The organism is Lutimaribacter saemankumensis (assembly GCF_900100005.1).
Lineage (GTDB): Bacteria > Pseudomonadota > Alphaproteobacteria > Rhodobacterales > Rhodobacteraceae > Lutimaribacter > Lutimaribacter saemankumensis.
The window spans coordinates 784,681-948,406 of record NZ_FNEB01000001.1 but is presented as its reverse complement, the minus strand read 5'-3'; the positions used below and the strand labels follow the sequence as shown (position 1 = coordinate 948,406).

Sequence of the window (163,726 nt, the reverse complement as noted above, 5' to 3'; positions counted from 1 at the left end):
CCAGGATCGCAGCCTCTCAAGCCGAGATCATTTCAAGCAGAACCGCGCCGCCGCTCTTACCGAGTGGCGTGGTCTCTGCGCGGCATAAGGGACAGCGTCGCTGTCCTTGCAGAGACGAGTTCGAATTAGTCTGACAGCACCTTACAGGCAGCTCCCGAGAACTGCCTGAAGTTCACATTAGTGACCGTGAAAGGAGAGCCGGTCGAACTACCCGCTGATACTGCCGCGCAAGTGACGATGCTGCAGCAGTATGGTGATCGGTATGCACGGGTGATCGACTTGATCCTGGAAGAAAACGCCAAGCCCGCATGGACCTTCTTGGAAGATTGCTCCCCACAAGGTGCTGACGTGCTTGCAACGAACGAGTGACAAAAGCCTGGCGGGCGAAACGAGTTCCCCGGTGGAGCCTGCCAGCCCTGATGTGAGCTGCTACGACCCGGATCCAAAAACACACATGTCTGCTTCGTCCGTGAAGAAGACGTTGGCACATACCGCAGCGCACGTCGGCTCTGAGCCCTAAGCGGACCCCGAGGCCATGGTGGCTAAAGACAAGTTTGATCGTGGAGGGGCATCACGCAGTAGTTTAAGGAGCCTACTGAAACAAATCTGACGAAAACGTTTTTATTCGGTTTATCAATGAATTAGCCATGCGTTTCTGGCGTCAGCTGCAGCGCGCCACATCCACATTGAACACGCTCTCGTACTTATCCCACATCAAACATGAGGGATGACACATGCTACGACGGACTTTCTTTGGCGCGGCAGCGGGCTTTGCTCTTGCTCTGGCTGGCACCACCACTGCAATGGCAGATGGCCACGGCAGCAAGATGGATATTGTGGATACTGCAGTCAGCGCGGGTTCCTTTTCCACGCTGGTCGCTGCCGTTCAGGCGGCTGGCCTGGTCGAAACCTTGAAGGGAGAAGGCCCCTTCACGGTTTTTGCACCGACGGATGAAGCTTTTGCAGCACTCCCTGAAGGTACTGTTGAAACACTGTTGAAGCCGGAAAATCGTGATCAACTCGTTGCCATCCTGACGTATCACGTCGTGCCGGGCAAAGTGATGTCTTCTGATATTTCAGGTAAGAAACTGTCTGCGGAAACCGTTAACGGTCAGTCTGTTGGTATCAATGCGTTTAGCGGCGTGAAGGTAGATGGTGCATCTGTCGTCAAGGCAGACATTGAAGCGTCTAACGGCGTTATCCATGTGATCGACGCCGTTATCCTGCCGAAGTAACAGCGCATTGATTTACTAGTATTTGGCCGCCTTCGGGCGGCCTTTTTATTTAAAGCGACTGAGAAACGAATGTCAGTGTTGTCCCACTTTGCAGACGTTTGATCAAACCGCAGTGAACTGAGGGTCTGAGCCCAGAGCGGACAGTGCTGGAAAGCCTCGATGTTTGCTATGCGGTAGTTAAGCCCCTCTGTTTTTCTTTCGGCTTTGTGCCTGGATAGCAGATGCGGGAGCCAAGAAGATCATGATCTTCCAGGCGTTGAAGCCTCGTTCGAACTCTGTCGCGGCGTCTCCTATGCCCATCACCCCCGCGATCTGAGCTCCCAGCCAAATAAACAGCGCGCCTGAAACGAGAGCGCAGACCACGGCCAAAATCGCCGCGAACCTGAAGTTTGCACGCCGCAGAATAGCCTGAGGGATAAACCAGCCTATCAGCAGGACTCCGACAAGAAATAAGATGAATAGCATGTGGTCTATCTGTCTCGTTATGCACCAGTTTGGGTGCTAGGCACTTCAAGCGAAGCTAAGACCAAGATCGGGTAGTGAATAGCCTCAAAGAAAAGGGCGAGCACGATGCTCGCCCGTTCCAAGTCACATGTGAAGCCGTATCAGGCCTTCTTGGCCTTGCGACGACGCAGCCAGGCGAACCCGGCTATCCCGGTCAGGAGCAGCGGTGCTCCAGCGGGGAGGGGTATGGGGGCGATGACTTTCGACACCTCGTAGGAGACGGGCACATTTGCCCCGACACCGTTAAGAACAAAGCCAATGCTGCCATTTCCATTTACGAAAAGGATTGCGCTTGGGTTTCCCCAGGGGCAAGCACCATTTCCCCCGGCATCCTGAAGACATGTTCCTGCATTAACTATGTCCGAAGTGCCGTTGGTCAGCGAAAGATCAAAGCTTCCGGCTGAGAAGCCCGACGCAAAGGATATGGTATCGAAGCTCTCGGAAGTGGTTCCAAAACCGATTGTCGCAGAGAAGCCGCTAATGCCTGTATCGGCAAGCGTAACATTGGTCTGATCCGACGAGGCACCGACGGCGTCGCTGTCCCAAAACCATTGACCATTCGCAAATTGGCTTCCGTTGGTGCCGGAAAACTCTACCTTAAAAGTAGCTGCTTGAGCCGATGCCGTTGAAACGAATGCTGCCGCTGCCGCTGCTGCGAAAAACTTTGCAAATCGCATCTCTAAATCCCTGATGTCCAATCTTTAAATCATAAATGACGAAGATACAGCGATAGTCAAACCGGAAGGAGATTGACCTTCGAAAGGAGCGATATTGAGGTGGATTGCTACCGATTGTAGAGGTTCCGTCGACAATCCTCCTTGGGGCACCCCTCGGGGCACTTTCACCCGGACGGCATCCCGCGCGGGTCATCGGTTCAAGTATCGGAGGAAGGTGGCTGGGGTGGTAGGATTCGAAGCCGTACGATGAAGCTGTACCGAAAAGCTGCCGGTTGCCGGCGAGTGGGGCAACGGTTGGGGCGGTGGTGTCCCGTTATCCCAAAAGTATCACGAAACCTGGCACCTCCGTGTATTTTGGGGAAAATTTTATTCTTTCCATTTACTTTGTCATGAAATTTATTTATCTTATATTTGGCGCAACAGAGACTGGATCACATGAAGCTCAAAGAATTCATCGCTGGCCTGGCCGAAGTCATGCAGGTCGAGAGCACAGAACTCGCCACGGTCGATCGGGCGCTGGCAAAGCAGGGGCTTCGACAGCTTGCCCGAGGTCGCTTTCATCCTGACATCACGCTCGAAGAAGGGGTCCAGCTGGTATGTGCGTGGGCGGGTTCTTTCAAGTTGACTGAGGCGGCATCCGAAGTGGAGCGCCTCAAGAGCTTTAGTCCACGGCAGATCCCTAATGACGAGTACGAACTGATAACGAAAAACTCAAAGACGTTCGCCAGTCTCTTCGGGGCCGAAGAAAGAGACCTCTACGGTATGAATTTTGTTGAGGCAGCCTGCTGGTTGACGGAACAGCTTGGCTCGGGAAAGTATCCAGCGGATAGGATTTGGCTCTCCGTGACAAAAGGCGGAGAGCCTGAAATGAGTGGTAGCTGGAGGTTCAAGTTCAGGACGCTGAGTTTTTTCCAGTTTCCCGAAACTTTGGACTTCGATCGGATGAAGCCAGTGCCACAGCGGAACGTGGAAATCAAAGCATCCATCCGCGGGCCAGTGTTGAAGTGGATTTTTGACGTCACGGAGGTTTCGTGATGCCACGCCCATCGTTGCCTAAACCGGAAGAAGTTGCCGGCATTGCGAAGTTGCTGCGAGCCGAGGGATTCTACTCTTTCAGGATCGAGACGACACCCGATGGTCATGTATCGATAAGCGCAGGAGAAGCCGACGGTTCGACAAATGTGACTGCTCTGCAGAAGTGGAAAGATCAGCGTGGCGCTTCCTAAGGGTGTTCATAGGGTGCGGCGCAGGCTTGCGAACGGACGAAGCCGCTTTCACTTCTATGCTTGGCGCGGAGGACCGAGTTTTTGGGTTGACGACATTCGGGAACCCAAAGACCCAGACTTCTATGTTGCCTTTGCTGAGGCCATGGAACGACCGCAGCCAAAATCCGTTCTGACACCATCGTTGGTGGACTGGTTCTTGTCGAGCGCAGCGCGAGCCAAATCCTCTCGCTCATTTGCCGATCAACGCAAGTGGCTCTTGAGGTTTGCGGAGCATTTCCATGACGCTCCGGCGGTAATCTTTGAAGAGCGCGGTTCCCGGGGCGAGGTGAACAAGTGGCGGGCCCGATGGAAGCACTCGCCCAAGCAGCATGACATGGCAGGAACTCATGCGGTTCGTCTGCTCAACTGGGCGGTAGAAGAGGGCCATTTGGCAGAGCATCACTGTCACAAGCTACCGCGCCTTTACAAAGTGGATCGATCCGAGGTCGTTTGGACTGCAGCGGACAGGGCTGCGGTCAACGCCATTGCCCCAGAATGGGTCCAGAGGCTTTTGTGTGTTGCCTGTGAAACTGGCCTGAGACCTGGTGATCTGATCAAGCTCACGCGTGCTTCTGTCGAGGAAACCCCTAGGGGGCGCAGGCTAAGGGTGCGTACAAATAAACGTGGCCGTACAGCTCACATTCCGATCACACCTGCCTTGGCTCAGGTTATCGACGCAACCCCCGGGGGCCAAATGCTCATTCTCACCAATGCCAGTGGGAATCAGTTGACTGAGCACCGGGCATCCGAGGGCTTGCGGCAGTGGAGAGACAAGGCTGGTCTTAGTGGAAATTTGCGTTTGCAGGATTGCAGAGGTACGGCGGCGACGCGCCTTTTGAGCGCGGGATTGAGCCTGTCGCAGATCGCCAGCCACATGGGGTGGTCACTAAGGCATGCCGCAAATGTAATTGAGCATTATGCGCGGGTTTCACCGGATGAAACCGATGCTGTTCTGGAGAAGCTGGCAAAGGCAAAAGGGGGTGCTTCGTGAACAAAACTGTAAACGCCACTGTAAACGGATCGATACGCGCAATCAGTCGTTCTGTCTAAGTAATTGAAAATATATGGAGGCGAGTACCGGAATCGAACCGGTGTACACGGATTTGCAATCCGCTGCGTCACCACTCCGCCAACTCGCCGTTCCGTGTGGTGTTCGGTGAGGTAATGGATTGTCCGGGGCCATGCAAGAGCCTTTGCCGCGCCATGGCGGCCAAATGCCTCGTGCAATGCCGTTGCCGCCACCGCGTGGATGTGACAAAACGAAATTCGACAACTGAACGGACAGGTTTAGCCAGATGACCGATTTCGCCACCCGCCGCACCATCATGGTCGATACCCAGATTCGCCCCAACGATGTCACGAAGTTTCCCGTGATCGACGCCATGCTGGCCGTCCCGCGCGAAGATTTCGTGCCGACCGAAAAGCGCGAGACCGCCTATGTCGGTGAAAATATCGATCTGGGGCGCGGGCGCGTGGTGCTCGAACCGCGGACATTGGCCAAGATGCTGGACATGCTGGATATTCAGCCCGACGAGCTGGTTCTCGATATCGGGGTGGGGCTGGGCTATTCCGCGGCGGTGATCTCGCGCCTGGCCGAGGCGGTCGTCGCCGTCGAAGAGGACGAGGCCATGGCCGCCGAAGCCCAGACCGCGCTTTCCGAGGCCGAAGCCGACAACGTTATCGTGCACCAGGGCCCGCTTGGCGAGGGCGCGCCGCAGCATGGGCCCTATGACGTGATCGTTCTGCAGGGGGCCGTGGCGCACCTGCCCGGTGCGATCACCGACCAGCTCAAGGAAGGCGGGCGGATCGCCTGCCTGTTCGACGAAGGCGCGCTGGGTGTGATGCGCATCGGCTACAAGGTCGATGGCGCGGTCACCTGGCGTCATGCCTTCAATGCCGGCGCCCCGGTTTTGCCGGGTTTCGAACGGCATGCGGCATTTTCGCTGTGATCGCGTAACACCAACGGTAAAGGGCATCGCACATGAGCGTTTCGAGCCGCATCAGAACAAAGGCGATCGCCGGGATCGCGGGCCTGTGTCTGGCCGTTGCGACTCCTCTTGCCGTGCGGGCCGAGTCGCTTGCCGACGCCATGGCCGAGGCCTATCGCAGCAGCGGACTTCTGGAACAGAACCGCGCGGTTCTGCGCGCAGCGGACGAGGATGTGGCGATTGCGGTATCGACCCTTCGCCCTGTGGTGCGCTGGCTGGGTGATGTCACGCGGCGTTTCGGCGACAGCGCGACCGGCGGTTTGCCGGCGCGCAACATCGAGCAGAGCAGCGCCAGCCTTGCGCTCAGCGCAGAACTGCTGCTGTGGGACGGTGGGCGCAGCAAGATGGATCTCGATATCGCCAAGGAAAGCGTCCTGGCCGTGCGCCAGGCGCTGATCGGTGTGGAACAGCGGGTTCTGCTGGCTGCGGTCGAGGCATTCATGGACGTGCGCAGCAGCTACGAGATCGTGACGCTGCGCCGCAACAACATCCGGGTGATCACCGAAGAGCTGCGTGCCGCGCGCGACAGGTTCGAGGTGGGCGAAGTCACGCGCACCGACGTGGCACTTGCACAGGCGCGTCTGGCACAGGCGCGCAGTAACCTTGCGCAGGCCGAGGGCGACCTTGCCATAGCGATCGAAGCGTATCGTGCCGCTGTCGGGCGCGCGCCGGGCAACCTGACCCAGCCTCCGGTGATGAAGATGCCCGCGCGCAGCGTCGAGGCGGCGAAATCCGTGGCCGAACGGACCCACCCAGACCTGCGCCGTCTGCAATTCGAGGTGTCGGCGACCGAGTTGGGTGTTCTCAAGGCGCGGGCGGCGACCAATCCGCAGGTGACGTTGCGCGGTCAGATCGGCGTGACCGAAAGCTTCGATTCGACCGATTTCACCGAAAGCGGCTCGATCGGGATCGAGGCGGGTGGCGTGATCTATCAGGGCGGGCAGCTCCGGGCGCTGGCGCGCAAGGCGATGGCACAGCGTGACGCAAAGCGGGCCGAGCTTTTGGCGAACCAGCGCATCATCGCGCAGAATGTCGGCACCGCCTTTGCGCGTGTGCAGGTGGCGCAGGCGGCCCTGGCGGCGGTGGACGAACAGATTCGCGCCGCGCGTGTCGCGTTCCGTGGCGTGCGCGAAGAGGCGGCACTGGGTGCGCGCACCACTCTGGACGTTCTGAACGCCGAGCAGGAACTGCTCGATGCGCAGGCCAACCGCATCACGGCGGCGTCGAACGAGTACAAAGCGTATTACGGCCTGTTGTCGGCGATGGGGCTGCTGACGGTCGAAAACCTCAAGCTGAACGTGCCGCAATACGATCCGACCGCCTATTACAACATGGTCAAGGACGCTCCCAGCGCGGTGAGCGAGCAGGGCCGCAAACTGGACCGGGTGTTGCAGAAGCTCGGGAAACAGTAAATTTCTTTGCATCTGTTGTGTGATAGCTGAGCCGCGGGTAAACTCCGGGCCAGATCAGGAATGGTGGCGCAGGCATGTCCGATCCCTTGAAGAGTGCAGATATAGAGGATGTTCTGTCCTCGATCCGGCGGCTGGTGTCAGAGGATTCGCGCCTCAAGGCCGAACCGCCGCGCCGGCCTCAGGCGGACCGGCTGGTGCTGACGCCTGCGTTGCGTGTGCCTGATTCACAGCCTGAAATCTCGCAAGTCGAAGACGAGCCTGACGACGACGCCGCAGATCAGGCGGCGGCGGAAGCCGCCGGGCAGGATGCCGCGGCGCGGGACGACGACATCCCCGAGCATGAGCCGCAACTTACGGATGATCTGGCGGATACCGACGAATCGGCGTTGCAGGCCGATACCGATGACGCGCCTACGGACGAAGACGCGCAGGCCGATGAGGCCGAATGCGGCGTCATCGCGCCCGAAGACGAAGAACTGGGCGAGGCGCCCGACGAGGCCCGCGTTCAGGCCGCCCAAGCCGCGATCGACGCCATCGTAGAACAGGCTGTCCGCGATGCCACATCAGAGGCGCTGGGCGAGGACGAGGTAGCCCAGGACAGCGACGACGACACGCTCGAATGGGAAGACCATACGCCGGATGCCCCCGAACCTGCGATCGAGCTGACCGAAGAGGCGGATGACGCCGCCGAAGTGCAAGACGCCGCGCAGGCGGCAGAGGACGCAGCGGCGGACCTGGCCGGTGGCGATCTGGACGCAGATACCGGCGAAACCGATCCCGACGAAGCCGTGACCACGGCCGAGGCAGCCCCGGAATGGAGCGGCACACTCTACGAGGCGGCGGCGCGCGCCGGGATGGAGGCCGACGCCCCCGCAGATGGCCACAAGGCCGAACCGCGCAAGGAACCCGAACAGGCCGAGAGCTTTGATTTTCTCGGTGGTGACGAGCCGGTTCTGGACGAAGAGGCCCTGCGCGAGCTGGTGGCCGATATCGTCCGTCAGGAATTGCAGGGCGCCCTTGGCGAACGGATCACGCGCAATGTGCGCAAGCTGGTGCGCCGTGAAATCCATCGCGCGCTCTCGGCGCAGGAATTCGACTAACCTTCAGATCTCGGCAGCCATCGCGAGCAAAGCATCTATGTCCAGATGCGTTTCAAGATGTGCAGCCAGAGCATCCAGCGTATCTTCGACCCCGTCTTCGTAGGCCAGGGACGACGTGACCCCCAGTCGTGCAAGGAACGCGGCGCGAAACCCGTCATCGCTGAACAAGCCATGCAGGTAGCTGCCCATCACCCGGCCGCTGGGGCTGGCGGCGCCTTCGGTCCGGCCGTCGATATCCAGCCATCCGCGCGCCCGGTCGGCCCCTTCGGTCTGGCCAAGGTGGATTTCATAGCCCGTCACCCGGTCACCGGTGGGGCGATAGGTGGCCCGTGTCAGCGACAGACGCTTTTCCGGGCGCAGCACGGTGCGCACATCCAAGTGGCCAAGGCCCGCGACACGGCCGGCCGGGCCCTCGATCCCGGCAGGATCGGCGATTTCCGTGCCCAGCATCTGGTAGCCGCCGCACAAGCCCAGCACATGCCCGCCGCGCCGGATATGGGCGGCAAGGTCCACGTCCCATCCGGCTTCGCGAAAGGCGGCCAGATCGCCGATGGTCGCCTTCGATCCCGGCAACAGCACAAGCGCCGCGTCACCCGGCAACGCGCGGCCAGGCTCGATGATGTCGATCTGAACGCCCGGTTCGGCGGCCAGCGGATCGAGGTCGTCGAAATTGGCGATGCGGGGCAGGCGGGGCACGGCGACCCGAATGCCGTCGCCGGGACGCGAGGCTATATCCAGAACGTCCTCGGCGGGCAGGCGCCAGGCATCGGAAAACCACGGCACCACCCCGATCGAGGGCCATCCGGTCGCGGTTTCGATCACCGGCAGCCCATCGTCGAACAGCCGCACATCGCCGCGAAAGCGGTTGATCGCAAAGCCGCGGATCATCGCGCGGTCGCCGGTGTCCAGAACCGCATGGGTGCCCACGATCTGCGCGATCACGCCGCCGCGGTCGATATCGCCCACCAGCACCACCGGCACGCCGGCGGCGCGGGCAAAGCCCATGTTGGCGATATCGCGGGCGCGCAGGTTCACCTCGGCCGGGCTTCCGGCGCCTTCGACCAGCACGATGTCGGCACGGTCCGCCAACCGGTGAAAGCTTTCCAGAACGCGGGGCATCAGCCGGTCGCGCATACCGCCGTAATCGCGCGCCTCGACCGGGGCAAGGCGCTGGCCCTGCACGATCACCTGCGCGCCGGTTTCGCTTTCGGGTTTCAGCAGCACGGGGTTCATGTCGGTATGCGGCGCGACGCCCGCGGCGCGCGCCTGCAAAGCTTGTGCGCGGCCGATTTCCCCGCCGTCTTCGGTGACGGCCGCGTTATTCGACATGTTCTGCGGTTTGAAGGGCAGGGGCGACATGCCGCGCCGCACAAGCGCGCGGGCCAGCCCTGCCACCAGCATCGACTTTCCGACGTTCGAGCCGGTGCCCTGAATCATGATCGCGCGTGCCATGGCTTGGCTTACCCCCGACCGTGGAAAAGAAAAAGCGCGCCGTGTCGGCGCGCTTTGTTCCTGGCAGTCTTTGCGGCCCGGATCAGGCGGCTTCGGCCTGCTGGGCAGCGTTGCGGCGTTCGCTTTCTTCGCGCGACAGCGCGACCGAGGTGCGCACACCACGGGAAACGAATTCCATCAGCCCCTTCACGACCCGCTCATTGGGGTCGATCCCGGCACAGGACAGCACTTCGCGTCCATCGCGCGAGCGCGCCCAGCGGGCGATTTGCTCGGGGCCATTGCCATATTTCTTGTCATCGGCGATGGCATCGTCGAGCGCAGCCAACACAACGGCTGCAAACAGTTTGCGTGCACGGTTTCCCTGTTCATTGTTGAAAGCCGTACCGTCAACGAAATCTTTCATGTTTCGTCCTTGTTTTTATAGCTCTTGCATTTCTGGCGTGGCGTCCCTTGTGGCAGATCGCACGCGATTCGGATAGGGCATTCATGCATGGCTGTCATGCACTTGGCGCATACCTTTACGCCGGCAGCACGATATTTCGTTGTCTTGCCAGCCGGCGCAGCCCCAGATATAGGTGCTGCCGAAACTCATTCAACCTTTCGTCAAGGTTTTGCCATATGCCCAAGATCAACGGAAACGAGATACGCCCCGGCAACGTGCTGGAGCATAATGGCGGGCTCTGGGCCGCTGTTAAGGTCGACCACGTAAAGCCCGGAAAAGGCGGCGCTTTCGCGCAGGTCGAGATGCGCAACCTGCGCAACGGATCGAAGCTGAACGAACGCTTCCGCAGCGCCGACAAGGTCGAGCGCGTGCGTCTGGAACAAAAGGACATGCAGTTCCTCTACGAGGATGCGGGTCAGCTCGTGTTCATGGACACGGAAACATACGACCAGGTGCAACTGGATGCGGAAATCCTGGGGGAACGTCGCCCGTTTTTGCAGGACGGCATGACGATCCTTGTGGAATTCTACGAATCCGAGGCGTTGAACGCCACTCTGCCGCAAAAGGTGACCTGCACCATCGAAGAGACCGAACCGGTCGTCAAAGGCCAGACCGCGGCAAACAGTTTCAAACCCGCGCTGCTGGACAATGGCGTGCGCGTGTCGGTGCCGCCCTTCGTCGGGCCTGGCGAACGGATCGTCGTGAACACCGAAACCATGGAGTATTCCGAGCGCGCCTGACCTCGGGGCCCGCGCGCATATACCCCCGTAACCAGCCGGGGGTGGGATATCACAGGAAACAAGGCCTCCGGCGCAAGCCAGGAGGCCTTTTTCATGATCGATCATGCCACCCCCGCCGATATCGACGCAATTTCGGACATGCTGGGCGAAGTGACGGTGCCGCTGTTCGACCGGCACGACGGTTGTGTGCTGGTCTATCGGTTGCAAGCTGTGCCGCGCGGCTATCTCGCGTGGCGGTCGGATGACACGCGGGGCAGGGTCCGGCTGGTGCATGTTTTCGTCGAGCCGAATTTCCGCCGCCACGGCATGGCGCGCCGCATGATCGCGCGGTTCGAGGCGGAAATCGCGCGGTCGGGCGCGACGGGCTGGTTTGCCAGGACCAGGGACGCCGGCCCCTCGGCCAGGGCGCTGATGCGTCGGATTGGTGCGGATGGCGCTGACGGTGTGTTCGAAAAGCGGCTTCAGACTCCGCACTCGTCCAGCAGCCGCGCCACCATTCCGCGATAGCCCGTGCCGAACAGCCGCAAATGCACCAGTGCAGGCCATAGCATGTAGATCGGCCGCCTGTCCCGCCACCCGGCCGGCAAGGGGCCATAGGCCGCGTCGAACGCATCGTCTGGCCGGCCGAACAGGTTGAGCATCGCCAGGTCGACCTCGGGATCGCCGTAGTAGCAGGCCGGGTCGATCAGCCATGCTTTCGGCCCGGAAAACAGGACATTGCCCGCCCAGAGATCGCCGTGCAACAGGACCGGGGCCGGTCTGTGTGGCAAACGGTCGGGCAGGTGCGCGGCCAGCGTTTCGAGCCGCCGCGCCAACCCGGCGTCGCGCGGCAGCAGGGCCAGCAATCGGTTCTGCGCCCAGAAGGCGGGCCAGTCGTCATCCGGCGTGTTGCGGATGGTTGCGGGGCCAAAGGCGTAATCCGCGCTCCAACCATAGTGCGCACCGGTCGTATCGTGCAGCGCGCGCAGAACGTGGCCCAGATCGGCCCAGCCCGCGGCGCTGGCTGCGGTTTCGTCCAGCCATTCAAGCGCCATCAGATTGCAGTCCACCGCCAGTACGCCGGGCGCTTGCGCGCCCGCATCCGCCATCGCGCGCAGCATCGTGGCCTCTTGTTCGACCAGCGGTCCAGTTTTGGCGGCAAGGTGGTGGCCATCTTCCAGCGTGACGGCAAAGACATCGGACAGGTCACCACCGTGCAGCGCATGCAAACCCCGCACGCGTTGGCCCATCAGGGTGGCGATATGCCCTTCGAGATCCGTCAAACCGGTGAAATCTTGGCCTCGCCCGCCTGCATGCCGTCGCGCATCCGGTCGAACCGCAAATACGCGATCGCGCGGCCACCCGACTGGGTGTAAACTGTGCCCGCCGGCTTTCCATCGACGGTGATTTCGGTGCCCACGGGGGTGCCGCCATCGATTGCGACGGTGATCAAACCCTTTTTCAGTTCGGTCTTGTGCTTCATGCGGGCGGTGACTTCTTGCCCGACATAACAGCCCTTGCGGAAATCGACGCCGTGAAGCCGCTCGAACCCCGATTCCAGGACATAGCTGTCGGGGGTCAGTTCGATGCCCGACTCGGGGATGCAATGTGCCACGCGGATCGCGTCGAAATCGCTGCCGTCGTCGCCACCCTCTGACCCGTAAAGCCGCCAGCCAAGGTCGGGATGGCGCGGGTCGGGCCAGGCATTCTGCGGGGCCGTGCCGGTGCCGCGCCTGACCTTCAGATCGGTTTCATCGATCGAAACATCGGCGCGCAGCTTGTACATGGACAGGCGGGGGATCAGCCCGGCGGCAAGCCCCGCCTCGACATCCAGCAGGATGCCGTCATTGTCCGGGACGAGAAAGAAGTCGGCCAGGTACTTGCCTTGCGGTGTCAGCATCGCTGCATAGACCAGCCCCTGATCCAGCCGCTCGACGTCGTTCGTCACAAGGCCTTGCAGAAATTCGCGGGCATCCGTGCCGGTGATCCTGAAAATCTTGCGCTCCATGGCGGGCTCCTTTCTGTCTCTCCTCCAGATATACCGATTGTCCGTGCTTGCAACAGGTGGGGCAGGTGCGGCGTTCGGCGCCGCTTGACGCCAGCCGCGCCGGCGGTAGGTTCGTCTGGTTGAACCAGACAGGGCGCTGACATGACGCTTTCCCACGGACGTGAATATCTTGCCATTCCAGGGCCTTCGGTGATGCCCGACCGCGTTTTGCGCGCGATGAACCGGGCTGCGCCGAACATTTACGAGGGCGATCTCATCGACATGGTCGCCGGCATGATTCCCGATCTGCGCCGCGTGGCGCGCACAGATCATCACGTCGCGATCTATATCGGCAACGGCCATGCCGCGTGGGAGGCCGCGCTGGCCAATGTCGCGGGCCCCGGTGACGCAGTGCTGGTCCCTGCGACCGGGCGGTTCGGCCATGGTTGGGCCGACATGGCGCAGGGCCTTGGGGTCGAGACCGACATCATCGATTTCGGCAAGTCCACGCCGCTCGATCCCGCGCGCGTCGAAGAGGCGCTGCGCGCCGACACCGCGGGCCGGATCAAGGCGGTGCTGGTCACGCATGTGGATACGTCAAGTTCGATCCGCAACGATGTGGCGGGCGTTCGGGCGGCCATCAACGCGGCGGGGCATCCCGCGCTGTTGATGGCAGATTGCATCGCATCGCTGGCCTGCGACCGGTTCGAGATGGACGAATGGGGCGTCGACGTGATGGTCGCGGGCAGCCAGAAGGGGCTGATGGTCCCGCCGGGATTGGGTTTCGTGTTCTTCAGCCCCAAGGCGGCGACGCGCCGCGCGCAGATGGACCGTGTCAGCCGTTACTGGGACTGGACGCCACGGGCCAATCCCGAACAGTTCTACCAGTATTGGGGCGGCACCGCGCCCACCCATCACCTGTTCGGCCTGCGCGAAGCGCTGGACATGATCCATGACGAGGGGATGGAGGCCGTCTGGGCCCGTCATGCCGCTTTGGCCCGCGCGATCTGGGCCGCTTGCGAGGCATGGGGGCAGGGCGGGCCGCTGGCGCTGAACGTGGCTGCGCCTGCGCATCGCTCGCACGCGGTGACGGCGCTGCGTATCGGCGCGCCCTACGGCTCTGAGCTGCGCCGCTGGGTGCAGGACAAGGCGGGCGTCACGCTGGGTATCGGGCTGGGCATGGCCGAACCGGGCGATCCGGCCTGGCACGGGTTCTTCCGTATCGGGCATATGGGCCATGTGAACGCGCATATGGTGATGGGCGCGCTCGGGGCCATTGATGCGGGGCTCAAGGCGCTTGAGGTTCCGCATGGCCCCGGTGCCCTGGAAGCGGCAAGCACGGTCCTGGCGCAGGCGGCGGGCTAGACCCGCCGAGCGTCGCGCCAGACGATCACCGACAGGTAAAGCGACAGGATCGCCGCGAAAAAGCACCAGACCGAGATAAAGGCATAGGCGAAGAACGCGTATGTCAGGGCCAGCGACACCGCCACAAGTCCGCCGAAAAGCTGTATCCTGCGGTCCGAACTCAGCACCAGCGCGCCCACGACCAGCGCGGCGTAAAACAGCTTGAGCGCGGTGCGGCTGATCACGTCCTGGTAGATCAGGGTCGTCTTGTAATCGAGCGAGCGTTCGACCACCTCGACCCGTAGCCAGTCGGCCAGCAGGAACGATGGCAGAAAGATCGACAGCCCGTAAAGAAGACCGACCACGCTGATATAGCCCGCGATGCGCCGGCGCGCTGGCTGCGGTTCCGTCAACCAGACGGAAAACGGCACCCAGGCCAGCCAGAAGAAATGCGAAAAGAACAGGAATCCGCGTGCGGCTATTGCCGTCAGTGTCGCGTCACCCCCCGTGTGCCCCAGCCAGACGACGCCTTCGAACGCCTGTTGAACGCCGAAGGCCAGCGGATAGACCGCAAAGGGTAGCAGCCCCGGCGCGCTGCGCCGCGCCTTCGCCAGCGTCGCGATGCCGGCCGGCACCAATGCCGCAGCCAGAACGAAACTTGCACCTGCCGAAAAACACATCTCGCGGTCCTCCCGTCGCGGTGATGGTTACGGGCATCATCGGGCGGGGCGCGCGCCTGCGCTTTGCGTCATGTCAAATGGAGACCGTCAATCGCGCCGGGCGCTTTTCAGCCGCGTGATCGCGGCATTCAGCCCAAGCGCCAGAAGCGCCACGATGGCAAAGCCGAACACGGCCCAGACCACAGCGAACATCCAGGTCAGGTTCACCGCCCCCATGACGAGGGCCGCGTTGGTGAAATCCGGGGCCTTGTCCAACCGATGATCGCGCATGACCGAACACTCCTTGCCCGCAAAGAGTAATCCGGCTTTTTCGAAAAGCGAGTTAACTTTGTCGCGATAGGCTTAACCCTGCCGGGCGGCGTCCAGCGCGGGGCCGAATTCGGCGTCGAGGATATCCAGGTCGGCGTCGCGTCCGCAACTGATGCGCACACAGCGGTTCAGCGGCGCGACCCCCGGCATCCGTATGAACACCCCGCGTGCGCCCAGTTCCTGAAGGAACCGCTGCGCCAGCGCCCCGTCGCCGCCCATGTCGACGGCCACGAAATTGGTGGCCGAGGGCAGGCAGGACAGCCCGTGCGCCTGCGCGATCGCCGCGATGCGGTTGCGGGCATGGGCCACGTCCTCGCGCACCTGCGTGACGTAGGCCCGGTCGCGCAGGGCCGCCAGCGCGCCGGCCTGCGCCGCGCGGTTCATGCCGAAATGGTTGCGGATCTTGTCGAAGGCCTGGATCAGCTCGGGCGCACCGATGGCATAGCCCACGCGCGCCCCCGCCATGCCGTGAATCTTGGAAAAGGTGCGGGTGCGGATCACGCGCGGGTCGTCCGGGTCGATCTGCGGCGCGGTGCCTTCGGGGGCGAATTCGATATAAGCCTCATCCAGCACGAACAGCGTGCCGTCGGGAAGGTGCGCCTCCACCGCCCGCATCAGGGTTTCGCCATCGTGCCATGTTCCCATCGGATTGTCGGGATTGGCAAGATAGGCCAGCTTGGCCCCGACCTCTGCCGCCTTGTGGAAAAGCGAAACCGGGTCTTCGTGATCGTTCACATAGGGCACCTTGTGCAACGTCCCGCCAAACCCCGCGACATGGTAGTTGAAGGTCGGATAGGCCCCGTCCGAGGTGACCACATGATCGCCCGTGGTCACGGTCAGCCGCACAAGGTATCCCAAAAGCCCGTCGATCCCTTCGCCGACGATCACGTTCTCGGGGCGCACGCCGTTTTCCTCGGCCAGGGCATGGCGCAGGTCGTAGCTGGTGGAATCGCCGTATTTCCAGATCTCGCGTGCCTCGCGCTCCATCGCCTCGATGGCCTTGGGCGAGGGGCCGAACACGCTTTCGTTGGCGCCAAGGCGCGCGCGGAACGGGCGGCCGTTGTCGCGTTCTTGCGTTTCGGGGCCCACGAAGGGCACGGTCGAGGGCAGGCTCTCTGCCAGCGGTGTCAGTCTGAATCCGGTCATGCGCGCAGATAACGCAAGCCGCGCGGGCGGGGCAAGCGGGATTGCGACGCAAGGGCAGGCTTGTCCCGCGCCGCACGATCGGGTGAACTCTCTCCAACGAATGAAGGGAGAAGCCGATGCCCCGCGTCACCACCGAAATCAAGGACCATATCGCCCATGTCACCCTGACACGCGGCGACAAGATGAACGCCGTCGATCCCGACATGGCCGAGGCCATCGTCGAAGCGGGCACCGCGCTGATCGGGAACGAGGATATCCGCGCCGTCGTCCTGTCGGGCGAGGGAAAGGGGTTTTGCGCCGGGCTGGACGTGGCAAGCTTTGCGAAATTCGCCGCCCAGGATCCGCATGACCGGATCATGCCGCGCACGCATGGCGACAGCAACCTCATGCAGGAGGTGGCGATGGTCTGGCGCAAGGTGCCGGTTCCGGTCGTCGCGGCGCTGCACGGCGTGGCCTTCGGCGCCGGGTTCCAGCTGGCGCTCGGGGCCGATATCCGCATCGCGCATCCCGACACGAAGCTGGCGATCATGGAGGCGAAATGGGGCCTCGTGCCGGATATGGGCGGCATGGTCATCCTGCCCAAGCTCGTGCGCTCGGACGTGCTGCGCCGCATGACCTATACGGCCGAACCGGTGCTGGCGCGCAAGGGCGTCGAATGGGGGTTGGTGACCGAACTGTCCGATGATCCGCTGGCCGCCGCGCAGGCACTGGCGCAGGTCATCGCGGGCAAGTCGCCCTCGGGGACGCGCGCGGCCAAGCGCCTGATTGCCGTGGCCGAAAGCGGCGCGGATGAAAAGACCGTGCTTTACGAGGAAAGCCGCGAACAGGTCGGGCTGATCGGCAAACCGCACCAGTTGGAAATCATCGCCGCCAACATGGCAGGGCGCCCCCCGAAATTCTGAACGTTCAGCGCATGAACTTGCGCCGTGCCTCGCGGGCGATTTCATGGCGCATCTGCAAATCGGCGATCAGCGCCATCAACTGGCGCTTTTCTTCCGGGTCGTCGCGTTCGGCATAAAGCTTGCGCGCGGCGTCCAGTTCGGCCTTCAGCCGAAACTCCTCGGGCAGGGCGCCGGCCTCGGCCATCATGCGGTATCCTGCGGCTTCGGCCGGATCGACGAATGCTTCGCCCGACCGGTCGGGCAGCGGTTTGCCCTCGCCTTCAAGCCCCTGAAGCTTGCCTTCGGCCAGCGCCTTCAGGATCTGGCGTTCGATCATCTGTCGCAACCGGTCCATCGCGATGCCTCCGCGATGACGATACCGCAGTGGCCAGTCTTGCGGAACGTCCGATTGCGCCGGCATCCGCGGTGTTTTCTCTTTCGGGAAATATCCTCGGGGGGTGAATTGGCGTGAAACGCCAAGAGGGGGGCAGACAGCCCCCCTCCTTTCGCGGCCCCGCACGGGGCCGCAGACCTGTTCAAAGCCTCAGTCCAGTTCGGCCAGCCGTGCGACGGCGGCCTTGATCCGGGCTTCTTCGTCTTCTTTCTGCGCCACCAGCTCGCGGGTTTCGATCACCACCTCTTCGGGCGCGCTTTCGACGAATTTCGGGTTCTTCAGGCGCCCGCGCAGCCCGCCCAGTTCCTTGGCGAGCTTGGCAAGCGTCTTTTCAAGCCGGGCCTTTTCCTCGGCCACGTCGATGATGCCGGCCAGCGGCAGCCCGAAAGTCGCGCCTTCCATCGCGATGGTCGCGGTCCCCTTGGGAAAGCTTTCGACCTCGTCCAGGCTTTCGATGCGGGCCAGGCGCTTGGCCAGAACCTCGTTGCGGGCCCAGGCGGCGCGGTTGTCGTCGCCCAGTCCCGTGACCAGCAGCGGCACATAGGCGCCTGCGGGCACATGCATCTGTGCGCGCACCGAACGGACCTCTTCGATCAGCCCGATGATCCAGCCCATTTCGCGGTCGGCCGCCGGATCGGCCAGATCGGCGCCAAAGGACGGCCAGTCGGCATGGACCAGCATCTTGGGCCTGGTGCCGGTCTGGCCCCACAGCTCTTCGGTGATGTAGGGCATGATCGGGTGGAGGAAGATCATGCACTGATCCAGCACCCAGGCCATGACCTGCTGCGTTTCGGCGCGTTCGGGCGCGTCCTCGGCCAGCAGGGGCTTGGCGAATTCGACGTACCAGTCGCAGACCCGGCCCCAGACAAAGGCGTAAAGCGCGTTCGCGGCGTCGTTGAACCGGTATTCTGCAAGCGCCTGGTCAACGGTTTCGCGCACGCGGGCGGTTTCACCGATGATCCAGCGGTTCACGGTCGCGCTGGCCTGCGGCGGGGTGGCCTGCGTTGCGTGCCCGTCCCAGCAGCCGTTCATTTCGGCAAAGCGGCAGGCGTTCCACAGCTTGGTGCCGAAATTGCGGTAGCCCTTGATGCGGTCCTTCGACAGCTTCAGCACGCCGCCGAGCGCCGCCATCTGCGCCATCGTGAAGCGCAGGGCGTCGGCGCCGAATTCGTCCACGATATCAAGGGGATCGATCACGTTCCCCTTGGTCTTGGACATCTTCTGCCCCTTCTCGTCACGCACGAGCTGATGCAGGTAGACGGTGTGGAACGGGATCTCGTTCACCACGGCAAGCTGCATCATCATCATCCGCGCGACCCAGAAGAACAGGATGTCGAAGCCGGTCACCAGAACATCGGTGGGGAAGTATTTCTTGAGCTCGTCCGTCTCTTCCGGCCAGCCCAGCGTCCCGATTGGCCACAGCCCCGAGCTGAACCAGGTGTCCAGCACGTCGGGGTCGCGGAACATCGGGATTTCCTGCGGGTAGTCGAACTGGCGGATCGCGCCCTCGTCGGCGGTGTCGGCGTGCGCGATGCGGTTTTGCAAAACGGCCACCGCCTCTTGCGCGTCAGCGACGATACGAATGTCGGTGCCATTGGCGAACCGGCTTTTGGCGATCTCGATCGCCTCGGCCTCGGTCGCGGCGCAGATGGGCAGCCAGTCTTCCTCGCCCGGCAGGTACCACACCGGTATCTGGTGGCCCCACCACAGTTGGCGGCTGATGCACCAGGGCTCGATATTCTCAAGCCAGTGGTAATAGGTCTTTTCGCCCGAGTCCGGCATGATCTTGGTGCGCCCGTCGCGCACCGCGTCGAGCGCGGGGCCCACGACCTTGTGGGCATCGACGAACCACTGGTCGGTCAGCATCGGTTCGATCACGACGCCCGAACGGTCGCCGAAGGGCTGCATGATCTTCTTTTCCTCGACCAGCGGCACGAGGTTCTGATCCTCGGTGCGCATCTCGCCGCCTTCCGAGGGTTCGACCGGCGATTTCTCGGCGGCACGGCCCAGGCGCGGGTCGGTGGCCTCGGTCATCACGGCAAGGCCCTCGTGGGTGATCTCTTCGATCACGCGCTTGCGTGCCTCGAAGCGGTCGAGGCCGCGCAGGTGATCGGGCACCAGGTTCAGCGCGTCGGTTTCGGATTCTGTCAGCGTGCGTTCGCCACGGGCGACGGCCTGGGCGATCTCGGCTGCCTCGGCATAGGGTGCGCCGTCCGCCCGCATGTGCCCGCGCGTGTCCATCAGGCGATAGCAGGGGATGCCCCCGCGCTTGGCCACGCCGTAGTCGTTGAAATCATGCGCGCCGGTGATCTTGACCGCGCCCGAGCCGAAATCGGGATCGGGGTAATCGTCGGTGATGATCGGGATCAACCGGCGGTGCTCCTTGGGCCCGACCGGGATTTCACAGAGTTTCCCGACGATTGCCGCGTAACGTTCATCCTTTGGATGAACGGCAACCGCGCCGTCGCCCAGCATGGTTTCGGGCCGGGTCGTGGCGATCGAGATATAGTCGCGCTCTTCCTCGAAAAGCACGTTGCCATCCTCGTCACGTTCCACATAGGTATAGGTTTCGCCCCCCGCGAGCGGGTATTTGAAATGCCACATATGGCCGTCGACCTCGATATTCTCGACCTCGAGATCGGAAATCGCGGTTTCGAAATGCGGATCCCAGTTGACCAGCCGCTTGCCGCGATAGATCAGGCCCTTTTCATACATGTCGACGAAAACCTTGATCACCGCGTCGTGGAAATCGGGGCTGTTTTCATGGCCCGTGCGCGGGTCGCCTGGCGCGCCCGCCATGGTGAATGCGTTGCGGTCCCAGTCGCAGGAACAGCCCAGGCGCTGCAACTGCTTGACGATGGTGCCGCCATACTGGCCCTTCCACTCCCAGACCTTTTCCAGGAATTTCTCGCGGCCCAGGTCGCGGCGGCCCGGTTCGCCCCTGGCGGCAAGCTGCTTTTCGACCTGTAGCTGCGTCGCGATGCCGGCATGGTCCTGCCCGGGCTGCCACAGCGTGTCGAAGCCGCGCATCCGGTGCCAGCGGATCAGGATGTCCTGCAGCGTGTTGTTGAAGGCATGGCCCACATGCAGCGCGCCCGTCACGTTGGGCGGCGGGATCATCACGGTAAAGGTTTCGCTGCGCGAGGCATTCGCGCCCGCGCGGAACGCGCCCGACTTCATCCACTCTTCGTAAAGCCGCGGTTCGGCCTCGGCGGCGTCAAAGGTCTTGTCCATGCCCATGGGGTCTATTCTCCGTCATCCGGGTCTTGCCGGGTCACTTAGCGAATGTGCGCGCAAAGGGAAAGGCCGCGAAGGCCCTAGTTTCGCGGCGGCACCAGCTTGCCGGGGTTGAGGATGTTCTGCGGGTCGAGCGCCGCCTTGAGCGCGCCCATCACCTGCCAGCCCTCGCCGTGTTCGGCCTTTATGTAGGCCTGTTTGCCGATGCCGATCCCGTGTTCGCCCGTGCAGGTGCCGCCCATTGCCAGTGCGCGTTCCGCCATGCGGTGCGACAGCGCCTTGACGGTGTCCAGCTCGGTGCCGTCATCGGGATCGAACAGAAGGATGGCGTGGAAATTGCCGTCGCCCACATGGCCCAGGATCGGCCCGGTCACGGGGCTGGCGGCGATATCGGCCGCGGTTTCCTCGACCGCTTCGGCGAGGCGCGATATCGGCACGCAGATATCGGTGACAAGCGCGCGCTTGCCCGGCGCGCTGGCCAGCGTCGACCAATGCGCGCGGTGCCGCATTTCCCACAATCTGGTGCGGTCCTCGGGGCGTTCGGCCCAGTCGAACCCGGTCGCGCCGTGATCTGCGACGATGGCACCGAATGTCTCGACCTGTTCGCGCACACCCGCCTCGGAGCCGTGGAACTCGACCATCAGGTGCGGGGTTTCGGGCATCGACCCGCCGCTTGCCGCGTTGAAGATGCCCGCCATCGCGGCATCGACGAATTCGATCCGCGCCATCGGCACGCCCATCTGGATCGTGTCGATCACCGCGGCGACGGCCCCGTGCATGTCGGGAAATCCGCAGACGGCGGCGGTGACGGCCTCGGGCTGGCCGCGCAGCCGCAGCGTCAGTTCCGTCACCAGCCCCAGCGTGCCTTCCGAGCCGACCATCAATCCCGTCAGGTCATACCCGGCGCTGGATTTGCGCGCCCGTGTGCCGGTGCGGATCACGCGGCCATCGGCCAGCACCACCTCAAGCCCCAGGACATTGTCGCGCATCGTGCCGTACCGCACGGCCGTGGTGCCGCTGGCGCGCGTCATCGCCATCCCGCCAAGCGAGGCATTTGCCCCCGGATCGACTGGAAAGAACAGCCCCGTCGCCCGCAGTTCGGTGTTCAGTGCCTCGCGGGTGCAGCCGGGCTGCACGCGCACATCCATGTCCTCGGCGTTGATTTCCAGCACCTTGTCCATCTCGCGGAAATCCACGACGACGCCGCCCGAAAAGGCCTGTGCCTGCCCCTCGAGCGAGGTGCCCGCCCCCCATCCGGTAATAGGACAGCCATGTTCGGCGCAGATTCTCACCAGCGCCGAAACCTCGGCCGTGTCGCGCGGATAGGCCACCGCATCGGGCCGGGCGAGCGGATAATATGTCTCTGACGCGGCATGCAGGTCCAGATCGGACTTGGACCGGCTGAGCCGTTGTCCTAACAATTGCGCAAGCGCTTCGAGCGCGGCGGCGATGGTCATCGGGAAACTCCGTTCCGGGGGCGTTGCGCGCCACACTAGGGCAGGGGACGACAGGGGAAAAGAGGAGGCCGTGCGGCAAATCCTGTCAGAGCAATGGATCGGCTTGCTTCAGTCGTTGAAAAACGGCTGGCGTCTTTTGCGTGTGCAGGGGCCGTCGAAATTCCAGTTCTGGCTGATCGCCCTGCTGATCGGGGTTGGTGCCGGGTTCGCCGCCCTGTTTTTTCGCAAGGGGATCGAGGCGCTTCAGATCGCGCTTTACGGCACGGACGACCCGACCCACCTTCACAGCTTCGCCGAAACGCTGCCCTGGTACTGGATCCTGCTGATCCCGGTGGCGGGCGGGCTCGTGGTGGGGCTGATCCTGAACTATTTCACGCCGGACGGGCGGGTGCGGTCGGTGGCCGACGTGATCGAGGGCGCGGCGATGCAAAACGGCCGGGTCGAGATCAAGGCCGGGATCGGCTCGGCGCTGGCGTCGATGATCACGCTCGGCTCGGGCGGGTCTTCGGGGCGTGAAGGTCCGGTCGTTCACATGGCGGGCGTGATTTCCAGCTGGGTCAGCGAACGCATCCATGCCGACGGCATCACGGGCCGCGACCTTCTGGGATGCGCGGTAGCGGCGGCGGTGTCGGCCAGTTTCAACGCGCCCATTGCAGGGGCGCTTTTCGCGCTCGAGGTGGTGCTGCGCCATTTCGCGGTGCATGCCTTTGCGCCCATCGTCATCGCGTCGGTCGCGGGCACGGTGATCAACCGGCTGGAATTCGGCGGCGTGACCGAGTTTTCGCTGCCCGATTCCAGCACGCTGCAATTCTATCAGGAACTGCCCGCCTTCCTGTTGCTGGGCCTTGTCTGCGGCGTTGTCGCGGTCATGCTGATGCGCGCGATCTTTGTCGCCGAGGATATCGGCAATTCCCTGCAGGAGAGGTCGGGCCTGCCGCGCTGGCTGCGTCCCGGCATCGCCGGGCTGATGCTGGGGGCCATCGCCATCGCCTTTCCGCATATCATCGGGGTCGGGTATGAAACCACGTCGGCCGCGCTGACGGGGCAGCTTCTCTGGCACGAGGCGGTGGTGTTTGCGGTTCTGAAATGCGTGGCGGTGGCGATCACCATCGCCGGGCGCATGGGCGGCGGGGTTTTCTCGCCCTCGCTGATGGTGGGGGCGCTGACGGGGCTGGCCTTCGGTCTGATCGCGACGGGCATCTTTCCCGACGTTTCGGGCAGTCATACCCTCTATGCGCTGGCGGGCATGGGGGCAGTTGCCGCGGCGGTGTTGGGCGCGCCGATTTCGACCACGCTTATCGTTTTCGAGCTTACTGGCGACTGGCAGACCGGGCTTGCCGTGATGGTGTCGGTGTCGATCTCGACGGCGATTTCCTCGCGGCTGGTGGACAGGTCGTTCTTCCTCACTCAATTGGAACGGCGCGACGTGCATCTTGCGGCGGGGCCGCAAGCCTACCTTCTGGCGATGTTCCGGGCGGGCACCCTGATGCGCAAACCCGAAGACCCCGGCGCCGCCAGCGAGGAAACCTGTCTCGAAATGATCGAGGACGGGATTTCGGTCGATTACAACGCCACGCTCGAGGATGCGATGCCGCTGTTCGAAAGGGCTGGCGTGCCTTTCCTGCCGGTCACCACGATGGAAGGTGACGCGCCGCAATTGCTGGGCGCGCTGTTTCATGTCGACGCGCTAAAGACCTTCAACAAGGCGTTGGCCGCGACCGCCGCGGAAGAGCATTCCTGATCGTCCATTACGCCATACTCTTGCCATAGGCGCAGGCTAACCCTTTGGCGCAACCAAGGGTTATTTGAATGACGACAATGTCCCATATTCCGACCGCCGCGGCGGGCCTGATGATCGACGCGGAGAACGTGCCCGCCAGTCACGCCGATGCGATCCTTGCGGTAACGGGGCCGTCCAGCCGCCTGAAAACCGCGCGGTTCTATGGCGATATCGCGCGGTTGAAGGGGTGGGTGGATATCCCGGGATTGCGTGGCATCCATACTGATCCTGGGCGCAACGCCGCCGACATCGCCATCTGCATCGACGCGATGGAACTTGCCCTGACAGGTGGGCTGCGGCAGATCTTTATCGCGACATCCGACAGCGATTTCACCTTGCTTGCGATGCGGCTTCGCGAATTGGGTGTGACGGTTACGGGGCTGGGCGAGGAAAAGGCAAGCGCACGGTTCCGTGCCGCCTGTTCGGCGTTTCACGTGCTGAAGACCGAGCCGCGCCTGGCAAAATGGGATGCGGAACTCAGGTCCACGATCATCGAAAACGGCGGCTGCCTGCGCATCGCCCTTTTGGGCTCGCTCATGGGCAAGCGCGGATGCCTGATCTCCAAGCACCCGAAAAAAACGTGGCGCGCCTATCTTACGGCGCGCCCCGATTTGTTCCGATGCGATCCCAAAGGCCCCGATGCCCGTGTGCGTTGGGTGGGCCAAAAGGTTAAAGCTGTTCCACAGCTACCTTGTCGCTGGTGTAAAACGCCAGGTGGTCCTTGATGCGGGCCACGTCGTCCTTGGGCGCCTCATAGCTCCAGGCCGCGTTTTCCAGCGTCGTGCTTTTCGTGACGATGGAATAATAGCTTGCATCGCCTTTCTTGGGGCAATGGGTGCTGTGGTCGGTCCGGTCGAGGAACGCCATCGCGATGTCTTCGCGCGGGAAATAGATCACCGGGGGCATCTCGCCCTCGCTGAGTTCCAGCGCGTTGGAAGATTCCCCCAGAACAGCGCCGCCTGCGCGCACCACCCATGTGCCGTCCGCCTTGGTAATTGTGATATCACTCGCCATTCTTCATCCCCCTTCCAATTGCCTTTTCGCTTGTTCTGGCCATATTGCGTGACGGTTTCGTGTCAACCGTCAGACCGGTGCCGTGGCATCGGACAACCATAGACGCGCGGCCTCGGACAGGCGAGGCGCGATCTTGTCGCGGCACGCGGCGTGATAAGTGTTTAGCCAGTCGCGCTCTTCATCGCTCAAAAGGGCTGGCAACACAAGACGGCGGTCGATCGGAACATAGGTCAGCGTTTCGAAATCGTGCATCGGGCGCGGATCGCCGCCGGGCAGATCGGGCGCCGCCTGCACGACGATCAGGTTTTCCAGCCGGATGCCGAACGCGCCTTCGCGGTAGTATCCGGGTTCGTTCGACAGGATCATGCCGGGCTGCAACGGCACCTCGGACACCCGGCTGAGCCGTTGTGGCCCTTCGTGAACACACAGATAGACGCCGACGCCATGACCGGTGCCGTGGTTGAAATCCTGCCCCGCCACCCACAGCGGATAGCGCGCGATGGCATCCAGATCGCGCCCGGCCAGCCCGCGCGGAAAGCGCAGCCGCGAGATGCCGATCATGCCCTTGAGCACGCGGGTAAAGCAGGCTTTCTCCTCGTCGCCAACGGTTCCGATGGGCAAGGTGCGGGTGATGTCGGTCGTTCCGTCCAGGTATTGCCCGCCGGAATCGATGACGATCAGCTGCCCGTCTTCGAGACGGGCATTGGTGTCTTCGGTCACGCGGTAATGCATGATCGCGCCATGCGGCCCGGTGCCCGCGATGGTGTCGAAACTGATATCCATCAGCGCATTGGTGGCACGGCGGAACCCTTCGAGGCTGGTCGCCACGTCTATTTCGGTGATCGTGCCGGGGGCCTGGGCGTCGAACCAGCACAGGAATTCGCACATCGCCGCCGCGTCGCGCAGATGCGCCTCGCGGGTCGCGGCGATCTCGGCGCGGGTTTTCGTGGCCTTGGGAAGGATGCACGGATCCTGGCCCGCGACATGGGGGACGTTGGCCTCGTCCAGTTGCTGCAAGACCCAAACCGGGGCGCTGTCGTGATCGACGCGCACAGGCCCGGTGAGCGAACGCAGCGCCGCCGCGAACGCCTGCGGCGGGCGGATCGTCACGGTGTCGCCCAGATGCGCGCGCAACGCGTCGTCGATCTTGGCGGCATCGGCAAACAACGTGCAGTGCCCGCTGTCGTGCAGGATGGCAAAGGCGTGCGGGATCGGATTGCGGGGGATGTCGCTGCCACGGACATTCAGCATCCAGGCGATGGAATCGGGCAGTGTGATCACGGCCGATTCCTGTCCCTGGTTGCGCAGGGAGGCACCCAGCCGCGTCAGCTTGTCTGCATGTGCCTCACCGGCCAGCTTTTCGGGATAGGGGGTGACCAGGCCGGTCGGTGGGGCAGGCTGATCGGCCCAGATCCGGTCAACCAGGTTGGGGCAGGGCGCAAGCGTGATCTGCGTGCCGGCCAGCCCCTGTTCGATCCGCGCGATTTCCGCGGGCGTGTGCAGCCACGGATCGAAGCCGACCCGACCGCCCTCGAGCTGCTGGCGGAGCCAGGGCGCGGGCTGCGTGTCGGGCCAGTCGACAGGGGTGAAATGGTCAAGATCCACCTGGTGCTTGACCTGCGTGCGGTAGCGGCCGTCGACGAAAACGCCTGCAACCTCCGTCAGTGCGATGCAGAACCCGGCCGATCCGGTGAACCCGGTCAGCCATTCCAGCCGCGCGTCGTGCGGGGCCACGTATTCCCCCTGGTGGGCATCGGCGCGCGGCACCATGAACCCGGCCAGCCCTTCGGCCCGCATCTGGTCGCGGAGCTGCGCCAGCCGCGCGGCGCCGTGTTCTGGACTGGCAGTTGTCTGAAAACTCTGGAACATGGGGCCTCCGGTTGTCTGGATGGCTGCATTCAGCCGGGAATATGCGGCGTGTGCAAGGGGCCACGCATCCCGGCCCATGCCCCCGGAGGGGGCGGCAGGCGTGCAGCCCCGGCACGTTCCGGGCCGTTTCGGGAGTGGGAGAGATCAGCTTGCGCGCTTGATCCCGAGGAACCGTGCGCGGGCGCGCGGATCCTTGTCGAACAGCGCGGCAAGCTGTTCGGTCATGGCGCCGGCAAGCTGGTCGACATCTGTGATCGTCACGGCGTGCTGGTAATAGCGCGTCACGTCATGGCCGATGCCGATCGCGATCAGTTCCACCATCTTGCGCCGCTCGACCATCTCGATCACGTCGCGCAGGTGCTTTTCAAGGTAATTCGCCGGGTTCACCGACAGCGTGCTGTCGTCGACAGGCGCCCCGTCCGAGATCACCATCAGGATCTTGCGCGCCTCGGGCCGCTTGGCCATGCGCCGATGCGCCCATTCCAGCGCCTCGCCGTCGATGTTTTCCTTGAGCAAGCCCTCTTTCATCATCAGCCCGAGGTTGGGCCGCACCCGGCGCCAGGGCGCGTCGGCGGATTTATAGATGATGTGGCGCAGGTCGTTCAGGCGGCCGGGCTGTTGCGGGCGGCCTTCGGCAAGCCATTTCTCGCGGCTTTGGCCGCCTTTCCAGGCGCGGGTGGTGAAGCCCAGGATTTCCACCTTGACGTCGCAGCGTTCCAGCGTGCGGGCCAGAACATCGGCACAGATTGCCGCGATGCTGATCGGGCGCCCGCGCATTGAGCCGGAATTGTCCAGCAGCAGCGTCACCACGGTGTCGCGGAACTCGGTGTCCTTTTCGACCTTGAAGCTGAGAGGCGTGGTCGGGTTGGCGACGACGCGGGCCAGGCGCCCGGCATCCAGAATGCCCTCTTCCATGTCAAAGAGCCACGAGCGGTTCTGCTGCGCCTGAAGGCGGCGCTGCAGCTTGTTTGCCAGCCGGCCGACCGCGCCCTTGAGCGGTTCGAGCTGCTGATCGAGATAGGCGCGCAGCCGTTCCAGCTCGGCCGGTTCGGCCAGCTCCTCGGCGGGGATTTCCTCGTCGAAATCGGTGGCATAGACGGCATAGTTCGGGTCGGCCTCGGAAATCGGGGCGGGGGCGGGCGGCTCGAGCGGGGCCTCGCCCTCGGGCAGCTCGGTTTCCTCGCTCATCTCTTCGTCGGCGAGGTCGTCCATGCTGACCTGCGCCTGGCTGGAATCCTGCTGTTCTTCCTGGCTTTGCTCGGGCGAGGCATCGGCGTCCTCGTCCTGGTCGTCGTCCTGCCCGGTGCTGTCGGGCTGTTCCTCTTCCTCGGCGCTTTCGTCGGAATCGTCCTGGTCTTCGTCCGGCTGGTCGGGGTCGTCGCCCAACTGGTCGCCATACCCGAGATCCTCGATCACCTTGCGCGCCAGCCGCGCAAAGGCGGTCTGGTCGTTCAGGATCGTGTTCAGATCGCCCAGGGTGTCGCCGGCCTGGTCCTCGATATGGCCGCGCCAGAGGTCCATCACGTTCTGTGCCGCCGCGGGCAGGTCGCGCCCGGTGGCCAGGTGGCGCACCAGGTATCCCGCCGCCGTGGCCAGCGGCGCGTCCGCGGGTTGCGTCACCTGGTCATAGCCCAGGCGCTGCGCCTCATGCGCGATCTTGGCGTCGATATTGCCCGCCGTGCCGGGCATGTCGCGCGCGCCCATCGCCTCGCAGCGGGCGGTTTCCATCGCCTCGTAGATGTCGCGCGCCATGTCACCCTGGGGGCGGTATTTCGCGTGCAGCCCGTCATCGTGATACTTGCGCTGCATCGCCAGGGCGTCCGCCGTGCCACGCGCCAGCAGAACCTCGTCGCGGCTCATCCGGCGGCTGACCTGCGGCAGGCGCATCTGGTCGCCCGCCAGCCCCGAGGGATCGACCGAATAGCTGACATTCAATTCGGCATCGTCGGCCATGACCTTGGTGGCCTCGGCCAGCGCCTTCTTGAACGGATCGGCGGGGTTGTCGCTTTTCTGGGCCATCTGGTCCTACCTTGGGCTTGCACCCCACGCGGGCTTCATCTTGCCGAAAATACTCCCGCCGGAGGCACCGCGCGCCGGAACGGCGCGCAAAACCTGCGAGGCGCCTGTCAGGCGCCTCACATCATTCTTACTTCATCGCCTGGCTGGCCGCGCTTTCGGGCAGTTCCTCGTCAAAGCAGCGCTGATAGAACTCGGCCACGGTCTGGCGCTCCAGTTCGTCGCACTTGTTCAGGAAGGACAGCCGGAAGGCATACCCGACATTGCGGAAGATTTCGGCGTTCTGCGCCCAGTTGATCACGGTCCGCGGGCTCATCACGGTCGACAGGTCGCCATTCATGAACGCCGTGCGCGTCAGGCCCGCGATCGTCACCATGTGGCCCACGGTCTTGCGGCCGGCCTCGGTGTTGTAATGCGGGTTCTTGGCCAGCACGATCGCGCATTCGGCATCGTGGGACAGGTAGTTCAGCGTGGCCACCAGCGACCAGCGGTCCATCTGTGCCTGGTTGATCTGCTGGGTGCCATGATACAGCCCCGTGGTGTCGCCGAGGCCCACGGTGTTCGCCGTGGCGAACAGACGGAAATAGGGGTTGGGCGTGATGATCTCGTTCTGGTCCAGAAGCGTCAGCTTGCCGTCATGTTCCAGCACGCGCTGGATCACGAACATCACGTCGGCGCGGCCGGCGTCGTATTCGTCGAACACGATGGCCGTGGGATTGCGCAGGGCCCAGGGCAGGATGCCCTCGTGGAACTCGGTGACCTGCTTGCCGTCCTTCAGCTTGATCGCGTCCTTGCCGATAAGGTCGATCCGGCTGATGTGGCTGTCGAGGTTCACCCGCACGCAGGGCCAGTTCAGCCGCGCGGCGACCTGTTCGATATGGGTCGATTTGCCGGTGCCGTGATAGCCCTGGATCATGACCCGGCGATTGCGCGAAAAGCCCGCCAGGATCGCCAGCGTGGTGTCCGGGTCGAACTTGTAGGTCGGGTCGATATCCGGCACCCGGTCGCTGCGGTCGGCGAAGCCCCTGACCGTCATGTCCGTGTCGATCCCGAACACTTCGCGCACCGAGATGTCCTCGGTCGGTTTCGCGTTCATGTCCATGTTGCCATCCGCCATATCGTGCATCCTTTTTCGTCCGGGGCGCTGCCGTCCTTTTTCGCCTCCGTGCTGCACCATATAGCGTGCAAGCGCAAGGGCAAGGCGGCCGGTCCTTGCCTTTTGCGCGCCGCGTCACATTTGTCCAGTGAAAGAAACCGGGGACAGCATGGCAGACCGAAATCAGATCGAGGCGCTGATCGCGCGCGTCGCCCTTGGCGACCGGTCTGCCTTTGGTGCGCTTTATGATGCGACCTCGGCGAAACTTTTTGGCGTGTTGCTGCGTGTCTTGAACAACCGTGACGCCGCAGAGGACGCCTTGCAGGAGGTTTTCGAGAAAATCTGGCGCAATGCCGCGCGATACCAGGTCAACGGGCTCAGCCCGATGACATGGCTCATTACCATCGCCCGGAACCATGCGATCGATCGTTTGCGCCGGCAACGGGCAACCGAGCCGCTGGACACGGCGCCCGAGCAGGCCGACGCGGCCCCCGGACCCGAAGCGCAAGTGATCGCCAAGTCCGAGATGGGGCGGTTGTCGGCTTGCTTTGACGAGCTGGAGGCCGATCATGCGGATGCGGTGCGCCGTGCCTATCTGGGTGGCGAAACCTATGCCGAGCTTGCCGCGCGTTTCGCGGTGCCGCTCAACACCATGCGGACGCGCCTGCGCCGCAGCCTGATGAAACTGAAGGAGTGCCTGACGCGATGACCGGCCGCGACGACATACCGCCCCCCGATGGTGGCGATGACGCGCTGGCGGCGGAATACGCGCTGGGCCTGCTCGACGCCGAGGGGGCGCGCGCCTTCGAAGCCCGCCTTGCGCGCGAGCCCGACCTGCGCGCCGCCTATGCGCGCTGGGCCGAGCATTTTGCCGGTCTGACCGACGGCATTGCGCCCGTCACGCCGCCCGCGCGTCTGCGCCGGCGGGTTCTGGGCATCGCCCCGCGCAGGCCGGTCTGGCGGCGCGGCTGGGCCTGGGCCGCGGGCGCCGTCGCGGCAGCCCTGCTTGTCTGGATCAATGCCGGTGCGCCCTTCCTGCCCGATGCCGAACCGGAATTCGTGGCCGAGATCGCCGCCGAGGACCGGGCGCTGGTGCTGGCGGCGGCGTATGATGCCGATACTTCGCAGCTTGTCGTCGACCGTCAGTCCGGGCAGGCGGTCTCGGGCCGGGTGCTAGAGCTGTGGCTGATCGCGGGCGATGCCGCGCCAGTGTCTCTGGGTGTGCTGCCGGACGACCCGCGCGCGGAAATCGCGGTGCCGCAGGCGCTGCGCGACCTTCTGGCCGCAGGGGCGATCCTGGCGGTTTCGGATGAACCGCCCGGTGGCTCGCCCACGGGGCAGCCCACGGGCGCGGTTCTGGCGGTGGGTCAGATCACGGCTTCGTGATCGCAGGTCTGAAACTCTTTCAAATCCCCTGCGTGATTTCGGGTGGATCGGGGCAGACGGCCCCGGCGCCTGAAACCAAAACGACAGGAGAAGAAGATGACCAAGAAAACATTCACCGCCGCGATTGCCGCGCTGACGCTGGTCGGTACCACGGCCCTGGCCGGCAGCCATTCCGAAACCGGCAACCCGATGGTCGGCGGCGCCCCGATGTTCGCCGACAAAACCATCGTGGAAAACGCGGTCAATTCGGCCGATCACGAAACGCTTGTGGCCGCTGTCAAGGCCGCGGGTCTGGTCGAAACGCTGTCGGGCGAAGGCCCGTTCACGGTCTTTGCGCCCACCGACGCAGCCTTTGCCATGTTGCAGGACGGCACGGTCGAGACGCTTCTCAAGCCTGAAAACAAAGCCATGCTGCAAAAGGTTCTGACCTGCCATGTCGTGTCGGCCGATGCGATGTCGATGGCGATCAAGGGCATGGTCGACGATGATGGCGGCATGCATCCTGTACCGACCGTCGGCGGCTGCACGCTGCAGGCCAGCTACAGCGGCGACACCATCATGCTCAAGGACGAGCGCGGCCGCACCGCCAAGGTGACGATTGCAGATGTAAAGCAGTCGAACGGGGTCATTCATGTGATCGACACGGTGCTTCTGCCGGCGATGTAAGGGCAGGGCCGGGGCCGGATGCACGATGAGTCCCCACCGCAATTAGGCGTGTGCATACCGGCAAGTGAGTGTCCCGGCTTTTTCCCCCTCACATGAATGTGCGCGGCCCGCGTTTGATTTGGCGCGGGCCGTGCAGCTAACCTGAACCCATCAAAAAAGGAGATGCGCCATGGATCGCCGCCACTTCCTTGCACTGCCCAGCCTGCTGGCTTTCACCGGCCGCGCCCGCGCGTCCGACGGTGGTTACGAGGTCACGCGCACCGATGCGGAATGGCGTGAGATGCTGACGCCGCTGCAATACAAGGTGATGCGCCGCGAAGCGACCGAACCGCCGGGGTCTTCCCCGCTCGACAAGGTTTACGACCCGGGTATGTATCACTGCCGCGGCTGCGACCTGGCGCTTTATTCCAGCAAGCACAAGTATGACAGCGGTACGGGCTGGCCCAGTTTCTGGAAGGCACAGAAAGGGGCGGTCGCGACCAAGACGGATTTCAAGCTGATCTACCCGCGCACGGAATGCCACTGCAGCCGCTGCGGCTCTCATCTGGGGCATATCTTCAATGACGGCCCGAAACCCACGGGCAAGCGGCACTGCCTGAACGGCGTCAGCCTGGTTTTCAAACCGGCGTGAGCACCACCCCGGCCGCCCGGCCTTATTTGAAGTTCCGGCTGTCCTTGATCTGTTCCCAGGCCCAGACGACTTCCTGAAGCTGCTCTTCCTGGCTGCGGTCGCCGCCGTTCATGTCGGGGTGCAACACCTTGATCAGCGCCTTGTAGGCCTTGCGCACCTCGGCCTTGCTCCAGTGATCGCGCGCCTCGAGGATTTCGATCGCCTTGCGCTCGGTCGGGGGCAGCTTGCGGGTGTGCCCGTCGCTGTTGCCGCGGCCGGGATTGCGCGTGGCGTTCTGGCCCAGAACCTGGTGCGGATCCTCGATGCCCAACCGGGCCCAGGCGCGCGCCTCGGGATCGCCAAGGGGCTTTGTCTCGCGCTCCCATACCTTGTCCTTGGAACGCTGGGCATTCATCTCGGCTTCGGTGGTGCCTTCGAAGAAATTCCATTTCAGGTTGTATTCGCGGACATGGTCCTTGCAGAACCAGAAATAGTCATCCAGCACGTCCGGCGCCTTGGGCGCACGGAACTTGCCGGGCTCGGTGCAGCCCTCGTGTTCGCAGACCCGCTGCGAGGTTTCGAATTCGCCCGACATGCCCCGGCGACCGCGCGGGTTCTTTTTCTTGGCCGACTTGACCGACATGTCGAACCCAAACGGGTCTGATTTGACCATGGCATCACCTATTTCGACTCGGACCGAAGAGTTTAGTCGCTGTCCCGCAGGATGGAAGGGGGCGGCGCAAAATTGTGACCGCTTCAGGTACGTGTGCGGTCGGCCTCGGATTCGTCCGACCAGTTCCTTTCCGAAAGCGCCGCGATATCGCCGCCGTCAGTGTCATCGTCCGCCACGTCCTCGTCGGAGTGATCCTCCAGCAGTTCGGGGCTGAAATCGCTCAGGTCGTCGGCGCGTGGGCGGCGAAACACCAGCAAGGACCGGAACACCGTCTGGCTGGAAGTCAGGCCCTGACGTTCGTCGCTCGGCAGGGTCTCGCTGCGCAGGAATTCCCATCCTTCGGCACCGAGATCGTTCATGACCTCCTGGATCGCAAAGGAAAACCGCGCCTCCGCCCCCTTGATTCCGCGCGCCTTTCGGCCTTTTCGGGGGGCAGGGATCACCTTGTATTCATACATCATCGAAATCTTCCTGTGCCGCGTGACCGCGGGAGACTATCAAGCCGGCGCGCGAAGGGAAAGGCGCGAATGGCGCCAGTCCCAATCAATCATTTGCGCCTGATCCCGATCGAGCGGCCCACGCGGTCGGGGCGGGGCAGGTTGCTGTGGCTTTCGTAAAGCGCAGCCACCTTTTCATGCACGTCCGCCGGCATCGGCGCCACGCGCGGGCCGGTCATGTCGATATGCAGCGTCAGCGCTTCGGCGGTGGCGGCCACCCACCCGTCCTCGTGGTAAAGCTCCTGGTAGGAATGGAACCGCTTTTCGTCGAAATCGATCATCTGAAAGGTTGAATAGGCGCGGTGTCCTTCGTGCAGTTCGCGTACGTAGCAGACATGGAATTCCGCCGTATAGGTCGTCAGCTTCCGGTCTTCGGCATAGTCGGGGCCGAACCCCATCAGCGGATAAACCTCGTCGGCGCAGCGGTCGAACAGGACGTTGTAATAGGCCATGTTCATGTGCCCGTTATAGTCGATCCATTCCGGCACCACCGTCATCAGCGAGGATTTGAAAAGCGTCATGTCTGTCTGTCTCCTTCGTGGGGATTGCGCCAGCGCGCCAGGGGGCGGGCCATCATCCGCTTCCATAGCGGCGGCATGAGTGCGGCCACTGCCATCACCGGCACCGAGCGTGGCAGGGTGGGCATTTCGTCGGTCAGGTCAAGCGCCGGAAAGGCGACGCTGGGGTGGGTGTGATGATGCGAATGGCGCGGTGCGTTCAGCATCATCGCGGACGACCAGAAATCCGGCCCGTTCCAGCTGTGCTGCGGGCCCACCGGCTCGGGCCTGCCATCGGGGCCCGGGTGCCGTCGCAACCCGTAATGCTGCAGGTAATCCGACAGCAGGATCTGCAACTGCGCGTAACCCGCAATGCCGAGATACGCCAGAACGCCCGGCGCACCGGCGATGCCATAGGCCAACGCCAGGCACAGCGCCGCGCCTGCGCCATAGCCGACATAGGGGTGCGTCCAGGCCGGCGGCGCCTGGCGCGCGCGGGCGCGCAGCGCGGTTTCGGCCCGCAGCCCCGCCAGGAAACCGCCCGCCCAGGCCCGCGGCGCATAGCGCCAGAACCCCATGCCCTCGGGCGCGGAGCTCGGATCGTCGGCGGTGCCGACATGTACGTGATGGACCCGCAGATGCGACGAGGCGTGATGCCCGAACAGCATCGCAACATAGACCGCGCGGCCCAGCCCCTGCATCCAGCGCGCGGGCTTGTGGATCAGCTCATGCGCGTTGGGGTGCCCGACCTGCCCGAAAAACAGCCCGAACCCCACCAGCAGGCCGAGCCGGTGGATGGCGTCATGCCCGGATGCGCCGCCCACAGCCCAGACCGCGAGCGCCATCAGCGGCAGATGCGCCACGCCCAGCCCGACAGCAAGCCCCGTGCCGGCCGGAAATTCCGAGGACGCCCCCCGCCGCGCCGCGGCCCCGCGCACGAGGTGGTCCAGCGCCCAGGTCAGGACCGTGATGCACAGCACCGCCGCCCAGACCCAGCCGCCGCCCCAGACTGCGCCCGCGATCAGCAGCGCGACGGGCAACAATGTGGCGATCTCGAAAAACAGCATGGGCGTTCCGGCTTGTCTGGTCCGCCAAAGATTTAGCGCAGGCGCCGCACCTGCGCCATACCCCGGCATGGGTGCGCCGCATGGCTGTTTTCTCTTTCCGCAAATATCCCGGGGGAGTCGCCGCAGGCGACGGGGGCAGAGCCCCCAATCGGTCAAACCGGTGTGGCGAAGCCACGCAACTGGATCGCGGTCAGACGCCCACGTCCGGGCCAAGGCATGTCAGCGGTTCGTCGCTGCGGTCGACCTCGTACAGTTCGCTGTCGCCCGGCTCGTTCTCGAAGCGCGCCGACAACCCGCCGGGGCCGTTGAAAAAGCTCCAGCATTGGGGAACGGTGTTGTCCTCGTAGATAAAGCAGATCTGCCCGTTTTCCTCCCACCAGACGCCGTCCTTGCACTGGCCGTCCAGAAACGACCAGCGCACGCGTTGGTTGGGAAGGTATTCCTCGGCGCCATAGGGCGTGCCGCCCTCGGCATAGGTGAATGTGCGCCCCTGCGTCAGCGCGTCGAACTCGGCCACGCCAAGCGGGGTCTGGGCCTGCACGGCGACGGGGAACAGGGCGAGGGCAAGAACCAGTCGTTTCATGGTGCCAGCCTGCCGCAAATCGCCCGGCGGCGCCAGTCACGCCGCCGCGAGCGGCAAAAGCGCGCCGCGTCACCCTTGCCCTTGCCGTTCGGCAGGTTCAGCCTGCCCCGAAAGGGGGACGGACGACATGGGTCTGATACTGGCTGGCGGGCTGCTTTGCGTGCTCTACCTGCTGCGGTTTTCATGGGATGGCGAAAGCTGGCCCAAAACCGTGGTGAAGACCGCCAGCCTGGGGCTGCCGGCGCTGGCGCTTTGGCTGATGGGCTGGCCGGGGGTGTTCGTGGCCGGGCTTGCGGCCTGCGTTTTGGGGGATTTCCTGCTCTCGCGGCCGGGCGAGGGCGCGCTCAGGGCCGGGATCGGGGCCTTTGCGCTGGGGCATGTCGCCTATATCGCGGCGATGGCGGGGCAGGGTGTGCTGTCGCCCGCCTATGTCCTGCCCGCGGCCCTGGTCGCACTGGCGGTCTCGACCGAAGCCTGGCTGATCCCGCATACCGGCGCGCTGCGCTGGCCTGTGCGTGCTTATGTCATCATCATCGTGGCGATGGGGATCGTTGCGGCGCAGACCGGGCAGGGCTGGCTGATTGCGGGGGCGGTGACCTTCATCGCGTCGGACCTTGTGCTGTCGATGCAGCTTTTCGGGTTATTGTCGGGGGCGGCGTCGCGCGTCGCGCCTTTTGCCGTCTGGGGGCTCTATGTCGCCGCGCAGGCCCTGCTTGCGCTGGGCCTCGCGCCCTGAGGGGTCTTTCAAAACCGTCTGCGAAGGGCTAGGTCAGAACAAACGCTCAAGGACCACAGCCCATGTCGCTATTCGGCAAACTCAAGGATCGCCTGTTCAAATCCTCCAAGAAGATCGAGGAGGGGCTGGATGCCATCGTCAGCGATGGCGGCACCGTCGACGAGGCCGAGCCCCTCCGCGCGGCCGAGCCCGAACCCGTGCCTGCGTCCGAACCCGAGCCGGCACCGGAACCCGAACCCACGCCCGAGCCCGAGCCGCAGCCCGAGCCCGAGCCGCAACCTGACCCGGCCCCGCAGGAACTGCCCGAGCCCCCGCAAGAGGCCCCGCAGCCTGAACTGCCCGCCGAAACGCCCGAGCCGCCGCGCGAAAGCCCCGAGGCGCCACCGGTCGAAGTTCCGCAACCCGAACCCGAGCCCACACCCGGGCCCGACGAGCGGCCCGAGCCCGCACCAGAGGTGCCGGAACCCAGCCCGCAGGAATTCCCGGAACAGCCGGCCGAGTATCCTTCGGACGCGCCGCAGGAAATGCCGCCGATGCCGGTGGAATACCCGTCCGAGATACCGTCCGAAACCATGCGCGCGGCGATCCCCGACACGCTGCCGGAACCCGGTGTGGAACGGCAGAAGCCCGGTTTCCTTGGCCGGCTGCTGGGCCGTGGCGCGGAAAAGAAACAGGTCGTGCGGCGGGTTCTGGACGACGACATGCTCGAACAGCTCGAAGAGCTGCTGATCGCGTCCGACATGGGCGTGGACACCGCGTTGCGCGTCACCGCGAACATGGCCGAAGGCCGCTTTGGCAAGCGGCTGTCGACCGACGAGATCAAGCAGATCCTCGCGGACGAGATCACGCGCGTGCTGGAACCCGTCGCGCGGCCGATGCCGCTGTTTCCCAAGAAACCGCAAGTCGTGCTGGTGGTGGGGGTGAACGGCTCTGGCAAGACCACGACGATCGGCAAGCTTGCCAGCCAGTTCAAGGCCGCCGGCAAGAAGGTCGTGATCGCCGCCGGTGACACGTTCCGCGCCGCCGCCGTCGAGCAATTGCAGGTCTGGGGCGACCGCGCCGGCGTGCCGGTTCTGACCGCGCCCGAGGGGTCCGACCCTGCCAGCCTTGCCTTCGACGCCATGACCCGCGCCGAGGCCGATGGCGCCGACCTGCTGCTGATCGACACCGCCGGCCGTTTGCAGAACCGCAAGGATCTGATGGAGGAGCTGGCCAAGATCGTCCGCGTGATCCGCAAGAAAGACCCCGAGGCCCCGCATAACACGCTTCTGGTGCTGGACGCGACGACGGGACAGAACGCGCTCAGCCAGGTGCAGACCTTCCGCGAACTGGCCGATGTGTCGGGCCTGGTGATGACCAAGCTGGACGGTACGGCCAAGGGCGGTGTTCTGGTCGCGCTGGCCGACAAGTTCGGCCTGCCGATCCATGCCATCGGCGTGGGTGAGCAGATCGACGACCTCGCGCCGTTCGATCCCGCGGAATTCGCCGCTGCGCTGACGGGGTTGGACCGCTAGGCCGCGTCGGCGGTGCGGCTGCCAGGCAGGGACCAGGGCAAGTGGGATAGTCGGCGCTCCATTTCGGCGCCTCGCTCCTGCTGTATCCTGACCGATGAGACACGCACCCGGCCGGGACGGGAAACCAGCCCTTTCCCCGCCTTGACCTTCCCCTGCCAACGGGTGTTTGTCTGGGCCCTGTCGCGCGGTGACCGAGTCGGCCGTGCCAATTCCGAAATACCGATGGAGCGCCGTCTTGCCCGCACAGGCCAATATTCTGGAAATCCGCCGCACGACCGAGATCATGGTCGAGCCCGATGGACTGGCCATGCTGCTCGATCACGACCGGATCGATCCTGCCGCCGACGAAGGCTGGCCCGAAGAGCGGCTGTTGCTTGGGGAATGTGTGCTGCTCGATGGCGACCGCGCGGTCGGGTTCGGCCGGCTGATCTGGGACGCCCATACAGACGACCTGCCGCGTGTGATCGATCTTGCCTTCGCGCCGGGTTTCCGCGCGCCGTTCTTCGTCGACACGCTGGAACAGGAACTGATCGCCGAATACGCGACCGAGGCCGAAGGTGGCGAGGTCGTGCGCGGCCATGACGGGCGCCTGATCGACATCACCCGCGCCGCGATGACCGAAGGACGGCACATGTCCGCCTACGGCCAGAGGCGCCCCCGCGCATGAGCGATTGGCTCGCCGCGGTCGAGGGCACGGAGTTCGGACGCCAGCTGGCCATGATCCTCGCCCTGACGGCGGCGTTGCTGCACGCGGCCTTCGGCGCGCTGCAAAAAGGGCGGCACGATCCCTGGCTGACGCGCGGGGCGACCGATCTGTCCTATGGCCTGATTGCCGCGCCGGTCGCGCTGTTCGTGGTGCCCTGGCCCGAGCCGCATATGTGGCCGATTTTCGCGGGCGTTTTCGTGATCCACACTGCCTACAAGTTCCTGCAGGCGATGGCCTATACGCGTGGGGCGTTCACCGTGGTCTACCCGGTGGTGCGCGGCACGGGGCCTCTGTTTACCGTGATCGGCGCCTACCTGCTGTTCGGCGAAATCTTTACACCGCTTCAATGGCTGGGGGTCGGGGTGCTTCTGGCGGGGATTTACGGGCTGGCGATCTATAACCTGCGCACGCTGACGGATGCGCGCGACACGCTTGTGCCCGCACTGGTGCTTGCGGTGCTGACCGGCCTGTTCGTGGCGCTTTACACAACCTATGACGCCTACGGTATTCGCGCGACGGCGAACCCCTTCACCTTCATTTTCTGGTTTTTCTTCATAGATGGGTGGGTGATGCCGGCGCTTGCGGCGCTGCGCTGGCGGTCGATGGACGTTCGGCCCGCCTTGCCGCCTCTGGCGGCGCGCGGTATCGCGGGGGCGCTCATTGCGTTCGGCTCTTTCGGGTCGGTGATGATGGCCACGCGGCTCGACAAGGTCGGAGAGGCAGCGGTGCTGCGCGAAACCTCGACCGTATTCGCGGCGCTGATCGGCTGGCTGATCCTGAAGGAAACCGTGGGGCCGCGCCGCATCGCGCTGATGACATTGATTGCGCTGGGCGCTGTGATAGTTGAGTTCGGCGGATAGAAAGAAAAGGGGGCCCGATGGCTGCGCGTGAGATCAACCCGATGCTTAAATCGGCTTTGGAACTGGGCCCGATCGTGGCGTTTTTCGTGGCGTACCTCTGGATCAAGGACGATGTCTTTTCCATCGGCGGGCGCGATTACAGCGGTTTCATCCTGGTGACCGCCGGGTTCATCCCGCTGATGATCGTGACAACGGGCCTGTTGTGGAAACTGACCGGCAAGCTGTCCAAGATGCAGGTCATCACGCTGGTGCTGGTGATCGTGTTCGGCGGGCTGTCGGTCTGGCTGAACGACGACCGGTTCTTCAAGATGAAGCCGACGATCATCTACCTGATCTTCGCGGGCATCCTGGGCTTCGGGCTGCTGCGTGGGCAGAGCTATCTCCAGCATGTGATGGAGGACATGATGCCGCTCGCGCCCGAAGGCTGGATGAAGCTGACGCGCCGGCTGTGCCTGTTCTTCTTCGGGTTGGCGGTGGTCAACGAAGCGGTCTGGCGCACGATGAGCACCGAGTCCTGGGTCTGGTTCAAGACATTCGGCCTGACGGCCGCTGTGTTCCTGTTCTTCATGTTCCAGGGCGACATCTTTCGCAAATATGGCGAACAGGACGACGAAACACCTGAATGATGCGTAGGGCGGGGATCACCCCGCCGCGCGGTTCAGTCCTTCTTGCCGAACAGCAGCTTTTGCGCGTCCTTGTCATGCGGCTTGCCGTCGCGCAGCTCGGCTGCCAGGGCGCGGCCGCGCTGGACCGCGGGGCGCGCGGACAGCTCGTCCAGCCAGCGCGCCATGTTGGGCTTGTCGTCCAGCACCTGCTGCTGCCCCTCCCAGAGCGAGGCCCATCCCCAGATCGCCATGTCGGCGATGGAGTAGAAATCGCCCGCGACGTAGCGGTGCCGGGCCAGTTGACGGTCCAGCACGCCATAGAGCCGCGCGACCTCGTTGCGGTAACGGTCCTTGGCGTAGGGCAGGTCTTGCGGCGGGTCCAGTTGCGGGGCGTATTTCTGGAAGTGGTGTGCCTGGCCCGCCATCGGGCCAAGGCCGCCCATCTGCCACATCAGCCATTGGTCCACGGCGATGCGGTCGCGTTCTGTCGGCCCGCAGAAATGCCCGGTCTTGCGGGCGAGGTATTGCAGGATCGCGCCGGATTCGAAGATGCCGATCGGTGCGCCGTCGGGGCCTTGCGGGTCGACGATGGCGGGCATCCGGTTGTTGGGCGAAATCGCCAGGAAGTCCGGCTTGAACTGGTCGCCCTTGCGGATGTCGACAAGATGCAGGGTATAGGGCAGGCCCATTTCCTCCAACGCGATGGAGACTTTCCATCCGTTGGGTGTGGGCCAGAAATACAGATCGATCGGGTCTTGCATGGTCGCGCCTTTCTGACTGCCGCAGTCAGGATGACGGTTTCCAGGCAAAGGGCAAGGGCAGTGTCACACGAGGCGGATCAAGCAGTCGTGACCATCGCGGCTGCGGGGTGTCGGGCAGCCGCCTGCGCAACTGCGCCAAGGGCAGGGCATCGGGGTCGGTCAGAAGCGCGCGGTAAAGATCGAAAATGCCGGGCCGCATGTAGGACGACCAGTGGCAGATGCGCCCGCGCGGGGCGGCGATCGGAAAGCCGCACGCGGTCAGGGCGGCCAGTGTGCCTGGATTGTCGATCTGCAGGGACAGCGCGTTCGGGCGCATCGGCAGGCCATGTCCGATCACCCGGTCGCCGGGAACGGGCGGTGCGACCAGCCGTTCGAACAGGAAATCGAAAAGATCGTTCTCGCGGCTGGTGATGTTGATCAGCTCCATATCCCGGCCTGCGGAGCTGTCCAGCGCCGCGGCCGCGTTCGCGGCGTATTCGGCGCCGCTCAGGACGATCACGCGCGACAGGGCGCCTGACGCCAGGTGTGGCACCGCCGCCAGCACCACGCGTGCGCCAAGCGAATGGGCGATGGCGTGAACCGGCCTGTGTGGGGCGGCGCGGCGGATCGTCGTTATCACCCGGGCCAGCGCGGCACCCGCATCGGCCGCCTGCTGCCAGGCTTGCCAGATCGTGCCCCGCGCGGGCCAGCCATAGGCCAGCGCCAGCATACTGTCATCGTCTGCGCCCAAGTGCCGGGGCCAGCTTATCACCTTGCGGCCGTGCCCGGCCGCGGCAGACAGTATGAGCCGGTGCGGGCAATGGCGGCGGTGACCAGGTTCGTAGGTGTAGCCATGCGTCATGATCACGACGGGCCCGTCCCCATCCGCCAGCATGTCGGCCTCGGGAAGGCCCTGCAGGCCCGACTTGTGCATGTTGATCTCTAGCAGAGCCATTCGCGCCACCCACAAGATGTTGTGGCTGGAGATAGGCGGTGGCTGCGACAGCGATGTGACGGTTTTGTCACCGCACCGTGACGCTTGACGCGCCCCGGTACCGGGCGTAAACCCCACCCCGTGGCGATTTGTTACCGGATTGCGGGCCACGTTAAAGATGCCGCTAAAGAGGTCAGACGCAAGGGCCCCCTTTCGCTTGACCGCGACCGGGGGTTTTTTCATGGGGTTCGACGCCCCGGAGGATGCGTGATGAAAAAAGACTGGAACGCCCGTACCAAGCTGGTTCACGGCGGCACCCGCCGCAGCCAGTACAACGAGGTGAGCGAGGCGATCTTTCTGACCCAGGGCTTCGTTTACGACAGCGCCGAGCAGGCCGAGGCGCGGTTCGTGCAGTCGGGGCCCGACGAATTCATCTATGCCCGCTACGGCAATCCGACCGTTGCGATGTTCGAAGACCGGATTGCCGCGCTGGAAGGGGCCGAAGACGCCTTTGCCACCGCCAGCGGCATGGCGGCGGTCAACGGCGCGCTGACATCGGTCCTGCGCGCGGGCGATCATGTCGTGGCGGCGCGCGCTCTGTTTGGATCGTGTCTTTATATCCTCGAGGAAATCCTGCCGCGCTACGGGGTCGAGGTGACGCTGGTCGACGGCACCGACCTCGATCAGTGGCGCGCGGCCGTGCGCCCCGACACCCGCATCTGCTTTTTCGAGTCGGTTTCGAATCCCACGCTTGAAGTTATTGATATCGCAGGCGTTTCTGAAATTGCGCACGGTGTCGGCGCGCTTGTTATCGTTGACAACGTCTTTGCCACCCCGGTCTTTTCCCGCGCGCTGGAGCAGGGCGCCGACGTGGTCGTCTATTCCGCGACCAAACATATCGACGGGCAGGGCCGTGCTCTGGGCGGCGTGATCCTCGGGACGCGCGAATACATCCGCAAGACGGTCGAACCCTACATGAAGCACACGGGCGGTTCGATGTCGCCGTTCACGGCGTGGATCATGCTCAAGGGTTTGGAAACCATGGATCTGCGCGTACGTGCGCAGGCTGCGACCGCACAGGCCCTGGCCGAGGCGCTGTCGGGCGACGACCGCCTGGCGCAGGTGATCTATCCCGGCCTGCCGGGCCACCCGCAGCACGATCTGGCCATGGCGCAGATGGGGGCGGGGGGCACGGTTCTGTCCCTCGATCTGAAAGGCGGGCAGGAGGCAGCGTTCCGGTTCCTGAACGCGCTTCACATCGTCGTGATCTCGAACAATCTCGGAGATGCGAAATCCATCGCGACCCACCCGGCCACCACCACGCATCAACGCCTGCCGGACGCGCAAAAGACCCTGCTGGGCATAACCCCAGGGCTGGTGCGGTTGTCTTGCGGGCTCGAGGATGCGGGCGACCTGATCGCCGATATCCGGGCTGCGCTCGACGCGGTCTAGGCAACCCCGGCGGGTGATCCGACATGTCGTTTCCGGCGTACTACCTTTCGAAATTGGAAATACTTGGGACAACACCCTAAGTTACTCCTGCGAGCACAACGCGAAGGGGCCGCGCCATGAACATTCATACGCCTGATATCGACCGCCAGCCGGACCGCGACGATGCGCGCGAGGCGCTGATGCGGCTGCGCCAGTGGGCGGAAAAGGCGAGCGCCGAGGAAATCAGCGATCTCGACCCCGCGATCGCGCGTCTTCTGCCGGGGGCGGGCGCGGCGAAATATCCTGCGCTCAGCCGTGAATATCCTGACGGATTCACCGTCGACACCGCCTACAAGGCATCGCTGCCGGATCTGCAGAACGGGCCGTCCAGCCTGATCCGCGGTGCAAAACAGCAGATTCAGCATGTGGGAATCAGCAATTTCCGCCTGCCGATCCAGTATCACACCCGCGACAACGGCGATCTGACGCTGGAAACCAGTGTCACCGGGACGGTCAGTCTCGAGGCCGACAAGAAGGGCATCAACATGTCCCGGATCATGCGGTCCTTCTACAAACATGCCGAAAAGACCTTTTCCTTCGGTGTGATCGAAGCCGCGCTCGAGGATTACAAGACCGACCTGGAAAGCTTTGACGCGCGTATCCAGATGCGGCTGTCCTATCCGGTCAAGGTGCCGTCGCTGCGGTCCGGGCTGTCAGGCTATCAGTATTACGACATCGCGCTGGAACTGGTCGAGCGCGCGGGTGTGCGCAAGAAGATCATCCATCTCGATTACGTGTATTCGTCGACTTGCCCCTGTTCGCTGGAATTGTCCGAACATGCGCGCATGTCGCGGGGGCAATTGGCCACGCCGCATTCGCAGCGTTCGGTCGCGCGGATCTCGGTCGAACTGGCCGAAGGCGATTGTTTGTGGTTCGAAGACCTGATCGACATGGCCCGCGAGGCCGTGCCGACCGAAACCCAGGTGATGGTCAAGCGCGAGGATGAACAAGCCTTTGCCGAATTGAACGCCGCCAACCCGATCTTTGTCGAAGATGCCGCGCGGCTGTTTTGCGAGCAACTCAAGCGTGACGAGCGCGTGGGCGATTTCCGCGTCATCGCCAGTCATCAGGAAAGCCTGCACAGCCACGATGCGGTCAGCGTTCTGACCGAAGGCGACACCTTTGCCTGCGAAAGCCTCGATCCGCGGCTCTTTGCATCGCTGTTCCACGTCGGTTGAGCGCTGCGCGCGTTTTGGGCAGCGGCCCCGGACTTTGCTGAAATACCCGGCACCATGATCAGATATTCGGGCCGTCCTGTGGGGCGGCCCGGTTTTTTTGGGGCTGCATGTGTCACGATCGGGCCAATGTCGTGCGGGTGTTACCCGCCGCGCGTAGACCCGAGAAAAAGCCCAAGGAGCGTCAGAATGGTCTCTGTTCCCCTTCCCGTGAAGTTCAGCTGGTATGCCTACCACTATACCGTCAACGCGATCGAGGCGCAGATGCGCATGACCCACGCCTGCTGGATGGCGATGTTGCAGGCCCATCCGCTGGCACCGCACGACCTGTCCGAGGTGAGCAAGGCGCCCTCCGGGCGTTTGTCGCGCCCGGCCAAGCCGCGTCGCGCGGCCCGGCCGAAACCGGCGCAGGCGAAACCCGCAAAACCCGCCCGCAAGGCAAGCCGGCCGCGCCCGGCGGCAAAGGCCGCGGTTGCGGAAACGGTCACTGCGGCGCCACCGCCGAAACCGGTTGACGCGGCCAAGCCCGCCGAGAAGTCGGCTGAGGCACCGAAACCCGTCACCAAGGCCGCGGAACCGGAACCCAAGGCCGCCAAGCCAGCAAAGGCCGCGCGCAAGGGCAAGAAACGCGCACCATCGGCCCCGCCGCCGATGCCCAATGGACGGCACGACGGCTGATCAGGGTTGCACAGCCCGCAAGGCGGGTATTCCGCCTTGTGGGTAGCAAGGTCAGAGAACGTGACCTAAATTCACTGTCAGGGAGGGAACCGAAAACTGCAAAGGAAAGGTTCCGACAATGGCAACTCTGACGACGAACACCACCGAAACACGCAATCCGCTGGCCGCATTCGGCGTGGCGGTCCTCAACTGGTTCGAAAATTACGCCGAGGCGAAATCGCGTCGCGCCGAAATGCAGGCGCTCGAAGCGAAAACCGACGAGGAACTGGCCGCGATGGGCCTCAAGCGCGACGGCATCGCACATCACGTTTTCCGCGACCTCTACTACGTCTGATCGCGGTGGCAGGGCTGGCGGCGTTCCCTTCGCCGGCCCTTCCGCAGCGGACGCGCGCATCCTGCCGCTTGACAGCACGGCGCGCTGCCGCCAAGCCTTCGATCCATGTTGGACCCGCGCCCCGTCGGATATGTGATCGGCCTGCTTGTCGCCGTTCTTGGCTTGATGATGATTCCGCCGATGCTGGTGGACATCGCCGAAGGCCGCGAACACTGGCCGGTATTCTTCGAAAGCGCGGTGCTGACCTTTCTGACCGGCGGCCTTGTCGCGCTGGCCTGCCAGAACACTCGGCATCAGGAAATATCGATCCGGCAGGGCTTTCTGCTGACGGTGGGCACATGGGTGGCCTTGCCGGTCTTCGCGGCGCTGCCCTTCATGCTGGGCGAAACGGACGCCCGTTTCGTCGATGCCCTGTTCGAGGCGATGTCAGGGCTGACCACCACCGGCACAACTGTCTTTTCCGGCCTCGATGATCTGCCCAAGGGGCTGCTGCTGTGGCGCGGCATCCTGCAATGGCTGGGCGGGTTGGGGATCGTGATCGTCGCCATGCTGTTCCTGCCGATCATGCGGGTCGGCGGCATGCAATTCTTCAAAAGCGAAAGCTTCGACACGCTGGGCAAGGTGATGCCCCGCGCCATCGACATCTCGAAGGCGCTGCTGGCGACCTATCTCGCGCTGACGCTGCTGTGCGTGTTCACTTATATCGGGCTTGGCATGGACCCGTTCGAAGCGACGGTGCACGCCATGACAACGGTGTCGACCGGGGGCTTTTCAACCACCGACGCGTCGTTCAGCGCCTATGGCGGGCCTATTCACTATGCCGCCCTGTTGTTCATGTTCTTGGCCTCGGTTCCCTTCGTGCGGCTGATGTTGATCGGGTCGGGGCAAGTGCGCCCGCTGCTCAGTGATTTCCAGGTGCAGGTCTATGCGCTGCTGATCCTGGTGTCGGTGGTGCTGATCTTCATGCTGCGCGTGGCGCAGGGCGAACCCTTCGACGAGGATCATTTCCGCCACATCGCCTTCAACGTCGTGTCGATCTTTTCGGGCACGGGGTTCGGCGATGGCGACGTGACGCTGTGGGGAGCGGCCCCGGTCGTGGTGTTGCTGACCGTGGGCGCGATCGGGGGATGCACCGGATCGACCGGCTGTTCGCTCAAGATCTTTCGCTATCTCGTGCTGTTCAAGGCGCTGGCGGCGCAGATGCGCCTGATCGGCAGCCCGCACCGGGTGGTGTCGATCAGGCTTGGCGGGCGTCCGATCGAACGCGACGTGATCGAATCCGTCATGCTGATCTTTACCATGTTCATCCTGACCTACGGGGTCATGTCCGTGGCGCTGGCGCTGACGGGGTTGCCATTCATGGAAGCCACCACAGGCGCCTGGACCTCGATCTTCAATATCGGCCCGGCCTTTGGCGAACTGGTCGACGACAGCGGCGCGCTCAGCGCCTTTCCCGATGCCGCCAAGTACATCATGACATTCGGCATGCTGGCAGGCCGGCTGGAAATCGTCGTCGTCTACGTGCTGTTCACGGCGACCTTCTGGCGGGGTTGAACGCCCCGCCGATCAGTCCCGCGTTCCCGCGAAACGCTGCTGCCAATCCTCGCGTGCGTCGTCGCTTATCTTGGCAAACAGGTTGTCCGGCACCGTGAACGCGTGGCCGGCCGGCATCCGTTCCAGCGCCTGCGCGACATCGCCCGGCCATTCGGCATCGACCTTCATCGCGTCCAGCATCGTTTCGGCGGTAAAGGGAATGAACGGCGCCGACAGCACGGCATAAAGCGGGATCAGGTTCAGCGCGAACCGGATCTGCGCCGCCGCCCGTTCGGGATCTTCCTTGAAGGTGGCCCAGGGCGCGGCCTCTTGCAGGTATTCGTTGCCGGCCACCCAGATCGCGCGCAATTCCGCTGCCGATTTGCGCACGTCCATCGATTCCATGTGGCCTTCATACGCGCGGATGCGGGTGGTCAGTTCGTCGATCACGGCGGTTTCCTGTGTGCCCCAGGCGCCGCCTTCGGGCACCTCTTCGCCGAATTTCGAGCGGCAGAACTTGGTCACGCGGCTGACGAAGTTGCCCAGCACGTCGGCCAGGTCCTTGTTCACGGATGCCTGGAAGTTTTCCCAGGTGAATTCCGCGTCCGACGATTCCGGCGCATGGCTGAGCAGCCACCAACGCCAGTAATCGGCGGGCAGGATGTCCAGCGCCTGGTCCATGAAAACGCCGCGCCCGCGCGAGGTGCTGAACTGGCCGCCGTCGTAGTTCAGGTAGTTGAAGCTTTTGATGTAATCGACCAGTTTCCACGGCTCGCCCGATCCCAGGATCGTCGCGGGGAAGGACAGGGTGTGGAAGGGGACATTGTCCTTGCCCATGAACTGGGTATAGGTGACGTCCTCGGCGCCCTTGTCGGTGCGCCACCAGCGGGCCCAGTCGTCGCCTTTGCCCTCGTTCACCCATTCCTGCGCGCAGGCGATGTATTCGATCGGCGCGTCGAACCAGACATAGAACACTTTGCCTTCCATGCCGGGCCAGTCCTCGTCGCCACGTTTCACGGGGATGCCCCAGTCGAGGTCGCGCGTGATGCCGCGATCCTGCAGCCCATCGCCGTCGTTCAGCCATTTCTTGGCGATCGATGTGGTCAGGATCGGCCAGTCCGTCTTGGAATCGATCCACGCCTCGAGCTGGTCCTTCATCTGGCTCTGGCACAGGTAAAGGTGCTTGGTTTCGCGCATTTCCAGGTCGGTCGCGCCCGAGATCGTGGAATGCGGATTGATCAGGTCCACCGGGTCAAGCTGCTTGGTGCAATTGTCACACTGGTCGCCCCGCGCGCTTTCGAAGCCGCAATTGGGGCAGGTGCCTTCGATATAGCGGTCGGGCAGGAATCGGCCGTCGGCCTGCGAATACATCTGCGTTTCGCTGACTTCGCGGACCAGTCCGTTTTCATACAGCTTGCCCGCGAAATGCTGGGTCAGCTTGTGGTTTTCCGGGCTCGACGAGCGGCCGAAATGATCGAAAGACAGACCGAACCCGTCTGCGATGCGGGCCTGCACCTCGTGCATCTCGGCGCAGTATTCGGCCACCGGCTTGCCCGCCTTGGCGGCCGCCAGCTCGGCGGGGGTGCCGTGTTCGTCCGTGGCGCAGAGAAACAGCACCTCGTGCCCGCGCCCGCGCTGGTAGCGTGCGAAAAGATCGGCGGGCAGCTGGCTGCCCACGAGGTTGCCGAGGTGTTTGATCCCGTTGATGTAAGGGATGGCCGATGTGATGAGATGCCGTGCCATGTCCATGCCTTCCGTCGCGTGTTGCGCCCCCTTTACCGCAGCTTGCGGGCAGGGGCCAGTGGGCACGGTTTTCCTGCGTAGCGCCGGCGGCTAGCGCCCTTCGCGGTCGCGACCGGTCAGCCGCCCGATCAGGAAGGACGTGCGCGGTGCATAGACGTAACGCGTCCGCCGCCGGGCCGCGGGCCGTGCGCGCATCCGCACCAGGCCGAACACCACCAGCACCGCGTGGCCCACCGCGATCATCACGAACATGGCGGGCGGGCCGTAGGCGTCGATCAGCCAGGAGGCCACCAGCGGCGCGGCGATCGCCCCAAGCGCGAAATGGAACATCAGCGCTGCCGACAGCTCGACCCGTTCCGACGTGTCTGCAAAGTCATGCGCGTGGGCGGCGGCCACCGAATAGATCGGGAATGTCGTCAACCCGAACAGCCCCGCCGTCAGCAGCACCTGTGTCGTGGTCAGGTCATGCGTCAGCGCGGTCAGCGTGCTGCTGCAGATCGCGGCCACCGACAGCCAGATCAGCACCCAGCGCCGGTCATACTTGTCGGCAAGCCATCCCACCGGGTATTGCGCCAGCGCGCCGCCTGCGACGAAGGCCGCGAGGAACCATGCGATCTGGTCGGTCTGTAAACCGACGCCCGTGCCGTAGACCGGCCCCACCATGCGGAACGATGCGCTCGACAGTGCGGCCACGATCACGCCCGCAGCCGCCAATGGTGACCGTGTGACCGCCAGCATCGGGCGCAGCCGCGGCGCGTCGGGGGTTTCGGGTTGCGCCGTGGTTGTCAGGGTCAGAGGCAGCAGCGCCGCGCAGCAGATCAGCGCCAGCAGGTTGTAGGACACGTAGGAAGCCGGTTCGAGCACCGAGATCACCATCTGCGCCATCAGCGATGCGCCCATGTCCGCGACGCGGTAGGTACCCATCGCGCGGCCGCGTGTCTCGTTCGTGACCTTGGCCTGAAGCCAGGCTTCTATCACCGTGTAGCAACCGGCCACGCAGAATCCCGATGCCACCCGCATCGCCGCCCAGGCCAGCGGGTCGATCACCAGCATATGCGCCAGAAGCCCGATCGCCCCCGTGGCGGTAAAGGCGGCAAAGGCGCGGCTGTGTCCGACCGAGCCCATCATCCGTGGCGCCCACCAGCAGCCGATGAAGAAGCCCAGGAAATGGGCCGAACCCAGCAGGCCGATCTCGGCCGTGGTGAAATTCAGAACCAGCCCCGACAGCGCATCGAGCGGCCCCACGCCCCCGGTGGAAAGCTGCAACAGGATGACCGACAGAAACAGGGCCGCGAAAGAAATGATCATGCGCATGACAGGGGCAGCATCGCAGCCCGGTCAGGGATCGCAAGCAGGTTGCCGACAGGTAATGTCGTTTTCTGCCGGGGCCGGTCAACCCTTCGGTCCCGCCGGCACGAGGCCGCGTTTCCCGTCCTGTTCGACCAGGTTCCAGCCCTGCGGGGGCAGGGTGCGGGCGCGGCGCCGCTCCAGCCGCCAGCGCAGCGCGTCGCCCTCATGTGCGGGGGCCATGTGCCAGCGGCTTTCCACCCCCGGTGCCCCGCCATCGCCTGGCGTCAGGATCAGGCCCAGCGGCGCCTCGGCCGCAGCCTCCGCCGCCAGGTGCAGCCGCCGCACGGGCGTCAGGCCGGGCGGGCCGGGCAGGTCGGCCACCACCAGCGGCGCGGCCCCGCTGCGCAGCGCCTCTTCCATGCACCACAGGACATCTTCGGGGCGGGTGGGGGCGGCGAATAAAAACCGCTTGGGATCAGCCCACGGAACCATGCCGCAGGGGTTGGGCTGCGTGCCGGACCAGGCCGGCGCGATCCACAGCACCGGCCCGTCAAGCGCACCTGCGATCCACAGTGCGCAGGTCCACCGGGCCGGTCCGCACAGTTCGTGCAGGCGGCCTGTGGCCAGGGCCATCTGCGGGTCGGGCGCAATGGTTGGCGCGGCGCGGTGCGGCCTGCGGGACAGGGTGTGAACGGTCATGAATCAAAGTATAAATGTTCCCTTAATGTTCTCAATGCCGGATCGTAATTTTCCCGGTGACATATTCAAAAACTGCGTTACGATGATCGAATAAAAAGGGAGGACGCGAATGAAACATCTGATAACCGCCGCCGCACTGGCCCTGACCCCGATTGCCGCTTGGGCCGAGGGGCAGTTGCACAAGATCGCCGTGCATGTGAACCAAAACGATCCACATACGCTGAACATGGCGCTCAACAACGTGCAGAACCTGTACAAATACTATGAGTCCCAAGGGTATACGGCGCAGATTGAAATCGTCGCCTATGGCCCCGGCCTGCAGATGCTGATCGACGGAGCCAGCCCCGTGGGCGAACGTGTCAGCACCATGGCGTTGCAGCACGACAGCCTGACATTCTCGGCCTGTGGCAACACCATCGCGAAGATGAGCCAGAAGGCCGGCAAGGACATCACGCTGCTCGACGAGGCACAGGTCGTGCCCTCGGGCGTCGTGCGCCTGGTTGAGCTGCAGGATCAGGGCTTCGCCTACATCCGGCCCTGAGTCATTATGCCCGGCTGGCAATTTCCGCTGGCCGGGCTAGTCTGCCCCCAACGCGAAACGAGGGGACGGACAGTATGAAGAAGAACCCGCTGGGCCGCACCGGCCTGATGGTCAGCGAATTGTGCCTCGGCACGATGACATTCGGCACCCAGACCGATGCCGCGACGGCCCATGCCCAGATCGACCGCGCGCTGGCGGCGGGCATAAATTTCATCGACACGGCCGAAATGTATCCGGTCAACCCGGTGTCGCCCGAAACCGTGGGCCGCACCGAAGAGATCATCGGCGACTGGATCGCGGCGAATCCGGCAAGGCGCGGTGAGTTCGTTCTGGCCACGAAACATCCGGGCGAGGGGTCGGCCATCCGGCCCGGCGGGACGCCGATGATTTCGTCAAAAACCATCGCACAATCGGTCGAAGGGTCGCTGCGGCGGTTGAAGACGGACGTGATCGACCTCTACCAGTTTCACTGGCCCAATCGCGGCAGCTACCAGTTCCGCCGGAACTGGACATACGATCCGTCGGGGCAGAACCGCGCAGACACCATCGCGCATATGGAAGACGCGATGGGCGCGCTGGCGCGCGAGGTGGAAAAGGGCAATATCCGTCATTTCGGCCTTTCGAACGAATCCGCCTGGGGCACGACCATGTGGTGCATGGTGGCCGACCGCGTGGGCGGGCCACGCCCCGCAAGCATCCAGAACGAATACTCGCTGCTCTGCCGACTGTTCGATACCGATCTGGCGGAAACGGCGGTGAACGAGGATGTCTGCCTGCTGGCGTTCTCACCGCTCGGAGCGGGTTTCCTGACCGGGAAATACCAGGGCGGCACGGTGCCGGATGCCTCGCGCATGTCCTTGAACCCGGAGATGGGCGGACGCAAAACAGATCGCGTTTTCAAAGCCGTGCAAGCCTATCTTGATCTTGCGCGTGAATATGGGGTTGATCCCATCCACATGGCGCTGGGGTGGGCCGCGCGGCGGCCCTTCATGACCTCGGTCATCTTCGGCGCAACCACGCTGACCCAGCTTGACCATGCGCTCGAAGGTGTGGGGCTGGAGCTGAGCGACGATCTGCTTTCGGGTATAGACGCGGTGCATCGGGCGCATCCGATGCCCTACTGACCCCCTTTCCCCGGGCCGCGATTTCGGCCAACACTGCGGCAAGCAACAAGCCCGGGGAGAGACGCGATGCCACTTTCAATGAACCGCGAGGTGTTCATCACCTGTGCCGTCACGGGATCGGGCGCGACACAGGACAGATCGCGCCACGTCCCGCGCAGCCCGGCCGAGATCGCCGCCAGCGCCATCGACGCGGCGCGCGCGGGCGCGGCTGTCGTGCATTGCCATGTGCGCGATCCCGAAACCGGCGCGCCGTCGCGGCGGCTGGACCTCTATCGCGAGGTGATGGAGCGCATCCGCGAGGCAGAGGTCGACGTTGTGCTGAACCTGACGGCCGGCATGGGCGGCGACATCGTCTTTGGCAGCCCCGAGTCGCCCTTTCCCCTGAACGAGGATGCCACCGACATGATCGGCGCGGCCGAGCGGGTCGAGCACATCAAGCAATGCCTGCCCGAGATCTGCACGCTGGATTGCGGCACGATGAATTTCGCCGAGGCCGATTACGTGATGACCAACACGCCCGGCATGCTGCAGGCCATGGGCCGGATGATGACGCATCTGGGCGTCAAACCAGAGATCGAGGCCTTCGACACCGGGCATCTGTGGTATGCCAAGCAGCTTGTGGCCGACGGGGTGCTGGACAGCCCCGCCCTGGTGCAGCTTTGCATGGGGGTGCCCTGGGGCGCGCCGGACGACCTCAATACCTTTATGGCGATGGTGAACAACGTGCCCGACGACTGGACGTTTTCGGCGTTTTCGCTGGGCCGCAACCAGATGGCCTATGTCGCGGCGGCGGTATTGGCGGGCGGCAATGTGCGCGTGGGGCTGGAGGATAACCTGTGGCTCGACAAGGGTATGCTTGCGACCAACGCCCAACTGGTCGAACGTGCTGTAACCATTATCGAAAACATGGGCGCGCGGGTGATCGGCCCTCAAGAGGTGCGCGCAAAACTGGGCCTGCAGAAACAGGCCCCGGCGGCGTGAGCGCCTGCCGCGACATCAGGGGCGCCGCCCGTAGGACAAAGGCGCTGGCGCTGGTTTTCCTGCTGCTGCCGGCCTGCATGCCCGCGCCGCTGGACGATGCGGTTTTACGCGACCGGGACGCCCCGATATCATCGCAGGTCGACGTGACCGAGGCACGCCTGTCGGGCGACTGGCGCGTCCGGGTGGCGCCGCTGGTCGGGCCGGTCGTGGCGGGGGACATCCTGCGCCTTCGCGAGGATGACCTGCTGATGTCCGGGCCGGGCCGGTTCGAAGTGACGCAAGGCCCGTTGAAGGGGCGACTCCTGTGGGTGCTGTGGCTGGATGCCGACAATCGCACCGCGGCAATCGGCGCGCCGGACGGGCGGATCGGCTGGATCATGGACCGTTCCCCGCGGGGCGGGGCGGACCGGATCGCCGCCGCGCGCGGGATCATGGAATGGCAGGGCTATGACATGGCCCGGATGAAAGAGGTGAGTGGATGAGCGGCAAGGCGGCAATCGTCGGGGGCGGCGTGATCGGGGGCGGTTGGGCCGCGCGGTTCCTTCTCAATGGCTGGGACGTGGCGGTGTTCGACCCCGACCCGCAGGCCGAACGCAAGCTGGGCGAAGTGCTGGAAAACGCGCGCCGTTCGCTGCCGGGCCTTGGCGATGTGGCGCTGCCGTCCGAGGGGCAGCTGCGGTTCTGCGCCTCGCTTGCCGAGGCCGTGGACGGCGCCGACTGGGTGCAGGAAAGCGTGCCCGAGCGGCTGGAATTGAAGCACCGTGTCCTTGCCGAATTGGCGGGGCATGTGCGCGCGGATACGGTGATCGGGTCGTCAACATCCGGTTTCAAGCCGTCGGAGTTGCAAGAAGGGCAGGCGCTGGCGGGCCAGATCGTCGTCGCGCATCCGTTCAATCCCGTCTACCTGCTGCCGCTGGTCGAGATCGTCGGCTCACCCGCCAACGATCCGGCATTCATCGAAGATGCCTGCGCACGGCTGACCGCACTGGGCATGAAGCCCTTGCATATCCGCGCCGAGATCGACGCGCATATCGCCGACCGGCTGCTCGAGGCCGTCTGGCGCGAGGCGTTGTGGCTGGTGCGCGACGGGATCGCCACCACCGAAGAGATCGACGACGCGATCCGGTTCGGGTTCGGCCTGCGTTGGGCGCAGATGGGCCTGTTCGAAACCTACCGGATCGCCGGGGGCGAGGCCGGGATGCGGCATTTCATTTCGCAGTTCGGCCCCTGCCTGCAATGGCCATGGACCAAGTTGATGGACGTGCCCGAACTGACCGACGACCTGATCGAGCGGATCGCCGGGCAATCCGATGCGCAGTCCGGTACACATTCGATCCGCGAGCTGGAGCGCATCCGCGACGGCAACCTTGTCGGTATGATGCGGGCGCTGGCGCTGAACGACTGGGGGGCCGGTGCGCTTCAGAATGCCCATGATGCCGCGCGGGCGCAGGCCGCCGGGTTGGTGGACCATGTGGGCGCGCTGTCCGATCCGTCCCTGCCGGTGCTGACATTGACGCGTGCCGTGCCGCTGGACTGGATCGATTACAACGGCCACATGACCGAAGCACGGTATCTGGATGCCTTCGCGCAGGCGACCGACCGGCTGATGCGCATGGTGGGCTGCGATGACAGCTATATCGCGGAAGGTGGCAGTTTCTTTACGGTCGAAACCCATATCCGGCATCTCGACGAGGTGCGCGCAGGCGCGCCGATCACAGTGCATACGCGCGTGCTGGAGGGGGCGGGCAAGAAAATGCACCTGTGGCACGAGATGCAGTCGGACGGGCGGCTTCTGGCCACGGGTGAGCACATGTTGCTGCATGTCGATCTTGCCACCCGCCGCGCTTCGCCGCCCGCGCCGCAAGTTGCCGGCGCGCTGGAACGGCTGGCCGCAGCCCATGCCGCGCTGCCCTTGCCCGAAGGTGCGGGGCGCGGCGTCGGTGCCCCCCGCTAGGGCGGAATCAGCGGATTTCGTCGCGCAGACGGCGCAGGTGGCCGGGCAGGTCGCGGGCGCTGATGGACGCCTCGCGCACAAGCTGGTCGAAATGGACGACAAACGCCTGCACCCGCACGGAATCGCGGAATGCCAGGTAGTTGCGGCCGACATAGAGAACGGCCAGCAGCGGGCCGAACACCGTGAGCGGCGCGGAATACAGCCGCCGGGCGTCGAACAGGTAAATGCGCATGCGCGGATAGAACTGGTCGTAAAGCGAAAGGATGCGGTCGATCTGGTCACGGCGCACTTGCGCGGGCAGCCCGCTGTAATAGCCTTCGCCGCGCGCGAAACTGTCGATTTCATATAGCGGCATGGCAATTTCGTAATCCGAATGCGCGCCGCGCATCCACGCCAGCCGGTCTTCGGATGCGCCGATCGCCTGTTCGGCGGTGCGGCCCAGATGGGGGCTGTATTCCCATTCCAGCATCGGGCGGGTTTTCAGCATGTCTGGCAGCGCTGCGGGAACATGGCGGATCTTGTAGCCCGCGGCCTCGCGATGCCAGTCGAAGATCTGTTCGTCGACAAGGGCGCGGGGGGCTTCGGTCACGGTCAGCGAGTTTGCCAGCAGGTCGGCGGCGCTTTCGGGCCGGTCCGAGAGTGACAAAAGCCAATCCGACGACACGCCAAGCGCGGCAGCGCATTCGCCCACGACCTGCGCGTTGGGCAGCCGCGCGCCATCTCCGCCAAGAAGCTGCGAAATGGTCGAGCGATCCACCCCGATCATGCGGGCCAGTGCGCTCTGGCTGGTGGCGCTGCGCTCCATCGCCTGGGCCAGTCGCGCACGGAAGGTTTCGGCGCGGGTGCGCTTGTCGATTTTTTCGTGCATATGGTGACTAATATCATCAATCGTGAAAATTGTTAATCATATTCGGAATTCTGAAATCTGCGGTGATGCTCTAGCAAGGGATTGAATTCACGACAGAAACAGACAGGGGGCAAGGTGACCGGCGGAAAATCGGGGCGGCAGGGCGATCTGAGGCATGCGGATGCAGTGGAATGGCCGACGCTGGCGTTGCTGACGTTGAGCTATGCGCTCTGGGCGCTGGGCACGACCTGGGTCGCGGCATTGTGGCTGCCTGCGGGCATGGTCCTGGTCACCTTTGCCGCGGCGCTGCATTCCTCGCTCTGTCACGAGGCGCTGCACGGGCACCCGTTCCGGCGCGCGTGGCTGAACGAGGCGCTTGTTTTCCCCGCTCTGGGCCTGGCCATCCCTTATCGCCGTTTCCATGACACGCATCTGGCGCATCACCATGACGAAATCCTGACCGACCCCTATGACGACCCGGAGTCGAACTATCTGGACCCGGCTGTATGGGCGCGTCTGCCGGGCTGGCAGCGGTCGGTGCTGCGGGTGAACAACACACTGCTGGGGCGCATGGTTCTGGGTCCGCTGGTGGGGCAGGTGGCGTTCATGGCGGCGGACTGGCGGCTGATCAGGGCCGGTGCGCCGGGGGTGCTGGCGGCCTGGCTGTGGCATGTGCCGGCGGTGACGCTGGTGCTGTGGTGGATCGGCACAATCGGGCAGATGCCGGTCTGGGCCTTCCTGCTGTCCAGCTATGCCGCGTTGTCGATCCTGAAAATCCGCACATTCCTGGAACATCGCGCACATGACCGCGCCCGCGCCCGCACCGTCATCATCGAGGACCGCGGGCCACTGGCGCTCATGTTCCTGAACAACAACCTGCATGTGGTCCATCACATGCATCCGCGGGTGGCCTGGTACAAGCTACCCGCGTTGTACCGGCGTCACCGTGATCATTACCGCCGCCGGAACGAATCCTATGTCTACCGCTCCTACACCGAGGTTTTCCGGCGCTACCTGTTCAAGGCAAAAGACCCGGTGCCGCATCCGATCTGGCGCCGGGGGTAAATCCGGGGCAGAAGGGGCCGCATGGAACCATGGGTCTGGGTCACTTTCTGCGCCGCCGCCTTTCAAACGGTGCGATTCATGCTGCAAAAGCAGCTTTCCGCCGCCGCGCTTTCGGCGGCGGGTGCCACGTTCGCGCGCTTTGTGTTCAGCGCGCCGCTGGTGTTGCTGCTGGTGCCTGTCTACCTGTGGGCCTCTGCACAGACGTTGCCGGGGCTGAACGGTACGTTCTGGGCCTACGCGCTGACCGGCGGGCTGGCGCAGATCCTGGCCACGGTCTGTGTGGTGCTGCTGTTCAAACGGCGCAACTTTGCGGTCGGCATCACCTTCAAGAAAACCGAGGTCGTGCAGACCGCGCTGGTCGGATTGATCGTGCTCGGCGAAGGCGTGAGCCTGGGCGCGCTGGCGGCGATCCTGCTGGGGTTGTTCGGGGTGCTGATGTTGTCCGACATGCCCGAGATCGACGGCAACTGGCGCCGGCGGGTGATGAACCCGGCGGCGGGGTTGGGGCTGCTGTCGGGGGTGCTGTTCGCGGTATCCGGTGTGACCTATCGCGGCGCGTCGCTGGAACTGGCCAGCGACGATCCGGGCCTGCGCGCGCTGGTGACGCTGGCGGCGGTCGCGACGTCACAGATGATTGGCCTTGGCGCTTGGCTGCTGTGGCGGGAACCGGGGCAGGTGGGGCGCGTGCTGTCCGCGCACAAATCGGCCAAGTGGATCGGCCTGACCTCGATGGCGGGCAGCCTGTGCTGGTTCACCGCCTTCACCTTGCAAAACGCGGCCTACGTGAACGCCGTGGGTCAGGTCGAGCTGGTATTTTCGCTGGCCGTGTCGGTGCTGGTCTTCGGCGAAAAGCTGACCGGGAAAGAATTGGGCGGGATCGCGCTGGTCACTGGAAGCGTGCTGGCGCTGATCCTGCTGGTCTGACTTATTTGTAGTCGTGCTTGCGCCCGGTCAGCGGGCCGACGCCACCAAGGCGCAGGAACAGGCTTTCTTCCTCGTTGTTACGAAAGAACGGAACGCTTTGGGGCGGCTCGGGGTCGTGCGCACGGGCGGCGACCTCGGCCAGGACGACCTCGGTGATGAAGGGCAGGTCGAACTTGCGCACCTCGGGCAGCCGGACCCATTGCAGGTGCGAAAGCTCGTCGCAGGCGGCCGAGAAATCGTCGAGATCGCTGGCCACCTCGTCGGCGTCGATCAGGAAAAACCGCGCATCGAAGCGGCGCGGGCGTCCGGGCGGCGTGATGGCGCGAAAGACGAATTGCAGCGGATGGGCGGACGGCACGTGCCCGGTTTCGGCAAACCCCGCCCAGTCGGCGGGCACCTCGCCCGGCCAGTCGCCGGGCTGGCCGAGTATCAGGCCGGTTTCCTCCCACAATTCGCGGATCGCGGCGGCCGACAGGGCATGGATCAGCGACGGATCGGCATCTTCGGCCAGGCGCGCGCGGCATATTTCCGGCATCTGGCTGGCCAGCGGCACATCGGCATCCTCGGCATCGACCGCCCCGCCCGGAAAGACGAACTTGTTGGGCATGAACGCAGCCGCCGATCCGCGCTGACCCATGAGGACATGCGGGTCGTCATGGCGGTTGCGCAGCACGATCACCGTGGCTGCGTTGCGGATGGCGGTCTTGTCGATTGTCATGGTGCTCCCCTCGTAGGTGGGGGCGTCTTTCAGCCGGGTTTTGCGAACCCGTGCATGTATCGGGCCCACTGGAACCCGATCATCGCCCCTTTCAACCTGGGCAGAAGGTAGAGGGAGAGCGCGACACAGCCAATAGCGAAAATGGTGAAAAGGATCAGCGGCTCGGGGCGGAACTGCACAAAGACGATATGCAGAAGCGGCGCCATGATGTGCCCGACGATCAGGATCGTCAGGTAGGCCGGCCCGTCATCGGCGCGGTGGTGGAACAGTTCCTGCTTGCAGACCGGGCAGCTGCGTCGAACGTTCAGATAGCCCTTCATCAGCGGGCCGCTGCCGCAATTCGGGCATTTCTGCCGCCAGCCCTTCCAGACGGCGGGCCAGGTCTCACGGTCGTCGACCTGTGACGTGTGATCAAACATGTTCGGTTCCCTCGTTCGCACGACGCATACAATGGGGGATCGGGGCCGGTGCTGAAAGGGGACGAGATGTCCTTGCGGCGGGATGTCGCAAAAATGCGGCTATCACGGCTGCGTGAGCGATGAGGTTTTGTGCGACGGAAAGCCGGGGTGGCCCCGTTTGAACCCACAGAACCGGGGAAGATACAGCCCCGGTCGGAACCGAAAAACAACGGAGTGACGCAATGAAACCTGCAATCCTGATTCCCGGCCTGGCCGTGGCCATCATCGCCGGCACCGCGGTTCTGGCAAGCCCGATGGGCGGCATGGGCCGCGACGGTGGTCCGCGTTTCGATTTCGAGGCGATGGATGCCGACGGTGACGGCAAGCTGACCCGCGCCGAGATCGAGGCGGGCGCCAAAGCGCGCTTTGCCGAAAGCGACACCGATGGCGACGGCGCGCTGAGCGCCGAGGAAATGGTCGCCGCTGCACAGGCCCGCGCCGCCGAACGCGCCGCCGAGCGTCACGCCAGGATGCTGGCGTGGCGCGACAGTGACGGCGACGGCAAACTGAGCTTCGAAGAGATGGGTGGCGCCCGCATGGTGCGCATGCTGGAGCGTGTGGATGCCGATGGCGACGGGGCCGTGACCAAGGATGAAATGGCCCGGATGCGCGACAGGATGGGCGAGCGTGGTGAGCATCGCGGCTTTGGCAAGCGTGATCATCACGAGCACGGCCATGGCGATGGCGAAGGATACCACCATATGCGCGACTGATTGCGCCAGACGGGGCCGCGCGTGGCGCGGCCCCGATTGTGGTTTTCGTGGTTGCGGGGTAGGCCGGACGGGTGATGAAAATGCCGTTTGACGCCATGGACGATGTGCCCGACGAGGCCTTGCTGACGCTGTTCGCAAACGGCGACGGTACGGCTGCGCGGGCCCTGACGCTGCGCATGACGCCGCGGGTCATGGCCCATGCCTATCGCCTGCTGGGCGACCGGGACGAGGCCGAAGACGTGGCGCAGGAGGCAATGATGCGGCTCTGGCGCATCGCCCCCGAATGGCGGCAGGGCGAGGCGAAGGTCACAACCTGGCTCTATCGGGTGGTGGCGAACCTCTGCACCGACCGGCTGCGCCGGCGGCGCGGCGTGGATTTGGATGCCGTGCCGGAGCCCGAGGACGACGCGCCCGGGGCCGAGCAGGGGTTGTTGCAGCAGGCGCGTGCGGATGCGTTGCAGATGGCGCTCGGTCTACTGCCCGAACGGCAGCGCCAGGCGGTGGTGTTGCGGCATATCGAAGGGTTATCCAACCCCGAGATCGCCGAGATCATGGAAATAGGCGTGGAGGCGGTGGAATCGCTGACCGCGCGGGGAAAACGGGCGCTGAGCGATGCTTTGGCATCGCGACGCGCGGAACTGGGGTTCGATGATGGCTGGGACTGACAGGAACGAAACCGGGCTCGAGACCTTCTTCGAGTCCGCGCGCGCGACGGCGCCGGGCCCTTCGGGGGATTTGATGGCACGCGTCCTGGCGGATGCCGAGGCCGTACAGGCTGCCAGGGTCAAGGCCCCTGCGCGGCGCGGCCCGCGCGTCCGGTTCGCGCAATTGCGCGAGGCGATCGGCGGCTGGCCGGCAATGGCCGGACTGGTCAGTGCCGGCTTGGCCGGATTGTGGTTGGGGGTAAGCCCGCCCGCCGCGTTGAACGATTTGCCGTTGGCCGGTTTCGGCGCGGGCGAGTCTGCGTTGGTCGGCATGTTGCCGGGGGTCGAGTTGGACCTTCTGGCGTTGGAAGAGGGGTAAGCGATGAGTGACCTGGACAAGACGCCGTCCGTGCGAATGAAACCCTGGCTGCGGGTTTTGCTGTTTGCTTCGCTTGCGTTGAACCTGGCAGTCGTTGGGCTTTTCGCGGGCGCGGCCTGGCGGCATGGCTACCATGACCGCGACCGCAGCCCCCGGACCGACCGCATCAGCGTCGCCTATATCCGTGCCCTGGGCGAGGACGACCGCCGCGCCATCCGCGACGCCATGCGCGCCGAACTGCCCGACCGGCAGGCATTGCGGGCCGAATTGCGTTCCAGCTTCGGTGCAATCCTGGAAACCCTGCGGGCCGATGCGTTCGACCGCGATGCGTTGGCCGCCCAGATCGCGGCGCAGTTCGCCATCGGCTCGGATATCCAGTCCACCGCCCGGTCGCTGATGCTGGACCGGGTCGCGGCCATGACCCCGCAGGAACGCCGCGCCTTCGCCGACCGGCTGGAACAGGAACTGCAAAGGGTCAGCAGGCACGGCGGCAAGCGGGACGGCATGCACCATCGCGACTAGGCGGCGGATTGCTCGGCCAGCGTGACGGTGTTGCGCCCGCAGGATTTCGCCGAATAAAGCGCGCGATCCGCTTGTTCCAGAAGGGCCTCGCCGGATGGGACGGCGCTTGTGTGACCGCTCATGGCGAGACCCACGCTGACGGTCTGGCGGATGGTGGCCGGGCATCCCGCGACGGGTATCGGGGATTTCCCGACGGCGCGGCAGAGCATGCGGGCCGCAGCCTGTGCGTCGTGGCACGACAGTCGCGGCATTGCGATCAGAAACTCCTCGCCGCCGATGCGCGCCAGCAAATCGCCGGGCCGCAGGGCGGTGCGCAGTCTTTGCGCCACCTTCTTCAGAACGGCATCGCCCGCCGCGTGACCGAAGCGGTCGTTCACCGATTTGAAATGATCGAGGTCCGCTATCATGACGGCAAGGCTTTCGCCGTGGTCGCACGCCTCTTGCGCCATCCGTCCCAGTTGGGGCAGGGCGTGACGGCGATTGTAAAGACCTGTCAGCGGGTCCGTCACGGCGGCGCGCAACCCGTCATGCACCGTGTCGCGCAGCCGGTCTGCGCGGCGTTTCCCGACGATCAACCTTTCCAGCCGGAGATCGAGTTCGGCCTTCGGGCCCGCAAGCGCCATCGCGTCGTTCGCGCCGTGATCCAAAGCTTCGGCCATCAACGCGTCGTCGTCCTCGGCAAGCAACGCCATGATGGCGAGATTGCGGGTTTCCGGCTGGGCGCGCAGCGCGGCGATGACGTGCATGCCGTTGTCGTCAGCGGCATTCGACAGCAGAACGATCCCCAGGTCCGGCCGGCCGCGCCTGTTACTTGAGCGCAGAAGATCCAGCCCCTGAGCCCTGTCCACTCGGTGTATCAACCTGTCATTCAACGATCCGGCCAGCAGGTTCGCGCGCTGTTCGGGGCCACCGATTATGGCGATGCGGCCGGGGCCGTGAAAGCCCTGCGCCGCCTCGGAAAGCCCAAGTGCGCGGTTGCTTCCTTCGCGCAGGCGCAGTTCTTCCATCCCGCCGGTGGCGCGCAGAAGGCAGCGGATGCGCGATAACAGAAGCGCCTCGTTCAACGGCCGTTCCAGAACGACATCCGCGCCGGCCTGCAACGCGTCAAGGCGCTGGCAGGTATCCAGCGTCCGGGCCACCATGATGATCGGCAGCGTTCCCGCGGGATGGCGGGCGCGTATCCGCTGGCAAAGCGCGATGCCCGGCATGTCGGGCAGGTCGGCGGCGATGATCGCCAGCGATGGCGCGCCATTGTTCAGATGCCCGATGGCGTCGCGTCCGCTTGCGGCCTGCTCGACGTCGAAGAACGCGGCGGCAAGCCGCGCCCGCAGGACGATACGATTGGTGGACACGGAGTCAACGATCAGTACACGGCCTGGCATGGCAGAGACCCGCAGCTTGCAATTTCAACGCGCTCAGTCTTTATGGCGAGAGGTTAAGAAAACCTTTCCGGGATCGTTCAAATTGTCCTACTCGCGCGAATCCGCCGAAACCCTTGCACTGACCGCCCTTGGCTGGCTGGCGGCCCATGACGACCTGCTTCCGGTGTTCATGGGATCGACCGGGATGAGCGAGGCAGACCTGCGCGAACGCGCGGCCGATCCCGACTTTCTCGGGGCGGTGCTGGATTTCCTGATGATGGACGATTCCTGGATCGTGCGTTTCTGCGACGATACCGGCACGCCCTATGACGGGCCGGGGCAGGCGCGCGCCGTGCTGCCCGGCGGCGAGCAGGTGCATTGGACCTGATCAGAGCGTCTTGAGCGCCGCACCGTCGGGGCCGCGCAGCTTGGTCAGCAGGCGTTTGAGCTCTTCTTCCTCGCCGGCGTCAAGCTGTCCGGCCATGATCGCGGCGTTTTCCCGTGCAAACGGGGTGGCATCGCGGATCGCGGTGCAGCCCTTTTCGGTCAGCTCGACCCGCCTGGTGCGTTTGTCTTCGGTGCCGGACGACCGGGCAAGCAAGCCGTCGTCTTCCATGTGGCGCAGGGCGCGGCTGGTGGCGGTGCGGTCGATTCCCACGAATTCCGCGATGTCCGAGGGCTGGCTCAGCCCCTCGTTGCCGACGGCCAACAGGATGCACCACGTCGTGCGTGTCAGTCCCAGGGTGCGCAACTGTTCGTCCAGCCGCCGTTCCTGCAGGCGGGCGGCGATGGACAGGTGATAGCCCAAAGACTGATGCAACCGGTAAGGCGTGGTATCCTTCATGCCGCCAAAAGGGCGCGAAGCGGCCGGGAAAGTCAAGCGGAGGGCTTGCCGCCGGGGCGCCTTGTGCCCAGATTGGCGGCAGGCAAGACGGGCGGGGCGGGATGGACATCGCAGGAATACTTTTCGACAAGGACGGCACGCTGTTCGATTTCGGTGCGACGTGGAACGGCTGGGCCGCCACCGTGATCGGGGAGCTTGCCCAGGGCGATACGGATCGGGCGCGGGCCCTGGCGGATGCGGCGCGTTTCGATCTGGAGGCACAGCAGTTCCACCCGGACAGCCCCGTGATCGCGGGCACCAACCGCGAGGCGGCAGAATGCCTGGCCAGCGCGCTTCCCAACCGCAGTCTGACCGAGATCGAAGCCCTTCTGACCGAAAAGGCGGCGCTGGCGCCGCTGGCGCCGGCGGTGGATCTTGTGCCCTTTCTGACCTCACTGGCAGGGCGCGGATTGCGGCTGGGCGTGATGACCAACGACACCGAATACGCAGCCCATGCGCATTTGGGGGCGGTTGGCGTTGCCGGGCATTTCGACTTCATTGCCGGCTTCGACAGTGGATTTGGCGCCAAGCCCGCGCCCGAACCTCTTCTGGCGTTTGCCCGCGCGATGAACCTTGCGCCCGGGCAAGTCGCGATGGTGGGCGACAGCGCCCATGACCTGATCGCGGGGCGCGCTGCGGGTATGCGCACGGTGGGCGTGCTGACCGGCCTGGCGCAGGCGCATGAACTGGCGCCGCTGGCCGACGTGGTGCTGCCGGATATCGGTCATCTGCCCGCATGGCTGGGGCATTGAGCGCCGCTTTTCTGTCTGAAACCGACTGAATCCGTCGCGATCCGGCAGGATCGGGGTCTGGCTGCGTGATCTGCTGGATTCACCATCCAGCACAGGAGCGCATGACATGGCGGACGGGGCGACAGCGACACGCAGAAAGCGCGGTGGCGGACGGGCAGGCAACGCGGCCCGTCGCGGCACCGCAGTCATCGAACAGAGCCCCTGGCGCATTCCGGTCAACATAGATCGTCCGATCGAACCGCTGACGCCGGAGGGTGTCGAGGCAATCCACAATGCCGCGATGGAGATTCTCGAAGAGATCGGTATCGAGTTCCTGCACGACGACGCGCTTGCCATCCTGCGCGAGGCTGGGTGCACCATCGACGGGCAGAACGTGCGCATGGGCCGCGATTTCGTCATGGAAATGGTCGCAAAGGCACCGGCCGAGTTCACAATCACGCCGCGCAACCCCGATCACACGATCACGATCGGCGGCAAGGCCATCCTGTTCGGCAACGTGTCGTCCCCGCCCAATTACTGGGACATGGAACTTGGCCGCAAGCTGCCCGGCACGCGCGAGATGTGCCAGAACCTGCTGAAGCTGACGCAGTATTTCAACTGCATCCATTTCGCCGGCGGATACCCGGTCGAGCCGGTCGATATCCACGCCAGCGTCCGGCATCTCGATGTGCTCTATGACAAGCTGACGCTGACCGACAAGGCGATGCATGCCTACAGTCTTGGCAAGGAACGCGTCGAGGACGTGATGGAGATGGTGCGTATCGCCGGCGGGCTGAGCCACGAGGAATTCGAAGCCACGCCGCGGATGTACACCAATATCAACTCGACCTCGCCGCTGAAACATGACGAGCCGATGTTGGATGGCTGGATGCGAATGGCGCGGCGCGGGCAGGGGCTGGTGGTGACGCCCTTCACGCTTGCGGGCGCAATGGCCCCGGTGACGATGGCGGGTGCGGTGGCGCAATCGCTGGCCGAGGCGCTGTGCGCAATCGCGCTGGCGCAGTATATCCGCCCCGGCGTGCCCTGCGTGATCGGCACCTTCACGTCGAATGTCGACATGAAATCCGGCGCGCCCGCCTTTGGCACGCCGGAATACATGCGCGCCACGCAAATGACCGGGCAGATGGCGCGGTTCTATGGCCTGCCGTTGCGGTCGTCGGGCGTGTGCGCGGCCAACGTGCCGGACGGACAGGCGATGTGGGAGACATCGAACAGCCTGTGGGCCGCGGTGCAGTCGGGCACCAACATGATCTATCACGCCGCTGGCTGGCTCGAAGGTGGGCTGATCGCGTCGCCCGAGAAATTCGTCATGGATTGCGAGGTGATCCAGCAGATCCAGCGCTACATGGAACCCGAAATCCTCGACACCTCGCCCGAGGCGCTAGCGGTCGATGCGATCCGCGAAGTGGGCGCGGGCGGCCATTTCTTCGGCATCCAGCACACGCAGGACCGCTATACCGCCGCTTTCTATCAGCCCTTCCTGTCGGACTGGCGCAATTTCGAGGCATGGGAGGCCGCCGGCGCGGTCTGGACGCCGGAACGGGCGCACCGGATCTACAAGGACATCGTCGGCGCCTTCGAGCCGCCGGCGATGGATGACGGCATCCGTGACGAGCTGGCCGATTTCGTGGCCCGCCGCAAGGCCGAGGGCGGCGCGCCGACGGATTTCTGAACCCGAAGAAACCTTTCGAATTGAAGGTATTGACGGAATATTAACGTGCAGTGCCCTAACCTTTGCCCGGAGTTGTGGGAAAGGAAGGGGAATGCACGGGCTGATCAACCGCGCGATCGAATGTTTCGTGCGCGATACCTATGGCGATGCGTGCTGGGACGGTGTCGTGCGTGCTGCGGCACTGGATGCCGACCGGTTCGAGGCGATGCTGCGTTATGACACCGCGCTGACATGGCGGGTGCTGGACGCGATCACCGGCACGCTTGGCAAATCGCGCGATGACGTGCTCGAAGATATCGGCACGTACCTTGTCTCGCACCCCAACACCGAGGCGTTGCGCCGATTGCTGCGTTTCGGCGGCGTGGGGTTTGTCGATTTCCTGCATTCGCTGGATGAATTGCCCGACCGCGCGCGCCTTGCGGTCGACGACCTCGATCTGCCGCAACTGGAGCTTCGCGAGTGCGGCGATGGAAAATTCGTCTTGAACCTGCGGTCCGAGCTGCCGGGTTTCGGCCATGTCATGATGGGGGTCTTGCGGGCGATGGCGGACGATTACGGCGCGCTCGTGATGCTTGAATATGACGGCAGGTGCGGCGGGTCCGAGAATATAACGATCTCTCTCGTCGAAACCGCCTATGCCGAAGGGCGCAGCTTTCATCTCGGGGCACAGGCCGGATGAAGATGCAGCTCGAAGATGCCGCCGCGGTGCTGAATGTGCTCTGCCCGATGCATGTCATTCTTTCAGATGACGGTACCGTTCTGCATTCCGGGGCGACGCTGCAAAAGCTTTGCCATGGCAGAACGCTGGACGGGTCGCAGTTTTTCAAGGTGTTCGACCTGCGGCGCCCGCGCGACATGCGCTCGATCGCCGATCTGCGGCGCGCGGCCGGCCAGAAACTGCACCTGCAGCTCCGCGAGGCGCCGCATACCGGGCTGAAAGGGGTCGCGGTGCCCTGGGCGCATGGCGCAGTGGTAAACCTGTCTTTCGGTATCTCGATCCTCGATGCGGTACGTGACCATGCGCTGACCAGCGCCGATTTCGCAGCCACCGACATGACCGTTGAAATGCTGTACCTGGTCGAGGCAAAATCCGCCGCGATGGAGGCGAGCCGCAAGCTGAACCAGCGGCTTCAGGGCGCCCGGATCGCGGCCGAGGAACAGGCCTTTACCGACACTCTGACCGGGCTCAAGAACCGCCGTGCCTTGGCTCATGTGCTGCGGCGGTTGAGCAGCGGGCCAACGGGGTTCGCGCTGATGCATCTCGATCTCGATTTCTTCAAGGCCGTCAACGACACGCTGGGTCATCCCGCGGGCGACCATGTGCTGCAGGAGGTCGCGCGCATCCTGGTCGAAGAGACCCGCGATTCCGATACCGTGTCGCGCGTCGGCGGGGACGAATTCGTGCTGGTGCTGCCGGGCCGGACCGAGCCCGCCCGGCTGGACGCGATCGCGCACCGGATCATCACGCGCCTGCAACAGCCGATTCCCTTCGAGGGGCAGGTCTGCCGCATTTCTGGCAGCATCGGCACCAGCCTGTCGGATCACTACGATCCGCCCGATCCAGACCGCATGATGGCCGATGCCGACCTCGCGCTCTATGCCTCCAAACGCCAGGGCCGGGCGCGCCATTCGTTTTTCAAACCGGGCGACCGGGCCGGGGCCACATGATTGCCGCGGACTGGGAATGGCCTGCCACCGGATGCCATGAGCTCATGCAACGAAGCCGGACGAAACAATGCCCGGATCAGCGCGGTTGTTCAGATTTCAGGAAAAGTGGCAGCCCGTAGGGGAATCGAACCCCTCTTTCCAGGTTGAAAACCTGGCGTCCTAACCGATAGACGAACGGGCCACTCTTGGTGTGCGCGGTGTTTAGAAAATGCAGTCGGGCAGCGCAAGGGGTAAAATCATGCCGGTGCAGAAAATTTTCAACGCCAATCGCGACAGGATCAGCCGGTCGCACGCGCGGCGTCTTCCAGGCGGAGTTGCGCGCTCCGGCGGCCGCCCCATTCGTTGATCTCGACCCGCCCGGCAAGGTGGAATCGCGCGCCGCCATGCCCTTCGAGCGCGGCGCCCAGCGGGCCGTCGAACGCACCAAAGCAGATCGCGTCCATCACCGGGCCCGAGGCATCGCCGAAGCTGAGTTTCAGATGCGATGCGCCCACGCGCTTGGCGAATCTGATGGCCATGTCGGGAAAGGCATGACGCGGGGCAGGGGCGCCCGCGCCGAACGGGCCTGCGGATTCCAGAAGGTCCACGAGGTCGGGCGTGGCCGCACCCGGCATCAGCATACCATCTAGGCGCAGATCGGCGGGGCCAGCCTGGCCCGCGCCCTGTTTGGCCAGCAACTCGGACAGGCGCGCCATGGCGGGTTCCAGCTGCGCGCGGTCGACGGTCAGTCCGGCGGCCATCTTGTGCCCGCCGCCCTTGATCAGCAGCCCCTCTGCGGTCAGCCTCTGGATCGCCGCGCCGAGGTCGACGCCGCTGACGGACCGGCCCGAACCCTTGCCTTCGTTTCCATCGAACCCGATGACGATGGCAGGGCGGTTGGTGGCCTCTTTCAGGCGGCTGGCGACGATGCCGACGACGCCGGGGTGCCAGCCTTCGCCGGCGGCCCAGACCAGCGGTGCATCCAGCCCGCGCGCCTCGGCCTGGGCCAGGGCGGCATCGCGAACCTCGGCTTCGATGTCGCGGCGTTCGGTGTTGAGCTGATCCAGCCGTTCGGCCCTGGCGATGGCCTCGGGCATGTTGGCGCAGGCCAGAAGGCGCGCGCCCAGGTCGGCGGCGCCGATCCGCCCGCCCGCATTCACACGCGGCCCCAGCAAAAAGCCCAGGTGATAAGCGCGGGGCGCGCTGTCCATCCGCGCCACATCGGCCAGCGCCACAAGGCCGGGCCGTTCGCGCCGGGCCATCACGCGCAGGCCCTGCCGCACCAGCGCGCGGTTGACGCCCACCAGCGGCGCCACATCGGCCACCGTGGCCAGCGCCACGAGGTCCAGAAGGCCCATCAGGTCGGGCCCCTGTGCGCCGTCGGCGCGCATCTGGCGGTTGGCCTCGACCAGCATCAGGAACACCACCGATGCTGCGCAGAGATGCGCCAGATCGCCGGTTTCGTCCTGGCGGTTGGGGTTCACGACGGCCAGGGCGGGCGGTAGAGTTTCGCCGCCCAGGTGGTGATCGAGGATCACCACATCCGCACCCTGCGCGGCGGCGATCGCGTCGTGGCTGAGCGTGCCACAGTCGACGCAGACGATCAGGTCGTGTCCTTCGGCCAGCATCCGCATGGCGGGTTCGTTGGGGCCGTACCCCTCGTCGATGCGGTCGGGCACATAGAGCGTGGCGGAAAGTCCTAGGGCCCGCAGCCACCAGATCAGCAGTGCGGCCGAGCTGCCGCCATCGACGTCATAGTCGGCGAAAATGGCGATGCGTTCGCGCCCGCGCACCGCCTGCAGGAAGCGGTGGGCGGCCTTTTCCATGTCGCGCAGACCGCGCGGATCGGGCAGAAGATCGCGCAGTTGCGGTTCGAGAAAGCTTTGCGCCTCTTCGGGGGCGACGCCGCGTCGGGCCAGCGTCAGGCAGATCGGCAGCGGCAGCGCGGTCTGCTGCGCCATCGCTTCGGCCAGGCGTTCGATCTCGGCGCCGGGGCCGACCCAGCGGCGCCCGGTCAACGAGGTTTCGACGCCGAGAAAACCCATGCCCGGATTATTCGACAGGGGTGCGATAGATCATCCGGCGGACCGATCCTGTACGCGAGCGCATGAGGATGGTTTCGGTTTCCACGAAGCCGGGGCTGCGCTTGATGCCGGACACGATCGAGCCGTCGGTGACGCCCGTCGCGGCAAAGATCACGTCCGAAGTGACCAGTTCGTCGCGGGTATAAACGCGGTCGAGATCGGTGATACCGGCCTTGGCGGCGCGCGCCTTTTCGTCGTCGTTGCGGAACACCAGCCGACCAAAGAACTGCCCGCCCATGCATTTCAGGGCCGATGCGGCCAGAACGCCCTCGGGTGCGCCGCCGGTGCCCATGTACATGTCGATGCCGGTTTTTTCGGCTTCGGCGCAGTGGATGACCCCGGCCACGTCACCATCGGTGATCAGCTTGATTGCCGCCCCGGTCGAGCGGACCTCGGCGATCATGTCCTGGTGGCGGGGGCGTTCCAGAATGCACACTGTAATGTCAGAGGGTTTGCACTTGCGTGCCTTGGCCAGCGCCTCGACCCGTTCTTTCGGGGACATGTCCAGGCTGACGACGTTCTCGGGATAACCGGGCCCGATGGCCAACTTGTCCATGTAGGTGTCGGGGGCATGCAGCAGGGTGCCGCGCGGCGCCATCGCGATCACGGTCAGGGCGTTCGGCATGGCCTTGGCGGTAAGTGTCGTACCTTCCAGCGGATCGAGCGCGATATCGACGGCGGGGCCCGTACCGGTGCCGACCTCTTCACCGATATAGAGCATCGGTGCTTCGTCGCGTTCGCCTTCGCCGATCACCACCACGCCCTGGATGTCCAGCATGTTGAGCTGGTCACGCATCGCGTTCACCGCGGCCTGGTCGGCGGCTTTCTCATCGCCGCGGCCCACGAGAGCGGCGCTTGCGATGGCAGCCTGTTCGGCCACGCGGGCCAGGCCCAGTGAAAGCATACGGTCCTGGAAATCGGCCTTGTCGGTCATGATAAACTCTCCCTCGTGCGCCTGTCAGACGCTTTCGATACGCAGCGCGACCGGGCTTTCGGTCACGACGCCTGTTGCATCCATTGCGGCCAGCGCCTGATCCAGCGCGCCGCGGGTTGTCTTGTGCGTGACGATCAGAACCGGGGCCTGATCGTCGGCATGATCGTATTGCCGCATCCGGTGGATCGAGATGCCGGCATCGCCCAGAACGGTGGCGATTTTCGCCAGCGCGCCGGGTTTGTCGTGCAGCGCCATGCGCAGGTAATAGGGGGCGGGCACGGCAGCCGAGGCGCGCGGCGCGGTGGCAAGGGTCGCTGCGGGTTGCCCGAAGACGGGCAGGCGCAGGCCGCGCGCGATATCGCAGATGTCGCCCATCACGGCGCTTGCGGTCGGACCTTCGCCGGCGCCGGCCCCGCGCAGCACGATCTGGCCCACGTCCGAGCCTTCGATCACCACCATGTTCGTGCCGCCTTCGAGCTGGCCCAGGGGCGAGTGCGCGGGCACAAGGCAGGGCGCCATGCGCTGTTCCAGGCCACGGCCCGTCATCTGGGCCACGCCCAGCAGCTTGATCCGATAGCCCATGTCGGCGGCATGGCGGATATCCTCGATCTTGACGCAGCCGATGCCTTCGATCTCGACCCCGTCGAAATCGACACGCGTGCCGAAGGCCAGGGCCGACAGGATCGCCAGTTTGTGTGCAGCGTCTATGCCGCCCACGTCCAGTTCTGGATCTGCCTCGAGATAGCCAAGGGCGTTGGCCTCGTCGAACACCTCTTCATAGGTCAGGCCCGCGCTTTCCATGCGGGTCAGGATGTAGTTGCATGACCCGTTCATCACGCCCATGACGCGGGTGATCTCGTTTCCGGCCAGCCCTTCGCCCAGTGCCTTGATAACCGGGATGCCGCCCGCGACCGCCGCTTCGTAACGCAGGGCGCGGCCGTTTTCTTCGGCCAGTCCGGCCAGCAACTGGCCGTGAACGGCCAGCATCGCCTTGTTGGCGGTGACCACGTCCTTGCCCGCGGCCAGCGCGGCCTCGGTCGCGGCCTTGGCGGGGCCGTCCGAGCCCCCCATCAGTTCGACGAACACGTCGACATCATCGCGTGTCGCCAGGGCGACGGGGTCGTCTTCCCATGCGTAGGACGAGATATTCACGCCGCGATCCTTGTCGCGGGTGCGGGCCGACACCGCGGAAATCGCGATCTCGCGGCCACAGCGGTTCTGCAGCAGCGCCGCCTGATGGCGAACCATCTTGACCACGCCGACACCAACGGTGCCCAGACCGGCAATGCCAAGACGCAAAGGGGTGCTCATCGGGGTCTCCGTCGGCTTGTTTCCATGGATCAGGGGCGATGTATCGGGATTGCGGGGGCCATGCAACGCGGCAATTGGCTTTTTCCGCCGCAGGCATCAACGGGCGCGGTCAGCGGGCCACACCCCCGGACATGCGTGTGCGTGTCTCGTCGTCGATAACATCGCTGCGCATGGCTTTCGCGCGGGCGCGCAACGCGGCAACGCGTGCTTCGATCGAAGCTTCGGTGTCTTCGGTGATCTGGTCGTCCGCGACCCGTGCCAGCAGCGGATCGAGAGGCACAAGCGCGGGGTAGGGCGTCTGCGGGTCGATATCGGCCGTACGCGCATCGAGTTCGGGAAAACGGGCGCAGGCCGTTGCGGACACGCTGGCGGCAAGAACAAACGGAAGGATGCGGCGCGGACTGGTCAAACTGGACCTCTTGCAGGTTTATGTCACCCTCATGCCCTTTGCGCGGGTTCAAGGCAAGCCGGGGCTTTTTTCTGAACGGATGTTCAGTTAAACAGGATGGCATGGCTCGTACCGCAGGTTCCCATTCCGAAACCACCGGCCCCCGCGTGCAGGAAGCGGCGCTGCGGCTGTTTGCGCGCCAGGGGTTCGCGGCCGTGTCGATGCGCCAGATCGCGGCCGAAGTCGGGGTGCAGGCGGGCGCTCTTTACAACTACACGCCGGACAAGCAATCGCTTTTGTTCGACCTGATGCGCGGGCATATGGATGCCCTTTTGGCCGAACGCGCCGCGCGGGGTGCGGGTGGGGACGCGGTTTCGCGCCTCGAAGAGTTCACGCGCTTTCATATCCGGTTCCATCTGGCACGGCCCGATGCGGTGTTCGTGTCCTACATGGAATTGCGCAATCTCAGCCCCGAAAACTTCGCGGTGATCGAAGGGTTGCGGCGCAGCTATGAAGACGAGTTGGAGGGGATTTTGCGCGATGGTGTGGCGGCGGGCCAGTTCGATGTGGCCGACACCAAGATCGCGACACTGGCGGTTATCGCCATGCTGACAGGGGTCACCACCTGGTATCGCGAGGCTGGCCGACTGAGCGTCACCGAGGTGGAAACGATCTATTGGGACATGGTTCGCAAGGCCGTGGCCGCCTGAACGGCGTTACGCGTCCGACCACCAGTCGCCCGGTTTGACGCGCTTGCCGCGCCCACGGTCAAGCCAGAGCGCCAGCTTGCGCATGGGCGACAGTGCAAGGCGCAGCCACAGCCGGTGCCTGCGTTTCGTGAAATCGCGGTTGAACGGGCAGACCCGCATGCAGATCGCGCAGTCCGATGCCAGCTTTGCCCAGAAGCCAAAGCATTTCTCTGCATCCGACGTCCATTTGCGCACACCTTGTATTGCCGAACGGTTGGGCCTGTCGGTCGAGGGCGGACCATAGGGCAGGGCCTTGACCGGACAGGCGTCGGCGCATTTCGTGCAGATGCTGCAAAAGGCCGCCACGCCCAGTTGTTTCGGGGTGTCATGGGTCAGTGGCAGGTTGGTGTAGATCTTGGAAAATCGCAGGCGCGGGCCGAATTGCGGGGTGATGACCATCTGGTTGCGGGCGTATTCGCCAAGCCCGGCCTTGAGCGCGTAGGGGATCACCAGTCCGGTGTCGTTCATCGAGGCAACGGCCTCGTAACCCAGGTTGCGGATATAGGCGGCCATTTGCATCGAAACCGCCGCTTCGTGGCTGTATTCCCGGCCCGTCGCGGCCCCTGCCAGCGCCGAAGGGTAGGTCGCGACCAAGCTTTCTTCCATCTGGTGGCCCAATACGATCACATGGGTGATACCCGGGGGCAGATCGTTCGGGGCGTCGGACATGTCGCGGGTGTCGACGCGGGCTGCATATTGCCAGCGCGGGTCGATGCCCGTGATGCCGCACAGATCCGCGCCAAAGAAGCGCGCGATGCGTTTGATCTCGGTGGACATTCTGCCTGTGTCGTCCACCGGAACGGGGTCGGGCGCGACGGGGGTGTCGGGCTGGATCGGGGCCTGGAACCCTTCGCGCAGGCCCTTGTCGGCGCTGCGTTCGGACACGATGTCCGAAATCAGCCACGCCGCGTTGCGCAGGGCGAAGTCGCGCTGCTGGAAACCATCGCCACGGCGTGGCGCGGCCTCCATCCGGTAAGAGGCGAAGAAGGCATCCGTTTTGGCGCTGCGTATGCCGTCGTCCCAGAAGGCGCGGGTAAAGATGTCGTCGCGCTGATGGAACGGGGCGAAGTCATCGGTCGTCACGATGCCGGCCTCGGCATCGCCGGGCTGTCGCGAATAGCTGTTCTTCGGCCATGTCATGGCGGGACGCTAGGCGAGGACCGTTGCCTTGTCCATCGCGCGGTGGCAAAGGGGGGCAAACCGGGAGGATGGCGGATGCAAAACGAGGTTCTGGCACGGGTCGAGCCGTCTGCGCTGCTGCGCTGGATCGGGCTGAGCGTGATCGCGACGCTGGGAGTGCTGCTGCTGTGGATGGGCGTCGCGGGCGCGCAGGTCGATGCGATCTGGCGGGTGGTGCTTGTCGCGCTTGGCTTTCTGTCGCTCGTGCTGGGTGTCCGCATGCACGCGGCCACCGCCGTCGGGCTGGTGCTGACGCGGGACGGGTTGCGCGACGGCAACGGTGTGGTGCTGGCGGATGCCGACGAGATCGAAGGCATCGAGCGCGGCGCCTTTGCCTTCAAGCCGTCCAAAGGCTTTGTTCTGGTTCTGAAAAAGGCAAAGCCCCGCGCATGGATGCCGGGGCTTTGGTGGCGCTGGGGGCGCCGTGTCGGTGTCGGGGGCGTCACGCCCGGCCATCAGACCAAGGCGATGGCCGAAGCGATCCAGACGTTGCTTTCCGATCGCGCTTAGGCGCTGTCCTTCCAGACAAGCTGCGGCGCGAAACGGGGCCGCGTGAACACGAAGTTGTAGAGATCCTGTTCGTCGATGCCCACGTTGAAGGGCGGATAGAACCGCGCCCAGGTTTCGACGACGATCAGGCGTTCCGTGTCCAGTACGTTTGGCAGTTTGGTTGCCATATTCTTGACTTCGGTGTTGGTCAGTTCCGGCACGCCGCCCTTGGTCTTGGACCAGTCCATCTGGAATTCTCCCTGGTCTTCATTCCAGCGAACCACGGTAACGCGTAGCTTGGACGCCGAACGCGACCGCGTCATGAGATCGAACAACTGGTGGGCCGAGGACAGGTAGTCTTCGGTCACGTAGTTGGTTTCGCGCGACAGCAGGTCACCGATTGTGTAGGCGGCCTTCACGTTCAGGCTGGCCTGGCGATAGCCGTCGAAATAGGCGTAGCCTACCATGGTCAGCCAGAACATCAGGGGCGCGCCGATCACCGCTTCGACCGTGACGGTGCCACGGGTATCGTCGCGGAAGTTGCGCAGGGCTGTTTTAAGTCGAGTAAGCAACATGATCGTTACCTCGGTTCCTGGACGAAGGCCGTCGTGGTCGTGACCGCGGCATAGCCTGCATTGTCCTTGGTGAGTTCCTTGCCGATCCCACTAAGCGGATAGTAGGGCTTGAACTTGGCGCAGGCGCGCAGGATCATCAGTTCGTTGCTGGCGCCATGCACGAAATTGCGGACCGGACGCACTTCTTCGGACTGGTCGGTGCAGTCGGGCACGACGGGCGGCGGCACGAAGTTTTCCGGATCGACCGAAATCATTTCGAGTTTGAGGTTGTTCTTGCAGTCCGGGACCATGACGGCCCGGTCGCAGATCAGATCCTTGATCTCGTCATGCTGCGGTGCGGTGCCCGTGCCAAGCCGGATGTCACGGACGGTCAGGTCCACCGCGCGCTCCAGCGTGGTCTGGCGCACCGAGATGATCGACATCTCGACCGCGGCAAGCAGCAGGAAGATGTAGAGCGGAAACCAGATGACGAATTCGATCGTCGAGTTTCCGCCCTCGTCCCGGTGAAACCGGATCAGGCGGTTGATTGCTGGCCGTGTCATTGTGTGAGCCTCAGCTTATTGATCTGCAAGCCAATCGACTTGAAGTCATCTTCGATAGTGTCGCCGTTGGCTTCGATGAAGTGGCTGGGTGAGGATGCGCAGTCGCGCATGACGTCGGCGCCGTGGCCGCTGACCTCGAAGGCGATAGTATAGACTTGGATGCCGCGTTCGTTTGCGATGTTACAAGTGTCAGCGGTCAGTCGGTCGCCTGTTGCCGGCTCATAGTACTTCAAGTACCAGTTGTTGTAGTGTTTTTTCACCTTCGTGTAGAGGTAGCCCCAGAAGTTGTTGTTGTTCCAATGAACATAGTGGCTTTCGTTCTTGTAGTACCAAGGGGCAATTCGATAAGACGACTGGTTTTCGCCATCGGTCATGAGGATAACGATCTTCAGAGTGTTTTCGTCCTCGAAAGACGCTGGACGTGCAGCGAAAGCGGAATCTGCCTGAGCCTTGGCGATCATGCCTTTAACTAGGTTATTCGAATCTGGGTCGAGCAAGGCGACACCCCACTTCATGCCCAGAAAAATCGAAGTACCGGCTCGACCAGTAAACTGGTCGATTTGATTTATCAGTTGTTCGGGATCTCGGCTAAATGTCGTTACCTCTGCCCAGCTATCCCGCGGGCAAACAGTGTTGGAAGTATCGAAGCGATCACCGTGATAGTTCCATTGATAATGTTGAACTTGTTCGAACTGGTGACCCTGGTTCAGCCAAGTCTGCTCCATGTGCCCGTCAGGTATCTCCACGCAATACGAGAAACCGTGCTTGTGGTGCTTCTTGGTATCGAGCAGCTCAAAGAGGTCTTTTCCGATATTTACATGCTCAGAATATGGAATGAGAGAAATGGACACATCGTCACCGCGTTCCCCGTATGAATCGCCCAAAACGGTCCTCACGAATGTCTTCGCGGCATTCTTCATGCTTTCCATTTTCGAGCTGCCCGCAGGCCCCATCGAACCTGACACGTCGAGAACCATGGAAATCTCAACATTCGGAATACGCTCCTCTGCTGCACCAGCCGCTGGTGCCGTAAGCGTTTTTATGCCTGCTAGGTGCATCAGTGTGGTTTTGAGTTCGATCTCCGCCTCAGCGTAGACGTTTCGAAAACCCAAACCCTCGGACGTTTGCACGCTGCTAAGGTAGTCACCCATGCCCGATTTGGCGAAGTAGTCCGCCACCACAGCCTCCGGTTCCAGTGTCTGATCGAGGTCGGCCGCAGCCAGAACCGCGCGGTCAAGCGTGGACTGAAGCTGGGTTCGCACCATCTCGTGGCGCATCATGTCGACGCCAAGCCCCCCAAGCATGAGGAACATCATCACCATCAAGATGTTTTGCGCGGTGATAATTCCGCTTTCATCGCGGCTGAAACGCCAAATGAATTGCATGGCGTCACGGGTGGAACGGCGCTTTTCAGCCGAGCCGAGGCCCATCACTACGTGTCCGTTTGCCATTTCAAGTACCTCTCTAGACCACATCACCGAATCGGACTCCGAGCGGATTCCTGCCGGTAGGCCTTAGCCTATGGATAGGAGTTGTGGCTGAATTGGGGCGTAAAATGTGGCGAGATTCGAGCATTGTCGCTGCAGTCGCGCGAATGCCTTTTTTCCTGCTTCAACCTGTGCTTGGGTGGAAACGGATGCACAATCGGTTTCCATCTTCGACCGAAAAAATGGACGTTTGTGCCATAGCCGTTAAGCTGACGGCAAAGGGCCGCATGTCAAGAACGCACAAAGCGTCACGGCGGATTAGTACCGATTGACCGGGAGGAGGACCAAATGAACAAGGCCGAGCCAAGCTTTCGCGAAAGCGTTGATCTGATGTTTAACCGCGCGGTGGCGCTGATGGACCTGCCGCCCGGACTGGAAGAAAAGATACGGGTCTGCAACGCGACATATATCGTGCGGTTCGGTGTGCGCCTGCGCGGGCAGGTCCGTACGTTTACCGGTTACCGGTCCGTGCATTCCGAACACATGGAGCCGGTCAAGGGCGGTATCCGCTACGCGCCCGAGGTCAACCAGGACGAGGTCGAGGCGCTTGCCGCGCTGATGACCTATAAATGTGCGCTGGTCGAGACGCCGTTCGGCGGCTCGAAGGGCGGGTTGTGCATCGATCCGCGGGAATTCGAGGAACATGAGCTGGAACAGATCACCCGGCGCTTCACCTACGAACTGGCCAAGCGCGACCTGATCAACCCGGCGCAGAACGTGCCGGCCCCCGACATGGGCACCGGTGAACGCGAGATGGCGTGGATCGCGGACCAGTACGCGCGGATGAACACGACCGACATCAACGCGCGTGCCTGTGTGACGGGCAAGCCGCCCAATGCGGGCGGGATCGCCGGCCGGGTCGAGGCAACCGGACGCGGGGTGCAATTCGCGCTGCGTGAATTTTTCCGCCATCCCGACGACGTGAAAACCGCGGGGCTCGAAGGCTCGCTCGAGGGCAAGCGCATCATCGTGCAGGGTCTTGGCAATGTCGGCTATCACGCGGCAAAGTTCCTGTCCGAAGAGGACGGCGCCCTGATCACCGGGATCATCGAACGCGATGGTGCGTTGTTCAATCCCAAGGGCCTCAACGTCGAAGAGGTGCGCAGCTGGATCAACCGGCATGGTGGCGTCACCGGTTTCCCCGATGCCACGCACAGCGCCGAAGGCAATGTGGTTCTCGAACAAGAGTGCGACATCCTGATCCCTGCCGCGCTCGAAGGCGTGATTTCGATGGAAAACGCCGCCAGGATAAAGGCGCCGTTGATCATCGAGGCCGCCAACGGCCCCATCACGGCGGGTGCCGACCAGATTCTGCGCGAAAAGGGCACGATCGTGATCCCCGATCTATATGCCAATGCCGGCGGTGTGACCGTCAGCTATTTCGAATGGGTCAAGAACCTCAGCCATATCCGCTTTGGCCGTCTGCAGCGCCGCCAGGAAGAGGCGCGGCACCAATTGGTTGTCGACGAGCTGGAACGGCTCGACCGCTATCTGGGCGACGCATGGTCGATGACGCCGAACTTCAAGCAGAAATACCTGCGCGGCGCGGACGAGCTGGAATTGGTGCGCTCGGGCCTCGATGACACGATGCGCACGGCGTACCAGTCGATGTCCGAGATGTGGCACAGCCGCGAGGACGTCACAGACCTGCGCACCGCGGGGTTCATCGTCGCGATTGACCGGGTGGCCAGCAGCTATCGCGCCAAGGGGATCTGATGCGCTGGCTGGCAGCGGCGGCCCTGGCCATTTGGGGGCAGGGCGCATTTGCCGATGCCGCGGACGTGCTGCGTGATTTCGCCGAGCGGCTGTATTCGGTGGGCGAGGCCGATGCCGGAACGTCCGAGATCTGGGTGCGGCTGGAAGCCGATGCGCTGCACAGGCTGTCCGACGAGGCAGGGTCTCTGACAGTGACCGATGACAACGGGCGCACGCCGCTGATGATCGCGGCGGCCAACGGGTATGGCTTTGCGGTGAACTGGCTTCTGCGGCGGGCAGAGGTTCGCAGAACGCTCGACCTGCGCGATGCTGAGGGACTGAGCGCCTATGACCTGTCGCAACTGGCCTTACGCAAGACGGCGCTGGCCTGCCGGCCCAGGGCGGAAAGCAGCGCCGTGGTAACACCCATGTTGGTGGGGTTGCCCTATTACCTCGACCGCAAGCCATATCCGGCGATTTCGGTCGCCCTGCTGGAGGCGGGGGCAGAACGCGCGGATACGGATCTGCGCGCCTATTGGCTGAATGCCTGCCCCACGGCCTCGCCCGAGTTGCGGGAAAGGATCGCGGGCGATGCGCCGGTGCAACGGTCCCTTCTGGAAGGGGCGCTGGGCGTTCTGGCCGCGAAATGCACCGAAGAGGCTCGGCTGCGTCACCGGTCGATCGAACGGATGTTCGCAAACCGTCGCGATGCTGCAGGTGTGATCGCGCAATCGCGCGCCCAGATGGAAGACAGGATCGCCGCCTGCGCCGACGAGCTGGCCGGTTTCCTGCCGGACTGAATCCGCCGCAATCGGTCGCAGACAGAACAGTTCCTGTCGAAAAGCTGGGGTGTGGCACCGGATCGCCATTGCTAGTGTGGGCCCAACTTGGTTCATTCGGACCCAAGCGAAGCAGGAGTGTCTCATGCGCTTTTCGGGCCTGCGTGTCCTGACCGAGGGATTGACCGGCAACAAGGGATGGCGGCCGCACTGGCGCGACCCCGCGCCGAAATCCGACTATGACATCATCATCATCGGCGGCGGCGGGCATGGATTGTCGACGGCCTTCTACCTTGCCAAGGAACACGGCCTGACCAATATCGCCGTTCTGGAAAAGGGCTATATCGGCGGCGGCAATGTCGGGCGCAACACCACGATCGTGCGCGCCAATTACAACCTGCCGGGAAATTCCGAATTCTACAGTCATTCCCTGAAGCTATGGGAAGGGCTGGAGCAGGAAGTGAACTACAACGCGATGATGAGCCAGCGCGGCGTGCTGAACCTGTGCCATTCCGATGGCCAGCGCGATGCGTTCGCGCGGCGGGCCAATTCGATGATCAACCAGGGCGATGACGCCGTCCTGCTGGACCGCGAGGGGGTGCGCAAACTGGTGCCCTATCTCGATTTCGACAATATCCGCTTCCCGATCTATGGCGGGCTTCTCCATCCGCGCGGCGGCACCGCGCGCCATGACGCGGTGGCCTGGGGTTATGCGCGTGGGGCCGACAGCCGCGGCGTCGACATCATCCAGAACTGCGAGGTCACGGGCATCGACGTGGAAAACGGCCGGGTCACGGGGGTGCAGACCTCGCGCGGGGCGATCCGGGCGCGCAAGGTTGGCATTGTCGTCGCCGGCCGCTCCAGCCAGGTCGCGGCAATGGCCGGGATGCGCCTGCCCATCGAAAGCCACATCCTCCAGGCATTCGTGACCGAGGGCCTGAAACCCGTGATCGACCACGTCGTCACCTTTGGCATGGGGCATTTCTATATCAGCCAGTCCGACAAGGGCGGGCTTGTCTTTGGCGGCGACCTGGATTTCTACGCCTCTTACGCGCAGCGCGGCAACCTGCCGATGGCCGAACACGTCATGGAGGCCGCGATGACGCTGATGCCGATGATCGGCAAGGCGCGGGTTCTGCGGTCGTGGGGCGGCATCATGGATATGTCGCCCGACGGCTCGCCCGTCATCGACCGCACGCATATCGACGGTCTCTATCTGAATTGCGGCTGGTGCTATGGCGGGTTCAAGGCGGTTCCGGGATCTGGCAACTGCTTTGCCCATCTCATCGCGCAGGACCGCCCGCACCCGGCGGCCGCGCGCTATCGGCTGGACCGGTTCCGAACCGGCATCGGGCTGATGGACGAAGAGGGCACCGGCGCCCAGCACAACCTGCATTGAGGCGCGGCTGGCAGATGGCGGATTTGAGTATTTCAGGCAAGATGAAGCAGGGGGCGCGGCACAGCGTCCCCGGGGGGACAGCATGAGGATTCCGTGCCCGCTCTGCGGCAGCCGCGACATCCGCGAGTTCGATTACATGGGGCACGCGCAGGCATTGGACCGGCCCGAGCCCGAGGCCGGCGCGCAGGCCTGGGACGACTACGTCCACAACCGCGACAATCCCGCCGGGCCGACGCGCGACCTTTGGTTCCACGGTTTGGGCTGCGGGGCCTGGCTGGTGGTTGACCGCGATACCGTCAGCCATGAAATCACGGCCGCCGCGTTGGCGCGGGACGTGAAGGGGGGCGCGGCATGAGGCTGGACAAACCCGGGCAGATCGACCGCAGCCAGGCGCTGCGTTTCACCTTCGACGGGCGCGAATACGGCGGGTTCCAGGGCGATACGCTGGCCTCGGCGCTGATCGCCAATGATGTGCGCGTCGTCGGGCGGTCGTTCAAGTATCACCGTCCGCGCGGGGTGTTCTCGGCCGGATCGGAAGAGCCCAACGCGCTGGTCACGATCGGCCAGGGCGCGGCGTCCGAGCCGAACCTGCGCGCCACCACGACCGAACTTTGCGAGGGGCTGGTCGCGCAATCGCAAAACCGCTGGCCCAGCCTCGAGTATGACCTGCTTGCGCTGAACGACCTGTTCGCGCCGTTCCTTGGCGCGGGCTTCTATTACAAGACGTTCATGTGGCCCGCGAAATTCTGGGAGCGTCTGTACGAGCCGATGATCCGGCGCGCGGCCGGTCTGGGGGCGCTTTCGGGGGCGCCCAATGCGGACCACTATGAAAAGGCTTATGCCCATTGTGACGTCCTGGTTATCGGGGCGGGGCCCGCCGGGCTGATGGCGGCTCTGGCGGCGGGGCGGGCGGGGCTCGACGTGATCCTTGCGGACGAGGACGTGCGCACCGGCGGGCGGCTCAATGCCGAAACGGTCGAGGTCGATGGCCGTCCGGGCGCCGATTGGGCGCAGGCGGTGACCGACGACCTCTACGCGATGGGCAATGTGCGGATCATGACGCGCACCACCGTGACCGGCGCCTATGATGGCGGCACCTACGGCGCGCTGGAGCGGCTGTCGCCGGATGTGGCCGCGCGTACCGGCGCACCACGCGAATGTTTCTGGCGCATCGCGGCGCGGCGCACGATCCTGGCCGCCGGCGCGCTTGAGCGCCCGGTGGCATTCCAGAACAACGATCGCCCCGGCGTGATGATGGCGGGGGCGCTGCGCGCATATGTGAACCGTTGGGCGGTCAGTCCGGGCAAGACGGTGACGGTCTTCGGCAACAACGACGATGCGCACCGCACGGCGGCCGACCTGCTGGCGGCGGGTGTGCATGTGGCCGCGCTGATCGACGCGCGCCCCGAGGCCAGCACCGACCTGCCGGTACGGTTCTACGCGGGGGCGCAGGTGACGAATGCGCATGGCCGCGGCGGGCTCGAGGCGATTTCGATCGCGACGCTGTCGGGCATCGACAAGGTGCAGACCGATTGCCTGGCGATGTCGGGCGGCTGGAACCCGACGCTGCACCTGACCTGCCACATGAACGGTCGGCCGGACTGGTCGCCGGCGCTGGCCGCCTTCGTGCCGCGCGACGGCGCCGTGCCGGGGCTGGTGGCGGCGGGGGCCTGCCGGGGTGATTTTTCGACCCATGCCTGCCTTTCGGGCGGCTTGGAGGCGGCCAGGGCCGTGATCAGGGAGTTGGGCAAGCGCGCCCGCAAGATCGACCTGCCACAGGCCGAGGACGCGCCCTACCGCATCAGCCCGCTTTGGGCGGTGCCCGGCAAGGGACGCGCGTGGCTGGATTTCCAGAACGACGTGACGGTGAAGGACGTAAAGCTGGCGGCGACCGAAAACTACAGCTCGGTCGAGCATATGAAGCGCTATACCACGCAGGGCATGGCGCCCGACCAGGGCAAGAACTCGAACGTCAACGCGCTGGCGGTTCTGGCCGATGCGACCGGGCGCGGCATCCCCGAAACCGGGACCACCACCTATCGCCCGCCCTTCGTGCCGGTGCCGATCGCCGCGATGGGGGCGGGGGCACAGGGCGCGGGGTTCGCGCCACAGCGGTTCACCACCTCGCATCAGGTCAGCGTGGACATGGGCGCCCCGATGATCGAGGCCGGGCTGTGGTACCGGCCCAGCTATTTCCCGCGCGAGGGGGAAAAGACATGGCGGCAATCCTGCGACCGCGAGGTCGGCATGGTGCGGCGGGCCGTCGGCGTCTGCGATGTCTCGACCCTGGGCAAGATCGACGTGCAGGGGCCGGATGCGCCGGCGTTTCTCGATTTTCTCTACACCAACATGTTCTCGTCGCTGAAGGTGGGGCGCACGCGCTATGGCCTGATGCTGCGCGAGGACGGGCATGTGATGGACGACGGCACCACCGCGCGGCTGGGCGAACATCATTTCCTGATGACGACCACGACCGCGGCGGCCGGGCAGGTGATGAAGCACATGGAATTCGTGCACCAGTGCCTTGTGCCGCAGATGGATGTCAGCTTCATCTCGGTGACCGAGCAATGGGCGCAGTTCGCCGTTGCCGGCCCGAAATCGCGCGAGGTGCTGAACGGTATCCTGGACGATCCGATCGACGATGACGGCTTTCCCTTCATGGCTTGCGGGCCTGTGTCGGTGATGGGCGTGGCTGGACGGCTGTTCCGCATCTCGTTTTCCGGCGAACACGCCTATGAGGTGGCGGTCCCGGCGCGTTACGGCGAAAGCCTGTTCCGCTTGCTGGTTCAACGCGCCGAAGAGCTGGACGGCGGCGCCTACGGGATGGAGGCGCTGAACGTTCTGCGGATCGAGAAGGGTTTTATCACCCATTCCGAAATCCACGGGCGCACAACCGCTTTCGACATCGGGATGGAGCGGATGGTCAGCGCGAAAAAGGACTGCATCGGCAAGGCGATGGCCGCGCGCCCCGGCCTGTCGGGCCCCGAGCGGGAGCAGCTTGTGGGGCTGGTGCCGACCGGTGCGGTGAAGAAACTGACCGCGGGCGCGCATCTCTTCGATGCCGGGGCCGCGCCGGTGCGTGAAAACGACCAGGGCTATATCACGTCGGTCGGGTTTTCGCCCACGCTGGGGCATTTCCTGGGGCTTGGTTTCCTGAAGGACGGCCGCGCCCGCCACGGTGAGGAAATCCGCATGGTCGATCATGTCCGGCAGATCGAAACCACCTGCCAGGTGGTCGACCCGGTGTTCTTCGACCCCGAAGGAGGGCGTGCCCGTGGCTGAACTTGTCGCCAAATCCCCCTGTGCGGGGCTGCTGCCGATCTCCGAGGGCGGCGTCACCGTGTCCGAGGTCGATCCCGGCCCGATTACCGCAATCGCCCCGTTCCGGGGCAAGGAAAAGACGCTGAACACCGCTCTGACGCGTGCGCATGGGCTGGGCTGGCCCGCGCCTGGCCAGAGCGATGCCGCAGGCGATGCGCGCATCCAGTGGTTCGGGCACTCGCATGCGCTGCTGATGGGCGTGGCGCCCAAGGCGTCGCTGGCCAATCATGCCGCGCTGACGGATCAAGGCGATGCCTGGGCGGTCGTGCGGATTGACGGAAAGGGCGCGCGCGACGTGCTGGCGCGGTTGACGCCGCTCGATCTGCGCCCGGCCGCGTTTCCGGTGGGGGCCACCGCCAGAAGCGAGCTGCAGCACATGCAGGCCGCGATCACCCGTGTTGGACGCGATGCCTTTCAGGTCATGGTGTTCCGGTCGATGGCCCAAACCCTGGTGCACGATCTGCAGGTCGCGTTGCGCGCTGTGGCGGCACGGGGGTAGCATGGGGCTTGCACGCATGGGCGCCATTTGCGATCACGTTGGGCAGCACACCGACAGGGGGATCATCATGAAACCTTACGTTCTGGCCGCAGCCTTCGTGGCGGCAAGCCTTGGCCTGGCACATGCGGAAACCGCCGAGGAACGGTCAGCGCGTTGCGCGGCCCAGGCGGAAATCGTGCAGCAGGCGGTCGCCATGCGCACCGAGGGCAAGCGCGAAAACCGGGCAATCCGAATGATTACCCGCGCCCGGGCCAACCTCGCCACACCCTATAACGAGGCGATTTCGCCGCTGACGGGATGGGTCTATTCGCTGAACGATGCGCAGTTGCAGGGAAATGTGGCCGGCGAATTCCGCAGCGCCTGCGACGGCTACAAACCCTGATCCCGCGCGCGGTGCCGCTGGACAATCCGCCCCGCAGGACCGATATTCGTGGGCATGAGCTTGCCCCCCGGATTCCTGGACGAACTGCGCAGCCGAACCTCGCTTTCGCAGGTGGTGGGGCGCAAGGTGATTTGGGACAATCGCAAGTCCAACCAGGGCAAGGGCGACATGTGGGCGCCTTGCCCCTTCCATCAGGAAAAAACGGCGTCTTTCCACGTCGATGACCGCAAGGGGTTCTATTACTGCTTTGGCTGTCACGCCAAGGGGGATGCAATTTCCTTTGTGCGCGAGACCGAGAATGTCGACTTCATGGAGGCGATCGAAATCCTTGCGCGCGAGGCCGGGATGACGATGCCCGCGCGCGATCCGCAGGCCGCCCAAAAGGCGGACCGGCGCGGCGAACTGGCCGAGATCATGGAGCAGGCGGTCAAATTCTTTCGATTGTCGCTCAACCAGCAGGCGGCCGGTGCGGCGCGCGACTACCTGGCGCGGCGCGGGCTGGACGCGGCAGCGCAGGACCGTTTCGAACTGGGCTATGCGCCCGAGGGCAACGCGCTGTTCGCCCATCTGACGGGCAAGGGGATCGACCCGCAAAAGATCATAGATGCCGGATTGGCCGCGCGACCCGATGACGGGCGCGCGCCCTATGACAGGTTTCGCGGGCGCATCATCTTTCCGATCCGCGATCCGCGCGGGCGGTGCATTTCGCTTGGCGGGCGCGCAATGGACCCGAACGCCCGCGCCAAGTATTTGAACGGCCCCGAAACCGAACTCTTCGACAAGGGGCGCAACCTGTATTGGCACGGCCCCGCGCGCGAGGCGGCCGGCAAGGGCCAGCCGCTGATCGTGGCCGAAGGCTACATGGACGTGATCGCGCTGGTGCAGGCGGGGTTCGGGGCGACGGTCGCGCCGCTCGGCACCGCGATCACCGAGGACCAGTTGCGGCTTTTGTGGCGGATCGCGGACGAGCCGGTGATCGCGCTCGATGGCGACAAGGCGGGGCTGCGCGCCGCGCACCGGGTGATCGACCTGGCGCTGCCGCTGCTTGAGGCGGGGAAATCCCTTCGGTTCGTCATCCTGCCCGAGGGACAGGATCCCGACGACCTGATCCGCGCCAGTGGGGCAGGGGCGATGCAAAAGCTTCTGGATCAGGCGCAGCCGATGGTCCAGCTTCTCTGGAGCCGCGAAACCGAGGGCCAGGTTTTCGACAGCCCCGAACGCCGCGCCGCGCTGGACAAGACGCTGCGCGACAAGATCATGACGATCCGCGATCCGTCGATCCGCAGCCATTACGGCCAGGCAATCAAGGACATGCGCTGGCACCTGTTCAATCCGCGCCGTGCCCGTGGCGGTGCCATGCAATCGCGTAAATGGCAGGCGCCGGGAACACCTCAGGCCAGCACCAAGACATCGCTTCTGGCGGCGTCGGACGACCGTGTGCAGGAACATCTGCGCGAGGCGGTGATCCTCGCGTCGCTGATCTGCACCCCGGAACTGATCGAAGAGGTCGAACCGCAGCTTGAACGCATGGAGTGCAGCGACACCGATCACGATGCGATCCGTGGTGCCTTGCTTGGGCTGCACGGCGACGACGATGCGCGCGCGGTCGTGGCGGCGCGCGTCGGCGAAGACGCCCTTGAAAACCTGATGCGCATTCCCCACGTCACCATTTGCCCGGCGGTGCGCCGGCCCGGCGATCTGGAACAGGCGCGGCTGACCGTGACCGAAGCCTTCGGCAAGCTGGCCGCCCTGCGCGGCCTGAATGCGGAAATCGCCGAAGCCGAGGAAGAGCTTTCGGGCGTAGCCGACGAAGCCGTCACATGGCGCCTGCGCCAGGCGGCCGAGGCACGCAACCGCGCATTGCGCAGCCAGCAGGAGGACAAGGCGACCTATGATCAGGGGCCGAACGGGCTGATGATCGACCGCGACGAGCGAAGCGCATTTGACGCGCTTCTGAACAAGATCACATTTACCAAACCGCGCAGGTAGAGGTTTTGGTGAGGAATAGGTAAAGAAAACAGGGTAGACGGTGCACGAATCACCGAGAACGCGTTAATGATTCGGTTCAAGCGAATCAATTCGACGCCCCGATGCCCTTGCAGGAGCTTTGAATGGCAGCCAAAGACGCCGACGACACCCAGCAGGAAGAAAGCGAAGCCGAAGTCTCTCTCGACATGAGCCAGGCGCAGGTCAAGAAGATGATCGCCGAGGCGCGTGAGCGGGGCTACATCACCTACGACCAGCTCAACCAGGTGCTGCCGCCCGATCAGGTCAGCTCGGAGCAGATCGAAGACGTGATGTCGATGCTGTCCGAAATGGGCATCAACATCATCGAGGAAGAAGAGGCCGAGGACGAAGAAGGCAAATCGACCGCCGTGGTCGAGACCTCTTCCAGCCGCGATGTCACTCTCTCGACGGGCACCGCCGAAAAACTTGACCGCACCGATGACCCGGTGCGCATGTATCTGCGCGAGATGGGCAGTGTAGAACTGCTCAGCCGCGAGGGCGAAATCGCCATCGCCAAGCGGATCGAGGCCGGCCGGAACACCATGATCGCCGGTCTGTGCGAAAGCCCACTGACCTTTCAGGCGATCACCATCTGGCGCGACGAATTGCTGTCCGAGGACATTCTTCTGCGCGACGTGATCGACCTCGAGGCGACGTTCGGAAACCAGATCGACGGCGACGACGAAGCACCCGTGGTCGAGGCCGCGAACGTGCCGAACGCACCGTCGGAGTCGAAAAAGGACGACGAGCCCGAACTGGACGCCGACGGCAACCCGATCGCGAAAGAGGTCGACGACGACGAAGACGATCAGGCCAACATGTCGCTTGCCGCGATGGAAGCCGCTCTCAAGCCGCGGGTTCTGGAAACGCTCGACCGGATCGCAGACGACTATGCGCGCCTGTCCGAGATGCAGGACAGCCGGATTTCCGCCACGCTGAATGAGGACTCCAGCTTTTCCGCGGATGACGAGGCGACCTATCAGGCGCTGCGGTCCGAAATCGTGCTGCTGGTGAATGAACTGCACCTGCACAACAACCGGATCGAGGCTTTGATCGACCAGCTTTACGGCATCAACCGCCGGGTCATGTCGATCGACAGCGCGATGGTCAAGCTGGCCGACCAGGCCCGCATCAACCGCCGCGAATTCATCGACGAATACCGCGGTCGCGAGCTGGACCCGACCTGGCTCGAGGACATGGAGCAAAAGACCGGCCGCGGCTGGAAAATGCTGATGGAACGCTCGACCGGCAAGATCGAGGAACTCCGCGCCGACATGGCCCAGGTGGGCCAGTATGTGGGTCTGGATATCAGCGAATTCCGCCGTATCGTGCAGCAGGTCCAGAAGGGCGAGAAAGAAGCCCGCCAGGCGAAAAAGGAAATGGTCGAGGCCAACCTGCGTCTCGTGATTTCGATCGCCAAGAAATACACCAACCGTGGCCTGCAATTCCTTGACCTGATCCAGGAAGGCAACATCGGCCTGATGAAGGCGGTGGACAAGTTCGAATACCGCCGCGGCTACAAGTTCTCGACATATGCGACATGGTGGATCCGCCAGGCGATCACACGTTCGATCGCGGACCAGGCCCGCACGATCCGTATCCCGGTGCACATGATCGAAACGATCAACAAGCTGGTGCGCACAGGCCGCCAGATGCTGCACGAGATCGGCCGCGAACCGACGCCCGAGGAACTGGCGGAAAAGCTCCAGATGCCGCTGGAAAAGGTCCGCAAGGTGATGAAGATCGCCAAGGAACCGATCAGCCTCGAAACCCCGATCGGGGACGAGGAAGACAGCCAGCTTGGCGATTTCATCGAAGACAAGAACGCGATCCTGCCGCTGGATTCCGCCATTCAGGAAAACCTGAAGGAAACCACCACCCGCGTTCTGGCCAGCCTTACCCCGCGTGAGGAACGTGTTCTGCGCATGCGGTTCGGCATCGGCATGAACACCGACCACACGCTTGAAGAAGTGGGTCAGCAGTTCAGCGTGACCCGCGAACGTATCCGCCAGATCGAAGCCAAGGCGCTGCGCAAGCTCAAGCATCCCAGCCGGTCGCGCAAGCTGCGGTCGTTCCTCGATCAATAGGGCAAAGCCTTAAGACATGCGAAAGCCGGCCCCGAAACGGGCCGGTTTTTTTGTGACGCAATCGCAAAAAATGCGCGGCTTGGTTGAAATTCGTCACATTTTGCTAGCGCAAACGCAATCTTGGGCGTAATGCGAAGCCATGCGCCCCGTCATGCGGCCCGGCCAAGGGCCCGGACGTGTCCGGCGCAGGCTTCCCCATACAGGATTATCCCAATGGAAGACACACAAGACAAAACCGCCGCGACGACTGCAAAGGCGCGTACCCCCGAGCAGAAAGCCCGCCGCAAGCTTGCCCGCAAGATGGCTTTGGCCTTTTGGAAGGTGGAGTATCTGAAGGCCAACCCAAAGGCTGACAAGGCCGCGTTGAAATCGGCATGGGGCGATGCCCGCCGCGCCAAGACCAAGGCCGCACTCGCCGCCCTGCGCCAGATGGAAAAGGAAGGGTTCCGCATCGTTCCCGCCATCGAGGCCAGCCGCGAGGCTGCCTGAGATCGCAGGCCCACGCGCCGCATCCGGCGCGCCATCATGACGACACGGCCCAAACGGGCACTGTCAGGAAAGGCGCCTTTTGGGGCGCCTTTTTCGTTCTTCGTAACAGGGGGATCGGCTTGTTATCGACCGGCATCGACGCGGGGGCGTTCTCCGTCCCGCACCCGCTCTTTGTCTCTTCGTGCGTGGGTTGATTTCCGTTTCTGAAATAGGGCAGGGTTTGACCCGTCGAATGCATAAGTGCGATGACGGACCTCAATGGCGGGATCGTGCCACCGCCATGCCTTAATCCTTTCAGAATCGTGGTTTACAGGAAGGGCAGCTTGGTTTCCGAGGTGCGTTCATGAGTGGTTTTGCCATCGCGATGATTGGCGGTTTTGTTCCGTATGGGTTGCGTTCGCTGTGCGTTCAGGACTTGGCGGAATGCGGCCGGTCGCTTGAATTTGCGACGCTTTTCATCGGTGTCGGGCTGAGTGTGTCGTTCGCCGTGTTCGCACTATCCCGATGGCACCCGCGATGGATTGTGCCTAGGTCCGGCAGCCGCTGGAATTGGCAGCGGATCGCACGGCGGGCAGAGCGCAAAGCCCGTGGAAACCCGGCTTGCAGATTCTCTCATGTCGAACAGGTGGCGCTTGGGGTTGCGGACTGCCACAAATGCCTGGGCCATGGCGGGCTTTTGCATCTGGTGAATACCGGAGAAAAGACGCGGCTTCTCGAAATAGGCGCGCTTGCCTCGGTAATCGGCCTGCCGCTGGTAACTGACCTCATGAGCCGTGCGGTCGACCTTGTGGACCGCCACGATGTGGGCAAGCCGGTCGCGCCCGCGGTCAAGCTGCTCGAGGCCGAGTTCGCGCAGATGGGTGGGCTCGACCGGGTTGCGGACGCCGCCGACGCCCATATCCGAAAAGAGCTGTCAGGCGCGCCCGGCATGACGCGTGCGACCCTCACCCAAACGTGAGGCGCGCGGTTGCCTTCTGCGCTATATTCATACGCGAAAGGAGTGCCGATCATGTCGCGAGTCGCCCATGCCATTGCTATTGGCCTTGCCGTTGCCGGGGTCAGCCCAGCAGCTGCAGCCGATTATGTCGCGCTGAATGCGCATCGCGTGAATGCGCTTGAGGGGCAAGGCACCTTCGAGGTGATCGGCAGGCCCGGTTCGGGTCCGCAGCAGTATTTCTGCGCGGCGGCGGATTATGCCCGCAACGTCCTGAACGCCCCCGCGAACAAGCGCCTGTCGATCCTGCGTGGCCGCGGCCCCAGCCAGACCCAGCCGGGCCGACGCGCAGTGGCCTTCATACTCGACGATGGCGAGGGCCGCCGTGCGGGTCAGGGCTTTAATTTCAGCCTGTCGGTGACGGAACCGGGGTTCAACGTTTCGGTCGGCATGGCGCGCAACAGCTTTTGCTACGAAGACGATCCGATCTGGCTTTATTGACGGGCCAACACCTCGGCCACGGTCATCCAGACGGGAAGGGTCATGGCGCTGATCAGCGTCGTCTGCGCGATCAGCGTGGCGGGCAGCTTGCGGTCGGCGCCGAAACCCGCCGCCAGCACATGCGCGGCCGACGCGGTGGGCAGGGCCGCGAATACCACGAGGACCGGAACGATCGGGCCGCTTGCCCCAAGCACCAAGGCGCAAAGGCTGACCGCCATCGGCAGGGCCACCAGCTTGGTTCCGACAAGGATCGCGGAAAACCGGTCGAGTTTCGCAAGTGCCCGCCAGTTCAGCGTGGCCCCGATGGATATCAGCGCAACGGGAATGGCGGCCTGCGCCAGCAGCGTTACGGGCGCAAGGACCGGCGCGGGGATCGCAACTCCGCTGACGCCAACGGCGACGCCCGCCAGGCTGGCCAGAAGAAACGGGTTCAGCGCGACCTTGCGCAGGGCCAGACCGGCCGACAGCCCCTCGCCACGCGATAGGGCCGACACGGCAAACACGTTGGCCATCGGGATCGCCAGCCCGATCGTTACCGAGTAATAGGCCAGATCGGCCGAGGGCAGCGCCTGCACCACCACGAACCCCAGCGCGGTGTTGAAGCGCCACGCCGTCTGCCACGCTCCGGCGTAGTCGAGGAACCGCTCGGGGCCGAAGGGGCGTGCCAGCCATCCCAGGGCCAGCCCCAGGCCAAGCACCGCCCAGACCAGCGGCCCGACGATCACCAGGCTTTCCGGCGCGATGGGACGTGCCGCGGCGGCGGTAAAGATCAGCGCGGGAAACAGGATTTCGAAATTCAGCCGGTCCAGCCCGGCCCAGGCATTTTCCGACAGGCGGTTGCGCACCAGTCCGCCCAGGCAGACAAGCAGGAAACTGGGCAAAAGCCCTGTCAAAAGGATGGGTAGCATGGGAAAGGGCCCGGGCTTGCGCGTTGTCCCGGCCTTCTTGCCCCCACGGCCCGGCAGTGTAAAGCTTGGCCCCGTCAAAACAGCGCGCGTTCCGGGCCGTCATGCAGACCACGTTTGAAATCCGAACCGAGGGCCAGGGCCTGTACGAATTCACGCGCGATGTCGCCGCTTGGGTTCGGGGCGATGGGCTGCTGACGCTGATGATCCGCCATACCTCGGCCAGCCTGCTGATCCAGGAAAACGCCGACCCCGAAGTGCGCATCGACCTGCGCAATTTCTTTGACCGGCTGGTGCCGCCCACGACCGATCCGTCCATGGCCTACCTGACGCACACCTACGAAGGCCCCGATGACATGCCTGCCCATATAAAGGCGGCGCTGTTGCCGGTCAGCCTGCAGATTCCCGTGCAGGGCGGGCGGATGCGCCTTGGCACCTGGCAAGGCATTTACCTTTTCGAACATCGCGATGCGCCGCATCACCGGCAAGTGGCCGCGCATCTGGGGTGATCTCCGCGGGGGTGGACAAATTCTGCGCCCGAGAATGGTTGACGCAGATCAATGCCACGTCACCGGGTTGGCTGCAGGCTGGCAGCGTTGTTGACCATTGCGCCCGGTGAGGGCCGGGCTGACGTTTCACAGGAGACTTCAACGACAACCATCTCCGGGAGGAGGAGACATGATGTTTCTCGACAAATCCTGTTCCAGTCTTTTTCTTTTTGCCGTTGCGATTTCGGGCCTTGGCGCCGCCACTCAGGCGCAACCCGCCATGATCGGTGAGGCTCTTTTTAAGGAGAATTGCGCCGTCTGCCATGGCGCGGCGGGGGCGGGTGACGGGCCCGTTGCCGATCTTTTCGCGCAAAAGCCAAGAAATCTTCAGCTTCTGGCCAAGGAAAACAACGGCGCCTTTCCGTTTTCCGAGACCTACCAGGCCATAGACGGCACGCGGCAGATCGGTGCGCATGGCAATTCCGAGATGCCAGTATGGGGCGATCTCTTCGCAGAAGAGGCCAACCCGCACACCTTCCACCCTGGAATAGATACCAGGGAGATCGTTCAGGGGCGCATCCTGTCGCTGGTCTATTACCTGCAAACCGTCCAGCAATAGTCCTGCGCGCGACAGGTTGGGCGCCGGCGTTTTCGCCGGCGCCCCGGCTGCTCCGAGGCATGGCGAAAACAGCCGATCTGGTGGGTGATTATTGTGTCTACACAAAACCTCGCGGCTGCCCTATAGTGCCTGTGGATAAGTGGGGGTACACCCACGACCCTGAGGCTGAGACAGAAGAAAAAGGGGAACGGCCATGCGCTGCCCGTTTTGCGGAAATATTGATACGCAGGTTAAGGATTCACGCCCGGCAGAGGATCATGTTTCGATCCGCCGGCGGCGTTTCTGCCCGGCCTGCGGGGGGCGGTTCACCACCTATGAACGGGTGCAGCTGCGCGATCTCGTGGTGATCAAGTCGAATGGCCGGCGCGAGGATTTCGATCGCGACAAGCTGGAACGCTCGATCAGGATCGCTTTGCAGAAACGTCCTGTCGAACCCGAGCGCATCGACCAGATGATTTCCGGTATCGTCCGGCGGCTGGAAAGCCTTGGCGAAACCGACATCCCGTCCAAGACAATCGGTGAGATAGTGATGGAAACGCTCGCCCGGATCGACACCGTGGCCTATGTGCGTTTTGCCAGCGTTTACAAGAACTTCCAGGCTGCGGACGATTTCGACAAATTCGTCTCCGAGCTTCGTCCTGATGTGGACGCGGCCCCGGAAGAGTGACCGAAGCCGCCGATGCCCGTTACATGGCACTGGCCGTGTCGCTCGGGCGGCGCGGCCAAGGTAACGCATGGCCGAACCCGGCCGTGGGGTGCGTCATCGTGCACGAGGGCCGGATCGTCGGGCGTGGCTGGACCGCGCCGGGCGGCCGCCCCCATGCCGAACCCCAAGCATTGGCCCAGGCGGGCGCGCTTGCGCGCGGTGCGACGGCTTATGTCACGCTGGAACCCTGCGCGCATCACGGCCAGACCCCGCCTTGCGCGCAAACTCTGATCGACGCGGGCGTCGCGCGCGTGGTCGTCGCGATCGAAGACAACGATCCCAGGGTGGCGGGCCGCGGCCTTGCGCAGATGCGCGCGGCGGGTATCCAGGTGGACACCGGGGTTCTGGCTGCCGAGGCCGCGCAGGATCTGGCCGGATTCCGGCTTGCGCGCGGGCAGGGGCGTCCCTGGGTCACGCTGAAACTGGCCAGCAGTTTTGACGGGCGCATCGCCACGGCGACAGGCGAAAGCCAATGGATCACCGGCCCCGAGGCGCGCCGCGCCGTGCACGCGATGCGTGTGTCGCACGACGCGGTGATGGTCGGGGCGGGCACCGCGCGCGCCGACGATCCATCGCTGACAGTGCGCGGCATGGGCAACGTGCGCCAACCGGTCCGGGTCGTGGTGTCGCGTCGGCTGGACCTGCCGTTAAGCTCGACCCTTGCTCAGACGGCTGGCGACGTGCCGCTTTGGCTTTGCCACGGGCCCGATGCGGATGCACCGCTGGCCGAGGCCTGGGACGGGATCGGTGCGAAACGGCTGGAATGCGCGCTTGCGGGCGGGCAGCTCGATCCCGCCTCCGTCTTGCAGGCGCTGGCCCAGGCCGGGTTGACCCGCGTCTTTTGCGAAGGGGGCGGGGCGCTTGCGGCCTCGCTCTTGTCGGCGGGTCTGGTAGACGAACTGGTGGGATTCACGGCCGGTGCCGTTATCGGTGCCGAGGGCCGGCCGGCCGTCGGCGTCATGGGTGTGGAACGCCTGGCCAGTGCACCACGGTTCGATCTGGTCGAAACCCGCGCAGTGGGTGGCGATATCCTTCACCGCTGGCAGCGAAAGGTGGCGTGACCGGGCTTGCAAGAATGCCTTTGCATCGCGGCCATTTCCGTCAACGCCGCCACAAATGTGCCTGGCTGGCGAATATCCCCTGAATTTTCGACAGCAAGCGCAATGGCATACCTGGTGCGGGCAGGCGGCCGTCCTCCAGCCGCGTGACGATAACCTCGACAGGACAGGGCTGCCCGGTCACGGGATCGCGGTAGCGGGGATAATCGATCAGCGCGGCATGAACCAACGCTTCCAAAGTCGGGCGCGCTGTGCGCCTTGGCAGGTGGGGCCCTAGATGCCGCGTCAGCCCCCATCCGGCATAAAACGGTGCACCGAGCGTGACGACCGGAACCCCGCGCAGCAGGGCCTCGAACCCTAGAAGTGACGTCATGGTCCAGACCTCGTCGATCCGGGGCAGAAGGGCGGCCGGGTCGCTCAGGTCCAGCACGCGGTCTGCCAGTCCGACAAGGTCGATCGGTGCGATGTTGCCCTTGCGAAGCCCGGCTTCGACATCGGGGTGGGGTTTGTACAGGATCACCGCATCGGGGTTCGCGGCCCGCGCCGCTTCGAGCAGCGCGCGATTGGTCGAAACCTTTTCCGTGCCGGCAAGGATCGACGCGTCGTCCTCGACCTGGCCGGGCACCAGGATCAGCCGGCCTTGGGGCAGGTCGGGCTGCGCGCCGCCGAGGTTGTATTTCGACAGCCCCGACCGCGTGATCCGACCGATCAGCGCGCGGGCGCGGTCTGCCTGGTCGGGGCGCAGGTCAGCGCGTTTGGCGATCAGCCGTTCCAGCCGGCTTTCGCGGGTGGGGTCGTAATAGATCCCCAGATCGTCACATACCAGCGACAGCGGAGGCACCAGTTTCGCGCCCAGCCCGCGCGACCGCAGGAACCCGTCCTCGACCCGCACGGCATCGTCGTCGGCGCGGGCCTGCGTGGCCCAGACCATGCGCCGGGCGCGCGATTTCGCGGCCAAACCGCGCGCTTTTTCCAGGTCGTCGGCGAAACGCACACCCTTGGCCGCACCGAAGAAGCCCTGGATCGCCCCGCGTTTCCAAAGTCGCATGCCCTGCGCGACCCAGCCGTGCCGGTCCTCGCGCCAGGCGCGGGCCTGCGCGTCGAGGATGTCGATCACCTCTTCCAGCTCGCACAGCCGGTCGTGGAACGGATCGTACCAGACCGGGTAAAGCAGCATCGCCCCGGCAAAAAGCTGCGCGCGTGTCAGTGTGCGGTGGCGGCGCGGGATGCTGTGCAGATCCTCGGTCAGGCCCCATCCGGCATAGAAAGGCCGCCCGAACACATGCGGGCGGTGGCCGGCCATGATGGCCTCGAACCCCATTTGCGACGACACGGTGTAGACGGCGATGGCCCCTTCGAGCAACGCCCAGGGGCTGACCGGATCGGTCAGGAACGCGGTGCGGTCGTCCAGATCGTCGGGCCCGAAATACCCCTTTCGGTGTCCCGCCACGGTTTCGGGGTGGGTCTTGATCAATATGCGCGCGCCGGGATGGTCGTCGCGTGCGTGAAACAGCATTTCACGAAAGGAATTGGCATCCGCCATGCCGTGCGTGACCGAGGCATCGCCATGCGTCTGGTCGATCACCAGGACGTATCCGGGGTCCGGCGGTGCGGCGGCAGGATCGACGGCTGAGTACTTGGTCAGTTGCGCCTCTCGCAGGCGGGCGATGGCCCCGCGCGCCCGCGCCAGAAGCGCGGCATCGTCGAGCGGGGTCTCGGTCAGGATACGCTCAAGATCGGATGGTTGCGTGGGATCGAAATGCATGCCGCCATGGTCGATCACCAGCCCCAATGGCGGCTCGCCCGAACGGCCGGGGAAAAGCGACCGCAGGAACGCGTCCTCGATGCGGACAAGCGCGGCCCCGCTGGCCTTGGCCGCGGCCTCGCCGCGACCGGCATAGGGGGAATGCCCCCAGACCCCCACAAGATCATCCGCGCCCGGTTTGCCGATGGTCGGCTGGTATCCGGCCAGTTGCAGGATTCGCCGCACGCGGCGCTGGGTCAGGAAGCCGGCGTTGAAATGGAAAAGCCGCCGGGGGGATGCCCCGGCGGCCAAGCCACCATTCGCCTCGTCATGCATCAGTTGCCGGTGCCGATATTGTTCAGCGTATCGACCGTGGTCAGCGATCCGGTCAGGGCAGAAATCGCCTTGTTCCACTGGTTGAACGGCGCTTCGGTCACGTAGAGCGTGTCGTCGTCGCGGATCGAGAAGTCGCGCGCCATGAACATGCCGTTGGGCTGTGTCAGGTCCAGAACATAGACCATGCGCTGCGCCCCTTGCAGGTCGTTGCGTCCCAGTACACGGTTCGCGATCTCGGCGGGTTCGTTGCGCATCACGAAGACGCCGGTCGGGTCGGCCGCGTTGGCCAGCAGGCCACCGACCTGGGCAATCGCCTCGATCGCGCTGAGTGTTTGCGTCTCGAACGGCACGCGCGACTGGCTGCCGGTGGCGCCGAGCGCGGTAAAGGACCGGGTGTCCTCTTCGACGAGGATGCGGTCATTGGCGCGCAGCGCGATATCGAAATCGGGATATTTGTAAAGATCCTGCAGCCAGACCTTGGATCGCTTGTCGCCGCGGATCACGGTGATCTGTGCGATTTCGGGTGCGATCGACACGCCGCCGGCACGGGCCAGCATGGACGACAGCGTGCGGGTCGGGCGTTCGATGGCATAGACGCCCTGGCCGCCCACCGCGCCGACGATGCTGACGGTCGATCCGTCGCCTGCCAGGCGGCGCACCTCGACCTGGGGTTCGGGGGTCTGTTCTTCGAGGCGGGCGGTTATGACGCGACGCAGGGCTTCGGGGGTGTTGCCCGCGGCCCGGATGCGGCCGGCATAGGGCACGAAGATAAAGCCCGCGCCGTCGACCTGGACCTCTTCCAGCGCGGTCGCGTTGACGCCTTCGCCGGCCAGCAGGCCGTCATCGACGTTTTCCCAGATGGTCAGGCCCAGCGTGTCGCCCGGCCGGATCGTATCCGAGCCAAGCAGGCCCGCGTTCTTGAAATCATCGGTAAACCCGAGCGCGGGCACCACCGCGGTGGCGCGCGTCACGCGGTCGTTGACCGCGACGACGAAAGCGTCGCCCTCGCGCAGGACCGAGCCTGCAAAAATCTCGCGCTTGTTCGGGCCAACACGCGGCAACAATCCGCAGGACGACACAACAGACGCCACGAGAACAAGGGCGACACACTTCGCCCAGCGGGAGGTTTGGGGTTTCACTACTCGGTCTCCTCGACCTGTTATTGTTCTGCCTCGGTATTTTTTCGGCGAAGGTACCTTATGGGCTGGAAAAAATCCAGCGCCACGCGCCCGGCCGCGCGCGCGGTCGCCTGTGTGTTGCATGGCGGTCGCGTTTGCGTTGCTGCCCGCAAGACGCCGTTATGGCGTTCAGGAGACCACGCGAAGCTGCTGGCGCGGTGCGGCCGTGCCGGATTTCAGCGCGTCATACGGGTCTTCGGCGGCCAGCATCATGTCGACGACGTGACGCAGCAATTGCCGCCGCCCACGCGCCGAATAGAACCCGCCGGGCACTTGGCTGGTTTCCAGCAGGTAACGCCTGTAATCGCCATACGCCTTGCGGTCCGGGCGCTCGGGTTGTGAAAAGAACTGCTCGAGCGGCTGGGTCGACACGAATTCCGGCTTTGCATAAACCGCACGGCCGAACACCTTGAGCGGGATGCCCCGCCACAAAACCTGCTGTGCCGCGGTCGAATTCACCGTCACGGCCGAGCGCGCCTCGTTCAGCAATTCGGCCAGCTTGCCGCCGCGCACGTAATGCACCCGGTCGCGCACCCCGGCCTCGGCGGCCATGCGCCGGATTTCCGCGCGCAAGGGAACACGGCCGTCTTCGAGGGGATGGGCCTTGATCACGAGGTGATGATGGCCCGGTGCGCCCTTGGCGAACCCATCGATAACGGGGGCCAGGAATTCGGTCATCGTCGAGAACGGCGAATGGCGCTGGAACGAGCTGTCATGTTCGAGCTGCAGCAGCGCAAGGTGATAGGGAAAGCCGCCGTTTCGGATACGCCAGGTGGCGATGCGCCGTTCCAGGCTGTGCACCGGCATCAGCAGCAACCGCCGCAGGTAAAGCTGGAATTCCTTGGTGACGGGCAGGGCGCGGTGCGGACGGAAATTGCGGTATCCGCCGTTTCGGAACATCACGAACCAATGGTAAAGCGCGCCGTAGAAAATATGGTGCCGCATGTCGCCCCAATGGGCCGGCGGGACGGGGGCGTCCATGTCGGACTGGGCCAGCGCCTTGCGCATGGCCGCGACCGTCATGTCCATCAGCCGCGAGTTTCCGTTCGATCCGTCGCGCTCGTATGTCACCCAGTAGGGGCGAAGATAGCCTTCTTCGAAAACATGCACGGTCAGGCCGGCCTTGTGCGCCCGCTCGATCGCCTGGGCATGGACAAAGCGCGTGTCGCCATAGATCACGACGTCGGTCACGCCTTTTTCGGATAGTAGCGCGTCAAAGCGCGCGGGCCAGTCTTCGGCAGCGCCGCGATAGGGGATGTAGGTGTCCGCGTCGAACCAGAACGCCCGGTCGCCCGCGTTGAAGCCCACGCGCCAGACCTTTGCCCCGGTCAGGCGCAGCATGCGGCCCAGCCGGTGAAAAAAGGGACCGTGCGGCCCCTGCAGGAACAGGAACACCCTGTCGCCCGTCATCGTTTCGGTCATCGTCGGCACCCGTACGCTCACACTCTCACACCCTGGTGTCATAGCGTGGAGTTCGGACAATAATAAGGCAAAATCGACGGCCGCTTGCCATGTGGGCGCGGCAAGGCTAGGTCAGGGGCAGCATTCTGGGGAGGCCGGCCATGTTCACGGGCATCATCACCGATATCGGGCGCATCGCGAAGCTGGATCAGCGCGGTGATCTGCGCGCGCGGATCGAAACGCGGTATGACATGGGGCGGGTCGATCTTGGGGCCTCGATCGCCTGCGACGGCGTTTGCCTGACGGTTGTCGAAAAGGGCGCGGGCTGGTTCGACGTGGATATCAGTGCCGAGAGCGTGTCGAAAACCGCGATCGGGGACTGGACCGAGGGGCGCCGTGTGAACCTGGAGCGTGCCCTGAAGGTCGGGGACGAGCTGGGCGGGCATATCGTGTCGGGCCATGTCGACGGCGTGGCCGAGGTCGTGGACATCCGCGACGAAGGCGACAGCACGCGCATCACGTTCCGCGCCCCCGAAACCCTGGCGCGGTTCATCGCGCCCAAGGGGTCGGTCGCGCTGAACGGCACCTCGCTGACCGTGAACGAGGTCGATGGCTGCGATTTCGGGGTAAACATCATTCCGCACACCAAAGAGGCCACGACCTGGGGCGATGTGGCGGTGGGCGACCGCATCAACCTCGAGATCGACACGCTGGCGCGCTATGTCGCCCGGCTTGCCGAATTTTCCTGAGCCTGATGGACGCCGCGCCTGCGGCGCGTCGGCAGGTCTTGCGCCGCCCGTTCCGGGCGACGCCGCGCTGAGGGGCGCTGCCCCTCAGACACCCCGGGATATTTGCGGAAAGAGAAAACGCGGCTTTCTCAGCAATTGGGGATGTTGACGGCCAGCCCCCCGAGCGAGGTTTCCTTGTATTTCTCGTGCATGTCGGCGCCTACCTGGCGCATGGTTTCGATCGCCGCGTCGAGCGGGACGAAATGCTGCCCGTCGCCGCGCAGGGCGAGCGATGCCGCCGAAACCGCCTTGATCGCGCCAAGCCCGTTGCGTTCGATGCAAGGCACCTGCACCAGCCCCTTGACCGGGTCGCAGGTCATGCCAAGGTGATGTTCGAGCGCGATTTCTGCCGCGTTTTCAATCTGTTCCGGGGTGCCGCCCAGAACCGCGCAGAGCCCGGCGGCCGCCATGGCCGAGGCGCTGCCGACCTCGGCCTGGCACCCGGCCTCGGCGCCCGATATGGAGGCGTTGTATTTCACCAGCCCGCCAATCGCGGCGGCGGTGAGAAGGAAATCGTCCAGCCGGTTCGCACTGGCGCCCGGCACATGATCGAGCCAGTAGCGGATGACGGCGGGAACCACGCCCGCGGCGCCGTTCGTGGGGGCCGTGACGACCTGGCCGCCGGCTGCGTTTTCCTCGTTCACGGCCATGGCATAGGTGCTCATCCAGTCGTTGATGACATGGGGGGCGGTGAGGTTCATGCCGCGCTCGGCGAGCAGTTTTTCGTGGATGGCCCTTGCGCGGCGCCGCACGTTCAGGCCGCCCGGCAGGATGCCGTCATTGGCCAGCCCGCGGTCGATGCAGTCGTTCATGACCTCCCATATGCGGGCGATGCCCTGATCGAGCCGGTCGGCGCCGATGCGGCTGATTTCGTTGGCGCGTTTCATCTGGGCGATGGTTTTGCCCGAGGTCGTCGCCATTTCCAGCATTTCGGCCGCGGATTTGAACGGGTAGGGCACGGGCGCGCCGTCGTCGGTGTCCTTGCCCGCGGCCAGTTCCGCCTCGGTCATGACGAAGCCGCCGCCCACGGAGTAGTAGGTTTCGCGCATGATCACGTCACCCTGCGCGTCGTTGGCCATCAGGATCATGCCGTTGGCATGCCCGGGCAGAGCGGGGCCGTAATCGAAAAGCAGGTCGGATTTCGGATCGAACCGCAGCGGGCCAAGGCCGGGCGCATCGATCGTCGCGGTCGCGTGAATCCTTGCCAGCGTTTCTTCGGCAGCTTCCGCATCATAGGTGTCGGGCGAGAATCCGGCGAGCCCGAGGATCGTCGCGCGGTCGGTGGCGTGCCCGACCCCGGTGAAGGCGAGACTGCCATGCAGCGACCCGCGCAGGCCATGGACGGTGAAGGGCGCGGCGCGCAGGCTGTCGAGGAAACGCGAGGCGGCCACCATTGGCCCCATCGTGTGGGACGAGGAGGGGCCGATACCCACCTTGAAGAGATCGAGAACCGACAGGAACATTGCCAAACCCTTTCGCGCAGTCCGGCCGAGGATGGCTCAGCCCCCGCATCATGGCCAGCATGAAAGCGACGGCTTGCCCGGCGCTTCCGCCATCGCTGCGCGGGTAACGAAGTTTTAATCCGCATTTGAAACAAAGCGCGCATTCGGATTTCGCGCAACGGAGGATGTTCATGCGCTGGAACATTATGCTGATTGGCCTGTTTCTGTTCCAGGTCGCTGTCGCCGCAGGCGGCGCGTCGCAGGCGACGGCCCCGCAGCAGGTGCAGCTTGCGCAGATAGAGCCCCGCCGCTGAAACCCGGGCAGCTTACGTGGCGCTGCCTTCGGGCGGGGTGGCGAGGCGTGGATCGGTGAAGGGGCGGGGCCCCAGCCCTTCGGCCTGGGCCGCCGCCTTGACGCTGCCACGTGTTTCGAGCCGTTCGAGAATGGCGGCCAGCGCGGGGTAGTCGGACAGGGCAAACCAGCCAGTGTCCCCCAGCGGATAGAGCGCGCACCACCGCAAGAGCGGGGCGAGGTAGAGGTCGAGCGCGCTCAAATCGTTCCCCAGAAGCCAGTCGTGCCCCTGCGCCAGCGTATTGAGTTTCTTCAGGTGCGTGGCCAGGTTTGCGGCATTGGTTTTGCGCAAACATGCCTGCGCATGGGCATCTTCGCCCGCGTATGCCGCAGGGTAGAACTGCATGCGCAATCCGGCATGCAGCGTATTCGACAGGAAAAACAACCACTTCAATGCTTCGCCGCGCAGGGGATCGCCGGGCGTGGGCATCAGGGCGCCGTGGCGGTCTGCGAGCCACAGAAGGATCGCGCCAGTTTCGAAGATCGGGCCACTGTCCGTCTCCAGCACCGGGATCAACCCGTTCGGATTGAGCGCCAGGTAGGCGGGCGATTTCTGCGCCTGGCGCGTCCGGTCGACCAGCACGGCGTCGAACGGCTGGCCAAGTTCCAGCAAGGTCAGGCGCACGATCAGCGATGCATTGTCGGGGGCATGGTGCAAACGATAGGTCATTGCGGATTATTCGGGCAGGGACGGCCGGGGCGCAAGTGGGGACGGCGGGCGTGGCGCATTGCCCCTACCCACGCGCGGCGCAAGCCCCTATAAGGCCGCAAACGCAAAGGAGTCGCGCCCATGACCGGAGAATTGTCCCCCATCGACAAGGCCAAGTTCGTTGCCGCCAAGCGTGCGGTCGATTTCGTCGAGGATGGAATGCGCGTGGGTCTGGGGACCGGATCGACAGCGGCCTGGATGGTGCGTTGCCTTGGCGAGATGGTGCGCGATGACGGGTTGAAGATCCGCGGCGTGCCCACATCGACGCGCACCGCGGCGCTGGCGCGCGAGGTCGGCATCGAGGTGATCAGCCTGGACGAGGCGCGCTGGCTGGACCTGACCATCGACGGCGCCGACGAGTTCGACGGCGATCTGAACCTGATCAAGGGCGGCGGCGGCGCGCTGTTGCAGGAAAAGATCGTGGCGACGGCAAGCGACCAGATGATCGTGATCGCGGATGTCGGCAAGGAGGTCGAAACGCTGGGCGCTTTCCCGCTGCCGATCGAGGTGATCCCGTTCGGCTGGCAGACCACCAAGGCGCTGGTCGAAGAGATGCTGATCTCGATGGACGTGCTTGGCCGCAACGTGACGCTGCGGATGAATGGCGATGCGCCTTTCGTGACGGATGAGGGCAATCACATCCTTGATCTGCATCTCAACCGGATCGGAAATGCGCGGCAATTGTCGATGGTGCTGAACCAGGTTCCGGGTGTGGTGGAAAACGGGTTGTTCATCGATATCTGCGATGTTGTCGTGGTGGGATATGGCGACGGCCGGGTCGAAACCCGCGACATCAATGAAGGCACGGTTCAGACCGACCGGCTGGATTTCGTCGAAAGCGAAAACCTGTTTGCCGATCTCGACGACTGAGGCGGGGCGTTTCTGCGCTCTGGCCATCGCCTTTGGCTTGTGAAATACCTTTGCCCGACGAAAGCAAGGGGACCATTGCATGAGCTTTGACTACGACCTTTTCGTGATCGGTGGCGGCTCGGGCGGGGTGCGCGCGGCGCGCGTTGCAGCGCAGGCGGGTGCCCGTGTGGCGCTGGCCGAGGAAGACCGCTATGGCGGCACCTGCGTGCAGCGGGGCTGTGTGCCCAAGAAGCTGATGGTCTTTGCCAGCGAATATCCCGGCTATATCGAGGACGCCAAGGCCTATGGCTGGGATGCGACGCTTGGCGATTTCAACTGGGATGCGTTCAAGTCGAAACTCCATGCCGAGCTGGACCGCCTGGAAGGCGTCTATCGCAACATCCTTGGCAACAACGGCGTGCAAACCTTTGATGCAAGGGCAAAACTGGCCGATCCGCATACCGTGGAGCTGTCCGATGGCAGCCGCAAGACGGCCAAGCACATCCTGCTGGCGATGGGCGGCTGGCCGGTCCTGCCGGATATCAAGGGCGCCGAGCTTGGCATCACGTCGAACGACGTCTTCCATCTCGATGCGCTGCCCGAGACCATGCTGATCCTGGGCGGGGGATACATCGCCTGCGAATTCGCCTGCATCCTGAACGGTCTGGGCGTGAACGTGACGCAGTATTACCGCGGTGCGCAGATTCTGCGCGGTTTCGACGAAGAAGCGCGCGGTCTGGTGTCCGAGGAAATGCAGCAGAACGGGATCGACCTGCATCTGGGCACCAACATCCTGGAAATGGCGCAGGACGGCGACAAGATCCGGGTCAAGGCGACCAACGGCACCGAGCGGGTGTTCGACAAGGTGATGTTCGCGACCGGACGCCGCCCGAACACGGCCGATATGGGTCTGGAAGAGCTGGGCGTGAAGCTGGGCCGCTATGGCGAGGTTCTGGTCGACGAATACAGCCAGACGAACATTCCGTCGATCTATGCGGTCGGCGACGTCACCGACCGGGTGAACCTGACGCCGGTGGCGATCCGCGAGGGGATGGCCTTTGTCGAAACGGTGTTCAAGGGCAACCCGACCCCGGTGGATCACGACCTGATCCCGACCGCGATCTTCACCCAGCCTGAAATGGGCACCATCGGCATGAGCGAGGAAGAGGCGCGCGATCGCGGCCCGATCGAGGTCTATGCGACCTCGTTCAAGCCGATGCGCGAATCCTTTGCCGGGCGCGCGCAACGTGTTCTGATGAAGCTGGTGGTTTGCGCCGATACACGGCGGGTTCTGGGTTGTCATATCGTCGCGCCGGGCGCGGGCGAAATGATCCAGCTGGCCGGTATCGCGGTCAAGATGGGCGCGACCAAGGAAGACTTTGACCGGACGGTGGCTGTGCATCCCACCATGTCCGAGGAAATCGTAACGATGCGAGAACCGGTTCGTACCGCTTGAAATTCCGGACAGACTGCACAGGTTATGAGCAACATCAAAGAATACCATCATAAAGGGGAAATCAGGTAGATGGCTGGACATTCTGGCGGCCCATGGGGCGGCGGCGGAAACAGGGGCGGTGGCGATGACGACCGCCGTGGGCAGAATGGGGGTGGCGGACGCCGCCCCGAGGATGGCGGCCCCCAGATCCCGGAAATCGAAGAGTTGATGAAAAAGGGCCAGGAGCAGCTGCGCGTCCTGATGGGCGGTCGCGGCGGCAATGGCGACGGCTCGGGCGGGGGGCAAGGTGGCCCCAATTTCGGCAAGGGCACCTGGGCGATCGGCGGGCTTGCCGCGGTCGCACTTTGGGCCTTTTCCAGCTTTTATACCGTCAAACCCGAAGAACAGTCGGTCGAGCTGTTCCTGGGTGCGTATTCGTCGATCGGCAATCCGGGCCTGAACTTTGCGCCCTGGCCGCTGGTGACTTACGAGGTCATCAACGTGACCTCGGAGCGGACCGAGAATGTCGGCATGCGCCGTGGCAACAATAACGACGGCCTGATGCTGACCACTGATGCCAACATCGTGGACATCGACTTTCAGGTCGTGTGGAACATTAGCGATCCGGCCAAGCTGCTGTTCAACATCCGCGACCCGCAACTGACCGTGCAGGCCGTGTCGGAATCGGTGATGCGCGAGATCATCGCCGCCACCAACCTGGCGCCGATCCTCAACCGGGATCGTGGCGTGATCGCCGACACTGCATTGCTGAACATCCAGGAAACGCTGGATGAATACGAAAGCGGCATCAACATCGTGCGGGTGAACCTCGACAAGGCGGACCCGCCGTCTGCTGTGATCGACGCGTTCCGCGAAGTGCAGGCTGCCGAACAGGAGCGTGACAGGCTGCAGCGCCAGGCCGACGCCTATGCCAACCGGGTGCTTGCCGAAGCGCGCGGTCAGAGCGCGCAGATCCTGGAAGAATCCGAAGCCTACCGTGCCCGCGTGGTCAACGAGGCCATCGGTGAAGCCAGCCGTTTCGTCGCCGTGGCCCAGGAATTCAACGCCGCGCCCGAAGTGACGCAGCGCCGCCTGTATCTCGAAGCGATGGAACGTACCCTGGGCAGTGTCGACAAGATCCTGCTGGATAGCGACATGGGCCAGGGCGGCAATGGCGTCCTGCCTTACCTGCCGCTCAACGAACTGCGCCGTGGCGCGAACACCGGAGGGTCGAACTGATGCGTAAATCCGCTTTCCTTCTTCCGGCGGTTGTCGTCGTGATCGCCGTCGCGTTTTCGTCGCTCTTTATCGTGGACGAACGCGAAAAGGCGCTTGTTCTGCAATTCGGGCAGATCAAGCAGGTGCGCGAAACGCCGGGCCTGGGTTTCAAGATCCCGTTCATCCAGGAAGTCGTCAAATACGATGACCGTATCCTGTCGCTCGATACCGACACGATCGAGGTGACGCCCTCGGATGACCGCCGACTGGTGGTCGATGCCTTCGCGCGTTACCGCATCCGTGATGTCGTTCAGTTCCGGCAAGCCGTGGGCGTGGGCGGCATCCGTGCCGCCGAAGATCGTCTGTCCTCGATCCTGAACGCGCAAATCCGTGAGGTTCTGGGTGCCGATCAGGTGACGTCGGACACGATCCTTTCGGACCAGCGCCGTGACCTGGCCGTGCGTATCCGCGCGCAGGCGCGTGCCGCTGCGGAAAGCCTCGGGCTCGAAGTGGTGGACGTGCGTCTGAAGCAGACCAACCTGCCGCAGCAAAACCTCGAAGCGACATTCGCCCGGATGCGCGCCGAGCGTGAACGCGAAGCCGCCGACGAGATCGCCCGCGGTAACGAGGCCGCGCAGCGTGTCCGTGCCGCCGCCGACCGTACCGTGGTGGAAACCGTCAGCCAGGCGGAACGCGAGGCCGAAATCCGCCGCGGTGAGGCCGATGCCGAACGCAACCGGATCTTTGCGCAGGCGTTTGGCGGGAACCCCGAGTTCTTCAAGTTCTACCGCTCGCTTTCGGCCTTCGAGCGCAGCCTCAACAGCGACACGTCGACCATCGTGCTGACACCGGGAAGCGATTTCATCTCGGCGATGTTCGATGCCGTGCGTGCCGAGGGCCTGCTGGCCGAAGAGGCGCAAACGCTGAGCCCCGACGAGCTGCGCGAACTCGCCCCGCAAAGCGAGCTGTCCGAGGATCTGCCCGAAGAAGCGCGCGAGCAGATCGAGCGCAGCAACGAGGAAATCCAGCAGCGCAGCGCACCGACTGAAGAAACGCAATGATCGAAACCGCATTTCTGGCCCTAGGGCTGGTTCTGATCGTCGAGGGGCTGGCCTATGCGCTGGCCCCTTCGCTTGTGGAACAGATGCTTGAGATGCTGCGCATGCTGCCCGAAGCGACGCGGCGCAATGTCGGGCTGCTGGCGATGGCGCTGGGCGTGGTGCTGGTTTGGATGGCCAAGGCGCTGGGGGCCTGAGCGGGTTCACGCGCCCGTCACGGGCTGTCACGCGGGTTTGACGGGGTGCGACAGCCCTTTGTGTTGCAACTCTGCCGCCCTACATAGAAAGTGTCGCTACTGGAAACAGGTAACCCAGAGGAGATACTGGCGTGACCACTCAAGCTCTTTCATTCACTCAACGCAGTTCCGCCCCGATGATCCGGGGGATGTGGATGGCGTTGCTTGCGTTGCTGCTGATGTTGGCGCAAACGCTGGCGGCCCATGCACGGATGCCCGAAAGCTTTGCAGATCTTGCCGACAAGATCAGCCCGGCGGTGGTGAACATCACCACGTCGACCGTTGTCGCGGCCCGAGGCGGCCCAAATCCGATCGTTCCCGAAGGCAGCCCTTTCGAGGATTTCTTTCGCGAATTCCGCGACCGTCAGGGCGATGGCGACCGGCCGCGCCGGACATCGGCTCTGGGCTCGGGCTTCGTGATTTCCGAAGATGGCTACATCGTCACCAACAACCATGTGATCGAAAGCGCGGACGAGATCCTGATCGAGTTCTTTCCCGGTGACGGCCAGCCGGTAACGGAACTCCCGGCCGAAGTGGTCGGCACCGATCCCAACACCGACATTGCGCTGCTCAAGGTGAGCACCGATCAGCCGCTGAAATACGTCAGCTTTGGCGACAGCGACAAAATGCGCGTCGGTGACTGGGTGATGGCGATGGGCAACCCGCTGGGCCAGGGCTTTTCGGTGTCCGCGGGTATCGTTTCGGCCCGCAACCGGGCGCTGCGCGGCTCGTATGACGACTACATCCAGACCGATGCCGCGATCAACCGCGGCAACTCGGGCGGTCCGCTTTTCAACATGGATGGCGACGTGATCGGCGTGAATACCGCGATCCTCAGCCCGAATGGCGGGTCGATCGGGATCGGCTTTTCGATGGCATCGAACGTTGTGACGAAAGTCGTCGACCAGTTGCAGAAATACGGTGAAACACGCCGTGGCTGGCTGGGTGTGCGCATCCAGGACGTGACGCCGGACATGGTTGAAGCGATCGAAGGGCTGGACACCGCGCGCGGTGCGATGGTCACCGATGTGCCTGACGGCCCCGCCAAGGAAGGCGGTGTGCTGCAGGGCGATGTCATCCTGAACTTCGATGGCGCGGATGTGGACGATACCCGCACTCTGGTGCGCAAGGTGGGCAACACCGAAGTCGGCAAGACGGTTCGTGTCGTCGTGCTGCGCGACGGCCAGACCGAAACGCTGAAGGTGACGCTGGGCCGCCGCGAAGAGGCCGAGGGCGCCGTGCCCGCAGCCCAACAAGCCGAGCCGGAAGAGCCCGCCGAGGTCGAAATGCTTGGACTGACATTGGCGCCGGTCACCGATGCCATGCGCGAGGAACTGGACCTTGACGCCAACATGACCGGGCTGGTGGTGATGGACGTGGACGAAAGCACGGAAGCCTATGAAAAGGGCCTGCGTGCGGGCGACGTGATCACCGAGGCCGGCCAGGAAAAGCTGGAAAGCGTCAGCGATCTGCAGGAACGGGTCGATGCCGCCAAGGACGCAGGGCGCAAATCGCTGCTCTTGCTGGTCCGGCGTGCGGGCGATCCCCGTTTCGTGGCGCTGTCGCTGGAAGAGTGACCAGAGCATCAAGAACCTGAAAAGGGCGCCTGCGGGCGCCCTTTTTCATTTGGGGGCCGGGATCAGAAAGGCCGCAGTTTCGGGCGGGTCGACGACAGCGGCTTGCAATAGGTCTGCGCCCGCAGCCAGCGGGCCATTTCGCGGCGTTTCGCCTCGGACCGCATCGGCCCCCAATCCGCGGCCACGCCAACCCAACGGCTGTCACGCAGCGCGATCGCGCGGTCGCGTGGGACCGTGACCGCCATGATCCGCAGCGCGCAACTGAGGTTCGATGGGCCGTGTTTCAGCGCCTCGCCACTGTCGGCGCGGCATCCGTAGCCGCGCGCGGTGGCCGGCAGGATTTGCAGCAGCCCGAACCATTGCCCGCCGCCGCCGACGGCGCCGGGTTTCCACGTGCTTTCGTATTTTGCCAACGCGGACAGAAACCCGACCCAGAACTGCGCGCGCCTTTGCGCGTCCGCATCGGTGTAGGCCGGGCACCAGTCGCCGATGTCGCGCGGCACCGTGCGTGTCAACGCCGCGCCATGCCCCTTGAGCGCCGAAAGCGCCGCACGTGTCCAGATCGGCGCGTCCGTTCGGTGATCCCATCGCGCATGCGGGACATCCGCTGCTCTCTGGGGTGGGCGCGGCAGATCGCCGATCGGCTGCGCAAGCGCCGCAACGGGCATCAGAACGAGAAAAAGAAGACTGGATAGCCGCATGGCTCCGATCCTGCACCGGCGGTCGGCGGGGCGCAATATCGCCTGCCCGGTTTCGCCCGCGCATTTTCGCGCAAACTCCCCGGTCACGCCACGATTGCGCCCGAAACTCCGGCTTATCTGACGGCAGTTGCCATCAACGGACCGTCATGACCGACTCGCAGAAATCCCCCATCGCCCGCATCGGACATCGCCTGAAGGCCTTGCCACGGAAATTGCCCGTTCTGACAACGCGGGGTGAGGCCAGCGACGAAAGCCTTGCGCGGCAGTACGATGCGGGTTTGTCGATCCCGGTTTGCGATCAGACGACCGAGGAAACCGAAGGCGCCCGGCTGCGCGAAAAGGGCCGGTTCATGGCCCGCCAGGAGATGTGGGACGAGTTGGGAGGCATGATCCGCGACCATGACCATGCGCGCGAGGCGACCCCGGGCGGCACCGCCCTGGCCGACTTGCTGAGCTATGGCGCGCGGTCGGACGTGGTGCTGCCGGTTGAGACCGCGCTGAGCGACCCCGGCCTGATGTCGGCGCATGCCCCGCGCGAGGGAATGATCGCCCTGGAAGAGGTGCTGCAAGACCATCCCGACGATTACGGTGTCGCGCTGGTCGTGGCGCAGGCGCATGTCGATATCGGCTGGGCATGGCGCGGGCAGGGCTGGATTTCGGAAGTGCCGGAAAAGCACTGGGAGGCGTTTCACCATCACTTCGACCGCGCCGAGGAAATCCTCGACCGGTTCGACGCCTTTGCCGAGGACAGTCCCGCGCTGGCCGCTGCGCGCTGCGCGCTCTTGGCCTCGACCCCGGCGCCCAAGGCCCGGGTGGCCGACGATTACGAGGACCTGATCGACCTCGACCCCGGCAATCCGCGCCATATGCGCGGGCTTGGCAATCATCTTTTGCCGCGCTGGTTCGGCAGCTACGAACAGCTCGAGCTTGAGGCGCGGCGCACGGCGGCACGCACGGGGGATATCTGGGGCGCGGGTGCGTATACCTGGGTCTATCTCGATGCCCTGGCGGTCGATCCGGTTGCCCTGGGACATCTCGACGTGCCGTTTTTCCTGGACGGCATGCGCGATATCCTGACCCGCCGGCCGGATCAGCACTATGCCAACCAGATGGCGGCCTTTTGCGCGGTGACCCTGCAGCAGCCCCGCTGTGGGCGTGCACCGGACAGCCAGGGCCTGCGCGAGATTCGCGCAGCGCTCGACTGGATCCTGCGCGACCACCTGACCGAGCTGCATCCGCTGGTCTGGGGCGTTGCCGCCAAGGGGGCGCAGCACGCCACCGGCCCGCTGGCCCGCGACGAGGTCGCGCGGCTAGGGCGCGATTGCGCGCTGGCACGGATCGGGCGGCATTTCGATGCCGAATTGCGCCGCGGTATGCGCGTGGTGTTCGATCGCACCGGTCCGCATCTCGAACCGATGGACGGATAGCGCGGCCGCGTTCGGCCGCCTTGGCCCTTGCCCCTGCCGCGGCGCTGTCCTAGAACCGCGTCGATCCTGCAAACAAAGGGGCGCAACCCATGCTCGACCTGACTTACGAGACGCCGAAACCCAAGGTGATCGCCGGGGCCAAGCACGATTGGGAACTGGTGATCGGCATGGAGGTGCACGCGCAGGTCGCGTCGAACGCCAAGCTGTTTTCCGGCGCCTCGACCACTTTCGGGGCCGAGCCGAATTCGAACGTGTCCTTCGTGGACGCCGCGATGCCCGGCATGTTGCCCGTGATCAACGAATTCTGCGTGGCGCAGGCGGTGCGCACGGGTCTGGGCCTGAAGGCCGAGATCAACCTTTGGTCGGCCTTCGACCGCAAGAACTATTTCTACCCCGACCTGCCGCAGGGCTACCAGATCAGCCAGCTGTATCACCCGATCGTGGGTGAGGGCGAAATCCTTGTCGACATGGGCCCCGGCGTCGCGCGGCTTGTGCGGATCGAACGCATTCACCTGGAACAGGACGCGGGCAAGTCGATCCACGACATGGACCCCAACATGTCCTTCGTCGATCTTAACCGCACCGGCGTGGCACTGATGGAAATCGTCAGCCGCCCCGACATCCGCGGCCCCGAAGAGGCGGCGGCCTATGTCACCAAGCTGCGCCAGATCCTGCGCTATCTCGGCACCTGCGACGGCAACATGCAGAACGGCAACCTGCGCGCCGACGTGAACGTGTCGGTCTGCCGTCCGGGCGATTACGAGAAATACCAGGCGACCCAGGATTTCAGCCATCTCGGAACCCGCTGCGAAATCAAGAACATGAACTCGATGCGGTTCATCCAGCAGGCCATCGATTACGAGGCCCGCCGCCAGATCGCGATCCTCGAAGCGGGGGGCGAGATCGTGCAGGAAACACGCCTTTACGACCCCGACAAGGGCGAAACGCGTTCGATGCGCTCCAAGGAAGAGGCGCATGATTACCGCTATTTCCCCGATCCCGACCTGCTGCCGCTGGAAATCGAACAGGCCTGGGTCGACGACATCGCGGCCTCGCTGCCCGAGCTGCCGGACGAGAAGAAGGCGCGCTTCGTGACCAAGCTGGGCCTGAGCGAATACGATGCCGGCGTCCTGACCGCCGAGGTGGCCAACGCGGACTACTTCGAACAGGTGGCCGAGGGCCGCGACGGCAAGATGGCGGCCAACTGGGTCATCAACGAGCTTTTCGGCCGTTTGAAAAAGGATGATTGCGACATCACCGACAGCCCGGTGACGCCTGCGCAGCTGGGTGGGATCATCGACCTGATCGCCAAGGGCGACATTTCGGGCAAGATCGCCAAGGATCTGTTCGAGATCGTCTATTCCGAAGGCGGCGACCCGGCCGAGATCGTCGAGGCGCGGGGAATGAAACAGGTCACCGACACTGGCGCGATCGAGGCGGCGGTCGATCAGATCATCGCGGAAAACCCCGCGCAGGTCGAAAAGGCGCAGGCCAACCCGAAACTGGCGGGCTGGTTTGTCGGCCAGGTGATGAAGGCCACCGGCGGCAAGGCCAACCCCAAGGCCGTGAACGACATCGTTCAGCAGAAACTGGGGCTGTGATCGGCAGAATCGCTTAGAACAGGCTGCCCTGACCGGGCGGCTTGTCCTTTGGTTTGGCTGCCGGTTTTGCGGGTTTTCCGCCACCCGGCGTCATGCGGCCATCGGCGAATTCGATTTCCAGCACCTGCGCGGATTGCGCGGCCTTGGCGGTCGTGACCACCGCGCCATCGCCACGCACCACGGCATAGCCCCGGCCCAGCGTCGCCTTGTAGCCCAGCGTTTCGCGCAGCCGGTCGAGCGCGTCGATCTGCTTGCGCCAGCCTTCGGTCTGCGTGATCCCGGCCTTGGACAGCCGGCGCGACAGATCGGCCAGGCGGTCGCGTTGCTGCGCCATGTTCCGGCGGATCGGCGTGATGCTCAGCCGGTCGGTGCGGCGGCCCAGGGCCTCTTTCTTGCGCTCCACGGCTGCGTTCAGCCCGCTGGCCAGGCGCGGCGCGCTGGCATCCAGCCGGCGTTTCTGTTCGGCCAGCTGGCGCGACAGCAAGGCGGGGCGCAGGCTGCCCGACACCTCGTAAAGGCGCACGCGGCGGCGTTGCACGGTGCCGGTCAGCGCCTGCGGCAGGCGGTCGGTGGCCCGGTCAAGCCGCTGGCGCGGGCCGTCCAGCAGCGTATCGGGACGGGGCAGGGCGCGCGACAGGTCGCGCAGGCGTTGACCGCGCAGCCCGATGGTCTGTGTCAGCGCCCGCGACAATCGCGCGCCCTGGTTGTCGGTCCAGGCCAGCAGTTCCAGCCGCACCGGAACCGCCAGTTCCGCCGCAGCGGTCGGGGTCGGCGCTCGCTTGTCCGAGACATAGTCGATCAGCGTCGTGTCGGTTTCATGGCCCACGGCGGAAATCAGCGGGATGTCGGACGCCGCAGCTGCACGGGCCACGATTTCCTCGTTGAAGCCCCACAAGTCTTCGATGCTGCCGCCGCCACGCGCGACGATCAGCAGGTCGGGGCGGGGCAGCGCGCCGCCCGGCGTCAATGCGTTGAACCCGGCAATGGCGCGGGCAACCTCGGGGGCGCAGCGTTCGCCCTGCACGGCCACGGGCCAGATCAGCACCTTGCGCGGGAACCTGTCGCGCAGCCGGTGCAGGATATCGCGGATCACCGCGCCCGAGGGCGAGGTGACGACCCCGATGATTTCGGGCAGGTAGGGCAGGGGTTTCTTGCGTTCGGGCGCGAACAGCCCCTCGGCCTCGAGCGCCTTCTTGCGCTTTTCGAGCATCGCCATCAGTGCGCCCATGCCGGCGGGTTTGAGATCCTCGATCACGATCTGATAACGCGACTGCCCGCCGAAGGTGGTCATCCGGCCGGTGGCGACGACCTCCATCCCCTCTTCGGGCTGGACCGACAGGCGCGTGGCCACGCCTTTCCAGATCACGCCGTTCAGGACGGATTTGTCGTCCTTCAGGTCAAGATAGATATGCCCCGAGCGCGGACGGCTGACGCGGCCCACCTCGCCACGGATGCGGATATGGGAAAACTCGCCCTCGATCACGCGTTTGATCGCGTTCGAAATCTCGGTGACCGAGAATTCGGGCTCGTTCATACCGGGAAGGGGATCGTCGATCAGGTCGGACATCGTGCCTCGCTTGCTCTTGCCTGTGTGCCAGCTTAGAACGCCGCGCAGACAAGGCCAAGACGGAGTGCGTGCCATGAACATCCTGATCCTCGGCGGCGGTGGCCGCGAACATGCCTTGGCCTGGGCCGTGCTGCAGAATCCCAAATGCGACCGGCTGGTCGTGGCGCCGGGCAACGCGGGAATCGCGAAAATGGCGGAATGTGCCAGCCTGAACATCGAGGATGGCGGCGAGGTCGTGAATTTCTGCGAGGCCGAGGCGATCGATTTCGTCATCATCGGCCCCGAGGCGCCGCTGGCGGCCGGTGTTGCCGACAGGCTGCGCGATGCGGGCCTTCTGGTGTTCGGGCCCAGCAAGGACGCGGCCCGGCTGGAAGCGTCGAAAAGCTTTACCAAGGAAATCTGCGATGCGGCGGGCGCGCCCACCGCGGGTTACGCGCATTTCACCGACGCCGATGCGGCGCGCGCCTATATCCGCGCACAAGGCGCGCCGATCGTGGTCAAGGCTGATGGGCTGGCCGCGGGCAAGGGCGTGATCGTGGCCGAAACCGAGGCGCAGGCGCTGGCGGCCGTCGACGACATGTTCGGCGGCGAGTTCGGCGCGGCGGGCGCCGAGGTGGTAATCGAGGAATTCATGGAGGGCGAAGAAGCGTCCTATTTCATCCTGTGCGACGGCAAGAACGTGCTGCCCATCGGCACAGCGCAGGACCACAAGCGCGTGGGCGAGGGCGATACCGGACCCAATACCGGGGGCATGGGGGCCTATTCGCCCGCGCCCGTGCTGACCGATGCGGTGGCGCAAAAGGCGATGGACGAGATCATCAAGCCGACGGTGGCCGAAATGGCGCGGCGCGGCACACCCTACCAGGGCGTTCTCTATGCCGGGCTGATGATCAAGGACAGCCAGCCGCGGCTGGTTGAATACAACGTGCGTTTCGGTGACCCGGAATGCCAGGTGCTGATGATGCGGCTGGGGGCGCAGGCGCTGGACCTGCTGCAGGCCGCGGCCGAGGGCCGGCTGGACGAGGCACGCGTGAACTGGGCCGACGATCATGCGATGACCGTGGTCATGGCGGCCAACGGCTATCCGGGCGCTTATGAAAAAGGCAGTGTCATTCGCGGGCTCGATGCGCTGCCCGAAACCAGCAGCCAGATCGTGTTTCATGCGGGCACGTCCGAAAAGGACGGCCAGATCGTGGCCAGTGGGGGGCGTGTCCTGAACGTGACCGCGCGGGGCGCGACGTTGCGGGAAGCGGCGGACCTTGCCTATGCGATGGTCGATGCGATCGACTGGCCCGAAGGGTTCTACCGCCGCGACATCGGCTGGCGCGCGCTGGGATGAACTACTTTCGGTAGTATCTAGATTTACTTTTCCCGTTTCAGGAAGAAGGTTTTGCCGCGCCCCGACGGGTTGCTACCTTGCGTAGAAACCGAATGCGGGAATGTGATGTTGGAAGGCGAAACGATTGCCTGTACCGGCGCCCGGCTGACCGGGCGCCACCTTTCGGGGCGTGACGAGGGCGGTGGAGTCTGGACGATTGACCTCGGGCAGGTCACGGGCGCGGTCTATTCCGAAAGCAATCATCTGGCGCATGTGCGCCATGCGCTCGAACTGACAACGCCCGACAATGTCCGCGCGGTCGCGGTCGAGGTGCCGCATGGCGGCATGGCGCAGTCCGTCGATCTGCTGGAACACCGCGCGCTTGTCGCACGGGTGGCCGAGACCCTGGCCGATCTGCATCCCGGATTCCGCATGACGTATCGCGTGGCCCATGCGCCCGGGCGGCTTTGGGTCGTGGCGGGCGGTGTCGCCGTTGCCGCGCTGTTCCTGTTGGTCCTGCTGCGGCCGGATGATTCCGGGGCGTCGCTGGGTGGGGCTGTGCTGCCGTTCGCGCTGGCGGTTGCGGTTCTCGCCGCCATCGTCTTCGTGGTGCGTCAGCGCCGGCAATCAGCGGATGTCAGTGCGGCGGCCCTGCCGGGCATCCTGACCGCCATGGGCCGGCGGGAGTAGCGGCCTCAGCCGCAGTTCAACGCCGCATCGAGGTCGGCAGGCCCTGTATAGCTGCCTATGGCGCGGCTGGAAAATTGCCCGTCCCTGTAAGTCGTGGCCATGATGCGCGCCCATGCGCCATCCGCCGTCACGATTTCGGGGCCCTGTCCGCAATCGCGGATGCCTCCGGGGATGAAATCCCAGCCGATCTTGTGATTGGTCAGCCCTTCGAGGTCGGCCACATGGCGCAGCTTTCCATTGTCATAGCGCCAGATACGCAGCGTCTTTGCCAGGTGCGGACGGTCGATATAGGCGATTTCGATCGCACCATCCCCATCGAGATCCGCCGCACCGATGGGCGACAGCCAGCGGTTCGTGCGTCCGATATGGGGCGTGGAGGTCAGTTTTGCGGGCATCCCGTCGGCGTTCAGCCCATAGATCGACAGTTGTGCCCCTTGCGGCGGATCGGTTTCGATGACCACGACCTCGGGTGCGCCATCACCGCTGACATCCCACAGGCGCGGTGCGATATCTTCGAACAGGCGTGTGCCCGGGGCGAAGCCGATGCGAAAGCTGCTGCCATCGGACAGGCGCAACAGCATGGCGGAATATTCCACCTTGTCGCCCAGTATGCCATGGGGGTAATGCGTTGTCGGATCGGCAAAGCGCGCCTCGGTGATGTCGCGGGCCTGGGCGGCGCCGGCCATCAGCGCCGCGCAGCATAGTCCGGCCCATATGCGCGACATGGCGTGGTCAGATCTGCTTTTCGGGCATGTGGACGACAAGGCCGTCCAGCGCGTCCGAGACCTTGAGCTGGCAGGTCAGGCGCGAGCGTTCGGGATCGGGCTCGTAGGCGAAATCCAGCATGTCCTCTTCCATGTCGTCCTTGGCGGGCAGCTTTTCGACCCAGGCCGGATCGACATAGACATGGCATGTGGAACAGGCGCAGGCGCCGCCGCAGTCGGCTTCGATGCCGGGGATGTTGTTGTCGCGGGCGCCTTCCATGACGGTCATGCCGTTGGCGACTTCGACGACATGCTCGGTGCCGTTATGCTCGATATAGGTGATCTTGGCCATCTGCGTGCTCTCCCCAAGTGCGATTTCGCTGCCTTTCCTAGCCAAGCGATCTGGGCCGTGCCAGCCCCTTTTGTGCGCAACGCGCCGCAGGCTTGCAAGAATTCGTGAATGTTCTATTTTTGTTCTCATGCAGCGCCCCCATGATAAGCACCCCGCCCAGGATTGGCCGCGCCCGCCACGGGCGGCGGTGGCCGCACAACTGGACCGCCCGCCATCCAGTGCGCGGGTGACAGTGGCGGGGCTGGTGATCCTGCGTCAGCGCCCCGGCACGGCGAAGGGGGTGATTTTCCTTACGCTCGAGGATGAAACCGGCGTGGTGAACGTGATCGTCTGGCGCAAGATGTACGAACGGTTCCGCCGCGCGGTGATCGCGGGGCGGCTGTTGCGGGTCACCGGGCGGCTGCAGCGCGAAGCGGGCGTGACCCATGTCCTCGCCGAAGAGATCGAGGATATCTCGGCCCTGCTGGACAGGCTGCTGGAAGGCGGCACGGACGGCGCGCTTTCTTTGGCGGGGGAAAGCGGGTAATATCGCCGAAAGCCCCATCAAAGAGGCGACGAGCAGATGTTCACGATGACCCGGCCCGCCATCGCGGCGGCAGCTTTGTTTGCGCTCGGCGCGTGCCAGGCGGCGCTGCCCAATGGCGCGGGCGAACCCAATGTGACGCGGCTGTTCCAGGCGGCCCCGCCGGGTGCCGCGCCCGGCACCTGCTGGGGCAAGACCGAAACGCCCGCCGTGATCGAAACCGTGACCGAACAGGTGCTTGTCCAGCCCGCCGAGGTGCTGTCGGACGGGTCGATCGTCACGCCGCCGATCTATCGCACCGAAACCCGCCAGAAGATCGTCCGCGAACGGCGCGAAACATGGTTCGAAACCCCGTGCGACGACGTCCTGACGGTAGAATTCGTGCAAAGCCTGCAGCGCGCGCTGGCCGCGCGCGGCCTGTATTCGGGCACGCCGACCGGTGAAATGGACGCCCGGACGCGCCATGCCGTGCGCCGCTACCAGGCGCCCGAGGGGCTGGATTCCGGCATCCTGTCGCTTGCCGCGGCCCGCCGGCTGGGGCTGATCGCGGTCGAGCGGACAGCGGACGAGGGCTAGGCGCGGGCGACTGGCCGTTTCACCCCATCAGCGAGAACGGATTGCGCTCGGTCCGCACGCCCTGCGCCTGCAAGGCGGCTTCGAGCCGCTCGTGCGGGGGCAACACGTCGTGCGGCAGGCGGATCTTGCGCCCGTCGGCCAGAACCAGCGTGACGCGCATCGACATGTCGAGCCGCCTGTCGAACCGAACCTTGTCGATCTGCTTCAGCGTCACCCTGTCGCCGCCCAGAATGCCCTGCCAGCCGATTTCATAGGTGTCGAGCGTCAGGCGGCTTTCGGGATTTTTCCAGATTTCCCAGGCCAGGGGCAGGGTGAAAAGCCACAGGAACACCACGATCCATATCGCGGCCTGCAGCAGCACCAGCATTGCCACAAGCGCCGTCCAGATCAGGACCAGCGCCACCACGTTGCGCCGCGAGCGGCCTATGCGGTGAAAGGACAGGCTCATCGCCCGCCCGCCACGTCCACCAGCGTGCGCGTGACATAGGACGCATCCTCCGAGAGCAGCCACAGGATCGTCCTGGCGACTTCCTCGGCGCTGCCGGCGCGGCGCATCGGCACCATGTGCGACAGGCGCTCCAGCCGGTCGGGTTCACCGCCCTTGGCATGGATGTCGGTTTCGATCAGGCCGGGGCGCACGGCGTTGACACGCATGCCCTCGGGGGCGAGCTCGTCGGCAAGACCCAGGGTGAAGGTGTCGATCGCACCCTTGGTGGCGGCATAGTCGATATACTGGTTGGCCGATCCCAGCCGGGCGGCCGCGGACGAGACATTGACGATATGGCCGGGTGTGCCGCAACCGCGCATATGTGCCACCGCGGCCCGCGCCACGAGGATCGCGCCCACAACGTTCACGGCGAACATATGCGACAGACGTTCGGGTGTCAGGCCGGCGATCGTGGCGGTCTGACCCACGATGCCTGCGTTGTTCACAAGGTCGATTGGGGTGCCCGGGTCGATTGCGGCAAAGGCCGCGTCGATCTGCGCCGGGTCGGCCACGTCACAGCGCAGGATTCGTGCGGTGCGACCGGCGTTTTCGACATCACGGGCCACGGCCTCGGCGCCCGTGGGGTCGGAATTGTAGGTCAGGATAACATCCCGGCCCTGTGCCGCCGCCAGACGCGCGCAGGCCGCGCCGATGCCGGCGCTGCCGCCGGTGATGAAAACAGTTCTCGTCATCCTTGTTCCCCTTCCAGATCAGCCCAGGATGCGCGCGACCATTTCGTTCGTGTCGCGGCTGAGGCCCGGCGTGGCCAGTATGCGCTCCAGCGCGGCGCGGGCGTGGGCCTGCCGCGCATTGTCGTAACGCGACCATGTCTCGAACGCGGTGCACATGCGCGCGGTTGTCTGCGGGTTCACGGGGTCCAGCCGGATCAGCCAGTCGGCCAGCAGGGCATAACCCGCCCCGTCCGCCCGGTGAAAGGCCGCGGGCGACATCGCCAGCGCCCCAAGCGTGGCGCGGAAGCGGTTGGGGTTTTTCCAGTTGAAATCCGCGTGGTTCGTCAGCGCGGCACAGGTTTCCACGGCGGTGGCCGGATCGTCATGCACGATCTGCAGGCTGAACCACTTGTCGACGACAAGCCGGTCATGGCGCCACTGGTCATAGAAGGCGGCGGTCGCCGCGTCGCCTTTGCCGGCCTGCAGCAGGCAGCCCCAGGCCGCCAGTTGCTGGGTCATGTTGTCGGCGCTGTCATATTGGCGTTGGGCCTGCGCGCCGCCATCCAGCCGCGTCAGCAGGGCCAGCGTCGCGTTCGCCAGCGAGCGGCTGCCCGATTGTTCGGCGTCGGGCCGGTAGGGATCGGTCACCTGGAACTGCGCGTAGATGCGAGGCAGGGTGTCCTGCATCTCTTGCGCCAGTGTCTGGCGCAGTGTTTCGCCCGCCTCCCAGATGGCTTGCGGGTCGGGGGTGGCGCCCTCGTCATGCAGGCGCTGGGCGATGTCGTCCTGGCTGGGCAATCCCACGGCCAGGGCGCGGAACGCCGGGTCGAGCGTGTCGTCGCGCAGCATCGCATGCATGGCCTGCAGGTATCCGCTGTCGGGGGCCGCACCGTCGCGGACCATGCGGATCAGCACGTCGCGGGCCAGGTCGCGCCCGGCCTCCCACTTGTTGAAGGGATCGGTGTCATGCGCCAGCAGGAAGGCGCGTTCCTTGTTGGTCGTGTCGCGCTGCACGATCACGGGGGCCGAGAAATCGCGCAGGATCGACGGCACCGGGCGCGAAGACAGCCCGTCGAAGGTAAAGCTCTGTTCGGCTTCGGTCATTTCCAGAACCGTGGTCGGCACGACCTCGTCGCCGTTCGGGTTCAGCAGGCCAACGGCAATCGGGATCACCCTGGGCGCCTTGTCGGGCTGTCCGGGCGTCGGGGGTGTTTCCTGTTTGAAATAAAGGGTGTAGGTGCCGTCCTTGAAGTCGTCTGTCACGCTTAGGCGCGGGGTGCCGGCCTGTTCGTACCACAGCTTGAACTGGCCCAGGTCGCGGCCTGTCGTGTCTTCGAACACTTTCAGCCAATCCTCGATCGTGGCGGCGTCGCCGTCGTGGCGATCGAAATAGAGATCGAGCGCCTTGGCATAGGCGTCATCGCCCACCAGTCGCTTTAGCATCCCGATCAGCTCGGCGCCCTTTTCATAAACGGTGGCGGTGTAGAAGTTGTTGATCTCGACAAAGCTGTCGGGCCGCACAGGGTGCGCAAGCGGGCCGTTGTCTTCGCGGAACTGGCGGCCGCGCAGGGCGATAACGTCGCTTATCCGTTTGACCGGCGCGCTGCGCATGTCGGCGGTGAACTGCGCGTCGCGGAACACCGTCAGCCCCTCTTTGAGGCAAAGCTGGAACCAGTCGCGGCAAGTGATCCGGTTGCCGGTCCAGTTGTGGAAGTATTCGTGCGCGATGATCGCCTCGATCCGCTCGAAATTCATGTCGGTGCTGGTTTCGGGGCTGGCCAGAACGCAGGAAGAGTTGAAGATGTTCAGCCCCTTGTTCTCCATCGCGCCCATGTTGAAATCGTCGACGGCCACGATGTTGAACACGTCCAGATCGTATTCGCGGCCATAGACGTCTTCGTCCCATTTCATCGATTTCTTCAGCGCCTCCATGCCGAAGGCGCATTTGTCCTCGTCACCCGGACGGACCCAGATGTTCAACGCGACCTCGCGGCCGGATTTCGTGGTGAACCGGTCGGGATGGTTGACCAGATCGCCCGCGACCAGCGCGAAAAGATAGGCGGGTTTGGGCCAAGGATCATGCCATTCGGCCCAGCCATCGCCCTGGCCGGTGGGATTGCCGTTCGACAGCATCACCTTTTCGGGGCCTTCGATCCGCACGGTGAAGGGGGCCATCACGTCCGGGCGGTCGGGGTAATAGGTGATCTTGCGAAAACCTTCGGCCTCGCACTGGGTGCAGTACATGCCGTTGGACATGTACAACCCTTCCAGCGCGGTGTTGGCGGCCGGGTCGATTTCCACCTCGGATTCCCATGTGAACGGGCCGTCGGGCACATCGCATGTCAGGCCCTGATCGGTTACTTCGGGCGTCACCTCCTGCCCGTTGATCGCGGCGCGGATCAGCGTCAGGTTCTCGCCGTGCAGAAAGAACTCACCCGATTGTGAATCTGGATTAGGTTTGAATTCTATCTTGCTGATAACCCTTGTTTTACCTGGATCAAGGCGAAAGGTAAGCCCGACCTGTTCGACGAGGAAGGCTGGCGGCGTGTAGTCGGCAAGATAGATCGTCTGGGGAGAGGCGTCTTTCATCGCGAGGCGCTCCGAATAGAGAAAAAACGGGATTTGCCCGCGACGTTAGAGCGATGCTGGCGTGGCTTCAATGGCAAGTCAGGGCGATCCCGGAAAAGAACGGAGGACATCCATGTCTGCGCCCGACACCAATGTAGAAAAAGAGGAGCAGAAACACAAACCGGCGCTGCTGGGCATCAAAGGGGCGATCGCGTTTGCCGCCGTGCTGCTCGTGCTGTTCGTCGGCTGGGTGATCGTGAACGGCCAGTCGCCCGAAACCCCGGACACCCGCATCGACGGTCGCACCGGCGAAGAAGTGCAGACCGACTGACCCTTTCCGGCGCGGGTCGCACCGCTAGATGGTCGCAGATGACGGATACGGTGATCTGCTGGTTCAAGCGCGATCTGCGCCTTCATGACAATGCAGCCCTGGCGCGCGCTGCCGCGCTGGGGTCCGTTATTCCCCTGTACATCGTAGAGCCCGCGCTTTGGGCGCAGTCTGACGCATCGGGGCGGCAGTTCGATTTCCTGCGCGAGTCGCTGATCGACCTTGATGCCGATCTGCAAAAGCACGGCGCGCGGCTTGTCGTGCGGCAGGGCGATGCGCCCGACGTGCTGGAACGGCTCCGCCGCGATCATGGTGTGCGCCACCTTGTCAGCCACGAAGAGACCGGGAACGGATGGACCTATGCCCGCGACAGGCGCGTGGCTGAATGGGCACGGGGGCAGGGCGTTGCCTGGCACGAGCTTCCGCAATCGGGCGTCGTGCGCCGGCTTGCGGGCCGAAACGGCTGGGCGGCGCGGCGCGAGGCGTTCGTCAGGCAGCCCCAGGTGCGCGTTGAAGGTTTGCGCTTTGCCAGCGGCATCGAAAGCGACCCGGTGCCGGATGCGCAAGCCATGGCGCTGGACGATCCCTGTCCGGGGCGGCAGGCAGGGGGGCGTTTAGCCGCCCTGCGAACGCTCGACGGTTTCCTGCATGCGCGTGGCAAGGATTATCGCAGCGCGATGTCGTCGCCCCTGACCGGCGAGGACGCCTGTTCCCGGCTGTCGCCGCATCTTGCTTTCGGAACGCTGTCCGTGCGCGAGGTCGCCCAGGCGGCACAGGCGCGTGCGGCGCAGGTCAAAGGGCAAAGGGGCTGGCCCGGGTCAGTCCGCTCCTTCCAGTCACGCCTCGCATGGCGCGACCACTTCATGCAAAAACTGGAAGACGAACCTGGGCTTGAACACTATTGCCTGCACCCCGCCTACGAAGGGTTGCGCCCGCCCGAGGCGGACGCGGCGCGCCTGCACGCGTGGGCCGAGGGGCAGACCGGCTTGCCCTTTGTCGATGCCTGCATGCGTTATCTGCGGGCGACCGGATGGCTGAATTTCAGGATGCGCTCGATGGTGGTTGCGGTGGCCTCGTATCACCTCTGGCTGGATTGGCGGGCGACGGGGCCGGTGCTGGCGCGGTATTTCACGGATTACGAACCGGGCATCCACTGGTCGCAGATGCAGATGCAATCGGGCACGACGGGCATGAACACGATCCGCATATACAACCCGGTGAAACAGGGGCACGATCAGGATCCCGATGGTGTTTTCACCCGCAGATGGGTTCCCGAACTGTCCGAAGTGCCCGACGATTACTTGCAGGAACCCTGGCGCTGGCCACAGGCCGGCCGTGTGCTGGGCCGCACCTATCCCGAACCGCTGGTCGATGTGAAACGGGCCGCTGCCGCCGCGCGCGACGCGGTCTGGGCGGTGCGCAAGCGCGACGGGTTCCGCCAGACGGCGCAACGGATCGTGGAAAAGCACGCCAGCCGCAAGGACCGCGCGGGCCATTTCACCCGCGATCCCGAGCCGCGCCCTGCCGAGGACCGTCAGTTGCGGCTCGACCTATGAGCCGGATGCGCCGCAAGGGCGATCTGCCCACAAAGGTCTGCGCGACCTGCGGCCGTCCCTTTGCCTGGCGCAAGAAATGGGCGCGGGTCTGGGACGAGGTGCGCTTTTGTTCCGAAAGATGCCGGCGGGAAAAGGGGCGAACTGACGAAAAGCGTTGAAAATACGGGTCGGTTTTCGCGAATTCTTGAAAGACATGCGGAAAAATTGGTAAATTTATTTTACCACCCGTGTTGCCTATAGGAAACTTCTGTCCTAATCCTGAAACCAACCGGTCAATGGAGGGGTTCATGACGGCACGGATCGACAAGCACGGCCTGCAGGTGGCCGAGGAACTGGTCACTTTCATCGAAGAGCGCGCGCTGCCTGGCACGGGTGTCGCGGCGGATGCCTTCTGGAAGGGGCTGTCCGACATCGCGCATACGCAGGGGCCGAAGAACCGCGCCCTGTTGCAGAAACGCGAGGATATCCAGGCCAAGATCGACGCCTGGCACCGCGAACGCGTCAACGAGCCGCGCGATGCCAACACCTATCGCGCCTTCCTGGAAGAAATCGGATACCTCGTGCCCGAAGGCGGGGATTTCGAGATCGACACCGCCAATGTCGACCCGGAAATCGCCAAGGTGCCCGGCCCGCAACTGGTTGTGCCGATCACCAACGCGCGGTTCGCTCTCAATGCCGCGAATGCGCGCTGGGGCAGCCTGTACGACTGCTTTTATGGCACCGACGTGATGGGCACGCCGATCCCGGCAGGCGGTTACGACAAGGGCCGGGGCGCGCGCGTTGTGGCCAAGGCCCGCGTGTTCCTGGACGAGGCTTTCCCGGTATCGGGCGGCAGCCACGCGGACGCGCAGCGGTATCACGTCGAAGGCGGGCAACTGCTGGTCGATGATATGCCGCTTACCGATCCGTCGAAATTCGTGGGCTATCGCGGCCATCCCAAGGCGCCGGACGGCATCCTGCTGGTCAATCACGGACTGCATGTCGAACTGGTGTTCGACCGCACGCACCCGATCGGCAGCCGTGACCAGGCGGGCCTGGCCGACGTGCAGATGGAAAGCGCGATTTCCGCGATCATGGATTGCGAAGATTCGGTGGCCTGCGTCGATGCCGAAGACAAGGTAGACGCCTACGGCAACTGGCTGGGCCTGATGCAGGGCAACCTTGAAGAAACCTTTGAAAAGGGTGGCCGCCAGATGACCCGTCGGCTGGCCGGCGACCGCAGCTACATCACGCCGGACGGCAAGGGTGAGCTGTCGCTCAAGGGCCGGGCGCTGATGCTGGTGCGGAACGTGGGCCACCTGATGACCAACCCCGCGATCCTGACGCGCGACGGGGAAGAGATCTTCGAAGGGCTGATGGACGGCATGATCACCACGCTGATCGCGATGCACGACCTGGCCCGCGATGGCGGCAACTCGGTCACCGGATCGGTCTATGTGGTGAAACCCAAGATGCACGGCCCCGAAGAGGTGGCATTCGCCGTCGAAACCTTCGATATGGTCGAAGATGCGCTTGGGCTGCCGCGCAATACCGTCAAGCTGGGCATCATGGACGAAGAGCGCCGCACCAGCGCCAACCTGAAAGAGTGCATCCGCGCCGCGAAAAGCCGCGTGTGTTTCATCAACACCGGGTTCCTCGACCGTACCGGAGACGAGATCCACACCTCGATGGAGGCCGGGCCGTTCAGCCGCAAGGATTTCATCAAGCGCAAGGCCTGGATCGGCGCGTATGAAAACCTGAACGTCGATATCGGCCTGGAATGCGGGCTGCAGGGCCGCGCGCAGATCGGCAAGGGCATGTGGGCCAAGCCCGACGCCATGGCCGAGATGCTGGAGCAGAAGATCGAGCACCCCAAGGCCGGCGCCAACTGCGCCTGGGTGCCGTCGCCCACCGCCGCCACGCTGCATGCGCTGCACTACCACAAGGTCGACGTCTTCGCTGTGCAGGACAAGATCAAGGCCGGCGGACGCCGTGCGCATCTGGACATGCTGCTGGATATCCCGCTGGCCAGCTACCAGAAATGGAACGATGCGCAGATCGCGCGCGAGGTCGAGAACAACGCACAGGGCATCCTGGGCTACGTCGTGCGCTGGGTTGATCAGGGCGTCGGCTGTTCCAAGGTGCCTGACATCAACAATGTCGGCCTGATGGAAGACCGTGCAACCTGCCGTATCAGCTCGCAGCATATCGCGAACTGGCTGCATCACGGCGTGGTCAGCCACGACCAGGTGATGGACGCGATGAAGAAGATGGCCAAGGTCGTGGACGAACAGAACGCCGGCGATCCGGCCTATCGTCCGATGGCGCCGGGCTTTGACGGGATCGCCTTCAAGGCGGCATGCGACCTCGTGTTCGAAGGCCGGGTGCAGCCCTCGGGCTATACCGAGCCGGTCCTGCACCGCCGCCGCCTGGAACTGAAAGCGGCGGGATAAGACAGACGGGCGAGGGGGCTGCCCCCTCGCCATTCCTTGAGATTTGCAGCAAGAGGATAACAGATGGCCGGAATTTCCCTGCGCAAGGCGCGCACGATCATTCGCAAGGCAATGGAGCACGGCAAGAGCGAAGGGATGAAGCCCCTGTCGGTGGTTGTGCTGGACGATGGCGGCAACGTCATCGCCTTCGAACGGGGCGACGGGGCCAGCCCGGGCCGGTTCGGCATCGCCCACGGCAAAGCCTATGGCGCGGTCATGCTGGGCATGTCGGGGCGCGCGCAGATGGCGCGGGCCGAGGCGCAGGCCTATTTCATGGCCGCGGCGAATGGCGTGTTCGGCGGGTCGGTCGTGCCGGTGCCGGGCGGGGTGATCCTGCGCGATGCCAAGGGCCGCATGCTGGGCGCGGTCGGCGTCACCGGCGACACGTCGGAAAACGACGAAGCTGCCGCGGTCGCCGGTATCGAGGCCGCCGGGGGGCTGACGGCCGAGCCCTGATCGCCCGTTTTTCGGGCGTGCATATGCGATGTGCGGCAGTGCAGGCGCGCGAAGGGTGTTTTCTTGACCCTTTGCGCGCTATATCTATGCTCCGAACGCAGCAAACAGGCCCAAAATGACTCGTCCCGTCGTCGGTATCATCGGCAATTCGCACCTGATCAACGACAGCTACCCGACCCATGCGGGCGGTACCATGAACTCCGAGGCGGTGGCCTGCGTGTCGGGTTGCATCCCGATGATCGTGCCGACCGACCCGCGCTTCATGTCGGTCGAAGAGTTGCTGGAAACCTGCGACGGCTTTCTGCTGACCGGCGGGCGTCCCAATGTCCACCCCGAAGAATATGGCCACGAGCCGACCGAGGCGCATGGCGATTTCGACCGTGCACGCGACGCGATCACGCTGCCGCTGGTCCGGGCCTGCGTTGAGCGCGGCCAGCCGTTTTTCGGTATCTGCCGCGGTTTTCAGGAGGTCAACGTTGCCATGGGCGGCACGCTGCACCCCGAGATTCGCGACATCCCCGGCCGCCTGAACCACCGCATGCCGCCCGACGGCACGCTGGAGGAAAAATTCGCGCTGCGCCACAAGGTGACCCTGACCGAGGGCGGCATGTTCCACCGGCTTCTCGGCGCGACCGAGGTCATGACCAACACGCTGCACGGGCAGGGCATACTGACCGCCGGTTCCCGGATCGTCGTCGAAGGGCACGCGCCCGATGGCACGCCAGAGGCGATTTTTGTCAAGGATGCCCCCGGCTTTACCCTCTCGGTTCAATGGCACCCGGAATGGGATGCCGCGAACGATCCGGTGTCGCGGCCGTTGTTCACGGCGTTTGGCGATGCGGTGCGGGCCTGGGCGCAGGCGCGCCAGCCTCAAATCCTGAAATCGGCCTGATTCCCGCCTTTGCCTTGACCTGACGCAAGGTGTGGGCCTTCCCCCTGTGGCAACCTTCCGGCGGTTTCACCGCTAAAGGAGGCCGCGATGGATATTCTGATCGCTTATGCCACGACCGAAGGTCAGACCGAAAAGATCGCGCGGTTCTGCGCCGACCGGCTTGCGGCGCGGGGGCATCGTCCGCTTCTGCTGCATGTCGAAAGCGGGGGCGAGGACATGCCGGAATGCGGCGCGGCGATCCTGGCGGCCTCGGTACACGTTGGCAAATACCAGGAGGCACTGGAAAACTTTGCCCTGCGCCATGAATTGCGGCTGAACGCGCGTCCGACGGTGCTCTTGGCGGTCTCGCTGGCGGCGGCTGGCGACGATGCCGAGGAATGGGACGATCTGGCACGCATCGCCGACGCGTTCCAGGCGCGCAGCGGATGGCGCGCAGGACGGGTTGTGCAGGTGGCCGGGGCGTTCCGGTTCAGCAAGTACGATTTCTTCCGCCGCCTTGCGATGCGCTGGATCGCGCATCAGAAGGGACAGCAGGTCGACCCGCATGGCGACCGCGAATACACCGACTGGGACGCGCTGGGCGCGCTGATCGACGATTTCGCGGATCACGCTGCCTGAAGAATGCGGCTTTCAAAACCACGCAGGCAAAGACGGGCGGTGTCCCCGTAACTGCCCGGATCGCTGCGCAACACGGGAAACTTGGTGAACAGGTCTTCGCGCGCTGCGTCGCTGATCGCCGTCAGCCCCAGTTCGCCGGGATGAAATGTTTCCGCCAGCGCGCCGTCCGCAAAGACAAGGTCGTGCTGGTCCAGCAAGATGTGGAAATACTCGATCGTTTCCAGCTCCTGCTGGACGATGGTCGAGCCGTTGACCATGTGCTTGGCTGTCAGCAGCACCTCGGCGTTTTCGAAATAAAGCGCCGCGGTATGCGACCGGTGCAGCATCCTGTGCTGCGGCGATACCCAGAGCTCGTGCGCGTTGCCGATGGCCCCGGTCTTGAAACGGATCGGAGCGAAGTTGCCCTCTCCGATCACGCGGCGGGATGAAATCCAGCGGATCGGTTGGGGGCCGTTGTCGCGCGTTACCACGATATCGCCTTCCTGCAGGCACTCGATCCGCCTGGGGCCCATCGGCGTCAGGATGCGTGTGCCCCGCGCAAAGCAGATGATCACGTCCTCCATGTTGGAGAAATTGACCACCGTCCCGTCGTACAATGTGGCGGTGCCCGACAGGGCGCTGGGATCGGTCGAGCTGTAGGTGACGTCCTCCCAGTCCAGCAGGCCCGCGAAATCGATCGTGTCGCCGCCGGGTTCGGATGTTTCGCTGCCGTCAATGGTGATCGTGCCGCCGCCCAGGTTGGCCTGGTCCAGAACGAACAGGTCGTCGCCTGCACCGCCCGTGGCCACATCGCCCGAACCCACGACGATCGTGTCGTTGCCCGCGCCACCGTCAAGCGTGTCGGCGCCCGCGCCGCCGATGATCGAGTCGTCGCCATCCTCGCCATAGAGCAGGTCCGCGCCGCCGCGCCCGTCGAGGATGTCGTTGCCGGCGCCGCCGTAGAATTCGTTCGTCCAGTCCGGGCCTTCCCCGTCATATCCCGACAACGTGTCGTCCCAGGCCGAGCCGATGATGCCATCGACCCCGCCAAAGCCCGTGTCGCCGGTCGCGTCGCCCCCGGAGGCGCTGGCGGTTGCGAGGTCGATATTCACGCCGGCGGACGATGTCGAATAATCGACGAAATCCATGCCGGCACCGGCCGACAGGCTGTCCGCGCCCGCGCCACCGGCCAGCGTGTCGTCGCCCGCGCCGCCGAGCAGCGTGTCATCGCCCGCGCCGCCCGAAAGGCTGTCGGCACCATCGCCGCCATCGAGCAGGTCGTTGTCGTCGCCGCCTTCCAGCGTGTCGTCGCCGTCGCGGCCATAGAGCACGTCATCGCCCGCGCCGCCCTGGAGCAAATCCGCCGACGCGTCGTTTGGGTCGACCTGATAGTTCGCATCGACGCGGTTTGCCGCCATAAGCGCAGAGTCGTTCGTCAGGGTGTTCAGCGAGATCGACTCGATCGGGGCGCTGGAAAGCAGGATGTTGTCGGCATTGTTCGACATTTCCGGCAGTAGAAAGACCTCGCCGGTCGTGGTCTGCATGATCACGGCGTCGAAGATACCCGAGCTGCCATCGGTGAAATACACCGTGGCGTCATACACCTACAGCGAGTCGACGTTGTAGACGACCCCGTTGATCGTCAGGTTTTCGGGTGTGCCGCCGTTGTCGTTGTCTTCGATCGCGCCGTTGCCGCTGGTGTCGAAGGTCTCCATGTTGGCAAGCTCGGCATAGAGCGGTGTACCCGCCGAACCGTAAGTGCCGACAAGGTCTCCCGCGTTTTCCGAGACGCCGTTCGTTTCATCGGGGTCGACATCCGCAGCCGAACCAAGGCTGATTACGGTGAACGTGTTGTCTACCGTTACGGTGCCTCCGATATCCGTGCTGCCATCGGTGCCGCCATCAAGCGTGTCGTTGCCCGTGCCGCCGATCAGGGTGTCGCTGCCAAGCCCGCCGAAAACCGAGTCATCGCCACCGCCGGCATCGACGACATCGTCGCCACCGCCGGCATTGACCACGTCCCCCAGGCCGCCGGCCCCGGTGCCGTACCCGCTGTCGATCTGGTTACCGTCGGCATCGACATACGAGGCGTCGATCGTTTCACCGCCGACGGTGCCGTCCACGATGTTGTCAGGCGCAACGTAGTCTGTCGAATTGAAGGCGATGTCGCCCGTATTGACGTTTGGATTGCTGTCATAGCTGAGCACCTCGTAGTTGCGGCCAGCAACCAGGGGGGTCTCGGAAATCAGGTAATCGCCCGCCGCGGCGCCGTTTTCCACGTCGAAGGCCGCGACCTCGAAAATCTCTCCGGTGACGGTATCGCGCAAGGTCCAGACCGCTTCGGCATCGACATTGCTGCCGGTCGATGTCACCCCGCCGATGGTGACATCGGCGGTCGCGCTTTCCTGGCCGGCGCTGTCATCGTCCAGGGTAACGCCCTGAATGCCGCTTTCCGGGTCCGAGATATCCGCGAAGCCTTGGGGGTCGGACGGGCCGGACCAGGTGAACGTGTTGCCGGTTCCGGTCGGGAAGTTCCCGAACGGGTTGTAATCGTAAAAGCGAACCTTGTAATCAGCCATTTCTTGCCTGTTCCGACGCGTTCTGCGTCAGTTTTTTCTCTCACACTGGCCCGTTCCCGGCGGCCGCCGGACATACGGGTTCGGAACAGGGCTATGCGATGGCTGAGGCGGCGATAGGTTGGAATTGTGAAAAAATTGGGGACAATCCTTAAGGACTGTCCCCTGATTGTTCAGCGCGGTTGAATTATGCGCGTCGTGCGTGTCAGAGCAGCAGATCGAAGCTCTGCGATAGCGGCAATTGCCGTGCGCGCGTGCCGGTCAGATCGAACAGGGCGTTTGCCAGCGCCGGCGCTGCCGGGGGTGTGCCCGGTTCGCCCACACCGCCAAGCCGGTTATTGTTTTCAAGGAGTTGCACCTCGAACTTGGGGGTGTTGTGCATCCGCAATGCATCATAGTCGGGGAAATTCATCTGCTCGACCGCGCCATCGGCAAAGGTGATCTCTTCGTTCACGGCGGCGGACAGGCCATAGATGCACCCGCCGATCATCTGCGCCTCGGTGATGCCGGGATCGAGGATCGTACCCACATCCGCCGCGATCCAGACACGGGCGATGCGGATCGTCCCGCCTTCGTCGATGACCTCGACCACCTGGGCCACGGGCGTGCCGAAACTGTAGGAAAAGCCGACGCCGCGCCCGGTATTCGCGAGCTTTGTGCCGCCCCAGCCCGACATGTCGCGCACGGCCTCCAGCACACCTGCGCCGGCAGGAAATTCGTCGCGCATCAGCGAAAGGCGGAAATCCAGAGGATCGGCGCCGGCGGCGTGGGCCAGTTCGTCCATGAACGAGTCCTGGAAGAAGGCATTGAACGATGCGCCGACCGAGCGCCAGAACCCAACCGGAACGTCCAGGTCCGCAAGATAGCCGCGCACGCGGTGGTTGGGGATCGCGTAGGGTGCGTTGAACAAGCCGTCCACATGCCCCTTGTCAGGCCCGCCGGGCGAAATGCCCAGCCAGCGGTTCATCGCCTGTTGCGAGGTCGATTGCGCCGCGACCTGCGCATCCAGCAACACGGCGCTGCCTCTGCGCACGGCGCCGCGCATCCGCGCCATAGCGCCGGGACGGTAGAAATCGTGGCGCATGTCCTCTTCGCGGCTCCAGGTCAGTTGCACGGGCGTTCCCTGCATCGCCACGGCCACTTTCGTGGCATAGACCGAGAAATCCATCTCGCCCCGGCGGCCGAACCCGCCACCCAGGTAAGGCGTTATGACCGTCACCTGCGCCGGGTCGAGACCCGCGGCACGCGCACAGTGATCGCGGGTGAAGGTGGGGGCCTGGTTGCCCGACCACACGGTCAGCGCATCGCCGGTATAATGCGCCGTGGCGTTCATCGGCTCCATCGTGGCGTGGGCGAGGTAGGGCACGGTGTATTCCGCCGTGACCTCGGTCGCGCCTTCGGGCATCGCGTCGGCATCGCCATCGTTGCGCATGGTCGAGTTGGGTTTCTTGTCGAAGGCGGCGGCGATCTTTTCGAAAATCGCAGCGGTTTCAGAGGGGTAGGGCGCGTCTTCCCATTCCACGTCGATTGCGTCGACCGCCTGCTGCGCCAGCCAGGTGTTGCGCGCGACGACCGCCAGGCCATTGCCGAGATCGACCACCTTTTCCACGCCCGGCATGGATTCGGCGGCGCTGGCATCAAAATTGCGCATGCCCGCGCGCTTGGGGTTGATCCGCAGGGCCGCGAATTTCAGGCCCTCGGGCCGGGTGTCGATGCCGAACGCAGCCGTGCCGGTGACCTTGCCGACCATGTCCAGACGGGGCATCGCCTTGCCAAGGTATTTCCATTGCGACGGGTCGCGCAGTTCGGGTTCGCGCAAGTCGACCTTGGCCGCATCGGAGGCGAGGTCGGTATAGGGGATGGCCGTGCCGTCGGGGGCGATGACCTGACCGTTTTCGGTGCGCAACCGCGCGGTTTCGACGCCCAACCGCGCGGAGGCGGCGGATTTCAGCGCCTCGCGCGCCGTCGCACCGGCGACACGCAGCCGTTCATAGGCATCCTTCATCGCGGTCGATCCGCCGGTGATCTGCATCTCCATCACCTTGCCCACGCGACCGACATATTCAGCCAGCGCATGCATGAACTCCGACTGGTCATAGCCCTTGCCGGGGATGACCTCGTGCAGAAGGGCGCTGTTGTAATAGGCAGCGGCGGGCGGGCCGTGCATGATGCGCACGTCTTCCCAGGCCACGTCCAGTTCTTCGGCAATCAGCGCCGCCAGCGTGGTCTGAGTTCCCTGACCCATTTCCGAACGCGGGGTGATAAGCGTGACACCTTCGCCGGTGACCAGCACGAACGGCGTCAGTGCAGCTTCTCCAGAGCCGGGTTTCAGCGGGTTGGGGGCGGGACGGCCGACATACCATGCGCCGAATGCCGCGCCGCCGACGATGGCGGCCGAGCCGATCAGAAAGGTGCGGCGGGCGATTTTTCCTATGCTTGCCATTGGATTAACCCTCCATCTTCGCAGCGGCGCTGCGAATTGCTGCGCGGATGCGCGGATAGGTGCCGCAACGGCACAGGTTACCCTGCATCGCGTCGTCGATATCTGTGTCGCTGGGGTTGGGGTTCTGTTCCAGAAGGCTTGCGGCCTGCATGATCTGGCCCGACTGGCAGTATCCGCATTGCGCAACCTGATGTTCGACCCAGGCCTGTTGCAGCACGCTCATCGCGTCGGGTGTGCCAAGCCCCTCGATGGTCGTCACATCGCCCCAGACATCGCCAAGCGACACCTGGCAGGATCGGACCGCCTGGCCGTCTATGTGCACGGTGCAGGCACCGCAGGCCGCGACGCCGCAGCCGAATTTCGTGCCGGTCAAACCAATCTCGTCACGCAGAACCCAAAGCAGGGGCACGTCCTCGGGCAAGTCCACGTCGTGGGACTTTCCATTGATGGTCAGGGTGGTGGCCATGGTCGATTCCTCGCTTTATGGTCGGCTTTATGACAAAATGGTTTCAAAGTGTCAGTGTGTCAATTGACAAAATTTGTTCAATCTGTCATTTGGTCCCTATGACACTGGAAACGCCCGAAAACCTGTCGATCAACCCGCGCCAGAAAGCCATCCTGGGCGCGGCATTCGAGGCGTTTCGACTATATGGCTTCCGGCGCACGTCGATGGAGGACATAGCCCGTGGGGCGGGCATGTCGCGCGCGGCGCTCTATCTGCACTACCGCAACAAGGAAGACATCTTCCGCTCGCTCGCAGGCTATTACTACGACGCTGCCGAGCAGGCGATTTCCGCGGAGTTGCGCGCTGCGCGCCCGGTGGCCGAGGCGTTGCAGGCCGCGTTCCGGGCACAGGCGGGCGAGTTGTTCGAGGCGTTGCTGACATCGCCCCACGGGGACGAGTTGCTGGATACGAAATACGCCACCGCCGCGGATGTGGCCGACGCGGGCGAAGCGCGCCTGGCAAGGATCTATGCGGCATGGCTGGATGCCGAGGCGCGCGCCGGACGGGTGGATATGGCGGCCTATGGCGGGGACGCGCGGGCGGTGGCCGAAACCATGTTGACCGCCCTGCACGGGCTGAAGGCGGGCAAGCCCGCCTATGCCGCCTATCGCGACAGCGCCGACCGGCTGGCGGCGATGTTCGGCCGGGCGCTGGCTGTCAGCGGCCCGGCATAGGGCGCGCGATCCTACAGGTCGGTGCGCAGGTGCCAGAGTTCGGGGAACAGTTCGACCTCGAGCATCCGTTTCAGATAGCTGACCCCACCGGTTCCGCCGGTGCCGCGCTTGAACCCGATCACGCGTTCCACCGTGGTGACGTGGTTGAAGCGCCAGCGGCGGAAATAATCCTCGAAATCGACCAGCTTTTCGGCCAGCTCGTATAGCTCCCAGTATTTGCGCGGGTTGCGATAGACCTGGGTCCAGGCATCCGCCACGGCCTGATCGGGCTTCCACGGGCGCGAAAGGTCGCGGTTCAGAACCGCATCGGGCAGGGGGATCGACCCGTTCAGCAGCCGCAGCGCAACATCATAGAGCGAGGGCTGCGCCAGTTCGTCCTCCAGCATCTGCACGATCCCTGCGCGGTGTTCATGCGGGCGCAACATGGCCTTGTTGCGGTTGCCCAGCATGAATTCGATCTGCCGGTACTGGTAGGACTGGAACCCCGAACTTTGCCCCAGCGCATCGCGAAATGCGGTGTAATCGCTTGGCGTCATGGTGCGCAGCACATCCCAGGCGCTGTTGAGCTGCTCGAAGATCCGCGCCACACGCGCCAGCATCTTGAAGGCGGGGCGGGTTTCGCCGGCGGCAAGCGACCGGCGCGCGGCGGCGATTTCGTGGATTGCCAGTTTCATCCACAGTTCGGACGTCTGGTGCTGGATGATGAACAGCATCTCGTCATGGGTATCGGTCCAGGTCTTCTGGGCCGACAGGATGTGTTCGAGGTCAAGGTAATCGCCATAGGACATGCGCCCGTCGAATTCCATCTGGGCGCCCTCGGCGGAAGGGTCGTATGCGTCTGTCATGTGTCGTGTCTCCTGATCTGAATGGTAGCGCGGGCGGGGTGCGCGCGTCACGTGTTCAGGCAGGAGATCGCGGCCATGCGCCGCCACAGCGCCACCCAGCCGGCGGGCTGGCAAAGGGGCAGGTGTCGGGTGCGCGCGGCGTGCATCATGTCACCTTGGCGCGGGTTTTGTACTCGGGGCGGTCCCACAGGTCGTTTTGCATCACGTCGGTGATGATCGCGATGGCGGCATCCACGTCCGAGTCGTCGATGTAGAGCGGGGTAAAGCCGAAGCGCATGATGTCGGGGGCGCGGAAATCGCCGATCACCCCGCGTGCGATCAGCGCCTGCATCGCGGCATATCCTTCGGCAAAGCGGAACGACACCTGGCTGCCGCGTTGCGCGTGATCGCGGGGGGTGGCGAGTTGCAGCATGGGGCAGGCGGCCTCGATGCCCGCGATGAAACGGTCGGTCAGTTCCAGCGAACGGGCGCGGATCGCGGGCATGTCCGTCATGTCCCAGATGTCCAGCGCGGCATCGAGCGCGGCCAGCGCCAGCACCGGGGGCGTGCCCACGCGCATCCGTTCGATCCCCGGTCCGGGGCGATAGCTCGGTTCGAAGGCAAAGGGCGCGTCATGGCCAAGCCAGCCCGACAGCGCCGGAAGCGCGGCATCGGCATGGCGCGGGTTGACGTAGATGAACGCCGGGGCGCCGGGGCCGCCATTGAGGTATTTGTAGGTGCAGCCAACGGCGAAATCGGCATTCGCGCCCCTTAGGTCCACCGGGGTGGCGCCCGCCGTGTGGGCCAGATCCCAGACCGTGACGACGCCATGCGCATGCGCCTTGGCGGTCAGGGCCTTCATGTCGTGCATGCGGCCGGTGCGGTAATCGACCTCGGTGATCATCATCACCGCGACCTCGTCGGTGATGTTGTCGGCCACCTCTTCCGGCGCGACGACGCGCAGTTCGTGGCCTTTGCCAAGGAACCCGATCAGCCCTTCGGCCATGTAGAGGTCGGACGGAAAGTTGCCGCTGTCCGACAGGATCACGCGGCGGTCCGGGTTCATGGCGATGGCCGAGGCCAGCGCCTGGTAGACCTTGATCGACAGGGTGTCGCCCATCACAACATGGCCCGGTTCGGCGCCGATCAGGCGGGCGATACGGTCGCCCACGCGGGTGGGCTGATCCATCCAGCCGGCCTTGTTCCAGCCGGTGATCAGCATCTCGCCCCATTCGTCCTGCATGGTGCGGGACATGCGTTCCTGCGCATGGCGCGGCAGCGGACCCAACGAATTGCCATCGAGATAGATCACGCCCTCCGGCAGGTGGAACCGGGCCTTGGTGGCTGCGAAATCGGTCATGGCGTCCCTCGTCAGGATTTATTTTAGGCTTGAAGTATCTCTGGCGTCCTATCGGCTTTGCCGGCGTGAGTCCAGAAATTTCCGGGCGCGCGCACGCGCCCGGAGCCGTGCTTCAGCGCCCGACGACCTGCCCGCCGGCGATCATGATTTCCTGGCCGTTCACGCTTTCCGATCCGGGCTGGCACAGCCAAAGCGCGGCGGCGGCCACCTCTTCGGGGGCGATCAGGCGGTTGTGGCGGTTCGATTGGACCATGATCTGCTTGGCCTCGTCCGCGCTGATGCCAGCGCGATCCTTGATGGCGTCGACGTTGCGGGTGATGATGTCGGTATCGACATAGCCGGGACAGATCGAATTGAAGGTATAGGGCGCGCCCAGGAAATCCTCGGCCAGGCTGCGCATCATGCCGATCACGCCGTGTTTCGACGCGGAATAGGCCCCGCCGCCGGGCAGGCCGCGCACCCCGGCGATGGAGCTGACGGCCAGGACGCGGCCCCAGTCGGTTCCCAGCATCGAGCGCATCCCCTCGCGGACTGTCCAGAACACACCGTCGAGATTGGTTGCCATGATCTTGCGCCACAGCGCGGTGTCGGTCTTGTGCAGCTTGCGGCCCTCGGCGATGCCGGCATTCGCGACGATGATCTGCAGCGGACCGCGCGCGTCGACGGCGGCGTCGATCACGTCGCGCACCTGCGCTTCGTCGGTCACGTCCATGGCGATCCCGTGAAGCCCGCCGCCCGCGACCTCATCCAGCACCACCTGCCGGCGGCCGGTGATGGTGACTTGCGCCCCTTGTTCGGCAAGCGCCCGCGCGATCGCCAGCCCTATGCCCGTGCCGCCACCTGTGACAAGCGCGTGTTTTCCGTTGATGCTCATGTCCTGTTCCTCCCCTCGGTCATCGGCGCCACACTAGCGGTTCGCACAGGGCTGACAAGCCGCGCCGTTGCGTCGTGGTATGCACCTGCACACCATCGCTTTACTTTGGTATTCATATCTGTGAATTTGTTGTCCAGTTATCCAGGGAGGACACCATGGCGCGTTTCATCGTAACTTTTGCAGCCCTCGCGCTGGGCGCCGGAATGGCGCTTGCGCATGAGGATATTGCCGACAAGTACCCGCAATCGGAACTGTACAACAAGCCGGTGGAGTTCATTCCGAACGTCTGGTCGGCGATTGGTGCAACGGCCCCGCCGACCTATGAAAACTCGGGTCATAACAACAACCTGAGCTTTGTTGTCACCGGTGACGGGGTGGTGGTCGTCAATGGCGGCGCGTCCTACCGCCTGGCGCGCGCGCTGCACGACGAGATCAAGCAGATCACCGACCAGCCGGTGAAGCTGGTGATCAACGAGAACGGCCAGGGACATGCGATCCTGGGGAACTCCTATTGGGCCGAGCAGGGCGTCGACATCCTGGCGCACGAGGATGCGATTCACGAGGTCAAGGAGAACGGTGACTTCATCCTGCAGGGTATGCAGCGCTATAACCAGGACAAGGCCGAGGGCACGAAGGTCGTCCCCGCCAATATTAGTTTCTCGGACCGGTACGATTTCGAAATGGGCGGTGTCCGCTTCGAGGTTCTGCATCTTGGCCCCGCGCACGGGCCGGGTGACACGCAGGTCTGGATCCCCGAATGGTCGATTGTGATCGCCGGCGATATCGCCTTTCACGAGCGCATGCCCCCGATCTTTGCGGATACCTGCACGAGTTGCTGGATCGAAACCTTCGAAGGCCCGTTCACCGACCTGGGCGCCACCTATGTGATCCCCGGGCACGGGCATCCGACGAACATGGGAACCGTCACCATCGGGACGGTCGGGTACCTGCGCGACCTGCGCGAAAAGGTGGGCGCGCATCTGGACGAAGGTGGCGATCTTGCGGGCGCGTACTATGTCGATCAGACCAGATGGGAACACCTGGACACGTTCGAGGAACTGGCGACCAAGAATGCCGGCCGCGTGTTCGAGGAAATGGAGTGGGAATGACAGTGTCCCTTAACAACGCGTGTCTTGCGGGGCGGTCGCCGATCGCCCCCATGGCCGGACCGGCGGCAGATTGCGGGACAGACCGGCGCGCGGCGGAGACCGTGCGGCGCGGATATGGGGCGTGGCGGCCGGAATGAAGCAATGGATCGATCTTCCGCCGGTCTGGTTGCTGGCCGCACTCCTGCTGGCCTGGGTGCAGGCAACCTATTTCCCGATGGGGCTGAGCCTGGGCGGTGCCGCCACCGATTTTCTCGGCGGTATCCTGGCGGGCGGGGGCATCGTGCTTATGCTGCTGGCCGTCTACGAAATGCGCCGACAGCGCACCACGGTCATTCCGCACCGCGAGGCCGACCGCCTGGTCACCAGCGGCATCTTCAGCCGCACTCGCAACCCGATCTACCTGGGGGACGCGCTGGTGCTGGCGGGGATGATCCTGCGTTGGGACGCGGTGCTGTCCTTGCCGTTGATCCCGATTTTTGTCTGGATTATCGAGCGAAGGTTCATCATACCCGAAGAAAACCGTCTGCGGCGCAAATTTCGGGCAGATTTTGCCCGTTACGAGCGGAAAACGCGGCGTTGGGTTTGACAATAAGCGACATTTTGGCAATCGAAGGCGTCAGAAATCTTTGCAAATGTTGCGCGAAGAATTTAAACAGCGAGGCCGCCCCATGAGGGTGGCCAAATCATATCTGCCGAGAAAGGGGATGGATAGGTGAAAATCGGAACGCCAAAGGAAGTGTACGAGGGTGAGGCGCGCGTCGCCATGACCCCGGACTCGGCCCAGGCTTTGCAAAAGCTGGGCTACGAGTGCGCGATCGAATCCGGGGCAGGGGCCCTGGCCGGGTTTACGGACGCCGCCTATGAAGAGGCCGGCGTCGAGGTCATAAAGACCGCCGCCACCCTGTGGAAGAATTGCGATATCATCGCCAAGGTCCGCCAGCCCAACGACACCGAGATGAAGCGCCTGCGCGAGGGCCAGACGCTGATTTCCTTCTTCAATCCGGCCGGCAACGAAAAGGGGCTGGAAGCGGCGAAAAAGAAGGGCGCCAACGTCATCGCGATGGAAATGGTGCCGCGCATCAGCCGCGCGCAGAAGATGGACGCGCTGTCGTCGATGGCGAATATCGCGGGCTACCGTGCCGTCATCGAGGCCGGCAACAACTATGGCCGTTTCTTTACCGGGCAGATCACCGCCGCGGGCAAGGTGCCGCCGGCGAAGGTTCTGGTCGTGGGGGCCGGTGTGGCCGGTCTGGCGGCCATCGGTGCGGCGACGTCGCTGGGCGCGATCACCTACGCGTTCGACGTGCGCCCCGAAGTGGCCGAGCAGGTCGAATCGATGGGGGCCGAGTTCGTCTATCTCGATTTCGAAGAGGAACAGCAGGACGGCGCGGCAAGCGGCGGTTACGCCAGTGTCTCGTCCCCCGAGTTCCGCGAAGCGCAGCTTGCCAAGTTCCGTGAACTGGCGCCCGAAATGGACATCGTCATCACCACGGCGTTGATTCCCAACCGCGAGGCGCCCGAGCTGTGGACCGAGGACATGGTCGCCTCGATGAAGCGCGGCTCGGTCATCGTGGACCTTGCCGCGGAAAAGGGCGGCAACTGCAAACTGACGGTGATGGACGAAAAGATCGTCACCGACAACGGCGTGACGATCATCGGCTATACCGACTTCCCCAGCCGCATGGCGTCGCAGTCCTCGTCGCTTTATGCGACCAACATCCGTCACATGATGACCGACCTGACCCCCGAAAAGGACGGTCAGATCAATCACAACATGGAAGACGACGTGATCCGCGGCGCGACCGTGACCTATGATCACGAAATCACCTGGCCGCCGCCCCCTCCAAAGGTGCAGGCGATCGCGGCGCAGAAAAAGGAAAAGCCGAAAGAGCTGACGCCCGAAGAAAAGCGCGCGCAGGAAGTGGCCGCGTTCAAGGCGCAGACCAAGAGCCAGGTCACGCTGCTGCTGATCGGCGGCGCGCTGATGGCGCTTCTGGGGCTCGTGGCTCCGCCCAGCTTCATGCAGCATTTCATCGTCTTCGTGCTGAGCTGCTTTATCGGCTTCCAGGTGATCTGGAATGTCAGCCACTCGCTGCACACGCCGCTTATGGCCGTGACGAACGCGATTTCGGGCATCATCGTCCTGGGCGCGGTGCTGCAGATCGGGTCGTCGAACGGGCTGGTCGTGTTCCTCAGCACCATCGCGGTGCTGGTGGCGACGATCAACATCGTGGGCGGCTTCCTCGTGACGCGGCGCATGCTTGCCATGTTCCAGAAATCCTAAAGGGCTGCGGAGAGAGATATGTTCGGAGATCAATTCGTAACTGCCGCGGCCATCACCGCGAGCGTTCTTTTCATCCTCAGCCTGGGCGGCCTGTCGGGCCAGGAAAGCGCCAAGCGCGCCGTCTGGTACGGGATTGTCGGCATGGCGCTGGCCGTGTTCTTCACCATGTTCGGCCCCGGTATCGGCAACTATGCCTTCCTGCTGATCGCGATGGTCGTGGGTGCCGTGATCGGCACGGTCGTCGCCAAGCGCGTCGAAATGACCGAGATGCCGCAGCTTGTGGCGGCGCTGCACTCTTTCGTGGGTCTGGCGGCGGTCTTTGTCGGCCTGAATGCGGAAATGGAGCGCCTGCGCGTCATCCGCAAGCTGGCCGATGCGGGCATCGACGCCTGCGAGGGTGCGATCAGCGCGATCGCCTGTGCAACCCAGGCGGGGCAGGCGGACCTCTTCAAGGAGTTCCAGGGCTTCGCCTACAAGGTCGCCACCAAGATCCCGTCCGAGATCGCCTTCCTCAAGGTCGAGGTGGTGCTGGGCATCTTCATCGGTGCGGTGACTTTCACCGGCTCGGTCATTGCCTTCGGCAAGCTGGCCGGCAAGGTGGACGGCAAGCCGTTCCAACTGCCCGGCGGGCACATGCTGAATGCGGCGGCGGCCTTTGCCTGCCTGCTGCTGGCGGTGGTTTATCTTGCCTATGGCGGGATGTGGCCGCTGGTGCTGATCATGCTGCTGTCGTTCTTCATCGGCTATCACCTGATCATGGGGATCGGCGGCGCCGACATGCCCGTGGTGGTGTCGATGCTGAACAGCTATTCCGGCTGGGCTGCGGCGGCGATCGGTTTCACCCTGTCCAACGACCTGCTGATCGTGACCGGTGCGCTGGTCGGCTCTTCGGGTGCAATCCTGTCCTACATCATGTGCAAGGCGATGAACCGCGCCTTTGTCAGCGTGATCCTGGGCGGGTTCGGCGGCGCCTCCGGCCCGCAGATGGAGGTCGAGGGCGAACAGATCGCGATCGACGCCGATGGCGTGGCCGCCGCGCTGGACGAAGCCGACAGCGTGATCATCGTTCCCGGTTACGGTATGGCCGTGGCACAGGCGCAAAACGCCGTCAGCGAGCTGACCAAGCGCCTGCGCGGCAAGGGCAAGGAGGTGCGTTTCGCCATCCACCCCGTCGCGGGCCGTCTGCCGGGGCACATGAACGTGCTGCTGGCCGAAGCCAAGGTGCCCTATGACATCGTCATGGAAATGGACGAGATCAACGACGATTTCCCCGACACTGACGTCGTCATCGTCATCGGGTCGAACGACATCGTGAACCCGGCCGCCCAGGACGACCCCAACAGCCCCATTGCCGGCATGCCGGTGCTGGAGGTCTGGAAGGCCAAGCAGGTGTTCGTGTCCAAGCGCGGGCAGGGCACCGGTTATTCCGGCATCGAGAACCCGCTGTTCTACAAAGAGAACACGCGCATGTTCTATGGCGACGCCAAGCAGAGCCTCGAGGCGCTGCTGCAGAAAATCAGCTAAGGCCCGCCGGGTCTGTGCGTGCCCCCGTCCGGCTTGCCCGGGCGGGGGTTTTCTTTTGAATGCCGACTTTGTTTTGTTGGACGCAATGCGCGGCGTTGCGCTTTGTCAGCGCGGGCATCGGGCGCATAGCCGCGCGTGCGGTGGCGTGACAATTACACAAGTATGCCATAGTATTCCGCCAAGTCATTGGAAACGAAACGGTTTTTCGTTTACATCGCGGTGTGTCCGGCTCATTTTCCGGGTAATCAGGAGTGTCACATGGCCCCCATCGCCGATCATCCGCTGCGCTATCAGCTGGCCAACGAACTGCATGCGCGTCCGTTTCCGTCGATCTCGACCCCGTCGACGGCCGTTTACCTTGCGGTGAAGCAACCCGATGGTGCGGCCAGCCGCAACCGCGAGGCGGACATGGCGCATCTTCTGGCGCTGCTGGATCGCTACGGCGCACCGCATCCTCAGCCAGGTGCCACGCATTATTTCGGCAAGCTTGGCCGCTACCAGCTGAAATGGGAAAGCCATACCGAGTTCGTGACCTACACCGCTTTCATCGACGGGCTGTCGTCGCGTCCCTTCGATCCTGCGGATTTCGAGGTGTTCCCGCCCGACTGGTTGGCCGAGATACCGGGTGTTCGGATGACCTCGGCGCTGATCCGCATCGAGAAATGGAGCGACAAGGAAAAGGTGATCGGTGCGATCAACGACTGGTTCGTTCCCGAAAGCATGGCGGTCAGCCGGGTGCTGGACGATGCCGCCGTGATTGCGGGCGATTTCCGTATTGACGCGGCCGGGCACCAGCGGTTCGCCGTGTTCGTCGCGCCCAGCACCGGCGACCGCCGGGTGGGCCGGATGGTTCAGCGCCTGTGCGAGATCGAAACCTACAAGACGATGTCGATGCTCGGCTTTTCCGAGGTCAAGGCGATGTCGCCGCGGATGAACGACATCGACGAGCGCCTGACCCTGCTGATGGAAGAGATGACCGACAACGCCACGCCCGCCGAGGACACGCTTGGCAAGCTGCTTGTGTTGTCGGCCGAGCTTGAATCGATGGCGGCGCGCGCGTCTTTCCGGTTCGGGGCGACCGGCGCCTACGAGGCGATCGTGCACCAGCGGATCGAAGTCATGCGCGAGGCACGGTTCGACGGGCGCCAGACCTTCAACGAGTTCATGATGCGCCGGTATGACCCCGCGATGCGCACGGTGAAATCCGCGCAGGGACGGCTTGCGGCGATGTCGGACAGGGCGATCCGGGCGGGCGATCTGCTGCGGACACGTGTGGATGTCGAACGCAGCGCGCAGAACCAGGCCTTGCTGGAAAGCATGAACACGCGCGCCGACATGCAGTTGAAGCTGCAACGCACGGTCGAGGGGCTGTCGGTTGTCGCGATCAGCTATTACGCGGTGTCGCTGGTGGGGTATGCGCTGTATCCCCTTGCCGAGTTGTTGAACCTCAGCAAGGGAACGCTGACCGCGGCGATCACTCTGCCGGTAGTGCTGCTGGTGTGGTGGCTGATCCGTCGACTTCAGCGGTCGCTGCATTCAGAGCCGCGCGAGTGATCCAGCCGCCCAGCCCGATGGACGCTATCGCCAGGATCGCGGCGACGGACAGGGTTGGGATGCCCGACAGGCCCGCGCCCACGGTGCAGCCGCCCGCCAGAACGCCACCAACGCCCATCAGCGCGGCGCCGGCCATGTAGCGGCCTGTCTGGCGCGGGCTTTCAAAGCTCTGCCAAGCAAACTGTCCGCGGATCAGTGCAGCGGCAAGCGCGCCCAGCACGACGCCACCGACAAGGCCCAGGCCGAAGCTGGGGGAAACGGCGGTCGAGGCGACGGCATAGAACAGGGTTTCGGTCGCGGGCGCGGTGAAGCTGAGGCTTTCCATCGCGATCGGTTCGAACTCGTCGAACAGAACGAACCCGGTGCCGACCCAGGCCAGTGGCACCAGTGCGCCCAGAACGCCTGCGAGCGCCAGCGTTCCCGCCCGGTTGCCCGAGCGCAGCGCGAATGCCACTGCGGCCAGTGCGATGATCACGGCCCAGACAAGACCGGCGCCGGGCAGGGCGGGGGCCACGTCAAGCGTGACGCTTCCCAGACCCGTCCGCACGGGGGCAAGCACCCCTTTCAGCGTGGCATGGGCCACGACCGCGAACACCACCAGAACCAGGGCTGCGCGCAGGTTGCCGGTGCCGGTCAGCACCGTCAGGCGCGAGATGCAGCCGCGCGTCAGGATCATGCCGGCGCCAAACATCAACCCGCCTGCCACGATGGCCAGAATGGGCAGGCCTTCTGCCATGAACCGGTGTTCCGCAAAGGTGATCCAACCCTGCGCCACCGCTCCCTGCGTACCCAGAACAGCCACCGCCAGCGCCGTCAGCCAGACGCCGGCCGCCTGTTTGCGGTCCTCGCCATCGATGATGCGGCGAAAACAGAAGCGTGTGACCTGCGCCAGAACGCCAAAAGCGAGCCCCACGAAAAGGGCAAACCACACCGCCGCCTGCGGGGCGGTCAGCGATTCAAATCCCAGTGTCTCGAACATGTCCTGTCTCCGCGTCAGAATGGAACAACGTTCCAGATGCAGCGGAGACCTGGTCAAATCAAGCGCCGTACCGGTGTCGGGAAGTGCCTTTCGAAGAACATCTTTCTTTGCGCGGTTAAGTTTGGCGAACGTGCGTTCCCGGACGCCGAAGGCGTGAAAAAGAAAAGGCCCGCCGGGCAGGCGGGCCTTGGGTTTGTGTTCTTATTCGGCGTCAGCGCCCGCGAATGCGCGGATCGAGCGCATCGCGCAGACCGTCGCCGAGATAGTTCACGCTGAGCACCGTCAGAGAGATCATGATTCCCGGCAGCATCACGCGTTCGGGAAATTCCTGCATCCGCGGCACGGCGTCTGCCAGCATCTTTCCCCAGGTCGGGAAATCCGACGGGAAGCCCACGCCGAGGAAGGACAGCGCGCTTTCCGTGATGATCGCCGTCGCCAGTCCCAGCGTGGCCGACACCATGATCGGGGACAGAACGTTGGGTAGAAGATGCCGGAAGATGATGCCGCGCGCCGTCGTGCCCGAGGCGCGGGCCGCAAGCACGAACTCGCGCTCCTTGATTGCCAGGATGTCGCCACGCACGATCCGGGCGGTCTGCATCCAGCTGGTCACGCCGATCACGCCGACGATCAGAATGAACATACCCGTTTCCGGCCCGAAGCTGGCGCGCAGCGGCTGCCGGAACAGTGTCACGGCAACCAGCATCAGAGGAAGGATCGGAAGGCTCAGAACCAGGTCGGTAAAGCGCATCAGCGGACCGTCGAGGCGTTTGAAAAAGCCTGCCATCACGCCGATCGAGGTGCCGATCAGCATGGTCAGCAGCATGGCCGCCCAGCCAACGGCCATCGAGGCGCGCCCGCCCGCGATAATCTGCGCCAGGTGGTCGCGGCCCAGGTTGTCGGTTCCCAGCGGATGGGACCAGCTGACCTTGGCGCCGCTGTCCCAGATCGCGTTGAATATGGGGCGGATATCCTTGTTGCGGATATCGAGCTTTTTCGGGTCGATTTGCCAGATCAGGTCGCCGAACAGAACGGCCAGCGTGACGAACAACAGGAAACCACCGCCCAGCATTGCGCCCTTGTGGTGCTTGAACTGGTCCCAGACGTCGCGCCATTGGCTGCGCGGCGGCTTGGACGGTTCGCGGTCCTGCAGGGCTGCGATCGGTGAAATTTGGGTGGGCGTCGGATCAGTCATAGCGGATCCTCGGGTCCAGGACGCCGTACAGGATGTCGGCAATCAGGTTGAACAGTACGATGAGCACCGCGAACATGAAGGTCAGCGTCTGCACCATCGGCAGGTCGTTGGCGAACAGCGCCGTGATCAAAAGCTGACCGATGCCATTAACCGAGAACACGACCTCGGTGATGATCGCGCCGCCAAAGATGCCGGGCACCCCCAGCGCGATCACGGTGATGACCGGGATCATCGAGTTGCGCAGCACGTGGATCATTACGACGACCGCCTCGCTCAGGCCCTTGGCGCGCGCTGTGCGCACATAATCCTGGTTGAGGTTGTCGAGAACCGAGGCCCGCATGAATCGGCTGATCTGCGCGGTTGTCTGCAGGGCCAGAACCATCACGGGCATGATCATCTGCTTGAGCTGGTAGACGAAGCTGTCCCAGTCGTTCACCACATGGGTGGTGTCATAGATGAAGGGGAACCAGCCCAATTGGACCGAAAAGATCACGATCAGCAACGGGCCGGTGAAAAACGGCGGGATCGAAAAGCCGATCATCGTCACGAAGGTGCCGGCCTGGTCGAAAACCGAATATTGCCTGTAGGCGGAATAGATACCGATCGGGATCGCGATCAGGATGCCCACGATATAGGACATGCCCACCACCCACAGCGTCTGGGGCAAGCGTTGCACCACGATATCCATGACGGGCGAGCGGGTCTGCCAGCTGATGACGCGCAGTTCGCCCTGGTAAAGCGAGGTGTCGGGCAACCAGCCCAACAGCCAGCTGTCGCGGGTCAGAAAATCGATGAAAACCTTGGGCTCGATCCAGAAAACCTGCACCAGCCATTTCCAGAACTGGACATGAAGCGGCTGCCCGAGGCCCAGAGCCTCGCGCATCTTTTCCTTGACCTCGGGAGGCACGGTCAGCGGCACTTGCGCCATCGGGTCGCCCGGCGCCATTTGCAGCAGCAGGAAGATCACCAACGAGATGATCAGCAGGGTGGGTATCGCTAGTACCAGCCTGCGGATGGTGAAGGTCAGCATGCGGGTAAACCCCGTTTATCGGTTATAGTTGGGGCGAAACGCGGCCCCGGGTCGAATGACGCCGGGGCCGTGCATGTCGCAAGTGGTCAGTCCACGCGATACCAGTCGGCGACGTTCCACAGCTCGCTGTCCCAGGTGTTCAGGACAACACCGCCCAGGGTCTTGGCGCGGGCCGAAACGCGGCCACGATCCACCAGCGGCAGGATCATGTAGCCGTCGTTGATGATCATGGCGTGCATCTCCTTGACCAGAGCGGCACGTTTTTCCAGATCACCGGTGCGGCCCAGTTCGGCCACCAGCGCATCGTATTCTTCCATGCAGATACGGCTGATGTTTTCACCCTGCCATTGGCTTTCCGGGCGCGGAGCCTTGCCACAGGTCTGCGCGGCCATGTACGCCTCGGGGTCGGTGCCATCGAAGTTGTTGGCATACATCTCCACGTCGGCATAGAACTTCTGGAACGTGTCCGGGCTGCCCGGATCGCCGCCGAAGAAGACGCTGGCATTGACGTTGCGCAGTTCGGTTTCGACGCCGATCTCTTCCCACCACTGCTTGATCAGCGCCTGGAAGTCCTGGCGCACAGCGTTCGTGGAGGTCTGATAGAGCAGCGACAGACGCACGCCGTCCTTGGCGCGCACCCCGTCGGAGCCACGGACCCACCCGGCTTCGTCAAGAAGGGCGTTGGCCCCTGCGATGTCCTGGGTCAGGCAGCTTTCGTCGCCGGACGTGTAGACCGCCGGTGCGGGAACCAGGTCGCAGGTCGGGCGACCGGCCTGGCCATAACCGATTTCCGTCAGCAGCACGCGGTCGATGGCCATCGACAGCGCCTTGCGCACGTTCAGATCGGACAGGAACGGATGCGGATGCGCCGCGGTGGAGCGTTCGCCCTCGGGCAGGTCGGGGCTCGGGTCCGTCATGTTCAGCATGATGCGTTCCACAAGGCTGCCAAAGCCGACTTCGAGAACGCCAACGCCTGCGGATTCCATCTTGGCCAGCACGTCGGGTGCAAGCTGCAGGTTCCAGGCATAGTCGAACTCGCCGGTTTCCAGAACCGCACGGCCGGCACCGGTGGCGTCGCCGCCGCCCTTGAACGTGACCTTGGCGAAGGCGGGCTTGGCCGGGTCGCGGTAGTTGGGGTTGGCCGACATGGTGATCACGTCGTTCGGCTTGAAGTCGTCAACGACGAACGGACCGGTTCCGATCGGGCCAAAGTTGGCGTCCGTGCATTCGGGCGCACGCGCGCCGGTGCAGTTTTCGAACTGCGCCTTCTGGATGATCGGAGACTGGGCCCCCATGAACGGGCCATAGGGGAACGGCTTGGGCTCGGCAAAGGTGACCTTGACGGTCAGATCATCCACTGCCTCGACCGATTTCACGCCTTCGAACTTGGCCAGCTGCGCGCAGCCGCCCTCGGGGTTCATGCAGTACTCGGCGGTGAACACCACGTCAGCCGAAGTGACGGGCGAGCCGTCGGACCACAAAAGTCCTTCTTTCAGTTTCCAGGTGATGCTGGTCAGGTCTTCGGCCACGCCACCGTTCTCGATGGTGGGGATTTCCTTGGCCAGCCATGGCAGCATTTCACCGGTTTCGTTGTAGCGGCCCAGCGGCTCGATGATCATCGACGAGGATTCCAAATCCTTGGTGCCGCCCGACAGATACGGGTTCAGGATCGAGGGCGCTTGCCAGTAAATGATGCTCAGCTCGCCATCCGAACCTCGTTCGGCAAAGGCGGCAGGGGCCATGGCGAAAGCCGCGACGGCACCCATCAAAAGGGTTTTCAACTTCATTTTTCTCTCCTTGTTGGACACATGACGTGCCTCATTATCGCTCCCGTGGTGCGGACAGGAGGTGGCTTCGTCTTTTTTCCGAGGAAGAGGACGAGAAGCACCGCAGACCCATCCCCGACCGGAATTCCGGCCAACCACGGCTGAGCCCATCTGAAAACAGGTTGCCCGAAAATTGCAAGGCTTCTGTGGCGGGTCGGTCGGTGAACCGTGCACGGGTGCTTACGGTTTGACTTTGGCCGCGCGCTGTCTGTAGCGTTCAGGTCAAACGAACAACAATTTGCACAGGGTGGGCGCGATGCTGGATCAGCCGATTGCCAGAATCGAGAATCTTCGCGTTGAATTTCAGACGAAAGATGGTCCAGTCGTAGGGGTCGAAGACGTGTCTTTCTCGGTCAATCCGGGGGAAACCGTCTGTATCGTCGGGGAATCGGGATCGGGTAAATCGGTGTCGAGCCTGTCGCTGATGCGGCTTGTCGAATTCGGCGGCGGTGAAATCGCGGGCGGGCGGCTTTTGTTCGACCGCAAGGATGGCGGCGAAATCGACCTTGTGAAAACCGACCAGTCGCTGATGCGGACCATCCGCGGCAACGAGATCGGCATGATCTTTCAGGAGCCGATGACCGCGCTGAACCCCGTCTTCACGGTTGGCCGCCAGTTGACCGAGGGGCTGCGGCTGCACCGCGGCATGACCAAGCAGCAGGCGCGGGACCGCGCGCTCGAGCTGATGAAGCAGGTCCGTATCCCCGAGCCCGAGCGCCGGCTGCAGCAATATCCGCACGAATTGTCGGGCGGCATGCGCCAGCGCGTGGTGATCGCCATGGCATTGGCTTGCGAACCGCGCCTGCTGATCGCGGACGAGCCGACGACCGCGCTCGATGTGACGATCCAGGCGGAAATCCTGGCACTGATGGACCGGCTGAAGCGCGAAACCGGCACGGCGGTGATGTTCATCACGCATGACATGGCGGTGGTGGCGCAGATGGCCGACCGCGTCGTCGTGATGTTCCGCGGCAACAAGGTCGAGGAAGGCACGGTCGAGGAGATCTTCGAGAACCCGCAGCACGATTACACCAAGGCGCTGCTGGCCGCTGTGCCAAAGCTAGGCGAGATGCGCGGCAAGCCCGCGCCGGAACCGATGCGCCTGCTTGGGGTGGAAACCCACGACACCGGCCCGATCATGGGCAGCGACGAGCCGCTGCTGAAGGTGCGCAACCTGACCACGCGTTTTGCGGTCAAGGCCGGCTTCTTTCGCCGCACGGTTGCCAATGTGCATGCGGTCGAGGACGTGTCTTTCACCCTCAACAAGGGGCGAACGCTGTCTCTGGTGGGGGAATCCGGTTGCGGCAAGTCGACGGCGGGCCGCTCGATCCTGCGCCTCGTGGAACCGCAGGCCGGGCATATCGAACTGGATGGCGTCGACGTGATGGCACTCGATACCAACGGCCTGCGCCGCGCGCGCGAGGACATGCAGATGGTGTTCCAGGACCCGTTCGCCAGCCTGAATCCGCAGATGCAGTTGCTGGATCAGGTGGCCGAACCGCTGCGCAACTATGGCCAGACCAACCGTCAGGAATTGCAGGACCGTGTCGCCGCCCTGTTCGACCGGGTCGAACTGCCGCGCAGCTTCATGCGGCGCTATCCGCATGAATTGTCGGGCGGCCAGCGGCAGCGTGTCGCCATCGCCCGCGCGCTGGCGCTCAATCCCAAGCTGATCGTCGCCGACGAGGCGGTTTCCGCGCTCGACGTTTCGGTGCAGGCGCAGGTTTTGAACCTGATGATGGAACTGCAGGCCGAGCTGGGCCTGTCCTATGTTTTCATCAGCCACGACATGGCCGTGGTCGAACGTGTCAGCCACGATGTGGGGGTCATGTATCTGGGCCGCATCGTCGAACTGGGCCCGCGCCAGGCGGTGTTCGAAGACCCGCAGCACCCCTATACCCAGGCATTGATGAAGGCTGTTCCAATCGCCGATCCGCGCATGCGGAAATCCGAACGCGAGCTGAACTTCAAACCGATCCCCTCGCCGATTCACAAGGTGGGTTATGTGCCTCCGCCGTCGGAATACGAGGAAATCAGCCCGGGGCATTTCATACTGACCACCGACAGCGGTTACTGACATGGCGACACGGCTTTCACCGCTGGACCTGATGACAAAGCTCATCAGCTTTCCAACCGTCAGCCGCGACACGAACCTGCCGCTGGTCGATTGGGTCGAAGAGTACCTGGACAGCCACGGGATAGCCGCGCACCGGTTTTACAACGAAGACCGGGACAAGGCCGCGATCTTTGCCCATGTCGGCCCGGAAATCGAAGGCGGCGTCGTGCTGTCGGGGCATACCGATGTGGTTCCCGTCGATGGCCAGCCCTGGACGACCGACCCCTGGACCGTGGCGGAACGCGACGGCAAGTATTTCGGGCGCGGTACGTGCGACATGAAAGGCTTTGACGCGCTGTCGCTCTGGGCCCTGGTCGAGGCGAAATACCGCGGTATCGACCGGCCGTTGCAGATCGCGCTCAGCTTCGACGAAGAAGTTGGCTGCACGGGCGCGCCGCCGATGATCGAACGCATCCTGCAAACCTTGCCGCAGGCCGGGGCGGTGATCGTGGGCGAGCCGTCGATGATGCAGGCCGTCACGGGGCACAAGGGCGGGCAGGGATTCTGGATCGATGTCTGGGGCTTCGAGGTGCACAGCTCGATCGCCTATCGCGGAGTTTCGGCGATCATGGAGGCGGCCAAGATCATCAATTGGGCCAACGAGGTGAACGCCGAAGAGGCGGCCAAGACGCCCTCGGCGATGGCAGCGCTGTTCGACCCGCCCTACACCACGCTCCATACTGGTCTGATCGAGGGTGGCACTGCGGCCAATATCACCGCGAAACACTGCCGTTTCGACCTGGGTTTCCGTGCCGTGCCGACCGACGATCACGCGGTCTGGCGCCAGCGCATTTTCGACAAGATCGCCGAAGTCGAAGCGGGGATGAAGGCCGTTCACCCCGATGCCCGCATCGACGTCGACACCAGGTTCGGAGTGCCGGGGCTGAAACCCGAAGAGCAGGGCGATGCCGAGGCGCTGGTGCGCGCGATCACCGGCGACAACGCCACACATGTCGTCAGCTATGGCACCGAGGCCGGCCAGTTCCAGGAACGCGGCTACTCGGCCGTCGTCTGCGGGCCGGGCGACATCGCACAGGCGCATCAACCCGACGAATTCATCACGGTCGAGCAATTCAATGCCGGCCACGATTTCATGAAAAGGCTTCTGGAACGCCTGTGACCGGACTGCCGTTTTCCCTGTCCAACCCGCCCGAGCACCAGGCAGCGCTGCCTGCCGCCGCGGATTGCGTGGTGATCGGCGGCGGGATCATCGGCATCACCGCCGCGCTGTTCCTGGCGCGCAAGGGGCAGCGCGTGGTCGTGCTGGAAAAAGGCCGCGTCGGCGCCGAGCAATCGGGCCGCAACTGGGGTTGGATCCGCACGCAGGGGCGGGATCTGGCGGAAATTCCGGTCTCTCTCGAGGCCCGGCAGTTATGGCGCGCGCTCGATCAGCAATGCGGCGGCCGCCTGGGCGTCGCGACGATCGGCGTAAGTTACCTTGCCGGCGGTCAAAAGGACATGGATCGCTACGCCGCGTGGCTTGAAGGGGCGCAGGGGCATGACGGGCTGGATAGCCGCCTGGTCGATCGGGCCGCGCTTGCCGATGTCCTGGCCGGGCTGCAGGGCGACTGGGTGGGCGCGCTGCACACGCCCAGCGACATGGTGGGCGAGCCCTGGGTCGCGGTGCCGGAAATCGCGCGGCTTGCCGCATCGGAAGGGGTCGCGATCCGCGAAAACTGCGCCGTGCGCTGCCTCGACATGGTGCGGGGCCGGGTCGCCGGCGTCGTGACCGAGGCGGGCCGCATCGCCGCGCCGCGCGTGGTTCTGGCGGGTGGGGCGTGGTCGGCGCTGTTCCTGCGCAATCACGGTGCCTGGCTGCCGCAGCTTTCCGTTCGCTCGACGGTGATGGCGACCGACCCCTGCCCGGACGCGTTCACAGGCGCGGCGATCGACGGGCGCGTTGCGATGCGCCGCCGGGCGGATGGGGGGTATTCGCTGGCGCGGGCGACGATGTCGGAATTCTTTGTCGGCCCCGATGCGTTCCGGGCGTTTCGGGCCTTTCTTCCGGTGTTGCGTCAGGGTGGGTTTCCTGTGTCCTTCCGCGGGTTGGCGCCCAAGGGGCACCCCGACGGATGGCGCACGAAGCGGCGCTGGCGCCCGGACGAGGAAACGCCCTTCGAACGGATGCGCATTCTTGATCCCGCGCCCGAGGCTGGCCGTGTGCGCACCGCGCATGCGGCATTCAAGGACCGTTGCCCCGCTGCGGGCGCCCCCGGAATCAAGGCGGCTTGGGCGGGGATGATCGACACCACGCCTGATGTGGTGCCGGTCGTCGATCATTGCGCTGACCTGCCGGGGCTTGTGGTGGCGACCGGCATGTGCGGCCACGGATTTGGCATCGGACCGGGTTTCGGGCGGATCGTTTCGGATCTGGTGACGGGCGATGACCCCGGGCACGACATGGCCCGGTTCCGCTGGGGGCGGTTCACCGATGGGTCGCCAATCCGGCTCGGACCGGATCTCTGATCCGGGCGCGCTTGCGGCCCGTCGAGGCTTGGGGCAGTGTTGCCGCACCAAGCAAGGAGCCCCAAGAGATGCCCATCAAGAACCGTCTGGCCGAAATGCATGACGAGATCACAGCCTGGCGCCGCGATCTGCACGAGCACCCCGAAATCCTGTTCGACACGCACCGCACCTCGGCCTTCGTGGCGGAGAAGCTGCGCGCGTTCGGATGCGACGAGGTGGTGGAAGGCATCGGGCGCACCGGTGTCGTCGGTGTCATCCATGGCCGCAAGACTGCATCCGGCAAGGTGATCGGCCTGCGCGCCGACATGGACGCGCTGCCGATGGACGAGATCACGAATCTGCCCTACGCCAGCAAGACCCCCGGCGCCATGCATGCCTGTGGCCATGACGGGCACACCGCGATGCTTTTGGGCGCGGCGCAATACATGGTCGAGACCCGCAATTTCGACGGTACGGTGGTCGTGATCTTCCAGCCCGCCGAAGAGGGCGGCGGCGGTGGCCGCGAGATGGTCGAGGACGGCCTGATGGACCGGTTCGGCGTACAAGAGGTGTACGGGCTCCATAACATGCCGGGCATGCCCGTGGGGCAATTCGCGATCCGCCCCGGCCCGCAGATGGCCTCGGCCGATGAATTCGTGATCACGCTGGAAGGCAGGGGCGGGCACGCGGCCGTTCCGCACGAGGCGATCGATCTGGTGCTGGTGGGTAGCCAGATCGTCGTTGCGTTGAACGGGATCGTGTCGCGCAATGTCGACCCGGTGAAGAACGCCGTACTGACGGTGGCCACGTTCCGTACCGAAAGCGATACGCAGAACGTCATCAGCCAGACCGTCAAGCTGCGCGGGACGGTGCGGTGTTTCGACGCCGATGTGCGCGACCTGGTCGAAGAGCGGTTGACCGCTTTGACAACGGGTATCGCCGCCAGCCATGGCGCGACCGCCACTGTGCAGTACGAGCGCGGGTATCCGCCGACCGTGAACCACGAGGAGCAGGCGGAATTCGCAGCCGATTGCGCCGCGGCCGTCGCGGGTGCGGGCAATGTCGACCGCAACACGCCGCCGATCATGCCGGCCGAGGATTTCGCCTATATGCTGGAAGCCCGGCCGGGGGCCTATATCTTCCTGGGCAACGGCGATACCGCCATGTGCCACCACCCGGCATACGATTTCGCAGACGACGCGATCCCGGTCGGGTGCAGCTGGTTCGCCGAGCTTGTGGAAAAGCGGATGCCGGCCGACTGACCGGCATCCCGTTGCACCGTTTTGATTACTCGGCCGGCTGCGCGCTTGACGTCACCGTCTGGCCAGCCCGGTTACGCAGAACGATCAGAACGAAAAGCGCCATCGAGGCCACGGCCAGGACGGATCCGATCTTGGCCATGACCTCGGTCTGGCCCTGGATCGCCAGAACGATTCCAGGGACCAGAACCAGCACGCTTGCCGTGACAAGAGCGTAGTGAACGCGCGCCAGCATCGATTGCGCCGCGCCGGGCGAGAGCGCGTAATAGGCGCCGAAAACCGACATCGAGACAAACCCGATCAGGTTCAGGTGGCCGTGGGCGGGCGACAGGCTGTGATCGTGGCTGGCAGACATCTGGATGCCCCAGACCATCCCGCAAAGAGCAAAGATTGCACCGGTAAGAAAGAACAGGTTCGCAATGGGTCGCATAGTCTTGGTCCTCAAGGTTTCCGGCGCGAGAGTGACGGTATCTCGAATGCTTCGCGCCGGGATGGGACCGAGCCTAGCATCCGAAAATTAATTCGATAAATCGATTTATTGTATTAAAGCTATTCACATGAGTAATTTGACGGGCATTGATCTCAACCTCCTGCGGGTTCTGGATGCGTTGCTTCAGGAACGGTCTACCGTCCGCGCGGGCGAGAGGCTGGGTCTGTAGCAGCCTGCGGTTTCGGCAGCGTTGGGGCGGCTTCGGCTGGTGCTGGACGACCAGCTTTTCTTTCGCAAGGGGCAGGGGCTGGAGCCGACGGACTACGCCCTGTCTTTGGCCGAGCCGCTTGCGCAGGCGCTGCAGGCGGTCGAACGTGTGATCCGCCGCCCAGATCCTTTCGATCCGGCGGTATCGACCGCCCGGTTCAGGATATCGGGCAGCGATTTCTTTGCCGAAATGCTGATGCCGCAGCTGGCCGACAGATTGGCCGTCGCGGCGCCGGGCGTGCGGGTGCATCTGGTCGATCTCGTGCCGGACAACTATGTCGACACGCTGGACCGCTACGAGGTCGATATCGCGCTATTGCCGCGCACCGCTTTGCCGGGCTGGATCGAGGGGCAGCGGGTTTTCTCGTCAACCTTCAGTGTGATCGCCCGCAAAGGTCATCCCCGGCTGGCCGGTGCAGGGATCGCGCCCGGAGATATGGTTCCGCTCGATCTGTTCTGTGATCTCGGGCATGTGATTTTTTCGGTCGAAGGCAATGACAGCGCGATGGGAGATTTGGCGCTGGAACGGATCGGGCGCACGCGGCGGGTCGTGATGACGCTGCCGGTGTTCTCGGGTGTCTATCGCGCCGTTGCGGGGTCGGACCTGATCGGGTTGTTGCCTTCGACGCTGGCCCACCGGGTCAGGGACATGGCGGGATTCGACATTTACGAGGCTCCGGTCGCGCTCGACCGAGCGGATATCATGATGATCTGGCACAAACGGCATTCAGCCAATCCCGCGCATCGCTGGATGCGCGAGCAGATCGCAGGTCTATTGCGGCCTCTGGACGCTACGGACAATTGACGGGTGCTGGACATTCCCGCGCCGTCCCCACACCATGCCGCGAAACCGTGACGACAGGGGAGTCTCAGATCATGCCGATCAAAAACCGACTTGCAGAATTGCACGATGAAATCACCGAATGGCGCCGGGATTTGCACGAACACCCGGAAATCCTGTTCGATACGCACCGCACCAGCGCGGTCGTCGCCGACAAGCTGAAAGAGTTCGGCTGCGACGAGGTGGTGACCGGCATCGGCAAGACCGGCGTCGTGGGCGTCATCAAGGGCAAGGCAACCGGGTCGGGCAAGGTGATCGGTCTGCGCGCGGATATGGATGCGCTGCCGATCCATGAACAGACGGGCCTTCCCTATGCGTCGAAAACCGATGGCGCGATGCATGCCTGCGGCCATGACGGGCATACGGCGATGCTGCTGGGCGCGGCCAAGTACCTGGCCGAGACCCGTAATTTCGACGGCACCGTGGTTGTGATCTTCCAGCCCGCCGAAGAAGGCGGCGGCGGTGGCCGCGAGATGTGCAATGACGGCATGATGGACCGCTGGGGCATCCAGGAGGTCTATGGCATGCATAACTGGCCCGGCCGCCCCGTCGGCAGCTTTGCCATTCGGCCGGGGCCGTTCTTTGCCGCGACCGACCTGATCGAGATCGAATGCGAGGGCAAGGGCGGCCACGCCGCCAAGCCGCAGGAAACGGTCGATACCACGTTGATGGCCGCGCACCTGGTGACCGCGCTGCAATCCATCGTCAGCCGCAATGCCGATCCGGTGGGCAACATCGTGGTGTCGGTCACCTCGTTCGAAACCTCGTCCAAGGCGTTCAACGTCATCCCGCAGCGCGTGTCGATCAAGGGAACCGTCCGCACGCTGTCGAACGAGTTGCGCGATCTGGCCGAAACCCGGATGCAGGCGATATGCGACGGGGTGGCGGCGACGTTCGGCGGAACGATCAAGCTGAACTATTTCCGCAACTACCCGGTGATGGTGAACCACGACGAACAGACCGAATTCGCAGCCGAAGTGGCCCGCGCGGTCGCGGGCAATTGTGACGAGGCACCGCTGGTCATGGGTGGCGAAGACTTCGCCTTCATGCTCGAAGAGCGGCCCGGCGCCTATATCCTTGTCGGAAATGGCGACACCGCGATGGTGCACCACCCGGAATACAATTTCGACGACGAGGCGATCCCGGCAGGCTGTTCGTGGTGGGCCGAACTGGTCGAAAAGCGGATGCCGGCTGCCTGACGGTCAGCCGCGCTTCAGCAGCGACCGGTAGATCGCGATGATCGCGGCGGCCTCCTGTTCGATGCGGAAATGATCCTGCACGTGCTGGCGGGCCGCCTGCGACCAGGCGGCCAGTCGCGCAGGGTCGCGCAGGACCGCATCGGTCGCGGCGACCATCTGGTCCACGTCGCCCGCGTCGATCAGGGCACCCGTTCCACCATCGACGATCAATTCCTCGAAGGCGCCGACGCGGGTGGCGATCACGGGCACGGCGCAGGCCATCGCCTCGAGCGGGGTCAGCCCGAAGCCTTCCCACCGCTGCGGCGCGATATAGAGATCCAGCGCCTGGTACCAGCGCGCCATTTCCCAGACCGGCACCTCGGGCAGGAACAGCAACCTGTCCGACAATCCGGCGGCGGCCACGCGGTTTTTCAGATCCTGTTCGAAATCCTGATGCTTGTCGGTGGCGCGGCCCATGACGATGGCCGTCGCGCCGGGATGGTCGGGCAGGATGCAAAGCATCGCGTCAACGAAGGCGTCCGTGCCCTTTTGCGCGCGAATGCGGCCATAGCAGCCGATGATCGGGCCGGTTTCGGGCAGGCCCAGGTCGCGGCGCAGCGCGGCCTTGTCGTCGACCGGGCAAAAAGTCTCGGTATCGATCCCGTGGCGGATCACCGTGGCCTGCCGCTCAAGGTAGCTTGCGGTCTTGTCCGAGGTCGCGATCACCGCGTCCATCTGCCGGATCAGCCATTTGGTCAGCCATGTGTGATGCCGCTGCGAGGCCGAGGTGAAAATCAGCTTCAGCCGTTTGCCCAAAAGGTATTTCAGGCCCAGACCGGCCAGCATCTCGATGTTGCGGCGCGCGTGCCAGACGCGGGCCCCGGACGGGCCGCTGCGCGACATCAGCGGCAGGGCCGAAAGCGGGATCTGCGGCATGTCGGCGGGCAGCTCGGGGCCGGTGGTGGCAATCGCGATTTCGCGCGCCTGCAGCGGCACCAGCCGGATTACGGTCGACGTGACACCCGACAGGCGTTTCTTGAAATTCGGGGCGATGACGTCGATTTGCGCGGGGTCTGTCATGGGGCGCCCTTTGTTAACGCTGTGGCGCCAGTGCGTCTGCCAGTTGCGTGACAAGTTGGTCAAGGGCCTGTGCCTGGCTTTCGGCAAAGCTGCGGGCGGCGGCGCGTTCGGATGCAAGGTGGCTGGGGTTGTTCAGCATTTCGGCCATCGCAGTCGCCAGCGCGGTGGCGTCCGCGACCTCGGTCGCGCCGCCGGCGACCCCGAATTCGGCATAGGCATTGGTGAAATTCGCATAAAGCGGGCCATGCAGCACGGCGGCGCCCGCATGCGCGGGCTCATAAGGGTTATGCCCGCCAACCGGGGTGAACGATCCGCACAGGCACACGATCGGGGACAGCGCATACCACAGGCCCGTTTCGCCGAACGTGTCGGCCAGGTAGACGGCCCCCTGGGGCATCTCGCCCCGGCTGCGGCGGGACACGCTCAGCCCCGATTGGCGCAGCATCGCCTCGATCGCGTCCGCGCGGTCGATGTGGCGGGGGACCAGGATCAGCAAAAGCTCTGGGTGATCGGAAAGAAGCGATAGATGCGCCTCGGCCATGATCTCGTCTTCGCCGGGATGGGTCGAACTTGCGACCCAGACCGGGCGCTTGCCGATCGCGCCGCGCATCCTCTCCAACTCGGGCAGATCGACGGGCAGGGGGCCGGCGACGGCTTTGAGGTTCTGCCCGGTCCGCGCGCCCGGTACGCCCAGGGCGTGAAAGTGATCGGCGGTGCGTTGGTCCTGGCAATGGATCATCGCGAAGCCGCCCAGCAGGAACCGTGCGGTGCCGGGAACACGCTGCCAGTTGCGCGCGGTCTTGTCCGAAATCCGCGCGTTCAACAGCGCCATCGGGATGCCCCGTGCCCGCAGCATCCGCAGGATGTTGGGCCATAATTCGCTTTCGATGAAGACGGCCGCATCGGGCCTCCAATGCGCCAGGAATTGCCGCAGCGCGGGTTTGCCGTCGATCGGCGCGAATTGATGACGTGTCCGTGGCGGCAGGCGCTGCCCGAGTATCTGCGCCGAAGAGGTGGTGCCGGATGTCAGCAGAAAGGACCAGTCCGGATGCGCCTTTCCCAACGCCCGGATCAGCGGCAGCGCGGACAGGCTTTCGCCGACGCTTGCGGCGTGAAACCAGACCAGCCGGCCCTTTGGCCGTTCGGCGGTCGCGCGGCCCTGCCGCTCACCGATGCGCGTTTCCATGCCAGCCGCGCGCAGCTTGTCGGCCTCGCGACGGGCGAACATCGGATAGAGAAGTGCGGACAGCCCCGAATACAGGCGCACCGGCAGGGGCGCGCCGGTCGTCATCCGCCTGTGTGGCTCATGTGGCGGCTGACGCGGCCGTCCACGGTCTGCCGGGAGTAATCGAAATCATGGCCCTTGGGTTTGCGGGCGATGGCGGCGCGAATGGCCTCTTCCAGGGGGGCGTCGGTGTCCGGGTGCGCACGAAGCGGCGCGCGCAGATCGGCCATGTCCTCTTGTCCGAGGCACATGTAAAGCTCGCCGGTGCAGGTCAGGCGCACGCGATTGCAGCTTTCGCAGAAATTATGCGTCAGCGGCGTGATGAACCCGATTTTCTGGCCGGTCTCTTCGATCCGTACATACCGTGCAGGGCCGCCCGTGCGCTCGGCCAGATCGGTCAGCGTGTAATGCTCGGCCAGGGTCGCGCGCAGATCCTTGAGCGGCCAATACTGGTCGAGCCGGTCCTCGTTGCCGATATCGCCCATCGGCATGACCTCGATCCAGGTCAGGTCCATGTCGCGCTCGGCGCACCATTCGGTCATGGACAGCAGTTCATCCTCGTTGAAACCCTTGAGCGCAACGGCGTTGATCTTGACACGCAGGCCGGCGCGCTGGGCGGCGTCGATGCCGCGCAGAACCTGCGGCAGCCGGCCCCAACGGGTGATGTCAGCGAATTTCGCCTCATCCAGGGTGTCCATCGACACGTTCACCCGGCGCACGCCCGCCGAATAGAGATCGTCCGCAAAACGGTCGAGCTGGCTGGCATTCGTCGTCAGCGTCAGTTCCCTGAGGGCGCCGCTTTCAAGGTGACGGGTCATCGAATTGAAGAACGACATGATGCCGCGTCGCACAAGGGGCTCACCGCCCGTTATGCGCAGCTTCTCCACCCCCAGCCGCACGAAGGTCGAGCACATGCGGTCAAGCTCTTCCAGCGTCAGCAGTTCCTTCTTGGGAAGGAAGGTCATGTTTTCGGACATGCAGTAGACGCAGCGGAAGTCGCAGCGATCGGTGACCGAAACACGCAAATAGCTGATCGGACGCGCAAACGGGTCTATGAGCGGGGCATCGGTCATGTCCCCGAACCTATGCGCGGCACAGCGCCGGGACAAGGGGGGATTGCGTTGCGCGGTTGGTGTTTTGCTCCTAATCTCCCCGGCATGAAGCGTGTTTTTTTCCCGATGATTTTCGCACCTCTGCTGGCGGCATGTTCGTTGTTGCCAGGACGGGATGCCGCCGAATTTCCACCCGCACCGCCGGGCGAAGGGCAGCTTCGTCCCGTGGCACGGCCCGACAGCGGTGCGGCGCGCGTGCCGCCCGCCGGGGCCCGCACGGCCGAGGCGCTGGACACAACCACCGCCGAGGAACGCGCGGCTGCCGCCTCACCCGCGGCCGGGGGCGCGCGCGATCTGGGCGCGACGATCGCGACGCTGGGCGATCCGGCGCGGCCCGGTTTCTGGCTGGAAACACCGCTGGTGCGAAGTCCGGCCAAGGGCCGGGTGGAATATGACGGGAAAAGCGCGCAGGTGGACCTGATCCCGATCGACGGCGCCGCGACGGCCGGCAGTCGGCTGTCGCTGGCTGCCATGCGCCTGATCGGTGCGCCATTGGCCGGTTTGCCGGAAATCCGCGTGTTTACAGACGGATAAACACCGTCAGAGGTATTTTTCGGCTTCCTTGCGGGCGAATTTCTTCATTTGCCGCCCGTTTTCGGCCATGAACGCGCGCACCCGGTCGGGGTCGTGCTTTGACAGGTCGCGCAGCCACCAGGCCACGGATTTCTGGATGAACCATTCGGGGTCGCGCACATAGGTGGCCGCCCATTCCAGAACTCGTTCGCGGATTGCGGTTTCGGTTTCGTCGGGATGGTTCTGCTTGGCGAAGGGCAGGGTGATGACCATGGCCGCGCGCCGTGTCCAGTGGCTGTCGGATTTGGTCCAGGTTTCGACCTCGTCGATGCGGGCAGGGTCTGCGACAAGGCGTTTCTGGCCGGCCATCATCGCATGATCGGCAATGGCCCAGCTGTCGAAATCCGGCACCCATGACACGATCAGGGCCCAGGCCGCGCTGTCGTCGGGGCGCAGCCTTGCCTGTGTCAACAGCTTGGCGGCGGCAAGCCGCGCCTCGAAGATGTCGGTTTTCCACAACGCGTCTGCCAGCGCCACGCGGGCGGGGACGTACATTTCCTGCCGCCACTCTTTGGTCAGGTCGTTCAGCACCGGGTTCGGCACCCCGAGATAGGTCCGGGGCGCCCTGTGATATTGCGCCATGCCTTCGGCGCGTCCGGGTTCGGCGGCGGCGCGCAAGGCATCAAGAGCGTCGTCTGGCGTCATTCGACCGTCACCGACTTGGCCAGGTTGCGCGGCTGGTCCACGTCGGTGCCTTTCGCGATGGCGGTGTGATAGGCCAGTTGCTGGGCCGGGATCGCATAGAGGATCGGGGCAAGATCATCGGGCACGGTGGGCATGACGAGCGTGTTGGTCACGCCGTCGCCGGCCTCGTCCAGCCCGGCC

The 163,726-nt window shown here is 64.3% G+C and carries 164 protein-coding genes, 2 tRNA genes and 1 riboswitch (1 of these 167 cut by a window edge); of the genes, 95 read left to right on the top strand and 71 right to left on the bottom strand.

Annotated elements, in window-relative coordinates; all coding sequences use genetic code 11:
* The first annotated feature begins 180 nt into the window (after window positions 1-180).
* Window positions 181-369 carry a hypothetical protein gene (locus BLT50_RS18965; RefSeq protein WP_139170471.1) on the top strand — a complete coding sequence of 63 codons (189 nt, stop codon included), beginning with the start codon at window positions 181-183 and terminating at the stop codon, window positions 367-369.
* A 365-nt stretch (window positions 370-734) separates the two neighbouring features.
* Window positions 735-1,235, top strand: coding sequence for a fasciclin domain-containing protein (locus BLT50_RS04715; protein ID WP_090026911.1), 501 nt, complete (start codon window positions 735-737; stop codon window positions 1,233-1,235).
* Between the two features lie 177 nt (window positions 1,236-1,412).
* On the opposite strand, the gene BLT50_RS04710 is transcribed toward BLT50_RS04715, so the two are convergent.
* The gene (locus BLT50_RS04710) at window positions 1,413-1,700 is read right to left on the bottom strand and encodes a hypothetical protein (protein ID WP_090026909.1); all 288 of its coding nucleotides are present in this window, start codon (window positions 1,698-1,700) and stop codon (window positions 1,413-1,415) included.
* Window positions 1,701-1,840: 140 nt separating this feature from the next.
* A complete protein-coding gene (locus BLT50_RS04705; protein WP_139170470.1) occupies window positions 1,841-2,416 on the bottom strand; it encodes a VPLPA-CTERM sorting domain-containing protein in 576 nt (191 codons plus the stop codon).
* A 435-nt stretch (window positions 2,417-2,851) separates the two neighbouring features.
* Between BLT50_RS04705 and BLT50_RS04700 the strand changes: the two genes are divergently transcribed.
* Window positions 2,852-3,451, top strand: coding sequence for a hypothetical protein (locus BLT50_RS04700; RefSeq protein WP_090026903.1), 600 nt, complete (start codon window positions 2,852-2,854; stop codon window positions 3,449-3,451).
* A gap of 333 nt (window positions 3,452-3,784) precedes the next feature.
* Window positions 3,785-4,672, top strand: a complete 888-nt coding sequence (locus BLT50_RS04695) for a tyrosine-type recombinase/integrase (RefSeq protein WP_090026900.1) — start codon at window positions 3,785-3,787, stop codon at window positions 4,670-4,672.
* A gap of 74 nt (window positions 4,673-4,746) precedes the next feature.
* Here BLT50_RS04695 and BLT50_RS04690 read toward each other — a convergent pair.
* Window positions 4,747-4,820, bottom strand: a tRNA-Cys gene (locus BLT50_RS04690).
* 156 nt (window positions 4,821-4,976) lie between these two features.
* Between BLT50_RS04690 and BLT50_RS04685 the strand changes: the two genes are divergently transcribed.
* The 3 genes from BLT50_RS04685 to BLT50_RS04675 all read left to right on the top strand — a co-directional run bounded on the left by BLT50_RS04685 (window position 4,977) and on the right by BLT50_RS04675 (window position 8,181).
* Window positions 4,977-5,630 (top strand): protein-L-isoaspartate O-methyltransferase family protein, encoded by a 654-nt coding sequence (locus tag BLT50_RS04685; protein ID WP_090026898.1) that lies wholly within the window; start codon window positions 4,977-4,979, stop codon window positions 5,628-5,630.
* Window positions 5,631-5,662: 32 nt separating this feature from the next.
* The gene (locus BLT50_RS04680; protein WP_090026896.1) at window positions 5,663-7,081 is read left to right on the top strand and encodes a TolC family outer membrane protein; all 1,419 of its coding nucleotides are present in this window, start codon (window positions 5,663-5,665) and stop codon (window positions 7,079-7,081) included.
* A 74-nt stretch (window positions 7,082-7,155) separates the two neighbouring features.
* Window positions 7,156-8,181 carry a hypothetical protein gene (locus BLT50_RS04675; protein WP_090026894.1) on the top strand — a complete coding sequence of 342 codons (1,026 nt, stop codon included), beginning with the start codon at window positions 7,156-7,158 and terminating at the stop codon, window positions 8,179-8,181.
* 3 nt (window positions 8,182-8,184) lie between these two features.
* Here BLT50_RS04675 and BLT50_RS04670 read toward each other — a convergent pair whose 3' ends face one another.
* A complete protein-coding gene (locus BLT50_RS04670; protein ID WP_090026892.1) occupies window positions 8,185-9,633 on the bottom strand; it encodes a cobyric acid synthase in 1,449 nt (482 codons plus the stop codon).
* An 82-nt stretch (window positions 9,634-9,715) separates the two neighbouring features.
* Window positions 9,716-10,036 (bottom strand): DUF6280 family protein, encoded by a 321-nt coding sequence (locus BLT50_RS04665; protein WP_090026889.1) that lies wholly within the window; start codon window positions 10,034-10,036, stop codon window positions 9,716-9,718.
* Between the two features lie 215 nt (window positions 10,037-10,251).
* Between BLT50_RS04665 and efp the strand changes: the two genes are divergently transcribed.
* Window positions 10,252-10,815 carry an elongation factor P gene (efp, locus tag BLT50_RS04660; protein WP_090026887.1) on the top strand — a complete coding sequence of 188 codons (564 nt, stop codon included), beginning with the start codon at window positions 10,252-10,254 and terminating at the stop codon, window positions 10,813-10,815.
* A gap of 93 nt (window positions 10,816-10,908) precedes the next feature.
* Window positions 10,909-11,322 carry a GNAT family N-acetyltransferase gene (locus tag BLT50_RS04655; RefSeq protein ID WP_090026885.1) on the top strand — a complete coding sequence of 138 codons (414 nt, stop codon included), beginning with the start codon at window positions 10,909-10,911 and terminating at the stop codon, window positions 11,320-11,322.
* Here BLT50_RS04655 and BLT50_RS04650 read toward each other — a convergent pair.
* Both BLT50_RS04650 and ygfZ read right to left on the bottom strand, forming a co-directional pair.
* The gene (locus BLT50_RS04650; protein WP_245723275.1) at window positions 11,277-12,077 is read right to left on the bottom strand and encodes a fructosamine kinase family protein; all 801 of its coding nucleotides are present in this window, start codon (window positions 12,075-12,077) and stop codon (window positions 11,277-11,279) included. The two genes, BLT50_RS04655 and BLT50_RS04650, sit on opposite strands and share 46 nt — an antisense overlap.
* Complete coding sequence (gene ygfZ / locus BLT50_RS04645) at window positions 12,074-12,802, bottom strand: CAF17-like 4Fe-4S cluster assembly/insertion protein YgfZ (protein WP_090026882.1); 729 nt, start codon at window positions 12,800-12,802, stop codon at window positions 12,074-12,076. The genes BLT50_RS04650 and ygfZ overlap by 4 nt, the downstream gene beginning before the upstream one ends.
* A 141-nt stretch (window positions 12,803-12,943) precedes the next feature.
* Between ygfZ and BLT50_RS04640 the strand changes: the two genes are divergently transcribed.
* Window positions 12,944-14,146: a pyridoxal-phosphate-dependent aminotransferase family protein gene (locus tag BLT50_RS04640; RefSeq protein ID WP_090026879.1), complete on the top strand. Its 1,203-nt coding sequence runs from the start codon at window positions 12,944-12,946 to the stop codon at window positions 14,144-14,146.
* Here the strand turns inward: BLT50_RS04640 and BLT50_RS04635 are convergent.
* The 3 genes from BLT50_RS04635 to BLT50_RS04625 form a co-directional block, all read right to left on the bottom strand.
* Complete coding sequence (locus BLT50_RS04635; protein ID WP_090026877.1) at window positions 14,143-14,805, bottom strand: DUF6629 family protein; 663 nt, start codon at window positions 14,803-14,805, stop codon at window positions 14,143-14,145. The genes BLT50_RS04640 and BLT50_RS04635 overlap by 4 nt on opposite strands.
* An 87-nt stretch (window positions 14,806-14,892) precedes the next feature.
* On the bottom strand, window positions 14,893-15,075 hold the full coding sequence (locus BLT50_RS04630; RefSeq protein ID WP_090026870.1) for a hypothetical protein: 183 nt from the start codon (window positions 15,073-15,075) through the stop codon (window positions 14,893-14,895).
* 72 nt (window positions 15,076-15,147) lie between these two features.
* Window positions 15,148-16,260, bottom strand: a complete 1,113-nt coding sequence (locus BLT50_RS04625) for a pyridoxal phosphate-dependent aminotransferase (RefSeq protein WP_090026868.1) — start codon at window positions 16,258-16,260, stop codon at window positions 15,148-15,150.
* A gap of 116 nt (window positions 16,261-16,376) precedes the next feature.
* Here BLT50_RS04625 and BLT50_RS04620 point away from each other — a divergent pair, with 116 nt between their 5' ends.
* Window positions 16,377-17,162, top strand: a complete 786-nt coding sequence (locus BLT50_RS04620; RefSeq protein WP_090026865.1) for a crotonase/enoyl-CoA hydratase family protein — start codon at window positions 16,377-16,379, stop codon at window positions 17,160-17,162.
* A 4-nt stretch (window positions 17,163-17,166) separates the two neighbouring features.
* On the opposite strand, the gene BLT50_RS04615 is transcribed toward BLT50_RS04620, so the two are convergent.
* The 3 genes from BLT50_RS04615 to BLT50_RS04605 all read right to left on the bottom strand — a co-directional run bounded on the left by BLT50_RS04615 (window position 17,167) and on the right by BLT50_RS04605 (window position 22,229).
* On the bottom strand, window positions 17,167-17,496 hold the full coding sequence (locus tag BLT50_RS04615) for a DnaJ family domain-containing protein (RefSeq protein WP_090027107.1): 330 nt from the start codon (window positions 17,494-17,496) through the stop codon (window positions 17,167-17,169).
* A 189-nt stretch (window positions 17,497-17,685) separates the two neighbouring features.
* Window positions 17,686-20,775, bottom strand: coding sequence for a valine--tRNA ligase (locus BLT50_RS04610; protein WP_090026863.1), 3,090 nt, complete (start codon window positions 20,773-20,775; stop codon window positions 17,686-17,688).
* 77 nt (window positions 20,776-20,852) lie between these two features.
* The gene (locus BLT50_RS04605) at window positions 20,853-22,229 is read right to left on the bottom strand and encodes an FAD-binding oxidoreductase (RefSeq protein ID WP_090026860.1); all 1,377 of its coding nucleotides are present in this window, start codon (window positions 22,227-22,229) and stop codon (window positions 20,853-20,855) included.
* A 79-nt stretch (window positions 22,230-22,308) separates the two neighbouring features.
* On the opposite strand from BLT50_RS04605, the gene BLT50_RS04600 reads away from it, so the two are divergent.
* Window positions 22,309-23,970, top strand: a complete 1,662-nt coding sequence (locus tag BLT50_RS04600; RefSeq protein ID WP_245723291.1) for a chloride channel protein — start codon at window positions 22,309-22,311, stop codon at window positions 23,968-23,970.
* 68 nt (window positions 23,971-24,038) lie between these two features.
* Complete coding sequence (locus BLT50_RS04595) at window positions 24,039-24,734, top strand: NYN domain-containing protein (RefSeq protein ID WP_090026855.1); 696 nt, start codon at window positions 24,039-24,041, stop codon at window positions 24,732-24,734.
* On the opposite strand, the gene BLT50_RS04590 is transcribed toward BLT50_RS04595, so the two are convergent.
* The 4 genes from BLT50_RS04590 to cobS all read right to left on the bottom strand — a co-directional run bounded on the left by BLT50_RS04590 (window position 24,679) and on the right by cobS (window position 30,025).
* A complete protein-coding gene (locus tag BLT50_RS04590) occupies window positions 24,679-25,023 on the bottom strand; it encodes a DUF427 domain-containing protein (protein WP_090026853.1) in 345 nt (114 codons plus the stop codon). The genes BLT50_RS04595 and BLT50_RS04590 overlap by 56 nt on opposite strands.
* A gap of 69 nt (window positions 25,024-25,092) precedes the next feature.
* Window positions 25,093-26,892, bottom strand: coding sequence for an aminopeptidase P family protein (locus BLT50_RS04585; RefSeq protein WP_090026851.1), 1,800 nt, complete (start codon window positions 26,890-26,892; stop codon window positions 25,093-25,095).
* A 144-nt stretch (window positions 26,893-27,036) separates the two neighbouring features.
* Window positions 27,037-28,911: a cobaltochelatase subunit CobT gene (gene cobT, locus BLT50_RS04580; RefSeq protein ID WP_090026848.1), complete on the bottom strand. Its 1,875-nt coding sequence runs from the start codon at window positions 28,909-28,911 to the stop codon at window positions 27,037-27,039.
* A gap of 127 nt (window positions 28,912-29,038) precedes the next feature.
* Window positions 29,039-30,025, bottom strand: a complete 987-nt coding sequence (gene cobS, locus BLT50_RS04575; protein WP_090027105.1) for a cobaltochelatase subunit CobS — start codon at window positions 30,023-30,025, stop codon at window positions 29,039-29,041.
* 148 nt (window positions 30,026-30,173) lie between these two features.
* On the opposite strand from cobS, the gene BLT50_RS04570 reads away from it, so the two are divergent.
* The 4 genes from BLT50_RS04570 (at window position 30,174) to msrB (ending at window position 32,687) form a co-directional block, all read left to right on the top strand.
* A complete protein-coding gene (locus BLT50_RS04570) occupies window positions 30,174-30,713 on the top strand; it encodes a sigma-70 family RNA polymerase sigma factor (RefSeq protein ID WP_090026847.1) in 540 nt (179 codons plus the stop codon).
* A complete protein-coding gene (locus tag BLT50_RS04565; RefSeq protein ID WP_090026845.1) occupies window positions 30,710-31,390 on the top strand; it encodes an anti-sigma factor in 681 nt (226 codons plus the stop codon). Before BLT50_RS04570 ends, BLT50_RS04565 begins: the two co-directional genes overlap by 4 nt.
* 96 nt (window positions 31,391-31,486) lie before the next feature.
* Window positions 31,487-32,056: a fasciclin domain-containing protein gene (locus BLT50_RS04560; protein WP_090026844.1), complete on the top strand. Its 570-nt coding sequence runs from the start codon at window positions 31,487-31,489 to the stop codon at window positions 32,054-32,056.
* Between the two features lie 169 nt (window positions 32,057-32,225).
* A complete protein-coding gene (gene msrB, locus BLT50_RS04555) occupies window positions 32,226-32,687 on the top strand; it encodes a peptide-methionine (R)-S-oxide reductase MsrB (protein ID WP_090026842.1) in 462 nt (153 codons plus the stop codon).
* Between the two features lie 22 nt (window positions 32,688-32,709).
* Here msrB and BLT50_RS04550 read toward each other — a convergent pair whose 3' ends face one another.
* The 5 genes from BLT50_RS04550 to BLT50_RS04530 form a co-directional block, all read right to left on the bottom strand.
* Window positions 32,710-33,339 carry a J domain-containing protein gene (locus BLT50_RS04550; RefSeq protein WP_090026840.1) on the bottom strand — a complete coding sequence of 210 codons (630 nt, stop codon included), beginning with the start codon at window positions 33,337-33,339 and terminating at the stop codon, window positions 32,710-32,712.
* Window positions 33,340-33,422: 83 nt separating this feature from the next.
* Window positions 33,423-33,800: a DUF4177 domain-containing protein gene (locus BLT50_RS18960; protein WP_139170469.1), complete on the bottom strand. Its 378-nt coding sequence runs from the start codon at window positions 33,798-33,800 to the stop codon at window positions 33,423-33,425.
* An 86-nt stretch (window positions 33,801-33,886) separates the two neighbouring features.
* On the bottom strand, window positions 33,887-34,357 hold the full coding sequence (locus tag BLT50_RS04540) for a thioesterase family protein (RefSeq protein WP_090026838.1): 471 nt from the start codon (window positions 34,355-34,357) through the stop codon (window positions 33,887-33,889).
* A complete protein-coding gene (locus BLT50_RS04535; RefSeq protein ID WP_090026836.1) occupies window positions 34,354-35,400 on the bottom strand; it encodes an alkane 1-monooxygenase in 1,047 nt (348 codons plus the stop codon). Before BLT50_RS04535 ends, BLT50_RS04540 begins: the two co-directional genes overlap by 4 nt.
* A gap of 190 nt (window positions 35,401-35,590) precedes the next feature.
* Window positions 35,591-35,983 (bottom strand): hypothetical protein, encoded by a 393-nt coding sequence (locus BLT50_RS04530; protein WP_090026834.1) that lies wholly within the window; start codon window positions 35,981-35,983, stop codon window positions 35,591-35,593.
* 127 nt (window positions 35,984-36,110) lie between these two features.
* Here BLT50_RS04530 and BLT50_RS04525 point away from each other — a divergent pair, with 127 nt between their 5' ends.
* The 5 genes from BLT50_RS04525 to BLT50_RS04505 all read left to right on the top strand — a co-directional run bounded on the left by BLT50_RS04525 (window position 36,111) and on the right by BLT50_RS04505 (window position 40,425).
* A complete protein-coding gene (locus tag BLT50_RS04525) occupies window positions 36,111-36,719 on the top strand; it encodes a lysoplasmalogenase family protein (protein ID WP_175491392.1) in 609 nt (202 codons plus the stop codon).
* Window positions 36,720-36,781: 62 nt separating this feature from the next.
* Window positions 36,782-38,233: a signal recognition particle-docking protein FtsY gene (gene ftsY / locus BLT50_RS04520; protein ID WP_090026830.1), complete on the top strand. Its 1,452-nt coding sequence runs from the start codon at window positions 36,782-36,784 to the stop codon at window positions 38,231-38,233.
* 187 nt (window positions 38,234-38,420) lie between these two features.
* The gene (locus tag BLT50_RS04515) at window positions 38,421-38,900 is read left to right on the top strand and encodes a hypothetical protein (protein WP_139170468.1); all 480 of its coding nucleotides are present in this window, start codon (window positions 38,421-38,423) and stop codon (window positions 38,898-38,900) included.
* Window positions 38,897-39,799, top strand: a complete 903-nt coding sequence (locus BLT50_RS04510) for an EamA family transporter (protein ID WP_090026826.1) — start codon at window positions 38,897-38,899, stop codon at window positions 39,797-39,799. The genes BLT50_RS04515 and BLT50_RS04510 overlap by 4 nt, the downstream gene beginning before the upstream one ends.
* Before the next feature lie 17 nt (window positions 39,800-39,816).
* Complete coding sequence (locus BLT50_RS04505) at window positions 39,817-40,425, top strand: inner membrane-spanning protein YciB (protein WP_090026824.1); 609 nt, start codon at window positions 39,817-39,819, stop codon at window positions 40,423-40,425.
* 32 nt (window positions 40,426-40,457) lie between these two features.
* Here BLT50_RS04505 and BLT50_RS04500 read toward each other — a convergent pair whose 3' ends face one another.
* Both BLT50_RS04500 and BLT50_RS04495 read right to left on the bottom strand, forming a co-directional pair.
* Entirely contained in the window at window positions 40,458-41,165 is a 708-nt protein-coding gene (locus tag BLT50_RS04500; RefSeq protein ID WP_090026822.1) for a glutathione S-transferase N-terminal domain-containing protein, read from the bottom strand.
* A gap of 25 nt (window positions 41,166-41,190) precedes the next feature.
* Entirely contained in the window at window positions 41,191-42,099 is a 909-nt protein-coding gene (locus BLT50_RS04495) for a DUF726 domain-containing protein (protein ID WP_090026820.1), read from the bottom strand.
* Between the two features lie 110 nt (window positions 42,100-42,209).
* Window positions 42,210-42,287: riboswitch (SAM riboswitch) on the top strand.
* A gap of 61 nt (window positions 42,288-42,348) precedes the next feature.
* Between BLT50_RS04495 and metZ the strand changes: the two genes are divergently transcribed.
* The 5 genes from metZ (at window position 42,349) to BLT50_RS04470 (ending at window position 47,310) form a co-directional block, all read left to right on the top strand.
* Window positions 42,349-43,530, top strand: a complete 1,182-nt coding sequence (gene metZ, locus BLT50_RS04490; RefSeq protein ID WP_090026818.1) for an O-succinylhomoserine sulfhydrylase — start codon at window positions 42,349-42,351, stop codon at window positions 43,528-43,530.
* Between the two features lie 116 nt (window positions 43,531-43,646).
* Window positions 43,647-44,747 (top strand): GTP cyclohydrolase FolE2, encoded by a 1,101-nt coding sequence (gene folE2 / locus BLT50_RS04485; RefSeq protein ID WP_090026816.1) that lies wholly within the window; start codon window positions 43,647-43,649, stop codon window positions 44,745-44,747.
* Window positions 44,748-44,933: 186 nt separating this feature from the next.
* Window positions 44,934-45,422 (top strand): hypothetical protein, encoded by a 489-nt coding sequence (locus tag BLT50_RS04480; protein ID WP_139170467.1) that lies wholly within the window; start codon window positions 44,934-44,936, stop codon window positions 45,420-45,422.
* A gap of 118 nt (window positions 45,423-45,540) precedes the next feature.
* On the top strand, window positions 45,541-45,756 hold the full coding sequence (locus tag BLT50_RS04475; RefSeq protein WP_090026813.1) for a hypothetical protein: 216 nt from the start codon (window positions 45,541-45,543) through the stop codon (window positions 45,754-45,756).
* A 105-nt stretch (window positions 45,757-45,861) separates the two neighbouring features.
* Complete coding sequence (locus BLT50_RS04470; RefSeq protein WP_090026811.1) at window positions 45,862-47,310, top strand: TrkH family potassium uptake protein; 1,449 nt, start codon at window positions 45,862-45,864, stop codon at window positions 47,308-47,310.
* Between the two features lie 12 nt (window positions 47,311-47,322).
* Here BLT50_RS04470 and metG read toward each other — a convergent pair whose 3' ends face one another.
* From metG to BLT50_RS04455, 3 genes are all read right to left on the bottom strand, one after another.
* Entirely contained in the window at window positions 47,323-49,032 is a 1,710-nt protein-coding gene (gene metG, locus BLT50_RS04465) for a methionine--tRNA ligase (RefSeq protein WP_090027103.1), read from the bottom strand.
* 90 nt (window positions 49,033-49,122) lie between these two features.
* Window positions 49,123-50,346 carry an MFS transporter gene (locus tag BLT50_RS04460; protein ID WP_090026809.1) on the bottom strand — a complete coding sequence of 408 codons (1,224 nt, stop codon included), beginning with the start codon at window positions 50,344-50,346 and terminating at the stop codon, window positions 49,123-49,125.
* Between the two features lie 78 nt (window positions 50,347-50,424).
* Complete coding sequence (locus BLT50_RS04455) at window positions 50,425-51,021, bottom strand: ImuA family protein (protein WP_090026807.1); 597 nt, start codon at window positions 51,019-51,021, stop codon at window positions 50,425-50,427.
* Window positions 51,022-51,130: 109 nt separating this feature from the next.
* Between BLT50_RS04455 and BLT50_RS04450 the strand changes: the two genes are divergently transcribed.
* From BLT50_RS04450 to BLT50_RS04430, 5 genes are all read left to right on the top strand, one after another.
* Window positions 51,131-51,562, top strand: a complete 432-nt coding sequence (locus BLT50_RS04450) for a DsrE family protein (protein WP_090026805.1) — start codon at window positions 51,131-51,133, stop codon at window positions 51,560-51,562.
* A gap of 74 nt (window positions 51,563-51,636) precedes the next feature.
* Entirely contained in the window at window positions 51,637-52,686 is a 1,050-nt protein-coding gene (locus BLT50_RS04445; protein ID WP_090026803.1) for an aldo/keto reductase, read from the top strand.
* A 66-nt stretch (window positions 52,687-52,752) separates the two neighbouring features.
* Window positions 52,753-53,667: a 3-dehydrocarnitine:acetyl-CoA trimethylamine transferase BcoG gene (gene bcoG / locus BLT50_RS04440; RefSeq protein WP_090026801.1), complete on the top strand. Its 915-nt coding sequence runs from the start codon at window positions 52,753-52,755 to the stop codon at window positions 53,665-53,667.
* Complete coding sequence (locus BLT50_RS04435; RefSeq protein ID WP_090026800.1) at window positions 53,664-54,149, top strand: lipocalin family protein; 486 nt, start codon at window positions 53,664-53,666, stop codon at window positions 54,147-54,149. Before bcoG ends, BLT50_RS04435 begins: the two co-directional genes overlap by 4 nt.
* Window positions 54,146-55,621 (top strand): carnitine 3-dehydrogenase, encoded by a 1,476-nt coding sequence (locus BLT50_RS04430; protein WP_090026798.1) that lies wholly within the window; start codon window positions 54,146-54,148, stop codon window positions 55,619-55,621. Before BLT50_RS04435 ends, BLT50_RS04430 begins: the two co-directional genes overlap by 4 nt.
* A gap of 7 nt (window positions 55,622-55,628) precedes the next feature.
* Here BLT50_RS04430 and BLT50_RS04425 read toward each other — a convergent pair whose 3' ends face one another.
* The gene (locus BLT50_RS04425) at window positions 55,629-56,489 is read right to left on the bottom strand and encodes a helix-turn-helix domain-containing protein (RefSeq protein WP_090026796.1); all 861 of its coding nucleotides are present in this window, start codon (window positions 56,487-56,489) and stop codon (window positions 55,629-55,631) included.
* 114 nt (window positions 56,490-56,603) lie between these two features.
* On the opposite strand from BLT50_RS04425, the gene BLT50_RS04420 reads away from it, so the two are divergent.
* On the top strand, window positions 56,604-57,533 hold the full coding sequence (locus tag BLT50_RS04420) for a fatty acid desaturase (protein WP_245723274.1): 930 nt from the start codon (window positions 56,604-56,606) through the stop codon (window positions 57,531-57,533).
* A 21-nt stretch (window positions 57,534-57,554) separates the two neighbouring features.
* Window positions 57,555-58,457 carry a DMT family transporter gene (locus tag BLT50_RS04415; RefSeq protein ID WP_090026794.1) on the top strand — a complete coding sequence of 301 codons (903 nt, stop codon included), beginning with the start codon at window positions 57,555-57,557 and terminating at the stop codon, window positions 58,455-58,457.
* 1 nt (window position 58,458) lies between these two features.
* On the opposite strand, the gene BLT50_RS04410 is transcribed toward BLT50_RS04415, so the two are convergent.
* Window positions 58,459-59,175, bottom strand: a complete 717-nt coding sequence (locus BLT50_RS04410; RefSeq protein ID WP_090027099.1) for an NUDIX hydrolase — start codon at window positions 59,173-59,175, stop codon at window positions 58,459-58,461.
* A gap of 29 nt (window positions 59,176-59,204) precedes the next feature.
* Entirely contained in the window at window positions 59,205-59,594 is a 390-nt protein-coding gene (locus tag BLT50_RS04405) for a DUF983 domain-containing protein (RefSeq protein WP_090026792.1), read from the bottom strand.
* A 221-nt stretch (window positions 59,595-59,815) separates the two neighbouring features.
* Here BLT50_RS04405 and BLT50_RS04400 point away from each other — a divergent pair, with 221 nt between their 5' ends.
* The 4 genes from BLT50_RS04400 (at window position 59,816) to BLT50_RS04385 (ending at window position 61,891) form a co-directional block, all read left to right on the top strand.
* The gene (locus BLT50_RS04400) at window positions 59,816-60,346 is read left to right on the top strand and encodes an EF-hand domain-containing protein (RefSeq protein ID WP_090026790.1); all 531 of its coding nucleotides are present in this window, start codon (window positions 59,816-59,818) and stop codon (window positions 60,344-60,346) included.
* Window positions 60,347-60,420: 74 nt separating this feature from the next.
* Complete coding sequence (locus BLT50_RS04395; RefSeq protein WP_090026788.1) at window positions 60,421-61,011, top strand: RNA polymerase sigma factor; 591 nt, start codon at window positions 60,421-60,423, stop codon at window positions 61,009-61,011.
* Between the two features lie 73 nt (window positions 61,012-61,084).
* Complete coding sequence (locus BLT50_RS04390; protein ID WP_139170466.1) at window positions 61,085-61,369, top strand: hypothetical protein; 285 nt, start codon at window positions 61,085-61,087, stop codon at window positions 61,367-61,369.
* Between the two features lie 3 nt (window positions 61,370-61,372).
* Window positions 61,373-61,891: a periplasmic heavy metal sensor gene (locus BLT50_RS04385; protein ID WP_090026783.1), complete on the top strand. Its 519-nt coding sequence runs from the start codon at window positions 61,373-61,375 to the stop codon at window positions 61,889-61,891.
* Here the strand turns inward: BLT50_RS04385 and BLT50_RS04380 are convergent.
* Window positions 61,888-63,273, bottom strand: coding sequence for a diguanylate cyclase (locus BLT50_RS04380; protein ID WP_090026781.1), 1,386 nt, complete (start codon window positions 63,271-63,273; stop codon window positions 61,888-61,890). The genes BLT50_RS04385 and BLT50_RS04380 overlap by 4 nt on opposite strands.
* Window positions 63,274-63,355: 82 nt before the next feature.
* On the opposite strand from BLT50_RS04380, the gene BLT50_RS04375 reads away from it, so the two are divergent.
* Window positions 63,356-63,640, top strand: a complete 285-nt coding sequence (locus tag BLT50_RS04375) for a DUF3572 domain-containing protein (RefSeq protein ID WP_175491390.1) — start codon at window positions 63,356-63,358, stop codon at window positions 63,638-63,640.
* Here the strand turns inward: BLT50_RS04375 and BLT50_RS04370 are convergent, their stop codons facing one another.
* Window positions 63,641-64,096 (bottom strand): MarR family winged helix-turn-helix transcriptional regulator, encoded by a 456-nt coding sequence (locus BLT50_RS04370; protein WP_090026776.1) that lies wholly within the window; start codon window positions 64,094-64,096, stop codon window positions 63,641-63,643.
* Between the two features lie 101 nt (window positions 64,097-64,197).
* Here BLT50_RS04370 and BLT50_RS04365 point away from each other — a divergent pair, with 101 nt between their 5' ends.
* The 4 genes from BLT50_RS04365 (at window position 64,198) to BLT50_RS04350 (ending at window position 68,227) form a co-directional block, all read left to right on the top strand.
* Window positions 64,198-64,887, top strand: a complete 690-nt coding sequence (locus BLT50_RS04365) for an HAD family hydrolase (RefSeq protein ID WP_090026774.1) — start codon at window positions 64,198-64,200, stop codon at window positions 64,885-64,887.
* 106 nt (window positions 64,888-64,993) lie between these two features.
* Window positions 64,994-66,559, top strand: coding sequence for a trimethylamine methyltransferase family protein (locus BLT50_RS04360; RefSeq protein ID WP_090026773.1), 1,566 nt, complete (start codon window positions 64,994-64,996; stop codon window positions 66,557-66,559).
* Between the two features lie 91 nt (window positions 66,560-66,650).
* Window positions 66,651-67,238 (top strand): heme NO-binding domain-containing protein, encoded by a 588-nt coding sequence (locus BLT50_RS04355; RefSeq protein WP_090026771.1) that lies wholly within the window; start codon window positions 66,651-66,653, stop codon window positions 67,236-67,238.
* Entirely contained in the window at window positions 67,235-68,227 is a 993-nt protein-coding gene (locus tag BLT50_RS04350; protein WP_090026769.1) for a GGDEF domain-containing protein, read from the top strand. The genes BLT50_RS04355 and BLT50_RS04350 overlap by 4 nt, the downstream gene beginning before the upstream one ends.
* A 106-nt stretch (window positions 68,228-68,333) precedes the next feature.
* Here BLT50_RS04350 and BLT50_RS04345 read toward each other — a convergent pair.
* The 5 genes from BLT50_RS04345 to BLT50_RS04325 all read right to left on the bottom strand — a co-directional run bounded on the left by BLT50_RS04345 (window position 68,334) and on the right by BLT50_RS04325 (window position 72,944).
* Window positions 68,334-68,408, bottom strand: a tRNA-Glu gene (locus tag BLT50_RS04345).
* A gap of 97 nt (window positions 68,409-68,505) precedes the next feature.
* Window positions 68,506-70,251: a single-stranded-DNA-specific exonuclease RecJ gene (gene recJ / locus BLT50_RS04340; RefSeq protein WP_090026767.1), complete on the bottom strand. Its 1,746-nt coding sequence runs from the start codon at window positions 70,249-70,251 to the stop codon at window positions 68,506-68,508.
* Window positions 70,252-70,258: 7 nt separating this feature from the next.
* On the bottom strand, window positions 70,259-71,224 hold the full coding sequence (gene glpX / locus BLT50_RS04335) for a class II fructose-bisphosphatase (RefSeq protein ID WP_090026765.1): 966 nt from the start codon (window positions 71,222-71,224) through the stop codon (window positions 70,259-70,261).
* Between the two features lie 24 nt (window positions 71,225-71,248).
* A complete protein-coding gene (locus BLT50_RS04330) occupies window positions 71,249-72,535 on the bottom strand; it encodes a homoserine dehydrogenase (protein ID WP_090027096.1) in 1,287 nt (428 codons plus the stop codon).
* A gap of 109 nt (window positions 72,536-72,644) precedes the next feature.
* Window positions 72,645-72,944 carry a hypothetical protein gene (locus BLT50_RS04325; protein WP_245723273.1) on the bottom strand — a complete coding sequence of 100 codons (300 nt, stop codon included), beginning with the start codon at window positions 72,942-72,944 and terminating at the stop codon, window positions 72,645-72,647.
* Window positions 72,945-73,045: 101 nt separating this feature from the next.
* Between BLT50_RS04325 and BLT50_RS04320 the strand changes: the two genes are divergently transcribed.
* Window positions 73,046-73,633: a TetR/AcrR family transcriptional regulator gene (locus BLT50_RS04320; protein ID WP_090026763.1), complete on the top strand. Its 588-nt coding sequence runs from the start codon at window positions 73,046-73,048 to the stop codon at window positions 73,631-73,633.
* A gap of 6 nt (window positions 73,634-73,639) precedes the next feature.
* Here BLT50_RS04320 and BLT50_RS04315 read toward each other — a convergent pair whose 3' ends face one another.
* Window positions 73,640-74,812: a 4Fe-4S double cluster binding domain-containing protein gene (locus BLT50_RS04315; protein ID WP_090026762.1), complete on the bottom strand. Its 1,173-nt coding sequence runs from the start codon at window positions 74,810-74,812 to the stop codon at window positions 73,640-73,642.
* Window positions 74,813-74,887: 75 nt separating this feature from the next.
* On the opposite strand from BLT50_RS04315, the gene BLT50_RS04310 reads away from it, so the two are divergent.
* Complete coding sequence (locus BLT50_RS04310) at window positions 74,888-75,361, top strand: hypothetical protein (protein ID WP_090026760.1); 474 nt, start codon at window positions 74,888-74,890, stop codon at window positions 75,359-75,361.
* Here the strand turns inward: BLT50_RS04310 and BLT50_RS04305 are convergent.
* The 3 genes from BLT50_RS04305 to BLT50_RS04295 are packed head-to-tail and all read right to left on the bottom strand — an operon-like array spanning window position 75,358 to window position 77,887.
* Window positions 75,358-75,915 (bottom strand): TadE/TadG family type IV pilus assembly protein, encoded by a 558-nt coding sequence (locus tag BLT50_RS04305; RefSeq protein ID WP_090026758.1) that lies wholly within the window; start codon window positions 75,913-75,915, stop codon window positions 75,358-75,360. The two genes, BLT50_RS04310 and BLT50_RS04305, sit on opposite strands and share 4 nt — an antisense overlap.
* A gap of 5 nt (window positions 75,916-75,920) precedes the next feature.
* Window positions 75,921-76,457, bottom strand: coding sequence for a TadE/TadG family type IV pilus assembly protein (locus BLT50_RS04300; RefSeq protein ID WP_090026756.1), 537 nt, complete (start codon window positions 76,455-76,457; stop codon window positions 75,921-75,923).
* Window positions 76,454-77,887: a VWA domain-containing protein gene (locus tag BLT50_RS04295; RefSeq protein ID WP_090026754.1), complete on the bottom strand. Its 1,434-nt coding sequence runs from the start codon at window positions 77,885-77,887 to the stop codon at window positions 76,454-76,456. The genes BLT50_RS04300 and BLT50_RS04295 overlap by 4 nt, the downstream gene beginning before the upstream one ends.
* Before the next feature lie 345 nt (window positions 77,888-78,232).
* Between BLT50_RS04295 and BLT50_RS04290 the strand changes: the two genes are divergently transcribed.
* The 12 genes from BLT50_RS04290 (at window position 78,233) to BLT50_RS04235 (ending at window position 92,037) form a co-directional block, all read left to right on the top strand.
* Window positions 78,233-79,660: a Glu/Leu/Phe/Val family dehydrogenase gene (locus BLT50_RS04290; RefSeq protein ID WP_090026752.1), complete on the top strand. Its 1,428-nt coding sequence runs from the start codon at window positions 78,233-78,235 to the stop codon at window positions 79,658-79,660.
* Complete coding sequence (locus BLT50_RS04285) at window positions 79,660-80,439, top strand: ankyrin repeat domain-containing protein (protein WP_090026750.1); 780 nt, start codon at window positions 79,660-79,662, stop codon at window positions 80,437-80,439. The genes BLT50_RS04290 and BLT50_RS04285 overlap by 1 nt, the downstream gene beginning before the upstream one ends.
* 124 nt (window positions 80,440-80,563) lie before the next feature.
* Window positions 80,564-81,817 (top strand): sarcosine oxidase subunit beta family protein, encoded by a 1,254-nt coding sequence (locus BLT50_RS04280; RefSeq protein WP_090026748.1) that lies wholly within the window; start codon window positions 80,564-80,566, stop codon window positions 81,815-81,817.
* Between the two features lie 82 nt (window positions 81,818-81,899).
* Complete coding sequence (locus BLT50_RS04275; protein ID WP_090026746.1) at window positions 81,900-82,172, top strand: sarcosine oxidase subunit delta; 273 nt, start codon at window positions 81,900-81,902, stop codon at window positions 82,170-82,172.
* Window positions 82,169-85,099 carry a sarcosine oxidase subunit alpha family protein gene (locus BLT50_RS04270; RefSeq protein WP_090026744.1) on the top strand — a complete coding sequence of 977 codons (2,931 nt, stop codon included), beginning with the start codon at window positions 82,169-82,171 and terminating at the stop codon, window positions 85,097-85,099. The genes BLT50_RS04275 and BLT50_RS04270 overlap by 4 nt, the downstream gene beginning before the upstream one ends.
* On the top strand, window positions 85,092-85,637 hold the full coding sequence (locus BLT50_RS04265) for a sarcosine oxidase subunit gamma (RefSeq protein ID WP_090027093.1): 546 nt from the start codon (window positions 85,092-85,094) through the stop codon (window positions 85,635-85,637). Before BLT50_RS04270 ends, BLT50_RS04265 begins: the two co-directional genes overlap by 8 nt.
* Before the next feature lie 67 nt (window positions 85,638-85,704).
* On the top strand, window positions 85,705-86,019 hold the full coding sequence (locus tag BLT50_RS04260; protein ID WP_139170465.1) for a hypothetical protein: 315 nt from the start codon (window positions 85,705-85,707) through the stop codon (window positions 86,017-86,019).
* Window positions 86,020-86,073: 54 nt separating this feature from the next.
* Window positions 86,074-88,008 carry a DNA primase gene (gene dnaG, locus BLT50_RS04255; protein ID WP_090026741.1) on the top strand — a complete coding sequence of 645 codons (1,935 nt, stop codon included), beginning with the start codon at window positions 86,074-86,076 and terminating at the stop codon, window positions 88,006-88,008.
* Window positions 88,009-88,130: 122 nt separating this feature from the next.
* Window positions 88,131-90,113 (top strand): RNA polymerase sigma factor RpoD, encoded by a 1,983-nt coding sequence (gene rpoD / locus BLT50_RS04250; RefSeq protein ID WP_090026739.1) that lies wholly within the window; start codon window positions 88,131-88,133, stop codon window positions 90,111-90,113.
* A 213-nt stretch (window positions 90,114-90,326) separates the two neighbouring features.
* Window positions 90,327-90,602, top strand: a complete 276-nt coding sequence (locus tag BLT50_RS04245; RefSeq protein WP_090026737.1) for a hypothetical protein — start codon at window positions 90,327-90,329, stop codon at window positions 90,600-90,602.
* Between the two features lie 343 nt (window positions 90,603-90,945).
* The gene (locus tag BLT50_RS04240) at window positions 90,946-91,560 is read left to right on the top strand and encodes a hypothetical protein (RefSeq protein WP_090026735.1); all 615 of its coding nucleotides are present in this window, start codon (window positions 90,946-90,948) and stop codon (window positions 91,558-91,560) included.
* A 51-nt stretch (window positions 91,561-91,611) separates the two neighbouring features.
* Entirely contained in the window at window positions 91,612-92,037 is a 426-nt protein-coding gene (locus BLT50_RS04235) for a hypothetical protein (protein WP_090026733.1), read from the top strand.
* On the opposite strand, the gene BLT50_RS04230 is transcribed toward BLT50_RS04235, so the two are convergent.
* Window positions 92,031-92,945, bottom strand: a complete 915-nt coding sequence (locus BLT50_RS04230) for an AEC family transporter (RefSeq protein ID WP_090026731.1) — start codon at window positions 92,943-92,945, stop codon at window positions 92,031-92,033. The genes BLT50_RS04235 and BLT50_RS04230 overlap by 7 nt on opposite strands.
* 101 nt (window positions 92,946-93,046) lie before the next feature.
* Here BLT50_RS04230 and BLT50_RS04225 point away from each other — a divergent pair, with 101 nt between their 5' ends.
* The 4 genes from BLT50_RS04225 to ribD all read left to right on the top strand — a co-directional run bounded on the left by BLT50_RS04225 (window position 93,047) and on the right by ribD (window position 95,816).
* Complete coding sequence (locus BLT50_RS04225) at window positions 93,047-93,451, top strand: secondary thiamine-phosphate synthase enzyme YjbQ (RefSeq protein WP_090026729.1); 405 nt, start codon at window positions 93,047-93,049, stop codon at window positions 93,449-93,451.
* 169 nt (window positions 93,452-93,620) lie between these two features.
* Window positions 93,621-94,049, top strand: coding sequence for a c-type cytochrome (locus BLT50_RS04220; protein ID WP_090026727.1), 429 nt, complete (start codon window positions 93,621-93,623; stop codon window positions 94,047-94,049).
* Window positions 94,050-94,242: 193 nt separating this feature from the next.
* Window positions 94,243-94,716 (top strand): transcriptional regulator NrdR, encoded by a 474-nt coding sequence (gene nrdR / locus BLT50_RS04215; protein WP_090026725.1) that lies wholly within the window; start codon window positions 94,243-94,245, stop codon window positions 94,714-94,716.
* A 23-nt stretch (window positions 94,717-94,739) separates the two neighbouring features.
* Window positions 94,740-95,816, top strand: coding sequence for a bifunctional diaminohydroxyphosphoribosylaminopyrimidine deaminase/5-amino-6-(5-phosphoribosylamino)uracil reductase RibD (gene ribD, locus BLT50_RS04210; RefSeq protein WP_090027091.1), 1,077 nt, complete (start codon window positions 94,740-94,742; stop codon window positions 95,814-95,816).
* A 40-nt stretch (window positions 95,817-95,856) separates the two neighbouring features.
* Here ribD and BLT50_RS04205 read toward each other — a convergent pair whose 3' ends face one another.
* From BLT50_RS04205 to BLT50_RS04195, 3 genes are all read right to left on the bottom strand, one after another.
* Window positions 95,857-97,893, bottom strand: coding sequence for a capsular polysaccharide biosynthesis protein (locus BLT50_RS04205; protein ID WP_090026723.1), 2,037 nt, complete (start codon window positions 97,891-97,893; stop codon window positions 95,857-95,859).
* Window positions 97,893-99,032 carry a polysaccharide biosynthesis/export family protein gene (locus BLT50_RS04200; RefSeq protein WP_245723272.1) on the bottom strand — a complete coding sequence of 380 codons (1,140 nt, stop codon included), beginning with the start codon at window positions 99,030-99,032 and terminating at the stop codon, window positions 97,893-97,895. Before BLT50_RS04200 ends, BLT50_RS04205 begins: the two co-directional genes overlap by 1 nt.
* A 168-nt stretch (window positions 99,033-99,200) precedes the next feature.
* Complete coding sequence (locus tag BLT50_RS04195; protein WP_090027089.1) at window positions 99,201-100,481, bottom strand: capsule biosynthesis protein; 1,281 nt, start codon at window positions 100,479-100,481, stop codon at window positions 99,201-99,203.
* 152 nt (window positions 100,482-100,633) lie between these two features.
* Between BLT50_RS04195 and BLT50_RS04190 the strand changes: the two genes are divergently transcribed.
* Complete coding sequence (locus tag BLT50_RS04190) at window positions 100,634-101,221, top strand: riboflavin synthase (protein ID WP_090026719.1); 588 nt, start codon at window positions 100,634-100,636, stop codon at window positions 101,219-101,221.
* A gap of 128 nt (window positions 101,222-101,349) precedes the next feature.
* On the opposite strand, the gene BLT50_RS04185 is transcribed toward BLT50_RS04190, so the two are convergent.
* The gene (locus tag BLT50_RS04185) at window positions 101,350-102,723 is read right to left on the bottom strand and encodes an L-serine ammonia-lyase (RefSeq protein ID WP_090026718.1); all 1,374 of its coding nucleotides are present in this window, start codon (window positions 102,721-102,723) and stop codon (window positions 101,350-101,352) included.
* 170 nt (window positions 102,724-102,893) lie between these two features.
* On the opposite strand from BLT50_RS04185, the gene BLT50_RS19685 reads away from it, so the two are divergent.
* Window positions 102,894-103,016: a hypothetical protein gene (locus BLT50_RS19685; protein ID WP_281241587.1), complete on the top strand. Its 123-nt coding sequence runs from the start codon at window positions 102,894-102,896 to the stop codon at window positions 103,014-103,016.
* Between the two features lie 12 nt (window positions 103,017-103,028).
* Here the strand turns inward: BLT50_RS19685 and BLT50_RS04180 are convergent, their stop codons facing one another.
* On the bottom strand, window positions 103,029-103,724 hold the full coding sequence (locus tag BLT50_RS04180; RefSeq protein ID WP_090026716.1) for a glutathione S-transferase family protein: 696 nt from the start codon (window positions 103,722-103,724) through the stop codon (window positions 103,029-103,031).
* A gap of 120 nt (window positions 103,725-103,844) precedes the next feature.
* Between BLT50_RS04180 and rpiA the strand changes: the two genes are divergently transcribed.
* The 6 genes from rpiA (at window position 103,845) to BLT50_RS04150 (ending at window position 110,136) form a co-directional block, all read left to right on the top strand.
* A complete protein-coding gene (gene rpiA, locus BLT50_RS04175; RefSeq protein WP_090026714.1) occupies window positions 103,845-104,633 on the top strand; it encodes a ribose-5-phosphate isomerase RpiA in 789 nt (262 codons plus the stop codon).
* A gap of 79 nt (window positions 104,634-104,712) precedes the next feature.
* On the top strand, window positions 104,713-106,068 hold the full coding sequence (gene gor / locus BLT50_RS04170; protein ID WP_090026712.1) for a glutathione-disulfide reductase: 1,356 nt from the start codon (window positions 104,713-104,715) through the stop codon (window positions 106,066-106,068).
* Window positions 106,069-106,137: 69 nt separating this feature from the next.
* Complete coding sequence (gene hflK / locus BLT50_RS04165) at window positions 106,138-107,286, top strand: FtsH protease activity modulator HflK (protein WP_090026710.1); 1,149 nt, start codon at window positions 106,138-106,140, stop codon at window positions 107,284-107,286.
* Entirely contained in the window at window positions 107,286-108,326 is a 1,041-nt protein-coding gene (hflC, locus tag BLT50_RS04160) for a protease modulator HflC (RefSeq protein ID WP_090026708.1), read from the top strand. The genes hflK and hflC overlap by 1 nt, the downstream gene beginning before the upstream one ends.
* Complete coding sequence (locus BLT50_RS04155; RefSeq protein WP_090026705.1) at window positions 108,323-108,520, top strand: DUF2065 domain-containing protein; 198 nt, start codon at window positions 108,323-108,325, stop codon at window positions 108,518-108,520. Before hflC ends, BLT50_RS04155 begins: the two co-directional genes overlap by 4 nt.
* 176 nt (window positions 108,521-108,696) lie before the next feature.
* Window positions 108,697-110,136, top strand: a complete 1,440-nt coding sequence (locus BLT50_RS04150) for a Do family serine endopeptidase (protein WP_245723290.1) — start codon at window positions 108,697-108,699, stop codon at window positions 110,134-110,136.
* 62 nt (window positions 110,137-110,198) lie between these two features.
* On the opposite strand, the gene BLT50_RS04145 is transcribed toward BLT50_RS04150, so the two are convergent.
* The gene (locus tag BLT50_RS04145; RefSeq protein ID WP_090026703.1) at window positions 110,199-110,837 is read right to left on the bottom strand and encodes a transglycosylase SLT domain-containing protein; all 639 of its coding nucleotides are present in this window, start codon (window positions 110,835-110,837) and stop codon (window positions 110,199-110,201) included.
* A 146-nt stretch (window positions 110,838-110,983) separates the two neighbouring features.
* Between BLT50_RS04145 and BLT50_RS04140 the strand changes: the two genes are divergently transcribed.
* Together BLT50_RS04140 and gatB are read left to right on the top strand one after the other, a co-directional pair.
* Complete coding sequence (locus BLT50_RS04140) at window positions 110,984-112,264, top strand: hypothetical protein (protein ID WP_090026702.1); 1,281 nt, start codon at window positions 110,984-110,986, stop codon at window positions 112,262-112,264.
* 89 nt (window positions 112,265-112,353) lie between these two features.
* Window positions 112,354-113,865, top strand: coding sequence for an Asp-tRNA(Asn)/Glu-tRNA(Gln) amidotransferase subunit GatB (gene gatB, locus BLT50_RS04135; protein ID WP_090026700.1), 1,512 nt, complete (start codon window positions 112,354-112,356; stop codon window positions 113,863-113,865).
* A 13-nt stretch (window positions 113,866-113,878) separates the two neighbouring features.
* On the opposite strand, the gene xseA is transcribed toward gatB, so the two are convergent.
* Window positions 113,879-115,432: an exodeoxyribonuclease VII large subunit gene (gene xseA / locus BLT50_RS04130; protein ID WP_090026698.1), complete on the bottom strand. Its 1,554-nt coding sequence runs from the start codon at window positions 115,430-115,432 to the stop codon at window positions 113,879-113,881.
* Between the two features lie 73 nt (window positions 115,433-115,505).
* On the opposite strand from xseA, the gene purD reads away from it, so the two are divergent.
* On the top strand, window positions 115,506-116,771 hold the full coding sequence (gene purD, locus BLT50_RS04125) for a phosphoribosylamine--glycine ligase (RefSeq protein WP_090026695.1): 1,266 nt from the start codon (window positions 115,506-115,508) through the stop codon (window positions 116,769-116,771).
* Window positions 116,772-116,876: 105 nt separating this feature from the next.
* Complete coding sequence (locus BLT50_RS04120) at window positions 116,877-117,440, top strand: hypothetical protein (protein WP_090026694.1); 564 nt, start codon at window positions 116,877-116,879, stop codon at window positions 117,438-117,440.
* A 5-nt stretch (window positions 117,441-117,445) separates the two neighbouring features.
* Here BLT50_RS04120 and BLT50_RS04115 read toward each other — a convergent pair whose 3' ends face one another.
* Both BLT50_RS04115 and BLT50_RS04110 read right to left on the bottom strand, forming a co-directional pair.
* Entirely contained in the window at window positions 117,446-118,165 is a 720-nt protein-coding gene (locus tag BLT50_RS04115) for an FG-GAP repeat domain-containing protein (RefSeq protein ID WP_245723271.1), read from the bottom strand.
* Window positions 118,166-118,172: 7 nt separating this feature from the next.
* Window positions 118,173-118,496, bottom strand: a complete 324-nt coding sequence (locus BLT50_RS04110; RefSeq protein WP_090026691.1) for a 2Fe-2S iron-sulfur cluster-binding protein — start codon at window positions 118,494-118,496, stop codon at window positions 118,173-118,175.
* Window positions 118,497-118,623: 127 nt separating this feature from the next.
* Between BLT50_RS04110 and BLT50_RS04105 the strand changes: the two genes are divergently transcribed.
* Both BLT50_RS04105 and BLT50_RS04100 read left to right on the top strand, forming a co-directional pair.
* A complete protein-coding gene (locus BLT50_RS04105) occupies window positions 118,624-119,022 on the top strand; it encodes an OB-fold nucleic acid binding domain-containing protein (RefSeq protein WP_090026689.1) in 399 nt (132 codons plus the stop codon).
* 36 nt (window positions 119,023-119,058) lie between these two features.
* Complete coding sequence (locus BLT50_RS04100) at window positions 119,059-119,595, top strand: peptidoglycan-binding domain-containing protein (protein WP_425433926.1); 537 nt, start codon at window positions 119,059-119,061, stop codon at window positions 119,593-119,595.
* 19 nt (window positions 119,596-119,614) lie between these two features.
* Here BLT50_RS04100 and BLT50_RS04095 read toward each other — a convergent pair whose 3' ends face one another.
* From BLT50_RS04095 to pepN, 3 genes are read right to left on the bottom strand one after another with little or no spacing between them, the layout of a single operon-like run.
* Window positions 119,615-120,043 (bottom strand): hypothetical protein, encoded by a 429-nt coding sequence (locus BLT50_RS04095; RefSeq protein WP_090026687.1) that lies wholly within the window; start codon window positions 120,041-120,043, stop codon window positions 119,615-119,617.
* Entirely contained in the window at window positions 120,040-120,774 is a 735-nt protein-coding gene (locus BLT50_RS04090) for an SDR family oxidoreductase (protein WP_090026685.1), read from the bottom strand. Before BLT50_RS04090 ends, BLT50_RS04095 begins: the two co-directional genes overlap by 4 nt.
* Window positions 120,775-120,792: 18 nt before the next feature.
* A complete protein-coding gene (gene pepN / locus BLT50_RS04085; RefSeq protein ID WP_090026683.1) occupies window positions 120,793-123,342 on the bottom strand; it encodes an aminopeptidase N in 2,550 nt (849 codons plus the stop codon).
* 112 nt (window positions 123,343-123,454) lie between these two features.
* Between pepN and BLT50_RS04080 the strand changes: the two genes are divergently transcribed.
* The 7 genes from BLT50_RS04080 (at window position 123,455) to BLT50_RS04050 (ending at window position 129,642) form a co-directional block, all read left to right on the top strand.
* Entirely contained in the window at window positions 123,455-123,652 is a 198-nt protein-coding gene (locus BLT50_RS04080) for a hypothetical protein (protein ID WP_090026682.1), read from the top strand.
* Between the two features lie 38 nt (window positions 123,653-123,690).
* The gene (locus tag BLT50_RS04075) at window positions 123,691-125,205 is read left to right on the top strand and encodes an FAD-binding domain-containing protein (protein WP_090026680.1); all 1,515 of its coding nucleotides are present in this window, start codon (window positions 123,691-123,693) and stop codon (window positions 125,203-125,205) included.
* Complete coding sequence (locus tag BLT50_RS04070; protein ID WP_175491389.1) at window positions 125,202-125,363, top strand: DUF2256 domain-containing protein; 162 nt, start codon at window positions 125,202-125,204, stop codon at window positions 125,361-125,363. Before BLT50_RS04075 ends, BLT50_RS04070 begins: the two co-directional genes overlap by 4 nt.
* Before the next feature lie 129 nt (window positions 125,364-125,492).
* On the top strand, window positions 125,493-127,637 hold the full coding sequence (locus BLT50_RS04065) for a malate synthase G (protein ID WP_090027083.1): 2,145 nt from the start codon (window positions 125,493-125,495) through the stop codon (window positions 127,635-127,637).
* A 63-nt stretch (window positions 127,638-127,700) separates the two neighbouring features.
* Entirely contained in the window at window positions 127,701-128,132 is a 432-nt protein-coding gene (locus BLT50_RS04060) for a GlcG/HbpS family heme-binding protein (RefSeq protein ID WP_090026676.1), read from the top strand.
* A 115-nt stretch (window positions 128,133-128,247) separates the two neighbouring features.
* Window positions 128,248-129,024, top strand: coding sequence for a gamma-glutamyl-gamma-aminobutyrate hydrolase family protein (locus tag BLT50_RS04055; RefSeq protein WP_090026675.1), 777 nt, complete (start codon window positions 128,248-128,250; stop codon window positions 129,022-129,024).
* Between the two features lie 87 nt (window positions 129,025-129,111).
* A complete protein-coding gene (locus BLT50_RS04050; RefSeq protein ID WP_090026673.1) occupies window positions 129,112-129,642 on the top strand; it encodes a flavodoxin domain-containing protein in 531 nt (176 codons plus the stop codon).
* Here the strand turns inward: BLT50_RS04050 and BLT50_RS04045 are convergent.
* The 4 genes from BLT50_RS04045 to BLT50_RS04030 all read right to left on the bottom strand — a co-directional run bounded on the left by BLT50_RS04045 (window position 129,630) and on the right by BLT50_RS04030 (window position 135,106).
* A complete protein-coding gene (locus BLT50_RS04045) occupies window positions 129,630-131,225 on the bottom strand; it encodes a Hint domain-containing protein (protein WP_090026671.1) in 1,596 nt (531 codons plus the stop codon). The two genes, BLT50_RS04050 and BLT50_RS04045, sit on opposite strands and share 13 nt — an antisense overlap.
* Entirely contained in the window at window positions 131,226-132,200 is a 975-nt protein-coding gene (locus BLT50_RS04040) for a calcium-binding protein (protein WP_090026668.1), read from the bottom strand.
* A gap of 202 nt (window positions 132,201-132,402) precedes the next feature.
* Window positions 132,403-134,640 (bottom strand): xanthine dehydrogenase family protein molybdopterin-binding subunit, encoded by a 2,238-nt coding sequence (locus BLT50_RS04035; protein WP_090026666.1) that lies wholly within the window; start codon window positions 134,638-134,640, stop codon window positions 132,403-132,405.
* A gap of 4 nt (window positions 134,641-134,644) precedes the next feature.
* A complete protein-coding gene (locus BLT50_RS04030; protein ID WP_090026664.1) occupies window positions 134,645-135,106 on the bottom strand; it encodes a (2Fe-2S)-binding protein in 462 nt (153 codons plus the stop codon).
* Between the two features lie 98 nt (window positions 135,107-135,204).
* On the opposite strand from BLT50_RS04030, the gene BLT50_RS04025 reads away from it, so the two are divergent.
* A complete protein-coding gene (locus BLT50_RS04025; protein ID WP_090026662.1) occupies window positions 135,205-135,819 on the top strand; it encodes a TetR/AcrR family transcriptional regulator in 615 nt (204 codons plus the stop codon).
* A gap of 11 nt (window positions 135,820-135,830) precedes the next feature.
* Here the strand turns inward: BLT50_RS04025 and kynA are convergent, their stop codons facing one another.
* The 3 genes from kynA to BLT50_RS04010 form a co-directional block, all read right to left on the bottom strand.
* Window positions 135,831-136,664 (bottom strand): tryptophan 2,3-dioxygenase, encoded by an 834-nt coding sequence (gene kynA, locus BLT50_RS04020; protein WP_090026660.1) that lies wholly within the window; start codon window positions 136,662-136,664, stop codon window positions 135,831-135,833.
* Window positions 136,665-136,809: 145 nt separating this feature from the next.
* Window positions 136,810-138,003, bottom strand: coding sequence for a kynureninase (kynU, locus tag BLT50_RS04015; protein ID WP_090026658.1), 1,194 nt, complete (start codon window positions 138,001-138,003; stop codon window positions 136,810-136,812).
* A gap of 112 nt (window positions 138,004-138,115) precedes the next feature.
* A complete protein-coding gene (locus tag BLT50_RS04010; protein WP_090026656.1) occupies window positions 138,116-138,877 on the bottom strand; it encodes an SDR family NAD(P)-dependent oxidoreductase in 762 nt (253 codons plus the stop codon).
* Between the two features lie 155 nt (window positions 138,878-139,032).
* On the opposite strand from BLT50_RS04010, the gene BLT50_RS04005 reads away from it, so the two are divergent.
* The 5 genes from BLT50_RS04005 (at window position 139,033) to BLT50_RS03985 (ending at window position 145,348) form a co-directional block, all read left to right on the top strand.
* Window positions 139,033-139,986 (top strand): MBL fold metallo-hydrolase, encoded by a 954-nt coding sequence (locus BLT50_RS04005; protein ID WP_090026654.1) that lies wholly within the window; start codon window positions 139,033-139,035, stop codon window positions 139,984-139,986.
* 133 nt (window positions 139,987-140,119) lie between these two features.
* Window positions 140,120-140,572 (top strand): methyltransferase family protein, encoded by a 453-nt coding sequence (locus BLT50_RS04000; protein ID WP_090026652.1) that lies wholly within the window; start codon window positions 140,120-140,122, stop codon window positions 140,570-140,572.
* Window positions 140,573-140,698: 126 nt separating this feature from the next.
* On the top strand, window positions 140,699-142,270 hold the full coding sequence (locus BLT50_RS03995; protein ID WP_090026650.1) for a Re/Si-specific NAD(P)(+) transhydrogenase subunit alpha: 1,572 nt from the start codon (window positions 140,699-140,701) through the stop codon (window positions 142,268-142,270).
* 18 nt (window positions 142,271-142,288) lie between these two features.
* Window positions 142,289-143,794: an NAD(P)(+) transhydrogenase (Re/Si-specific) subunit beta gene (locus BLT50_RS03990; RefSeq protein WP_090026648.1), complete on the top strand. Its 1,506-nt coding sequence runs from the start codon at window positions 142,289-142,291 to the stop codon at window positions 143,792-143,794.
* A 258-nt stretch (window positions 143,795-144,052) separates the two neighbouring features.
* Window positions 144,053-145,348 (top strand): DUF3422 family protein, encoded by a 1,296-nt coding sequence (locus BLT50_RS03985; protein ID WP_090026646.1) that lies wholly within the window; start codon window positions 144,053-144,055, stop codon window positions 145,346-145,348.
* On the opposite strand, the gene BLT50_RS03980 is transcribed toward BLT50_RS03985, so the two are convergent.
* The 4 genes from BLT50_RS03980 to BLT50_RS03965 form a co-directional block, all read right to left on the bottom strand.
* The gene (locus BLT50_RS03980; RefSeq protein ID WP_090026644.1) at window positions 145,269-146,327 is read right to left on the bottom strand and encodes a YeeE/YedE thiosulfate transporter family protein; all 1,059 of its coding nucleotides are present in this window, start codon (window positions 146,325-146,327) and stop codon (window positions 145,269-145,271) included. The two genes, BLT50_RS03985 and BLT50_RS03980, sit on opposite strands and share 80 nt — an antisense overlap.
* Window positions 146,328-146,538: 211 nt before the next feature.
* A complete protein-coding gene (locus tag BLT50_RS03975; protein WP_090026642.1) occupies window positions 146,539-147,519 on the bottom strand; it encodes an ABC transporter permease in 981 nt (326 codons plus the stop codon).
* Window positions 147,512-148,549: an ABC transporter permease gene (locus tag BLT50_RS03970; protein ID WP_090026640.1), complete on the bottom strand. Its 1,038-nt coding sequence runs from the start codon at window positions 148,547-148,549 to the stop codon at window positions 147,512-147,514. Before BLT50_RS03970 ends, BLT50_RS03975 begins: the two co-directional genes overlap by 8 nt.
* An 86-nt stretch (window positions 148,550-148,635) precedes the next feature.
* On the bottom strand, window positions 148,636-150,336 hold the full coding sequence (locus BLT50_RS03965; RefSeq protein ID WP_090026638.1) for a peptide ABC transporter substrate-binding protein: 1,701 nt from the start codon (window positions 150,334-150,336) through the stop codon (window positions 148,636-148,638).
* A gap of 295 nt (window positions 150,337-150,631) precedes the next feature.
* Between BLT50_RS03965 and BLT50_RS03960 the strand changes: the two genes are divergently transcribed.
* From BLT50_RS03960 to BLT50_RS03945, 4 genes are all read left to right on the top strand, one after another.
* Window positions 150,632-152,452, top strand: a complete 1,821-nt coding sequence (locus tag BLT50_RS03960) for an ABC transporter ATP-binding protein (protein ID WP_090026636.1) — start codon at window positions 150,632-150,634, stop codon at window positions 152,450-152,452.
* Window position 152,453: 1 nt separating this feature from the next.
* The gene (gene argE / locus BLT50_RS03955) at window positions 152,454-153,611 is read left to right on the top strand and encodes an acetylornithine deacetylase (protein WP_090026635.1); all 1,158 of its coding nucleotides are present in this window, start codon (window positions 152,454-152,456) and stop codon (window positions 153,609-153,611) included.
* A complete protein-coding gene (locus BLT50_RS03950) occupies window positions 153,608-154,957 on the top strand; it encodes an NAD(P)/FAD-dependent oxidoreductase (RefSeq protein ID WP_090026633.1) in 1,350 nt (449 codons plus the stop codon). The genes argE and BLT50_RS03950 overlap by 4 nt, the downstream gene beginning before the upstream one ends.
* Before the next feature lie 68 nt (window positions 154,958-155,025).
* Window positions 155,026-156,198 carry a M20 aminoacylase family protein gene (locus BLT50_RS03945; RefSeq protein WP_090026631.1) on the top strand — a complete coding sequence of 391 codons (1,173 nt, stop codon included), beginning with the start codon at window positions 155,026-155,028 and terminating at the stop codon, window positions 156,196-156,198.
* Between the two features lie 25 nt (window positions 156,199-156,223).
* Here BLT50_RS03945 and BLT50_RS03940 read toward each other — a convergent pair whose 3' ends face one another.
* Window positions 156,224-156,625: a hypothetical protein gene (locus tag BLT50_RS03940; protein ID WP_090026629.1), complete on the bottom strand. Its 402-nt coding sequence runs from the start codon at window positions 156,623-156,625 to the stop codon at window positions 156,224-156,226.
* 268 nt (window positions 156,626-156,893) lie between these two features.
* On the opposite strand from BLT50_RS03940, the gene BLT50_RS03935 reads away from it, so the two are divergent.
* Entirely contained in the window at window positions 156,894-157,697 is an 804-nt protein-coding gene (locus BLT50_RS03935) for a LysR substrate-binding domain-containing protein (protein ID WP_245723270.1), read from the top strand.
* A gap of 71 nt (window positions 157,698-157,768) precedes the next feature.
* The gene (locus BLT50_RS03930) at window positions 157,769-158,932 is read left to right on the top strand and encodes a M20 aminoacylase family protein (protein ID WP_090026627.1); all 1,164 of its coding nucleotides are present in this window, start codon (window positions 157,769-157,771) and stop codon (window positions 158,930-158,932) included.
* A gap of 3 nt (window positions 158,933-158,935) precedes the next feature.
* Here BLT50_RS03930 and BLT50_RS03925 read toward each other — a convergent pair whose 3' ends face one another.
* From BLT50_RS03925 to moaA, 3 genes are read right to left on the bottom strand one after another with little or no spacing between them, the layout of a single operon-like run.
* The gene (locus BLT50_RS03925; protein WP_090026625.1) at window positions 158,936-159,991 is read right to left on the bottom strand and encodes a glycosyltransferase family 4 protein; all 1,056 of its coding nucleotides are present in this window, start codon (window positions 159,989-159,991) and stop codon (window positions 158,936-158,938) included.
* Window positions 159,992-160,004: 13 nt separating this feature from the next.
* Entirely contained in the window at window positions 160,005-161,282 is a 1,278-nt protein-coding gene (locus tag BLT50_RS03920) for a 3-deoxy-D-manno-octulosonic acid transferase (protein ID WP_090026623.1), read from the bottom strand.
* Complete coding sequence (moaA, locus tag BLT50_RS03915; RefSeq protein WP_090026621.1) at window positions 161,279-162,289, bottom strand: GTP 3',8-cyclase MoaA; 1,011 nt, start codon at window positions 162,287-162,289, stop codon at window positions 161,279-161,281. The genes BLT50_RS03920 and moaA overlap by 4 nt, the downstream gene beginning before the upstream one ends.
* A gap of 84 nt (window positions 162,290-162,373) precedes the next feature.
* Here moaA and BLT50_RS03910 point away from each other — a divergent pair, with 84 nt between their 5' ends.
* The gene (locus tag BLT50_RS03910; protein ID WP_090026619.1) at window positions 162,374-162,862 is read left to right on the top strand and encodes a hypothetical protein; all 489 of its coding nucleotides are present in this window, start codon (window positions 162,374-162,376) and stop codon (window positions 162,860-162,862) included.
* 6 nt (window positions 162,863-162,868) lie between these two features.
* Here the strand turns inward: BLT50_RS03910 and BLT50_RS03905 are convergent, their stop codons facing one another.
* Both BLT50_RS03905 and glmS read right to left on the bottom strand, forming a co-directional pair.
* On the bottom strand, window positions 162,869-163,546 hold the full coding sequence (locus BLT50_RS03905; protein ID WP_090026617.1) for a DNA alkylation repair protein: 678 nt from the start codon (window positions 163,544-163,546) through the stop codon (window positions 162,869-162,871).
* On the bottom strand, window positions 163,543-163,726 hold the 3' end of the coding sequence (gene glmS / locus BLT50_RS03900) for a glutamine--fructose-6-phosphate transaminase (isomerizing) (protein WP_090026615.1). Its footprint extends 1,640 nt past the window's final position; 184 of the gene's 1,824 nt are visible here — the last part of the coding sequence; the start codon falls outside the window, past its right edge; it ends in the stop codon at window positions 163,543-163,545. The genes BLT50_RS03905 and glmS overlap by 4 nt, the downstream gene beginning before the upstream one ends.

Coding starts and splice junctions, on each gene's coding strand:
- ribD (WP_090027091.1), top strand. CDS start 94,740: ATGGCACTGGCCGTGTCGCTCGGGCGGCGCGGCCAAGGTAACGCATGG.
- BLT50_RS04605 (WP_090026860.1), bottom strand. CDS start 22,229: ATGACCATCGCCGCCGCGCTCGAAGCGCTTGCGCAATTGTTAGGACAA.
- kynA (WP_090026660.1), bottom strand. CDS start 136,664: ATGACAGACGCATACGACCCTTCCGCCGAGGGCGCCCAGATGGAATTC.
- BLT50_RS04180 (WP_090026716.1), bottom strand. CDS start 103,724: ATGACCTATCGTTTGCACCATGCCCCCGACAATGCATCGCTGATCGTG.
- BLT50_RS04705 (WP_139170470.1), bottom strand. CDS start 2,416: ATGCGATTTGCAAAGTTTTTCGCAGCAGCGGCAGCGGCAGCATTCGTT.
- BLT50_RS04260 (WP_139170465.1), top strand. CDS start 85,705: ATGAAACCTTACGTTCTGGCCGCAGCCTTCGTGGCGGCAAGCCTTGGC.
- BLT50_RS04455 (WP_090026807.1), bottom strand. CDS start 51,021: ATGACCGTTCACACCCTGTCCCGCAGGCCGCACCGCGCCGCGCCAACC.
- BLT50_RS04480 (WP_139170467.1), top strand. CDS start 44,934: ATGGTCTCTGTTCCCCTTCCCGTGAAGTTCAGCTGGTATGCCTACCAC.
- BLT50_RS04275 (WP_090026746.1), top strand. CDS start 81,900: ATGAGGATTCCGTGCCCGCTCTGCGGCAGCCGCGACATCCGCGAGTTC.
- BLT50_RS04395 (WP_090026788.1), top strand. CDS start 60,421: ATGAAAATGCCGTTTGACGCCATGGACGATGTGCCCGACGAGGCCTTG.
- BLT50_RS04710 (WP_090026909.1), bottom strand. CDS start 1,700: ATGCTATTCATCTTATTTCTTGTCGGAGTCCTGCTGATAGGCTGGTTT.
- hflK (WP_090026710.1), top strand. CDS start 106,138: ATGGCTGGACATTCTGGCGGCCCATGGGGCGGCGGCGGAAACAGGGGC.
- BLT50_RS03960 (WP_090026636.1), top strand. CDS start 150,632: ATGCTGGATCAGCCGATTGCCAGAATCGAGAATCTTCGCGTTGAATTT.
- BLT50_RS04630 (WP_090026870.1), bottom strand. CDS start 15,075: ATGCGCGATCATCGGTTGGACAAGGCCCCGGATTTCACCAACGCGGCC.
- BLT50_RS04350 (WP_090026769.1), top strand. CDS start 67,235: ATGAAGATGCAGCTCGAAGATGCCGCCGCGGTGCTGAATGTGCTCTGC.
- recJ (WP_090026767.1), bottom strand. CDS start 70,251: ATGGGTTTTCTCGGCGTCGAAACCTCGTTGACCGGGCGCCGCTGGGTC.
- BLT50_RS04715 (WP_090026911.1), top strand. CDS start 735: ATGCTACGACGGACTTTCTTTGGCGCGGCAGCGGGCTTTGCTCTTGCT.
- BLT50_RS04685 (WP_090026898.1), top strand. CDS start 4,977: ATGACCGATTTCGCCACCCGCCGCACCATCATGGTCGATACCCAGATT.
- kynU (WP_090026658.1), bottom strand. CDS start 138,003: ATGACCGATTTCGCAGCCACCAAGGCCCGGTTCCACCTGCCGGAGGGC.
- BLT50_RS03940 (WP_090026629.1), bottom strand. CDS start 156,625: ATGCGACCCATTGCGAACCTGTTCTTTCTTACCGGTGCAATCTTTGCT.
- nrdR (WP_090026725.1), top strand. CDS start 94,243: ATGCGCTGCCCGTTTTGCGGAAATATTGATACGCAGGTTAAGGATTCA.
- metZ (WP_090026818.1), top strand. CDS start 42,349: ATGAAAAAAGACTGGAACGCCCGTACCAAGCTGGTTCACGGCGGCACC.
- rpiA (WP_090026714.1), top strand. CDS start 103,845: ATGACCGGAGAATTGTCCCCCATCGACAAGGCCAAGTTCGTTGCCGCC.
- BLT50_RS04095 (WP_090026687.1), bottom strand. CDS start 120,043: ATGAGCCTGTCCTTTCACCGCATAGGCCGCTCGCGGCGCAACGTGGTG.
- BLT50_RS03965 (WP_090026638.1), bottom strand. CDS start 150,336: ATGAAGTTGAAAACCCTTTTGATGGGTGCCGTCGCGGCTTTCGCCATG.
- BLT50_RS04655 (WP_090026885.1), top strand. CDS start 10,909: ATGATCGATCATGCCACCCCCGCCGATATCGACGCAATTTCGGACATG.
- BLT50_RS04115 (WP_245723271.1), bottom strand. CDS start 118,165: ATGTCGCGCATATGGGCCGGACTATGCTGCGCGGCGCTGATGGCCGGC.
- BLT50_RS04565 (WP_090026845.1), top strand. CDS start 30,710: ATGACCGGCCGCGACGACATACCGCCCCCCGATGGTGGCGATGACGCG.
- BLT50_RS04295 (WP_090026754.1), bottom strand. CDS start 77,887: ATGGGCCTCGGCTCGGCTGAAAAGCGCCGTTCCACCCGTGACGCCATG.
- BLT50_RS03930 (WP_090026627.1), top strand. CDS start 157,769: ATGCCGATCAAAAACCGACTTGCAGAATTGCACGATGAAATCACCGAA.
- BLT50_RS04365 (WP_090026774.1), top strand. CDS start 64,198: ATGGACATCGCAGGAATACTTTTCGACAAGGACGGCACGCTGTTCGAT.
- BLT50_RS03985 (WP_090026646.1), top strand. CDS start 144,053: ATGGCCCCCATCGCCGATCATCCGCTGCGCTATCAGCTGGCCAACGAA.
- BLT50_RS04140 (WP_090026702.1), top strand. CDS start 110,984: ATGACCGACTCGCAGAAATCCCCCATCGCCCGCATCGGACATCGCCTG.
- BLT50_RS04640 (WP_090026879.1), top strand. CDS start 12,944: ATGACGCTTTCCCACGGACGTGAATATCTTGCCATTCCAGGGCCTTCG.
- BLT50_RS04315 (WP_090026762.1), bottom strand. CDS start 74,812: ATGACATGGCCGAAGAACAGCTATTCGCGACAGCCCGGCGATGCCGAG.
- BLT50_RS04360 (WP_090026773.1), top strand. CDS start 64,994: ATGGCGGACGGGGCGACAGCGACACGCAGAAAGCGCGGTGGCGGACGG.
- BLT50_RS04030 (WP_090026664.1), bottom strand. CDS start 135,106: ATGGCCACCACCCTGACCATCAATGGAAAGTCCCACGACGTGGACTTG.
- BLT50_RS04100 (WP_425433926.1), top strand. CDS start 119,059: ATGTTCACGATGACCCGGCCCGCCATCGCGGCGGCAGCTTTGTTTGCG.
- BLT50_RS04400 (WP_090026790.1), top strand. CDS start 59,816: ATGAAACCTGCAATCCTGATTCCCGGCCTGGCCGTGGCCATCATCGCC.
- BLT50_RS04270 (WP_090026744.1), top strand. CDS start 82,169: ATGAGGCTGGACAAACCCGGGCAGATCGACCGCAGCCAGGCGCTGCGT.
- msrB (WP_090026842.1), top strand. CDS start 32,226: ATGGATCGCCGCCACTTCCTTGCACTGCCCAGCCTGCTGGCTTTCACC.
- BLT50_RS04675 (WP_090026894.1), top strand. CDS start 7,156: ATGTCCGATCCCTTGAAGAGTGCAGATATAGAGGATGTTCTGTCCTCG.
- BLT50_RS04680 (WP_090026896.1), top strand. CDS start 5,663: ATGAGCGTTTCGAGCCGCATCAGAACAAAGGCGATCGCCGGGATCGCG.
- folE2 (WP_090026816.1), top strand. CDS start 43,647: ATGAACATTCATACGCCTGATATCGACCGCCAGCCGGACCGCGACGAT.
- BLT50_RS18960 (WP_139170469.1), bottom strand. CDS start 33,800: ATGATGTATGAATACAAGGTGATCCCTGCCCCCCGAAAAGGCCGAAAG.
- BLT50_RS04540 (WP_090026838.1), bottom strand. CDS start 34,357: ATGACGCTTTTCAAATCCTCGCTGATGACGGTGGTGCCGGAATGGATC.
- BLT50_RS04185 (WP_090026718.1), bottom strand. CDS start 102,723: ATGTTCCTGTCGGTTCTCGATCTCTTCAAGGTGGGTATCGGCCCCTCC.
- BLT50_RS04155 (WP_090026705.1), top strand. CDS start 108,323: ATGATCGAAACCGCATTTCTGGCCCTAGGGCTGGTTCTGATCGTCGAG.
- BLT50_RS04005 (WP_090026654.1), top strand. CDS start 139,033: ATGGCGCGTTTCATCGTAACTTTTGCAGCCCTCGCGCTGGGCGCCGGA.
- BLT50_RS04040 (WP_090026668.1), bottom strand. CDS start 132,200: ATGGCTGATTACAAGGTTCGCTTTTACGATTACAACCCGTTCGGGAAC.
- BLT50_RS03990 (WP_090026648.1), top strand. CDS start 142,289: ATGTTCGGAGATCAATTCGTAACTGCCGCGGCCATCACCGCGAGCGTT.
- BLT50_RS04285 (WP_090026750.1), top strand. CDS start 79,660: ATGCGCTGGCTGGCAGCGGCGGCCCTGGCCATTTGGGGGCAGGGCGCA.
- BLT50_RS04280 (WP_090026748.1), top strand. CDS start 80,564: ATGCGCTTTTCGGGCCTGCGTGTCCTGACCGAGGGATTGACCGGCAAC.
- BLT50_RS04415 (WP_090026794.1), top strand. CDS start 57,555: ATGGAACCATGGGTCTGGGTCACTTTCTGCGCCGCCGCCTTTCAAACG.
- pepN (WP_090026683.1), bottom strand. CDS start 123,342: ATGAAAGACGCCTCTCCCCAGACGATCTATCTTGCCGACTACACGCCG.
- purD (WP_090026695.1), top strand. CDS start 115,506: ATGAACATCCTGATCCTCGGCGGCGGTGGCCGCGAACATGCCTTGGCC.
- BLT50_RS04145 (WP_090026703.1), bottom strand. CDS start 110,837: ATGCGGCTATCCAGTCTTCTTTTTCTCGTTCTGATGCCCGTTGCGGCG.
- BLT50_RS04700 (WP_090026903.1), top strand. CDS start 2,852: ATGAAGCTCAAAGAATTCATCGCTGGCCTGGCCGAAGTCATGCAGGTC.
- argE (WP_090026635.1), top strand. CDS start 152,454: ATGGCGACACGGCTTTCACCGCTGGACCTGATGACAAAGCTCATCAGC.
- BLT50_RS04425 (WP_090026796.1), bottom strand. CDS start 56,489: ATGCACGAAAAAATCGACAAGCGCACCCGCGCCGAAACCTTCCGTGCG.
- BLT50_RS04060 (WP_090026676.1), top strand. CDS start 127,701: ATGGCCGGAATTTCCCTGCGCAAGGCGCGCACGATCATTCGCAAGGCA.
- BLT50_RS04385 (WP_090026783.1), top strand. CDS start 61,373: ATGAGTGACCTGGACAAGACGCCGTCCGTGCGAATGAAACCCTGGCTG.
- BLT50_RS04405 (WP_090026792.1), bottom strand. CDS start 59,594: ATGTTTGATCACACGTCACAGGTCGACGACCGTGAGACCTGGCCCGCC.
- cobS (WP_090027105.1), bottom strand. CDS start 30,025: ATGGCGGATGGCAACATGGACATGAACGCGAAACCGACCGAGGACATC.
- BLT50_RS04310 (WP_090026760.1), top strand. CDS start 74,888: ATGCAAAACGAGGTTCTGGCACGGGTCGAGCCGTCTGCGCTGCTGCGC.
- BLT50_RS03945 (WP_090026631.1), top strand. CDS start 155,026: ATGCCCATCAAGAACCGTCTGGCCGAAATGCATGACGAGATCACAGCC.
- BLT50_RS03920 (WP_090026623.1), bottom strand. CDS start 161,282: ATGACGACCGGCGCGCCCCTGCCGGTGCGCCTGTATTCGGGGCTGTCC.
- gatB (WP_090026700.1), top strand. CDS start 112,354: ATGCTCGACCTGACTTACGAGACGCCGAAACCCAAGGTGATCGCCGGG.
- BLT50_RS04560 (WP_090026844.1), top strand. CDS start 31,487: ATGACCAAGAAAACATTCACCGCCGCGATTGCCGCGCTGACGCTGGTC.
- BLT50_RS04460 (WP_090026809.1), bottom strand. CDS start 50,346: ATGCGCATGATCATTTCTTTCGCGGCCCTGTTTCTGTCGGTCATCCTG.
- BLT50_RS04150 (WP_245723290.1), top strand. CDS start 108,697: ATGATCCGGGGGATGTGGATGGCGTTGCTTGCGTTGCTGCTGATGTTG.
- BLT50_RS04220 (WP_090026727.1), top strand. CDS start 93,621: ATGATGTTTCTCGACAAATCCTGTTCCAGTCTTTTTCTTTTTGCCGTT.
- BLT50_RS04330 (WP_090027096.1), bottom strand. CDS start 72,535: ATGAGCACCCCTTTGCGTCTTGGCATTGCCGGTCTGGGCACCGTTGGT.
- hflC (WP_090026708.1), top strand. CDS start 107,286: ATGCGTAAATCCGCTTTCCTTCTTCCGGCGGTTGTCGTCGTGATCGCC.
- BLT50_RS04570 (WP_090026847.1), top strand. CDS start 30,174: ATGGCAGACCGAAATCAGATCGAGGCGCTGATCGCGCGCGTCGCCCTT.
- BLT50_RS04055 (WP_090026675.1), top strand. CDS start 128,248: ATGACTCGTCCCGTCGTCGGTATCATCGGCAATTCGCACCTGATCAAC.
- BLT50_RS03925 (WP_090026625.1), bottom strand. CDS start 159,991: ATGACAGACCCCGCGCAAATCGACGTCATCGCCCCGAATTTCAAGAAA.
- BLT50_RS04470 (WP_090026811.1), top strand. CDS start 45,862: ATGTTGGACCCGCGCCCCGTCGGATATGTGATCGGCCTGCTTGTCGCC.
- BLT50_RS04235 (WP_090026733.1), top strand. CDS start 91,612: ATGTCGCGAGTCGCCCATGCCATTGCTATTGGCCTTGCCGTTGCCGGG.
- BLT50_RS04620 (WP_090026865.1), top strand. CDS start 16,377: ATGCCCCGCGTCACCACCGAAATCAAGGACCATATCGCCCATGTCACC.
- BLT50_RS04665 (WP_090026889.1), bottom strand. CDS start 10,036: ATGAAAGATTTCGTTGACGGTACGGCTTTCAACAATGAACAGGGAAAC.
- BLT50_RS04010 (WP_090026656.1), bottom strand. CDS start 138,877: ATGAGCATCAACGGAAAACACGCGCTTGTCACAGGTGGCGGCACGGGC.
- BLT50_RS04410 (WP_090027099.1), bottom strand. CDS start 59,175: ATGACAATCGACAAGACCGCCATCCGCAACGCAGCCACGGTGATCGTG.
- gor (WP_090026712.1), top strand. CDS start 104,713: ATGAGCTTTGACTACGACCTTTTCGTGATCGGTGGCGGCTCGGGCGGG.
- BLT50_RS04450 (WP_090026805.1), top strand. CDS start 51,131: ATGAAACATCTGATAACCGCCGCCGCACTGGCCCTGACCCCGATTGCC.
- BLT50_RS04475 (WP_090026813.1), top strand. CDS start 45,541: ATGGCAACTCTGACGACGAACACCACCGAAACACGCAATCCGCTGGCC.
- cobT (WP_090026848.1), bottom strand. CDS start 28,911: ATGGCCCAGAAAAGCGACAACCCCGCCGATCCGTTCAAGAAGGCGCTG.
- BLT50_RS04035 (WP_090026666.1), bottom strand. CDS start 134,640: ATGGCAAGCATAGGAAAAATCGCCCGCCGCACCTTTCTGATCGGCTCG.
- BLT50_RS03970 (WP_090026640.1), bottom strand. CDS start 148,549: ATGCTGACCTTCACCATCCGCAGGCTGGTACTAGCGATACCCACCCTG.
- BLT50_RS04355 (WP_090026771.1), top strand. CDS start 66,651: ATGCACGGGCTGATCAACCGCGCGATCGAATGTTTCGTGCGCGATACC.
- BLT50_RS04305 (WP_090026758.1), bottom strand. CDS start 75,915: ATGTTGCTTACTCGACTTAAAACAGCCCTGCGCAACTTCCGCGACGAT.
- moaA (WP_090026621.1), bottom strand. CDS start 162,289: ATGACCGATGCCCCGCTCATAGACCCGTTTGCGCGTCCGATCAGCTAT.
- BLT50_RS04000 (WP_090026652.1), top strand. CDS start 140,120: ATGAAGCAATGGATCGATCTTCCGCCGGTCTGGTTGCTGGCCGCACTC.
- dnaG (WP_090026741.1), top strand. CDS start 86,074: ATGAGCTTGCCCCCCGGATTCCTGGACGAACTGCGCAGCCGAACCTCG.
- BLT50_RS04530 (WP_090026834.1), bottom strand. CDS start 35,983: ATGAAACGACTGGTTCTTGCCCTCGCCCTGTTCCCCGTCGCCGTGCAG.
- BLT50_RS04075 (WP_090026680.1), top strand. CDS start 123,691: ATGACGGATACGGTGATCTGCTGGTTCAAGCGCGATCTGCGCCTTCAT.
- BLT50_RS04495 (WP_090026820.1), bottom strand. CDS start 42,099: ATGGCTCTGCTAGAGATCAACATGCACAAGTCGGGCCTGCAGGGCCTT.
- BLT50_RS04370 (WP_090026776.1), bottom strand. CDS start 64,096: ATGAAGGATACCACGCCTTACCGGTTGCATCAGTCTTTGGGCTATCAC.
- BLT50_RS04430 (WP_090026798.1), top strand. CDS start 54,146: ATGAGCGGCAAGGCGGCAATCGTCGGGGGCGGCGTGATCGGGGGCGGT.
- BLT50_RS04300 (WP_090026756.1), bottom strand. CDS start 76,457: ATGACACGGCCAGCAATCAACCGCCTGATCCGGTTTCACCGGGACGAG.
- BLT50_RS19685 (WP_281241587.1), top strand. CDS start 102,894: ATGCGCTGGAACATTATGCTGATTGGCCTGTTTCTGTTCCAGGTCGCT.
- BLT50_RS04195 (WP_090027089.1), bottom strand. CDS start 100,481: ATGACGGGCGACAGGGTGTTCCTGTTCCTGCAGGGGCCGCACGGTCCC.
- BLT50_RS04670 (WP_090026892.1), bottom strand. CDS start 9,633: ATGGCACGCGCGATCATGATTCAGGGCACCGGCTCGAACGTCGGAAAG.
- BLT50_RS04590 (WP_090026853.1), bottom strand. CDS start 25,023: ATGGCGAGTGATATCACAATTACCAAGGCGGACGGCACATGGGTGGTG.
- BLT50_RS04090 (WP_090026685.1), bottom strand. CDS start 120,774: ATGACGAGAACTGTTTTCATCACCGGCGGCAGCGCCGGCATCGGCGCG.
- BLT50_RS04625 (WP_090026868.1), bottom strand. CDS start 16,260: ATGACCGGATTCAGACTGACACCGCTGGCAGAGAGCCTGCCCTCGACC.
- BLT50_RS04065 (WP_090027083.1), top strand. CDS start 125,493: ATGACGGCACGGATCGACAAGCACGGCCTGCAGGTGGCCGAGGAACTG.
- BLT50_RS04380 (WP_090026781.1), bottom strand. CDS start 63,273: ATGCCAGGCCGTGTACTGATCGTTGACTCCGTGTCCACCAATCGTATC.
- metG (WP_090027103.1), bottom strand. CDS start 49,032: ATGGCACGGCATCTCATCACATCGGCCATCCCTTACATCAACGGGATC.
- BLT50_RS04525 (WP_175491392.1), top strand. CDS start 36,111: ATGGGTCTGATACTGGCTGGCGGGCTGCTTTGCGTGCTCTACCTGCTG.
- BLT50_RS03980 (WP_090026644.1), bottom strand. CDS start 146,327: ATGTTCGAGACACTGGGATTTGAATCGCTGACCGCCCCGCAGGCGGCG.
- efp (WP_090026887.1), top strand. CDS start 10,252: ATGCCCAAGATCAACGGAAACGAGATACGCCCCGGCAACGTGCTGGAG.
- xseA (WP_090026698.1), bottom strand. CDS start 115,432: ATGTCCGACCTGATCGACGATCCCCTTCCCGGTATGAACGAGCCCGAA.
- BLT50_RS04635 (WP_090026877.1), bottom strand. CDS start 14,805: ATGTGTTTTTCGGCAGGTGCAAGTTTCGTTCTGGCTGCGGCATTGGTG.
- BLT50_RS04615 (WP_090027107.1), bottom strand. CDS start 17,496: ATGGACCGGTTGCGACAGATGATCGAACGCCAGATCCTGAAGGCGCTG.
- BLT50_RS04205 (WP_090026723.1), bottom strand. CDS start 97,893: ATGCATGACGAGGCGAATGGTGGCTTGGCCGCCGGGGCATCCCCCCGG.
- BLT50_RS04225 (WP_090026729.1), top strand. CDS start 93,047: ATGCAGACCACGTTTGAAATCCGAACCGAGGGCCAGGGCCTGTACGAA.
- ygfZ (WP_090026882.1), bottom strand. CDS start 12,802: ATGGAGCGCAAGATTTTCAGGATCACCGGCACGGATGCCCGCGAATTT.
- BLT50_RS04500 (WP_090026822.1), bottom strand. CDS start 41,165: ATGCAAGACCCGATCGATCTGTATTTCTGGCCCACACCCAACGGATGG.
- BLT50_RS04110 (WP_090026691.1), bottom strand. CDS start 118,496: ATGGCCAAGATCACCTATATCGAGCATAACGGCACCGAGCATGTCGTC.
- BLT50_RS04050 (WP_090026673.1), top strand. CDS start 129,112: ATGGATATTCTGATCGCTTATGCCACGACCGAAGGTCAGACCGAAAAG.
- glpX (WP_090026765.1), bottom strand. CDS start 71,224: ATGACCGACAAGGCCGATTTCCAGGACCGTATGCTTTCACTGGGCCTG.
- BLT50_RS04070 (WP_175491389.1), top strand. CDS start 125,202: ATGAGCCGGATGCGCCGCAAGGGCGATCTGCCCACAAAGGTCTGCGCG.
- BLT50_RS04585 (WP_090026851.1), bottom strand. CDS start 26,892: ATGTTCCAGAGTTTTCAGACAACTGCCAGTCCAGAACACGGCGCCGCG.
- BLT50_RS04510 (WP_090026826.1), top strand. CDS start 38,897: ATGAGCGATTGGCTCGCCGCGGTCGAGGGCACGGAGTTCGGACGCCAG.
- BLT50_RS04320 (WP_090026763.1), top strand. CDS start 73,046: ATGGCTCGTACCGCAGGTTCCCATTCCGAAACCACCGGCCCCCGCGTG.
- BLT50_RS04080 (WP_090026682.1), top strand. CDS start 123,455: ATGTCTGCGCCCGACACCAATGTAGAAAAAGAGGAGCAGAAACACAAA.
- BLT50_RS03905 (WP_090026617.1), bottom strand. CDS start 163,546: ATGACGCCAGACGACGCTCTTGATGCCTTGCGCGCCGCCGCCGAACCC.
- BLT50_RS04105 (WP_090026689.1), top strand. CDS start 118,624: ATGCAGCGCCCCCATGATAAGCACCCCGCCCAGGATTGGCCGCGCCCG.
- BLT50_RS04505 (WP_090026824.1), top strand. CDS start 39,817: ATGGCTGCGCGTGAGATCAACCCGATGCTTAAATCGGCTTTGGAACTG.
- BLT50_RS04025 (WP_090026662.1), top strand. CDS start 135,205: ATGACACTGGAAACGCCCGAAAACCTGTCGATCAACCCGCGCCAGAAA.
- ftsY (WP_090026830.1), top strand. CDS start 36,782: ATGTCGCTATTCGGCAAACTCAAGGATCGCCTGTTCAAATCCTCCAAG.
- BLT50_RS04550 (WP_090026840.1), bottom strand. CDS start 33,339: ATGGTCAAATCAGACCCGTTTGGGTTCGACATGTCGGTCAAGTCGGCC.
- BLT50_RS04445 (WP_090026803.1), top strand. CDS start 51,637: ATGAAGAAGAACCCGCTGGGCCGCACCGGCCTGATGGTCAGCGAATTG.
- rpoD (WP_090026739.1), top strand. CDS start 88,131: ATGGCAGCCAAAGACGCCGACGACACCCAGCAGGAAGAAAGCGAAGCC.
- BLT50_RS04290 (WP_090026752.1), top strand. CDS start 78,233: ATGAACAAGGCCGAGCCAAGCTTTCGCGAAAGCGTTGATCTGATGTTT.
- BLT50_RS04390 (WP_139170466.1), top strand. CDS start 61,085: ATGGCACGCGTCCTGGCGGATGCCGAGGCCGTACAGGCTGCCAGGGTC.
- BLT50_RS04120 (WP_090026694.1), top strand. CDS start 116,877: ATGTTGGAAGGCGAAACGATTGCCTGTACCGGCGCCCGGCTGACCGGG.
- BLT50_RS04245 (WP_090026737.1), top strand. CDS start 90,327: ATGGAAGACACACAAGACAAAACCGCCGCGACGACTGCAAAGGCGCGT.
- BLT50_RS04535 (WP_090026836.1), bottom strand. CDS start 35,400: ATGCTGTTTTTCGAGATCGCCACATTGTTGCCCGTCGCGCTGCTGATC.
- BLT50_RS03910 (WP_090026619.1), top strand. CDS start 162,374: ATGAAGCGTGTTTTTTTCCCGATGATTTTCGCACCTCTGCTGGCGGCA.
- BLT50_RS03975 (WP_090026642.1), bottom strand. CDS start 147,519: ATGACTGATCCGACGCCCACCCAAATTTCACCGATCGCAGCCCTGCAG.
- BLT50_RS04595 (WP_090026855.1), top strand. CDS start 24,039: ATGACGACAATGTCCCATATTCCGACCGCCGCGGCGGGCCTGATGATC.
- BLT50_RS04695 (WP_090026900.1), top strand. CDS start 3,785: ATGGAACGACCGCAGCCAAAATCCGTTCTGACACCATCGTTGGTGGAC.
- BLT50_RS04240 (WP_090026735.1), top strand. CDS start 90,946: ATGAGTGGTTTTGCCATCGCGATGATTGGCGGTTTTGTTCCGTATGGG.
- BLT50_RS04190 (WP_090026719.1), top strand. CDS start 100,634: ATGTTCACGGGCATCATCACCGATATCGGGCGCATCGCGAAGCTGGAT.
- BLT50_RS04610 (WP_090026863.1), bottom strand. CDS start 20,775: ATGGGCATGGACAAGACCTTTGACGCCGCCGAGGCCGAACCGCGGCTT.
- BLT50_RS04230 (WP_090026731.1), bottom strand. CDS start 92,945: ATGCTACCCATCCTTTTGACAGGGCTTTTGCCCAGTTTCCTGCTTGTC.
- bcoG (WP_090026801.1), top strand. CDS start 52,753: ATGCCACTTTCAATGAACCGCGAGGTGTTCATCACCTGTGCCGTCACG.